Source organism: Actinomadura chokoriensis (assembly GCF_039529475.1).
Lineage (GTDB): Bacteria > Actinomycetota > Actinomycetes > Streptosporangiales > Streptosporangiaceae > Spirillospora > Spirillospora bangladeshensis.
The window spans coordinates 1-230686 of the sequence record NZ_BAAAMW010000006.1 but is presented as its reverse complement, the minus strand read 5'-3'; the positions used below and the strand labels follow the sequence as shown (position 1 = coordinate 230686).

Here is a 230686-nt window from a genome sequence, read left to right as displayed (position 1 = left end):
TACGGGCAGGGCCCCGTCCCGCCGCTTCCCGCCTACGCCGTCCCGCCGCCGCGGAAGCGCGGGAAGGGCTGCCTCTACGGGATCATCGGCGCCGCCGCCGGGCTGTTCATGATGGTGTCGTGCGTCGCGGTCGTGGCCAGTTCGTCCGATGCGCCCGTCGCGTCCGACTCGGAGTCCCCGGCCGCCGAGAAGAAGCCGGTGGAGAAGAGCGAGCAGGGCGAGAAGGGCGAGACGAAGGCGCCCGGTGAGAAGAAGGTCGTCAACGGGATCGGCCGCGAGTACCGCGACGGCAAGTTCGCCTTCACCGTCACCAAGGTGAAGAAGGGCGTGAAGAAGGTCGGCGACCAGTACTTCGGCGACACCGCCCAGGGGCAGTTCGTCTTCATCTACGTCACCGTGAAGAACATCGGCGACCGGTCCCGGACGTTCAGCGACGTGAACCAGACGCTCATCGACGCCAAGGGCCGCAAGTTCGAGGCCGACCCGGAGGCGTCCACGTGGACGAGCCAGGAGTCCAAGTCGTTCTTCGAGCAGATCAACCCGGGGAACTCGGTCAAGGGCACGCTCATCTACGACGTCCCGCGCGGGACGAAGCTGAAGGCCATCGAGCTGCACGACTCGATGTGGTCCGGGGGCGTCACCGTCCCGCTCGGGAACCGCTGACGCCGGGGCCATGGCCGTGCGCGCCACCGTCATCTTCGCGGGCCGCGACGAGATCGCCGGCCGCCTCCGCGACACCGTCTGGGAGGCGGCCCGCGCGGCCCTCGCCCAACGCCCCGAGCCGGTGATCCGGGACGTCCTCCTGGACGGCGGGCCGTTCCCGCTCGGCCACGTCCTGGGCCCGGCCGACACGGGGGCGGCGGAACTGGTCCGGTCGGCGGCGGGGGCGGTCCGCCGGCTGGTCCGGGACGTCGGCACCGAGGATGCCGAATCCCACGTCCGGCGCTCGCCGGTGACCGCGCGGGTCGTCGAGGCCCTCCTCGCCGCCGTCCGCGACCGCTTCCTCCTCCTGGACGTCGGCGAACTGCACCGCGACCCGTCCGGCTGGCCCGAGTCGTGGACGTGGGAGACCCGCGACCGGGCCGAGTTCGACCGCGTCCTCGCCCGCTTCGACGGCGACCGCCCCGAACACCACGGCCGCCTCCTCACCCCTCTCGTCAAGTTCATCGAGACGTCCGCCCCCTGAATACGGGCCCCTATCCGAGGATGTGACTTGTCCGAACTCTGCTGGGCTCTGACCGTCCCCCAGCCGGCCGCATGGGCGATCGCCCACGGCCACCAGACCGTCTACAACCGCCCGTACTCGACGGAACAGCGCGGCTGGATCGCCATCTGCGCGGGCTCCGCCATGGACGGCGACCTGAGGCGCCTGACCAGCCGGCTGACCGGCCGCTCACCGGAGAGCCTCGACGCGCTGTGCGGTGAGCGGAACATGATCGTGGCCGTGGCGCGGGTGGCGGACGTGTGCGACGAGGGATCGTGCGACTGCGGGCCCTGGGCCGACAAGCGGTTCATCCACTGGAAGCTGGCGGACGCGGTTCCGCTGGCCGACCCCGTCCCCGCCCCGCACAACCTCGGCCACTGGCGGATGCCTCCGGACCTCGCGGACGCGGTGGAGCGGGAATGGCGGCTCACCGAACGCGCCAAGGCGGGTGACCCGGCCGCGCAGGCCCCGTCCAGAGACTTTCCCTCCCTGCGGGACGAGCTGCTGCCGCTTCCCGGGGCCGCCGAGGGATACCGGCACGTGCTCCTGCTGGGCACCACGGGGGCGGGGAAGACGACGGTCGTCCGGCAACTGCTCGGCACGGACCCCGAGACCGAGCGGTTCCCGTCCACCTCGACCGCGAAGACCACCGTGGCCGACACCGAGATCGTCCTCACGGCCGCGGGCCCCTTCCGTGCCGCCGTGACCTTCGCCGGCCGCGACGAGATCACCGACCACCTGCGCGACAACGTCTGGGAGGCGGCGCGGGCGGTGTTCGAAGGGCGGCCCCGGGAGGTGATCCAGAACCGGCTGCTCGACCACGTCAGCCAGCGCTACCGGTTCAGCTACCTCCTCGGCCGCGCCGCCCTCCCCGGGGCCTCGGACGCCGCCGGCACCGACGACGACACCGACGACATCGACGACGACCTGGACGGCGAACTGGACGGCGATGCGGAGGTTCCCGCACCGGCCGCACCGGCTTCGCGCACGGCCGACCCGCGGACGACGGAGCTCGTCCAGAACGCGGTACGAGCCGTTGAGCACGCGGTCGCGGCCGAACTGGCCGCCGTCCGGCGGGACGCGGCCGGATCCGGGCACGAGGACCGGCCGCTCGAGGAGTACATCGAGGACGAACTCGAAACGCGCGTGCGGCGCTCCGATGCCTGTGCGCTGATCGTCGACGCGTTCCTCAACGCCATCGAGGACCGCTTCGAGCTGCTGACGGAGGGCGACCTGCACCGCGCCCCGGACGGGTGGCCGGTGTCCTGGTCCTGGGAGTGCGCCGACCGGGCCGAGTTCCTGCGCGCGGTCACCAGGTTCTCCAGCAACCGGGCGGCGCTCTTCGGCCGGTTGCTGACTCCGCTGGTGAACGGGATCCGGGCGGCGGGGCCGTTCCGCCCGCACTGGGCCGAGCACGAGGCGCGGCTCGTCCTGATCGACGGGGAGGGGCTCGGGCACACGCCCGGCTCCGTCGCCGAGGTGTCCACGCCCCTCCGCAAGCGGCTGGACGAGGTCGACGCCATCGTCCTCGTCGACAACGCCCAGCAGCCGATGCAGGCGGCGCCGGTCGCGGTGATGCGGACGGCGGCGGCCACGGGGAACGGCGAGAAGCTGTTCTTCCTGTTCACCCATTTCGACCTCGTCAAGGGCGACAACCTCGGCTCGTTCTCCGACCGCGAGAGGCACGTCCTCGGATCGGCCGAGAACGTGCTGAGCGAGATCCGGGAAGAGCTCGGGCTGGCCGAGCGGATACTGCGCCGCCGCCTGGACGAGGCGCGCTACTTCGTCGGCGGCATCGAGCAGGTCCTCGACCCCGAACGCATCGACCCGCGCCGGCCGAAGGCGTCCCGGCGCACGATGCGGCAGCTCAACGGCCTCCTCGAAGCGCTCACGAAGGAGGCGGTCCGGGGCGAGACGGGGCCGGCGCGCCCGGTCTACAAAAGCGGGCAGCTGACGGACGCCGTCGCCGAGGCAGCCCGGTCCTTCCACACCCGGTGGCGCTGCATCCTGGGGCTCGCCTACTGCCCGGAGACGCCGAAGAAGCACTGGAGCAGCGTCAAGGCGCTGACGCGGCGCCTGTCGGAGGGCCACACCGACGAGTACAAGGACCTGCGCCCCGCGGCGAGCCTGCGAACGGCAGTGGAGTACGCGGTCTACCGGATGATCCAAAGCCCCGTCCGCTGGACCGGCCCCGAGCCGGACACCGACGAGCAGGAGATCATCATCGGCGACATTTCGAGCGCCGTCACCAAGCGGATCACGGCGCTGGTCGACCGACTGATCACGCAAGACCCCCGCCCCGCCTGGACGCGCGCCTACATGGAGCACGGAAAAGGCTCCGCATCTCGCCGCGCCGAGATCCTGAGCACAGAGATCTACGAAGAAGCGATACCCCCGCCACTGCCCGCAGAGCCCTACCAGAACCGGTTCTCCCAAAAAATACTGACACTTGTTGAGGACGCCGCCGCAGAACTCGACTTCATCTTGGAATGAACTGATTCCCCGACCACTTCGTTACGTGCGATACCCACCGCCCTTGACCATGGAGTTCACGTTGCGCCGAATCGTTGCCCTGTTTCCCATTTTGCTCCTCTCGCCCCTCACCGCCTGCGGCGACGGCGACCCCGCCGCCGCCACGGCGCCGTCGGACGGGCGGCCAGCCGCGTCACCGACGCGGCCGGCCGCGCAGCCGAAGACCGAGGCCGCCGTCCGGACCGCCGCGCAGGACGAGTTCGACGCCTATGCCGCGGGCGAGTACGGCGAGGCGTGGGACCTGTGGACGGCGGCGGGCAAACGCATGATCTCCCGCGCGGACTACGAGAAGCTCCACGCGCTGTGCCCGTCCGCCACCGGACTGCGGTTCACGATCGAGAAGGTCAGGGTCTCCGGTGACAGCGCGACTGTCCGGGTCTCCCGGTCGATCGCGGTGTTCTCGTACACCTTCCTCTACGAGGAGGGGCAATGGCGGTTCGTCCCGGACAAGGCCGCGGCCGCCGACTACCGGTACGCGCGCAAGGCGGGCGTCGCCGGACTCGCTGCCCGCAGCAAGGCCGAAGGGCTCTGCACCGGCTGAGCCCCGAACGATCCGCGACGGCCCGTCCTCCTTGGGAGGCCGGGCCGTCCCGCCCGCCCTTGCCGCTCTCCATCGTCGGCCACCCGCCGGCCGACCGGTGCCGGCCATCCGCCCGGACGAGCCGAAATCCCCAATACGGCATGGGCCCAATGCCGTAAACCAGGGGACCTGGAACGAGACGGCCCAGCCCGAGGGGGCGCTACCTGCACAAAACGGATCTCGACAGGATCTATGCGTCGATAGCTTTAAAAGCCTCACTAACTACCGGCGGAAGAACTGCCGCTCAATGCTTTGACGAATGGTGGTCCATGGTGAAAGATGTCTGGTCAAGTCCCCGCGCTTCCGCTACTTCCTCGCTCCCCCCATGGAGGTACTTGTGCCGCCGACACGTTCGGGGCTGCCACCAGACGCGCGCGCCTGGCCCGGACTCGAAAGCACGGGGCCCGACCTTGTCGTCGGTGACCTGACATCGCTCGCGCGGCGGCTGGAGAGCCGGCTGGAGACCATGATCTCCGCGGCCACGGCGCACCTGAGCGCCGCCGGTTCCGCGCCGGCCTCGGCGTTCGGACGCTGGGACGCCGCCGTCCAGCTGGCCGCTACCGCGTCCACCGCCCACGCCGCGATCAGCGACCACCACCTGCGGTTCATCCACTCGATGCAAACCGTGGTCAAGAAGCTGTACGCGACGGCGAACGTGTACGACAAGCACGAGGCCGCGATCGAGGCGAAGATCCGCGAACTCGACCGGCTGCTGAGCGGGGCGCCGCCGTCCGTCCCGACCACCGGCGAGCGTCCGAGCACCGCCGTGCCCGGCCCCGGGCCGACCTGGCCGGAGGCGGGCCGGTAACGATGACCGAGCACCAGAGTTCCTCGCTGCGCGGCGGCATCCCGTCCGGATCGCCCGCCTCGTACACGTCCAAGGAAGAGATCACGTCGCTGCTCCGCGGCACCGCCCCCGCGTCGGTGTCCGCCTCCGGCCAGAGCTACGTGGACCTTGCGAACGCCTACGACCAGGCGATGACGGACCTGCGCAAGTTCGCCCATGACCTCGCGGACGCGTGGAAGGGACCCGCGTCCAATGCCGCCCAACGCCAGTTGAGGGACCTTTTCGCCGCCGCGTTCGAGATCTCCTCCCGATCGGCGGAGGTCGGCAACGCCGTCAAGACCCACGGGACGAGCTACCTGGCCTGGTACCAGCAGAGCATGCCGACCCCGAAGACCGTCGACGAGGCGCGCCAGTGGATGCAGGGTGCCAACGCCCGCGCCACGCAGACCTGGAACGCCATCCCCGCCGACATCTCCACCGGCCTGCCGAGCATCAGCACGGGCAGGCGATCCGACTACGGATCGCCGAGCACGAAGGTGGGTACCGGCGGCGCCGGCGGAACCGCGCCTGCGGGAGGATCGAGCACCGGTCCCGGTTCTCCCGGAGACGATCGCGGTGGGCACGCATCCGGATCGGCCGGCTCGCAGGAGACGGGCGGCGGCACCCACGTTCCTGGCGCTGGTCCAGGCTCGGTTCTCGGCGGCACGGGAACCAGCGGTGCGCAGCAGTTCGATGGCCGGGGCGGCACCGACCTGGCCAGCCTCGGGACGTCCGGCGGCGCCGGCGGCCTGCCGGGCTCCGGCCCGTCCGGCGGGGCCGGCCCGGGCGGCGGGCTCGGCGCGGGCGGCGGTCCGGCCGGGTCCGGTCTCCCCGGAGGCATCGCCGGGGGCGGAGGTGGTGTTTCCGGCGGAGCGACAGGTGCGGGCCCAGGGCTCCTACCCGGCGCCGGTGGTCCTGGAGCGGCACCCGCGCGCGGCGTGACGGGCGGGACGGCACCGGCAGGCCGTCCAGGCGCACCGGGCGTCGGATTCCCCGGCGGTTCCGGGCGCGGAGGAGACGGCTCCAGGGAGCACAACCGGAGAACGTGGCTCGGCGAGCAGGACATCTGGTACGACGATCGGGAGGTCGCGCCGGGGGTCATAGGCGAGGTGGCGTCCAAGCCCACCGAACCCGAGAAGGCCTCCGATGACGAGCCGACCGAGCAAGAGGCCCTGCTGCGCAGGGTCCTCGCCCGGCTGGAGCGGTTGGAGTCGCGCGACACCGCCACCCCTGCCGCCGATGAGCGGCGAATCGAGTGGACGGATTGACGCCCCGGGCGTGGGGCCGGCGCATCTGCGCGGGTGCGGTGGCGATCGCACTGACCTGGACCGCCGCAACACCCGCGGCCTCTGCCGCTCCCGTCCCGCGCAGCGACGAGTGGTGGTTTCACGCATGGTCGGTCGAGACGAAGGTGTGGCCGCTCAGCAAGGGCACCGGCGTGACGGTCGCGGTGATCGACGACGGCGTCAACGCGCGGCTGCCCGAACTCTCCGGTGCCGTCCTGCCCGGCCTCGACACGGCCGGCGGACATACCAGGGGGCAGGTCGACTTCGACGAGCAGGGACACGGTACCTCCATCGCCGCACTCATCGCGGGACGCGGCGGCGGACGCACCGCATACGTGGGGCTGGCCCCCGAAGCGAAGATCATCCCGGTGCGCCTTCCGCACGGTTCCGCGACCGAGGACAACATCACCGAGATCGCGCAGGGGATCCGGTTCGCCGTCGACCACGGGGCCAAGGTCGTCAACATGTCGATCGGCGGAACGTCGGTCCGATGCGAGGACGATCTCCAGTCCGCCATCGCGTACGCGATCGGGCATGACGTCGTTCTGGTCGCCGCGGCCGGAAACGACGGAGACGGCACGAACGCCGCGGAGCAGCCAGCGCGGTGTCCGGGAGTGCTCGCGGTGGGGGCGGTGACCAAGGCAACGAAGCCCTGGCACAGGACCCAGCGGCAGAACTATGTGACCATCTCGGCGCCCGGTGCGCAGATGGGGCTTGTGGGCAAGGACGGCACCTACTACCCCGACTCCGCGGGAACCAGCGGGGCGGCCGCCCTGACGTCGGCGGCGGTGGCCCTGATCCGGTCGCGGAATCCCGGCATGTCCGGGCGGACGGTCGTGCAGCGGATCCTTGCCACGGCCATGCCGATCGGCGGCGAGGAATGGGACCCGCGGACCGGCTACGGGGTTCTCCTCGTCCGCAACGCGATGGACCCCGCCGAGTACCCGGTCCCGTCCGGCGCGCCCAACCCCGTCTATGAGGCGTTCGACCGCTGGAAGGCGTCCACGGACCGAGCGCCGTCACGGCAACCGGTGGCGGCGGCGAAACCCGAAGGCGGCTCCGGCGGGCTTCCGGTGGGGACGATCGCCGCCGGGGCGGCGGGCGCGAGCCTGGTCGTCGCGGGACTGGCCGCCGCAGTCCTCATCGTGAGCCGCCGCCGAAAAGTCGGCCGCAGGGCGTGAACAGAGAGGAAAGCCCGTGACCGAGACTCGGAAGTTCGACCCTGCGCATCTGCGGAAGACGGGCACGTCGGCGGACGCCCTGGGCGACCACGTCCAGAAGTCGCTGAAGAACCTGGAGAACGCCCACCAGGGCGTCGCGGCGGGCGCGGACGGTTTCGCGTTCGCGGGCGCACTGGCGAAAGTCTTCCATTCCTGGGACGAACGGCTCGGCGCGCTGCGCGGCGAATGCTGGTCGATCGCCGAGACGTTCCGGGCCAACGCCGGCAACGACGAAGCGACCGAGCAGGGGCTCGTCACCGGGATGAACAAGAACTTCAACGATCTGCTCAATCTCAAGGCGGACGGCTGACGTGGTGTCGATGCAGCAGCTCCAGAAGCTGGACCTGGGGCCGGTGAAGACCGCTGGTGACGGCTGGGGCCGCCTGATGAACGAACTGGAGGCCGGGCGGGACACCGCCGACCGCCGGTTATCGGCGCCCTTGCACGGCACCTGGCAGGGGAAGGACGCCGAGGCCGCTTTCCAGCGGCTGACCCGGCTGAGCCGCAATTTCGAGTACGGAATGGCGGAGTCCGGGGACGTCCGGACACTGCTGGCCTCGATGTTCGCGGAACTCGGCGCCCAGCAGAAATCCCTGCGACAGGCTCTCGCCGAGGCGGCCAGGCTCGGGTTCACCGTCAGCCCCGACGGGCGGGTCGGCTATCCGGCCTCGCCGCCCATGCGGCACGGCGGCACCGCCACCGGGGCCGGCGGCCTGGCTCTCGGCGCCCAGGGCGGCGACAACCGGGCACGGGCGCAGGCGATCGCCGACCAGATCCGCCGCGCCGTGACCCGGGCGACCGCGATCGACGAGAGATACGCGGCTGCGCTCGCGAAACTCGCCGCCGCCCCGGACCTGCAGGTGACGGCGAGGACGTGGCTGGACGCCCGAAACGACGGGCGGCTGGTGGCCGGGCTCGCCGACACCGCCCTCCGGCTCCGCGTCCCGGACGGCAAGGATCCGAAGAAGACGGCGAAATGGTGGCGCGGCCTCACACCGGAGCAGCGCCAGGAGTACATCACCGCGCACCCGGACAGAATCGGCGCGCTGGACGGACTTCCCGCCGACGTCCGCGACCAGGCCAACCGCCTCGTCCTCCATGAAACGCACGCGGACGTCCAGCAGCGCCTGAACGCCTTGGGAAAGCCTCCCGAGCAGTTCCTCAGCGGCCCGACCGGCCCGGTGACCAACCCGCTCTACCAGATCTGGAAGGACGAGCACGACAGGCTCGCAGGCCAACTGAAAGGCATGGACGCCATCCAGACGAACCTGGACATGGCAGGCCAGAAGAACCTTCCCGAGGGCTACCTGCTGGGCTTCGACACGCGCGGCAACGGCCACGCCATCGTCGCCAGGGGCAACCCCGATACGGCTGCCCACACCGCGGTCTACGTCCCCGGCACCTATGCGAACCTCGCCGGGATAGAAACCGGCTTGCACCGCGGCAACAGCCTCTGGATGAAAACGGCCGAGATATCGCCGGGGCAGCCGGTGTCGGCGATCACGTGGCTGGGGTACGACGCGCCGCAGAGCATCCCGTTAGAGGCGCCGTTCCGGAGTTATGCCGACCATGGAGCGCCCCTGTTGAACCAGTTCGTCGACGGAACGCGCGTCTCTCATCAGGGGAACCCGACTCACCTGACCATGATCGGGCACAGTTACGGAAGCACGGTCATCGGCTCCGCCGCGGTACACGGCGACCTCAACACCGATGACATCATCTTCGCGGGCAGCCCGGGGGTCGAGGCGGGCCGTGCCGCGGACCTCGGGATCGGCCCCGAACACGTCTATTCCGACCGGGCGCCGGGCGACCCCGTCCCGTACGGCGGGAACTACACGGAACTGCCGGGACGATACCTGGGCGTGCCCACGGTCCCGGGAGACCCGGCCTTCGGCGGCAGGACCCTGGACTATGGCCCGAGAGCGGAAGGATTCGATCCCACCGAAGCGCACACCTCCTATTTCGACGAGACGTCGATCAGCCTCAAGAACATGGCCAAAGTCATCGCAGGCAACGAATAAAGGAAGAGCATGCGGGATCGCCATCGATATCCACGGCTTGGTCTTTCGCTGCTGGCCGTGGTCGCATCGATCGTCATGAGTGGGTGCAGTGAAATGAAGGACATCGGCTATGAGCCGAAGGTGGCAGACCCGGAAACGGTACGGTCACAGGTGGAGTCCCATCTCGCCGCCATCAAGAAGATGGCCGACCTTCCGAAAGGGAAGGGGCTTCCTCCTGCAGCACTGATCAACCTGAACGCCCGAGGAATCGAGCGCGGCTATGCGATGAACGGTTCTTTTTCTATCTGGGGGCTGCCGAACAAGGCCATCGGCGATGGATACGAACGCGTCCGCGAAGCACTGCCTGCGGCCGGTTGGAGAATAGCCGAGGAGGGCCGGGACCCGATGTGGGAACAGGACCCCGAACTCTGGGCCGAACGCGCCGATGACCACTCGAAACTATCGCTTGAGTGGGTACAGCCGACCCGCACCAAGGGCCCCATCCTGCTCGTCACAATAGATTCGCGCATCTACGTGGCGCCGCCGAGCGTAGATCTGAACACCAAGATCTGAGCCTGGGCTCACCCGGGCGGGTCTATGGGGGGTTCGGGCGGCGGCCCGGGACGACGATGCCGTGTTCGTAGGCCAGGACGACGGCTTGGACGCGGTCGCGCAGGTGGAGTTTGGCGAAGACGCTGCCGACGTGGCTTTTGACGGTGGCCTCGGTCACGACGAGGCGCGCCGCGATCTCCTGGTTCGACAGGCCCTGGGCGACGAGGAGGAGCATCTCGCGCTCGCGCGGGGTCAGGGCGCTCAGCAGGTCCGGGGACGGCCGGACGGGGTCGGTGCGTCCGGCGTAGTCCTCGATCAGGCGGCGGGTGATCGACGGGGACAGCAGCGCCTCGCCCTGGTGGACGACGCGGATCGCCTCCAGGAGCCGCTCGCGGGGCGCGTCCTTCAGCAGGAATCCGGACGCCCCGGCGCGCAGCGCGCCGAAGACGTATTCGTCGAGGTCGTAGGTGGTGAGGATCAGTACGCGCGGCGGACGGGCGGTCGAGTCGGGCTCGTCCGTTGGAGGACGGTCCGCGGCGGTGATGCGGGCGGTGGCCTCGACGCCGTCCATCCGCGGCATCCGGACGTCCATCAGGACGACGTCGGGACGCAGTTCGGCCGCTCGCGCGACGGCCTCGTGGCCGTCCGCGGCCTCGCCGACGACTTCCAGGTCGGGACGGGTCTGCAGGAACAGCCGGAAGCCGATCCGGATCAGTTCCTGGTCGTCGACGATCAGCACCCGGATCGTCACGCGGGCTCCCCGATCGGCAGCCGTGCCGCGACCTGGAATCCGCCGCCGGGGGCCGGGCCGGTCTCCAGTTCGCCGCCGAGCACCGCGACCCGCTCCCGCATCCCCACCAGGCCGTGGCCGCCGGGGCCCGGCTCGCCGGTTCCCGTCCCGTCGTCCTGCACTCGCACCTCCAGGTCAGTGCCGCTGTAGTCCAGCCGTACCGTGACCAGTGTCGCGCCGGCGTGTTTCAGCGCGTTGGTCAGCGCCTCCTCGATGATCCGGTAGGCCGACAGCTCCACTCCGCTCGGCAGGTCCCGGGGTCCCCCGGTGATCTCCCGTTGGACCGGCAGGCCCGCCGCGACGTACCCGGCGACCAGTTCGTCCAGGTCGCCGAGTGAGGGCTGCGGCCGCGTCTCCGCCGCCTGCCGGTCGCGCAGCAGGACGAGGATCCGGCGCAGTTCGGCCAGGCTCTGCTCGGCGCTGGTCTCCACCTGCTCCAGCGTCCGCGCGGCCACCCGCGGTTCGGTCTCCAGGACGTCGCGGGCGCCGCGGACCCCGATCAGCATCACCGTCACCGAGTGCGCGACGATGTCGTGCAGTTCGCGGGCGATCGCGCCGCGTTCGCGCTGGGCCGCGATCAGGTCGAGCTGCTCCCGTTCGCGTTCGAGGGTGGCGGCCCGCTCCTCGACCGCCCGGACGTAGCGGCGGCGCGTCTGCATGTAGGCGCCGAGCATCCACGCGCCGACCGGGACCGGCGGGGCGCAGATGCTGTCGGCGACCAGGAACACGACCACCGGTGCCAGCACCGCGAGGGAGACGCGCCGATCGCGTGTTTCGGCGAGCGACCACAGCGCGACGACGACCGGTGCGCCTCCGGGCGAGTGGCCGGCCGCGGCCAGCACGGCCGCCGACGCGACCGTCACCGCGGTCACCGCCACCCCGAACCGGCGGCGGGCCAGCAGTGCCGCACCGGTCAGGACGGTCACCGCGATCGGCAGCGGCACGGGCCGCGTGCCGTCGTTGAACAGCAGCCCCACTTCCACGAAGGTCGCCGCCGCGGCGAGCGCGATGTCGAACAGCACCGGGCGGTGCGCGGCCCGCAGGCCCCGCACCGCCCGGATCCGCTCCGCGAAGCTCACGCTCACGCCAGGTCGCGCCGTCGTTCGCACGCGACCGCGACCAGTACCGCGAGGACCGTCCAGACCGCGAACACCGCACCGGCCTCCGCGACCGTGAGCGTCGTGTTGTGGGTCCCGCCCGTCATGACGCCCGCCGCGCCGAACGGCAGGAGGTTCCCCTCCCGCTCCCACGCGCCGCCCACCAGGGGCTGCACCACCAGGGCGAGGATCAGCAGGACGACCGCGCCGGCGACCGGGACGCGGACCAGCGCGCCGACCGCCGCGCCCAGCACCGCCGCCAGCACGAAAGCCCCGACGTTGCCCGCCACGACCTCGGCCGCCTGGGCGGACGTCAGGTCCGGGCCGGGCTGGTCCGCCAGCAGGGGCAGCGCCACGCCGGCCGCGACCGCGTTGATCAGCAGCGCCAGCCCGAGCCCGGTCAGGGCGTACGCCGCGATCCGCACCGCCAGGACGGTTCCGCGGCCGCGCCGGGCGACCAGCGCCGTGGGCGCGGCGGTCCGGTGGCGGTACTCGCCGGCCGCGCCGACCAGCCCCCACAGCAGCAGGAGGACGGGGAGCCCCGCCAGCGCCTCCTTCTTCTCCGGGATCTCGTCGAGCGTCCCCGACGCCTTGGCGACGAGCACCGCGTTCAGGGCGGCGAAGGCCATCCCGCCGATCGCGAACCCCCACACGGCGCGGGTGGTCACCGACTTGAGCAGTTCCGCGCGAAGCAGGCCGATCATCGTTGCGCCCCTCCGGTGAGCTCGAGGAACACGTCCTCCAGCGACTCGACCTCACTGATCGGTCCCTCGTGCACCAGCCTGCCACGGTCGATGACGACCACGTCGTCGACGGTCTGCGCGGCCTCCGCGAGCAGGTGGCTGGACAGCAGCACCGTGCCGCCCTTCGCGGCCCGCTCGCGCAGCATCGTCCTAAGCCAGCGGATGCCCTGCGGGTCGAGGCCGTTGGCGGGCTCGTCCAGCACCAGGATCTCGGGGTCGCCGAGCAGCGCGGCGGCGAGCCCGAGCCGCTGCCGCATCCCCAGCGAGAAGGCGCCGACCCGGCGGCGCGCCGCCCCCGTCAGCTCGGCGATCTCCAGGACCTCGTCGGCGCGGCGGCGCGGCAGCCCCGCCGCCAGCGCCAGCGCCCGCAGGTGCGCGCGGGCAGTCCGGGCGGGGTGCGCGCCGCACGGCTCGATGTGGACGCCGATCCGGCGGGCGTCCGGCACCAGCGAGGCCACCGGCGCGCCCAGCACCGACACCGAGCCCGCCGACGGCCGCGCCAGCCCCACGACCGCCTTCATCGCCGTGGTCTTGCCCGCGCCGTTCGGGCCGAAGAAGCCCGTCACCGCGCCCGGCCGGACGGTGAACGTCAGGTCGTCGACCACCGTCCGGCGGCCGTACCGTTTCGTCAGCCCCTCGACCCTGATCGCCGGGGCGGCCTCCGTCTGTGATGTCATGCCGCCCAGCTTCGGCCGCCCGCGTCTCCCGGTCATCAGACCACGGTCGAAACCCGTCCTCCGACCAGGGCATGACGTCCTGAGCCGGACGCCTCGGCGGCCGGTTCGGCGCGCACGGCCGAGGTCGTTCCCTTACGAGTTGGTCACCGCAGCCGCGTTGCCGCTGTTGAACCCGACGCCCCAGACAGTGGACGTGCCGGGAAGGACGGTGATGCCGTTGACCCGCGTCCCGGTCGGCAGGGTGGCGAGTTCCCAGGCACCGCCGCTGTACCGGTACAGGTTCGGGTCGCCGCCTGGGCTGCCCGCGACCCACGGCGTACCGGACGCGTCGACCGCGAGGTCGTAGAGGATTCCGGCATTCTCGGGCGCGGGGACGACGGTCCACGCGCCGCCGCTCCAGTGGGCGAGGTAGCCGTTCATGATGACCCAGACGTCGTCCGCCGCAACCGGGACGACCTTGGTGATCCAGTCGTTGACTCCGGCCGGAAGCTCGGGGGGCGTGACGCTCGTCCAGGATGTGCCGTCGAAATGCGCCAGGGCCGGCAGCGAATGGTTCCCGGCATCGGTGTACCGGTCACCGACGAGCCAGGCGTCGGTCGCCGTACGTGCCTGCACATCGTTGACAGAGCGCATTTCCTCGGGAATCGGGACCGGCGTCCATGCGCTGCCATTGCGCCGGTGAACGGAGCCGGGCCCGTTGTACAGCCACGTTCCGGCAGGCCCCGTGCTGACTCTGTCCCCTTCGGAATGGACACCGGCCACACGCTGGAAGGCCGATCCGTCGAACCGCCCGAGGTAGCCGGGCGTGTCCCCCCAGGTGCGGCGGGCGGAGATCCAGGTCTCGGCGCCATAGGTCGAGATGGTGCCGATCCCTCCGTCTCCCGACCATCCCCTCAGCGGGTACTCCTTCCAGGACGAGCCGGTATAGCGCCGCACGACCGGATTGCCGTTGTAGGGCTCGCAGTGGTCGAACAGCGGAATGCAGTAGGCGCCCTGGGACCCTCCGGCCCAAACGCCGCCCGTCCCGTCCGGGGTGACCTCGTTCAGCCCCGCGTCCGGCCAGAGGAACGGCAGCGAGACGGAGTGGAAGTCGGTGACGGCGGCCTGCGCCGTCCCGGGAACGGCGACCAGAGCGGCGGTCATCCCGACCACGGCGACCATGATTCGTTTCATGCCAGCACTATGAAGCCCCACACGCAATCGCGCCAGTGTTTACTGACACCTTCTCGGCCGCACGCCGTCCATCCCGTGTCTCAGGCGGGCTCCGCGCACTCACGCGTCAACGAACCCACCTCGAAGTCCTGGGCGTTTCGAGGGGCCGGACCGACTATCCGCACACCCTGCCCTCCGACGGCCGGAAGCGGTCGCGGCTCCAACATCCCCCGCACGTCCACGCCAGCTCATCGGCGAATCCCCCGGCATGGACGAGACCGAACCGACCATCCTCGCGGCCCGCTTCTTCGGCTGGAACCGCCGCGGCCCCGACATCGGCCGTGCCTTCGCCGAGGACCTCCTGAAACTTCGGGAGGAGGGGCGGATCGACGGGCTTCCGAACCGCATCGTCCTGAGGTGAGGGCGCCGGGCTTCAGGGCTCCATGGCTGCTGCGTGTTCGTCGGCTATTTCGGCGAGGGCCTTCCGCGCTTCCTCGGGGAGGTTCTGACGGGCTGCGGCCCAGCGGGTCCAGGCGGGCAGGACCGCCTCCAGAGGGAAGCGGGTCGGTGTGAGGAGGAGCTGATCCAGTTTGGCGGGGCTCACGCGCAGGGGCCGGCCGAGGTCGTGGTCGCAGCCGTGGTCCACGATCCAGCGGACAGGCTCGGCGGGCACGTCAGGGTGGTCGTTGAGGAACTCGGCGACGAGCGCTCGGCGGGCCTCCTCGTCATGGACGGGGACGGGTTCGAGGACGCCTCCGAGCGGGAGGGCGCGGATGCGGCAGAGCGCCGCCGCGCGGTCGCCGCCGAAGTTCTCGCTCACCGGGGCGTCCGCGGTGGTGTTGGCGAACGCGGTCTCCATCAGGGCACGGGCCACGGCGGGGTCGATGGGCTCCAGGACGGCGGCGGGTTCGGTGGAGGCCTGCGCCTTGAGCTCGCTGAGCACCAGGTCCGGCTGGTCGGCGAGGTAGGCGTCCTTGGCGATCCGGCCGAGGGAGTCGTCGATCAGGACGCAGAGGGCGTCCCGGCCGGAGTCGCGGGAGAAGAGGCAGATGATCGAGCGCTGGTCTCCGTAGATGTCGCAGTAGGTCCAGCATTCGCCGGGTTCGGCCGTCCCGATGGTTCCCGCCCAGGACGGGTCGGGGACGCCGGCTGCCGACAGGTCGTTCGCGGCCTGTGCGGCGCGAGCGGCGAACGGGGGCGGGGCCAGGACGGCGAAGGCGCGCAGGAGGGCGAGGGCCTGCGGGGTGCGGCGGTCGGCGGCGCGTTCGATGAGGCCGCCGCAGAAGACCTCGTCGATGTCGGCGTCGATGAGTTCCTGCCCCCACCAGGCGCCCATCATCTCGGAGAAGAACAGCTCCGCGTCGAGGGCGTCGGCCTCGCTCAGGAGTTCGTCCGGGATGCCGCCGACCATCGAGTCGAGGAGTTCGTCGAGGGGCACCGGTTCGGGGTCCGTTTCGGAGAACAGGCGGAGCAGTTCTCCGGCCTGGTGGAGCGGGTGGGCTTGGAGGCCCGGGTGCGCGAATTCCGGGTCGAACGTGCCGATGTCCAGGACGTCGAGGACGCGGGCCGCCTTCTGCTGCATCGTCGATTTGCTGACCTCCAGCAGGGCGGAGATCTCGTGGGCGGACTTGTGCAGGGGGTGCGATCCGTCGCCGAGGAAATTGACGCGGCCCATCGCGTAGACGATGCCGGCCGCCCAGATGCGCAGTTCGCCGCGGGCGAGGGGCGACGGGCGCTTGCGGGCGAGTTTCGCGGTGGCCGTGCGGCAGAGTTCGGCGAACGCGGTGTCGAGGTGGCCGAGGCAGAATTCGTCGCTGATCGCGACGATGCCGGACGCCTTGACGCGCATGGCCTCGGGAATCCGCTCCGCGGCGAGCCACTCGTCCGCGCCCAGGAGTTCCGCGCGGAGTCTCCGGTCGGCGGCCGCCGGGTCGAAGTCCGCCGGGTCGTGGCCGCCGCCCGTCCATTCCAGGTAGAGCCCGTGGTCCTCGTGGGAGGGGTCGGCGAGCGCCTCGAGCATCGTCGCGTACCCGATCGGGCCGCCGCTGTCCTCGGGCGGGCAGGCGCCGGCGCCGTCCAGCAGCCGCGGGTAACGCGCCTCGGGGTCGGCGGCGAGGGTCTCCGTCATGGCGATCTCGTGCCGCCAGCCGTCCCCGAAGTCGTAGAGGTACTCGAAACGGGGTGCGGCCTCGTCGAGGGTCACGCGGGCGGCGTCACCGATCTCCAGCTCGGGGTCGGGATCGCCGAACCGTCCTCCAGACGTCTCGAAAACGTGCAGGTGACCGTGCAGGTCCCAGCCCATCGCCTGCTGGACGACCGGGTACAGGCCCGCGAGGGTCGTCTCGGCGGGAACCTCCACCGTCCGCCAGACGGGGACCGGCATGTCCAGCAGCGTGATCGTGATCCGGTGAATGCGCACGGCCCCATGGTTCCGCAGCGCCCGGCCCGGTGAGGCCGTTTCGGCCCGTCCGCCGGCGGAGGTGGTGTGGCTGAGCGGTCGCTAGCGGTTCGCCTCTTTCAGGAGGGCGAGGGCCGTGGCGGCCATCGGCCGGGCATGGGCCTCCGTTTCTCCCCACTTCTTGCTGGGCGCGTTGAAGGACACCCGTATCACGACGTTGCGGTCACGGGCATCGATCTGGAACCCGTTCGGGACGGGAGTGCCGATCGCCTCGTCCCCCAGCCCGCCGATCGGGCGCGCGTCGCGGTCCCCGAGCTTGTCCATTTCCGCGGCCGCGATCGCCGCGCCCGACTTCAGTGCGGTCGCCGCGTATCTCGAGTAATGCACGTCCACCCTGACCAGTCCGGTGAACGCCGCCCAGGACGCCGTGGACTGGTATGTGAAGACCCCGGCGCCGGTGCGGTCCCAGCCTCTGTCCGTTTCGATCTTCAGTTTGGACGCGATACGGCGGTCCAGCCCCTCGGTGGCGTCCAGGACCTTGGCCGCGTGGGGCACGACCTCGTACTCGCCGCGACCCTGCATGTTCGGCAGCACGACGGCCCATGCCAGACCCCCGCCCACGGCCACCGCCACCACGGCCAGGAACACCCCGAGGACCACGAAGATCTTCCTTCGCCGCCGGGGAGCCCCCGCGCTCTTCCCCGGACCCGCCTCCGCACCGCCGACCGCCGCCTCGACCATGATCGACCACCTCCCGTACGGCGATCTTGGCAGCCGCCGCATCTCCGCTCCACCGATTGTCCGTAATACGCGAAATAGGCGCCGAAACCCCGTCCACGCCGACGCCGGTGCTTGGTGACACGTCGGTGACGGCGCTCTCCCCCGCCCGGCCGAAGCACCCCACCCGCAGAGCGGGTCTTCGAGCGCGGACGTGCAGAGCGGCGGTCGTGTACGCGTTGCCGCAGTCGTCAGCCATGGCTGCGGGCGTGATCGTCCTACGGCTGGTTGGTCATGGTCAGGGGGCCTCCGCCTGGGGTTGTGGCTGCGGCGACCATGGTGCCGGGTGTGGTGGAGACGGGGGTGTAGTCGAAGCCGCCGCGGTTGCGGGGGCCGGTGCCCGTTTGGGCGGGCATGGGGGTCGAGTTCCAGGTGTCGCCGTCGAAGCGGTAGAAGAGCGCGCCGGGCTTGGTGGGGTCGGTGCCCGTCCAGAGGGAGCCGTCGTCGGCGATGCGGTAGCCGAGGTAGGCGGACGGGGGTTTCGGGATCGCCGTCCACGCCCCGCCTCGGCGGAGCATCAGGTCGGCCTTGCCGGGCCCGCTCAGGAGGACGCCGCTCGGGCCGGCCGTCAGGAGGTCGGTGTAGCCGTCGGGGACGTCCGGCTCCGACCACGCGCTGCCGTCCCAGCGGGAGATGGCCGGTCCGTAGGGGCCCAGGCGGCTGCCGTCGGCCCACAGTTCCGTGTCGCTCACCGCGTGGATCCGGTGGATGAAGGCGTCGATGTCATAGGTGGTCCAGGTGCCGTTCTGCCAGCGGGCCAGGCAGCCGTTGACCGCCCAGACGCCGTCGGCCACGGCTTCGAGCTGGAGGTAGGTCGCCGTTTCGCACGATTCGGGCAGCGTTACCCGCGTCCAGCGGGAGCCGTCCCAGCGGGCCAGGTAGCCCTGGCCCATCTTGCTGCCGGAGAGCCAGACGTTTCCGGGGGTGGACGCGTCGATGTCCTGGATCTCCAGGTTCCAGGCGCCCGGCGGATTGCGGTTCAGCCATGAGGAGCCGTTCCACTCGCGGACGATCGCGTTGGAGCTGCAGACCGAGCCCGCGCCCATGAAGGGCCACGACCAGTCCACGCAGGAGTGGCCCTCGAAGCCCGCCGCCCAGATGTCCTGCGGGCCCGGCGCGGTGACGTCGGTGAGGCCGCTCTCGGGCCAGAGGCCGGACGGGGCGTCCGTCGTCCGCCACGGGCGTTCGGCCGCGTGGGCCGGGGCCGCCAGCCCGGCGACGAGGGCGGCGACCGCTCCGATCATCCATGCGCGCTTCATGGCGATCATGGTGCTGGACGCCGCCCCGGCGGCGCTTGTCACAACCGTGACAGGAAATACTGGCAAGTTTGCGCTACGGCGCGGGTCGCGTTGTCAGAAGGTGCAGGGAGGGATGTCGGGGACGGGCTGCTCCGCCCAGGTCGGCGAGACCGAGGAGGCCGGGAACCATCCCCAGCCGTCGTTCTTGTAGCGCTCGTCGCCCTGGGTGTAGAGCCAGGTCTTTCCCTTCCCGCCCGGGTTCGCCGCGCCGTCGGCCTGGCAGACGAACCAGTTGCTCGACGACTTGATGTAGCCGGTCCTCGTCCCGGCCGTCGGCTGGAGGAAGAGCGGTCCACGCCGCGCGGTGCGGCAGGACCAGGTGTCGAACAGGCGCCCCTCGGGGTCGGTCACCTGCTTGCCTTCGAACGAGCAGCGCTGCGCGGCGGGCGACTCCCCGGCCGCCGCGTCCGCCGACGCCGAGGGGGTGGCCGGACCGGACGAACCGGAGAGGTTCGACGCGATGAGGATCCCGGCGACCAGGGTGACGGCCAGGCCGAGCGCGCCGATGCCCACCCACAGCGGCCACCCCTTGCGGGTGCGCGGCCCCGGCGGGGCCGACTGCCCCAGCGGCGGCCCCATCGGCGGCCCCATCGAGGCGGACGGCCCCATCGCCGATGGCCCCATCGCGGTTGCGCCCATCGGCGGCGGCCCCATCGCGGACGCGCCCACGGCAGGCGCACCCATCGGAGGACCCATCGCAGGCCGGCCCATGGGGACCGGGTCTACGGCAGGCCCGCCCATGACCGGCCCGCCCATGACCGGCCCGCCGATGGCAGGTGCGCCCATGGCGGGTCCATAGGGGGGCGGGGTCGCGGCGGGCGCAGAGTTCTCAGGGGCGTCCGCCTGGTACGCGTCGACCATCCGGGTCGCCTGGGCGGGCAGCCAGTCGCCGAGCGGGGCGACCTCGCCGGCCAGGCCCAGGCGCCGCAGCACCTCCGCCGGCGTCGGCCGCACGGCCGGGTCCTTCGCCAAGCACGAGGCCACCAGGTCGCGCAGCCCCGACGGCAGCTCCGACACGTCCGGCATCTCGTGGACGATCCGGTACATCAGCGTCTGGGCCGGGCCGTCGCCGAACGGATGGACGCCGGCCGCGTGGCACAGGACCGTGCCCAGCGCGAAGACGTCGGCCTGCGGGCCGACGGCGGCGCCGCGGATGTGCTCGGGCGCCATGAAGCCCGGCGTGCCGATGGAGCCGCCCGGCACGGTGAGCGACGTCCCCTCCAGCGCCTGCGCGATGCCGAAGTCGATGACGCGCGGACCGTCCGAGGCGAGCAGGATGTTGGACGGCTTCAGGTCGCGGTGCACCAGCCCGGCGGTGTGGATCGCCTCCAGCGCCTCGGCGAGGCCCGCGCCGAGCACGCGCAGGGAGCGTTCGGGCAGGGCGCCGTGCTCGGCGACGACGGCGGCGAGGGACGGCCCCGGCACGTACGCGGTGACCAGCCACGGCGGGTCGGCGGCCAGGTCGAGTTCGACGACCTGCGCGGTGTGGAAGCCGCCGACCCTGCGGGCGGCCTCGGCCTCGCGGGCGAAGCGGTCGCGGAACTGCCGGTCGGCGGCCAGGTCGGGCCGGATGACCTTCACCGCCACGGCGCGCCCGCCCGGCGAGCTGCCGAGGAAGACCTCGCCCATCCCTCCGGAGCCGAGGCGCCCGGTCAGCCGGTAGCGGCCGATCGTCTGCGGATCCTCCGGACGCAGCGGTTCCATCGCTCTCCATTTTCCCGGCACCCGGACCGATGCCGGCGTCGCCCACCCGGTTTCATTGGACATGGACGATACCGGTGGCGGCGCGCGGCGGGCGTCCCGAACCGGGTGTCAGCGGGCCGTGGGGCGGGGACGGGCGCCGAGGGCGGAGACGAGGGCGCCGGCGAGTCCCTTGGCCGAGGCGGCGAGGACGGTCGTCCAGTCGAAGTAGTCGCGCCACAGGGTGATGCGGTCGTCGTGCACTTCGAAGGTGCCGCAGACCCAGAACTCGGCGCGCCAGGCGCCCCGCTCCAGGACGTCGGTGCGCTCGGTCAGGACGGCCGGGCCGTTCGCGGCGATGGTGTGGACGCGGGCCTCGAAGCCGGTGCCGTAGCGGGCCATGCCGCGCAGCGTCCTCTCGACGGCGGGCAGGCCGCGGGCGGGCGGCAGCGGGACGTTCTGGTAGACGATCCCCGGCGCGGCGTAGGCGAGCGCGCGGTCGATGTCGAGGTCTTCGAGCGCGGCGAGGAAGTCGGTGACGATCTGGATCTCGGTCATGGCGCTCCTCCGAGGTGGGGAACACCACGGTAGTGCGGGAGAATCCGGGCATGCGGTTCGGCATCCTGGGAGCGGTCGAGGTTCGGCGCGGGGACGACGTGCTGCCGGTGGGCGGGCCGACGGTGCGGGCGCTGCTGGCCATGCTGGCACTGGACGCGGGGCGCACCGTCCCGACCGAGCGGCTCATCGACGGCCTCTACGGGGAGGAGCCGCCGAGCGGGGCGGCGAACGCGCTGCAGTCGCAGGTGTCGCGGCTGCGGCGGGGGCTCGGGGACGCGGCGCTGGTCGAGGGCCTGCCCGCCGGGTACCGGCTCAACGCCGAGCGCGACGACGTCGACGCGCACCGGTTCGAGCGGCTCGCCGGGGACGCGCGGCGGGCCGCGACCGCCGCGGAGGCGGCCGGGCTGCTGGAGGAGGCGCTCGGCCTGTGGCGCGGCGCCGCGCTCGCCGATGTGGGCGCCCCGTTCGCGGCGGCGCGGGCGGCGCGGCTGGAGGAGGCGCGGGCGTCGGCCGTCGAGGGCCTCGGGGAGGCGCGGCTCCGGGCGGGCGATCCCGAGGCCGCGGTCCCGGTGCTCCGCGACCTGGTGGACGCGCAGCCCCTGCGGGAGCGGGCGCGGGCGCTGCTGATGCGGGCGCTGCACGGCGCCGGTCGGCAGGCGGAGGCGCTCGCCGTGTTCGAGGACGGGCGGCGGGTCCTGGCCGACGAGCTGGGCGCCGACCCGTCGAAAGAGCTCGCCGAGGTGCATCTGAAGATCCTGCGCGGCGAGGAGGGGGCCGAGCGCGTCCGGCCGAACCTGCCCGCGCAGCTCACCAGCTTCGTCGGCCGCGAGGAGGAGCTGCGGCGCGTCGGGAAGATGCTCGCCGGCGGCCGGCTGGTCACACTGCTCGGGCCCGGCGGCGCGGGCAAGACGCGGCTGGCGATCGAGGCGGCGGAGCGGGAGGACGGCGAGGTCTGCTTCGTCGACCTGGCGCCCGTCGTCGCGGACGAGGTGCCGAAGGCGCTGCTCGGCGCGCTCGGGCTGCGCGCGAGCGGCATGCTGCCCGCGCCCGGAGAGCCGTCGCCGGACGCGGTCGAACGCCTGGTCACGGCCCTGGACGGACGGCGGATGCTGCTCGTCCTGGACAACTGCGAGCACGTCGTCGCGGTCGTCGCGCGGATCACGCACCGGCTGCTGAGCGCCTGCCCGCAGCTGCGGGTGCTGGCGACCAGCCGGGAGGCGCTCGCGATCACGGGTGAGGCGCTGCGGCCGCTGCCGCCGCTGGAGGTGCCGCCGGACGGCGTCCCGGCCGCGGAGACCCAGGGGTATCCGGCGGTGCGGCTGTTCCTGGACCGGGCCGAGGCCGTCCGTCCCGGATTCGCGGTGGACGAGGGCAACGTCGGCGCCGTCCTGCGGATCTGCCGGGCGCTGGACGGGCTGCCGCTGGCGATCGAGCTGGCGGCCGCGCGGCTGCGGTCGCTGCCGGTGGCCGAGGTCGCGGCGCGGCTGGACGACCGGTTCCGGCTGCTGTCGCGCGGGAACCGGGCGGCGGCGCCGCGGCACCAGACGCTGCGCGCGGTCGTCGAGTGGAGCTGGGGCCTGCTGGACGAGGACGAGCGGACCCTCGCCCGGCGGCTGACGGTGTTCTCCGGCGGGATCACGCTGGACGCGGCGATGGGCGTCTGCGGCCTGGACGACGCCGACGAGCTGCTGGTCGAGCTGGCCGACAAGTCGCTCGTGCAGAGCGACGGCACCCGGTACCGGATGCTCGACACGGTCCGCGCGTTCTGCGCCGAGCGGCTGGCCGAGGCGGGCGAGCGGGAGGAGTTCGAGCGGGCCCACGCGGAGTACTTCGCCGACCTGGCCCGCCGCGCCGACCCGCACCTGCGCGGCGGCGAGCAGCTGGCCTGGCTCGATCTGCTCGCCGCCGACCACGGGAACCTGCACGCGGCGCTGCGGTGGTCGGTCCGGGCCGACCCGGCGCTCGCGCTCCGGATGATCGCGTACCTGTCGTGGTACTGGTGGCTGCGCGGCCGGGTGGAGGGCGCGGCGCTGGCGTCCGAGCTGCTGGACGCGGTCGGCGCCGACCCGCCGGACGGTCTCGACGAGGAGTACGTCCTGTGCGTGACGAACGCGGTGTCGGGCGGCGCCACGGGCGAGCGGGCGGTCGCGTGGCTCGACCGGGCCGCGGCGCTGCTGCACGGCATCGACCGGCAGGTGCGGTATCCGGTGGTGGTCGTCATGTGGGCGCTCACCGCCGGTCCCGGCCGCACCGACAACACGGTGTTCGCCCGGCAGGTCGGCGACGATCCGTGGACGCGCGCGCTGGTGCGGATGAGCGACGGGTTCGTCGCCCAGTCGGCCGGCGACATCACCGCGACGGAGCAGGCGTGCCGCGAGGCGCTGCGGGGCTTCCGGGCCTGCGGCGACCGGTGGGGCATCGCCAACGCGCTCGACACCCTCTCCCAGGTGGCGGGCTGGCGCGGCGACCACGCCCGCGCGGTCGCGCTGCTGGACGAGGCGCTGGACCTCGTCGGGCGCCTCGGCGCGCTGGAGGACACCGCCGACCTGCTCTACCAGCGGGCGCACATGCTCATCCGGAGCGGGACGCCGGACGCGGCGCGCGCCGGGTTCGAGCGCGGGATCGAGCTGGCGCGGCGGGCGGGGACCCCGGACAAGATCGCCGCCGGCTACCACGGGCTCGGCGACGTGGCGCGGCTGCGCGGGGACGCGGCGCAGGCGCGGCGGCTGTACGAGACGGCGCTGACCGGCTACACGTCCGAGCGGTTCATCGCCGTCGCGACGCGGGGTCCGGTGCTGATCGGGCTGGCCTGGCTGGCGATCGCGGAGGGCGACACCGGACGGGCCCGCGAACTGCTGCGGGAGGCGCTGGACGGGTCGTTCGACCACCCGCTGTACCTCTACCGGACGGCCGCGGCGACCGCGCTGGCCGGGGTGGCGGCCGCGGAGGGGGACGGGGATCGCGCGGCGCTGCTGCTCGGTGTCGCGAAGGCGCTGCGCGGCATCCAGGCCGTCGGCGACGCCGATGCCGAGCGGGTGGCGGCGGACGCCCGCCGCCTGCTGGGCGACGCCGCCTACGAGCGGGCCTTCGCCGAGGGCGCCGCGCTCCCCTCCGACCGCGCCCACGCCCTCCTCACCGACAACTAGAACTCCGTTCACCTGCGGCGTGTTGTTGTTATCGGGGGCGCCATAACAACAACACGCCGCAGGTGAACGAGGTTCGGTGCTGACGGCGGGCGGGGGGCGCTGTCAGCGGACGGTGCGAGGACGGTCAGCGCGTCCCGCGACCGTTGCGGGCATGAACTCCTCAGCCCGCAAATGGGGCACGTTCGCGATCTGCCTGCTGGGCGCGCTCGTGCCGAACATCGACCTGACCGCGCTGAACCAGGCCGTCCCGCACCTCAGCGCGGACCTCGACCCGTCCGCCACCCAGATCCTGTGGATCGCCGACGCCTACGGGTTCACGCTCGCCGGCCTGCTGATCACCATGGGCGGCATCGGCGACCGGATCGGGCACAAGAAGCTGCTGCTGATCGGCGCGGCCGTGTTCGCCGCCGCGTCCGCGGTGACCGCCTACGCGCCGAGCGCGGAGCTGCTGATCGCGGCGCGCGCGCTGCTCGGCGTGGCGGGGGCGACGCTGATGCCGTCCGGCCTGTCGCTGATCCGCCGGGCGTTCCCCGAGCCGAAGGAGCGGACGGCCGCCATCGGCGCGTTCAGCGGCGTCGCCGGCCTCGCCGTCGGCCTCGGCCCGGTCGTCGCGGGCGCGCTGCTGGACCACTTCTGGTGGGGCTCCGTCTTCATGATCAACGTGCCGATCATGGCCGTGGTGCTGGTCGCCGGCGCCGTCGTGCTGCCCGAGTCGCGCAACCCCGTCCCCGGCCGGCTGGACCTGCCGAGCGTCCCGCTGTCGGTTGCCGGCGTGCTCGGCGTGGTGTACGCGATCAAGGAGGCCGCCGCGCACGGCCTGGACGAGACCCGGATCTACCTCGCGCTGGCGGTCGGGCTGGCGGCGCTGGCCGCGTTCATCGTCCGGCAGACCCGGGTGGCCGAGCCGCTGATCGACATCCGGCTGTTCCGCCGCGCCGCGTTCGCCGGGTCCGTCGCCACCAACATGATCGCGATGTTCACGCTGGTCGCCCAGTCGCTGATCTTCTCGCTGTTCTTCCAGCTCGCGCTCGGCTGGTCGCCGCTGAAGGCGGGCCTGGCCGGGCTGCCCGGCGCCGTCGGCGCCATGATCGGCGGCGCCGCGCTCGCCCCGCCGCTGATCAGTGCGATCGGCCGCGCCCGCGTCGTCGCGACCGGGATGCTGGTCTCGGCCGGCGCCTTCTCCCTCTACCTGGTCGTCGGCCTGCACTCCTCGTACTGGACGGTGATGCTCCCGGCCATGCTGCTGGCCGGGCTCGGGATGGGGCTGGCGATGACGGTCACCGCCGACACCGTGCTCGCGTCCGTGCCGAAGGAGCGCTCGGGTTCGGCGTCGGCGATCGCCGAGACGGCGACCGAGCTGGGCGGCGCGCTCGGCATGGCGATCCTCGGCAGCGTCCTGACCGCGGTGTACCGCAACGTCCTGGACCTGCCCGCCGGCCTCCCGGCCCCGGCGGCGTCCGCCGCCCGCGACTCCCTGGCCGCCGCCCTGCAGGCCGCCGCGCGGCTCCCCGGGTCCCTCGCGGGGCAGGTCGCCGAGGCCGCGCGGGAGGCCTTCGTGACCGGCATGCACGCCGCGCTGGTCCTCAGCGCCGTCTTCGCCGCGCTGGTGGCCGTCTTCGCCCTGGTGACGCTGCGCAACGTCCCCAAGGTCATCGAGGACGCGGAGGAGGAGCCCGGCCTCGTCCCCGCGGCCGAGCCCGCCCCCTGAGCCCGCCCGGCGTCCCCCTCCGCTGGTAAATGTGATATCACTTTGCCATGTTGATGATAACCAAGGAGGAGGACGACATGGCGGACACGGGGGCCGCGGTGCAGATGCCGCGACCGAAGATCGAGGAGCGGCCGGCGCGGGACCGCGGCGGGTGGACGATGCTCGGCGTCGGCGTGCTGTGGATCGCGGTGGGCGGCGCGGCGATCGGCCTCGGCGTCCTGGCCGGCGGGGGCGCCGCCATCGCCACCGGGGTCACGGTGGGCTCGCTGCTGGCCCTGGCCGGGCTGATCGTCCTGGCCGGGCTGACGCCGGTCGCGCCGGGCGAGGCGCGCGTGCTGCAGCTGCTCGGCCGGTACTCGGGGACGGTCCGCACCGACGGGCTGCGGTGGGTGAACCCGCTGACCGAGCGGCGCAGGGTGTCCACCCGGATCCGCAACCACGAGACGGGCCTGGCCAAGGTCAACGACCTGGACGGGAACCCGATCGAGATCTCCGCCGTGGTGGTGTGGCAGGTCGCCGACACCGCGCGGGCCGTGTTCGAGGTCGACGACTTCGTGGAGTTCGTCGCGTTCCAGACGGAGGCGGCCGTCCGGCACATCGCGGGCAGCTTCCCCTACGACGCCGCCGACCGGACGTCGCTGCGCGACAACGCCGACGAGATCACCGCGCAGCTGTCGGAGGAGCTGGCGCAGCGGGTCGCCTCCGCCGGCGTGGTGATCATCGAGTCGCGGATCACCCGGCTGGCGTACGCGCCGGAGATCGCCCAGGCGATGCTGCGCCGGCAGCAGGCGGGCGCGGTCGTGGCGGCGCGGCAGCGGATCGTCGAGGGCGCGGTCGGCATGGTCCAGCTCGCGCTCGACCGGCTGGACGAGGAGAACGTGGTCGACCTGGACGAGGAGCGCAAGGCGGCGATGGTCAGCAACCTGCTGGTCGTGCTGTGCGCCGACCGGGACGCCCAGCCGGTGGTCAACACCGGCACCCTCTACCAGTAGCCGGAACCAGTGGCGGAACGGAAGAAGATCCTGCTGCGGCTCGACCCGGCCGTCCACGACGCGCTGGCCCGGTGGGCGGGCGACGAGCTGCGCAGCACCAACGCGCAGATCGAGTTCCTGCTGCGGCAGGCCCTCGCCGACGCGGGCCGGATGCCCGGGTCGGCGGGACGGATGCGAAGGCCCGGGCGCCCGCGCAAGGCGGAGCGTCCCGGGGACGGGGAAGACGGGAACGACCCGCCGGAGGGCGGGGGCGAGGATTAGCCATGGTCGAGGTTCCGGAGTCGCTGCCGGCGCGCATGTACCTGCTGGCGTACGACCTGAGGAAGCAGAGGATGACCAAGGGCGGCGCGCGGCTCGGCTACGTGCTGCGCGCCGCCGCGCTGACCGAGCTGTACCTGGACGGGCGGCTCGGCGAGGAGCGGCGCAGGCCCGTCCCGGGGACGCCGGGCGACGACCCGTACGGGGTGCTCGCGCAGATCGCCGCGTCGCGGCCCCGGTCGTGGCAGCACTGGGTGCGCAAGGACGCCAGGCCGATCGTGGCGGCGGTGCGCGAGGAGCTGGTGCGGGACGGCTGGATCCGGGTGCGGGGGCGCCGGATCCTCGGGCTGTTCCCGCACCGGGAGGTCACCGTGAAGGATCCGCGGGTCGTGAAAGCGCTGTGGGGCGGGGCGTCGTCGGCGCTGCGGGGGCGTCCGGTGGCGCACGTGAACAGCTACGACGCGGCGGCGGTGGCGCTGGCGGCGGCGGGCGAGCTGACGTCGGTGCTGCCGGGCTCGGACCGGCGGCGGCACCGGCGCCGGATCGAGGAGCTGACGGCGCGCAGCGGGCCGGCGGCGCCCGCCGTCCGGAAGGTGATCCGGCAGCTGAACGCGGCCGCGGCGAGCGGCTGACGGCGCCCCGCCCCCCGCCATAGCGGATTCCTACAAGATCCGGGCCTGCGGGTTTGTATCGGGCGCCACCGGCGGCGGGGGCGGCGGCGCCCATAGCCTTCTCGGACATGGATCCCGAACGGCTTATCTACCCGCTGATGAAGTACGTCGTCTTAGGACCCGCGATGCGCGTCGCCTTCCTTCCCCGGGTGAGCGGTCTGCGGCACGTCCCGCGGATCGGCCCGGTGATCCTCGCCGCGAACCACCTGGCGTTCCTCGACTCGTTCGTGCTGCCGCTGATCGTGCCGCGGCGGGTCCACTTCCTCGGCAAGCACGAGTACTTCACCGGGGCCGGGATGAAGGGGCGCGCCACCGCGACGTTCTTCCGCAGCGTCGGCGCGATCGCGGTCGACCGGTCCGGCGGGCGGGCGGCGCTCGACGCGCTCGACACCTCGGCGGCCGTGCTGGACGGCGGCGGCGTGTTCGCGATCCACCCGGAGGGCACCCGCTCCCCCGACGGGCGCCTCTACCGGGGCCGGACGGGCGTGGCCCGGCTGGCGATGCGGACCGGCGCGCCCGTCGTCCCGGTCGCGATCATCGGCACCGACCGGGTGCAGCCGCGCGGGCGGGCCGTCCCGAAACCGGGCCGGATCGGGCTGCGGATCGGCCCGCCGATGGACTTCCGCGGACGCGACGACGGCGTCCCGCGCGGGAAGGCGGCCCGCCAGGTCACCGACGAGATCATGGAGGCGATCCAGGCCCTGTCGGGACAGGACTACGTGGACGACTACGCGCCGCGCCCCGATGTTTGAGCGTGACCGAAAGGGCACGTTTTAGGGGGACGGACGGAGATGATGTGGAAATCAGCCTGGACCTCCAGCTCCCCCGGGACGCCGCGAGCGTCCCGGCGACCCGGAGGCTCCTGGACGCGGCGCTCACCGCACTCGGGGTCGAGGACCACATTCGCGACGACATCGAGATGATGCTGACCGAGGCGTGCACCAACGTGATCAAGCACGCCGAGCACGGCGCCGACTACACGGTGCGGGCCACGATCCAGGACTGCCGCTGCGTGATCAAGGTGATCGACTCGGGCACCGGGTTCGACGCCGAGCGCGTCCCGCGGCCCGAGCTGTCCGCCGAGCACGGCCGCGGCCTGCTGATCATGCAGTCGCTGGCGGACGACGTGCGGTTCTGCTCGTTCCCCGAGGACGGCGCGCTGGTCTCGCTGGAGAAGCGGCTGACCTACGGCGAGGACAGCCTCGGCGGGCTGCTCACCGCCGACAGCCGCGTCCCGGTCGCGGTCGGCGCCGACCCGGAGGCCGAGGAGTTCACCGGCCGGCTGTTCGAGCTGGCGCGGGCCGGCGACACCCGCCGGCTCGTCGGCTACGTCGACGCCGGGGTCCCCGCGAACCTGGCGAACGACCGGGGCGACACGCTGCTGATGCTCGCCGCCTACCACGGGCACCCGGAGACCGTCCGGGCCCTGGCGGCGCGCGGCGCCGACCCCGAGCGCGCGAACGACCGCGGCCAGCGGCCCCTCGCGGGCGCGGTGTTCAAGAAGGAGGCGGGGGTGGTGCGGGCCCTGCTGGACGCGGGCGCCGACCCGCGGGCGGGGTCGCCGTCCGCCGCCGACACGGCCCGGATGTTCGGCGACGCCCGGTTCCTCGCCTGGTTCGACGAGGCGGCTCCCCCGCCCGCCTGACCCACCGGCGGCCTCACCCCCGCCCCATCGGCTCAGTGGCGCACGCGCAGCACGAGCACGGCCACGGCCAGCGCGGCGGCGGCGAACACCGCGCCGGTCGTGAACGCCGCGTCCAGCCCCGGCAGGACGTCGCGGCCGGACACCGCCGAGCCGTAGACGGTGACCATGGCGGCCGATCCCAGCGACCCGCCCGTCCACAGCATCGTCTGCGCCACGCCGGACGCGGCGCCGGAGTGCTCGGGGTCGACGCTCGCCAGGATCGTCGCGTTCAGCGGCATGATGGACAGGCCGCCGCCCGCGCCCATCAGCAGGAACGGGACGAGCAGCCCGGTGGCGTAGCCGTCGCCCGCCGAGAGCCGCGACAGCCAGAGCAGGCCGGCGCCGACGAGGGCGGCGCCGGCGATGACGAGCGTCCGGGCGCCGAGGCGCGCCATCAGCCGCGGCGCGAGCCGCACGACCGCGAACTGCACGCCGACCATCGGCACGAACGCGGCGCCGGCGCGCAGCGGGCCGTAGTGTCGGACGTCCTGCAGGTACTGGGTGAGGAAGAAGAACGCGCCGAACATCGCCGAGGTCAGGCAGAACTGGGTCAGGTAGGAGGCGGCGCGGTCGCGCCCGGTCAGCAGCCACAGCGGCATGACCGGCTGCCGGGCCCGCCTCTCGATCGCCAGGAAGGCGGCGAGCAGGACGGCCGCGGCGCCGAACGCCGCGAGCGCCGGCCGGTCGCGCCAGCCGTCCTCGCCGACCCTGATCAGGGCGTAGACGAGCGCGGTCATGCCGAGCACGGACGCCGCGGCGCCGCCGAGGTCGAACCGGCCGGGGCGGCGCGCGGTCTCGGCGAGGACGCGCGGCGCGACCAGCAGCAGGGCGAGGCCGACCGGGACGTTGACGAAGAACACCCAGCGCCAGGAGCCGGCCTCGGTGAGGACGCCGCCGGCGAGCATGCCGACCGCGGCGCCGGCGCCGGTCACCGCGGAGAAGACGCTGAGCGCCCGGACGCGGGCGGCTCCCTGGAAGGTCACGGCGATCAGCGCCATCGCGCTCGGCGCGGCCACGGCGGCGGCGACGCCCTGCGCGGCGCGGGCGGCCAGCAGCCACCAGCCCGCGTCCGCGAGCCCGCCGAGCAGGGACGCGGCGGTGAACAGCGCGATGCCGGCGGCGAAGGTGCGGCGGCGGCCGAACACGTCCCCGGCGCGGCCGCCGAGGAGCAGCAGGCCGCCGAACGCGAGCATGTAGGCGTTCTGGATCCAGGCGAGGCCGCCGGTCGACAGCCCCAACCCCCGCTGCACCTCCGGCAGCGCGATGGTGACGACCGAGGTGTCCAGGGCGATCATGAGCTGGCAGCCGACGATGACGGACAGGGCGGTTCCTGGGCGATGATGGGAGGCGGCGGCGCTCCCCGGAGCGGTGGGCTCCGGGAGTGCGGCCGTCCGATGGTCGGACGAGGTCAAGGCGGGACCTTCCCGGAATTTAAGGAACGGCGAAGTACACTATGTGGGGAACGTACCACCGGTTCGCGCAAAAGAGAACGCTTGCGTTCACTATTTTGGGGAGCGGGTCGTGACCCCGGCCACCCGCCGCCGCGGCGGCGACCTGGAGGCGGCGATCTTCGACGCCGTGTTCGCGCAGCTGGAGACGGTCGGCTACGCCAAGCTGACCATGGAGGGCGTCGCGACCGCCGCGCGCACGGGGAAGGCCGCGCTGTACCGGCGGTGGAAGTCCAAGGACGAGCTGATCACCGACGCGCTCAAGCACGTCCTGCCCGAGCCGCCGACCGCGCCGGACACCGGCACGGTCCGCGACGACCTCCTCACCATCCTCACCTGCACGCGCGACACCCTGCTCGCCTGCCGCGGCGCCGCGTTCAAGGTGCTGAAGGAGGAGTCGGGCGACGGCAAGGGGATCGTGCACGAGGTCGTCCACGACCGGCTGTCGCAGCCCGTCCGGGAACTGCTCTACGCGGCGCTGGTGCAGGCCGCCGAGCGCGGCGAGATCCGGCCGGGGGCGGCGACCCGGCAGATCGCCAACGTCGGCCCGGCCGTGATCATCTACCACAACCTCGTCGACGGCGGCCCGCTCGACGACGCCTACGTGGCGTCGGTCGTGGACGAGGTGATGATGCCGCTCGTCCGGCCGTGAACGCTCGCCCGGCCGGCTAGAAGGCCAGCTCGTCCTTGCGCGGCGCGCCGTTCGCGCGGGACGGGTCGTCCAGGGCCACGCGGTGGTGCCAGTAGGGCGGCGCGATGCCCTCCTCGCGGAGCGTCCGGTGCAGGCGCTTGAGGAACTCGTGCTTGATCGCGAACTGGTCGCCGAACTCGCTGGACCGCAGGATCACGTGGAAGCCCACGGTGGCGTCGTTGAAGTCGTCGAACCGGACCAGGACGTTGGAGTCGGCGACGCCGCCCTGGACGTCCTTCATCACCTCGTGGCCGACGCGGACGAGCAGCTGCTCGACCTCGTCCAGGTCGACCTCGTAGTGCACCTTCGCGTACACCAGCACCGACATGTCCTGCGCGGGGCGGTGGTAGTTGGTGAGGATCGTGTCGGAGAACCGCTGGTTCGGGATGACCTCGATGTTGTCCGACAGCGTCCGGATGGAGGTGTTGCGCCAGTTGATGTCGACGACGTAGCCCTCCTGGCCGGTGGCCAGCTTGATGTAGTCGCCGGGCTCGATCGTCTTGGACGCGAGGACGTGCACGCCCGCGAACAGGTTGGCGAGCGTGTCCTGCAGGGCCAGCGCGACCGCGAGGCCGCCGACGCCCAGCGCGCCGAGCAGCGGCGTGATCGACACCCCGATGCTCTGCAGCATGACCAGGACGCCGATGCCGAGCACGATCACCCGGGTGATGTTGGCGAAGATCGTGACGTTCGCGGCGACGCCCTGCCGGGCCATCGCGATCGAGGTCACCGACGCCGCGATCAGCCGGGCCAGCGCCAGCGAGACCACCAGGATCGTGACCGCCGTCAGCACCTTGGCGATCACGTCCAGGGTGCCGCGCGGCAGTTCCAGGACCTTCGCCGCCGTCCACAGGCCGAGCAGCACCGCGAGCGGCATCGCCAGGTCCCGGACGAGGCGGGCGGCGAGGTCGTCCCAGGCCCACCGGGTGTCGCCGGCGCGCCGGGTCAGCCGCCCGGTCAGCAGCCGCAGGAGGACCGCGATCGCCAGCGCGGCCGCCATCACGACGGCGGCGACGACGACGCGCGTCCAGCTCAGGTCGCCCAGGGTGCCCATGACGCGTGAAACTCTCCAGACACGGACCACTGCGGTCCGTAAGATCCCATTTGCCGTATTGCGCGTTCCCGATCGTAGTGAAGACCCGGAGTGCCGCGGGGCGGATCACGGGACATGTGGCCGCGAGGTCGGCCGATCTGGCGGATACGATCGATCGGGTGGTAGGCGTGGGAATGATGCGCCGGCTGGGGGTCACGGCGCTGGGACTGCGGAACGGCCCCCACCGGGTGGCGGTCGAGCGAGATCTCGCCGTCCCCGCCGCCGACGGCATCACGCTGCTGGCCGACCGGTACGCGCCGGTGGACGTCGACCGGGCGCCCGTCGTGCTCGTCCGCTCCCCCTACGGGCGGCGCGGCCCGTTCGGGCTCATGTGCGGGCAGGCGTTCGCGTCGCACGGGTTCCAGGCCGTGGTGCAGAGCGTCCGCGGCGGGTTCGGGTCCGGCGGGGTCTTCGAGGCCCTCGACGAGCGCGAGGACGGCCTGGCCACGATCGAGTGGCTGACGTCACAGCCCTGGTTCGGCGGGACGTTCGCCATGCACGGCCCGAGCTACCTCGGCTACGTGCAGTGGGCGGTCGCCGCGGAGGCCGGGCCGGAGCTGAAGGCCCTGTCGATGCAGGTCACCGCGTCCACGTTCCGGGACGCCGTCAACGTCGGCGGCACGTTCGCGCTCGAGTCCGCGCTGATCTGGGTCGACCTGACCGCCCGGATGAAGAACTCGCTGTCCGGCATCACGACCGGCATCATGTCGCCGCGCCGCGCCCGCCGGGCCACGCTGTCCGGGCGGCCGATCGCCGAACTCGACAAGCTCGCGACCGGCGCGCAGCAGCGCTTCTTCCAGGAGCTCCTCGTCAACGGCCCCGACACGCCGTTCTGGGACAAGCGCGACTTCAGCCCCACCGTGTCCGAGGTCACCGCGCCGGTGAACATGACGGGCGGCTGGTACGACATCTTCCTGCCCTGGCAGATGAAGGACTACGCGGCCCTGCGCGCCGCCGGCCGCCGCCCCTACCTGACGATCGGCCCCTGGTTCCACGCCGACCAGCGGATGATGCGCGGCTCGGTCGCCGACTCGATCGCCTGGTTCCGCGCCCACCTGCTGGACGACCCGTCCGGGCTGCGGGAGAACCCCGTCCGGCTCTACATCACCGGCGCGGACGAGTGGCGCGAGTTCCCCGACTGGCCCGTCCCCGGCATGCGCGAGGAGCGCTGGCACCTGCACCCGGCGGGCGCCCTCTCCCCCGACGCGCCGCCCGAGTCGGACCCCGACGCCTACCGCTACGACCCGAACCACCCGACGCCGTTCCTCGGCGGGCCGACGCTGCTCGGCGAGACCCGGCCGTCCACCGACCAGAAGCGCCTGGAGCGCCGCCGGGACGTCCTCACCTACACCTCCGCCGTCCTCGACGAGGACGTGGAGATCATCGGGCCGGTCACCGCCGACCTGCGCATCCGCTCGAACCGCGAGCACACCGACTTCGTCGTCCGGCTCTGCGACGTCACCCCGGACGGCGAGTCCCTCAACCTCTGCGAGGGCATGCGCCGCCTGGTCCCCGGCACCGCGGAACCCGACGCCGACGGCGTCCGCCCGGTCGCGGTCGAACTGTGGCCCGCCGGCCACCGCTTCCGCCGCGGCCACCGCATCCGCGTCCAGGTCGCGAGCGGCGCCTACCCCCGCGTGGCCCGCAACCCCGGCACCGGCGCCCCCATGGGCACCGCCACCGAAATGCTCACCGCCGACCAGGAGATCTTCCACGACCCCGCCCACCCCTCCACCATCACCCTCCCAGTAGTGCACTGACCCCAGCCGCCGCACGGCGCACGCAGCCCGGACAGAGGCCCTCCCCGGCCACGTCACCCTGAAGGACGCGGGCCACACGGCACACGCAGACCGAACGGAGGCGCATTCACGGCCACGTCACTCCCGGAGGGGGTGGAGTACACGGCGGACGCAGGCGCATCACGGCCACGTCACCCCGGAGGGGGTGGGGTACGCGGCGGACGTAGCGAGCGCAGCGAGCGGAGGCCGTCGTTATTTCTTGAGGGCTTCCAGGGCCTTGTCGGCGTGGGTGTTCATGCGGACTTCGCTCTTGATGACCGCGAGGACGCGGCGGTCGGTGCCGATGACGAAGGTCTGGCGTTTGGTGGGGAGGAGGGCCAGGCCGCGTTTCACGCCGAACCGGGCGCGGACCTCGCCGGACGGGTCGGACAGGAGGGGGTAGCCGAAGGCGTGCTTGTCGGCGAACTCCTTCTGCTTCTCGACCGGGTCGGCGCTGATGCCGACCGGGTGGGCGCCCACCTCGGCGAGCTCGGCGACCAGGTCGCGGAAGTGGCAGGCCTCGGCGGTGCAGCCGGGGGTCAGCGCCGCCGGGTAGAAGAACAGGACCACCGGGCCCTTCTCCAGGAGGGCGGTGAGGGTGCGGGCCTCGCCCGTCTCGTCGGGCAGTTCGAAGTCGTCCACGATGTCACCGACGTTCATGGGTCGAACCTAACGGAGCGTCGGCGCGGGCCGCGAGGGCCCTTCGGATCCGTGATCGTTCGGACCCGGTATCAGTGCAGGTCGGCGGTGGTTTGGTGGGACCGAGCCGGGCCCGGTGGTGTTTCGCCAGGTTTGACGGAGAGCCCGGAGGGATATGAAACTGGCCGAGCAGGTGTCTACGACGCAGATACCTCCGTGCTTCCCCTGTGTTGTCCCGGAGGATCCGTCATGCATCGCTCGCTTAACATCGCTCTCGTGTCCGCCTCCGACCTCGACGGCGAACACCTGCAGTCAATCCACGTCCGGGATCTCGCTCGTTCGCTCACCCGTCCCCTTGCCACCGACGGGGAGCCGAACCAGGTCACGGTCTACGCGCGGCGGCAGGACAGGTCCGCCCGCGGACGCGTCCGGCTCGCGCCGGGCGCCGCGCTCGTGCACCTTGACGCCGGGCCCGCCCGCCCGCTGTCGGATGAGGAGCTGCTGCAGCACATCCGCGACTTCGCGGACGAGCTGCGCCGCCGCTGGTCGGGCGCCGGGCGTCCCGACATCGTGCACGCGCACGGCTGGATCGGCGGGCTCGCCGCCTGCGCCGTGGCGCGTGAGCTGGGCATTCCGTTCGCGCAGAGCTACCACGGCGTGGCCGCGGCCGAGCGCCGCGCCGGGCGCCGGGTGCACCCGCACCGCGACCGCCTCGAGAAGGCCATCGGACGGGACGCCGACGTGGTGCTCGCCGGGCACGCGGAGGAGGCCGGCCAGGTCGTGCGGATGGGCGTCCCGCGCCCGTCGGTCGCGGTCGTCCCCTACGGCGTGGACGGCGACCACTTCGCGCAGGTCGGCCCGGCGATGCCGCACGGCGACCGGCGCCGCCTCGTGATGGTCTGCGACGACCTGGAGACCGGGGACGTCGCGACCGCGCTGCGCGCCCTCGTGCACGTCCCGGACGCCGAGCTCGCCGTCGCCGGCGGCCCCGAGCGCGAGGACCTGGAGAGCGACCAGGGCGTGCACCGGCTGCGCATGCTCGCCAAGGAGCTGCACGTCGCCGACCGGGTGATCTTCCTCGGCCGGCTGCCGCACAAGAACCTGCCGAAGCTGCTGCGGACGGCGGACCTGGTGCTCTGCCTGGCCCCGGACGAGCCGTGCCCCTCGGTGCCGCTGGCCGCGATGGCCTGCGGCGTCCCCGTCGTCGCGACCCCGGCCGGCGGGAACGCCGACGAGGTCCTCGACCACATCACCGGGCTGCACGTCCCGGCGGGGCGGCCGGTGGTGATCGGCCGCGCGGTCCGGCAGCTGCTGTCGGAGGACACCACCCTGCACGGCTACTCGATCGCCGCCGCCGACCGCGCCCGCTCCCGCTACTCGCTGGAGCGGATCGCCGCCGAGACGCTCCGCGCCTACCTGAAGGTGCTGCCCGTCCCCGAGCCCGAGCCGGCCCCGGCGGACGCGGAGCAGGAGGCCGACAGGACCCCCGCCCTGGTCGGCTGACCCGCCGCCGTCCCGGAGGACGAGGCGCGGTCCCCGTTCTGCGAGCCCCGGTCACCCCCGCGGACCGGGGCTCGTCCATGTCCGCCCTGGTGGGATACTCGACGGAATGAGCAGGGTGCTGATCGGCCGGGCGGCCGAGCTCGCGGAGCTGACCGCCGCGCTGGAGCGGGCGGCCGCCGGCAGCGCGGGCGTCGTGCTGGTCAGCGGCGACGCGGGCGTCGGGAAGTCGCACCTGGTGTCCGCGCTGACGCGGGCCGCGCGCGGCAAGGGCTGCGCGGTGCTCGTCGGGCAGTGCGCGGAGCTCGGCGAGAGCATGCCGTACCTTCCGCTCGCGGACGCGCTGTGGACGGCCGCGCAGGCCGCCGGCCCCGAGGCGGACGAGGTCCGCGCCGCGCTCGGCGGCCGCCCCGTGCTGCGGGGCCTGCTGCCGGACGGCGACGGCGGCCCCGACGCGGCGTCGGAGCTGGGCCAGCAGCGGCTGTTCGGGGCGGTGCTGGGGCTGCTCGGCGAGCTCGGGCGGGACCGGCCCGTCCTGCTGGTCCTGGAGGACCTGCACTGGGCCGACCGGTCGACCCGGCACCTGCTGACGTTCCTCTGCCGCGTCCTGCAGCGCGAGCGGGTCTGCCTCGTCGGCACGTACCGGTCGGACGACCTGCACCGGCGGCATCCGCTGCGGCCGGTGGTGGCGGAGCTGCTGCGGCTGCCGAACGTGACGGGCGTCGAGGTGCCGCCGTTCGGCCCCGGCGAGACCGCCGAGTACCTGGCGGAGCTGTCGCGCGGCGCCGAGCCCGTGACGGCGGAGGTCGTGGACCGGGTGCACCGGCGCTCGGAGGGCAACCCCTTCTACGCCGGCGAGCTGTACTCGGCCGACCCGCAGGTGCGGGACGGCGCGGCGGAGCTGCCGTCCGGGCTCGCCGACCTGCTGCTGTCGCGGGTGGAGCGGCTGTCGGACGGCGGGCAGCGGGTGGTGCGGGTCGCGGCGGTGGCGGGGCGCCGCGTCGACGACGAGCTGGTGCGCCGCGTGTCCGGGCTGGACGAGGCGGCGGTCGGCGAGGCGCTGCGCGAGGTGGTGTCGCACCAGCTGCTCGTCCCGCACGGGACCGGGTACACCTTCCGGCACGCGCTGCTGCGCGAGGCCGTCTACGGCGACCTGCTGCCGGGCGAGCGGACCCGGCTGCACGCCGACTTCGCCCGCCGCCTCGCCGACCTGCCGGCCGGGACGCGGGGGTCGGCGGCGGAGCTGGCCCACCACAGCCTCGCCGCGCACGACCTGCCGGGCGCGTTCGCGGCGTCGGTCCGGGCGGGCCGGGAGGCCGACCGGCTCGGCGCGCCCGCCGAGGCGTTCGAGCACTACGAGCGGGCGCTGGAGCTGTGGGACGCCGTCCCCGGAGCGGAGGAGGCCGCCGGCACGGGCCGGGCCCGGCTGGCGCTGACCGCGGCGCAGGCGTCCGCGCGGGCCGGCGAGGTGCGGCGGGCCGCGCACCGGCTGCGGCGGCTCATCGACGTCGCCGACCCGGCGGACGTGTCCTTCGGCTCGGTGATCCGCGAGCACCTCGCGGCGTACATGCTCGACCTCGACGAGCTGGAGGAGGGCCGGGTCATGGCGCGGGAGGCGGTGACGATGCTGCCCGCCGCCCCGCCGACCGCCGACCTCGCCTGGGCCCTCGCCACCTACGCCCGGACGCTGCTCTACCTGGACCCGGACGGCGAGATGCCCGCGATGGCGGAGCGGGCCGTCGCGGAGGCCCGCGCCGCGGGGGCGCCGGGCGCCGAGGCGGCGGCGCTGGTGACGCTCGGCGTCTACCGGGAGTCGCGCGAGGCCGACAGCGGCGTCGCCGAGCTGTTCGCGCGGGCCCGCGACCTGGCCGACGCCGCCGGCGACAGCTCGCAGGCGGCGCTGCGGGCCCGGTTCCAGTACGCCCGGACGAAGTTCGACCGCGGCGACCTCGCGGGCGCCGCCGCGGCGACCGACGAGGGCGTCCGGTTCGCGCTGGACAACGGCGTCGAGTGGAGCATGTTCGGGACCGCCATCCGGACGCTGCGCTACCTCGTCCGCTACACGACCGGGGACTGGGCGGAGGCCGACCGGCTCGCGGCCGGCTTCCCGCTGCAGGTCGTCCGGCCCGCCGAGGCGCAGGTCTCGGCGTACGCGCTGTTCGTCGAGGTCGCCCGGGGGCTGCCGGTCGTGGCGGAGCGGCTGCGCTGGCTCGCGCCGCTGTGGCACGAGGAACCAGCTCGCCAACTACATCGCGCGGGGGCTCGCCGCCGAGCACGCCCTGTGGCGGGACGAGCCGGAGGCCGTGCTCGAACACGTGGACAGCATCGCGAAGACGCTCTACGGCGACGGCGCGACCTTCATCCGCATCGCCGCGACCGGGCTCTGGGCCCACGCCGAGCTGGCGGCACGGGCCCGCGCCGCCGGCGACGCCGACGCCGTCCGGCGGGCGACCGAGGCCGGCGACGAGCTGCTGCGGCGGGCCCGGCGGGCGGTCGACTTCACCTACGAGGGCGAGCCCCGGCGCTGGCTCGGGCACGAGGGGCGGGCGTGGCTGGCCCGCGCCGAGGCCGAGCGCCGCCGCGTGGACGGCGTCCACGACCCCGGCCTGTGGCGCGAGTCCGCCGAGCTGTTCACCTACGGCGACCCGGGCGGCGGCTTCGTCTACGAGGTGGCGCGCTCCCGCTGGCGGCTGGCGGAGGCGCTGGTGGACAACGGCGACCGGGAGGCCGCCGCCGAGGAGTGGCGCCGGGCCGTCGAGACCGCCGAGCGGCTGGACGCGCGGCCGCTGCTCGCCGCGCTCCGCGGCCTCGGCGCCCGCGCCCGCCTGGACCCCGGGCGCCGCGCGTCCGCGCCGTCCGGGCCCTTCGGCTCCCTCACCGCCCGCGAACGCGAGGTCCTGAAGCTCGTCGCCGAGGGGCGCAACAACCGCGAGATCGCCGCGGCCCTGTTCATCTCCCCGAAGACGGCGAGCGTCCACGTCTCCAACATCCTCGCCAAACTGAACGTGACGAGCCGCACCCAGGCCGCCGCCCTCGCCCACCGCGAAGGGCTGTGATCCACCGGCTGCCGGGTGCGCGGCTTCGGCCGGATTGCGGGTGATCTTGCACTGCATTGGCGGTGCGGGTAATCTGCGATCCGTGACTGCCGGGTCGGCCATGGGCCATGAGCGAGTGAGGTTCCCGGCCTCCGAGTGAGGCCGGGGCGGGCACGCGGCCCGCCTTTTCCACTCGCGTTCCCTCTCTTCTCTCCACGCGCATCGCGTGACGTCATCGGGCATGCCCGCGTTTTTCGGCATGCCCTTCACCGCCATTACGCAAGCCACGGCCGCGCGCCATTCCCGTGGCTTATTCGCCATGCCCGAAAACAGCTCAGGAGACATATGGATTTCAACACGCAGGTCATCGAGGAGTTCCGCGCGAACGGCGGGCGGGTCGGCGGCCCGTTCGAGGGCGGGCGGCTGCTCCTGCTGACCACGACCGGGGCCCGGACGGGCGCCCGGCGCACGACGCCGCTCGGCTACCTGCCGGACGGCGACGGCCGCGTCCTCGTCATCGCCTCGGCCGGGGGCGCGCCGAAGGACCCGGCGTGGTTCCGCAACCTGGTCGCGAACCCGCGCGTCACGGTCGAGAGCGGCGACTTCACCTACGAGGCGGACGCCGTCGTCCTGGCGGGCGGCGAGCGCGACGCCGCGTTCGCGCGGGCCGCCGAGGCCGACCCGGGGTGGGCCGAGTACGAGGCCAGGTCCGGGCGGACGCTGCCCGTCGTCGCGCTCGTCCAGGTCCTGGCCGGGCCGCCCGGCGGGCCGGAGTCGCCGAGCGCGATGCTCGTCGCGGTGCACGAGGCGTTCCGGCGGGAGCTGCGGCTGATCCGCGGGGAGGCCGAGGCGTCCGGGGCCGGGGTCGGCGCGCAGTTGCGGATCAACTGCCTGACCCTGTGCCAGGGGCTCGGCAACCACCACATGGGCGAGGACCTGCAGATGTTCCCGCTCGTGGAGCGCCGGCATCCGGAGCTGGCACCGGTACTGGCGCGGCTGAGGGACGAGCACGAGACCGTGAAGCATCTCTTGGACGAGCTGCGCCGCGTCCTCGGCACCGGTGATCCGGCGTCCCTGCTGACCGAGGTCGACCGGCTCACGGCCGCCCTGGAGGCGCACCTCGACCGGGAGGAGGAGCAGCTCGTCCCGGTGCTCGACGCGCTCGGCCTCTAGAGCAGGCCGCGGCCCGGGACCAGCGGCAGGTCCAGTGCGGTGAGCAGGCCGGGCGGCGCCTGGACGACGGCGGGAACGGCGTTGACCAGGCGCATCGCGGTGGCCTTCAGCCCGGCCGTGTTGTGGTCGCCGTCCGTGCCGAGGAGCCGCAGGTCGACGGTGTAGTTCGGCTCGCCGCGGACCTCGACGCGGTAGCACCCGTCGCCGGCGGGCTGCGGCCAGTCGGGGCCGAGGTCGTCGCGGAGCCTGGTCACGTGCTCCAGGACGATGACGGCCTCGCCGCCTCGCATGCCGCGCAGCTCGAAGCGCAGCGCGGCGGCGGTGCCCTTCTCGATCGTCCCGGCGGAGACGCCGAACGTGTCGGGGGCGGGCAGCCGGGTGTGCCGCTCGTCGATCCCGTCCAGCTCGACGCCGAGGCCGGCGGCGAGCTGCCGGACGACGCTCCCCCACGCCATGGTGAGGACGCCGGGCTGCAGCAGCATCGGCGTCTCGTCCATGGGGCGGCCGAAGCCCATGATGTCGAACAGGACGGTGCCCTGGTCGTAGGTCGCGTAGTTGAGGATCTCCATGCAGCGGACCTGGTCGATGCGCTCGCTGATGCCGGTGACAGCGAGCGGCAGCACGTCGTTGGCGAAGCCGGGGTCGATCCCGTTGACGAAGATCGACGCGCCGCCCCGGGCGGCGGCCTCCCGCACGGGCTCCGACATCTCGGGCGGGACGACGCCGTCCGGGAACTGCAGGAACACCGGGCTGCTGGAGACGACGTTCACGCCGGCGCGCAGGATGCGGCACAGGTCGTCGATCGCCTCCATCAGCCGGACGTCCGCCATCGAGGTGTAGACGACGCAGTCGGGGCGGAGCGCGAGCAGCGCGTCCGCGTCGCCGGTGGCGGTGACGCCGAGGTCGCGGCCGAGGCCCGCGAGGTCGCCCGCGTCCCGGCCGGCCTTGGCGGGGGTGGACGTCCAGACACCGGCGAGTTCCAGGTCGGGGCGGGCGTCGATGCCGGCGATGGCGTGGCGGCCGACGTTGCCGGTGCTCCAGGTGACGACGCGGTAGGTCACAGGTCCTCCAGGTGGAGGTCGAGGTTGGGGGTCTCGATGCCGCCGTCCACGCGCAGCAGGCTGCCGGTGACGTAGGCGGAGGCGGGCGAGGCGAGGTAGAGGACGGCGGCGGCGACGTCCTCCGGGGTGCCGACGCGGCGCAGCGGCGTGCTCTCCTCCATCTCGGTGCGCAGCTCGTCGCTGCTCATGACGATGTCGAGCGCGGACGTCGCGATGGAGCCGACGGCGATGGCGTTGACGCGGATCCGCGGCGCCAGGTCGAACGCGGCGAGCCGGGTGTAGTGGGCGAGCGCGGCCTTGGCGCTGCCGTAGGCGAGGTAGCCCCGGCCGGCGATGCGCCCGACGGCGGAGGAGATGTTGACGACGCTGCCGCCGGCCTCCAGCAGGTGCGGGACGGCGGCCCGGGTCAGCGCGTGCGCGGTGGCGACGTTGAACCGGAACGCCTTCTCCAGGTGCCGGGGCTTGGTGTCCATGAAGGGCGCCGGCATCGCGCCGCCCATGTTGTTCACCACGATGTCGAGGCGGCCGAGGCCCTCGACGGCGCGTCCGGCCAGCTCGGCGGCGGTGTCGGGATCGCTGAGGTCGGCGGGGACGACCAGCGCCCGCCGCCCGGCGGCCTCGATCTCGGCGGCGACCGCGCGGAGCTGCTCCTCCGTCCGGGCGGAGATCACCACGTCGGCGCCGGCCTGCGCGAGCGCGACCGCGGCGGCCGCGCCGAGGCCGCGTCCGGCGCCGGTCACGACCGCCGCCTTGCCATCGATTCGGAACCGATCCCCGATCACCGGCGTCACCTCCGGGCCGTCGCGTCACCGACCGCACAGCCTACGCAGAAAGTAGAACGTGTTTCAATACATGCCGCGCACGGCGGTCCGGCGACCGGCGCGCGCGGGCGGCCGGTACATCTTCACGGGCCATTCGTCATTTCCGCTACATTCTTTGGAAGCTCGACAGAATCGACGGTTTTCCCGTCGCGCTGGACTGGTTCCCGCTCGGAGAGCACCGTTTCCTCGTCCAGGAGTTCATCGAAGGTCGCGCATTCGCGGGCGGCGATCGCGTCGGTAATCTCCGGGTCCGGTCGGGACGAAAGGAGGTTGCATTCGGACACCTTGACGGGAGCGATCTTACGGAGAGGAGTCAACGCTAATCGGGGCGTCATTTTATGGCGTGGTGGTCAGGGAGCGGTATTCCGCGACGTTCGCCGCGCGCACCTGATCACGCGAGGAAATCGAACTCCGTGCCCGCGCCCGCCTGCCGGGCCGCCCGGTAGGCGGTCCAGCTCAGCATGAGGTCCTGCCACGGCAGCCCGACCGGCGCGTACACGGTGACCTCGCCGCGCCGCACCCGGCCGGGCACCTGGCCGCACAGCAGGTCGCGGAGCGTCCCGGCGGCGTGCTTCACGTCGAGGCCCGCGCCGGCGAGCACGCCCATCTCGACCGCGAGCGGGACGTCGTCGACGACGACGCGGGCGCCTTCCAGGAGGTCGGCGCCCAGTTCGGCCTTGCCGGGCTCGTCCGCGCCGAGCGAGGTGAGGTGCGTGCCGGGCGCCACGTCGGCGGCGTGCAGGAGCGGGCGGCGCGCCCATGTCGCCATCACGACGATCCCGGCGTCCCGGACGGCGGCGCGCGGGTCGGCGGCGACGGTGGCCGGGACGCCGAGCCGGGCGCCGTGCCGCTCGGCGAAGGCGGCGGCGCGCCCGGCGTCCAGGTCGCAGACGGTGAGGCCGCGCACCTCCCGCAGCTCCGCCAGGCCCCGCATGACCAGTTCCGCCTGCGCGCCGGCGCCGATCACCGCGACGGCGCCCGCGTCGGGGCGGGCGAGCGCATGGGTGCCGAGCGCGGCGGCGAGGCCGGTGCGCCAGGCGGTCACGGTGGCCGAGTCCAGCTGCGCCAGCAGCTCGCCGGTGCCGAGGTCGTGCAGGCAGACGACGCCGCGCAGCGCCGGGCGACTGCCCGGGAACTTGGCGTTGACCTTCACCGTGTAGGCCGGCACATCCGCGACGACGCCGGGCAGCAGCGCGGTCGCCGTGCCCTGGCCGGGGAGGGCGGCGATCACCCGGCGCGCGGCCGTCCCGTCCGCGGCGGCGGTGAATCCGCGGCGCAGCGCGTCGAGGCAGGTGGCGGGGTCGAGCAGCGCCTCAAGGTCGGAACGGTTCAAAAGGAGCGTCACGGGACCATTCTCCCGCAGCGCGGGGCCGTCAGCCGGTGGGCACGTTGTAGGCCATGAGCGCGGCAGTGCGCCCGGTGACCCGCAGCTCGGTGACGGCGCAGTTGCGGACCTGCGGGAACACCGCGCGGTAGGACGACGGCGCGATCCCGAGCAGCCCGCACAGGGTCAGCCGCAGCAGCGTGTTATGGGCGACCACGAGGACCCGCTCGCCGCGGTGGCGGGCCGCGATGCGGAGCAGCACCGCCGTGCCGCGCTCGACCGCCTTGCGCGGGTCCTCCGCCCCCGGGAAGGCGCCGCGCACCGGGTCGGCGAGGAACGCCGCCGCCTCGGCCGGGTCCAGCTCGGCGAGGGTGCGGCCCTCGGCGGAGCCGAAGTCCACCTCGGCGAGGTCGCCGTCGATCGTGAGCGGGCACCCGAGGGCGGACGCCGCCGGGGCCGCCGTCGCCCGCGCCCGGCTCAGCGGCGAGGACCACACCGTGTCGACCCCGGCCCCGGCCGCCCACCGGCCGAGCCGCTCGGCCTGCTCCCGCCCCGTCGCCGTGAGCGCGACGTCGCTGACGCCCGCGTACCGGTTCTCCGCGTGCCATTCGGTCTCGCCGTGCCGGACGAGGTACAGGGTCGTGCTCACCGTGTCGGCCCCCCTGGTCTTCCCATTGGTCTCCCCCATGCCCTTCTACCCGTGCTCCCGTGCGTGGGCGGCCGCCTCGGAGGGCAGCCAGCCGCGGTTCTCCAGTTCGTCCACCAGCCGCCGGAACGGGTCGGCGAAGCGCTCGGCCATGCCCGGACGGGGCTCCACGACCGTGCGGATGCGCACCATCGACTCGGCCACGTCGGCCGGCGAGCGCCCCGGTGTCGTGCCGTAGGCGGCGAGGACCGCCATGCCGAGCGCCGCGTCGGCGTGCTCGGGGATGCGGGCCGGGCGGCCGAGGACGTCCGCCCTGAGCCGGGTCCAGTAGCCGCTGCGGACCGCGCCGCCGGTGAAGGTCACCGGGCCGTCGACGGCGGCGCCGAGCCCGCGCACGTAGGCCAGCGCGAGCCGCTCGACCAGCGCGACGCCCTGCAGCAGCGCCGCGTGCCGGTCGCCCTCGTCGCGGGGGGTGCCGAGCATGAAGCCCTCGGCCTGCGGCGCGAGGAAGGGGAACCGCTCGCCGGGCGAGACCAGCGGGTAGGCGACCGCGCTCGACGGCTCGTGGCGGGCGGCCAGGGCGTCCAGCCGGGGCAGGTCCGCGACGCCGGCGAGGACGCCGCCGCCCACGCTGGACGCGCCGCCGGGCAGCCAGGACCCGTCCGGCGCCCGGTGGCTGTACATGACGCCGGCCGGGTCGCGGACGGGCGCGTCCGACACGCCCTTGAGGACCAGGGTGGTGCCGAGCACCGAGTTCCACCGGCCGACCCGCAGCGCGCCCGAGCCGAGCTGCGCGGCGCAGCCGTCGGTCATGCCCGCGACGACCGGCGTGCCCGCCGCCAGGCCGGTCTCGGCGGCGGCCCGCGCGCCGACCTCGCCGAGGACCGTCCCGGGCCGGACGACCTCGGGGAACAGGGCGGCGGGCAGCCCGAGCCGGTCGTGCAGGTCGCGCGGCCACCGCTCGCCGAGCAGGTCGTAGCCGGTCTTGAGGGCGTGGCTGGAGTCGGTGGCCACCGGCGTCCCGACCAGCCGGGCGGTGACCAGGTCGGCCTGGTGGGCGAGGCGGGCTCCGGCCAGGTCGCCGGGCCGGTCGCGGGCCAGCCACAGCACCTTCGCCAGCGCCCAGGACGGCTGGACGCGGTGCCCGAGCCGCTCCCACAGCTCCGCCCCGGCCTCCTGCGCGCGGCGGGCCTCCTCGGACGCCCGCGCGTCGTCGTACATGAGGCCGCCGGTCAGCGGCCGCCCGTCCCGGTCGGTGAGGAGCACGGTGCCGGAGGTGGAGCACACCGCCACGCCGCGCACCGACTCCGGGGCGCGGTCCCGCAGCGCCTCGCGGACGGCCAGGGCTGCGGCCGCCCACCAGTCGCCGGGGCGCTGCTCGTGCCGCGCGCCGTCCCGCCGCCCGGTCAGCGGGGCCGACCCGCGGCCGGCGACCCGGCCGTCGGCGGTGACGGCGAGCGCCCGCACCCCCTGGGTCCCGACGTCCACGCCGACCCACACCGGTCCGGACGCGCCACTTCGCACAGCACTCCCCCTACTTTTATCGTTCTGGGATGTTAACTTATAGCGCTGGAGCATCGTAACAACCCCTTGTTATCGTCCTGATGGGCAGACCCGGGCATGTCGACAGGGTTGACGTGGCCGGTCCGGGTGCGACAAGCTCGATCGTCCTGAGGTGATGGTTGTTAAGATCACGGACGCAGATATCGCCCGTGCGGGCGGCGGATCGCCGGTCCCCGGCGGGCGGCCGCGAGAGGATCGCAGCATGACGAAGGAGATCAGCGGGCGGCGCGGCCCCGACGCGCGCCGCCAGGCCATCGCCGACCATGTGCTGTCCGCGGGCTCGGTCACCGCCGGGGACCTCGCCGAGCGGTTCGGCGTCAGCCTCATGACGATCCACCGCGACCTCGACGACCTGGAGCGGCAGGGCATCGTCCGCAAGTACCGGGGCGGCGTCACCGCGCAGCCCTCCGGGGTGTTCGAGAGCAACGTCGCCTACCGCATGAAGTCGATGCGGCCGGCCAAGGACGCCATCGCCGCGAAGGCCGCCGAACTCGTGGAGCCCGGCATGGCGGTGATGCTCGACGACTCCACCACCACGCTGGCGCTGGCCCGCCGGCTGGGCGGCATCACCCCGCTCACGGTGGTCACCAACTTCCTGGAGACCACCAACCTGCTGGCGCGCGAGCGCGGCATCCGGCTGATGGCGCTCGGCGGGGAGTACGACTCGCTGCACGACTCCTTTCTAGGGGTCCCGTGCGTGGACGCCGTCACGGCGCTCCACGTCGACCTGTGCTTCGTGTCGACCTCCGCCGTCTCCGGCGGGTTCGCCTACCACCAGGAGCAGCACATCGTGTCGGTCAAGCGGGCCATGCTCGACGCCGCCGCGCGCAACGTCCTGCTCGTTGACCACTCCAAGCTCGGCCGCGTCGCGCTGCACCGGGTGGCGCCGCTGTCGGCGTTCGAGCGCGTCATCGTCGACGACGGCGCGAGCGGCGAGGTCCTGCGCGACCTGGACGAGCACAAGGTCGCCTACGAGGTGGCCGCCACCTGACAGCCGCGGGCCCCGTGCCCGCACACCGAGAACCCGACGGGAGCGACCTTCATGGGAGTGACGCGATGAGAGTTCTGGCCGCGGGAGACCGCTTCGTCCTGCCGGGCCTGCTGGCCGGCGCGCTGGAGGCCGAGCTCGGCGGCGCCGCCGAGGTCCGGCGGCTGGAACTGCCGTGGCCGGACGTGCCGTTCGGCCCGGTGGCCGAGGTGGACGAGGCGTCCGGCGACGAGGACACCATGATCGGGGCGCTGGCCGGCATGGCGGCGTGCGTCACCCAGATGGCCCCCGTCACCGCCAAGGTCCTGGACAACGCCCCCGGCCTGCGCCTCGTCGCCGTCGCGCGGGGCGGCCCCGTCAACGTCGACCTGGACGCGGCCACCGCGCGCGGCGTGCGGGTCTGCTACGCGCCGGGCCGCAACGCGACCGCGACCGCCGAGTACACCGTCGGGCTGATGCTCGCCGTGCTGCGCCGCATCCCCGAGACCCACGCCGCGCTGGCCGGACGGCGCGAGTGGGGCGGGCGCTACTACGCCTACGAGGCCGCCGGCCTGGAGCTGGAGGGGACGCCCGTCGGGCTGGTCGGCGGCGGCGCCGTCGGCGGCCGGGTGGCGCGCATCCTGGCGGGCTTCGGCGCCGACGTCCAGATCTACGACCCGTACCTCCCGGACGCCGGCGCCGCGAGTCTGGACGACCTGCTGCGCCGCTCCCGGGTGGTCTCCCTGCACGCCCGGCTCACCCCCGAGAACCGCGGCATGATCGGCGCCCGCGAGCTGGCGCTGATGCCGCCCGGCTCGGTGCTGGTGAACTGCGCGCGGGGCCCGCTGGTGGACGAGGACGCGCTGTGCGACGCGCTGGAGTCGGGCCGCCTGATGGGCGCCGGCCTGGACACCTTCGCCGTCGAGCCGCCGCCCGCCGGTTCGCGCCTGTTCGGCCTGCCGGGCGTCGTGATGACCCCGCACCTCGGCGGCGCGTCCCGCGCGGTGGCCGAGCGGGCCGCCCGCATCGTCGCCGCCGAGGTGGGCCGGCTGCACCGGGGCGAGCCGCTGGCGCACTGCCTCAACCCGGCCTGATCCGCGTCCGGACAAGGCGAGGAGGTCGACGATGTACGTCGGGATCGACGTCGGCACGTCCGTGGTGAAGGCCGCGGCGTTCGACGAGGACGGCCGGGCCCTCGCGGTCGAGTCGCGCCCGGCCCGCACGCTGCGCGGCGACGCCCGGGTCGAGCAGGACGCCGAGGAGGTCGTGGCGGCCGCCGGGGAGGTGCTCGGCGCGCTCACCGCCCGGCGGCGTCCCGCCGCCGCCGGGGTGACCGGCCAGGGCGACGGCGTGTGGCTGCTGGACGGGCGGGCCCGGCCCGTCCGCCCGGCGATCTCCTGGATGGACGGCCGCGCCGCCGCGATCGTCGCCGAGTGGACGGCGAGCGGCGTCGCGGCGGAGGTCTTCGCGCGGACCGGCAACGCCGTGTTCCCCGGCTGCCCGGCGCCGCTGCTGGCCTGGCTGGACCGGCACGAGCCCGCCGCGCTCGACGCCGCCGCCACCGCGGCCTACTGCAAGGACGTGGTGTTCCAGCGGTTCACCGGGGTGCGCGCCACCGACGCGAGCGACGCCTCGGTGCCGTTCCTCGACCCCCGCACGCGCGACTACGACCCCGGCGCCCTCGCGGCCTGCGGGCTGTCCCACCGGGCGGAGCTGCTGGCGCCGGTGGCCGTGCCGCTGCCGCGGGGCGTCCCGCTCGACGGGGTCCCGCTGCCGCCCGGCACGCCGGTCACGGCCGGCCCCTTCGACGTGCCCGCGTGCGCCCTCGGGGCGGGGGTGACCGAGCCCGGCGACGGGCTGCTGATCATCGGGACGACGCTGGCCTGCCTGGCCGTGGTGGACGAGCCCGCGCTGGACGGCCCGCCGACCGGGTTCCACTTCGCCACCGGGCGGCCGGACCGGTGGCTGCGCGGCATGCCCGCGATGGTCGGCACGGCGGCGCTGGAATGGGTGCTGGCGCGGGTGGGCACGTCCCACCGCGACCTGGACGGCCTGCTGGCGGACTCGCCGCCGGGGGCGCGCGGCGTGCGGGTGCTGCCGTTCTTCTCCCCCTCGGGCGAGCGCGCGCCGTTCGTCGAGCCGGCGGCGCGCGCGGAGATCACCGGGGTGAGCCTGGAGACCACCACCGCCGACCTGGTGCGGGCGACCTGCGAGGGCATCGCCTACGCGGCGCGGCACTGCCTGGACGCCGCCGGGCTGCGCGGCGCGCTGTCGGTCGCGGGCGGCGGCACCCGCAGCGCGCGCTGGCTGGAGCTGTTCGCCGACGTGCTCGGCCGCCCGCTGCGGGTCGCGGCGGAGGAGGCCGGCGCCCGGGGCGCGGTGCTCGCGGGCGGCCACGGGCTGGACGCGGCGGCGTGGACGCGCCCGGCCTCGGTGCGCGACCCCGACCCGGCCCGCACCGCCTTCCACGACGCGGAGTACCGGGAGTACCTGGCGCGGGTGGAGACCGCCCGCGAGCGCTGGCGCGCCGCTTTATAACATCCGAGCACGTTGTTATCGCACCCTCATCTACCGGCCCGGTGACCGACCGGACACGGCCGGACTTCCCCTGCCCTAGGCGCTTTGACCGGTGCAGACGTGGCTCGGGAGGGTGCGGTGCACTGTGATCTACCTGACATCTTGACACTCAATCCCGCTATCTCTACGCTCCATCTCACATCCAGAAGTGTTAAAACCGCATGACAACGAAACGAACGGAGGCGGAGGCATGAGCGACCGCTCCACCGCGGCCCTGGCGCCCTACGGCCTCCGCTGCGCGCACCTGGCCGAGCCGCTCGGCGTCGACGACCCCGCGCCGCTGCTGGCGTGGCGGCTCGCCTCCGGCCGGCGCGGTGACGCGCAGGCCCGCTACCGGGTGCGCGTGTGGGCTCTCCCCGCCGGCTCGTCCGGGACCGGGACGCAGGTCTGGGACACCGGCGAGGTCGACGACCCGGCCGCGGTGTCCGTCCGCTACGCGGGCGCGCCGCTGCGCCCCCGCACCCGCCACCGCTGGGAGGTCGCCGTCACCGCCGGGGACGGCGCGACCGCCGCGGCCGGCTCCTGGTTCGAGACCGGGCTGCTCGGCCCGGCGGCCTGGCGGGCGTCCTGGATCACCCACGACACCGGCGACATCGACGTGGCCGACGCCCCCGAAGAGGGCGAGCTGGCGATCCCCGACCACGGGCTGCAGCCCGCGATCCGGCTGCGGCGCACGTTCCGCGCCGCCGCGGCGCCCGTCCGCGCGCGCCTCTACGCCACCGCCCGCGGGCTCTACGAGATGCGGCTGAACGGGCGGCGCGCCGGCGACGCCGAGCTCGCGCCGGGCTGGACCGACTACCGCGACCGGATCGACTACCAGGTCCTCGACGTGACCGCGCTCGTCACCGCCGGCGAGAACGTCCTCGCCGCGACCCTCGCGGACGGCTGGTGGAGCGGCTTCGCCGGCTTCGACGCGCGCCGCCCCGGCGCCCACTACGGGACGTTCCCTGAGCTGCTCGCCGAGCTGCACCTCGACCACGCCGACGGAACCCACGAGGTCATCGCCACCGACGGGTCCTGGCGGACCCGCCGCTCCCCGATCCGGTACGCCGACCTGCTGAAGGGCGAGTGCCACGACCTGCGCCGCGACACCCCCGGCTGGGACCGCCCCCGGTTCGGCGGCGCGGACGGCTGGCGGCCCGCGCAGGTCACCGGCGCCGACCGCGGACTGCTGACCGCGTCGCCGGCGCCGCCCGTGCGGGCCGCCGCGGAACTGCCCGCCCGCGCCGTCACCCGCACCGGCGCCGGCCGGCACCTGGTGGACTTCGGCCAGAACTTCGCCGGCCGCGTCCGGCTCCGCGCCCGCGGCCTCACCCCCGGCGCCCGCGTGGTGGTCCGGCACGCCGAGGCCCTGGACGGCGACGGCCCCGAGGCCGTGTTCGAGCCCCGGTTCACCTACCACGGGTTCCGGTACGCGGAGGTCACGGGCCTCGCCGAGCTGGACGCCGGCGACATCACCGGCGTCGTCCTGCACAACGACACCCCGCGCGCGGGCGACTTCGCCTGCTCCGACCCGGACGTCGAGCGCCTCTACCAGGCCATCCGCTGGGGGCAGCGCTCCAACTTCGTCAGCGTCCCCACGGACTGCCCGCAGCGCGACGAGCGGCTCGGCTGGCTCGCCGACGCGCAGGTGTTCCTGCCGACCGCCTGCCTCAACGCCGACGTCGCCGCCTTCTTCGGCGGCTGGCTGCGGGAGGTGCGCGGCGCCCAGTCCCCCGGCGGCGCGTTCACGAACGTGGCGCCGAGGCTGGCCGGCGTCGCCGACGAGGGCGCGCCCGGCTGGGGCGACGCCGGGGTCATCGTCCCCTGGCACCTGTACCGCGTGTACGGGGACGAGCGCTTCCTCGAAGACAACCTCGACGCCATGTGCGCGTGGGTCGACCACGTCCACCGCCACAACCCCGGCCTGGTGTGGCGGCACCGCGTCGGGCCGCACTACGCCGACTGGCTCGCCCCGGAGCCGACGCCGCGCGAGGTCGTCGCGACCGCCTACTTCGCCCGCAGCGCCGACCTCACCGCCCGCGCGGCCGAGGTCCTCGGCAGGCGGGACGCCGCGGAGCGCTACGGCACGCTCGCCGGGCACGTCCGCACGGCGTTCGCCGAGCACTTCGTCACGCCCGAGGGCCGGGTCGCCGGCGACACCCAGACCGGCTACCTGCTGGCCCTGGCGTTCGGGCTGCTCCCGGACGGCCTCGTCCGGCCCGCCGCCGACCGGCTCGCCGCGCTGGTCGAGGCGGCGGGGCCCGGCCTCACCACCGGCTTCCTCGGCGTGGGGCTGCTCGCCCCGGTGCTCGACGCGTGCGGGCGGCCCGACCTCGCGCACGCGCTGCTGCGCAGGACCGATCCGCCGTCCTGGCTGCACCCGCTGCGGCACGGCGCGACCACGATCTGGGAGCGCTGGGACGGCTACACCGCGGAGCGCGGCTTCCAGGCCGCGGCGATGAACTCCTTCAACCACTACGCGCTCGGCTCGATCGGCGAATGGCTCTACCAGGGCGTCGCCGGGCTGGGCCAGGCACCCGGCTCCGCCGGCTACCGCGAGCTGCTGGTCCGCCCCCGCCCCGGCGGGCTGGACTGGGCGCGCGCCTCCTACGAGTCGGTGCGCGGCACGGTCCGGACGGCGTGGGAGCGCGCGGACGGCGAGCTGCGGCTGGAGGTGAGCGTGCCGCCGGGGGCCACCGCGATCGTGCACGTGCCGACCGGCGATCCCGGCGGCGTGCGCGAGAGCGGGGTCCCGGTGGCGGCCGCCGCCGGGATCGACGTCCTCGGCACCGGGGCGGGAACGCTCCAGTGCCGGGTCGCCTCGGGGGACTACCGCTTCACCGCGGCCGAGGCCGCAGGACCCCCTGCGGCACCGGCCGCGCAGAACCATCGCGGCGCAGGGCCGCGTTTCGAGGAGGACTCATGACATCGTCCACGGGGCTCAGCCGCCGCGGCTTTCTCGGGCTGACCGGCGGCGTCGCCGCCATGGGCGCGCTCGCGGCCTGCGGCGGGACGTCCGGTTCGGGCGGCGGCGGGTCGCTGCGGCTGGTCGGCGTCGCCGACCAGCAGAAGCCGCTCGACCTGCTGCTCAAGGAGTACACCAAGACCACGTTCAGCGCCTCCTACGCGCCCACCGACCAGGTGCAGACCTCGGTGCGCACCCAGCTCGGCGCGGGCAACGCCCCCGACGTGCACGTGGTGTTCCCCGGCGACGGCTCGGCGATGAGCATGGTGCAGATCTCCAAGGCGGGCCTGCTCGCCGACCTGAGCGACCAGGACTGGACGAAGCGGATCCCGGCCGGGCTGAAGCCCGCGTACCAGAACGGCGGCAAGACCTACATCTACTCCGCCGGGTCCGGGGTCATCGGCGCGATCTACAACAGGAAGGTCTTCGAGGAGGCCGGCGTCGAGCCGCCCACCACCTGGCAGGGCTTCCTGGACGTCTGCGAGAAGATCAAGAAGAAGGGGAAGGTGCCGATCGCGCTGGGCGCGCAGACCCCGTGGGTCACCCAGCTGATCACCTACGCGCTCGTCCCGTCCACGGTGTACGCGAAGAACCCGCGGTTCGACGAGCAGATGAAGGCGGGCTCGGCGAGCTTCGCCGGCTCCGGCTGGGCGGACGCCTTCGAGATGTACCTGGAGCTCCAGAAGCGCGGCTACTTCAACGACAACCCCAACGGCACCACGTTCGAGCAGCAGACCTCGATGGTCGCCACCGGCAAGGCCGCGATGGCGATCCAGGTGTCGGCGGTGCTGCCCGACTTCCGCAAGTCCGCCTCCGGTCCCGACGCGCTCGGCATGTTCCCGGTGCCCGGCGCGGACGACGCGAACCAGGTGTGGATCCCCGCGGGCGTGGTCGTCGGCCTCGGCGTCAGCGCGCGCGGCAAGCACGTGGACGAGGCGAAGGCGTTCATCGAGTTCCTCGGGCGCCAGGAGAACATGAACCGCTGGGCCGAGGCGATCGCCTGCGTGCCGCTCAGCCGCGACGCCAACTCCAAGATCGACCCGGTGCTCGACCCGTTCCTGCCGTTCATCGACGGCAACAAGGCCGTCCCGTTCATGGACCAGGGGTGGCCGAACGCCGAGGTCCAGCCCGCCCACTTCGCGGCCGTCCAGGAGTTGCTCGGCGGCAAGACGTCGGTGAACGCGGCGCTGAAGAAGCTGGACGAGACCTACCGGAAGAACTGACCCGTGACCTCGACCACCCGCCCCGCCACGGCGAAGCGGCCCGCCCCGCCCGGGGCGCCGCCCCGCCGCCGGCGGCGGGGCGCCCGCTTCCTGTCCCCGCCGTGGTGGTTCGCGGCGCCCGCCCTGGCCGTCTACGCCCTGGTGGTGCTGTACCCGAGCCTCAGCGGGATCGTGTACGCCTTCACCGACTGGAACGGCCTCGGCGAGCGGAGCTTCACCGGCCTCGCCAACTTCACCCGGCTGTTCCGGGACGAGGCGGCGCGCGGCTCGCTGGTCAACACGCTGCTGCTGACGGTCGCGATCGTGTTCGTGCAGAACGGGATCGGGCTGCTGCTGGCGCTCGGCGTGCACGCCCGGATCAAGTCGCGGACCGTGCTGCGGGTGGTGTTCTTCGCCCCGGCCGTGGTCAGCCCGGTGATGGTGGCGTTCCTGTGGAAGTACATCTACAACCCGGCGCCCGGCGCGGGCCTCAACGGCGTCCTCGGCGCGGTCGGGCTGGGCTCGCTGCGGCAGGACTGGCTCGGCGACCCGTCGCTGGCGCTGTGGTCGGTCGCGGGCATGGTGATCTGGCAGTTCGCCGGGTACTCCATGGTGATCTTCCTGGCCGGGCTGGAGGGGGTGCCCGCCGAGCTGCACGAGGCCGCGATGATCGACGGCGCGGGCCGGTTCCAGCGGTTCCGCAACGTGACGTGGCCGATGCTGGCGCCCGCCGTCACCATCAACCTGATGCTGTCGACCATCGGCGGGCTCAAGCTGTTCGACCAGGTCTACGCCGCGACCAGCGGCGGGCCCGGCCACGCCAGCGAGACGCTGTCGACCGTCCTGTACAAGCAGGCGTTCGTCTTCGGCAACTACGGCTACAGCACCGCGCTCGCGCTGGTGCTGGCGCTGTTCGTCGCGGCGGTGTCCATGGTGCAGATCCACTACCTGCGGAACCGGGAGGTGAGCGCGTGAACCTGCGGTACGGGCTCCGCACGTTCGGGCTGGAGATGGTGATGATCGCCGCCGCGGTCGCCTTCCTGTTCCCCGTGTACGCCCTCGTCACGCTCTCGCTCAAGGACCAGCGGCAGGTCGCCGAGTCGCCGCTGGCCCCGCCGTCCAGCCCGGCGCTGGACAACTACTCCGCCGCCTGGACGCGCGCGGAGCTCGGCCCGGCGCTGTTCAACAGCACGGTGATCACGGTGGCGAGCCTGCTGGTGCTGATCGCGGTCGGCTCGTTCGCCGCCTACTTCCTGTCGCGCACCGCGTCCCGGCTGGGCTACGGGCTGTACGTGCTGTTCCTGCTCGGCATCGTGCTGCCGTTCCAGCTCGGGATGATCCCGCTGTTCAAGCTGGTGGACGGGGCGGGCCTGCTCGGCACCCACGCCGGCATGATCGTCTTCTACAGCGGGATCCAGCTGCCCTTCACGATCTTCCTCTACACCGGGTTCATCCGGGCGCTGCCGGGCGACTACGCCAACGCCGCGCTGATCGACGGCGCCGGGCACGTCCGGGCGTTCACCCGGGTGGTGTTCCCGCTGCTGCGGCCGATCACCGGCACCGTGCTCATCCTCAACGCGGTGTTCATCTGGAACGACTTCTTCACGCCGCTGCTGTACCTCGGCGGCTCGACCCGCGAGACGGTCCCGGTGAAGGTGTTCTCCTTCGTCGGCCAGTACGTCTCGGACAACGGTCTCGTGTTCGCCGGGCTGGTGCTGGCCTCGCTGCCGATCCTGGCGGTGTTCCTGGTGCTCCAGCGCTATGTCATCAAGGGCTTCGCGAGCGGCCTGAAGGGGTGACCCCGGTGATCCCGGAACGGCTCCGCGCGGTGCTGGACGCGCCGCCCCGCGCGTACTCGCCCGCGCCCATCTGGTGGTGGAGCGGCGAGCGGCTCGACCGGCGGCGGCTGCGCGACCAGCTCGGGCGGTTCGCCGAGGGCGGGGTGTACAACCTCGTGATCCTGAACCTGGCGCCGTCCGGGCCGATGTTCGGCTCCGACGCCGACGCGCCCGCGTTCTTCACCGACGCCTGGTGGGAGCTGCTGGACGGGGTGTGCGAGGACGCCGCCGGGCTCGGGGTGTCGCTGTGGTTCTACGACCAGCTCGGCTTCTCCGGCGCCGACCTCCAGGCGCGGCTGGTGCGGGACGTCCCCGAGTTCGCCGGGCAGTGGCTGGAGCAGGACGGCGGCACGTCGGTGCGCGGCTTCGACTACCTGTCCGCGCCCGCGTGCGCGGCGCTGCTCGACCGCGTCCACGGGGAGTTCGAGCGGCGCCTCGGGCACCGCCTCGGCACCGTGATCGCCGGCTCCTTCCAGGACGAGCTGCCCGCCCTGCCGACCTGGACCGAGGGGTTCGCGGCGGAGTTCGCCGCCCGCCGCGGCTACGACCCGACCCCGCACCTGCCGTCCCTGTGGAAGGGCGGCGACGAGGCGGGCGAGTTCCGCCGCGACTACCACCTCACCCGGGCGGAGCTGGCCGAGGAGGCGTTCTTCCGGCCGCTGGCCGAGTGGCACGAGCGGCACGGGCTGCTGCACGGCTGCGACCAGCAGGACCCGGCCCGCGCCGGGCACCCGGTGGACGGGGTGCGCCTGTACGCCGACTACGCCCGCACGCACCGCTGGTTCGGCGCGCCCGGCTCCGACCACCACGGCGACGCCCGCATCCACGCGTCCCTGGCCCACCTCTACGGCCGCGACCGGGTGTGGATCGAGGCGTTCCACTCCAGCGGATGGGGCGGCACGCTGGAGGAGACCCTCGACTGGCTGCTGCCGTGGCTGCGCGCGGGCGCCACGCTCTACAACCCGCACGCGGTCTACTACTCGACCAAGGCGGGCTGGTGGGAGTGGGCACCGCCCTCGACCGACTGGCGGCAGCCGTACTGGCCGCACCACCGGGTGTTCGCCGACGCGGTCGCGCGGCTGTGCGCGGCGCTGTCGCTGGGCCGCCACGTCTGCGACACGGCCGTGCTGTTCCCGACCGCGACCGCCCAGGCCGGGACGCGGCTCGACGGCGTGGACGCGTCCGCCGCGCTCGCGCAGGAGACCTACCGGGCGCTGGTCGGCGACATGGCGTGGTTCCGGATGGAGCCCGGCGCCCTCGACCGGTTCCGCGTCGACGCCGACGTCATCGACGACGACTCCGTCCGGCGCGCCTCGGTCGCCGGCGGCCGGCTGAACGTCGCGGACGAGTCCTACGCGACCGTGCTGCTGCCGGCGTGCGCGGTGCTCGAAGGGGAGACCGCCCGGCGGCTCGTCGCGCTGATCGAGGCGGGCGGCCGGGTGGTGGCCGTCGGCCCGCCGCCCCGGCGCGGCGTCGGCGACCCGGCCGCCGGAGAGGCCGTGGCGGAGCTGGCCGCGCTGCTGGAGACGGTGCCGGACGCGGCCGCGCTCGGCCCCCTGCTGGAGGGCTCACGGCGGGTCGAGGCACCGGTCCCGGCGCTGGTCCGCGAGGTCGACGGCGCGACCGTCGTCTTCGTGACGGCCGCCGCGTCGATGGCGTCCCGCGTGTCGGTCGGCCGCCCGGACGAGCGCGGCATCGACATGGGCTGGCTGGACGTCGCCTACGACTTCGACCCCGGCCGCTACCACCGCGACATGCCGGTCCGGGTCCGCAGCGTTTCGGGACCGGCCTACCTGGTGAGCCCGTTCGGCGGCCCGCCCCGGGAACTGCCCGTCACCTCCACCGGCGCGGACGCGGAGGTCGTCGTGCCGTTCGACGACGGCCCCGCCGCCCTGCTGGTGTTCCCGGGCACGGCGACCGGCCCGGAGCACCGGCCGCCGGCCGCCGCGCGCGGCCCCGCGACCGAACTCGACCTGGGCTCCACCTGGGACATGGAACTGGTGCCGACGCTCGACAACACCTGGGGCGATTTCGCCCGTCCCGCCGGTGAGATGGCGCCGCTGGAGCGCTGGCGGCTGTGGCACCGGGCGGAGGACGACTCGTCCGCCGAATGGTCTCCGGCCTACGCGACGTTCGGCCCGCACGGCGTCTGGTCGACCGGGGGCGAGTGGCGGCCGGTGGTCTACTCCGACTCCCGCGGCATCCGCAAGGACCCGGTGCACCGGCCGGTCCTCGGCCCGAAGGGGCACGTCCCCGAGGAGTTCCTCGACCTCGGCGACGTCGGGGCCGGGCGGGAGGCGGTCCTGCGCACCCGCGTGACCGTGCCCGCCCCCGGCGGCTTCCCCGTGCTCGGCTTCCCCGCCGCCAAGACGCTCCTGGCGGACGGGACCGAGATCCCGCTCGACGACCGCGGCTACCTCGCGGTGGCCGGGGAGCCGCTCGCGCCGGGCGAGCACCTGCTGGAGCTCCGCCTGGTCCCCGGTGAGGACGTGCGGCTGCGCGGCCACCTGTCGGTCGCGACCGACCCCGCCCGCTGCGTCCGGCCCGAGTGGATCACCGCCGGCGGGACCGCGCGTCCGGGCGCCGACGTCGCCCTCAGCACCGAACTGCCGCACGGCGCCGGCCCGTCCGTCCTGCAGGTGGCGTCGGCGTCGCCGTGCCGGATCCTGCTCGACGGCGCGGAGATCGGCCGGCAGGGCGGCTTCGACCCGTACGCCGAGCAGGCGGCGCCCCGCGTCGGCCGCTACGACCTGCCGGACGCGCCCGGGGCCCGCCTCACCCTCGCCCTCACCGAAGGCGGCGGCCCGGCGGCGGTCCTGGTGGACGGCCCGGTCGTGTCCGGCCCCGGCTGGACCGCGACCCGCGACGGCGCTCCGGCGCCGGTCGTGCCGAGGCGGACGCAGACCGGCGACCCCGCCGCCCTCCACCTGCGGCGCCGCCCGCACCCGCTGCCCGGCGCGCACTGGCTGGAAGACGACGCAGACAACACGGACAAGGCGGACGACGGAACCGTCCTTCCGGCGACCTTCGCCGTCCCCGGCGCCTTGCCCCGGACCGAGCTGCTGCGTTTCGCGGTGCCGCCGGGCGCGACGGGGATGCGCTTCACCGCACGCGCCGAGGTCGCCGCCGTCCTCCTCGACGGCGTCCCGCTCCCCGCCGCCCACGACGGCTCGGGGCGCTTCGACGTCGGGCTCCCCGGCCGCGCGAGCCCGGTCCGGACGGCCGAGCTGCGGCTGCGGACCCGGCCGGAGCACCGGGAGGGCGCCGCGCTCGCGGGGCCGGTCGAGTTCGCCGTCGGCGCGGGCACGATCGAGCTGGGCGACTGGGAGGACGCGGGGCTCGCCGGGTACAGCGGCGGCGTCCGCTACCGGCGCGTCCTGGACCTGCTGGCCGCCCCGGCGGGCGCGGTGCTCGACCTCGGCCGCGTCCGCGGCACCGCCGAGGTGGCGGTGAACGGGCGCCCGGCGGGCGTGCGGATCTGCGCCCCCTACGCCGTCGACCTCGGCACGGCGCTGCGCGCCGGCCGCAACGAGATCGAGATCGTCGTCTACGGCACCCTCGCCCCCTACCTCGACGAGACCAGCCCGACCCACTTCGTGTTCCCCGGCCAGCGCACCTCCGGCCTCCTCGGCCCAGCCACCCTCATCATCCGTTGATCTGCGGCGTGTTGTTGTTATGAGGGGCCGTATAACAACAACACGCCGCAGATCAACGGGGGCGCTGGAAGGAGGTGAGGGTGTCCCAGTCGGTGAGCCAGTCGCGGCCCCGCTCGTCTACGAAGGAGCCGGGCGGCGGGGTGATCCCGTGGTCGCGCAGCCAGGCGCCGGGGCGCCGCATGGACGGGCGGAGCCGGCCGTCGCTCGGCATGAGCTGCGGCTGGATCGGCGCCGGCATCGGCGGGGTCTGCGGCTCGGCGGCGATGTCGGCGGCGTCCTTCTCCTCCGCCATGCCGATGGGGCCCTGGCGGCGGGCGTTGAAGAACTGGTGGACCGCCGGGTGCGTGCTGGACAGCACCATCTCCCGGGGCCCGAACATCACCAGGCCGCGACGGAACAGCAGGCCGAGGTTGTCGGGCAGGACGCGGGCGGTGCCGATGTCGTGGGTGACGATGAGGAACGTGGCGCCGAGCTCGGTGTTGAGGTCGACGAACAGCTGGTTGAGGTAGGCGGTGCGGACGGGGTCCAGGCCGGAGTCCGGCTCGTCCGCCAGGATGATCTCGGGGTCCAGGACCAGGGCGCGGGCGAGCCCGGCGCGCTTCTTCATGCCGCCGGAGATCTCGCCGGGCAGCTTGTTCTCCGACCCGGTCAGGCCGACCATGTCCATCTTCTCCAGCACGATGCGCCGGATCTCCGACTCGCCCTTCTTGGTGTGCTCGCGCAGCGGGAAGGCGATGTTGTCGTAGACGTCCATGGAGCCGAAGAGGGCGCCGTCCTGGAACAGCACGCCGAACTTGCGGCGCATCTCGTAGAGCTCGTTCTCGCGCAGCCGCGGGACGTCGCCGCCGCCGACGTACACGTGGCCGCGGTCGGGGCGCAGCAGCCCGACGAGGTTCTTCAGGAACACCGACTTGCCGGTGCCGGACGGCCCGAGCAGCGCGGATATCTCGCCCGCCGGGATGGTGAGCGACACGTCCTCCCAGATGACCTGCCGCCCGAACGACTTCCTCAGCCCTTCCACCCGGATCTCGACGCCCATGGGCACTCCCGTGCCGGGGAACCGGGGGCGGGGGTTCCGCGTCAGAGTGTCCGGTCCCCCGCCGCTTCGACTGTACGTCGGGAACGGCGCGCCGGGGAGGCCCACATCGGACGCCCGGTGGCCGTCCGCCGCGAGGAGGCCGGAGTCCGGGATGCGCCGGCCGCATCCCGAGACATAATCGCGTTCGGTTCGCCCGGCCGGGAGTCCGGCATGCCCGGACTGACCACCTGCGGCCCCGCAGGATGCCAACGACGCCGCCCGGAATTGGTCACCTTCTGCGTCTTACGTCCGCATTGACGGTTCTTACACGATGTCGAAGACCTCCGGCGCACCACAAGGGTGCGCCAACCCCCCCGCTGGAGGCACAAGTGAAGAACCGTCACAGGCGCGCCGGCGCCACCGCCGTCACCGCGGCGGCGGCCGGACTCGTGGCCGCCACCCTCGCGGCCGCTCCCGCCGCGTCCGCCAGCCCCGCCGCGCCGGCCGCTCCCGCCGCGCCCGGCACGCTGGCGACCTCCCTCGCCCAGCAGCTCGGCGCCCAGACCGCGGGCTCCTACCTCAAGGGCGGAAAGCTGGTCGTCACGGTCACCAGCGCGCAGGCCGCGCAGGCGGTCCGCGCCGCGGGCGCCGTGCCGAAGACCGTCGCGCGCAGCGGCGCCGACCTGGCGAAGGTCATGAAGGCGCTCGACCGCGAGGCGGCCGTCCCCGGCACCGCGTGGGCGGTGGACCCGGCGACCAACCAGGTCCTGCTCACGATGGACAGCACGGTCAAGGGCGCCAAGCTCACGAAGGTGAAGGCCGCGGTCGCCGAGCAGGGCGCGGCGGTCCGCACCGAGCGCGTCGCCGGGACGTTCCAGAAGCTCACCCGCGGCGGCGAGGCCATCTACACCGGTGGCGCGCGCTGCTCGCTCGGCTTCAACGTCCGGTCCGGCAGCACGTACTACTTCGTCACCGCCGGGCACTGCACCAACATCGGCACGACCTGGACCGACAGCTCGGGCCGGACGCTCGGCCGCACCGTGGCCAGCAGCTTCCCCGGCAACGACTACGGGGTCGTGCAGTACACCTCGGCGCCGACCGACACGCAGGGCAGCGTCTACCTCTACTCCGGCACCCGCGACATCACGAGCGCCGGGAACGCGGCGGTCGGGCAGACCGTGTACCGCAGCGGCAGCACCACCGGCCTGCACAGCGGCACGGTCACCGCGCTCAACCAGCGGGTGAACTACGCCGAGGGCAGCGTCAGCGGCCTCATCCGCACCACGGTGTGCGCCGAGCCGGGCGACAGCGGCGGCTCCCTGTTCGCGGGCTCCACCGCGCTCGGGCTGACCTCCGGCGGCAGCGGCAACTGCTCCTCGGGCGGGACGACGTTCTTCCAGCCCGTCACCGAGCCGCTCTCCCGCTACGGGCTGAGCGTCTACTGATCTCGCGGCACCACTGAGAGGACGGCACCGTGAGAGGCGGGCCGCCCCCACCCGGACTCCGTGGGGGCGGCCCGTCCGCCGTGCACGGGCTCAGGCGGGGACCTCCAGCGTGCGGAGGACCTCGGCGATGACGGCGGGCTGCTGGTCGGTGAGGTAGAAGTGGCCGCCGGGCAGCACCTTCAGCGCGAACCGCCCGTCGGTGACCCGTGCCCAGCCGCGCGCCTGCTCCTCGGTCACATGCCGGTCGGCGTCGCCGATGAGCGCGGTGACCGGGACCGCCAGCCGCGTCCCGTCCCGGTGCGCGTAGTCCTCGATGAGCGCGAAGTCGTTGCGGACGTACGGCAGCACCAGCTCGCGCAGCTCCGGGTCCCGCAGGGCCTCGGCGTCGGTGCCGCCGAGTCCGATCATCTCCTCGACGAGGGCGTCGTCGTCCTTGCCGGCCACCCGCTCGCCGCCGCGGTCGTCCGGCGGCCGGGCCCCCGAGGCGAACACGTGCACCGGGGCGGCGCCCCGCTCCTGCAGCAGCCGCGCCACCTCGTAGGCGAGGACGGCGCCCATGCTGTGCCCGAACAGCGCGGCGGGCCGGTCCATCAGCGGCGCCATCGCGCCGGCGACCAGGCGGGCCAGCTGGTGGGCGTCGGTGACGAACGCGTCCGCCATCCGGTCGGCGCGGCCCGGGTACTGGACGGCGTGCACCTCGACGGCCGGGCTGATCTCCTTCGCCCAGGGCCGGTAGAACACCGCGGACCCGCCCGCGTGCGGCAGGCAGAACAGCCGCATCGACGCCCAGGGGCGCGTCTCGGCGCAGCGGAACCAGGTCACGTGATCAACTCCTCCTCCTCGTACCGGCGGGAGGCGCGGCGCGGGTCGTTCGGCAGCGGCCACGGCGCGATCCGCGGGTCCGGGACGAGCTTCGGCGCGGTGGTCTCCGCCGCCACCTTAAAGCCCCGGCGCCGGTAGTTCGCGATCGCGTTCGGGTGGTCGAGGCTGCTGGTGCGCAGCCACACCCGAGCGGCGGGGCCGGCGTCCGGCGCCCACAGCCCGCCGCGCTGCCAGGCGCGGCGGGTGCACTGCTCCACCAGGTAGCCGCCGTAGCCGCGGCCGACGAACGCCGGGGTGAGGCCGACCAGGTGGATCTCGGTGTCGCCGCCCGGCTGCGCCTCGATCTCGAAGAAGCCGGCGATGGTGCCCTCGGCCATGGCGATCCACGTGGACAGCTCCGGGCGCTCCACCCAGGACCGCCACTGGCCGTAGGTCCACGGGAAGCGGTCCGTCCAGCAGACGCGGGCGCCGACCGTCGCGTACAGGGCGCGGTTGACGTCGGCGGACGGCAGCGCCGCCAGCGTGAACGTCATCTCGACGCCCGGCAGCGGCGCGGGGCGCAGGTCGGCCGCGTCCCGCATCTCCATGGTCCACTCGGTGACCGAGGGGATCTCCAGGTCAGCCACCCATGGCCTCGATGAGGCTCTTAGGCCGCATGTCCGTCCAGTTCTCGCTGATGTAGTCGAGGCACGCCTGCCGGGTGTCCTCGTCCTTGGCCACCGTCCAGCCGGCGGGGACCTCGGCGAAGGACGGCCACAGCGAGTGCTGGCCCTCGTCGTTGACGAGCACCAGGTACGTGCCGTCCGGGTCCTCGAACGGGTTGCTCATCGGTATCCCTTTCAGTGTGAGCTGTGGAGCTTGTCCAGTTTGGCGGCCAGCACGGCGCCCATCTCGGCGGCCGGGCCCGGGTCCAGGAGCAGGTGGTGCTCGGCGTCGATCGGGTAGTCCTCGATCTCCCCGTCGACGAGCGGGCCCCAGTTGGCGCGCGCGGTGGGCGAGTCCTCGGTGCGGCCCTGGAGCGCGGTGAAGAACACCATGTCGCCGCGGAACCGCCCCGGCCGGTACTCCTCGGCCTGCCGGAGCCCGTTCTCGTAGTTGCGGTAGACGTTGACGAGGTCGTCCTCGGCGAGGGTGGCGAGGGCGTCGTCGCGGTCGGCGAGGATCCCCATGATCTGCGCCATGTCGGGGTTGCCGTCGGGGGCGATCGCCGCGGCGTCGACGCCGATGCCCTGGAGCAGCTCGTGCAGGATCTCCCGCTCGTCCCCGGCGAGGTCCTGGCCGCGGTAGGAGTCGATGAGCGCGAGCAGCCCGACGCGCTCGCCGGCGGCCTGGAGCCGGACGGCCATCTCGTAGGCGACGAGCCCGCCGAGGGACCAGCCGGCCAGGTGGTAGGGCCCGGACGGCCGGACGGCCCGGATCTGCTCCAGGTAGTCCGCGGCCATCTCCTCGACCGACTCCGGCAGCTCGGACCGGGTGAAGGCGCGCGCCTGCAGCCCGTAGACCGGCTGGTCGGGGCCGAGGTGGCGCTGGAACTGGAGATAGGGCCAGGCGAGGCCGCCGGCCGGGTGGACGAAGAACACCGGCGGGCGGGACCCGCCCGTCCGGATGGGGAGGAGCACCTCGAAGCCGATCCGGTCCCCGGGGTCGCCGACCCTGGCGAGCGCCTCGACGGTCTGGTGGGTGAACACGTCGCGGGGCGTCAGCTCGACGCCGGCCTGCCGCGCGCGGGTGACGAGCCTCAGCGCGGCGATGCTGTCGCCGCCGAGGTCGAAGAAGCTGACGTCCGCGCCGACCCGGTCGAGGCCGAGGACGTCGGCGACGACCCCGCACAGCCGCTCCTCCTCGGGGGTGCGCGGGTCGCGGCCGCCGGCGGCGCCGGAGTAGTCGGGGGCGGGCAGCGCCCGCCGGTCGAGCTTGCCGGTCGGGCCGACGGGGAAGGTGTCCATCCGGACGAACGCGGCGGGCACCATGTACTCCGGCAGCCGCTCGCGGACGTACTCGCGGAGGCCGTCCAACGTGCGCTCTTCGCCGGGGGGGCCAGGGAGGTCGTCCCCCCTGGTAGAGAGGGCGGGCGCGATGACGTAGGCGACGAGGGCCTTGGCGCCGGGTGCCTCCTCGCGGGCGATGACGGCGACGTTGGAGACGCCGGGGTGGCCGGCGATGACCGCCTCGACCTCGCCCAACTCGATCCGGAACCCGCGGATCTTGACCTGGAAGTCGGCCCGGTCGACGTACTCCAGGTCGCCGCCGGGCCGCCACCGCATGAGGTCGCCGGTCCGGTACATGCGGTCGCCGGGCGCGCCGAACGGGTCGGCGACGAACCGCTCGGCGGTGAGCGCGGCCCGCCGCAGGTAGCCGCGGGCGATGCCGGACCCGGCGAGGTACGCCTCGCCGACGACGCCGGGCGGGACGGGGCGCAGCGCCCGGTCCAGCACGTACACGCGCATGTCGTCGTAGGGCCGGCCGAGCACGGGCGTCCGCTCCGCCGGGTCGGCGAGGGGCGCGCGCTGCGGCGCGGCCGTCGCGTACGTGGTCGCCTCGGTCGGCCCGTACATGTGGACGACCTCGGTGTCCGGGCAGGCGTCGAGGACCTTGCGCATCGCGGCGGGCGACCCCGCCTCCCCGCCGGTCAGGACCTCGCGGAGCCGGGCGAAGGCGTGCGGCCGCTCGTCGGCGACGAGGTTGAACAGGGTGGTGGTGAGGAAGGCGGCGGTGAGGTCCTCGGCGGCGATGATCTCCTCGAGCGCGGCGCCGTCCAGGTGGCCGGGGGGCGCGAAGACGGCGGTGCCGCCCTGCAGCAGCGGCGTCCACAGCTCGTAGGTGGAGGCGTCGAACGCGTGCGAGGAGTGGACGAGGACCCGCTCGTGCGCGCCGCCGCGGAGCCGTCCGTCGGTGGCGAGGCCGACGGCGTCGCGGTGCGTGATCACGACGCCCTTCGGCTGGCCGGTCGAGCCGGAGGTGAAGAACACGCAGGCGGCCTGGTCCGGGTGGCACGGCACGCCCGGGTCGGCGGCCGGCGCGGCGGCGGTCTCGGGGTCGTCCATGGCGACGATCCGGGCGGCGGTGCCGAGGGCGGCGGCCCGGTCGCGCATCGGCCCGTCGACGAGCAGGACGGGCGCGCCGACCTCCTCGATCGCCCAGGCGACCCGTTCCGGCGGGTAGCTCTGGTGGACGGGCGCGTAGGCGCCGCCCGCCTTGAGGACCGCCAGGGACGCGACGGCCACGTCCGCGGACCGTTCGAGCAGGACGGCGACGCGGGACTCCCGGCGGACGCCCAGCCCGATCAGCCGGTTGGCGAGCCGGTTCGCGCGGGCGTCCAGCTCGGCGTAGGTGAGGGACGCGCCGGCGGCGCGGACGGCGGCGGCCTCCGGGGTCTTCGCGGCCTGCTCGGCGAAGCGGCCGGTGAGGGTGCCGGGCGTGCGGCCGGTCGCGGCGCCCTGCCAGTTCTCCAGGACGTCGGCGCGCTCCTCGTCGTCCAGCACGGAGACGCGGCCGAGCGGCAGGTCGGGCCGGTGCGCGACGGCGTCGAGGATGCGCAGGAGGCGCCGCATCAGCCGCTCGGCGTCGGCGCCGCCGAACAGGTCGGGGCGGTGGTCGATGCGCAGGGACAGGCCGCGGCCGGGGACGGCGGCGAACGTCAGCGGGTAGTGGGTGGCGTCGTAGCCGTCCACGTCGCGGAGGGTGAGGCCGCCGAGGTCGGCGCCGGCGGCGTCCGGGTCGAACGGGTAGTTCTCCAGGACGGTCATCGTGTCGAACAGCGTCCCGGCCCCGGTGAGCCGCTGGATGTCGGCGAGACCGAGGTGGTGGTGCGGCATGAGCGCGGCCTGCTCGTCCTGCAGGCGGGTGAGGGCCTCGGCGACGGTGTCGGCGGGCCGGACCCGGACCCGGATCGGCAGCGTGTTGATGAACAGCCCGATCATCTGCTCGACGCCGGGCAGTTCGGGCGGGCGGCCGGACACGGCGGCGCCGAACACGACGTCGGTGGAGCCGGTGAGGCCGCCGACCAGCGTCCCCCACGCGAGCTGCAGGACGGTGTTGAGGGTGACACCCTGGGCGCGGGCGCGCGCGCTGAGCGCGGTGGTGAGCTCCTCGGTGAGCGTCGTCCGGACGCGGCCGGGCGCGTCGGTGCCGGGCTCGGGCGCGCCGGGGGCCACGAGGGTGGGTTCGTCGACGCCGTCGAGGGAGCGGCGCCACGCGTCCTCGGCGGCGGGGCGGTCCTGGGCGGCGAGCCAGGCCAGGTAGTTCTTGTAGGGGGTGACGCGCGGCATGCCGGTGTCGTCGCCCTTGGCGAGGTAGAGCGCGAACAGCTCGGTCTGCAGGACGGGCGTGGACCAGCCGTCCAGCAGGATGTGGTGGTTGGTGAACACCATGCGGTGCAGGTCGTCCGCCAGCTTGATGAGCATGAACCGCAGCAGCGGCGGCTTGGCCATGTCGAACGGCCGGGCGCGTTCCGCGCCGGCGAGGTCGCGGGCCTTCGCGTCGCGCTCGGGTTCGGGGAGCGCGGACAGGTCCTCGTCCTGCCACGGCAGCCGCACGGTGCGGTGCACGACCTGGACCGGCGAGCCCTCCTTGCGCTGCCGGAACCCGGCCCGCAGGTTGGCGTGCCGGCGCAGCAGGGTCGCGGCGGCGGCCTTCAGCGCGTCGACGTCGAGGGGGCCGCGCATGTCGAGCACGATCTGCGCAGTGTAGACGTCGTGGCCGGAGTCGTAGAGGGCGTGGAAGAACAGGCCCTGCTGCAACGGGGACAGCGGGAGGATGTCCTCTAGCTGCGACTTGCTCAATCCAGCTCCCCTTCACCGTCGAGCTCGGCGGCGAGCTCGTCGATCTCGTCCTGGCTGACGTCCACGAGGGACAGGTCGGACGGGGTGAACCCGCCGACGGGCCCGTCTCCGGCGCCGTCGACGACGTGCGCGACGAGTCCGCGCAGCGCCGCGTACCAGCGGCCGGCGAGGTCCTCGATCGCGGCCGCGTCGAACAGGTCCCCGGCCCACGTCCAGGTCGCGGACAGCTCCGGCCCGCCCGGCAGGTCGCGGGTGTGCGCGTTGACCTCGATGGCGTGGACGAGGCCGAGCGCGGCGTCCTGCCCGCCGCCGAGGGCGTCGCTGTCGGCCAGGTCGGCCGGTCCCCAGTCGGTGGCCTCGGGCGCGGCGGAGCGGCCGAGGTAGTTGAACGCGATCTGCGGCTGCGCGGCGAGGCCCGTGCCGGCCTCGGCGTTGAGGTGGCGGAGCAGCCCGTACCCGATGCCGTTGTCGGGGATCTCGCGGAGCTGCTCCTTGACCCGCTTCAGCGCGGTGCCCATGGCCGGTCCGCCGTCGCGGACGTCGGCGGGGTCGAGGCGGCCCGCGTCCAGCCGGACCGGGTAGATGGAGGTGAACCAGCCGGCGGTGCGGGACAGGTCGACGCCGGGGACGATCTCCTCGCGGCCGTGCCCCTCCAGGTCGATGAGGACGGCCGTCTCGTCGGACGTGCCGCGGTCGCGCCGCCATTCGGCGACGGCGAGGGCGAGCCCGGTGAGCAGGACGTCGTTCGCCCGGCCGTGGAACGCCGCCGGGACCTCGGTGAGGAGCGGCTCGGTCACGTCGGCGGGCAGGTCGAGGGTGAGGTGCCGCGCGGTCCCGAACGTGTCGGCGGCCGGGTCGAGCGGGCGGGCGCCGAGGACGGGGTCGGGGGTGGCGAGGACGTCCCGCCACAGCGGCAGCTCGGCGGTGCGGGCGGGGTCGGACGCCTCGGCGGTGAGGCGCTGCGCCCAGCGGCGGAACGAGGTCGGGACGGGGTCGAGGTCTCCCCCGGACCAGGCGGTGACGAGGTCGGGCAGGATGATCCGCCAGGACACGCCGTCCACCACGAGGTGGTGGAGGGTGAGCAGGAGGCGGCCGGATGCCTCGGGTCCGGCGTCGAACCAGACGAGCCGCGCCATCGTCCCGGCGGCCGGGTCGAGCCCGCGGCGGGCGGCCTCGGCCTCCTCGGCGAGGACGGCCCGGAGCGCTCCGGTGTCGAGGCCGGCCACGTCCACGCGGCGGACGAGCGGCGCGGCGTCGACCGTACCGGGCTCGGCGACCTCGAACTCCTCGCCGTGCACGCGGAGGCGGAGCATGTCGTGGTGGTCGAGGACGGTCTGGAGCGCCCTGGTCAGTGCGTCGGCGCCGAGGTCCGGCGGGACCTGGAGGAGCATCCGCTGGCTGTAGCCGTCGACGGGGCCGTTCAGGTCCTGGAACCAGCGCATGATCGGGGTGGCCGGCACGCGGCCGATGCCCGCGCCGGGCGGCTCCGCCTCGGCGCGCTCCCCTTCGCCGACGGGCCGCGCCGTGGCCGCCAGCTCCTCGACGGTCTGGTGCTGGAACACGTCGCGGGGGGTGATGACCAGGCCCGACTGGCGGGCGCGGGACACCAGCTGGATCGCGATGATCGAGTCACCGCCGAGGTCGAAGAACCCGTCGTCGATCCCCACCCGCTCCAGGCCCAGCACCTCGGCGAACAGCCGGGCGAGGGTCTCCTCCTCGGCGGTGCGCGGCGTACGGGACGACACCTTGGCGGCATAGTCGGGGGCGGGCAGCGCCTTGCGGTCCAGCTTGCCGTTGGCCGTCAGCGGCAGCGCATCGAGTTCGACAACGGCGGCCGGGACCATGTAGTCGGGCAGGTCCTTGCCAGCGAACCGGCGCAGCTCGGCGGAGTCGACGCCGGACGCGACCACGTAGGCGACCAAGCGGTCGTCGCGGACGATCACGGCGGCGTCCTCGACCGCGTCGTGCCTGGTCAGGACGGCCTGGATCTCGCCGAGCTCGATCCGGAAGCCGCGCAACTGGACCTGCTGGTCGGCGCGTCCCAGGTATTCGAGGGTGCCGTCGCGGCGCCAGCGGCCGAGGTCGCCGGTTCGGTACATGCGGGTGCCGGGCTTGCCGTGCGGGTCGGCGACGAACCGCTCGGCAGACAGGGCCGGGCGGTTCAGGTAGCCGCGCGCCAGGCCCGCGCCGGAGACGTACAGTTCGCCGGGCACACCGGCCGGGACGGGCTGGAGGCGGTCGTCCAGGACGTAGACGCGCAGGTCGGGGATGCCGACACCGATGATGCTGCCGGGCGCCGTCGCGGCGTGGACCTGGTCGAGCGCGATGTACGAGACATGGACGGTCGTCTCGGTGATGCCGTACATGTTGACGAGCGTCGGGGCGTTCTCCGGGTGCCGGGAGTACCAGTCTTCGAGACGGCCCAGATCGAGGGCTTCGCCGCCGAAGACGATGTAGCGCAGCGCCAGATCGGCACCCGGGTTGGCCTTGTCGGCGGCCATGAGCTGGTAGAACGCCGACGGGGTCTGGTTGAGGACGGTGACCTTCTCGGCGTCCAGCAGCTTGAGGAAGTCCTCCGGCGACCGCGACGTCAGATACGGGACGACCACCAGTCGGCCGCCGTACAGCAGCGGACCCCACAGCTCCCAGACGGAGAAGTCGAACGCGTAGGAGTGGAAGAGCGTCCAGACATCGTCCGGGCCGAACTCGAACCATTCCTCGGTCGAGTGCAGCAGACGCACCACGTTCTGGTGCGGGATCACCACGCCCTTAGGACGACCCGTCGAACCCGACGTGTAGATGACGTACGCGGGATGGTCCGGTGAGACAGCGACGCCGGGATTGGTGTCGGGCATGCCGGTGGCATCGAGATCGTCCGGGCCCAGCGTGAGGACGGGCTTGGCGTCCTCGACCATGTACGCGATACGGTCTTTCGGATAATCCGGATCGATCGGCACATACGCGGCACCGGTCTTCAACACCGCGAGGATCGCCACGACAAGGTCGGCCGAACGCGGCAGAGCCAACGCCACGAACTGCTCAGGCCCGACACCCTGCTCAACGAGCCGATGCGCCAGACGATTCGCCCTCGCGTTCACCTCGCCATACGTCCACGACACACCCTCGAACGTCACCGCGAGCGCCTCCGGACGCACCGCGACCTGCGCCTCGAACAGCGCCGGAATCGTCGTCCGCTCGACGTCGCCGGAGTTCTTGCCGCCCGCCCAGCGGCGCAGCAGCGTGCGGCGCTCGCTCCGGTCGAGGATCTCGGCGGTGGTGATGGGCGCGTCGGGGGCGGCGACCAGTTCCCGGACGAGGCGCTCGAAGCGGTCGGCGATCGTCACGGCGGTGCCGGGGTCGAACAGGTCGAGGGCGTATTCGAGTCCGGCCTCGATGCCGCCGGGCGCACCGCCGACGCCGTGCCGTTCCTCCAGGTAGAGCGAGAGGTCGTACTTGGCGGTGCCGGCCGTCAGGGGTTCGGCGCCGCCGGTGAGGCCGTCCAGTTCGAGCCGGGCCTCCGGGTTGTTCTGGAACGACAGGGCGACCTGGAACAGCGGGTGCCGGGCCATCGACCGCGCCGGGTTGAGCACTTCGACGAGCCGCTCGAACGGCAGGTCCTGGTGCGCGTAGGCGGCGAGGTCGGTCTCCTTCACCCGCGCGATCAGCTCCCGGAACGACGGGTCCCCGGAGGTGTCGGTGCGCAGGACGAGCATGTTCACGAACATGCCGACGAGGTCGTCCAGGGCCTCGTCCGTCCGGCCCGCGATCGGCGAGCCGATCGGCACGTCGGTTCCGGCGCCGAGCCGGGTGAGCAGCGCGGCGTAGGCGGCCTGCATGACCATGAACAGGCTGGCGCCGCTCTCGCGGGCGAGCGCGAGCAGCCCGGCGTGCAGGTCGGCGTCCAGCTGGAACGCGTGCGTTCCGCCCCGGTAGGACGCCTCCGCCGGGCGCGGCCGGTCGGCGGGCAGCCGCAGTTCCTCGGGCAGGCCGGCGAGGGCGTCCCGCCAGTAGGCGATCTGCCACGAGATCAGGCTGCCGGGGTCGTCCTCGGAGCCGAACAGCTCGCGCTGCCAGAGCGTGTAGTCGGCGTACTGGACGGGCAGCGGCGCCCACTGCGGCGCGCGTCCCTCCGCGCGGGAGGCGTAGGCGAGGATCACGTCGCGGGCCAGCGGCGCCATCGACCAGCCGTCCGCCGCGATGTGGTGCAGGACCAGCATCAGGACGTGGGCGTCGCCGCCGAGCGCGAACAGGCGGGCGCGCAGCGGCGGCTCGACCGACAGGTCGAAGCCGCGCCCGGCCTCCGCGGCCAGCGCCATCGGCAGGCCCGGTTCGCCGGTCTCGGTGACGTCGAGCCGGGGCCGGGCGGCGGCCGGTTCGAGGACGAGCTGGCGGGCGGTGCCGGACCCGTCCGGGAAGATCGTGCGGAGCGACTCGTGCCGCGCCACCACGTCGGCGAGCGCCTCCCGCAGCGCGTCCAGGTCGAGCACGCCGTTGAGGCGCAGCGCGATCGGCAGGTTGAACGTCGCGGACGCGCCCTCGAACCGGTTGAGGAACCAGAGCCGCTGCTGCGCGTACGACAGCGGCACGACGCCGGGGCGCTCGGCCCGCACGAGCGGCGGGCGCACGTCACCGGCCGCGTCGGCGAGCCGTTCGGCGAGGCCCGCGACGGTCGGCGCCTCGAACAGCGCCCGGACGGGCAGCTCCGCGCCGAGCGCGGACCGGACCCTGCCGACGAGCCGCGTCGCGGTGAGCGAGTCGCCGCCGAGGTCGAAGAACCCGTCGTCGACGCCCACCCTCGGCACGCCGAGGATCTCCGCGAACAGCCCGCACAGGATCTCCTCCTGCGGGGTGCGCGGCGCGCGGCCCGCGGCGGCGCCGGCGTCGGGCGCGGGCAGCGCGGCCCGGTCGAGCTTGCCGTTCACGGTGAGCGGCAGCGCGTCCAGGACGGTGAGCGACGGGACCATGTAGTCGGGCAACCGCTCGGCCGCGTACCGGCGGACGGCGGCGGCGTCGGCGTCCGGGCCGACCAGGTAGGCGGCGAGGCGCTTGTCGCCGGGCCGGTCCTCGCGGACGACCACGGCGGCCTGCGCGACGCCGGGGCAGCCGGCGAGGACGTTCTCGATCTCGCCCGGCTCCACCCGGAAGCCCCGGATCTTCACCTGGTCATCGGCGCGGCCGAGGTACTCGATCGTGCCGTCCGGGCGCCACCGGGCCAGGTCGCCGGTGCGGTACATGCGGTCGCCGGGCGCACCGAACGGGTCGGCGACGAACCGCTCGGCGGACAGGCCGGGCCGGCCGAGGTAGCCGCGCGCGAGCTGTACGCCCGCCAGGTACAGCTCACCGGGGACGCCGGCCGGCACCGGCTGGAGCGCGGCGTCGAGCACGTACGAGCGGGTGTTGCGGTAGGGCGCGCCGACCGACGGGTGCTCGCTGAGCGCCACCACCTGGTTCATGGTGTCGATCGTCGATTCGGTGGGCCCGTAGAAGTTGCGCGCGGTGAGTCCGGGGGTCGCGCGGAGTTCGGCCCACATGCTCTCGCCGATGGCCTCGCCGCCGAGGAGCAGCTGCGCGGGCCGGTGCCGCCCGTCGTCGTCCAGCAGGCCCGCTTCGCGGAGCGAGGCGAAGTGCGACGGGGTCGTGTTCACCAGGTCGATCCGCTCGCGCGCCACGTACGCGGTGTACGCCTCGACGTCGCGGCGCACGGCGTCGTCGATGAGGTGCAGCTCGTGGCCGTACATCATCCACAGCAGGCCCATCCACGACGTGTCGAACGAGAACGACGCCAGGTGCGCGAACCGCATCCGCCGACCGCCTGCGGCTTCGATCGCCGGGTCGATGAACGCGTCCCGGTGCGCCTCGAAGTAGTTGAGCACTCCCACATGCGGGACGGTCACGCCCTTGGGGCGACCCGTCGAACCCGACGTGTAGATGACGTACGCCGCGTTCTCCGCCCGCAGCGTCCGCGCCGGGTCGTGCGCCGGCCTTCCGGTGGTGTCGGGGAAGTCGTCGGCGGTGATCGTGAGGGCCGGGCGGGCGTCCGCCAGCATGTAGGCGATGCGGTCGGCCGGGTACTCGGGGTCGATCGGAACGTAGGCGGCGCCCGCCTTGAGGACGCCGAGGATCGCGACGACGATCTCGGGCGTGCGCGGCAGGACGAGGGCCACCCGGTCCTCGGGCCCGATCCCCCGGGCGATCAGCTCGTGGGCGAGGCGGTTGGCGCGCTCGTTCAGCTCCGCGTAGGTCAGCCGGGCGTCGCCGCAGACGAGGGCCGTGTCGGACGGGGTCCGGACGGCCTGGGACTCGAAGAGGGCCGGGAGGGTGCCGGCCGGGATCTCGCCGGCGGTGTCGTTCCAGGCGGCCAGCGCCGCCCGGCCGGCGTCGCCGGCGAGGTCGACCGCGCCGATCAGGCGGCCGGAGTCCTCGGCGATGGCCTCCAGGAAGCGGCGGACGCGGGCGAGCAGCGCTTCGACGACCGCGTGCTCGTAGACGTCGGGCCGGTAGTGCAGGCGCAGCGACAGCCGCTCGCCGGGCAGGGCGACGAACGACAGGGGGAAGTGGGTCGCGTCGTAGGAGTCGGCCCCGGTGATGCGGACGCCGTTGAGCGAGCCGTCCATCGAGTCCGGGTCGAACGGGTAGTTCTCCAGCACCGTCATCGTGTCGAACAGGGCGCCGGTGCGGCCCGCCGCGCGCTGGATGTCGGTGAGGCCCAGGTGGTGGTGGGCGAGGAGTTCGGTCTGCTCCTCCTGGACGCGCTCCAGCAGGGACCCGAGCGACTCGTCCGGCCGGTGGCGGACGCGGATCGGCAGCGTGTTGATGAACAGCCCGATCATCTGCTCGATGCCGGGCAGTTCGGGCGGCCGGCCGGACACGGTCGAGCCGAACACCACGTCGTTCGTGCCGAGAAGCCGGCCGAGGACGAGGCCCCACGCGCTCTGCAGCACGGTGCTCAGCGTGACGCCGTGGCGGCGGGCGGCCCGCGACAGGCGCCGGGTGGTCTTCTCGTCCAGCTCGGTGATGGTCCGCTTCGGGGGCTCCGGGGCGCGGGCGGCGGCCTCGGGGGCGACGAGGCTCGGCTCGTCCACGCCGTCGAGGGCGCGGCGCCACGCCTCCTCGGCGGCGGCGCGGTCCTGCCCGGCCAGCCAGGCCAGGTAGTTCTTGTACGGGGTGACGCGCGGCATCCCCGCGTCGTGGCCGCCCTGCATGTAGAGCAGGAACAGCTCGGTCACGAGGATCGGCGTGGACCAGCCGTCCAGCAGGATGTGGTGGTTCGTCAGGATCAGCCGGAAGCGCTCGGGGCCCATCCGGACGAGGACGAACCGCAGCAGCGGCGGCGCCGTCATGTCGAAGCCGCGCGCCCGCTCCCGCGCGACGACCGCGTCGGCCTCCGCCCCGGTGGCGGTGACCTCCTCCCACGGCAGCTCCACCGTGCGCGGGATCACCTGGACGGGACGCGACAGGTCCTCGTGCCAGAACGCGGCGCGCAGGTTCGCGTGCCGCCGCAGCAGCGTCCCGGCGGCGGTGCGCAGCGCGCCCGCGTCCAGGGGCCCCTCCAGGTCGAGGACGACCTGGGCCGTGTAGACGTCGCCGTCGCCCGCGTCGAAGAGGGCGTGGAAGAAGAAACCCTGCTGCAAGGGTGACAGCGGCAGGATGTCCTCAAGGTCCCCCCGGTTCACCTGATCCTCCAAAGGATGCCCAGGTCTTCAGCTTCAGACCGGGGAGAAACGCGGACGCCGCCGGGCGCGGCCTGGCGCAGCCGGGACAGGCGACGGCCCATGCCCATTGACATCTCAAAGTCATCACACGAACACGGAGCGCATGTGAACTGGCGGTCATGCGGACGGCGTACAAGTGCCGGGCCTACCCCGACCCCGAGCAGGCGGCCACCTTCGTCCGCACGTTCGGCTGCGTCCGCCTGGTCTGGAACAAGACCCTCGCCGAACGGCACCGCGCCTACCACACCGACGGCAAGAACACCTCCTACAGGCAGACCGACGCCGCGTTGACCGCGTGGAAGAAGACCCAAGACCCGGCGTTCCTGTCGGAGGTGTCCAGCGTCCCGCTGCAGCAGGCGCTGCGCCACCAGCACACCGCCTTCGCCAACTTCTTCGCAGGACGCGCCCGCTACCCCCGCTTCAAAACGCGCAACTCCCGCCAGTCCGCGCACTACACCCGCTCCGCGTTCCGGATGAACAACGGCGAACTGCGGATGGCCAAGACAACTGCGCCGCTGGCGTTCGTGTGGTCCTTTGCGGACGTGGATCTGGCCACGCTCAACCCCACCATGGTCGTGATCTCTCGGAGCCCCGACAGCCGTTGGTATGTCACCTTCGCCGTCGACACCGACACCCCCGACCCCCTGCCGGCCGCCGGGCACCAGATCGGCCTCGACCTGGGCGTGAAGGACTTCGCGGTGACATCCGACGGGGACCGCATCGCCAACCCCCGCCACCTGGAGCGCAAGGCGGCGAACCTGGCCCGCTACCAGCGGCGCATGGCCCGCAGGCAACCCGGCTCGGCCAACCGGCGCAAGGCCAAGAACAAGGTCGCCCGATCCCACCGCAAGGTCCGCAACGCCCGCGTCGACTTCTTGCACCGCACCAGCACGAACCTCGTCCGCCAAGCGGACGTCATCGTGATCGAAGACCTCGCGGTCGCCAACATGATCCGCAACCGCAGCCTGGCCAAGGCGATCTCCGACTGCGGATGGGGCGAGTTCCGCCGCCAGTTGGCATACAAGGCCGGACGCGCCGGACGCACCCTGATCGTCATCGACCGCTGGTACCCCTCGTCCAAGACCTGCTCGAACTGCGGGCACCTGCTGGAGAAGCTGAGCCTTTCCACCCGGCACTGGACGTGTCCGGGCTGCCGCACCCGGCACGACCGGGACCACAACGCGGCCAAGAACATCCTTGCGGCTGGTCGAGCCGTAGCCGGAGGCAGCACCTCCGGTGATGTCTGTGGAGCTGATGTCAGACGGCAAGGGTCCTCCCTTCCGCAGTCGGCCGCGAAGCAGGAACACCCACGGCGCGAGCCGTAGGGACCCCCTTCTTTCGGGGAGGGGTGGAAGTCAAGATTTGTGCCTCCACGCGGTCTGCAGCTTGTCGATCTCGGTCTGGTCCAGGTCGACGAGCAGGTCGGACGGGGTGAAGCCGGCCGCGTCGCCGGCGGCGGCGTCGGCGGCGAGGGCGCGCAGCGCGGTGAACCAGCCCTCCGCCAGCTCGCGGACGTCGGCGGGCTCCAGCAGGCCGCCCGGCCACGTCCAGGTCGCCGACAGCACGGGCCCGCCGGGCAGGTCGCGGGTGACCGCGTTGATCTCCAGGACGTGCGCGAGCGGCATCGCCGGGTCCTCGCCCGCGGGGAGGTCCTCGGCGGCGAGCGTCCAGTCGCCGCCCTCGTCCCCGGCCGCGACCCGGCCGAGGTAGTTGAAGGCGATCTGCGCGGGCGGGACGGCGGCCAGCTCCTCGGCGGCGTCGCCGCCGCCGAGGCGCAGCAGGCCGTAGCCGATGCCGCCGTCCGGGATCGCCCGGAGCTGCTCCTTCACCGTCTTGAGCGCCGCGCCCCCGGTCGCGTTGCCCGCGTCCAGCCGGACCGGGTGGATCGAGGTGAACCAGCCGGCGGTGCGGGACACGTCGGCGCCGGGCACGACGTCCTCGCGGCCGTGGCCCTCCAGGTCGATGAGGACGCCGGTGCCGCGCCCGCCCCGGTGCCGGCGCCACTGGGCGACGGCGAGGGCGAGGCCGGTGAGCAGCACGTCGTTGACCCGGCCGTGGAAGGAGGCCGGGACGTCGGTGAGCAGCGGCCCGGTGACGTCGGCCGGCAGGTCGAGGGTGACCGAGCGGGCGCGGGCCGCGATGTCGACGCGCGGGTCGAGCGGCCGCTTCGCGAGGTTCTGCGGCGGGCCGTCGACGATGTCGAGCCAGTCCTCCAGCTCGTCCTCGCCCCGCTCGGACGCGGTGAGCTTCTGCGCCCAGCGGCGGAACGAGGTCGGGACGGGGTCGAGCGCCCCGCCGGCCCAGGCGGTGACGAGGTCGGGCAGCAGGATGCGCCACGACACGCCGTCCACGACCAGGTGGTGCAGGACGAGGAGGAGGCGGCCCTGCTCCTCGCCCGCGTCGAACCAGACGAGCTGCGCGACCGTGCCGGCGGACGGGTCGAGGCGGTCGCGGGCGGCGGCGGCCTGCTCGGTGACGACGGCCTGGAGCTTGTCGGCGTCCAGCCCGGCGGCGTCCACGCGGGTGACGAGGTCGGCCGCGTCGCACGCCCCGGGCGGGCGGACGACGGGCTGCCATCCGTCCAGGCGGAGCCGGAGCATGTCGTGGTGGTCCAGGAGGGTCTGGAACGCGGCGGTCAGCCGCTCGATGCCGAGGTCCGGCGGCGTGCGCAGCAGCGTCGACTGGTGGAAGCCGCGGATGAGCGCGGCGTCGCCGCCGACCCGGTCGCGCAGCCACGCGACGATCGGGGTGACGGGCACGGGGCCGGTCCCGGCGCCGGGCGCCTCGGCCTCGACCTCCTCGCCCTCCCCGACCGGCGTCGCGGTCGCGGCGAGCTCCTCGACGGTCTGGTGCTGGAACACGTCGCGGGGCGTGATGACCAGGCCCGACTGGCGGGCGCGGGACACCAGCTGGATCGCGATGATCGAGTCACCGCCCAGGTCGAAGAACCCGTCGTCGATCCCCACCCGCTCCAGGCCCAGCACCTCGGCGAACAGCCGGGCGAGGGTCTCCTCCTCGGCGGTGCGCGGCGTACGGGACGACACCTTGGCGGCATAGTCGGGGGCGGGAAGCGCCTTGCGGTCCAGCTTGCCGTTGGCCGTCAGCGGCAGCGCGTCCAGCTCAACGACCACGGCCGGGACCATGTAGTCGGGCAGGTCCTTGCCGGCGAACCGGCGCAGCTCGGCGGAGTCGACGCCCGATCCGGCGACGTAGGCGACCAGGCGGTCGTCGCGGACGATCACCGCGACGTCCGAGACCGCGTCGTGGCGGGCGAGGGCCGACTCGATCTCGCCGAGCTCGATCCGGAAGCCGCGCAACTGCACCTGCTGGTCGCTGCGGCCGAGGTATTCGAGGCGGCCGTCGTCCAGCCACCGCCCGACGTCGCCGGTGCGGTACATGCGGGTGCCGGGCGCGCCGTAGGGGTCGGCGACGAACCGCTCGGCGGACAGGGCCGGGCGGTTCAGGTAGCCGCGCGCCAAGCCGGCGCCGGAGACGTACAGCTCGCCGACGACGCCCGGCGCGACCGGCTGGAGGCGGTCGTCCAGGACGTAGACGCGCAGGTCGGGGATGCCGACGCCGATGACGCTGCCCGGCGCCGTCGCCGCATAGGCGCGGTCCAGGGCGATGTACGACACGTGCACCGTGGTTTCGGTGATGCCGTACATGTTGACGAGCGTCGGAGCGTTCTCAGGATGCCGGGAGTACCAGTCTTCGAGACGGCCGAGCTCCAGGGCTTCGCCGCCGAAGACGATGGAGCGCAGCGCCAGATCGGCACCCGGGTTCGCCTTGTCGGCCGCCATGAGCTGGTAGAACGCCGACGGGGTCTGATTGAGGACGGTGACCTTCTCAGCGTCCAGCAGCTTGAGGAAGTCCTCCGGCGACCGCGACGTCAGATACGGGACGACCACCAGTCGGCCGCCGTACAGCAGCGGACCCCACAACTCCCACACCGAGAAGTCGAACGCATAGGAGTGGAACAACGTCCACACATCGTCCGGACCGAACTCGAACCACTGCTCGGTCGAGCGCAGCAGACGCACCACGTTCTGGTGCGGGATCACCACACCCTTGGGACGACCCGTCGAACCCGACGTGTAGATGACGTACGCCGGGTGATCCGGATCGATGGCGACACCGGGGTTGGAGTCGTCGTAGCCTGACGCGTCCAGGTCGTCCGGGCCCAGCGTGAGGACGGGCTTGGCGTCCTCGACCATGTACGCGATGCGGTCCTCCGGATAATCCGGATCGATCGGCACATACGCGGCACCCGTCTTCAACACCGCGAGGATCGCCACGACAAGGTCGGCCGAACGCGGCAGCGCCAACGCCACGAACTGCTCAGGACCGACACCCTGCCCGATCAACCGGTGCGCCAGACGATTCGCCCTCGCGTTCACCTCGCCATACGTCCACGACACACCATCGAACGTCACCGCGAACGCCTCCGGACGCACCGCGACCTGCGCCTCGAACAGCGCCGGGATCGATGTCCGCTCCACGGGGGCGGCGTCGCCGCCGGCCCACGCGCCGAGGATGCGGGTCCGCTCGTCCGCGGAGAGGACGTCCGCGGCGCCGATCGGCGCGTCCGGGTCGGCGAGCAGCGCGGCCAGGTACCGCTCGAACCGCTCGACGAGCCGCCGCGCGGTGGCCGGGTCGTAGAGGTCGAGCGCGTACTCCAGCTCACCCTCGAACCCGTCCTCCCGCTCGGTGAGGATCATGAGCAGGTCGAACCGGGACGCGCCGGCGGAGAGGGGCTCCGGCTCGGCGCTGAAACCGGGCGCCTCCAGCCGCGCCTCCGGGTTGTTCTGGAAGGTCAGGCCGACCTGGAACAGCGGGTGGCGGGCCAGGTGGCGCGGCGGGTTCAGCACCTCGACGAGCCGCTCGAACGGGACGTCCTGGTTCGCGTACGCGGCGAGGTCGGTCTCCTTCACCCGTCCGACCAGGTCCCGGAACGACGGGTCGCCGGAGGTGTCGGTGCGGAAGACGAGCATGTTCACGAACATGCCGACGAGGTCGTCCAGGGCCTCGTCCATGCGGCCCGCGATCGGCGAGCCGATCGGCACGTCGGTGCCCGCGCCGAGCCGGGTCAGCAGGGCGGCGAACGCGGCCTGGGCGACCATGAACGGGCTCGCGCCGGTCTCCCGCGCGATCGCCATGAGGGACGCGCGGACGTCCGCCCCGAGCAGGAACCGCTCGGTGCCGCCCCGGTAGGACGCCTCCGCCGGGCGCGGCCGGTCGGCCGGGATCGGCAGTTCCTCGGGCAGGCCGGCGAGGGCGTCCCGCCAGTAGGCGATCTGCCGCGAGACCAGGCTCTCGGGGTCGTCCTCGGAGCCGAGCAGCTCCTGCTGCCAGAGCGTGTAGTCGGCGTACTGGACGGGCAGCGGCGCCCAATCGGGCGCGGTGCCGCCGGCGCGGGCCAGGTAGGCGGTGACGAGGTCGCGGGCGAGCGGCGCCATCGACCAGCCGTCGCCGCCGACGTGGTGCAGGAGCAGCAGCACGACGTGCTCGTCCGGGCCGATCCGGAACAGGTGGGTGCGCAGTGGCGGCTCGGCGGTGATGTCGAACGCGTACCCGGCGGCCGTCGCGAGCCGCATCGGCAGCTCCGCCTCGGTCGTGCCGGCGACCTCCAGCTCGGGGCGGGCGGCGGCCGGGTCCAGGACGAGCTGGCGCGGCGCTCCCCCGGCGTCCGGCAGGACGGTGCGGAGCGTCTCGTGCCGGTCCACCAGGTCGCCGATCGCGGCGCGGAGCGCGTCCGCGTCCAGGGGGCCGCGGATGCGCAGCGCCACCGGCATGTTGTAGGTCGCCGACGGCCCCTCGAAGCGGTTCAGGAACCACTGCCGCTGCTGGGCGTAGGACGGCGGGACCACGGCGGGGCGTTCGCGGGGCTCCAGCGCCGGGCGGCCGGCGCCGCCCCCCTCCAGGGCGGCGACACGCGCGGCGAGGCCGGCGACGGTCGGCGCCTCGAACAGGGCGCGGACGGGCAGCTCGACCCCGAGGGCGCGGCGGATCCGGGTCGCGACCCGCATGGCGACGAGCGAGTCGCCGCCGAGGTCGAAGAAGTCGTCGTCGATGCCGGGCGCCTCGATGCCGAGGAGGTCGCCGACGATGCCGGCGACGGCGGCCTCGCGGGCGTCGCGCGGCGCCCGGTAGGCCGTGCCGGGGCCGGTCGGCTCCGGCTCGGGCAGCGCCTTGGTGTCGACCTTGCCGTTCGGTGTGAGCGGCAGCTCGTCCATGACGACCACGACGGCCGGCACCATCGACTCGGGCAGGCTCTCCCGGACGTGGGCGCGCAGCTCCTCGGAGTCGACGGACTCGCCGGGGGCGGCGACGACGTAGGCGACCAGCCGGCTGCCGCCGGGCGCCGCGCTCCGCCGGGCCATGGCGGGGGTCTCGGCGGCGCCGAGCGCGGCCAGCACGGTCCGCACCTCGTCCGCGCCGGGCAGCGCGATGTCGCCGACCCGGCGCTCCGGGTCGGCGACGAGAGTGCGGACGAGGCCGTCCAGCAGGGCGGTCAGCCGCTCCGCGGTGGCGCGGTCGAAGACGTCGGGCCGGTACTCCAGCCGGAGCCGGAGCCGTTCGCCGGGGACGGCGAGCAGGGTCAGCGGGTAGTGGGTGGCGTCGACCAGGTCGGCGTCCACGAGCCGGACCCCGTCGAACGCGGCGTCGAGCAGCGCGGCGTCGAACGGGTAGTTCTCGAACACGGTCATCGTGTCGAAGAGCGGACCCGTGCCCGCCGCGCGCTGGATCTCGCCCAGGCCGAGGTGGTGGTGGGCGAACAGCGCGGACTGCTCGTCCTGGAGGCGGCCGAGGCTCTCCGCGAGGGTCTCGGAGTCGCGCAGCCTGACCCGGACGGGCAGCGTGTTGATGAACAGCCCGACCATCTGGTCGGCGCCGGCCAGTTCGGGCGGCCGGCCGGAGACGGTGGCGCCGAACACGACGTCGGAGCGCCCGGTGAGGCGGGCCAGCAGCAGCCCCCACAGGCCCTGCACGACAGTGTTCGGGGTGAGGCCGCGGCTCCGCGCCCGAGCGGTCAGCTCGTCGGACAGCTCCCGGCTCAGGTCGAGGACGACCGCTTCGGGCAGCACCGGCGGTGCGTCGGCGGCGGCGGGCGCCAGCAGCGTCGGGCCCTCGATGCCGTCGAGCGCCGCCCGCCACGCGTCGCGGGCGGCGTCGCCGTCCTGGGCGTCCAGCCAGGCCAGATGCTCCTTGTACGGCGCGGTGCGGGCGGGCCGCCCGCCCGAGTACAGGGTCAGCAGCTCGCCGGCCAGCACCGGGACGGACCAGCCGTCCAGGATGATGTGGTGCGCGGTGAGCAGGAGGCGGTGGCGGGCGGGGCCCAGCCTGAGCAGCGCGAAGCGCAGCAGCGGCGGGCGTTCGAGGTCGAAGGGGCGGGCCCGCTCGTCGGTCATGACGCGCTGGACCTCGTCGGCGGAGGCGCCGTCCAGGTCGACCGCGCGCCAGGGCGCCTCGGCCTCGCCGAGGACGATCTGCACGGGGGTGCCGTCGCCGGTCTGCGCGAACGCGGCCCGCAGGCCCGGGTGCAGGCCGGTGAGCGCCCGCCCGGCCGCGCGCAGCGCGGGGACGTCCAGGGGACCGTCGAAGTCCAGGACGAGCTGGGCGGTGTAGACGTCGGAGCCGGAGTCGAGCAGCGCGTGGAAGAAGAAGCCCTGCTGGAGCGGGGACAGCGGCCAGATGTCCGCCGGCCCCGGATGCGCCGCCTCGATCTCGGCGACCTCCGGCCGGGTCAGCGCGATCAGCGGGAAGTCGGACGGCGTGCGCCCGCCGCCGCCCGCCGCGACGTGTGCGGCGATGCCGCGCAGGGCGTCGAACCAGGCGGCGGCCAGCTCGCGGACGTCCGCGCCGTCCAGGACGCGGCCGGCCCACGTCCAGGTGGCCGACAGGCGCGGCCCGGCGGCGGAGTCGCGGGCGATCGCGTCGATCTCCACGGTGTGGGCGAGCGGCATGGCGGCGTCGCCGCCGCCGTCCAGGGCGCCCGCCTCGGCGGCGATGCTCCAGTCGCCGTCGCCGGCCTCGACCCGGCCGAGGTAGTTGACGACGATCTGCGGTGCGGGCAGCGCGGCCAGCTCCGGGCCGGTCGCGTCGTTCAGGTGGCGGAGCAGGCCGTAGCCGATGCCGTTGTCGGGCAGCGAGCGGAGCCGCTCCTTGACGTTCCGGACGGCCTCGCCCACCGCCGGGCCGCCGGCGAGGACCTCGTCCCAGGCCGCGCCGCCCGCGTCGAGCCGGACGGGGAACATGCTGGTGAACCAGCCGACCGTGCGGGACAGGTCCAGTTCGGCGCCGTGCCCGAGTTCCTCGCGGCCGTGGCCTTCCACGTCGACCAGGACGGCGGCGTCGCGGGTCGGGACGCCCCGGCGGCGGCGCCACTCGGTCACGGCGAGCGCCAGCCCGGCGAGCAGGACGTCGTTGACCCGGCCGTGGAACGCGGCGGGCACGCCGGTCAGCAGCGCCGATGTGGTGGCCTCGTCCAGCTCCAGGGTGAGGCTTCCGGCCGTGCCGCGGGTGTCCCGGGCGGGGTCGAGGGCGCGCGCGCCGAGCAGCGGGTCCTCGGTCCGCAGCATCTCGGTCCACAGGGCGAGTTCGGCGGCGCGGTCGGTGCTGGCGGCCTCGTCGGCCAGCCGCCGCGCCCAGGTGCGGAAGGACGCCGGGACGGGTTCGAGTGCTCCCCCGGCCCACGCGGTGACGAGGTCGGGCAGCAGGATCCGCCACGACACGCCGTCCACGACCAGGTGGTGCAGCACGACCAGCAGCCGGCCGAGCGCGTGCTCGCCGGCGTCCAGCCACACGAGCTGCGCCATCGTCCCGGACGCGGGGTCGAGGCGCCCGCGCGCCAGCTCGGCCTGCTCCGCGGCGGCCTCGGCCAGGGCCGCGTCGCCGGCTCCGGCGAGGTCGATCCGGTGGACGCAGGCGGCGGCGTCGACGGCGCCCGGCGGGGCGATCCGCGGGTCGCCGCCATCGGGGACGCTGATCCGCAGGGCGTCGTGGTGGTCCAGCACCGCCTGGAGTGCGCGGGTCAGATCGTCGACGCCCAGCGCCGGCGGGGTGCGCAGCAGGATGCTCTGGCTGAACCCGTCCGACGGGCCGCCGAGGTCGCGCAGCCACCGCATGATCGGGGTCGCCGGGAACGCGCCGACGCCCGCGCCGGGCTCCTCGGCCGCGCCGCCGACCCCGTCCGCGCCCGCGTCCGCGTCCGCGTGCCGCACGACCTGCGCGAGCGCCTCCACGGTCGGGTACCGGAACACCTCGCGCGGGGACAGCACGAGACCGGACCGGCGGGCCAGCGACACCAGCCGCATCGCGATGATCGAGTCGCCGCCGAGGTCGAAGAACCCGTCGTCGATCCCGACCCGCGCGACGCCGAGCACCTCGGCGAACAGGTCGGCGAGGAGCTTCTCGGCGGGGGTGCGCGGCTCGCGGCCCGACGCCCGCGCCGCGAAGTCGGGGGCGGGCAGCGCCGCGCGGTCGAGCTTGCCGCTGGGGTTCAGCGGGAACGCCTCCAGCGGCACCACCGCCGCCGGGACCATGTACGCGGGCAGCGTCTCGCCGGCGAAGTCCCGCAGTCCGTCCGGGTCGGGCGCGGCTCCGGGCTCGGCGACGACGTAGGCGACGAGGCGCGGGTTGCCGGGCTGGTCCTCCCGGTGGACCACGACGGCCTGCGCCACCGCCGGGTGGCGGGCGAGCGCGGTCTCGATCTCGCCCGGCTCGATGCGGAAGCCGCGGATCTTCACCTGGTGGTCGAGGCGGCCGAGGTACTCGATCTGCCCGGCGCCGTTCCATCGGGCGAGGTCGCCGGTGCGGTACATGCGCTCGCCGGGCGCCCCGAACGGGCAGGCGACGAACCGCTCGGCGGTGAGAGCGGAGCGGTCCAGGTAGCCGCGGGCCAGGCCCGCGCCCGCCAGGTACAGCTCGCCGGGCACGCCCACCGGGACGGGCCGCAGCGACGCGTCCAGCACGTAGGCGCGGGTGTTGGCGATCGGGCCGCCGATCGGGGCGCGGCCGGCGAGGTTGCCGTCGTCGAACCAGGCCGTCGCGTAGACGGTCGCCTCGGTCGGGCCGTAGATGTTGGCGATGCGGGCCTTCGGCATGAGGGCCCGCAGGTCCTGGACGAGCTTGGCGGGCAGCGCCTCGCCGGCGAGGACGACGTCGCCCGCGTCCAGGCCCGCCGCCCCGGCCGCGAGCAGCGCGGACATCGCCGACGGCACGCCGCTGACCAGCGTCCCGGACCAGCCGCCGCGCTCGGCGACCTCCAGCAGGTCCCGGACGACCTCGATGTGCCCGCCCATCGTGAGCGGCGTCAGCCACTCGAACACCGACACGTCGAAGTTCAGCGACGTGGAGAACAGGACGCGGGCGAGGCGGTCGGGGCCGAAGTCCCTCCGCGCCCACGCGCACAGGTCGACGGCGCTGGCGTGCGAGACGACGACGCCCTTGGGACGTCCCGTCGAACCGGACGTGTAGATGACGTAGGCCGCGTTGCCGGGGAGGAGCGGCCGGACGCGGTCGGCGTCGGTGGGGGCGTCGGGCGGGTACGCGGCGAGGTCGAGGTCGTCCAGCACGACGCGGGGCGTCGTGCCGGGCAGGTCGGCGTCGGCGGTGGTGATGACGCAGGCCGGGGACGCGTCGTCCAGCATGAACGCGATGCGGTCGGCTGGGTAGGCCAGGTCGATCGGCTGGTAGGCGGCGCCCGCCTTCAGCACGCCGAGCGCCGCGGCGATCAGGTTCTCGTCGCGCGGGAGGGCGAGGGCGACGAAGTCCCCCGCGCCGACGCCGCGGCCGATGAGGTGGCGGGCGAGGCGGCCGGCGCGCTCGTCCAGCTCCCGGTAGGTGAGGGTCGCGCCGGCGTGCGTGACGGCGGGCGCGTCCGGGGTGCGGGCCGCCTGCGCCTCGAACAGCTCCGGGACGACGGCGGGCTCCACCGGCAGCGCCGTGTCGTTCCACTCCTCCAGCACGCGGGAGCGCTCGGCGCCGTCCAGCAGCTCGACGTCGCGGAGCGGCGTGGCCGGGTCCACCGCGCCGAGCGCGCGCATGAACCGGACGTAGCGGTCCAGGTGCGCGGAGACCTGCTCCTCGGTGTACAGGTCGGGGTGCGCCTCGAAGTCGACGCGCATCCCGGCGCCGTCGAAGTTGTCGTAGATGTTGATCGACAGGTCGTCGACCGGCCCGGTGGTGAGCGCGTGCATCCGCGCCGGCAGGCCCGCGAAGTCCAGCCGGTAGTCGAAGGCCATGATGTTGATGACCGGCCCGTACAGCCGGTGCGGCTCGCCCACCAGCTTCAGGTCGCGCAGCAGGTCGTCGCGCCGGTAGCGCTGGTGCCGCAGCGCCCGCGCCGTCGCCCGCGTCGTGGCGCGGACCAGGTCGTCCACCGTCATGCCGGGGCGGACCCGGACCCGCAGCGGCAGGATCGTCGACAGCATCGACGGCGTCTCCAGCGCCAGCCCGGACGTGCGGCCGGTGACGGCCAGCCCGAGGATGACGTCCTCGGTGCCCGTCATCCGCGCCACGTACCCGGCGGTCGCGGCGATCGCCAGGGCCGGCGCCGCCGTGCGCAGCCGGCGCGCCCCGGCCGCGAGCGCGGCGGCCCCGTCCGGCGGGACGAGGCCGGTCAGGCTCCGGTAGTCGGCGGTGGGCTCGGCCGTCTCGGCCGACAGCGACACCGCGACCGGGCGGTCGGCGAACCGCTCGGTCCAGTAGGCGCGGTCCCGCTCGAACCTCTCCGACGCCCGGTACTCCTCCTCGGCGGCGAGCAGCGCCCGGTAGTCGCCGAGTTCCGCCGGCACGTACTCGCCGCCGTTCGCCAGCGAGGTGTAGACCTCGGCGGCACGGCGGCTGATCAGCGAGCCGCTGTAGCCGTCCTGGATGACGTGGTGGGCGCGGATGAACCAGCGGTGCAGGTCCGGCGCCAGCCGCAGCAGGGCCGTGCCGAAGAGCCGGCCGCCGTCCAGCGGCAGCGGCTCGGCCATCCGCTCGCGCATCCACGCGCGCGCGGCGGCGTCGGGGTCGGGCTCGCCGGACAGGTCCACCAGCGGGATCGACACGGAGGCGTCCGGGTCGAGGATCTGGTGGACGGTCCCGTCCCGCTCCTCCAGCCGCGCGTTCATCGCGAGCACCTCGTGGGCGCCGATCCGCGCGACGCGGTCGAACAGCTCGTGGTCGAGCGGTCCCTCGATCTCGATGTACTGCGCGATGTGGATCGGCGTTTCCGGCGCCAACTGCTGCGCGTACCAGACGCTCTGCTGAGCGGCCGAAAGAGGAACGAACTCGATGGACATCAAGCGGCACTTTCCCGGTCGAAGGGGGTTTCCTTTGCGCCCGGCATCGGAACCGGCAGGGCACCGGCGGGCAGAAATTCAGAGAGAATGACCACAGAACTGATCGGGCTTTCCCCGTCCCCTTTCACCCCGAGCCGCTTCCGGGAACGCGATCGGCCCGCGTTTTCCCGGAGTCAACGCCCTGTGTTCCCGCCAATACAGAGCGCCGTCGCTTTCCGCTCTGACCGGAACCGCCCTCGACCCACGTTCTACTCAGGAGTAGCGGAGTCACAGTCAACCAGCCTGTCACATGCCTCGCAATCCCCTCAAAAGTAGAACTTGGCCGGTCCCGTTGCTAACAGGAGTGACAAAACCGCCGGTCCCCGTCCGGTGCCGGGACGCTCTCGACGCTCACCGGATGACAAAGGTTGACAACCGGATCGACCCAGTCAGGTCACCGAGCGTGACGATCAGCGGGCCGGGTACTCGTGCACGACCACCACGGCGGCGCCCACCGCCGGGTGCCGCTGCAGGACCGCCTCGATCTCGCCCAGCTCCATCCGCACCCCGGCGATCTTCACCTGCCGGTCGACGCGTCCCAGGTACTGCAGGGTGGGCCGGTCCTCGCCGCCGGCGCCCGCCGGCAGCAGCTTCACCGCGTCGCCCGTCCGGTAGAGGCGGCCGGTCGGGGACGAGGCGTCGAACGGGTCGCGGTAGAACGCCTCGCGGGTGCGCTCGTCGTTGCCGAGGTAGCCGCGGCCGACGACGACGCCGCCGACGAACAGCTCGCCGGTCTCGCCGATGCCGCAGGCCGCCCAGGCGCCGCCGTCCTCCTCGCGCAGCACGTACAGGCGCGCGTTGACGATGGGCGTGCCGATGGGGAGGCGCAGGAGGTCGAGGTCGCCGGCGGTCACGGTGTGGTGGGTGACGTCGTCGGAGCACTCGGTCGGGCCGTAGGCGTTGAGGAGCCGGGCGTGCGGCATCGCCTCCAGCCAGCGGCGGGACAGCTCGGCGGGCAGCTCCTCGCCCGTCGCGATCATCCAGCGCAGGGCCGTCAGCGAGCCGGGGGCCAGGTCGTCCAGCAGGTGCCTGACCATGGTGGGGACGAGCTCCACGATCGTGATGCCCCGGTCGTCCACCGCGCGGGCGAACGCCTCCGGGTCGTGCGCGACGTCGTCGCCGATCACGTCGATGCGGCCGCCCAGCAGCAGCGGGCACAGCATCTGCCAGATCGAGATGTCGAAGCCGAGCGGCGCGGTGAACGCGACGACGTCGGCGCCGGTCAGCTCCAGGTCGATGATCTTCGCCCAGAGGTGGTTGAGCATGCCCTGGTGCTCGACCACCGCGCCCTTGGGGCGGCCCGTCGAACCCGAGGTGAACAGGACGTACCGGGGCTGGTCGAGGGCGTCCAGGCGGGGCTCGCCGGCCCACGGGGCGAGCCCCTCGGCGGCGGCCGCGCGGACGACCCGGCACCCGGCCTCCGCGGCGCCCTCCAGCAGGGCGGGGGCGGTCCCGGCGGCGTCCACCGCGACCAGCACGGACGCGCCCGCCTGGTCGAGGACGTCGCGGACGCGCCCGGCGGGCCAGGTGTCGTCGGCCGGCACGTACAGGGCGCCGACCAGCTCGATCGCGAGGAAGGCGGCGATGACGGCCGCGCACCGCTCGCCGCCGACGCCGACGACCGTGCCGGGCTCGACGCCCTCGGCCTCCAGCAGCGCGGCGATGCGGCGGGCCTCGGCGGCCAGCTCGGCGTAGGAGAGGGTGCGGTGCCGGTCGGCGACCGCCGGGCGGTCGCGCTCGGCGGCGAACCGCTCCACCCGCGTGATGACCGGGTCGGCGAGGTCGACGCCGCGCTCGCGGAGCATGCCGTGCCGGGCGGCGAGCTCCCGGGCCCGGTCCGCCTGCGCCGCCGGCACCTCCAGGGCGGGCAGGGCGGCCGCAGGCAGCAGCCGGTCCACCGCGGGTCCGCGAGCACTCATCATTACTCTCCGTGTTGTAGGACCACTCCGCTGTAACAGCAATACGAGCGGAGGCCATAGCTTATGTCCGGCGTTCACCAGAAGCACCTCGCATTCCCACCCTACCGACGGGTAAGCAGAGGGTTGCGACGGGAAGATGCGCGAAGGTACGGTGATGCTCCGCATGGCTCTGGCGTGAGGCCCGGCGGCGAACTCGGGGGAAGATGAGGGAATTGTTTCTTCATTTGAGGGTGGACGCGTGCCGATAATCACCTCGCCGCAGGATTTCAATGTCGACGACCTTTACGTCGATCTGCGGCATGTCATAGACCGGCCGATCTACCTCAAATGCGAGGGCTTCAATTTCGCCGGCTCGGTCAAGCTGAAGGCGGCCGCCGCGATGGTCGAGGCGGCCGAACGCGAGGGCGTGCTCACCGCCGATTCGATCATCGTGGAGTCGTCGTCGGGCAACCTCGGGATCGCGCTCAGCCTGATCGCCGCGAGCCGCGGTCTGAAGTTCGTGTGCATCACCGACCCGCGCTGCAACCCCGCGTCGATGCGGGTCATGCGGGCACTCGGCGCGGAGGTCCGCGTCGTGTCCGACAAGGACGCCAACGGCGGCTACCTCGGCGGGCGCATCGCCTTCGTCCGGGGCCTGTGCGAGTCGGACCGGCGGTACGTCTGGCTGAACCAGTACGCCAACCGCAACAACTGGATGGCGCACTACCGCGGGACCGCGCCGGCGATCGACCGCGAGTTCCCCGACCTGGAGGTTCTCTTCGTCGGCGCCGGGACGACCGGGACGCTGATGGGCTGCGCCCGCTACTTCCGCGAGCGCGGGCGCCCGGTCACGATCGTGGCGATCGACGCGGTCGGCTCGGTCACGTTCGGCGGCGTCCCGGAGCGGCGGATGGTGCCGGGCCTCGGCACGAGCAGCCGGCCCGCCCTCGTGGACGAGTCGTTCATCGACGACGTGGTGCACGTCCCCGAGCCCGACACGATCCGGACCGTCCGCGCGCTCGCGTCCCGCGGGTTCCTGTTCGGCGGGTCCACCGGCACCGTCGTGTCCGGCGCGTCCCGCTGGCTGGACGAGAAGTACCCCGGCGAGGACCCGGTCGCGGTCGCCATCGCCCCCGACCTCGGCGAGCGCTACCTCGACTCGATCTACGAGGAGGGCTGGGTGCGCGAGCACTTCGGCGACGTGCTCTGCGACCCGGCCGGTATCCTCGGCGACTGATCATCGACAAATGACGGAGTTTCCCACCATGACGCAGGTCCCAGCATTCGCCGTGGTCTCCGGCGCCCAGGTCCACGAGGCCGTCGCCGGGCGCGAGGAGCAGGTCACCCGGATGGTCGAGGCGGCCTACCGGCTGCACGGCGAGGGCCTGACGGTCAACCCGGACTCCTACTTCCTGCGGTTCCCGGACCGCCCGTCCGACCGGATCATCGCCCTGCCGGCCTCGGTGAAGGGCGACGTCGGCGTGCACGGCATCAAGTGGATCTCCAGCTTCCCCGGCAACGTCGCGAACGGCGTCCCGCGCGCCTCGGCGGTGCTGATCCTGAACGACGCGGAGACCGGCTACCCGTTCGCGTGCCTGGAGAGCTCGATCATCTCCGCGGCCCGCACCGCCGCGTCCGCCGCCCTGGCCGCCGCCGTCCTCGCCGACGCCCGCGGCGGCCGCCCCCGCCGGGTCGGCTTCATCGGCGTCGGGCTCATCGCCCGCTACATCCACACCTACCTGGCGGGGAACGGCTTCACGTTCGACGAACTGGGCGTCCACGACCTCTCCCGCGAGCACGCCGAGGGCTTCAAGGGCTACCTGGAGCGCTCGGAGAAGGGCGAGATCACGATCCACGACTCCGCCGAGTCGCTGATCCGCGCGTCCGACCTGGTCGTCTTCGCGACCGTCGCCGGCGAGCCGCACGTGCACGACCCGGCCTGGTTCGAGCACGACCCGCTCGTCCTGCACGTGTCCCTGCGGGACCTCTCCCCCGAGATCATCCTCGCCTCCTACAACGTGGTGGACGACGTCGAGCACTGCATGAAGGCCAACACGTCCCCGCACCTGGCCGAGCAGAAGGTCGGCAACCGCGACTTCGTGGCCGGCACCCTCTACGACGTCCTGACCGGCGCGACGAAGCCGCCCGCCGGCAAGCCGGTCGTCTTCTCCCCCTTCGGCCTCGGCGTCCTGGACCTGGCCGTGGCCAAGTACGTCTACGACCAGGTCTCCGCCGCGGGCGCCCTGCACACCGTCCCCGACTTCTTCCACGAACTGAAGCGCTACGGCTGACCCCCGGCGGTCGGACCGCTCGGTGGTCAGACGGCGCGCACCGCCGGTTCGAGGGTTTGCTCGCACCACTGGTGGAAGGTGGTGGGGGTGTCGGTCGCGTGCTGGGGGGTACGGGTGACGCCGTCGTCCAGGCCCTTCTCCTTGGCCTCCAGCATTTCGACCATGCCCTCGACCATGCCGGGGGACATGCCGCGGCCGGTGAGCCGCTCTTCGAGTGCCTGGGCGGGGATCTGCCTGTACTGCACGGGCGTCCCCAGCACATCGGAGATGACGGCGGCCATGTCGGTGTAGGTGAGGTCCTCGGGGCCCAGCAGCGGGACCTCCGCGCGGCCGGTCCACGTGGTGTCGAGGAGCAGGCGGGCTGCGACGGCGGCGATGTCCCGGGTGGCGACGACGCGCAGGGGGCGGTCGGGGGTGATCACGTCGAAGAACAGGCCCTGCTCTTTGATCGCCTGGACCTGGCGGAGCAGGTTGTCCATGAAGCCGGCGGCGGTCAGCGCGCGGAAGGCGGCGCCGGTTCCGGCGATCAGGTCGTCCATGGCCAGGGAGGCGGTCACGTACCCGGCCTTGTCCGCGTGCGGGGTGCCGCGGCCCAGGGCGCTGACGTCGACGACGCGCCCGACTCCGAGGCGGCGCATCGCCTCCGCGGCGGGCGCGGTGAAGCCGGCGAAGGCCGCGTCCACGTCGGCGGCGCGGGGATCGGGCGGGAGCAGCCAGAACACGGCGTCGACGCCGTCGAAGGCCCGCGCGACGACCTGCGGGTCTCCGTGCGACCCTGGGACGACCTCGACCCGTTCGCGGACGCCGGCGGGCAGCCGGGCCGGGTCGCGCGCGATGACGCGGACCGGCTCGCCGCCGGCGAGGACGGCGTCGAGGACCCGGTGTCCGATGTTTCCGGTGGGAGCGGTGATGACGATCATGACTGGCCTCCAGCGGCACGGCATCAAGAAAGTAAACTCGACTGTACCGTTTATTTTTGGGGACGGCACCCGATGAGTCCAGAAGGCGCTGCCCGGATCCGGCAGCGGCGCGGCGCGGAACTGCGCCGGCACATACTGGTGACGGCCAAGGAGGTGTTCCTGGAGACCGGCTACGAGCGGGCGTCGATGGACACCGTCGCGGCACGCGCCGGGACGTCCAAGCGGTCCCTGTACGCGCACTTCGAGAGCAAGGACAAGCTGTTCCTCGCGATCCTCGACCTCATCCGCGAGCTGTACCTGATCAGGCTGAAGACGCCGGACGCCTACGCCGCCGACCCGGCCGAGGCCGTGGCGCTGTTCTGCGGGCGCTTCCTCCAGCTGATGACGTGGGAGCCACAGGTGCGGACTTGCCGCCTGTGCATCGCCGAGGCCGAGCGCCTGCCGGGCAGTTCGAGCGCCTACTTCGACGCCATCTTCGCCACCACCAGGGACATCCTCACCGCGTACCTGGCCGACCACTTCGATGCGGACGCCGGCCCCCTCGCGGAGGACCTCCTGGCCCGTACCGTGCTCCCCCGCCTCTTCCGCACGCTCCTCAACGTCGAGGGCGCGTTCAAGGGCGACCCCGGCGAAGACGTCCTCCCCGAAGCCGTGGACCTCTCCGCGATCCGCCGCCTGGTCACGTCCACCCTCCCAGCGGAAGCCGCCACATAGCGGGTGCTACGGACGGCCCCAGCGCACGCTCGCGACTCCGCTCCACTGCCCGCCCGCGCCGGCCTCCTCGACCGTGCCGGCGATCAACGCGGTCGAGCGAGCAGAGCCCATCCATCCCACATCGTTGGCCGGGCCAACGAATCGTGTTATCGTTGGCTGCACCAACGTTGGTCGCTCAAACGATGGGCGGCCAGGGGATCCGGTTGGAGTTGAGATGATGATCAAGCCGTTCCGCATCGACGTCCCGCAGGCCGACCTCGATGATCTGGCCGAGCGGCTCGGTCGCACCCGGTGGCCCAACGAGGTCGACGGCGCAGGATGGGACTACGGGTTCCCGCTGGCCCGGGCCCGGGAGCTGGCCGAGTACTGGCGCACCGGGTACGACTGGCGGAAGCACGAGGCCGAGCTCAACGAGCTGCCGCACTTCACCACCGAGATCGACGGGCAGAACATCCACTTCGTGCACGTCCGGTCGGCGAGGCCGGACGCGCTCGCGCTGGTCCTCACGCACGGCTGGCCCGGCTCGTTCCTGGAGTTCCTGGACGTGATCGAGCCGCTGTCGCGCGACTTCCACCTGGTGATCCCGTCCATCCCCGGCTTCGGGTTCTCCGGGCCGACCCGCGAGCGCGACTGGGGCGTCCCCCGGATCGCGCGGGCCTGGGCCGAGCTCATGCGCCGGCTCGGGTACGAGCGCTACGGCGCGCAGGGCGGCGACTTCGGCTCGGGCATCTCCCTCGCGCTCGGCGCGGCGGCGCCCGAGCAGGTCGTCGGGGTGCACGTCAACTACCTGCCGACCCGGCCGGACCCCGCGGTCGAGGTGTCGGAGGCGGACGAGGCCCGGCTGGACACGGTCAGGAAGCTGATGGCGAACCGCCCGCCGTTCCAGGCGCTGCAGGCCCTCACCCCGCAGACCATCGGCTACGCGCTGACCGACTCGCCGGTCGGCCAGCTGGTCTGGATCGCCGAGCGCTTCGCGCAGTGGACCGACCCCGGCACGCCCGTCGACGACGACCGGATGCTGACCGACATCTCGCTGTACTGGCTGACCGCCACCGCGGCCTCCTCGGCGCGGCTGCACCACGACGCTCCGCGCGGGCAGGTCGCGGCGTGCCGGGCGCCGGTCGGCGTGGCGGTGTTCGCGCACGACATCACCCAGTCGGTGCGTCCGCTCGCCGAGCGGCTCTACGACGTCCGGCACTGGTCGGAGTTCGACCGGGGCGGCCACTTCGCCGCGATGGAGGTGCCGGACCTGTTCGCCGGGGACGTCCGGGACTTCTTCCTCGGCGTGGCCGAGCCCGGCTGAGACCGGCTGAGCGTCACGGCCGCCGCGCCGCGGGCTCAGGCGAAGCCCGAGGTGTCCAGTTCGATCTCGAACGGCTCCGGCAGCGGGAGCGACTTGCCGAAGGGCGCCTGGTCCGTGTGCCGATAGTCGGTGCGGTCGGTGCCGCTGAACAGCGTCACCGTCCGCTCGTCGCGGTCCACGAGCAGATAGAACGGAATGCCCGCGCGCGCGTACCCGGTCCGCTTGGCCTGCCGGTCCTGCGTCGCTCGGGAGGACGTCACCTCGACGACCATCACGATGGCGTCGTTGTCGGCGGGCATCCAGGAGGCGGCCCCGCGGAAGGGGTCCGCCTCAGCGGAGACGAAGGTGATGTCCGGAATCACATGGTTGCTAGGGAGACCCTCGGTGCCCGGCACCTTGAGGCCCTTGTTGCCGGAGCATTCCAACTCCGTGGCGCTGTACCGGATGACCTGTCGGATGATCTTGGCTATGCATCCTTCGTGGTCGCCTAGGGGGGGTGGGGTCACGACGATCTCTCCGTCGATCAGCTCGGCTCGGAAGCCCTCTGGGGTGTCGAGGGCGAGGAAACCTTCGAGGAGACCATCGTCGTCTCCATACGACAGAGGCTCATGAACCATCGCAGTCATGCTCTGCTCCTTTCCTCGCGGGCGAGTCTATGAGCAGAGCGCCACCTTCCGCATACAGATCGTAGCAATGGAGTCTTGCATGCCCAGCCTACGGCTCCCCTCCGGCGGTGGGCAGATAGAACGAGTGCGAGTGGGCACGGTTTGTCTATGGATGAGCGAAATGTTGGACGTGGGGACGTCCAGGAGCTGTCGGACTTCGAGCTGGCGGTGTACGAGACCGTCGCGGAGATCGACAAGGACGGCGGGGCCGCGGACTTCGAGACGATCGGGCGGCTCGTCGGCGGTCCCGAGGAGGACGTGTGGGCGGCGCTCGGGCACCTGGTGCTGATCAACCACCTGCACTCGACCACGAAGGGGTACGTCCTCGGGCCGCACGACTGGGCGCCCTGACCGTCCCGGTGGCCGGGACGGCGCCGGGCCGCGCGGCGGGCGCGCGGCAGGATGGGCGTGCAAGCGTTGGGTCGTGCGCGGGAGGCCGCCGGAATGAAGCTCGTCGTCACCGAGGAACAGCGGGAGCTGCGGGACGCGCTGCGGCGCTTCTTCGCCGACCGGTCCCCCGCCGCCGAGGTGCGGCGGCTGATGGAGACGCCCGAGGGCCACGATCCGAAGGTGTGGGCGCAGATGGCCGAGCAGCTCGGGCTGCAGGGCCTCGCGATCGCCGAGGAGCACGGCGGCGCCGGGTTCGGCGTGCGGGAGCTGGCGGTCGTGTTCGAGGAGATGGGGCGGGCGGTCGTGTGCTCCCCCTTCCTCGCGACGATCACCGCGGCGGCGGCGCTGGAGGCCGGTGAGGGCGGGCACGACCTGCTGCCCGGCATCGCGGACGGGTCGGTGATCGCGACGCTGGCCGTGGCCGAGGACGGCGGGTCCTGGGATCCCGCCGACATGGAGGCCCGGTTCGAGGACGGCCTGCTGCGGGGAAGCAAGAACTTCGTCCTGGACGGGCACATCGCCGACCTGGTCCTCGTCGCGGCCAGGGGCGGGGACGGCGTCGGCGTCTACGCCGTCGAGGACGTGTCGCGCCTCGTCCGGACCCCCGCGGTCACGCTCGACCAGACGCGGAAGCTGGCGCGGATCGAGTTCGACGGCGTCCCGGCGCGGAAGGTCGGCGGGGAGGACGCGATCCGGCGGGCGCTCGACGTCGCGGCCGTGGCGCTGGCCGCCGAGCAGCTCGGCGGCGCGCAGAAGACCCTGGACATGACCGTCGAGTACGCGAAGGTCCGGCACCAGTTCGGACGTCCGATCGGGTCGTTCCAGGCGATCAAGCACCGCTGCGCGGACATGTTCGTGCTGGTCGAGTCGGCCCGGTCGGCCGTGCTGAACGCCGCCGCCGCCGCGGACGAGAGCCCGCGGGAGCTGCCGGCCGCCGCCGCGCTGGCCAAGGCGTACTGCTCGGACGCCTACTTCCACACGGCGGGCGAGGCCATCCAGCTGCACGGCGGCATCGGGTTCACCTGGGAGCACGACGCGCACCTGTACTTCAAGCGCGCCCAGGGCTCCCGGCAGCTGCTCGGCGCGCCCGACCGCCACCGGGAGCGGCTGGCCGCGCTCGCCGGCCTCACGGGTGCAGCCGCAACCCCTTGAGGACCTTGTCCACGCCGTTCCTCGGGCCGTGGACGGCGAACCCGACCAGGGGCATCTCCTCGGCCGCGACCGCGCGGACGGTCTCGCGGTTGGCCTCGTCGTGGCCGGTCTTGAACATGTCCTCGATGTAGACGGCGGCGTCCATGCCGCGGGCGAGGGCCCGGCCGTGCGCCGTCAGGATCGCCTCGGCGCCGGCCTCGTAGACCAGCACCGGCTGCCGGAACATCGCCAGGTACCGGTTCCCGGACGCGTCCTCGTAGGGCTCGCCGATGACGCCGGGCACGCCGGCGGCGACGGCGCTCGCCAGGAACGCGGTCACGTTGAGCCGCTGCCAGGCGGCCAGGTCGTCGCGGACCACGATCCCGATCTTGGTGTCGAAACGCATGCGACGCAGGGTCGCGCACCGGACGGCGGTCCGTCTTGAACGCTCGTGCGCCAGAATCGGACGCGTGGACTGGAGCCGGTACTGGCGGTCGTCCGACCGCCCCCTGGAGGCGATGCACGCCCACTTCGAGCGGCACGTGTACCACCGGCACAGCCACGAGACGTACTCGTTCGGGGTGACCGAGGACGGCCACCAGGCGTTCCGGTGCCGGGGCGGCGCCCACACGAGCGCGGCCGGGATGGTCATCGCGTTCAATCCCGACGATCCGCACGACGGCCACGCCGCCGACGAGCTGGGCTTCACCTACCGGATGGTGCACATCGGCCCCGACCTGGTCTCGGACGTGCTGGCCGACATGGCGGGCCGGACGGCCGGGCTGCCGCTGTTCGCCTCCCCGGTCGTGAGCGACCCCGTCCTGGCGAGGAACCTCCGCGGGCTGCACGCGGCGCTGCTCGGCGGCGCCCCGGCCCTGCGGCGGGACGAGCTGCTGACCGCGGCGGTCGGGGCGATGGTCGACCGGGCGTCCACGCGGCGCCCCGCCGCCGGCCCGGCCGGCGGCTTCGTCGAGCGGGCCAGGCGGCGCCTGGAGGAGGCGTACCTGGACGACATCGGCGCCGACGAGCTGGCCCGGGCGGCGGGATGCAGCCGGTTCGCGCTCTACCGGGGCTTCCGCCGGGCCTACGGGATGGGGCCGAGCGACTACCAGCGCCAGCTCCGCCTCCGCGCCGCCCGGCGCCTGCTCGCCGGGGGCGGCGCGATCGGGGACGTCGCGGCCCGCACCGGATTCGCCGACCAGAGCCATCTGACGCGCTGGTTCGTCCGCTGCTACGGGACGACGCCCGGCCGCTTCCAGCGCGCCGGTTGACGCCGGCTGAGGGAGAATGCCCGGTATGAAACGGGCGAGCGGGACGATGTTCGGGCTGGCGTACGGCGACTCCCTGGGGGCGCCGACCGAGTTCCTCGGCATGAAGCAGATCCGGAAGCGCTTCGGCGAGCGCGGGCCCGCGGAGCCCACCGGCGATCCGGCGCTGGTCACCGACGACACGCAGATGGCGATCGCGGTCGGCCTCGCGCTCCTGGACGCCCTCGCGAACCCGCCCTTCACCCCGGACCTGATCACGCCGATGTGGCGCCGGCGCTTCGTCGACTGGCTCAACAGCCCCGACAACAACCGGGCGCCGGGCAACACGTGCCTGCGCGCGTGCCGGGGCCTGGAGGCCGGACGCCCCTGGGTGAAGGCGACCGTGGCGGACTCCAAGGGCTGCGGCGCCAACATGCGCGTCGCGCCGGTCGGCCTCGCGCCCGGACTGACGGACGAGACGCGGGCGGGCGCGTCCCAGCTCCAGGCGGCCCTCACCCACGGGCACCCGACCGGGCTCGCCGCCAGCGAGCTGACCGCGTTCGCCGTCCGGTGGCTGGCCGACGGCATGGACCCGTCCGACCTGCCCGAGGCGCTCCGCGCCCGCTGCCACGACCAGCGCACCGCTTACCACGAGCGCTGGCTCGGCGAGCTGTGGCAGCGGCCCGGCACGGACTCACCGGAGACGTTCATCGCGCGCGGCTGGGACGAGTGCCTGGCCGTCCTCGACCGCCTGGACGAGGCCCTCCGGCGCGGCGACCGGGAGTCCGACCCCTGCGAGATCACCGGCGCCGGGTGGATCGCCGAGGAGGCCATCGCCACGGGCCTGCTGTGCTTCCTGCTGTTCCCGGACGAGCCGGTCGAGGCGATCCGGCGCGGCGCCGCCAGCTCCGGCGACTCCGACTCGATCGCATGCCTGGCCGGCGCGTTCGCCGGCGCCCGCCTCGGCATGGACGCCTGGCCGGACGAGTGGCGCACCCGCATCGAGTACGCCGCTGACCTGGCGAAGATCGGCGGGGCCTGGGACTGAGCCCGCTAGGACGCCGACCAGCCCGTCCAGGAGTCGATGGTGATCGCCATGACCGGCCCCTCGGGCGGGCGGTCGCGGTACTGGGCGTAGCGGTCGGCGAGGAGGCGGACGGGCCCGGCCATCCGCGAAGCCTCCTCCACGACCTGGGCGCGGCCGTCCACCCGGACCCACCACAGGCGCGACCAGTCGTCCTCGTAGTGGTCGGCGAGCAGCGCGACGCGGGGGTTGGCGCGGACGTTCGCCAGCCGCCGCAGGTCGCGGGTGCTCTTCGGCTTGTGGTCGACGGCCGTGTAGACGCTGCCCCGGTGGACGGCGAACGTCACCGGGACGAGGTGCGGCCGCCCGTCCTCCCCCACGGTCGCCAGGCGCACGATCGGGACCGACGCCAGGAGGCGGCGCGCGTCGTCCGGTGAGAGCTTCGGCACCCCCTCACCCTGCCACGGTTCAGTCCGTGAAGTCCGGCGGGCGGTGCTGCTTGCGCGCCCTGATCGCCTCTTCGAAGTTCTGCGTGGTGAGGCGGACGTAGAGCTGGGCGAGGCCCTCCTGGCCCATGTGCGCGTCGAGGCTCGCGGCGTCCAGGCTGGACCACAGCATCCGCTTCGTCAGCTCGACGCCGGGGCGGCTGAACCCGGCGATGCGCTCGGCGAGGTCGTAGCAGGAGTCGAGGAGCTTGTCGCCGGGGACGACGCGGGAGAGCAGGCCGATGCGCTCGGCCTCGGCGGCGTCCACGTCCCGTCCGGACAGCATCAGCTCGAAGGCGCGGGACGCGCCGATCGCGCGCGGCAGCAGGTAGCTGAGGCCGAGCTCGCTCGCGGTGAGGCCGTTGTTGATGCCGGCGGCGCGGAACAGGGCGGTGTCGGAGCCGAGCCGGATGTCGGCGGCCAGGGACAGGCAGAGCCCGCCGCCGATCGCGGGGCCGTTGACCGCCGCGATGACCGGCTGGTGGACGCGGCGCATCGCGCGGATCACGTCGTCGAGCAGCTCCATCGAGCGGAGCGCGATGGTCGGGAGCGTCAGCCCGTCGATGCCGGGGATGTCACCGGGGTTCTCCAGGTCCGCGCCGGAGCAGAAGCCGCGCCCGGCGCCGGTGACGACGACGGCGCGGGTGTCGTTGTCGAGGCTCACCCGTTCGAGCGCCTCGCGGAACGGGACCATCACGTCGAAGGCCATCGCGTTCATGCGCTCGGGCCGGTTGAGCGTGATGAGGGTGAGGTGCGGGCGCGGCTTGTCGATCAGGACGAAGGGCAAAGCGGGCCTCCCGGAGTCAACCTAGCAAGCGTTAGGTTACACACGCGGGAACGCGGGCGGGGCGAGGCCGCGCTCCACCACCGCCGCCAGCTCGTCGTCGGTCAGGACGCGCGGCTCGCCGATCATCCGGGCGCGCACGTACACGCCGCAGAGCCATTCGAGCAGGCGCGCGTTCTCGAACGCCTCGTCCAGGTCGCGGCCGATCGCCACGCCGCCGTGGTTGGCCATCAGCGCGGCGCGCTTGCCGCCCTCCATCGCCCGCCGGACGTTCTCCGCCAGCTCCGGCGTCCCGTAGGTGGCGTACTCGGCGACCTTCACCACGCCGCCGAGGAGCAGGGTGTTGTAGTGGATCGGCGGCAGCTCGGACATGGTCGTGGCCACGACGGCGCCGTAGGTCGAGTGCGTGTGGACGATCGCCGCCGCCGGGGTCGCGTCGTAGAGGGCCAGGTGCATGGGCGTCTCGGACGACGGCGCCCGCTCGCCCTCGACGAGCTGCGAGGAGAGGTTCACCACCGGGCAGTCGGCGGGCTCCATCCGGTCGAGCATCATGCCGCCGGGCGTGACCGCGACCAGGTCGCCCAGCCGGACGCTGATGTTGCCCGACGCACCGGTCACCAGACCGGTCCCGGCCAGCCGCCGGCCGATGGCGCACAGCTCATGCCGTTCGTCCTTCAACAACATTGCGAATACCTCTCACGTTCTGCGCTCTCCACCGCGTACGCTACGGCCCTGACGATCATTAAGGGGCCCGTCATGACCGTTGTCACTCTCGGCGCGCACATCCTGGACGTGCTCGCCCGGCCCGTCGAGGGCATCCCGGACGGGCAGGACACCGTCGTCGTGGAGCAGATCCGGGTGACCGCCGCCGGCGCCGCCGCCGGGACCGCGGTGGCGCTCGCCCGGCTCGGCAACGACGTCATCTCGGTCGGCGCGATCGGCGACGACGACCTCGGCGACCTGCTCGTCGCGATCATGACCCGGAACGGAGTGGACGCGACCGGCCTCGTCCGCCGGACCGCCGACCAGACGAGCGCCTCCGTCCTGCCGATCCGGCCGGACGGCGGGCGGCCGAGCTTCCACGTCCCGGGCGCCAACCTGACGCTGACCGCGGGCGCGGTGGGGCCCGGCCTGCTCAGCGCGGCGGGCGTGGTCCACCTCGGCGGGCCCGACGTCACGTTCGGGCTCAACGACCCGGCGTTCTTCGAGATGCTCGCCGCCGCCCGCCGGACGGGCACGGTCGTCACCATGGACCTGCTGTCCAACATGCCCGACCTGCTGGCGGGCGCCGCCGCCTTCCTGCCGCACGTCGACCACGTCCTGCCGAACGAGGAGCAGGCCGCGGCGATGACCGGGGAGAGCGACCCGGAGAAGGCCGCGCGGGCGCTGCTCGACCGCGGCCCGAGCACCGTGGTCGTCACGCTCGGCGCGGACGGCAGCCTCGTCGCGACGGACGGGGGCGTCCACCGGCTGCCCGCCCTGCCGGTCGAGGTCGTCGACACGACGGGCTGCGGCGACGCGTACTGCGCCGGGTTCATCACCGGGCTCGCGCACGGCCGGGACGTCCTGGAGGCGGCCCGCTGGGGCACCGCGGCGGCGGCGACCGTCGCGCAGGGCCTCGGCTCCGACGCGTGCCTGACCGGCCTGGACGCCGTCCTCGCGCTGCTGGCGTGAGTCAGATCCGCTGCTTGCGCCCCTCCCAGTAGGGGTCGCGCAGCAGGCGCTTGTAGAGCTTGCCGGTCGGCGTCCTCGGCATGCGCTCGACGAAGTCGACCGAGCGCGGGGCCTTGTACCCGGCGAGCGACGCGCGGACGTGCCCGATCAGCTCGGCGGCGAGGGCGTCGGACGGCTCGGCGCCCTCGCTGAGCTCCACGGCCGCCTTCACCTGCTCGCCGAACTCCTCGTCCGGGACGCCGAACACCGCGACGTCCCGGACGGCCGGATGGGTGATCAGCACGCCCTCGATCTCCGCCGGGTAGATGTTCACCCCGCCGCTGATGATCATGTCGATGACGCGGTCGGACAGGAACAGGTAGCCGTCCTCGTCCAGGTGGCCGACGTCGCCGGTGGTGAACAGGCCGTCCGCGCGGTGCACCGAGCGGGTCTTCTCCTCGTCGCCCCAGTAGACGACGTCGTCGCCGCTCGTGTACCGGAAGAAGATCTGGCCGCGCTCGCCGGCGGCGGCCGGCTCGCCGTCCTCGCGCAGGATGTGGACCTCGGTGGTGGGCAGCGGCAGGCCGACGCTGCCCGGCTTCTTCAGCCACTCCTCGGCGGTGATGACGCTGTTCACCGACGCCTCGGTGGAGCCGTAGTACTCGTGCACGACGGGCCCGAACCAGTCGATCATCCGCCGCTTGACCTCGGGCGGGCAGGGTGCGGCGCCGTGCCACACGGCCGCGAGGCTGGACCCGTCGAACGCCGCGCGCGCCTCCTCGTCCAGCCGCAGCAGCCGGACGAACTGGGTCGGGACGAGGTGGACGTTCGTGATCGCGTGCTCGTCGATGAGCCGCAGCGCCGCGGCCGGGTCGAAGTCGCGCCGCATCACCACCGACCGGCCGCGGAGCAGGAACACCAGCGACCACAGCCACTGCGCCGAGTGGTAGACGGGGCCGACGAGCAGCGACCGGCCGTCCGCGGGGATCCGCAGCACCTCGGCGAACACGTCGCCGATCAGGCTCGCCGTCTCGATCAGCGCGCCCGCGGCCAGCTGCGTGCGGCTGACGCCCTTCGGCCGCCCGGTGGTGCCCGAGGTGTAGAACATCGGGAAGCCCATCAGCGGGTCGGCGATCTCCTCCCCGGCGCCGGCCGCGAGGAACTCCTCGTACGGGGTGAAGCCCTCGACGGCGTCGCCGAAGGCCACGCGGGCGTCCAGGCCGAGGCCCTCGGACGCCTCGCGCGCGGCATCGCCGAAGGCGTCCTCGGAGAACAGCGCCCGCGCGCCCGCGTCGGTCAGGACGTAGCGCAGCTCGTCGGCCGTCCAGTGCCAGTTGACCATCACGTAGCGGAGCCCGATGTGGCCGGCGGCGCACATCAGCTCGAAGTACTCGCGCCGGTTGCCGGAGTGGATCGCGATCGCGTCGCCGGTGCCGAGGCCCAGCCCGCGCAGCGCGTTCGCCAGCCGGCCGGTCCGCGCGTCCAGCTCCCGCCACGAGGTACTGCCGCGTTCGTCGGTGATGGCGGGCTCGTCCGGCTTGGCGTCGGCGTACGGGCGGAGCAGTGCGGCCATCGGCCACCTCCTGGAACGCGGCAGGGTCCTGGAATGCGACTCTAGGACGCGTTCACCGGGAAGACCAGGTCAGAACCCGATCCGCGCGACCGGCGCCCCGTACAGGACGGCGTCGGCGGCGCCCGCGAGCTGCTCCAGGCGGAAGACCTCCGTCCGGTGGAACGGCGGCGCGCCCGTCCGGGCGGCGACCAGCGCGACGGCGCCCAGGGCGAGCGGGCAGACCGCGTACTGGGTGCCGTCCGGCGCGGTGAAGGCGCGGGGCCGCAGCGGCTCCAGGCCCGGCAGGTCCGCGCCCGACACGCCGCCGACGCTGGCGTGCACGAGGATCGCGGCGTCGTCGCCCGCCGGTTCGGCGAGGCCCGCCCAGTCGGCGCTCAGCAGGGCCGGGACGGCGTCGGCGAGGATCTCCATGCCGCGCTCGGGGACGGCCCCGACCTGCCCGATCACGGCCGCGTCCGGGAACGCGCCCTGCGGCTCCTGGGTCGGCCAGATGCCGACGACGTCCACCCCCTGGACCGAGCCGAGGCCCCGCATCAGCCGCTCGATGCCCGCACCGGCGGGCCACGCGACCGTGAAGTCGTCCATCGCCCGGCCGTCGCCGCGCTCCAGCACCGCCATCTGCACGACGTCGGCGCCCGCCGCGCCGAGGGTGCGGGCCACCTGCCCGAGCGACCCGGGGCGGTCCGGCAGCCGGACCCGTATCCGCAGCAACATGGGCACCTCCAGTTCCGCGCCGGTACGTCCGGGCGAGGCCCCCAGCTTCGGCGACGCCCGTTTCCCCGGTGTTACCCCTCCGTGTCGTTCGGAGAAATCGGAGGCACATGTCGGTGCTGGAATGACGGGTACGGGTCAAACTAGAGTCCAGACAAGGTCATCATCAGGGCCTGTCGTCCGCCTGCCGTCCAGCATTAAGGTAACCGCACGTGTCGAGGGACGGGGAACCCCCAGTCAACGAGGACTCCGGAGCCGTGCCGGAGCCCGCCTCCGCCGGGGACGAGGCGGACGGCGCGGCGTTCCGCGCGGACGTCCGGGAGGCCCTCGCCGGGCTGGCGGCGCGGCTGGACCGCGAGCACGAGCGGGCGGTGCACCGCGAGGCCGTCATCGACCGGCTGCACGAGGAGAACCAGCGGCTGCGGCGCGGCGAGCTGCAGGGCATGCTCGAACCCGTCCGCACCGCGCTGTACCGGCTGCACGACCAGGCGAGGCGCGAGTCCGACCGGCTCGCCGCGCCCGACCTCGCCGAACCGCCCGAGCCCCGGCAGACGGCGCTGCTGCTGGCGGCGCTCGCCGACGACGTCGCCGACGCGCTGGCGCGGCTCGGGGTCGAGCGCTTCACGGTCGAGCCCGGCGCGCCGTACGACGCGGCCCGGCACCGCCCGGTCGCGGTCACGCCCGTCGCCGACCCGCTGGCGGACGGCACCGTCACCGCCGTCCAGTCCGACGGGTTCGAGCAGAGCGGCAAGGTGCTGCGCAAGGCGGCGGTGAGCGTCGGCAAGCTCGACGGGGCCGCGGTCAAAGCCGCCCCAAGTCGCCGCGGCGGGGCGGAACGCGGCGAGACGATGAATTCTGGACTCGGGACCGACAGGTGAGAGGGACATGGCTGTCTACGGGATCGACCTCGGAACCACGTACTCCTGCATTGCCTCCATCGACGATGTAGGGCGGCCCGCGGTCCTGCGGAACCTGGAGGGCACCGACACCACGCCGTCCGTCGTCTTCTTCGAGAGCGGCGAGAACGTCGTCGTCGGCGCCACCGCCAAGGACACCGCGGTGCTGGAGCCCGACAACGTCGTCAGCCTGATCAAGCGCGACATGGGCCGGGACGTGACGCGGCCCATCCACGGCATCGACTTCACGCCGGAGGAGATCTCGGCGTTCGTCCTGCTGAAGCTCGCGACGGACGCGCGCACCACCACCGGCGAGGACGCCCGCGACGTCGTCATCACCGTCCCGGCCTACTTCGGCGCCGCCGAGCGCGACGCGACCCGCAAGGCGGGGCGGATCGCCGGGCTGAACGTCATCGACATCGTGTCCGAGCCGATCGCCGCCGCGATCACCTACGGGGTGCTGAACCCCGACGGCGACCGCACGATCCTGGTGTACGACCTCGGCGGCGGGACGTTCGACACCACCGTCATCGCGCTGCGCGAAGGCCACATCGAGGTCGTGTGCACCGACGGCGACCACGAGCTCGGCGGCGCCGACTGGGACGCGCGGCTCGTGGAGCACCTCGCCGAGCGGTTCCGTGAGGAGCACCCCGGCGCGGGCGACCCGCTCGACGACAAGCAGACCGAGCAGCAGCTCCGCCGCGACGCCGAGGACGCCAAGAAGGCCCTCACCACCCGTACGACCCACACCGTGCGGGTGATGCACGGCGGCCGGGTCGCGGCGGTCGAGGTGACGCGGGAGAAGCTGGAGGAGCTGACCAAGGACCTCCTCGACCGCACCGTGGAGATCACCGGCCGGACGCTGTCGACCGCCGCCGAGAAGGGCGTCGACGACTACGACGACCTCGTCCTCGTCGGCGGGTCCACGAAGATGCCGGTGGTCGCGGCGCGGCTGGCGACCGAGCTGGGCCTCACCCCCCGCCTCCAGGACCCCGACCTCGCGGTCGCGAAGGGCGCGGCGCTGTACGCGTTCGAGGAGACCTACCGGCGGCTCGTCCGGGAGGGCGCCGCCGAGCGCGCCGAGGAGATGGCGGTCCGCGCGGGCCTGTCCGCCGAGCAGCAGAAGCAGATCGCCGGGCGGCAGATCAAGACGGTCGCCTCGCACGCCTTCGGGATCGTCGTGGTCGACCGGGAGACCGGCGCGGAGAACGTCGCGCACCTCGTGCACGCCAACGACGAGCTGCCCGCGGCGAAGACCGAGGACTTCTTCACCGTCTACGACGACCAGACCTCCGCCGACATCCGGGTCATGGAGCAGGCGGGGGTCGTGGAGTCCGGCGACCTGATCGACAACACCGAGATCGCGACCGGGGAGATCCGCGTCCCGCCGGGCAAGAAGGCGGGCTGGCCGATCGGCGTCACGTTCGCGCTCGACTCGTCCGGGCTGCTGAACGTCACGGCCGTGGAGAAGGAGACCGGCGAGAGGCTGGAGCTGAAGGTGGACGTCGGCGGCATGTCCGAGGAAGAGGTCGAACGCTCCCGCAAGGCCCTCTCCCGCGTCCAGGTGAGCTGAGCGCCCCGCCGACCCCCTGGAGGCGCCCGTGGCGTTCGACGACGACTACCGGCGGGAGGTACTGGAGCCCGCGCGTGCCGCGGGCGACCAGCCTCCCGAGGACCTGCGCGTCCGCTACGCGCTGCCCGATCCGCTCGCCGCCGAGCCGGTCGCGGCGCGGGTGAAGGAGGTCCGGCAGTGCTGGCGGCGGGCCCGCGGTCAGCTGAAGTACCGCAAGCTGATCGACCGGCTGGAGGCCGAGCACCGCGAGCTGGCGCCGCTGTTCGCCGCCGCCGAGCGCGGCGACCCGCGCCCGCTGGAGGCGCGGCTGCGCGGCGGCGCCGAGCGCACCGAGCGGCGCCGCGGCCAGGCCCGCGCCCGGCTCGCCGACGCCGCCGGGGTGCTGCGGACGGCCGCGCCCGCCGAGGTCGAGGCCATCGCCCGCACCGGCGGCGTGACCCGCGCCGAGCTGGCCGGGCTGGCCGCCGCCGACGGCATCGAGATCCGCGAACCGGACCCGCTGCCGTCCGCCGCGCCCTACCCCGCGTACCGGAAGGTGCGCGAGTCGCTGGACGTCCTCGGCAAGCGGCACCTCGCCGACTTCCTGTTCGGGCCCCGGCTCACCGGGCCGATCCGCGTCCTCGGCGGCTTCGCCGCGCCCGGCGGCGACCCGCGCCTGGACGAGGCCGCCGTCGCGGCGGCGGGCGCCGAGTGGGCGCGGCGCGGCCGCGACACCAGCACCACCCATGCCGACACGATCCTCGCCGCGCTCCGCTCGGACGCCGACCCGCACGCCCTGCTGCTGTTCGACGTGGCCGACCGGCTGCGCGAGCGCCTCCGGCAGCGCGCGTCCGAGCGCGCCCTGCTCCGGCACGCGATCGAGGACCTCGGCATCGAGCAGGGCGACGCCCGCCGACTGGTCTTCGCGATCGTCCGCGAGACCGGGCCGGGCGGCGGCCTCGCGGGCCGGCTGCGCGCCCTCCTCGACGCGGGCGACGTGTACGCCGCCGCCGAGGCCGCCGACGCCGCGAAGATCCCGCACCCGTCCCCCGAGCACCCGCCGTCCCGCCACGGGGAGCCGCCCGAGGAGGAGCTCCTCGCCGCCGAGGCCCGGCACCGGCTCGACACCGCCCTCCGGCTCCGTGAGACCGCCGCCGCCGAACGCGACCCGGACCGCGCCTTCCGCCTCCTCTCCGACGCGCTCCGCCTCGTCCGCGACCTGCCCGGTGCCGAGGCCCACCGGCGCCGCCTCCCCCCGCGCCCCGTCCCGTCCCTGCGCGCCGACGTCGACCCCGCCGGCGCGGGCGGGCAGGGCGCGGCGGTGCGGCTGTCGTGGGAGGGGTCGCCGTCCCCCGCGGGCGAGATCGGCTACCACCTCGTGCGGCGGGTCGGGCGGGCGCCGCGGGACGTGCGGGACGGCGAGCCCGTCGCGGGGCCGGTGGACGCACGGCCGCCCGTGAACGTGCCGGTGTACTACGCGGTGTTCGCGGTTCGCGGGGAAGGCGCGGCGGCGCCCGCCGTGGCGGGGCCCGTCGTGGTGCGGCCGGAGCCCTCCGACGTCGAGCTGGTCGCCGGCGACGGGCAGGTCACCGGGCGGTGGCGGTGTCCCGACGAGGCGGCGCGGGTCGTCGTCGCGCGGGACGGGCGGCCCGTGGCGGCGGGGCGGGACGGGTTCCGCGAGCCGGTGCCGAACGGGCGCACCCACCACTACCTGGTCTCGGCCGTCTACCTCGACGCGTCCGGGCGGGAGGTCATGACGGACGGGGTGCGGGCGTCGGCCACGCCCAGCGCGCCGCCCGAGCCCGTCTACGAGGTCCGCGCGGAGACCGACGCGTCCGACCCGGGGCTGGTGCGGGTCCGGTTCGAGCCGCCCGCGCACGGGGCCGTGGAGCTGGTGCTGTCGGACGGCCCGCCGCCGTGGCCGCGCAGCGCGGTCGTCCCGCTGGAGGAGGTGCGGCGGGAGACGCGCCGGCTGGCGTGCGCACCGGTCCCGGGCGGGATCGAGGTGCGGCCGGGGGCCGGCGGGTGGCTGCTCGCGGTGACGGTCGCGGAGGGCGCCGCCGCGATCGGCGCCTACCACCGGCACGTGAACCTGCCGCCGCCGCGCCGGCTGGTCGCCGAGCGGCGCGGCGCGTACGTCCACGTCGGGTTCGACTGGCCCGCGGACGTCGCCGAGGTCGACCTCGCCTACCGGATCGGCGGCGAGCCGAGAACCGATGCCGCGTCCCCGTGGGGGGGCGACCCCCCGCACCCCCCGCTTCGCTCCGCCCAGGCCGTCACACGGGCCTCCTACGACACGCAGGGCGGGGTCCGGCTGCCCGTCCCCGAGGACGCCTCCGTCGAGGTCTCGGTCGCGGCGGCCGGGACCGTGGGCGGCGTGCGGGTGACCGGTCAGCCCGTGACCGCCGTGGTCGCGGCGCGCACGATCGTCCGGTACGACGTGCTGCGGTCGGGGCCGCCGTGGCGGCGGTCGCTGACGATCCGGCTCACCTCGCCGCGGCCGCTGCGGGTGGCGCGGCTGTCGCTGGTGCTGCGCGCCGGGCGGGTCATGCCGCACCGCCCCGGCGACGGCGACACGCTCGGCGCCTGGGAGCAGGTGCCCGTGCCCGGCGAGCTGTCCCTGGCCCTCCCGGACGCGTCCGGGCCGTACTGGCTCCGCTGCTTCGCCGACGACGACGGCGTCGAGCTGAGCGACCCGCCCGTCCGCCGGCTCCAGGTCGCACGGTGACGCGGCCACTGGCCCGGATGGCGATTCCCGGGATGCCGTCCAGGCAGGGCGTCACCTGCCCCTACTGCTTCGCGTCGGTGGCGCCGCAGCGGGTGCTGTTCCGGTGCCGGGGGCAGGCGGGTCGGCGGCAGGGCTGCGCGCCGGTGCTCGACGAGCGGCTGGCCGAGTACACGGGCTCGACGGCGGGCGCGTCGCTGCCGCCGGTGTTCGCCGCGTCCGGGCGGAAGGGGCGGGCCGACTGCCCCGAGTGCGGGCTGCCGACGGGGAACCGGGCGTGCCCGGAGTGCCACAATCCGCTGCCGTCCGCGTACTGCGACTCGCCGGGGCGCATCGTGGCGCTCGTCGGGGCGAAGAACGCGGGCAAGAGCACCTACATCGCGGTGCTGCTGCACGAGCTGATGAACCGGGTCGGGACGGAGCTGGACGCCTCGCTCGTGGCGTGCGACGACCGCACCATCGAGCGCTACAAGCGCGACTTCGCCCGCCCGCTGCTGGAGGAGCGGCGGCTGCTGCCGACGACGGCCAGCGCCGCGACCGGTCCGCGCGAGCCGCTGGTGTACCTGCTGACGCGGACGCGGCGGGGCCGTTTCGCGCGTGCCCGCAACGAGTCGCTGGCGCTGGTGCTGTTCGACACGGCGGGCGAGGACCTGCGCAGCCGCGAGGCCACCGGCCTGCACCTGCGGTACCTGGAGGCCGCCGACGCGATCATCTTCCTGGTCGACCCGCTGGAGCTGCCCGGCGCCCGGACGGGCGTGCGGGACGCCGTCCCCGGGCCGCGCGCCGCCGGGGAGGACCCGGGCAGCGAGCCGCTCAACATCATCGCCCGGGTGACCGAGGCGCTGCGGCAGCGGCACGGGACCCGTCCGGGCGAGCCGCTGCCCGTGCCGGTCGCGGTCGCGCTCACCAAGATCGACGTGCTGCGGCCGGGGCTGCTGCGGCAGTCGGCGCTGCACCGGTCGCGGTCCGGGCAGGGCGTGCTGGACCTCGACGACAGGGACGCGGTGGACGAGCAGGTCCGGGCGCTGCTGCACGACTGGCAGGCGGGGCAGCTCGACACCTACCTCGGCCAGCAGTACGCCGACCACGCGCTGTTCGGGCTGTCGGCGCTCGGCGGCGTCCCCGAGCGGGGGCGCGTCGGCGCGGGCGGCGTCCGGCCGTACCGGGCGGAGGACCCGCTGCTGTGGCTGCTGTACCGGTTCGGGATGCTCGACGGCGTCCGCCCGGGGGGCGGCTAGTGGCCTGGCAGCTGCACTACACCTCCGCGCGGCGCGGGCCGACCGGCCGGGCCGGGTTCCAGTTCGTCGCGGAGACCCCGGGCCTGCCGGACGGGGTCCGGGCGGGCGTGACCCCGTACCTGGCGTACCGGCCGCCGCCGGACGCGCCGCCGTCCCCCGACGACTCCGAGCTCGGCCTGTTCCCGGTGTCGCTGCTCTACGACCGGGTCGACGGGCGCCCGCTGCTGCTGCGCTGCCGCTACCTCGGCCGCGACTACTCGGGGCGGTTCGGCAACTTCTTCGCGCACGCGGTGGTGGCGGAGCCGGACGAGCTGGAGGGGCTGCGGCCCGCCGAGCTGTGGCGGGCCCCGCACTGGGCGCCGCTGCCCGCCGCCGGCGCCGTGCTCGACCCGCTGGAGGAGCTCGCGCCCGGCGCCGCGCTCGATCCCGAGGCGCTCGCCGCCTGGCTCGCCGCGTCCGGCCCGGACGACCCGTACGCGCTGCTCGCCCTGCTGGTGGACGCGGTCGCCGGCGTGCTGGAGCGCGGCCACGGGCGGGTCGTGCTGGTCGCCGACGACGTCGAGCTGATCGCGCGCTGGATCGCGGTCGTGTCGTACTCGCTGCCGGTCGCGGCGGCGGCGCGGCTGTCGTTCGTCACCTACACCGCCGACCCGGACGGCGCCGCGCAGCGCCTCGTCGGCACGACGCCCGCGGTCTGGTCCGCCGTGCGGCACCACGCCCCGCACGCGCCGGCGTTCGACCTGCGCGAGGGCGGCGCGGACGGCGCGGGCGGCCGGGCGAGCCGCTTCGCGCGGACCGTCGCCGGCTGCTGGCGCGCCGCCGACTTCGGCGGCCTCGACGCCCTCGGCGAGCTGGCGCCGCTGCACGACCCCGCGCGGGAGGGCGCCGCCGCGCTGCTCGCGCTGTGCCGGGGCGACGCGACCGTGACGGCCGGGGAGGAGGGCGCGGCGGCGGAGCTGCTGGCGCGGCACGGGTCCGGCATCCCCGCGTGGGTGTGGCGCGACCTCGTGCCCGGCGTCCCGTCCATGGGCCTCGGCCTCGCGCTCGCCGTGCACGAGCACGCCCCCGAGGAGCTGCGGGACGCGGTGCTGGACGGGCTGGTCGCCGGGCTCGCCGCGGGACGGGCGTCGCCGCTCACACCGGACGCCTGCGACCTGCTGTACCGGCACGCCGAGCGGCTCAGGGCCGTGCCCGGCGTCGCGGTCGCGGTGCTGACGTCCGTGGCCCGGCGGCACCGGGGGCGGCGCATCGCGGTCACGGGCGAACTGCTGCGGCTGGACGGCGCCGCCGATCTCGACGCGGCCCTCCGCGAGGTGTGGGACGCGCCGCCGTCCGCCGGGGAGTGCGCCGACCTCCTGGACGCGCACGGCGCGCATCCCGCGCTGGCCGGGCTGCCGTCCCGCACGTTCACCCGGCTGGCGTTCCCCGGCGGCGCGGGCCTGGCGGACCCGGCGACGCTGCTGCTGGCCGGACGGGTCCGGGAGGTCATGCCGGACGGCCCGGCCGCGCGGGACGCCCGCGTCGTCCAGGCGTACGGGACCGCCGTCACCGCCGACCCGGAGCGGGCGGCGCGGGCGCTGGCGGAGATCGCGGACGCCGGCCGCACGTCCCGGCAGCTCGCCGGCGAGGCGTTCGCCGGCGCGGTGCGGAGGCTGTCCCGGCGGCGGCCGGAGGTCCGGGCGGAGCTGCTGGCCGCCCTCCCGCCGCCCGTCCGCGCCCGGGTCGCCGAGGCGTGGACCGCGGGGCCGACCGGACGCGGCCCGGTGCTCGGCCGCGAGGTCAGGGAGCGCAACGACCTGGTCGAGGTCGTGCTGCGGCTGCGCACGCGCGGCGTCGCCGAGCCGTCCCTGGAGGCGTGGGCGCGGGCGGCGGCCGGGCGGTGGCTCGCCGGCCGGCAGCTCGACGCGCACCTGGCGCGCAGCCCCGAGCTGCGGGCCGCGCTCCGCGACCTGCTCGCCGAGGGCGGGGGGTGAGCGCGTGCATCCGATCATCGTGCTGCTGCTGATCGCCGTCTGGCTGGGCGCCATGTGGCTCGGGTTCATGTACGTGTTCCCGGTGCTGTTCGCCGCGACGCTGGTCGTCGCCGGGGCCGCCGCGCTCGGCGTGTACTACCTGCACGCGTGCCGGACGCTCGCGCCGTCCAGCCTGGAGGGCCCGTCGCCGGTCGCCGCCCCGGACGTCGCCTACCGGCACTACCTGCTCGGCCAGGTGTGGCGCGACTGGTGGACGATCAGCCGCACCGTCGTCCCGCAGGTGTACCGGACGGCCCGGGCCATCGTCGTGCGGCTCACCCGGACGCTCCTCGGCGGCCCGTGGGGGTTCTTCGTCTTCCCGGTCTGGCTGGCGCTGTGCGCGGGCATCGTCGCCGCCGCCGTCCCCGCGTCGGTGTTCGTGCTGGCGCTGACCGTCCTGTACGGGGTCGTCGCGGCGATCGGGCTCGCGGGGTGGCTGGCGTGCGTGCTGGTCCTCGCCGCGGTGGAGCGCGGCTTCATGATGTACGGGCGGATCCTCCAGACCTGCCCGCACCCGTTCTGCTACGAGCGGATCGGCCTGCCCGAGTACGAGTGCCCGGGCTGCGGGGCGCGGCACCGGCGCCTCGCGCCCGGCGCGGGCGGCGCGTTCCGGAACGTGTGCCGCTGCGGGGCGCGGCTGCCGACGACCGTTCCGCTCGGGCGGTTCCGGCTGGCCGCGTACTGCCCGCACTGCGGCGGCCGGCTGCCGGAGCGGATCGGGCGCGTCCGCGTGGAGCCGCTGCCGTTCGTCGGCGGCCCGGCGGCCGGCAAGACCACGTTCATGGTCCTCGGCATCCGGGCGCTGCACGCGCGGGCCCGCGCCGTCCACGGACGGCTGGCGTTCGTCGAGCAGCGGCACGCGCAGGCGTACGCGGGCGCGATCCGCGAGTTCCAGCGCGGCGGGCGGCTCGCCAAGACCGGCCCGGAACTGCCCCTCGCGACCATGGTGGACGTCGAGCTCCCGGGGCGCGCGCGGCGCATCCTGTACCTGTTCGACCCCGCCGGCGAGCACTACACGGGCGCGACGGAGGTCGAGTCGCTGCGCTACCTGGACCACAGCGAGGCGCTGCTGTTCATCGTGGACCCGTTCGCCCTCCCCCACCTGCGCCGCGCCCTCACCGGCGACGAGCGCGACCTCATCGACCACGCGGCCGTGTCCTCGGAGGAGGACCCGGCCGACACCCTCCAGCGGGTGCTGAACGACCTGCGGTCCCGTCCCGACCAGGGGCGGCAGAAGCGGGTCGCCGTCGTCGTCACCAAGACCGACCTGCTGGTCCGCACGGAGGTCGGCCGCTGCCTCGGCGAGGACGCCGACCTGCGCGACTGGCTCGGGCGCGTCGGCCTCGGCAACACCGTCCGCACCCTCGACCAGGTCGCCGCGCAGGTCCGGTACTTCGCCTCCGGCCTCGGCACCGAGCCGGCGGACGTCGCCGAGCTGCTCGGCTGGGTGACCGGGCTCGGCCCCGCCGGGACGTCCAACGGCGACGGCCCGCTCACCGACGCGCCGCAGGAGCCGCCGGGCACCGCGCCGCTCCGCGCGCCCTGGCCGGTGCGGGGGCGGGGATCCGGCCGCGTGCCCGCCGGGTACCAGGTCGGACGCTGGGCCGTGCTGGCCGGGGTGTCGGCGCTGACCATCGCGACCGTCACCGGCGCCGTCGTCGCCGCGGCCGAACGGTTCCCCTTCTAGGGCCGTGTGACCGGCGCCGTGTGACCGACGACACTTCCTGACATGGAAGATAACGCAACGTCGTCGGCTTCAACCTCTCGGACCACCTGATTCCTCGCGAGAGGCACGAAATGACGACCCACGAGACGACGACCGACGCGCACCAGCCGCTGCTCACCCTTGACGACGCCGCCCAGGACGTCCTGTTCCGCGGGGCCCGGACCGCGAACACGTTCACGTCCGAGCCCGTCACCGAGGAGCAGCTCCGCGCGATCTACGACCTGGTGAAGTGGGCGCCGACCGCGATGAACGCGCAGCCGCTCCGGATCGTCGACGTGCGCTCCCCGCAGGCGCGCGAGCGGCTCGTCCCGCTGATGAGCGAGGGCAACCGCGCCAAGACCGCGACCGCGCCGCTGACGCTGATCGTCGGCGCCGACGAGGACTTCCACGAGCACCTGCCGGTCACCTTCCCGCACCGGGAGGGCATCCGGGACGACCTGCACGCCTCCCCCGGCCGGCCCGCGATGGCCCATTTCAACGCCTCGATCCAGCTCGGCTACCTGATCCTCGGCATCCGCGCCGCCGGCCTCGCGGCCGGTCCGATGGCCGGTTTCGACGCCGGCGCCGTCGAGAAGGAGTTCTTCCCGGGCGGCGGGATCCGGCCGATCGCGGTGGTGAACGCCGGCAAGCCCGGCCCGGACGCCTGGTTCCCCCGCAACCCGCGTCTCAGCTACGACCAAGTGGTCACTACTGTTTGAGTCCATCCCGAGTGCGCCCGGCCGTGAACGCACGGCCGGGCGTCCCGTCGTCCTGGAGACCGCATGACGAAGACGGCCGACCCGGGCGCCAGGCCGGGGAACCGCCGGCTGGCGCTGATCTTCCTGCTCGGCGCCCTGACGGCCGTCGCGCCGCTGTCGATCGACATGTACCTGCCGGCGCTGCCCTCGCTCACCGGCGACCTGTCCACGGGCGCGGTGCAGGCGCAGCTCACACTGACCGGGTGCGTCGCGGGCCTCGCGATCGGGCAGGCCGTCGCCGGGCCGCTGAGCGACCGGCTCGGCCGGCGCCGTCCGCTGCTGGCCGGGCTCGCCGCCTACGCCGCCGCGTCGCTGCTGTGCGCCGCCGCGCCGACGGTGGAGACGCTCATCGCGCTGCGGGTGGTGCAGGGCGCCGCCGGGGCCGCCGGGATCGTCATCGCGCGGGCGATCGTCCGGGACCTGTACGACGGGATCGCGGCGGCCAAGTTCTTCTCGGTGCTCATGCTCGTGAACGGGCTCGCTCCGATCCTCGCGCCCGTGCTGGGCGGGCAGCTGCTGCGGCTGATGCCGTGGCCGGGCGTGTTCGCCGTCCTCTCCGGGATCGGCGTGGCGCTGTTCCTGGCCGCGCTGGCCGGGCTCAAGGAGACGCTGCCGCCCGAGCGGCGCGAGACCGGCGGGCTGCGCGCGACGGCCGCCACGTTCCAGGCCCTCCTGCGCGACCGGGCGTTCGTCGGCTACGCGCTCACGATCGGCCTCGCGTTCGCCGCGCTGTTCACCTACATCTCCGGGTCGCCGTTCGTGCTCCAGGACATCTACGGCCTGTCGCCGCAGGGGTTCAGCATCGCCTTCGGCGCCAACTCGCTCGGGATCGTGGCCGCCGGGCAGGTCGGCGGCCTGCTCGCCGGCCGGGTGCCGCTGCGGCGGCTGCTGGCCGCGGGGCTCGCGATCGTGGCCGCGGGCGGGCTCGGCCTGCTCGCCGCGGTCGCCGCGGACGCCGGCCTGCACGGGGTGCTGCCCGCGCTGTTCCTGGTCGCGACGGGGCAGGGCCTGATCCTGCCGAACGCCACGGCGCTGGCCCTGTCGGGACGCCCGCCGCGCGTCGCCGGGAGCGCGTCCGCCCTGCTCGGCGTCGCGCAGTTCACGCTCGGCGGCGCCGCCGCGCCGCTCGCCGGCATCGCCGGCCCGGACACCGCCCTCCCGATGGCCGTCTCGATCGCCGCGCTCGCCCTGCTCGCCGCAGCGGTCACCGCCACCGCCACCCGCGAAGCCGGCGTGAGCGCGATGTCCACCAAGGTTCACCGGGTCCGTTGACCTGCGGCGTGTTGTTGTTATGAGCGCGTCGAAAACAACAACACGCCGCAGATCAACGAGGCGGGGGCGGTCGGCGTTCGCGGAGCGGCGCTAGTCCAGGGCGGCGAGGATGAAGCCGGCCACCTCGTCGGCCAGTTGGGCGGCGGTCTTCGGGCCGTCCGGGCGGTACCAGGACGGCAGCTGGTTGACCATGCCGAGCGCCACGATCGTCACGGTCTCGGCGGGCGTGGCGGTGCTGAACACGCCGTCCCGCTGGCCCTGCTCGACGAGGCCGCGGAACATCACGTGGTAGCGGCGGCGGTCGGCGCGGACCGAGCGCATCCGGGCGTCGTCCAGCCGGTCCTTGTCGCGGGCGAACACCTTCGCCTCGTCGATGTGCTCGGCGGTGCTCAGGATCAAGCCGGTGAGCACCGCGCGGACGGCCTCGCGGGGCGGCAGCCCGCGCGCCAGCACCGCGCCGAGGTCGGCGAGCTGGCGGGCGATCAGCGAGTGGTAGATCTCGTAGAGGAGGTCGTCCTTGGAGTCGAAGTAGTGGTAGAGGGCGCCCTTGGTGACCTCGGCCGCCTCGACGATGCCCTGCACGGACGTCCCGTCGAAGCCGCGCTCGGCGAACAGCCGCAGCGCGGCGTCCAGGATCCGCCGCTCGACCGCGCTCTGCCGGACGGGCGCGGTCGACTCCGGCACCGGTACCGTGTCCGTCACCTGGGCACCTCCTCGGGGAGCGGGCATTGACGGGGGTGCGCCCCGCGTCTTAGCTTGCCAGAAACCGACTGGTCGGTATGCACCCGGCGGCGCGAATTCCCGAGGAGAGCCGATGCCCGCAGTAGAGACCGTCCGCGGTCCCGTCGACGTCACCGCCCTGGGACGCACGTTCATGCACGAGCACGTCTTCGTCCTCAGCACCGAGAACGTCGAGAACTACGGCCTCGGCGACTGGTGGGACGAGGAGGAGAAGGTCTCCGACGCCGTCGCCAAGCTGCGCGAGCTGGTCGACCGGGGCATCACCACGATCGCCGACCCGACCGTGTGGGGGCTCGGCCGCTACATCCCGCGCATCAAGCGGATCGCCGAGCAGCTGCCCGAGCTCAACATCATCGTCGCGACGGGCATCTACACCTACAACGACATCCCGTTCCAGTTCCACTTCCGCGGCCCCGGCGCGATGCTGGACGAGGGCCCCGACCCGATGATCGCGCACTTCACCCGCGACCTGACCGAGGGCATCGCGGGCACGGGCGTCAAGGCCGCGTTCCTCAAGTGCGCGGTGGACGCCCCCGGCCTCACCCCCGGCGTCGAGCGGATCCTGCGGGCCGTCGCCGGGGCGCACCGGGAGACGGGCGCCCCGGTCACCGTCCACACCGAGAGCTCGGTCCACGCGGGCCGGACGGTCGTCGACATCCTCGGCGAGGAGGGCGTCGACCTCGCCAAGGTCGTCATCGGGCACGCGGGCGACAGCAACGACCTCGGCTACCTGATGGAGCTGGCCGACACCGGCGCGATCCTCGGCATGGACCGGTTCGGCCTCGACATCATCAACCCGACCGGGGACCGGGTCGCGACGATCGCGTCCCTGTGCGAGCGGGGGTACGCCGACCGGATCGTCCTCAGCCACGACGCGAGCTGCTTCATCGACTGGTTCGGGCCCGACCCGGCGACCGTCCCGGCGATGCAGCCGAACTGGAACTACCGGCACATCAGCGACGACGTCCTGCCCGCCCTGCGCGCCGCCGGCGTCACCGACGCGCAGCTCGGCCAGATGCTGGTCGACAACCCCCGGCGCTACTTCACCCGCTGAGCGCCCGCGCGACCGGCCGGGTCGCGGCGCGCCGGACGGGCACGGCGGTGAGGACGGCGACGGCGGCGAGCGTCGCGGGGACGACCGCGGCGAGCCAGAGCGCCGGAACGCCCGCGCCGCCGTGCCCGCCGGCCGCGGCCAGCGCCGCCGCGTGCACCAGCAGCCCGAGCGGGACGCCGGCGAGCGCGGCGGCGGCCGCGGGCAGCAGCTGCGCCGCGCAGAGCCCCGCCGCGACCTGGCGCGGCGTCGCGCCGAGCGCCCGGGTGAGGGCGGCGGGACGGGCCGTGTCGAGCGACGTCGTCCAGGCGGTGAGGACCGCGTTGACGGCGGCCAGCAGGAGCAGTGCGAGCGACAGCACGAGGACGATCTCGCTCACCCGCTCGGTCACCGGGTTCCCGGCGCCGGGCACGAAGTCGGGACCGGCCGCGCCCGCGTCCTTGCGCGCGACGTCCCGGTGCAGCGCGAGGGCCGCCACCACCATCGCGACGGTCACGGCCGTACTGGCGGCGGCGAGCCAGGTCCGGCGCGGGCGGCGCGCCGCCACCCGGACGCCGAGCAGCAGCGGGACGGGCAGTCCGGCCGACAATGCGACGAGCCGCGAGCGGCGCGGGGCGCGCACCGGTTCGGTGAGGGCCGCCACCGTGCTGATCCGGGCCCCGCGCAGCGCGGGGACGGCGGTCGCCGCGACGGTGACCGCCAGCGCGGCGAGCAGGACGGCGGCGACGACGCCGGGGCCCGGCGCGGGCGCCGCCGCGGTGCCGAGCAGGCCCGCGTTCGGCGCGGTCAGCGCCGGCGACACCGCCCAGCCGCCGAGCAGCCCCAGCACGCCCGCCGCCAGCGCGACCGCGAGGTGCTCGGCCAGCAGCACGGCGGCGACGAGCGCGGGGGTCGCGCCGGCGGCCTTCAGCAGCCCGACCCGCCGGCCCTGCTCGGCGAGCCGCCCGCCGACCAGCAGCGCGACGCACAGGCCGGCCAGGATCGCGAGCGCCCACGTCCCGGCGAGCAGCAGACCGTTGGCCAGGCGCAGCTCACTGGTGGCGTAGGCGGCCATGTCCTGCGCGGACCGGACGCCGGGGTGCGCCGCCGCGAAGGCGGGCGCGGCCTGCGGGTCGGCGAGCCGCAGCGGCATCGTCCACCGCCTCTCGGCCGCCTCCAGGCGGGCGGCGTCGGCGCGGGTGACCCAGACCAGCCCCGGCGAGGCGGACGGATACGGCACGCGCCCCGTCGTCACCGCGACGCCGGAGACCGTGAACGCCCGGCCGCCGAGCACGATCCGGTCGCCGGGGCGGACGCCCAGCGCGCCGGCGAAGGCGCGCTCGACCACCGCCGTCCCGGGGGCCGTCCAGCGGCCGTCGGTGACGTAGGGCCGGTCGAGGCGGTCCGGCGCCGTGGCGCGGCCCTGCGCGACCGCGTTGACCGCGGCGCCCCGCGCCCGCAGCGTGGTGGACAGCACCGGGTAGGGCGTGCCCGCCTCGACGACGCCGGGAGCACGGGCGAGGTCCCTCAGCGCGGCGGTGTCCGCGGCCGTCGCGACCGCGTCCGGCCCGGCGGTGGCGGCGCGGGTCCGGTCCCAGGGGTCGTCGGCGGCGCCCCGGACGAGCAGGCCGAGGGTGAGCGTCGCGGCGGTGGCGGCGATGATGATCAGCAGCAGCAGCGACTGGGCGGGGCGGCGGCGCAGGTCCCGCAGCGCCAGCCGCAGCGCGATCAGCGTCCGGCCCATGTCAGAGCGGCCCGGCCAGCGAGCCGAGGTCGCCGGGGCGCCCCGCGAGGACGGTCTGGTCGACGAACGCGCCGTCCCGCATCGTGATCAGCCGGTCGGCGGTGCCGGCGATGCGGGAGTCGTGGGTGACGACGACGATCGTGCGGCCCTCGGCCCGCAGCGCGGCGAACAGGCGCAGCACGCCGGCGGCCGCGGCGCTGTCGAGGTTGCCGGTCGGCTCGTCGGCGAGCAGCAGCATCGGGTCGTTGACCAGCGCCCGCGCGACCGCGACGCGCTGGCGCTGACCGCCCGACAGCGCGGCCGGCAGGTGCCCGGCCCGGCCGGTCAGGCCGACCCGCTCCAGCAGGTCCATGGCGCGGTGGCGGGCGGCGCGCGCGGACGCCCCGGCGAGCAGCGCGGGCAGCTCCACGTTCTCGCGCGCGGTCAGCTCGTCCACGAGGTGGAACGCCTGGAAGACGAAGCCGATGCGGCCGCGCCGCAGCCGGGCCGCCGCGGTCTCGGAGAGCCGGTCGATCCGCCGGCCGCCCAGCCACAGCTCGCCCCCGTCCGGCCGGTCGAGCCCGCCCAGCAGGTGCAGCAGGCTGGACTTGCCGCAGCCGCTCGGCCCGATGATCCCGACGGTCTCCCCCGCCGCGACCCCGAGGTCGACGCCGTCCACCGCGCGGACCAGCGCGTGCCCCGTCCCGTAGTGCCTGCGCAGGCCACGCGCCCGCAGGACGTCCTCCACGCTCACGTTCTCCCTTCCCGGACGGGTCGGCGAGCCCGCGCCACCCCCCTAACGGTCAGCTATATAGATAGCCGTTAGCTATAAGGGGGTCAAGGACTATTCGCCATGAATCGGGAATCATTGGAGGAATCAGCGGGAGGAGGCACCGAGGTGAGCGAGTACCCCGTGCGTCGCGGTGTCCGCGCCGCACTACCGATGCTCCTGGTCGCCCTGCTCGCCCTCCTCGCCCCGGGCTGCCGGGTGATGGAGAACGGCGGGCCGCAGGACGTCCCGCCCCCGGTGAAGACCACCGCGAAGAAGCAGGGCAAGCCCAGCGGGCGCAAGCCCGGCGTCGTCAACATCGAGACCGAGCAGGACCTGAACGGCACCCGCGCCGCCGGGACGGGCATCGTGCTCACCGCGACCGGCCTGGTGCTGACCAACAACCACGTGATCAAGGGCGCCACCACGATCAAGGGGACCGACACCGACAACCGCCGCAGCTACCCCGCCGTGGTCGTCGGCTACGACCGGGCGGGCGACATCGCGGTGATCCGGCTGACCGGCGCGGCGCGGCTCAAGACCGCGACGTTCGCCTCCGCCGCCGAGGCGAGCGTCGGCGACGTGGTGACCGCCGTCGGCAACGCGGGCGGCAAGGGCGGGACGCCGTCCGTCGTCACCGGGAGGATCACCGCGCTGGACCAGGCCGTCACCGCCCGCGACGACAACAGCGGCACCTCCGAGCGCCTCACCGGGCTCATCGAGACGAACGCGCCGATCAAGCCGGGCGACTCCGGCGGCCCCCTCCTCAACACCGGCGGCCGGGTCATCGGCATCAACACCGCCGCGTCCGCCGGGCTCTCCACCAAGGGGACCAAGCCGAAGAAGGACCACCGCGGCTACGCGATCCCGTCCGACCGGGCGCTGGAGATCGCCCGGCGGATCCAGCGCGGCGAGGCGTCCTCGACCGTGCACATCGGGCCGACGGCCATGCTCGGCGTCAAGGTCCGCTCCAACGGCCGCTCCCCCGGCGCGCTCGTCGCCGAGGTCGTGCCGGGCACGCCCGCCGAGACCGCCGGCATCCCGGTGGGCGGCGTCATCGTCGCCTTCGGCGATGACACCGTCGACTCCCCGTCCACGCTGACGTCGCTGATGTTCGCCCGCCACCCCGGCGACACCGTCCGCGTCGAATGGACCGACCGGCAGGGCGCCCGCATGCGGGCCGCGCTGCGCCTGACGGAGGGCCCGCCCCAGTGACGGCGCGCGCGGCGGCGGCCCGCTTCCATCCTGCGGATCCGGAAGGGCCGGAAACGCCGCGCTCGTGCGACAGTGTGGGAGAGACGACCGCCGACCAGGAGGATGTGTTCCCCATGACGCGCAAGGCGCCCACCGGTGACTTCGACGACTCGGGCCTCGAGGTCACGGAGCCGAAGACGTGGGCGGCGGGCGTCCCGGGGGTCACCGCCGCCCTCCGGCAGTCGTACGAGCAGATGGGCGTCCGGCGGACGGCGCTGACGCTGCTGCGCGTCAACCAGAAGCAGGGGTTCGACTGCCCCGGCTGCGCGTGGCCGGAGGGCGACCACCGGCACGTCGCCGAGTTCTGCGAGAACGGCGCGAAGGCCGTCGCGGAGGAGGCGACGACGCGGCGCGTCACGCGGGAGTTCTTCGCCCGGCACACCGTCGCCGAGCTGGGCGGGCGGTCCGACCACTGGCTCGGGCAGCAGGGGCGGCTCACCGAGCCGATGGTGAAGCGGGCCGGGTCCGAGCACTACGAGCCGATCGGCTGGGACGAGGCGTTCGGGCTGCTCGCGTCCGAGCTGAACGCCCTCGAATCCCCCGACGAGGCCGTCTTCTACACCTCGGGCCGGACGAGCAACGAGGCCGCGTTCGCCTACCAGCTGTTCGCCCGCGCGTTCGGCACCAACAACATGCCGGACTGCAGCAACATGTGCCACGAGTCGTCCGGGTCGGCGCTGAGCGAGACGATCGGCATCGGCAAGGGCTCGGTGCTGCTGGAGGACCTCTACCAAGCCGACCTGATCTTCGTCGTCGGCCAGAACCCGGGGACGAACCACCCGCGGATGCTCTCGGCGCTGGAGAAGGCCAAGAAGGAGGGCGCCCGGATCGTCGCGGTGAACCCGCTGCCCGAGGCGGGGCTGATGCGGTTCAAGAACCCGCAGCGCCCGTCCGGGGTGACCGGGCAGGGCACGGTGCTCGCCGACCGGTTCCTGCAGATCCGGCTGAACGGCGACCTGGCGCTGTTCCAGGCCCTCAACCGCCTGCTGCTGGAGTCGGACGCGCCCGAGGCCGTCGACCGCGGCTTCCTCGACGCCCACTGCCACGGGTTCGAGGCGTTCCGCGAGCACGCCCTCGGCCTGGACTGGGACGACGTCCTGGAGGCGACCGGGCTGACCCGCGGCGAGATCGCCGCGACGCTCGGCGACGTCCTCACCGCGAAGCGGATCATCGTCTGCTGGGCGATGGGCCTCACCCAGCACCGCAACTCGGTGCCGACGATCCGGGAGATCGTCAACTTCCTGCTGCTGCGCGGCAACATCGGCCGCCCCGGCGCGGGCGTCTGCCCGGTGCGCGGCCACTCCAACGTGCAGGGCGACCGGACGATGGGCATCTGGGAGAAGCCGAAGCCCGCGTTCCTGGACGCCCTCGCCGCCGAGTTCGGCTTCGAGCCGCCGCGCGAGCACGGCCTGGACACCGTCGACGCGATCCGCGCCATGCGCGACGGCCGGGCGAGGCTCTTCCTCGGGATGGGCGGCAACTTCGTCCGCGCCACCCCCGACTCGGCCGTCACCGAGGCCGCCCTGCGCACCTGCCGGCTGACCGCGCAGGTCTCCACCAAGCTGAACCGCTCGCACGCGGTGACCGGCGAGCTGGCCCTGATCCTCCCGACGCTCGGCCGCACCGAGCGCGACGACCAGGACTCGGGCCCCCAGTTCGTCTCCGTCGAGGACTCGATGGGCATGGTCCACGCCTCCCGGGGCCGGCTGGCCCCCGCGTCCGAGCACCTGCTCTCGGAGGTGTCGATCGTCTGCCGGCTGGCGAGGGCCGCACTTCCGGACTCGGGCATCGGCTGGGACGCCATGGAGCGCGACTACGACGTGATCCGCGACCACGTCTCCCGCGTCGTCCCCGGCTTCGCCGACTACAACGCCCGCATCCGCGAGCCCGGCGGCTTCACCCTCCCGCACGCGCCCCGCGACGAGCGCAGGTTCCCGACCGCGACCGGCAAGGCCAACCTCACGGTGAACCCGCTGGAGGTCCTGCGGGTCCCGGAGGGGCGGCTGCTCCTGCAGACCGTCCGCAGCCACGACCAGTACAACACCACCATCTACGGCCTCGACGACCGCTACCGGGGTGTCAAGGCGGGCCGCCGTGTCGTGTTCGTCAACCCCGCCGACCTGGCGGACCTCGGCATCGCCGACGGCGCGACCGTCGACCTGGTCTCCGAATGGTCGGACGGCACCGAGCGCCGCGCCCCCGCCTTCCGCGTCATCTCCTACCCCACCGCCCCCGGCTGCGCCGCGGCCTACTTCCCGGAGACCAACGTCCTCGTCCCCCTGGACAGCACCGCCGAGGTGAGCAACACCCCGACCTCCAAGTCCGTCGTCGTCCGCCTCGAACCGGCCTGACCGGTCCCGCCCGCGCGGGTCGCGGGGCGGGCGGGGGCGGTTTAGGCTTCGGGCATGACGAACCTCCCCGACCACGCCGGGACGCCCGGAGCGCCGGAGATGCGAGCCGCCGACGCCGACCGGGAGCGGGTCGCGCAGGTGCTGCGCGACGCGGCCGGCGACGGGCGGCTGACGCTGGACGAGCTGGACGAGCGGCTCGACGCGGTGTACGCGGCGAAGACGTACGGGGAGCTGGCGCCGCTCACCCGCGACCTGCCCGCGGCGGGGACGTCCGCGCCGCCCGTGCCGCTCGGCGGGACGGACTGGCGGCCGGTCGAAGGCGCCCCGTCCTGGAAGCTCGGCATCGGGATCATGAGCGGGTTCAACCGCACCGGCGTGTGGAACGTGCCCCGCACGTTCACCGCCTTCGCGTTCTGGGGCGGCGGCAAGATCGACCTCCGCGAGGCCCGGTTCACCGAGGGCCAGGTCACGATCCGCTCACTGGCGATCATGGGCGGGTTCGAGATCATCGTGCCGGACGACATCACCGTGCACGTCAAGGGCCTCGGCATCATGGGCGGCTTCGACCAGCGGGCGAGCGGCCCCGGCGTACCCGGCTCCCCCACGGTCGTGGTGAAGGGGTTCGCGTTCTGGGGCGGGGTCGGAGTGAAGCGCCGCAGGCGCAAGGCCGAGAAGCGCGCGGAGCGCGAACGCCGCGGGCAACTGGAGCAGGGCGAGTAGTGCTCAGCGCCGCCCGGCGGCGATGCGGTCGAGCCATTCGGCGAGCATCGCCGACTCCGTGGCGGTCAGCGCCGGGGGCGGGTCGGCGGCCAGCGCGGCGCGCAGGGCGACCGCGCGGGCGGCGGACGAGACGCCGCCGTCCGCCGGCTCCGCGTCCGGGACGGTGATCGCGGCCAGCACCGCCTCGCGCGTCCGGACCGACAGCTCGCCGTCGCCACCGCCGGAGATGAGCGCCAGCACGACCCCGACCCCGGCGGCGTGGATCATCCGGGCGGCGGCCTCGACGGAGACGCCGAGCCGCCCGGCGCGGGCCACGGCCTCCACCAGCCCGGTCAGGATGCGGTGCGCCTCCGCCGCGACGGGCGGCGTCCGGGGCGTGCCGTACATCAGCGTGTAGAACGCGGGGTGCGTGCGGCCGAACTCGACGTGCAGGTCCCAGCCCTGGCGCAGGTCGTCGACCGGGTCGCCGGTGGGCGGCTGGGCGCGCTTGCTCTCCAGGTACTGCTCGAACCCGTGCGCGGCGACGGCGTCGAAGAGCCCCCGCTTGTCGCCGAAGTGGTGGTACAGGGTCGGCGCCCCGATCCCGGCGGCGGTGCACACGGCACGCGTCGAGACCGGTTCGCCGTCCGCCTCGGTGAGCAGCCTGGCGGCCGCGCGGACGATCCGGTCCCGCGTGTCGAGGTCCTTCTGAGCAGTCACAACATCGATGTTACAGAGATTTGGCGAACAACGCTATGCGCGAGGGTGTAACGTCACTATAGTCATCGCTATATCGACGATACGGCGACCGTCCCCGGCCGCCGTCGAACCACGAGAGGGGATGCGCCCATGCGCAGCGCCGTTCTGTCCGCCGCCGGCAAGCCGCTGGAGATCGTCGAGCGCACGGTGCCGGAGCCCGGCCCCGGCGAGATCCTGGTCAAGGTCACCGCGTGCGGAATGTGCTACTCCGAGGTCAACCACCTGCGCGGCCACTACCCGTTCGGGACGTTTCCCGCCGTCCCCGGGCACGAGATCAGCGGCGTCGTGGCCGCGCTCGGCGAGGGCGTCGGCTTCCCCGCGGTCGGCACCCCGGTCGGCACCGGCTGGATCTACGGGTCCTGCGGCCACTGCGACCAGTGCGTCCGCGGCGACCAGATCCTGTGCACCGGGGCGCCCAAGCAGGTCACCGGCGTCACCACCGACGGCGGCTACGCCGAGTACTTCGTCGGCCGGGCCGGGTTCGTCACCCCGCTGCCGGACGGCCTGGACCCGGTGGCCGGCGCGCCGCTGATGTGCGCCGGGATCACCGCGTTCAACGGGCTCCGGCACGCCGGCGCCGCCGCCGGATCGCGGGTCGCGGTGCTCGGCACCGGCGGCGTCGGCACGATGGCGCTCCGGTTCGCCGCCGCGATGGGCGCCCGCGTCGCCGTCGTGTCCCGGTCGCGCCGCGCCGAGAAGCAGGCGCTGGACGGTGGCGCCGAGGAGTTCATCGCGACCGCCGAGCAGGACCCGGCCGAGGCCCTGAAGGCGTGGGGCGGCGCGGACGTGGTCGTCAACACCGCGCCCGACACCGCCACGGGGCTCGCCGCGTTCGGCGGCCTGCGCCCGAACGGCGCCCTGCTCTACCTCGGCATGGGCGCCGAGAACGTGAGCGTGCCGCCGGCCGCGCTCGTGATGAACCGGATCCGGGTGATGGGCGTGCCCTCCGGATCGCCGCACGACCTGCGCGACACGCTCGACTTCGCGGTGGCGCACGGGATCGTCCCCGAGGTCGCGCCGGTCGCGCTGGACGAGGCGCCGCGCGTCCTCGCCGCGATGGACCGCGGCGAGCACCACGGCCGCGCCGTCATCGCCTTCGGGTGAACCGCTTCCACGGACGGGCCTGCTCGTACGCCGCGCAGGCGGCCATGACCAGGGCGTCGGCGTGCCGGGCGCCGACCACCTGGAGGCCGATGGGCAGGCCGTCCGCGGTGAATCCGCACGGCAGGCTCGCGGCGGGCAGCTGGGTCATGTTGAACGGGTAGGTGAACGGGGTCCAGCCCGTCCAGCGGGGGGACGGGGAGCCCGCCGGCGCCTCCCGGCCGGCCTCGAACGCGGCGATCGGCATCGTCGGCGTGAGCAGCAGGTCGTACCGCTCGTGGAACAGGCCCATCCGGCGCCCGAGCTCCATGCGGCGGGCCGTGGCGGTGAGGTACTCGACGGCCGAGTACCGCGCGCCCTGCTCGCAGATCTCCCGCAGGCCCGGGTCGAGCCGTGCCCGGGCCTCGGGCGCCAGGTGCTCGACGACCTTGGCGGCGCCCGCGAACCACAGGACCTCGAACTCCTCGACCGGGTCGCCGCCGAGCCCCGGGTCGGCCTGCTCGACCTTCGCCCCGAGCTCGGTGAAGAACTCCGCGGCGGCCGCCACGGACGCCGCGACCTCCGGGTCGACCTTCGCGAAGCCGAGGTCGGGGCTGAACGCGACCCGCAGGCCGGTCACGTCGTGCGCGCCGCCCTCGGCGAAGGGCACGTCCGGCGGCGGCAGCGCCGACCAGTCCCGGCCGTCGGCGCCGCACACGGCGTCGAGCAGCAGCGCCGCGTCCGCGACCGTGTTCGTCATCGGGCCGGTGTGCGCGAGCGTCCCGAACGGGCTCGCCGGGTAGTGCGGGATGCGGCCGTAGGTCGGCTTGATCGTGAAGATGCCGGTGAACGCGGCGGGGATGCGCACCGAGCCGCCGCCGTCGGTGCCGAGCGCGAGCGGCGCCATGCCCGCCGCGACGGCCGCCGCCGCGCCGCCGGACGACCCGCCCGGCGTGCGGGACGGGTCCCACGGGTTGCGGGTGACGCCGGTGAGCGGGTTGTCGGTGACGCCCTTCCACGCGAACTCCGGCGTGGTCGTCTTGCCGACGAACACCGCGCCCTGCTCGCGGAGCCGCGCCACGGCCGGGGAGTCCTCGTCCCAGGGGCCCGCCGGGTCGATGGTCGTGGAGCCGCGCAGCGTGGGCCAGCCGCGGGTGAGCAGGACGTCCTTGATGGAGACGGGCACGCCGTCGAGCGGTCCGAGCACCGTGCCGCGCGCCCGGCGGTCCGCCGCCGCGCGGGCCATGTCGAGCGTGGTCTCCTCGTCGACGAGGCAGAACGCGTTGAACTCCGGATCGTCGCGCGCGATGCGGGCGAGGACGGCCTCGGCGGCCTCGACCGGGGAGAGCGTCCCCGCCTCGTACCCGGCCAGCAGTTCGGTGGCGGTCAGATCGGCCGCGTCGCTCATGGCTACCCCCTCTGGTTGGACCCGACATAGCCGAGCCGCTTGTCCACCACGTTGCGCAGCGGGCGGCCCGAGGCGTACCGGCCGAGGTTGTCGGTGAACAGCCGGACGAGCTCGTCCCGCCAGCCGACCACGTCCCCGGACATGTGCGGGGAGACGACGACGCCGGGCATCTCCCAGAGGGGGGAGGACGGCGGCAGCGGCTCGTCCTCGAACACGTCCAGCGCGGCGCCCGCGATCCGGCCGCCGCGCAGCGCCTTGACGAGGTCGGGCTCGGCGACCAGCCCGCCCCGCCCCACGTTGATCAGCCGCGCGGTCGGGCGCATCCGGTCCAGCGCGGCGGCGTCGATCATGCCGCGGGTCCGCGGGGTCAGCGGCGCGGCGAGCACGACGTAGTCGGCCTCGGCGAGCGCCTCGTCCAGCCGCTCCATCGGCAGGACGGTGCCGAGGTCGGGGTCGGCCTCGCGGGCGGTGCGGCCGGCGCCGGTGACGGCGAGCCCGGCGGCGGTGAGGCGGCGGCCGATCGCGCGGCCGATCGGCCCGGTGCCGACGACGAGCGCGCGGGCGCCGGTGATCCGCTCGGTCTCCCGGTGCCGCCAGCGGCGCTCGTCCTGCAGCCGGAAGGTCGTGCGGAGGTCCTTGGCGAAGGCGAGCACCAGCCCGAGGACGTACTCGGCGATCGGCTCGTCGAAGATCCCTCGCGAATTGGTGACGATCGTGTGGCCCTCGACGAGGGCCGGGAACAGCAGCCGGTCGACGCCGGCGCTCGCGATGTGCACCCAGCCCGGCCCGCCGGAGGCCGGCCACGCGCCCGCGAGCGCGTCCGAGAGGAAGTCCCACATGAAGACGGCGTCGGCGCCGGGAAGGGCCTCTGCCAGGTCTTTCTCGGTCACGTAGCGCACCCGCGCGAGGGCCTCGGCCGCCTCCATGCCGCGCGGGTGGACGTCCCCCACCAGGACCACCACGTCCGCCGGCCCTCCGGCCGCATGCTGAACAGGCTCCATCGGCGTCACTTCCGGGGTGTGCGGAGTTTACGAGAAGGCAACTCGGGGAGGCATTGACACGCTAGGAAGCGTTCGTAGGATTGTCAACAATCAGCGCGATGCACCGCGGCCCACGGCTCACCGCTCTGAGATGTGCTGCAAGACCGTCGCAACCGTTGCCCATGCACAGGCCATGACGGATCCCAGAGCGCTCTAACAGCCCCCGTCCGGGGGTGTGGGGGGTTCTCCCCCACGAACATGAGAGTCCTTCGGGTGGCGACGCTCTCGCCCACCCCTGTTCACGGGGAGGTCCAGCATGCCCAAGCTCATGACCATCACCCTGGAGCGTCGCGGCGTGTCATGCGTCGCGGAGCTGCTGGAAAAGGACGCGCCGCGGACGTGCGAGGCGGTGTGGAACTCCCTGCCCCTCGGCGGGGACGCCTACCACGCCAAGTACGCCCGCAACGAGGTCTACACGATGGTCGAACGGTTCTCCGAGGACGAGGTCGGCCTCGAGAACCCCACCGTCACCCCCATTCCGGGCGACGTCGTCTACTTCTCCTTCGCCGGCGGCATGCTCGACCGGAAGTTCAAGGAGGAGAAGAACATCCACGCGCTGCCCGGCGTCATCGACCTCGCCATCTTCTACGGACGCAACAACCTGCTGCTGAACGGCGACGTCGGGTGGGTGCCCGGCAACGTGTACGCGACGATCGTCGACGGGCTCGACCGGATGGCCGAGGCGTGCAACGACGTCTGGCGATCCGGCGGCGTCGGCGAGCGCCTCGTCTACGGCCGCGCCGAGTCCTAGAGCGGTGGCCTCGCAGATGACATTCGACCCCACGCTGGTCGTCGGCCCCGAGTTGCTGGCCCAGCACGGCATCGGGGTGGTCGCGCCGTTCGACTTCGCCCTCGACCGCGAGCTGTGGCGCTGGACGCCCGACGACGTGTCGCTGTTCATGACCCGGCTCCCGTACGTCCCCGTCCCGGTCACCGTGGAGATGGCGTCCGCGCTGTCGGACCAGTCGATCGTCCGGCAGGCGACCCGGGACGTCCTCGCGCCCGAGCCGCTCGCCGTCGCCTACGCCTGCGCGTCCGGCAGCTTCATCCGCGGCAAGGCGGGCGAGCTGGAGCTGCACGAGTCGATGATGATGGCCGGCGCCCCGGTGTCGACCACCACCTCGGGTGCGCTGGTGGAGTCGCTGCGGCTGCTGGACGTCTCGCGCATCGCGGTCGTCACCCCGTACATCGACGCGGTCACCGACCGGCTCGTGTCGTTCCTCGGCGAGTACGGCATCGAGGTCGTGTCCTCGGTCGGGATGGGGCTGCTCAGCCACATCTGGAAGGTCGGCTACGGCGAGATCGTGTCGGCGGTGTCGACGGTGGACGCCCCGGAGGCCGAGGCCGTCTTCATCAGCTGCACGAACGTCCCCACCTACGACATCATCGCGCCGCTGGAGCAGATGATCCGCAAGCCGGTGCTGACCGCCAACCAGGTGACGATGTGCTCGGCGCTGCGCGCGATGGGCCGCACCGCGGCCGGTCCCGGGCAGTCGCTGGCGCAGCTCGCGCCGACCACCGCGGCCTGACGGGAAGGGGCCCCATGATCGGCGAAGGTAGGATTGCCGGCACCATGCGGCAGAAAGCGGTGAGCGTCGGCTTCCTCTATCCGGGCTACAGCGCCGAGGACGACTATCCCGCCATCGAGCGCGCCCTGAACCGTTCGGGCGCGGGCGAGGTCAGCCTTCCGGTGGTGCACACGCTCATGCGCGAGGACGCGCACCGCGTCGACGCGCTGCTCGACATCGGCGGCGCCGACGTGCTCGGCGAGGGCGCGCGCACGCTGCGCGGCCTCGGCGTCACGGCCGCCGTGTGGGCCTGCACCAGCGGGAGCTTCGTGTTCGGCTGGGACGGCGCCGCCGCGCAGGTCGCGGGCGTGCGCGAGGCGGCGGGCGTGCCGGCGTCCAGCACGTCGTTCGCGTTCGTGCACGCCGCGCGGGCGCTCGGGCTGTCGCGGGTCGCGGTCGCCGCGACCTACCCGGCCGACGTCGCCGAGCGGTTCGCCGGCTTCCTCGGCCACGCCGGCGTCGAGGTGGTGGCGCTGTCCTGCCGGGGCATCGTCACCGCCGCCGAGGTCGGCACCCTCGGGCGCGACGAGGTGCTCGCCTTCGTCGCGGCCAACGACCATCCGGACGCCGAGGCGGTGCTGGTGCCCGACACCGCCCTGCACACCGTGTCCTGGCTCGACGAGCTGGAGGCGCGGGTCGGCAAGCCGGTCCTCACCGCCAACCAGGTGAGCGTGTGGGAGGGGCTGCGGCTCGCGTCCGGCCCCGGGGGACTCCCGCCGCGCACCGGGCTGGGCCGGCTGTTCGCCGTCCCGGCCGGCGTCCCGACCGCCGTCCCCGCCGCCGACTCCGCCGCCCCGGCCGGCGGCCCGGCCGAGCGGGGACGACATCCCTGGCAGCTATGACGAAAGGGGCCCGCGGCATGGGCCGTTTGGGTGAGCTGGAACCTGTCCCCCGCAAGTCGACCGTCGAGATCGTCTCGGACGAGCTGCGCTCGGCGATCATGTACGGGTCGCTGGAGCCCGGCGCGCAGCTCGGCGAGGCCGACCTCGCCGCGCGCCTCGGCATCAGCCGCGGCCCGCTGCGCGAGGCGATGCAGCGGCTCGTCCAGGAGGGGCTGCTGGTCAGCGAGCCGCACCGCGGGCTCTTCGTGATCACCCTGGACGAGGGGGACGTCGAGGACGTCTACCTCGCCCGGCTCGCGATCGAGCGCGAGGCCTGCAAGCTGATCATGGAGCGGAACCGCGGCGAGGCCGTGGCCCGGCTCACCGAGGCCCTCGAAGCGCTGGTGGAGGCGGCCCGGCAGCGCGACCGGGTCGCGATGAGCGACGCCGACCAGGCGTTCCACGAGGTGCTGGTCAGCTCGTCCGGCAGCCCCCGGCTGGAGCGGATGGCGCACACGCTGCTGGTCGAGACCCGGATGTGCCTGAACGCGCTGCAGGACACCTACCCCGAGCCGTCCGACCTCGTCGAGGAGCACCGCCGGCTCGTCGACGCGATCGGCGACGGCGAGGAGGAGCGGCTGCTCGGGCTCATCGAGGAGCACATGACCGACTCCATCCGCCGGCTCAGCAGCTCCCGCGCCTAGAAGGGACCCGCCCCCTGGACATCCGTTCCCGGGGGCGCCTACATTGCAGATTGTCGACAATCTACCGGAGGGACGCATGGCTACGCTGTCACCCCTGCTCAAGCAGGCCACCCCCGTCCTGGCCGAACGCGGCGAGGGCGTGTACCTCTACGACACGGCCGGCCGCCGGCACCTGGACTTCACCGCGGGCATCGGCGTCACCAACACCGGCCACTGCCATCCGCGGGTGGTGGAGGCGGCGCGGGAGCAGGTCGGCAGGCTCGTCCACGGCCAGTACACGACCGTCATGCACGAGCCGCTGCTGCGGCTCGTCGACGCGCTCGGCGACGTCCTGCCGGACGGCCTGGACTCGCTGTTCTTCCTCAACAGCGGCAGCGAGGCCGTCGAGGCGTCCATCCGGCTGGCCCGGCACGCCACCGGCCGCCCGAACATCGTCGTCTTCCACGGCTCCTTCCACGGCCGGACGATGGGCGCCGCCGCCCTCACCACGGCCGGCACGAAGTTCCGCGCGGGCATCGGCCCGCTGATGCCGGGCGCGGCCATCGCGCCGTTCCCGCAGGCGTACCGGTACGGGTGGACGGAGGAGGAGGCGACCCGGTTCGCGCTCCGCGAGCTGGACTACCTGCTCGTGACCGCGAGCCCCGCGTCCGACACCGCGGCGTTCGTCGTCGAGCCCGTCCTCGGCGAGGGCGGCTACATCCCGGCGCCGCCCGCGTTCCTGGAGGGGCTGCGGGAGCGCGCCGACCGCCACGGCATCCTGCTGATCATGGACGAGGTGCAGACCGGGTACGGCCGCACCGGCCGGTTCTGGGGCCACGAGCACTCGGCCGCGCGCCCCGACGTCCTCATCACCGCCAAGGGCCTGGCCAGCGGCTTCCCGCTGTCGGCGATCGCGGCGCCGACCGCGCTCATGGAGAAGGCGCGGCCCGGCTCGCAGGGCGGCACCTACGGCGGCAACGCCGTCGCGTGCGCGGCGGCGCTGGCGACGCTCCGGGTCGTCCAGGACGAGGACCTCGTCGGCAACGCCGCCCGGCAGGGCGCCCGGCTGAACGACGGGCTGCGCAAGGTCGCCGCCGACCACCCGGAGATCGGCGACGTGCGGGGGCTCGGCCTGATGCAGGCCAGCGAGTTCACCACGCCGGACGGCGAGCCCGACGCGGCCGCCGCGCAGCGGGCGCACCGGGCCGCCACCGAGCGCGGCCTGCTGCTGCTGACCTGCGGCGCGCACGGGAACGTCGTCCGGATGATCCCGCCGCTGATCGTCACCGGGGAGCAGATCGACGACGCCCTCGGGCTCTGGTCCGAGGCGGTCGCGGACGCGGCCGGCTGACCGCCCGGCGGGGGGCGGCGCGTCCGGGGCGAGGCCGGACGCGTCGCCCCTCGCTCGGCCGCGCCCCCGCCTGCTGTTAGATTCCGAATCCGGTTCTGACATCGAGGAGGCGGCGTTGCGCCCCTGGCACACCCCCGAGCGCGCGGAGCTGCGCCGGCTCGTCCGCGACTTCACGGCCCGGGAGATCGTCCCGCATCTCGCCGAGTGGGAGGACGCGGGCGAACTCCCCCGCGCCCTGCACGCGCGGGCCGCCGAGGCGGGGCTGCTCGGCGCCGGGTTCCCGGAGAAGGCCGGCGGGTCCGGCGGGGACCTGTTCGACGCGCTGATCGTCGCCGAGGAGATCATCCAGTCGGGCGGCTCCGGCGGCGTCGTCGCGTCGCTGTTCACGCACGGGATCGCGCTGCCGCACATCATCGCGTCCGGCGACGACGCCCTGATCGACCGGTTCGCCCGGCCGGTGCTCGCCGGCGAGGCGATCGGCGCGCTCGGCATCACCGAGCCCGGCACCGGCTCCGACGTCGCGGGCATCCGCACCACCGCCGTCCGCGACGGCGACCACTACGTCGTCAACGGCGCCAAGCTGTTCATCACCTCGGGCGTGCGCGCGGACTTCGTCACCACGGCGGTGCGGACGGGCGGGCCCGGCTTCGACGGCATCTCGCTCCTGGTGATCGAGAAGGGCGCGCCGGGGTTCACGGTGTCCAGGCCGCTGCGCAAGATGGGCTGGCTCTGCTCCGACACGGCGGAGCTGGCGTTCAGCGACGTCCGCGTGCCGGCGGCGAACCTGGTCGGCGCGGAGAACAGCGGGTTCCTGCAGATCGTGGAGAACTTCGTGACCGAGCGGCTGTCCCTCGCCGTCCAGGCGTACGCGACGGCGCAGCGCTGCCTGGACCTCACCCTCGGCTGGGTCCGGGAGCGGGACACCTTCGGCCGCCCGCTCGCGTCCCGGCAGCTCGTCCGGCACAAGATCGCCGAGATGGCGCGGCGGACGGACGTGGCCCGCACCTACACCCGGGCGGTCGCCGAGCGGTACGCGGCGGGCGAGGACGTGCTCACCGAGACCGCCTACGCCAAGAACACCGCCGTCCTCGCCTGCGAGCACGTCGTGCACGAGGCCGTCCAACTGCACGGCGGCATGGGCTACATGCGCGAGTCGGAGGTGGAGCGCCACTACCGCGACGCCCGCATCCTCGGCATCGGCGGCGGCACCAACGAGATCATGAACGAGATCGCCGCCAAGCGCCTCGGCCTCTAGCCGGGGCTTCGGACCCGGCGGACGGCGCCCGGTGGTGAAAGGGGAGGCCACCGGGCGCCGCCGTGTCCGGGCGGGCTCGTGTCGGGCGGTCAGCCGAGCGGGTTGCCGCAGTCGATGGGCCAGTAGGGGCCCCAGATGTCGAGCGAGTTCAGCACGAACTTGATCGCCACCGGGTCGAAGGCGATGCCGACGTGCGCGTTGGTGTCGTTCGCGCACTTGTCCTGCAGCAGGACGTTCTGCGCGTTCGAGCCGTTGAGGAACGCCGAGGTGTAGGGCGTGACGACCTCGTCGTACTTGGTGGCGAGGACGATGTAGGTCGGGCCGGGCACCGTGTCGCCGCCCGCGTTGAGGTTCTTCAGGAAGTCGGAGTCGGTGATCTGCTGGCCCGCCGCCGGCGCGGCCTTCACCACCGCCTGCGTGATGCCGAGCAGGCTGCCGAGCTGCACGAGCCCCGACAGGCTCGTGCCGTGGTTGGACGGGACGAGCCCGACGAGCTTGTTCACCTTCGCCGCCCCGCCCAGGAACTTCATGTAGTACCGGGGCATCATGCCGCCCTGCGAGTGCCCGACCATGTCGACCTTGGACGCGCCCGTCGAGGCGAGCACCCTGTCGACGAATACCGACAGTTCCCCGGCCGAGTCGGCGATGTCGTAGATCCCCTGAATGGGGCCGTCCTCGGGGCCGCCGTAATTGAGGGCGTAGACGCAGTATCCGGCCTTCTTCAGCGCCGGGGAGAGTTTCTGCCAGTTGAACGCCATGTTCTCGAACGTCCCGTGCACGAGCACGACCGGCCGCGGATGCCAGAACGACGGCTTGCAGTTCCAGTCGTTGGCGCCGTCCGGGCTGGTCTCGGCGTGCGCGGCGGGCGCGACCACGCCGGCCGCGCCGAGTGCCGCGGTGACCGCCCAGGCCCGGAGTCGTCTGAAACGCATGAGCATCTCCCTCGTGAGGGCACGCCGAAAAGAGGCCGCGGCCCGCGCGCGGAACGCCGGGCCCGGCCGCTCGTCACCGTGGTGATCGGGGTGGAGTGCCCACAACGTACGACCGCTCCCCGGCCCGGTCTTGTGGGACGACCGCCGGTTACACGGGAGAAATTGTCAGCCGACTCACAATGGGCCGGAATCAGGCCTGGGTGACGGCGCCTTCCTTCAGGAGCGCGTCGGCGTCGTCGAAGCCGAGGTCGGCCAGGATGGCGCGGCTGTGGCCGCCGGGCAGGGCGGGGACGCCGTCGGTCGCGCCGGGGGTCCGGGAGAAGCGGGGCGCCGGGGCGGGCTGGCGGTGCCCGGCCAGGTCGGGGAAGACGTCGCGGGCCGTGTTGTAGGGGTGCTCGGCGGCCTCGGTCATGGACAGCACGGGGGCCACGCAGGCGTCGCTGGGGACGAAGACGTCCGTCCACTCGTCGCGGGTCCGCGTCTTGAAGACGGCCGCGAAGCGCTCGCGCAGGACCGGCCAGCCGGCGCGGTCGTGCTGGTGCGGGAGGTCCTCGCCGTCGAGGCCGATGAGGCGCAGGAACTCGGCGTAGAACTGGGGCTCGATGGCGCCGACGGCCATGTGCCGCCCGTCGGAGGTCTCGTAGACGTCGTACCAGGGGGCGCCGGTGTCGAGCATGTTGACGCCGCGGCGGTCCTCCCACATGCCGCCCGCGAGGAAGCCGTGGATGAAGGTGGACAGGTGGGCGGTGCCGTCCACGATGGCGGCGTCGACGACCTGGCCGCGCCCGCTGGTCTTGGACTCCAGCAGCGCGGACAGCACGCCGACGATCAGGTACATGCTGCCGCCCGCGAAGTCGCCGAGCAGGTTCATCGGGACCTGCGGCGGGCCGCCGGCGCGGCCGATGGCGTGCAGCGCGCCGGTGACGGCGATGTAGCCGACGTCGTGGCCGGCGGTGTGCGACAGCGGGCCCTCCTGGCCCCACCCGGTCATCCGGCCGTAGACGAGCCGCGGGTTGCGGGCGAGGCAGTCGTCGGGGCCGACGCCGAGGCGCTCGGTGACGCCCGGCCGGAACCCCTCGATGAGAACGTCGGACTTCTCGGCCAGGCGCAGGACGACCTCGCGGCCCCGCTCGCTCTTCAGGTCGACGGCGATCGACCGCTTGCCGCGGTTGCTGAAGTCGGTGCCGCCGGTCACCTGCCCCTCCCGCACGGCGGAGGCGCGGTCGACGCGGATCACGTCGGCGCCGAGGTCGGCCAGCAGCATCGCGGCGACCGGGCCGGGTCCGATCCCGGCCAGCTCGACCACCCGTACTCCGGACAGCGGCCCCTTGCCCATCTGCGACTCCCTGAATCTCGTTCGGTGCCCTCCCAGTGTGCACCATTCGGGTAAGCGCGCGCTGACTCGGGCTCGGTTCAGCGGGCGGTCAGGGCGACCGGCGTGCGCGGGGTCCCGGTGGCGACGAGCAGCCGCTTGCGGGTGGTCGAGCGGCGGACGCCGTCGGCGTGCGGGACGAGGCCGCGCCCGGCGGCGGCCAGGTAGTACCAGCGGTCGGAGGGGGCCTGCCACCACGTCCCGCTGACCGGGCGCCCGGCGTCGCAGGCGCCCGTGGGCCGGGCCTTCGCGCCGAGCAGCGTGGCCTGGGCCGTGCTGCCGCCGGCCGCGTAGGCGAGGCGGGTGCACACCCAGTCGGCGGACCCGCCGCCGTGCGGCAGCCTCCCGGACCAGAAGTCGAACGCCATCGCCTCCGCCACCGGCCGCGCCGGGCGGGGCGTCGCGCAGGCCAGCCGGTCCCACACCCTGCGGCCCTCCTTGCCGAGGCGCTCGGGCTCCTGGGCGCGCGGGCGCCACGCGGGCGAGTGGTGGGTGAGGACGGCGGCGCGCGGGCCGCCGAGGTCGCCGACCGTCCGGGAGCCGAGGTGGAACAGCGGGCCGCGCCCGCAGCCGGTGCCCGCGCGGACGGGCGCGGTCACGCCGCCGGACACGGCCAGCCGCTCCCCGTCGAGGGTCTCGGGCCGGGAGTCCCAGGGGGCGAGGAGGTAGCGCCCGCCGCCGAGGGCGATCGGGGCGGACGGGCCGGTGCCGGCCGGGAACACGTCCAGGCGCCCGGGGGTGTAGCGGGCCAGCCGGTCGCCGCGGCGCAGGACGGCGAGCGGCGTGCCGTCCGGGCGGCCCGCGTACAGGAGCTGGGCGGTGCCGCCCGCGGCGCCCCTCTCCTGTGCCCGGTGGCCGCCGGACGCGTCCGCCCAGGCGCCGGCGGCGCGCCGGACGAACGCCCGGTCGCCGGCGAGGTCGCCGCGCGCGGGCCACGCGTCGAGGGTGCGGGCGCCGCGCGTCCAGGCGTCCGGGGCGGCGGACACGAGCCGCGGCGCCCGCGCGGACGCCTCCCGGGCGTCGCCGTGCTCGGTCGCGACGAGCGCGCCGACGAGCCCGGCGGTGAGGACGGCGGCGGTCGCGAGCGGCAGCACCGACCGGTTGCGGACGGGGCGCAGCGTCTCCGGCCCGAACCGGTCGGCGCCGCGCGGCACCGGCACCCGGACGGCCTCGGCGGCGCGGATCGCCGACCACGGGTCGCGCACGCCGAGGTCGATCAGCTGGTCGCGGACCCGGTACCGGGGCAGCCCCTCGATGTGCCGGAGCACGTAGGCGGCGCGGACGTGCGGCGCGAGCCGCGACAGCGCCGCGGTGAGCGCGGGGTCGGGCAGCCGCGCGGGCAGCGCCCGCAGCCAGGGGCCGAGGCCGATCTGGAGGCGGCGGGAGGGGCGCAGCGCCCGGCGCAGCACGCGGGTGCGCCAGCGGGCGTGCCCGGCGGCGGAGCGGTCGCGGGCGCCGCGCGCGGCGCCGTCCACGATCCGGCGGGCGATCGCCAGCCGGTAGACGCGCTTCCCCCTGCCCGGCAGAACGAAATACGCCATACGGACAAGGTCCACATAAGCCGATTTCGTCGGCGGCGCTTCCGCCTCCGCCTGCGTCATGACATCTTCCGTCACGGCGGGCCACTCCCTCTGGGCCGTTCCTTCGTCGCGAAACCCGAGGTTAGAGCGCGGCGGCCGGCGCACGGCGCGGATTTGGGACAACGATTAATCAGCCCGATGGAAATGTCATCCCATTTCCGATCGCGGGGGCCACCGGAGGCGGGCGCCGCCGGGTCTTCACGCGAGGAGCCGCGCCGGATTCGTCCCCGTACTAGGCTGTTGACCTCCCCGGGAACCGTCCGGTGCCGCGTCCCATCGAACCGACGCGGCCGGACGCACGCGCCCCCGCCGCGACCGGGACACGACGAGCGACGGAGAGGGGCCCTCGGCCCATGAGCGAGGACGTCCCGGGCTACCGGGTACTGGAGCAGGTCGGCGAGGGCGGCTTCAGCGTCGTCTACCGCGCGCACCAGGAGCGCCTCGACCGGATGGTCGCGCTGAAGGTCCTGTCGGTCGGCACGGTGGACTCCGCGGCGATGCGCCGGTTCCAGCGCGAGTGCAAGATCACCGGGCGGCTGTCGGGGCATCCGAACATCGTGACCGTGCTGGACACCGGCACCACCCGCGGCGGCCGCCCCTACATCGCGATGGAGTACTTCGAGCACGGCGCGCTCACCGACCGGCTCGCCCGGGAGGGGCCGCTGCCGGTCGCGGACGTGCTGCGGATCGGGGTGAAGATGGCGGGCGCGCTCGCCGCCACCCACGAGACCGACGTCCTGCACCGGGACGTCAAGCCGCAGAACGTGCTGCTGTCGCGGTACGGGGAGCCGGCGCTCGCCGACTTCGGCATCGCCCGCCTGGTCGACTCCTTCGACGCCACGCACACCCAGGCGTTCACCCCGCACCACGCGGCGCCCGAGGTGCTGGAGGGCCGGCCGCCCGGCGTCGGCGCCGACATCTACTCGCTCGGCTCGACGCTGTACCAGCTGCTCGCCGGGCGCCCGGCGTTCAAGGGCCCGGCCGGCGAGGGCATCGCGCCGCTGATGCTGCGGATCCTGCACGAGGCGCCGCCGCCGATCCCCCGGCCGGACGTCCCGCCGCAGGTCATGGACGTCATCGCGCGCGCGATGGCGAAGGCGCCCGAGCAGCGCTTCACGACCGCCGTGGAGTTCGCGCGGGCGCTGCAGCGGACGCAGGCCGAACTCGGCCTCCCCGCCACGGACGTGGCCCACAGCGGCGGCGTCGTGACCCCCGGCCCGGCGCCCGGCCTGCCGGGGCCGCCGCTCGTCCCGGAGTGGGCGCCGACGACCGGCGACTCGCGCGCGAGCGGCGCGCACGGCGCCACCGCACCGCACACGGGGCCGACCACGCCCCACACCGGGCCGACGACGCCGCATACGGGGCCGACCGCACCGCACACCGCGCCGCCCGTGCCGTACGCCGGCGCGCCGGCCGCGCCCGCGCCGCTGCCGGGCACGGCGGAGCCGCCGTCCGGCCGGCCGCAGGACGGGCCGCGCCGGGGGCTGATCGTCGCGGCCGGCGTGGCGCTCGTGGGCGGGCTCGCGCTCGGCGCCGGGGCGCTCGCGCTCGCGAACGGCGGCGGTGACGCCAAGGGCGCCGAGGACGGGAAGCCGGCCGCGGGCCCGCCGTCCCCGGCCGCCCCGCAGGCGTCGGAGCCGCAGCCGGAGCCGGTGACGGCCGCGCAGCTCGCGGCGGCGCGCCCGCGCAAGCTCACCGCCCGGCACGCCGGCCGGGCGGTCGCGCTCGCCTGGACGCTGCCGCCCGCCGCGCGGGAGCTCCCGCTGCTCGTCCAGCGGCAGCCGGCCGGGTCGCAGCCGGTCACGACGGTCCCGGCGGGGTCGCGCTCGGCGACCGTCCCGGGCCTGCGGCCGAAGACCGCCTACTGCTTCAGGGTCGGCGCCGTGCTGCGCCTCAACCAGGGGCGCGCACCGGACGTGGCCTGGTCGGAGCGCACGTGCGTCACCAAGGGCGGGCAGCAGAGGCGGGGCTGACCGGCGGCCGGCCGGCGGGACCGGCCGGCCGGCCTACTTGCACTTCCAGACGGGCAGCCCGGCGAAGCTCTTCCAGTCGCCCGGGGTGTCGACCAGGTAGCCGATGACGTACCCGGTCGCGCCCTTGTAGGTGATCTTGGCGTACATGTCGCCGGCGAGGTTGGCGTCGTTCGGGTGCCGGTAGTAGGCGCCCTTCTCCTGGCAGTGGACGGCGACCATCTCGCCGTTGTTGTCGTGCATGGTCGCGAGGAGCTCGCCGCTGCTGTTCGCGTCGGCCGTCGGCCTGATGTAGGCGTCGGAGTTGCCGTTGCGCTCCACCGGGTAGCTCACCGCGGGCCCGGCGAGCGCGGCGGACAGGGTGGCGGCCGACCCGGTCCCGGCGCCGTTGGTCGCCGTGAGGGTGAAGGTGTAGTTGCCGTTGGTGTACACGCCGCTCAGCGTCGCGGAGGTGGCCGCGCCCGACACGGAGCCGCTGACCGGGCCGCTGTAGGCGAGCTTGTAGGTGACCGCTCCCCCGCCGGGCGGCGGGCTCCACGCGACCTCGGCCCCGGCGATGGTGGCCTTCGCCTTGAGCCCGGTCGGCGCGCCCGGCGTCACGCACGGCCGTACCGGGTCGCTGGGCGCCGACACCTGCTCGCGGGTCCGGCCGCGTCCGTCCCGGTAGCGGACGGCGACGCGGAACTGGTACTCGCGGCCGCACTCCCCGCCGCTCACGGTGAACGTGAACGGGCCGGCGCCCTGGACCGCGGACGGGCTCGCGGTCATGCCGGACGGGACGTCCTTCAGCACGTACCCGATGACGCCGTCGCCCTGCGAGGGCTGGAAGTCGACCCGCATCGTGCCCGCGCCGGGCGTGACGGAGATGTTGGACGGCGCGCTCGGCGGGTCCCCGGGGCCGGGCGGCGTCGTCGGCTGGGAGGGGGATCGCGGCGTGCGGGGCGGCGGCGGGGCCTCCGGCCCGCCGGGCAGCGGGATGGGCTGCCGGTTGCGTCCGCCGGGCACCTGGTCCTTGTACTTGTCGACGCCCTTCCCCGCGCCCTGCCGGTCGATCACGACGGCGTGCGGGCCGGACGGGTCGTTCGCCCACAGCAGCCCGTCGCGGACGAAGACGTCCAGCCGGGCCGGGCCCCCGGTCACCCGGACCGGCCGGTCGAACCGGTTGTTCGCCGAGTCGTACACGATCAGCGCCCCGGCGGTCTCGTCCGGGATGTAGACCTTCCCGCCGAGCATCTGCGGCGGCCGGTAGCGGTGCTTCGGCATCGCCAGCCGCGTGCTGGAGTACCGGCCGGTGCCGGTGTCGACGGTGACCAGCGACCCGGCGCCGGGCACCAGCAGCGGGACGGTCGTACCGTCGGTGGCGGCGGGGGCGAGGACGCCGCCGCGCCCCGCCTGCCGGACGCTCGTCGGCAGGCTCACGGTGAGCGTCGCGCCGGACGCCTTGACGACGGTGGCGGTCGCGGCGGTGGAGTTGGTGACGACCGGGTCCCCGGCGGCCATGGTGAGCGCGAGGGCGTCGCCGGGCTTGCCGACGCGGACGGGCGGCCGGAGGCGGCCGCCGGAGAACGCCGCGACCTCGCCGCTGCGCGCCACCGGCACCCAGAGCGCGCCGCGCGCGTCGATGGCGGCCTGCCCGAGGATCGGCGGCAGCGTCGCGGACGCGCCGACCGGGGCCAGGCCGACCGGGTCGATCTCCTGCACGACGCCCTTGACCGAGTCGACCGTGTACGCCTTGCCCCCGCCGGCGAGGACCTGCAGGCCCTTGCCGAGGGGGCGGCTCGTCCCGACGTCCAGCTGGGAGGGGTCGAGGCGGCTGACGACGCCGGTGTCCAGGTCGACGATCAGCACGGTGGCGCCGTCCTGGACGATCTTGATGTTGTGCCCGCGCATCTGCGGGACCACGGCGGTCTTGCCGTCGACCTTGCCGGCCGGGCCGTTGACGTGGACGACCAGGCCCTTGGACCTCGCGGTCAGCCAGGCGCCGACGTCGGCGAGCCGGTACTTGGCGCTCGCGACGCCCACCCCGTAGACGGCGGCGCCGATGACGAGCACGCCGACGAGCCCGACCGCGACCTGCCCCGTCAACCGGTCACGCCGGAACAAAGACCCCATAAACGCCATACGCACGCACGTTCACCCGCCCCGTTTCGCAGGACACCGTAGTGGGTCCCTCCGTGCGCCCGCCCGGGTTTCCCCGGATAGGTCAGTTTTCGCGTAGTGCTTCGGTATAGGTGGGAATGGTGATGTTGCGGCCCGAGACGACCACCACGAGCCGCCCGGTGACCTCCACCTGACCGGCGAGAACGGCGGCGAGGCCCGCGGCGCCCGCGCCCTCGGCGACGAGGCCGTGCTCGCCGAAGAGCCGTCGCAGCGCCGTCCGGATCTGGTCATCGGTCACCGCGGTCAGCTCAGCGGTGCCGCCGATGACCTCGGGGGTCACGCAGCCGGGTTCGAGGTTGCCGGGCAGGCCGTCGGCGAACGTCTCGCCGACCTCGACCCGGACGACCCGTCCGGCCGCCACCGAGGCGGACACGCCGCGCGACACCGAGGACTCGACGCCGACGACCCGCACGTCCCCGCGCTCGCGCGCCCAGAGGCAGAGCCCGGCGAGCAGCCCGCCGCCGCCGACCGGCGCGACGACGGTGAGCGGGCCGCCGGCCTGCCGGTCGAGTTCGCGGCCGATGGTGCCCTGCCCGGCGATGACGGCGGGGTCGTTGTAGGGCGAGACGTAGTGGCCGGGCAGGGTCACCGCGTGCGCCTCGGCCTCGTCGTAGGTGAGCCCGTGCTGGACGAGCCGCACCGGGAACGCGCCGATCCTGTCGACCTTGACCCGGGACGCCCGCGTCGAGACGACCACGGTCACGTCCGCGCCGGACCGCGCGGCGGCGTAGCCCATGCCGAGGCCGTGGTTGCCCGCGCTCGCCGTCACGGCCGGGACGCCGTCCGGCAGCGCCGCGACGGCCGCGAGCGCGCCGCGCACCTTGAACGCGCCGGTCGGCTGGCACGTCTCCAGCTTCAGCAGCGCGCCGGGCGCCAGCGGGGACGGGACGAGCGGGGTGGGGTCGAGGACGGCGGACACGGCGCGCCAGGCGCGGTCCAGGTCGCCGGGGCCGGGGACGCGGACGGCCCGCGCCGTCACGGGCGCTCCCCGGCCGCCCCGCCGGCCGCCCCGCCGGCCGCCTCGCCGAGCCGCTCGTGCAGCCGGCCGCGGATCTCGTCGGGCGTGTAGGAGCGGCGGCGCCGCTCGGAGCGCACGATCACGGCGCCGGTCGCGGCGACGCCGACGAACCCGGCGACGCCGAGCGCCTTCCACAGGGTCGAGCCCTTCCACCACCTCATGCGGCTACGGTATCGATCATGCCGGGCACCAGCATCTCCCTCGATGACGCCGCCGAGCTGACCCGCACCGGGGACGTGTGGCTGTTCCGCGGCCGGACGGTCGCCGACCGCGCGATCCAGATGACGACCAACAGCCCCGTCAACCACGTCGGCATGGCGGTGGTCATCGACGACCTGCCGCCGCTGATGTGGCACGCCGAGCTGGGCCGCTCGCTGCGGGACATGTGGACGGGCGGGCACCACCGCGGCGCGCAGCTGCACGACCTGCGCGACGCCGTCCTCGCGTGGGGCAACCGGTACGGGCAGCGGGCGTGGCTGCGGCAGCTCGACCCGCCGGCGTCCCGCGCGATGGAGGACGCGGCGCTGCGCGCGGTGGCCCGGCTGGACGGCACGCCGTTCCCGTCGACCTCGAAGCTGGCGACGCGCTGGCTGCGCGGCAGGGTGCCCGTCCGGCGCCCGGCCGAGCGGGACATGAACCTGGAGACGGCGTTCTGCGCGGAGATCGTCGCGGTGACCTACCAGTCGATGGGGCTGCTGCCGAAGGGGCGGCGCCCGAACTGGTTCGACCCCGGCCGGTTCTGGAGCGGGGACGACCTGGAGCTGGAGACGGGCGCCGTGCTCGGCGGCGAGATCGCCGTCAGCGTGCCTCCCGCCTGACGGCGCGGTCCCGCAGCGACCTCGGGTGCAGGCGCCGGCGGAGGCGCCGGAGGCGTCCGGCCTTCGCCGTGACGAGCCGTCCCAGCTCGTCGGTGTGGTGCCAGGCCCGGTCGGCGGCGCCCTCGCCGGGGCGGGACGCGGCGAAGCGGCTGCGCTCGACCAGCTCGGCGAGCGGGTCCAGGTGGCCGCCGGCGTCCGCGCCGACGCTGGACGCGCCGAAGCGCGCGACCTCGTGCGCGGTCAGCGTCCGGGCCGTGGACAGGCCGACGTCGGCGAGGTGGTCGAGCGCCTGGTGCCAGGCGCCGGCGATGCGGGCGGCGGGCGTGCCCGTCCGGCGCCGCCGCCTGCGCAGGGCCGGGGCGAGGAGGACGGCGAGCAGGTAGGTGAGGACGAGCGCGCCCGCCGCGATCGAGGCGAACACCCACCACGGCGTGGGCGCCTCCTCGGCGGGAGCGGTCTTCTGCGCCTGCTGCTGCGCCGCCTTGTCCGGGCCGGGGTCGTTCTCCCGGGAGGCCGCGCTCTCCTGCGCCTGCTCCAGCTTCTGCTCGGTCTCCCCCGCCGCGACGCCCTCGTTGCCCTTGGAGGCGCGTGCGCTGTCGGGCAGCGGGTTGAACCGGATCCAGCCGAGGCGGTCGAACTTGATCTCGGGCCACACCGTGACGTCGCCGGACCGGACCTCGACGGCGCCGCCCGCCCGGCGCCCGCCCTCGAACCCCACGACGACGCGGGACGGGAGGCCGAGCGTCCGGGCGAGGAGGGCGTAGGCGGTGGCGAAGTGCTCGGGCGTGCCGCGCCTGGCCTGGCTGAGGAAGTAGTCGAGCTGCCGGTACCCGTGGCCCGGCGGCGCGGTCACGTCGTACCTGGCGTAGATCTTGAGGTAGCGGGCGAGCATCGCCGCCTTCTGCAGCGGCGTCCGCGCGCCCTTGGTCGCCGCCTCCGCGAAGCGGCGGAACTCGGCGATCTGGACGGGCGGCCGCCGCGCGCCCGGCCCCCAGGGCAGCCGCCGCGCGGCGTCCGCCTCCGGGTCGGTGGCGACGGCCGCGCCGGCCAGGTCGGCGGCCGTCCACTCGGGCACGACGGCGCCGACCCGGTACGTCCGGCCCGGCCGGAGCGGCTCCGCGACGGCGAGGGCGCCACTGCCGGGATCGACGACGACGGGCAGGCCGTCCACCCGCCGGGGGCGGTCGGGCGCCGGCACCCACACGCCGGAGAGGTCCCGGATGGTGATGCGCTGGGCGATCTCATGGCTCTTGTCCGGCCTCGGCCCCTCCGGCACGCGGCTGCCGGTGGGGACGAACCGGGCGGTGGACGACCAGGTCACCCCGTCGAAGGAGTCGAGGACGGCGAGCCGCTCGACCGCGGCGTCCCCCGAGTCGACGGTGAACATGACCTGCCCGGGGTTGAGCAGCCAGCCCCCGACGCGGTCGAGGGGGCTGACGCCGTCGCGCCGCTGCGGCGGCGGAGCCTGCACCTGGTCGCGCGGGTCGTAGGGCGCGGCGCGGACCTGGACGAGCGGGCCGGCCGCGAGGGCCAGCGCCCCGAGGGCGGCGGCGGCCGGCAGCCCGGCGGCGAGCGGCCGCCAGGCGAGGCCGGCGCCGGGGCCGTCCGCGCGGACGAGGACGAGCACGGCAATGAGCACGATGGTGGCGGCGGCGAGCGGCGCGTTCGATCCGGGGCCGTCCACGCCGAGCAGCAGCGCGGCGGCCCACGCGCCGAGCGCCGGGACGGCCGGGGCGCCGCGCAGCGCGGTGCGGAGCGCGAGTTCGGCGGACGCGAACGCCGCCGCCCACACCACGACGCTGACGAGGACGAGGAGCTCGGGTTCGGCGGGTGCGGGCAGCAGCGTGGTCAGGATCGCCTTCCACGAGCCGAGCACGCCCTCGCGGAGGGCCTGCGGCAGCGTCCCGTCGCTGAGCGCCGGCCGCAGGACGGTGAGCGACACGGTCCCCGCCCAGGCGGGCACGGTCAGCACGAGCGAGATCCACAGCGGCCACGGCCCCTTCTCGCGCGGGCCGGACAGCAGTCCGCACAGCAGCGTCGGGACGACCGCGGCGACGACGGCGACCGGGATGACGGGCCCGAGCCCGAAGACGCGCTGGAAGGCCAGGCCCGCGACGGCGGCCAGGCAGGCGGTCGCGGCGAGCGAGACGTAGCGGGTCACCGGGCGCTCCCCAGCCGCCGCCACGCTTCCGCCAGCCCGTCCAGGTCCGCGACGTCGATCATGTGGACACCGGGCGGCGGCGACGCGGGCTCGGCGGCCCTGACCCGCAGCATCACGACCCGGTCGAACCGGGCCCGGACGGACGCGATGCGCCCCAGGTCGGCGTCGCCCGCCGCGATCACGACGAGGGAGCCGCCGGCGCGCACGCCGCGCACCGCGTCCACGGCGGACCGCGGCCCCTCCTGCGTCCGGGCGGCGGTGAGCGCGTCGAGAAGGATCTCCAGGTCGTCGGGCCCGCCGCGGGTGGCGGCCAGCGGACCGGCACCGGTGAGGATCCGGACCGGGAAGCCCGCCGACGCCGCCCCGGCGGCCACGGACGCCGCCGCGTCCACGGCCAGCTCGAAGTCGTCGGGCTCGGGCCAGGACTCCGCCCGCGCCTCCAGCACGACCGTCGTCGTCGGCAGGCTCGCGTCCACGAGCCGGCGGACCATCAGCGTCCCGGTGCGGGCCGACGACTTCCAGTGGATGTGGCGCATCTCGTCGCCGACGACGTACTCGCGGAGCGCGTGGAACGTCGCCGTCCCGGCCGGGGACCGGTCGCTCGTCGGCCCCTCCAGATGGTGGGCGCGGCCGGACGGCAGCACCGGCAGCGGCACCGTCCGCGGCCGGACCAGCAGCACGCGCGGCTCGCCGTACTCGCGGACCCGGCGGGCCAGCCGCAGCGGGTCGGCCCGCACCAGCCGCAGCGGCCCCACCGGGATCTCGCCCCGCCGGGAGGTGGGCAGCGTGTACGTCACCGTGCGCGTGGCGCCGCCGCGCAGGCGGGGGATGTCGACCGCCACATCGGCCGGACCGGCCGCGTCCCGCGCGCTGAGGCCGCGCACCGCGCGCCCCTTGGCGGCCACGTGCAGGACGCCCACGGCCGGTTCACCGCGCGCCACCTTCGCGGGCGCGATCTCGCGGCCGACCTCCAGGTCCGGCTTCGGCAGCGTCCACAGCAGCGCGCCCGCCACCGCCGCGAGCCCCGCGACCGCGAGCATCGCGGGCTCCGGGTAGCCGAGCCACCAGCCCGCCGCGTACAGCGGGACCGAGACGGCCGCCGTCCCCCATCCGAGCGGCGTCAGCACGCTAGACCCCGGCGGCCTGCGGCGTGGGGACGCTCTGCAGCACCTCGCCGACCACGTCGGCGCCGGTCCGGCCGCGCAGCTCGGCCTCCGGCGTCACGATCAGCCGGTGCGCGAGCACCGGCACGGCGAGCGCCTTCACGTCCTCGGGGACGAGGTAGGCGCGCCCGGCCGCCGCCGCCCGCACCCGCGCCGCCCGCAGCAGCGCGATCCCGGCCCGGGGGCTCGCGCCGAGCCGCAGGTCGGGGTGCTCGCGGGTGGCCGCGACGACCCGGACCAGGTAGTCGTGCAGCGGCGCCGCGACGTGCAGCCGCTGCGCGAAGTCGATCGCGCGGGCGAGGTCCTCGCCGCCGAGCACCGGCGGCAGCCGGTCCAGCGCCGCGCCGGTCGGCGCGCCCGCGAGCAGCGCCACCTCGGCCCGGTGGTCGGGGTAGCCCATCGAGATCCGCATGAGGAACCGGTCGAGCTGCGCCTCCGGCAGCGGATAGGTGCCGTCCATGTCCACCGGGTTCTGGGTGGCGATGACCATGAACGGGCGCGGCACCGGATGCGGGACGCCCTCCACGGTCACCCGGCGCTCCTCCATGACCTCCAGCAGCGCCGACTGCGTCTTCGGCGAGCCGCGGTTGATCTCGTCGGCGACCGCGAGGTTGGCGAAGATCGGGCCGGGGTGGAACTCGAACGCGTTCGTGCCCTGGTTGAAGATCGAGACGCCGGTGATGTCGCTCGGCAGCAGGTCGGGGGTGAACTGGATGCGCGCCCACTTCGCCTCGACCGAGGCCGCCATCGCCCGCGCGAGCGTGGTCTTGCCCACTCCGGGGACGTCCTCGACCAGCAGGTGCCCCTCGGCGAGCAGGCAGATCAGCGCCAGCTCGACCCGGTCCCGCTTGCCGCGCACGACCCGCTCCACGCTCCCGGCCAGCGCCGCGAACAGCTGCGCGAACCGCCCCGCCAGCGCGTCCGCGTCCATCCCCGCGTTCTCCGTCATCCGCCCCCGGACCCCCGTCCTGCCGACGCTCCGTCGGTGCGAAGGGCACCCTAACGGCAATACGCGGCAAAGGCGGCAAGATCCCGGAACATCACCTCGATCCGCGACGAACCGAACGCGGACGTCGTCCGCGACGTCCTACTGTTGGGCATCGCGCTGTTGGGCATCGCGACGACGGACTCCGAGGTGGACGTGGAAGACATCAGCATCGCCGACATGTGGAACCGGCTGACGGGCTCGCAGCCGGACCCGCCGCTGTGGCTGGTCGGCCTCGTCGGCCTCGTGGCGCTCGGCGCGGTGCTGCACGGCCCCACCTGGCGCGTCGCCCGCAACACCGTCACGATCGCGCACGAGGGCGGGCACGCGCTCATCGCGCTGGTCACCGGCCGCAAGCTGGACGGCATCAAGCTGCACTCCGACACCTCCGGGGTCACGGTGTCGCGCGGCAAGCCGCACGGCCCCGGCATGATCTTCACCGCGCTGGCCGGCTACATCACGCCGCCGCTGCTCGGCCTGTTCTTCGCGCTGCTCCTGGCCTGGGGCCGCATCACGCTCATGCTGTGGTTCTCCCTCGCGCTGCTGGCCGCGATGCTCGTGATGATCCGCAACGCCTACGGCGTGCTGTCGGTGGTCGCCACCGGCGCGGTCGTCTTCGCGGTGTCCTGGCTGGGCAGCGCCACCGTCCAGGCCGGGTTCGCCTACCTGGCCGCCTGGTTCCTGCTGCTCGCCGCGACCCGGCCGGTGATCGAGCTGCAGCGGATGCGCGCCCGGCACATGGCGCCGAGCTCCGACGCCGACCAGCTCGCCCACCTCACCGGCGTCCCCGGCCTCGCCTGGGTGGGGCTGTTCGCCGCGACCGCCCTGCTCGCCCTCCTCGCCGGCGGCGCGCTCCTCGTCCCCGACATCGACGTCCCCGACCTCCCGGCCCTCCCCGGTCTCTGACCTCGCTTTTGCCCCGGCCCGCCGTCGTTCGTAGGGTGAGCGCGAACCGTTCCGGAGCGGAAGAGGACCCTGACGATGGCTCGTGACGGCGTGCGCGCCGCGCGTTCGACGCGCGCCTGGGTCATCACGCTGCTGCTGCTCGTGCTCGCCGCGGCCCTGTGCACCAAGGCGCTCGGGTCGGCGGCGATGTCCCCGGCGATGTCCCCGGCGATGTCCCCGGCGATGTCCCCGGCGATGTCCCCGGCGCCGCCGAGCGGGGCGCAGGAGACCGCTGCCGCCGCGCACACTGGGGCCGCCTCGGAGCCCGATTCGGCCTTCAGCGCCGACGACGGGACGCAGTGCGCGAAGAAGCCGCCGTCCACCGAGACGCAGACCGCGCCGCAGCCGGCCGACACCGCGGCGGCGCACGCCATCGCGGAACCGGACGTGCCGCGCCGGGCGCCTGCCCAGCGGTCCGTGGACGTGCGCGCGGGGCCCGCTCCGCCCGCTCCCAGACACCTCCTCCTCTCCATCCTGCGGATCTAGACCGCTCCCGCCGCGGCGCACCGCGTTCCCGCCGTGCGCCGTACACGGACGTCCTTCTCCGGGCCCGGCCCCGCCGCCCGCCCGGCCCTTCGTCTTTCGTTGTCGGGAGCATCACCATGTCCGAAAGCACCTCACCCCGCAGGAACCGGCTCGTCATCGCGGTCGCGGGGACCGTCCTCGCCGGCTCGCTCGGCCTCGGCGCCGTCTCGCTGGCCTCCGGCGGAGACGACCGGCCGGCCGGGGCACCCGCCGCGTCGTCCAGCGCGTCGTCCAGCGCATCGCCCTCGCCGTCCGAGGACGCCGTCAAGCTGCCGGACCAGGCGCGCCGCGAAGCGGGCGACCCGCGCGCCCTGGGACGCGCGGACGCCCCGGTCGTCCTGGTCGAGTACGCCGACTTCCAGTGCCCGTTCTGCGGGAAGTTCGCCCGCGACGTCCAGCCGAAACTGATGAAGTACGTCGACGACGGCACGCTGCGCGTCGAATGGCGGGACTTCCCGATCTTCGGCGCGGAGTCGGAGGCGGCGGCGCGGGCCGGCCGGGCCGCCGCGTCGCAGGGCCGGTTCTGGGAGTTCCACCGCGTCGCCTACGGCGAGGACCGCAAGCGCAACAGCGGCGCGTTCGCCACCGAGCGGCTCGTCGCGATGGCCCGGGAGGCGGGCGTGCCCGACCTCGCCCGGTTCCGCGCGGACATCGACGGCGCGGCGGCGCGCGAGGCCGTCCGGCGCGACTCCGACGAGGGGTACGGGCTCGGCGTCCCGAGCACCCCCGCGTTCCTCGTCAACGGGCAGCCGGTGCTGGGCGCGCAGCCGTACGGCGCGTTCGAGGCCGCCATCGAGCGGGCCGCCGAGATCGCGAAGAAGGAGGGGCAGTGACCGACGTCGGCATCGCCGCCGCCTTCCTCGGCGGGCTCCTCGCGCTGCTGAGCCCGTGCAGCGCGCTCCTGCTGCCCGCGTTCTTCGCCTACGCGTTCGGCAGTAAGGTGCAGCTCCTCGGCCGCACGCTCGTCTTCTACCTGGGGCTGTGCACGACGCTGGTGCCGCTCGGCGCGGCCGGGTCGATCGTGGGACGGGTGTTCTACGGCCACCGGGACCTGGTGGTGGCGGTCGGAGGGTGGACGGTCGTCGTCCTCGGCGTCGCGCAGATCCTCGGCCTGGGGTTCGCGTCCCGGCGCATCCAGGACGCGGCGGCGCGGATCAGGCCCGGGTCGTCCTGGACCGTCTACCTGCTCGGGACGGTGTACGGGCTGGCGGGGTTCTGCGCCGGGCCGGTGCTCGGCAGCGTCCTGACGATCTCCGCGGTCGGCGGCCACCCCTGGTACGGGGCCGCGCTGCTGGCGGTGTACGCGTTCGGCATGGCGTTCCCGATGTTCCTGCTCGCCCTGTCCTGGGACCGCCTCCGCCTCGGCGGGCGGCGCTGGCTGCGCGGGCGGGCGTTCCGGGTCGGGCGCCTCGACCTGCACACGAACTCGCTGGTGTCGGGGCTGTTCTTCGTCCTGCTCGGGGCGCTGTTCCTGGTGTTCGACGGGACGTCGGCGCTGCCGTCCGTCCTGGACGTCGACACCGAGTTCCGGGCGCAGCAGTGGGTGGGCAGGGCCGCGTCCGGCGTCTCGAACGCGGCCGTGCTGCTGTTCCTGGCGGCGGCCGTCGCCGCCGGGGTGCTGGTCGCGCAGCTCCGCCGCCCGTCCGGCCGGGAACGGGAGGACGTGCAGGATCATCACGCGGAGAATGTCGGAGGGGGCGGATAGTTTCGACAGTGTGATCGAGCGATGGGGGCGGGAGCAGGTGCTGGGCCTCGCGCCGGACGCCTCGTCCGCGAAGGCCGCCGGCGGGGTCGCCAAGCCCGGGAAGTGGGGCGGCACCGGGTGCGACGACGAGGCCGTCTGGGGCGAGTGCCAGGGCAGCGGCACGTCCGTGTACCGGACGGCCGCCGACCTGACCGAGCCCGCGTTCCGGTGCACCTGCCCCAGCCGCAAGTTCCCCTGCAAGCACGCCCTCGGGCTGCTGCTGCTGTGGGCCGACTCGGCGGTCGACGGCGGGCCGCGCCCCGGGTGGGTCGCCGAGTGGATCGAGGAGCGGCGCGAGCGGGCCGGGCGGGCGGCGGAGCGGCGGGCCTCGGCGGCGTCGGCGGGCTCGTCGGCGGGCAGGGCACGCGATCCGAAGACCGCCGAGCGGCGGGAGCGGCGGGTCGACGACGGCCTCGCCGAGCTCGACCAGTGGCTCCGCGACCAGGTCGCGCACGGGCTCGCGCAGGCGGAGAAGGCGCCCTACCGGCTGTGGGACGACGCGGCGCGGCGGCTCGTCGACGCGCAGGCGGGCGCGCTCGCGGGGCAGGTCAGGGCGCTCGCGGCGATCCCGCGCCGGCCGGGGTGGCCCGACCGGCTGCTGGAGGAGTACGCGCTGCTGCGGCTGCTCGTCCGCGCGCATCGGCGGCGGGACGCGCTGCCCGAGGGGCTGCGCGGCACCGTCCGGTCGCGGGTCGGGTTCACCGTCCCGCAGGAGGAGGTCCTGTCGGGCGGGGAGCGGGTCCGCGACCGGTGGTCGGTGATCGGGTCGCGCGACACCGCGCAGGATCTGCTGACCACGCGGCGGGTATGGCTGCGGGGGCGGGGGGCGGGCCGTCCCGCGCTGGTGCTGTCCTTCGCGGCGCCCGGCACCTCGCTGGACGCGTCGCTGGTCGTGGGGACGGAGGTCGATGCGGAACTCGCGTTCTATCCGGGGTCTCAGCCGTTGCGGGCCCTGGTCGCCGAGCGGTACGGGCCCGCCGCGCCGGGGGCTCCGGAGGGGACGTCCGTGCGAGGGTTCCTGGACGAGCACGCGGCGGCGCTGGCACGCGATCCCTGGCTCGACCGCTGGCCGGTGGCGCTGGCCGGCGTCCGCCTGGCGCGGTCGGAGGGAGGCGACCTGTCCGTGATCGACGAGGCCGGCGACGCGCTGCCGCTGCGGACGGCGGATCCGTGGCGGCTGCTCGCACTGTCGGGCGGCGGGGCGGTCACGCTGGCCGGGGAGTGGAGCCCGCGCGGCCTGCATCCGCTGGCGGCCTGGCACGACGTCGAAGGGGCGGTGGTCCTGTGAGCGCGTGGAGCGAGCACGTCACGGCGGCGCTGCTCGGCACCGAGCGGCGGGATCCGCCCGCCCTGCCCGAGGCCCCGGCGGAGGCGGGCGACCGGGCGGGCCGGCTGCTCGACCAGGCCGCGCTGCTGGCCGTCCGGCGGCGGGCCGGGCGGGTGCCGCCGGGTGCGGCGCCCGAGCCGGTGGCGCTCGCCCCGGTCGAGGACGCCCCGGTCGTGCCGCGGGCGGCGGCGGCGCGGCTGCGGCGGATCCTGGGCGGTGAGCAGATCAGGGTGCTGCCCGAATGGCTGGACGCGGCGGCGGAGCACGGCTTCCGGGTCCCCGCGCAGACGCTGCCCGACCTGCTGGAGCGCGGCCGCGGCGACCGGATGCTGCGGCCGTCGATCGCGCGGGCGTCCGGGCGGCGCGGCGTGTGGCTCGCCCTGCAGAACACCGACTGGGCGTACCTGGTCGGCGCCGGCGACGATCCGGGCGGCGGCCCCGAGGTGTGGGAGACCGGGACGCGCAACCGGCGGGTGGCCTACCTGACCATGCTGCGGAACACCGAGCCCGAGCGCGCGCGGGAGCTGCTCCGCGAGACGTGGGCGAAGGAGCCCGCGCCCGACCGCGCCGCCTTCCTCGCCACGTTCGAGCACGGGCTGTCGCCGGGCGACGAGGAGTTCCTGGAGGCCGCCCTCGAGGACCGCGGCAAGGACGTCCGGCAGATCGCCTCCGACCTGCTCGCCCGCGTGCCCGGCTCGGCCTACGGGGCGCGGATGGCGGCGCGGGCCCGCGGCTGCCTGGCACCGGTGGTCCGCACCGTGCGGGGGCGCCGGCGGACCTGGATCCAGGTGGAGCCGCCGCATGCCCACGACGAGGACATAGCCCGCGACGGCGTCCCGTTCCATCCGAGCGGGTCGTTCGCGCCGCGCGGCGCGGGCGGGCCGGTGGGCACGCGGGCGGCGTGGCTGCGCGAGATCCTCGCCCGCACCCCGCTGTCCACGTGGACGGAGCTGTTCGCGCTGCCGCCCATGGAGATCGTGTGCCTGCCCATCGGCACGGCCGCCGGGGAGCCGTCCCGCCAGGGCGAGCCGGTCTCCGAGTCCGACGGGCGCGACGTCCACATCGGGTGGGCGAAGGCCGCGCACGCCCAGCACGACGGCGCATGGGCGCGGGCCCTGCTCAAGGGCGGCGTCATGGTCGACGAGCCGGACGCGCTCGCCGACCTGCTGTCCGTGCTGCCCGCGGGCGAGCGCGACGCGGCGGCGGCCGACCTGATCCGCTGGGTGCAGGGGCGCTCCGACCTGCTGCGCGTCCTCGAACGGGTCCCCGGGCCGTGGACGGGGCCGCTCGCGGCGACGGTCGTGGCGACGCTCACCGCGTCCGCCGAACGGCCCACGCAGCGCGACGACCACCTGGTCACGCAGCTGTGCCGGCTCGCCGACCAGCGGCTCGACCCGGCGGCCGCGGCCCGCCTCGACCCGCTGGCCGCGCGCGGCGACGCCGTCCCGCGCGCCGTCACCGACATGATCGCCACCCTGCGTTTCCGCGACGAGATGCTGAAGGAGCTGACCCCTTGACCGAGAACGCGGTACTGCGTCCGCACGCCGAGCAGGAGTACGCGGGCGAGCTGGCGCGGCTGGCCGAGCACGACGACCGGCCCCGGCCGCCCGGCTGGCGGCTGTCGCCGTGGGCCGTCACCACGTACCTGCTCGGCGGCGACCTCCCGGACGGGACGGCGATCACCCCCAAGTACGTGGGGCCGCGCCGGCTGATGGAGGTCGCGGTCGCGACCCTCGCGACCGACCGGGCGCTGCTGCTGCTCGGCGTCCCCGGGACGGCGAAGACGTGGGTGTCGGAGCACCTCGCCGCCGCCGTCAGCGGCGACTCGACGCTGCTCGTCCAGGGGACGGCCGGCACGGCGGAGGAGGCCATCCGCTACGGGTGGAACTACGCGCGGCTGCTCGCCGAGGGGCCGTCGGAGCAGGCGCTGGTGGAGAGCCCGCTGATGCGGGCGATGCGGCGCGGCCAGGTCGCCCGCATCGAGGAGCTGACCCGGATGCCGTCCGACGTCCAGGACACCCTCATCACCGTCCTGTCGGAGAAGACGCTGCCGGTCCCGGAGCTGAACACCGAGGTGCAGGCCCGCAAGGGCTTCACGGTGATCGCGACGGCGAACGACCGCGACCGGGGCGTGAACGAGCTGTCCAGCGCGCTGCGCCGCCGGTTCAACACGGTCGTACTGCCGCTGCCGGAGACCGCCGAGGACGAGGTCGGCATCGTCGCCCGCCGCGTCGACCAGATCGGCGCCGGGCTGGAGCTGCCGGAGTCCCCGGCGGGGCTGGAGGAGATCCGCCGCGTCGTCACCGTGTTCCGCGAGCTGCGCTCCGGCGCCACCGCCGACGGGCGCACCAAGCTGAAGTCGCCGAGCGGGACGCTCAGCACCGCCGAGGCCATCTCCGTGGTCACCAGCGGGCTGGCGCTCGCCGCGCACTTCGGCGACGGGGTGCTGCGCGCCGCCGACGTCGCGGGCGGCATCGTCGGCGCCGTCGTGCAGGACCCGGTGTCCGACCGGGTCGTGTGGCAGGAGTACCTGGAGGCCGTCGTCCGCGACCGCCCGGAATGGCGGGACTTCTACCGCGCCTGCCGGGAGGTGTCTTGAGCCACGTCGAGGTCTACGGGATCCGCCACCACGGGCCCGGCTCGGCGCGGGCGCTGCGCGGCGCCCTGGAGGAGTTCAAGCCGGACGCGGTACTGATCGAGGGGCCGCCCGAGGCCGACCCGATCGTGGCGCTCGCCGGCGACGCGGGGATGGTGCCGCCGGTCGCGCTGCTCGCCTACTCCCCCGCCCCGGGCCCCGCCTCCGGGGACGGCGGCCGCAAGGCCGCGTTCTGGCCGTTCGCCGAGTTCAGCCCGGAATGGCAGGCGATCCGGTACGGGCTGGGCGCCGGGGTGCCGGTCCGGTTCTGCGACCTGCCGGCGGCGAACCAGCTCGTCCCGTCCGCCGACGGCGAGGCCCCGGACGGCGAGGAGCCGGACGGAGAGGGGCCGGGCGGAGAGGAGCCGGCTGCGGAGGGGATCCGGCTCGATCCGCTCGGGTGGCTGGCGAAGGCCGCCGGCTACGACGACGCCGAACGCTGGTGGGACGACGTGGTCGAGCACCGCGGCGGCGGGCCGTCCCCGTTCCCGGCGATCGCGGAGGCGATGACCGAGCTGCGCGCGCAACTGGCGGAGGACGCGCCCGCCGGCCACCGGCTGCGGGAGGAGCAGCGCGAGGCCCACATGCGGCGGACGCTGCGCCGCACCCTCAAGGAGGGCCACGACCGGGTCGCGGTGGTGTGCGGCGCGTGGCACGTGCCCGCCCTGCGGGCCAAGGTCCCGGCGGCCCACGACGACCGGACGCTGCGCGGGCTGCCGAAGACGAAGGTCGCCATGACCTGGGTCCCGTGGACGCACGGCCGGCTCGCCGGGCACTCCGGCTACGGCGCGGGCGTCCGCTCCCCCGGCTGGTACCACCACCTGTTCACGGCGCGGGACCGTCCGATCGAGCGGTGGCTGACGGCCGCCGCCCGCGTCCTGCGCGAGGAGGACCTGCACGTCTCGTCCGCGCACGTGATCGAGGCCGTGCGGCTCGCCGAGGCCCTCGCCGCGCTGCGCGGCCGTCCCCTCGCCGGGCTGGAGGAGGTGACCGAGGCGACCCGCGCCGTCCTGTGCGAGGGCGCCGACCTGCCGGTCGAGCTGATCCAGCGGCGCATGGTCGTCGGGGAGCGGCTCGGCGCCGTCCCCGACCGCACCCCGATGGTGCCGCTCCAGCGCGACCTGCAGGCCGAGCAGCGGCGGCTGCGGCTCAAGCCGTCCGCGCTCGGCAAGGAGCACGACCTCGACCTGCGCAAGCCCACCGACCTGGAGCGCAGCCGCCTGCTGCACCGCCTCCGCCTCCTGGACGTCGACTGGGGCGTGCCCGCCGACACCGGCCGCTCCAAGGGCACCTTCCGCGAGACGTGGACGCTCGTGTGGCGGCCCGAGTTCGACGTCGAGCTGATCGAGGCGAGCGCGTGGGGCACCACCGTCCGCGGCGCGACCGCGGCCCGCGCCGAGGCGCTGGCCGAGCAGGCCACCGCCCTCGCCGACCTGACGTCGGTGGCCGAGCGCTGCCTGCTCGCCGACCTCGGCGAGGCGCTCCCCACCGTCATGCGCGCCCTCGCCGACCGCGCCGCCGTCGACACCGACGTCGCGCACCTGATGGCGGCGATGCCGGCCCTCGTCCGCGCGCTGCGCTACGGCGACGTCCGCGGCACCTCCACCGGTCCGCTGCGTACGGTCGTCGACGGCCTGGTCGTCCGCGTCTGCGTCGGCCTGCCGCCCGCCCTCACCGGCCTGGACGACGACGCCGCCCGCAAGTTCCTCGCCCACGTCGACGCGGTGCACGGCGCGCTGTCCCTGCTCGCCGACGACGGCCACCTCGAACGCTGGCGCCGCGCGCTGGAGGGCCTCCTCGCCCGCCCGGACGCCCTGCACGGCCTCATCGAGGGCCGCCTGACCCGCCTCCTGCTCGACGCCGGCCGGCTCGACGACGTCCCCGACCGGATGGCGCGGGCCGTGTCCGCCGGCGCCGCCCCCGACCGCGCCGCCGCCTGGGTCGAGGGCTTCCTGTCCGGCGGCGCGCTGCTCCTCCTGCACGACGCGGCCCTCCTCCGCCTCGTCGACGCCTGGATCGCGGGCCTGCCCGCCGGCTCCTTCACCGACGTCCTGCCCCTCCTGCGCCGCACCTTCGGCGCCTACTCGTCCGCCGAGCGCCGCGCCATCGGCGAGCAACTCCGCCGCCGCCCCGGCTCCCCCGAGGCCGCACCGGACCGCCCCGAAGAGGAGATGGACGAAACCCGCGCCGCCCCCGCCGCCGCCACGACCCTCCAGATCCTGGGCTGGCCGACCCCATGACGACACCCCCCAGCCGCCTTCGGCTGCACGAACCGCCGGCCGGAGCACGGCCGGGTTCGGCGGGGACGAGCGAGCGCGGTTCCGGACGCGCATGGAAGGAGTCTCGGCGTGAGCGGTGACAGCGTGGACGATCGGCTGCGGCGTTGGCGGCTGGTGCTCGGCGGTGAGCGGGCCGACGGGACGGGGGTGTCGCTCACCGGGGACGACGCCCGGATGGACGGGGCGCTGGAGAAGCTGTACGGCGGCGGGTCCGACGAGGGGCGGTCGCGGCCCGGCCGCCGCAGCGCCGGGCTCGGCGACTCGGCGCCCTCGGTGGCGCGGTGGCTCGGCGACATCCGCGAGTACTTCCCGTCCAGCGTCGTGCAGGTGATGCAGAAGGACGCGATCGAGCGGCTCGACCTCACCCGGCTGCTGCTGGAGCCGGAGATGCTGGACGCCGTCGAACCCGACGTGCACCTGGTCGGGACGCTCCTGTCGCTGAACCGCGTGATGCCCGACCGGGCGCGGGAGTCGGCCCGCGCGGTGGTGCGCACGGTCGTCCGCGACCTGGAGCGCCGGCTCGCGCAGAAGACGCGGTCGGCGGTCGGCGGCGCGCTCGACCGGTCGGCGCGGGTGCTGCGCCCGAGGCGGCTCGCCGACGTCGACTGGGAGCGGACGATCCGCGCCAACCTGCGGCACTACCTGCCCGAGCACGGCACCCTCGTCCCGGAGAGGCTGATCGGGTACGGGCGGCGGCGGCAGGCCGTCAAGCGGGACGTGGTCCTCGCCATCGACCAGAGCGGCTCGATGGCGGCGTCGGTGGTGTACGCGAGCGTGTTCGGGGCGGTGCTCGCCTCGATGCGGTCGCTGCGGACGTCCCTGGTCGTGTTCGACACCAACGTGGTCGACCTCACCGACCAGCTGCACGACCCGGTGGAGGTGCTGTTCGGCACCCAGCTCGGCGGCGGCACCGACATCAACCGGGCCATCGCGTACTGCCAGGGCCTCGTCACCCGTCCGAACGACACGATCATGGTGCTGATCAGCGACCTGTACGAGGGCGGCATCCGCGACGAGATGCTGCGCCGGGTCGCGGCCCTCACCGCCGCGGGCGTCCAGGTGGTGGTGCTGCTCGCCCTGTCGGACGAGGGCGCGCCCGCCTACGACCACGACAACGCGGCGGCGCTGGCCGCGATGGGCGTCCCGGCGTTCGCCTGCACCCCGGACGCGTTCCCGGAGCTGATGGCCGCCGCGATCGAGCGCCGCGACCTCAGGGAATGGTCCGAGCGGAACACCTCATGACCGCGACAGCCCCCGCGCCAGCAAGACCACCACGACCGCGGTCAGGACGGCGTGCCCGGCCAGCGCGGACGCCTGCACCTGCACCAGCGCCCCCCAGGCCCCCCACATGGCCACGCGCACGACACGCGCCGCCAGCACCGTCCAGGCCGCGCTCCGCGACCCCCGCCACGCGAGGATCACCGCCACCAACGTGACCACGGCGACGACCGCGAACGACGAGGCCACGACCGGCAGCAGCCCACCCCGATGCCCCTCGGAAAGCCCCGGCCGAGCAATGAGGATCGCGAGAGCAGCGACATCCAGAGCGGCAAGCACCCCAGCGAGAACAAGCCCCCCGGCAAGAGCGGCCCCCCGCCGCAACCGCCTCGCCCCACCGCCATAGGGCGCCGTGCCCGGACCAGCAGGGCCACCCGCACCGCCGGGCGCATCGCCGTGAGGGGCCGTGGCCGGATCGGCTGCCGTTCCTGCACCTTGCGCCGAGCCAGGAGGACTACCCGCACTCCAGGCCCACCCCTGCTGTACTCCGGGGTTGAACGCCGCGCCGGCCTCGCCGTAGGGCGCCGTGCCCGGGTCGGGGCCCGGTTCAGCTGCTGTGGCCGGGGCTTGCGCCGGGTCGGAAGGGGCACCCGCGCTCCAGCCCCGCCCTGGCTGCACACCAGGGGCGAACGCCGCGCCGGCACCGCCCGCCGCGCTGCCATAGGGCATCGTGCCACGGTCGACTGCGGTGGCCGGGGCCTGCGCCGGGTCGGAAGGGCCGTCCGCGCTCCAGCCTCGTTCGTGGTGCACGCCCGGGTTGAGTGCCGTGTCGGCGGCGTCGGGGGCCTCGTGGTGGAGGGTCGGGCCGGAGTCGGCTGGTGCGGCTGGATTCTGCGCGGGGACGGCAGGGGGTGCGGGCTTGGCGGCCGTTCGCGGGGTGCGGTGGCCCAGGAGCCAGAGGAGGACCTCTTCCGAGGTGGGGCGGGTGGACGGGTCCTTGGAGAGGCAGGCGGCGGCCACTTCGGCCAGGGGGGCGGGCAGGGGGCTCAGGTCGGGGGTCTCGTGCATGATCTTGTACATGACGGCGGGGAGGGGACCGCCGGCGAAGGGGTCGCGGGCGGTGGCGGCGAAGAGGAGGGTGCCCGCCCAGGCGAACAGGTCGGCGGCGGGGCCGGCGCGGCCCGCGAACTGCTCGGGCGCCATGTAGGCGGGGGTTCCCACGACCTGGCTGGTCAGGGTGGCGCCGGCGTCGAAGGCGCGGGCGATGCCGAAGTCGATCACGCGGGGGCCGTCCGGGCCCATCAGGACGTTCTGCGGCTTGAAGTCGCGGTGCGCGACGTTCGCGCGGTGGATCGCGGACAGGGCCGTCACCGAGCTGATCGCCAGGCGGTCGAGGTCGGCGCCGGTGCGGGGGCCGCGGTCCTGGACGAGGGCACGCAGGGACGGCCCCGGCACGTACTCGCTGACGATGTAGGGGCGGTCGCCCGCCATGTCGGCGGCGAGCATCTGCGCGGTGCAGAACCCCGCGACGCGCTGGAGGAGGGCCAGCTCGCGGACGAAGCGCTCGCGCGCGCCGGCGTCGCCCAGCAGCCGGGCGTGGAGGAGCTTGACGGCCACCCGGGACGGCCGCGCGTCCGGGTCGAGCGGGCGGCCCAGGTACACCATGCCCTGGCCGCCGGTGCCGAGGCGGGCGAGCAGCTCCCAGCCGCCGAGCCTCGCCGGGTCGGAGGTGTCGAGGGGAATCGGGCCCGCCATTTCGCACCCCCGCGAAAAAGTCAGCATTCCGCCGCGCACAAATCCGCTCCGCCCGGCATCGAAGAGTATAGGTTCGGCCGGTCCGGAGCGGGAGTAGACGCATGTTCGAGATCCATTCGCCATTTGCCCGGCCGCGGGCCGCCGCGGGGGCGGTCGCGGCGCTCGCGCTGGCGGCGGGCGCGCTGGCCGGCTGCGGGGACGCGGGCGCCGCCATCACCCGGCTGACCGTGGGGTCGCCGGGGCCCGACCCGTACACGCTGGTGGCCGGCACCGACACGATGGACGTCAAGGAGCGTCCCGCGGCGGGCGGGACGAAGGACGGCGACTCCCCCGGCCTGTACGGCGGGACGCGCCGGGCGTCGAGCTGCGACCAGCAGAAGCTCATCGCGTTCCTGCAGGCCAACCCCGATAAGGCGCGGGCGTGGGCGCAGGTGCAGGGCATCCCGGTGAGCGACATCCCGCGCTATGTGTCGCGGCTGACGCCGGTGCTGCTGCGCACCGACACGCTGGTGACCAACCACGGCTACCACGACGGGAGGGCCACGAGCGGGCCCGCCGTGCTGCAGGCCGGAATGGGCGTCCTGGTCAATGGTTACGGTGTGCCTGCGGTGAAGTGCAATTGCGGTAATCCGCTGACCCCGCCGGAGAAAAAGATCTCCACCGGGAACGCGTCCTACACTGGCCGGTCCTGGCCGGGATTCGAGAAGCGGAATGTCACGAAGATCCGGCCGCGGGATTCCCGGAAGGGAACGATCGTCACCTTCGTCCTCGTCGACCCGGGGGCGACGATGGGGTTCGAGCGGCCCCACGCGACCGGCGGCGAGTCGGACGGGCCGCCCACCGCGCTGCCGGCCACCGAGACGGAGACCACCGCGAGCGACTCGCCCGCGCCGTCCGAGTCCGGGCTGGACTCGCCGAGCGCCGAGTCGCCCGCGCCGGAGTCACCGGGCCTGGAGTCGCCCGCGAACCCGGCGACCGGGTCCTCCCCCGGCACCGAGTCGCCCGCGCCCGGAACGTCGGGGTCGCCGGGCGTGACGCCGGACGATCCGGGTACGGGCACCGGCGGGATGGAGCAGCCGGAGGACGAGCCGCACACCCCGATCTCGCTGCCGCCGTCCGAGGAGCCGGCCCCCCAGATCTCCTAGTCCCGGCCGTACGCTACATTTGCTCATATGAGCAGTGCTTCAGATGTCGCGCCCGCCGAGGCGGCCGCCGACGCGTGCGCCGTCCGGGTGGTCGACCCGGAGAAGGTCGCCATGGTCACCGCCGCGCTCCCGGGCGCGGAGACGATCACCGAGCTGGCGCAGGTGTTCGGGCTGCTGTCCGACCCCGGCCGGCTGCGGGTGATCATCGCGCTGCTCGAAGGGGGCGAGATGTGCGTGTGCGACATCGCCGCGTCCTGCGGGCACTCGGAGTCGGCGGTCTCGCACGCGCTGCGCCTGCTGCGCGCCAACCGCGTCGTCCGGGTCCGCCGGGCGGGCCGGATGGCCTACTACCGGCTGGACGACTCGCACGTCCGGATGCTGCTCGACCTCGCCCTCACCCACATCGGCCACGGGGAGGAAGGCTCATGATCGGGGACGGCCGGGACCACAAGGCCGGGCACGGGCACGGCCATGGCCACGGCCACGCCATCACGGCGGGGGCCGACCGGCGGCTGCTGTCCGGCGCGCTGGCGCTCATCCTCGCGTTCATGGCGGTCGAGGTCGTCATCGGCCTGGTCTCCGGCTCGCTGGCGCTGATCTCCGACGCGGCGCACATGATGACCGACGCGTTCGCGATCGCGCTGGCGCTGGTCGCGATGCGCATCGCGGCGCGCCCGCCGAAGGGCGGCTACACGTTCGGGCTGCGCCGCGCGGAGATCCTGTCCGCGCAGCTGAACGGGCTGACGCTGATCCTGCTGGCGGCGTACTTCGTCTACGAGGGCGTCCGCCGGCTGATCGACCCGCCGCCCGTCGAGGGCCAGTTCGTGTTCTGGACGGCCCTCGCCGGCATCGCCGTCAACGTCGCGGCGACCTACCTGATCAGCCGCGCGGACCGGAGCAGCCTGAACGTCGAGGGCGCGTTCCAGCACATCCTCAACGACCTGTTCGCGTTCATCGCGACGGCGGTGGCCGGCCTCGTCGTCTGGACGACGGGGCTGTCCCGCGCCGACGCGGTCGCCTCGCTGGTGGTGGCGGCGCTGATGGTCAAGGCCGGGTACGGGCTGCTGCGGGACGCGGGCCGGGTGCTCATGGAGGCGGCGCCGGCGGGCGTCGACCCGTCCGAGCTCGGCGCCCGGCTGGCCCGCCGCCCCTGCGTGGAGGAGGTCCACGACCTGCACGTGTGGGAGGTCAGCTCCGGCTACCCGGCGCTGTCGGCGCACGTGCTCGTCGACACGCAGGGCGACTGCCACGCCGTCCGCCGCGATCTCCAGGAGCTGCTGCGGGAGGCGTACGGGATCACGCACACGACGCTGGAGGTCGACCACGTGGCCGGGCCCGCGCACGTCCACTGCGAGGACGCCCACGGCCCCCGCCACATGGCGGCGGGGGAGCCCCACGACCACGCGGGCAACTCCCCCTGCGACCACTGACCCCGTTGACCTGCGGCGTGTTGTTGTTATGAGACGCCTGATAACAACAACACGCCGCAGGTCAACGGAAGGGGTCAGGTTTTGCAGGGGGTGCCGTTCAAGGTGAAGGCGGACGGGGGCGGGTTCGTCCCGGTGCTGGCGCCGTTGAAGCCGATCTGCACCTTGGCGCCCGGCGGGATGGCGGCGTTCCAGGACAGGTTGCGGGCGGTGACGTTGGCGCCGTCCTGCGCCCAGGCGGCGCTCCAGCCGTTGGTGACGCGCTGGTCGGCGGCGAAGGCGAACCCGAGCGTCCAGCCGGAGACGGGCGAGGTGCCGGTATTGGCCACGGTGACCTGTGCCGTGAACCCGCTCCCCCACTGGCTGACGACCTTGTAGTCGACCGTGCACGCCGACGCGGCCGGGCCGTCGTCCGCCGGGATCTCGACCAGCGTGATCGAGGACGCGGGGAACGTCGAGGTGAACCCGTCCGACCCGACGGTCACGTCCGGCGCGTGGACGATCGACGAGAGGTCGGCGCCGCTGTACCGGTACACCTCCGCGGGGTCGGAGCCCGTCCGCCCGGTGATCGACACCGTGCTCGTGAGGTCGTCGGTGAGCGACTTGTTCACGATCATCAGCGTGAGCGCCTCGTCGGACGAGCGCTGCGCCGCGTACACGGCCAGCTCGTCCTGGTCGGCGCTCGCCGCGCGCACGGACGTGTCGCCGAACGCGGAGCCGGCGCCGTCGTAGTTCCGGTACATCCGGAAGGCGTACGCGCCGGGGTCGGTGGCGGCGGGCGGCGCCCACAGCGTGGCGAGGTCGAGGCCCTCGCGCCCGAAGATGCCGAGGACGTCGGCCTCCGCGAGCGCGCCGTTCAGGTGGCCGAGCGCACCCCAGTTGTACTCGGTGATCGCGAGCTTGGTGCCGGGATAGTTCTCGTCCACCAGCTCACGCATGCGCGGGATGTACTGGATCGGCTGGTTGATCCAGCTCTCGTCCGTATAGGTGGGGTCCCAGAGCTGGCGGGTGGAGCGCAGCCGGAGCTCCTGCGTCGCCGCGTCGCCGGCGCCGCCGAGCGCCACCCCGCTCTGCTGCGGGTAGAGGTGCTCGTCGAAGTAGTCGAGGATGCGGGTGCCGTGCTCCTTCTCGTACGCCTTCATCTGCTGGAGGTACCAGGCCGCGAAGGGCGTGCCGCCGTGCGCGGCCCGGTCCGGCGGGTCGGACCAGCAGTCGCCGCCCTGGACGTCGCACGTCTGCTTGTCCAGGCCGGACATCGTGAGCGACTGGAAGCCCCAGCCGACCGGGCCGAGCGTCTTCGCGCCCGGATCGGCGGCCTTCACCGCGGACGCGATCGCGTACGTCTGGTCGCGCATCTCGTCGTAGCCCGCGCCCTTCGGGTGGACGTCCCGGTGGGTCGCGTGCCAGAGATCGGGTTCGTTGTCGAGGTTGTAGAACCGGACGCCGCCGTCCGCCGCCGTCCCGTACTTGCCGGTCAGGTGCGCCAGCCAGTCGGTGACGTACGCGGGCCCGGCCGGGACGCTGGTGTCAGTCGGGTCGTTGCCGGTGACGTTGGTGCCGTCCGTCTTGACGCCGTTGCCGCAGTCCGGCCGCCATTCGCTGTCGGCCTTCTGCTGCGGCCCGTACTTCTCAATGCTGAAGCCGCAGGTGTAGTCGCGGCCCTTCGGCGTCCAGCCGATCAGCGGGACGGTCAGGATCGTGTCGGTGCCGGTCCGGCGGTCCTGCTCGGCGAACTGGTCGGTCTCCGAGCCGTCCGGCAGCGCGGCCGGGTCGGGGGCCGGGCCCGGCACGTTCTCGAAGTACCAGTCCGAGCCCCGGTTCGTCTCGTCGTAGAGGTAGTTGTAGCGGGTGGTCGCGTTGCCGCCCCACCGCCGGACGGGGAGCCGCAGTTCCTTCGCGAGGTCCTCGGCGGCGAAGTTCATCCCGTAGACGTACGGGCTGATCGCGTGCCGGGACGCGGACGGGTCGACGGTCAGCGCCGGGCCGTCCGCCGCCCGCGCGGCGGGCGCCGCCCAGGGGAGCAGCGCCGCCGCGAGGACGGTGGCGAGCAGTGCCCTGCGCGACATCACGCCTCGCAGGGCTGGTCGTTGAGGTCGAACTCGGCGGGCGTGCCGGACGACGAGCCGGTCGCCTGGAACCCGACCGTGAGCGACGCGCCCGGCGCCACGGCGCCGTTCCAGGCCATGCTCTTGGCGGTCACGTCGTCACCGGACTGGGACCACGTCGCGCTCCACCCCTGGCTGACCTTCTGGTCGCCGGGGAAGGCGAACTCCAGCGTCCAGCCGTTCAGCGGGTCCGAGCCGCTGTTGGTGATCGTCACCTGCGCGGTGAAGCCGCCCTGCCAGCTGTTCTGCACCGTGTACGCGACCTTGCAGGAGACCGCCGGCGGATCACCCGGATCGCCGCCGCCGGGGTCGCCGCTCCCGTCGAAGGCGCCGAGCAGGTACGGGTCGAGGTACGCCTGCTTGGCCGTGTTGACGGTCGTCCAGTCGCCGTTGAGGATGCCGCCCGTGTCGCCCGAGTTGGGGTTCCACGACCAGAAGGTGAAGGACATCCCGCTCGCGCCCGTGCCGAGGTAGGCCATCAGCGTGCGCAGCCAGGCCTGGTCGCGCGTGTCGGTGAGGGTCGTCCCGAACTCGCCGAGCAGGACGGGCGCCACGTTGTTCTTGTACAGGTGGCCCCAGTTCTTGTCCCAGATCGCGGCGAGGTTGTTCGGGAAGTCCGGGTCGTCGAACCACGGCTGCGGGTACACGGACGTGGCGTAGTCGTGCGCCGAGTAGACGAGCCGGTTCGCGACGTTCAGCCGCACCGGGTACTGCGCGGCGCCCTGCAGGTTGCCGCCCCACCAGTAGTTGTCGCCGTTGTAGCCGTCCACGCCCTCGACGATGATCAGCCAGTTGGAGTTGACCGCGAGGATCGCGTTGCCGGCCCGCTCGGCGGCGAGCCGCCAGTCCTTCGACTGGTCCCCGCAGCCCCAGCAGGCCGGGGCGTGCGGCTCGTTGTGCAGGTCGGCGCCGATGACGGTGGTGTTGCCCGCGTAGTGCCGGGCGAGCATCTCCCAGTCGGAGATCCAGCGCGACTCGGGGTAGGCGTCGGTGTACCAGAGCGCGGACTGGCCGCCCGCGTCGGGGCGGTGCCGGTCCAGGACGACCTTGAGCCCGATCTGCCCCGCGTAGCCGATGACCTTGTCGAGGATCTGCAGCCCGCTCAGGCCCTGCAGGTCCGGGTTCTTGGTGTAGTCGATGCTGTTCGGCGCGCTGCCGGAGTCGAACAGCTGGTTGGTGTACGGGAGCCTGAGCGTGTTGTACTTCAGGCTCTTCATCTGGTCGAGCATGTCCTTGTAGCCGCGCGTCCAGAGGCCGTGCGGGGAGAAGTTGGACGTCTCGGCGCCGAACCAGTTGATGCCCGTCATCCGCACCGGCTGCCCGCTGGAGTCGAGCAGCTGCCGGCCGCTGGTGTGCCAGTACCCGGTGCCGGCCGCCGCGTGCGCCCGGGGCACCGCCCCGGGGACGAACACGAGCGCGAGCAGCGCCGCCATGAAGATCAGGAGGATGCGCTTGGTTCCGTAGGACCCGGTCATGTGTCGTTCTCCTCTTCCCAGATCCGTCAGCGGGCGGTGCAGGTGACGGCCGGGGCGCCGGGGGCGGAGCCGGTGCCCTGGAAGCCGAAGCTCGTCGAGCCGTGCGCGGGGACGGCGCCGTTGTAGCCCGCGTTGACGGCGTGGACGGACGATCCGCTCTGCGTCACGGTCGCGTTCCAGCCGTTGGTGACGCGCTGGTCACCGGAGAACGTCCAGTCCGCGGACCAGCCGGACAGCGGCGCGTCGCCGTCGTTCGTCACGGTCACGGTGGCGGTGAACCCGCCGCTCCAGGAGTTGTCGGTGCGCAGCGCGGCCGAGCAGCCCTCGCCGGACGAGGGCGGCGGCGTGGTCGGCGGCTCGGTGGTGGGCGGGGCCGTGGCGCCGACGTCGACGCCGAAGGAGTTCGTCGCGAGGCCCGCCCCGCCCTGCCACAGCTCGAACCCGGCCTCGACGCCGATGAGGTACCAGGCGTTCTGGATGTAGCCGCGCGCCACCGCGTCCCGGGTGAAGGCCGCCAGATCGAGGTCGTCGACGGACGTCGTCCCGGACGTGCGGACGAACGCGATGTAGTTCCAGTTCATCCGGCTGTACCAGACGTCCCAGGTGGCGCCGGAGATCTGCACGCCGCTCGCGACCCGGGTCCCGGCCGGCTGCACGCCGCCCCGGTGGTTGAGCCAGATCATGACCTCGGCGCCGTCGGGGTCGGTGGTGGTGCTCGGGTGGGAGTCGTACCAGAGGTCGTACGACACGTTGTACGAACCCGACGCCGGCTGGGTCGTGCTCCAGTCGCTGGTGACGGACGGCATGTCGCCGACCCGCACCGGGAGGCCGCTGCTGGACGTGCACTGGCCCCAGTGGCAGCCCTTGAAGAACGACGGGTACGCGGCGGGGGCGCCGCTCGTGGAGTTGTTGTGCCCGGACGAGTCGACCGTGAACGACGTCCCGTCCACGGTGATGCACTGCGGGGTGTCCGCACCCCAGATGTTGTTCTGCGCGATGTAGGCGCCGCCGCTCACCGGGGTGGTGTCGGTGGCGCCGCACATCCGCGTCGCGGCGGAGGCGGGGGCCACGTAGTAGAGGGGGATCGCGAGCAGGGCCGCGGCCAGGGCGGCGCAACTCTTCAGACGCGCTCTCATGGGGGGACCTCATTCAACGGTGTGGGAGCGCTCCCAAAGTCGCGGCCGCCACACCGGCTGTCAAGAACGGGGATCGGGTCCCGGAATGACCAGCCGTCCGGCGTGAAAATCCGTGAAACGGGCGGCCGGCGCCCTACGGCAGTCCGAACAGCTCGGCGGCGCCCCGCCAGCAGACGGCCCGCAGCCAGTCGTCGCCGAGGCCGAGGGCGGCGAGCGACTCCAGCTGGTGCGCGTACTCGTAGGGGATGTTCGGGAAGTCGGTGCCGAGCAGGATCCGCCCCGCCAGGCCGAGGTCGCGGAGCCGGGGCAGCAGCGCGTCCGGGAACGCGGCGAGCCGGGCGAACGTGGTGAAGACCATCGTGGTGTCCAGGTGGACGCGCTCGTGGGCGTCGGCGAGCGCGAAGAAGCCCTCGAACTCCGGGGCGCCCAGGTGCGCGACGATCGTCGTCAGCCCCGGATGGCGCGCGAGGACCTCCCCGTACGGGCCGGGGCCGGTGTAGCCGTTCGCGACCGGGCCCGACCCGGCGTGGACGAGCGCGGGCACCCCTGCCTCGGCGAGCATCCCCCACACCGCGTCCAGCTCCTTGGCGCGCGGGTCGAACCCGCCGACCTGGAGGTGCACCTTGAAGACGCGGGCGCCCGCGTCCAGCGCGCGGCGGACGTAGTCCTCGACGCCCGGCTCGGGGAAGAACGTCGCGGTCTGGACGCACTCGGGGACGCGGGCGGCGAACCGCGCGGTCCACTCGTTCAGCGACTCGGCCATGCCGGGGCGGTGCGGGTAGGCGAGCGAGGTGAACGCGCGGACGCCGAGGCCGCGCAGGAACCCCAGCCGCTCCTCCTCCGAGTCCCGGTAGTGGATGGGCCACTCGGCCCCGATCAGCGGGCCCGCGTCGTCGAAGTACCCCCAGACCGCGCTCATCAGCCGCTGCGGCATGAAGTGGACATGGACGTCGATGATGCCCGGCAGCCCGAGCGCCTGCCAGAACGCGGGGACGGCTGCATCAGAACGAGGTTCGGCCACGCCCCGACCCTAGCCGCCGGTCAGGTGATCTCCGCCAGCAGGGCGGGCAGCGCCGCGCGCAGTTCGCGCCGCCAGTAGGGCCAGGTGTGGGTGCCCCGGTAGAAGTGCGTGGTGACGGGGATGCCGAGCTTGCCGAGCTTGCCGGCGAACTCCCGGGACACGGTGCAGGCGAGCGCCTCCAGCACGTCCGCCGCGGCGCCCTCGTCCCCTGGGGAGCCCGGATCGTACGGCCCCGGCATGCCGTCGCCGCTGCTCACGTGGACGCGGACCCCCGCGAGGCGGCCGGCGAGGTCGTAAGGGTTGTGCTGCCGCCACACGACGCGCTGCTCGTCGGGGTCGCCCCACACGTCCGTCCAGTCGAGGAACGGGGCGCCGATCGCGACGCCCAGTTCGACGAGGTCGGCGACGTCGAGGCCGGCCGGGTCGCGGTACAGGGTGTGCACCGGGCCGCTGAAGGAGGCCGCCGCCCGGAACATGCCGCGGTGCCGCGCCGCGTACGCCAGCGCGCCGAGGCCGCCCATCGCGTTCCCGGCGACGGCGCGGGCCGGGCCGGCGCGGTATCCGGCCTCCAGGATCTGGCGGAGTTCGGAGAGGTGGAACGTCTCCCACTTCGGCACGCCGCCGCCCCCGCGATTCCACCAGTCGGTGTAATTCCCGCACGGGCCGCCGTCCGGCATGACGACGATCACGCCGGCGTCCTCGGTCAACTCCTCGATGTCGGTGTGGTCGCTCCAGGCGGTGTGGCCGCCGCCGCCCGGCCCGTGCGGGAGGCCGTGCAAGAGCCAGAGCACCGGCCAGGTGCGGGAGGCGTCCCGTGACCAGCCGCGCGGCAGCAGGAGGCGGACGTGCGCGGCGTCCTCCAGCAGCGGCGAGCGGACGGCGAGATCGAGCACCCGGCGCCGGAGCCGGCGCTCGCCCACCACGCCCGCGCCGTCGAATCCCGCCCCCGCCAAGCCGCTCGGCCGCATGTTTTCCGCCCCGGGTCAATCAGAAGTACGTTATTTGTAAGGATCCCCACTCGGCGCCATGTTTCAACGCCGTGCAATGGGTTTATAAAATGTCGGGCCGGAGTTTCCGGTTCCACGTTCCTTGTAGGGTGGCGCGGACGAGGAGGGCGACCGGTCGAGATGCGGAGCGTCGAGATGCGGAGCAAGGCGGAGCTGGAGTCGGCCATCGCGGGCGGCGGGCGCGCGGTGCTGGTGATCAACTCCCGGTCCCGGCGGGGCCGCCGGCTCTACGGCACGGCCCGCCGGCTGCTGCGCGAGGCGGGCCTGGAGTTCCCGCACGTGTTCCCGGTCACCGACCCGACCCGGCTGCGCGAGCTGTTCACCGACGTCCTCGCGCTGGAGCCCGACCTCGTGGTCGTCGGCGGCGGGGACGGCACGGTCGCCGAGGCGGTCGGGCATCTGGCGCACCGCGACATCGCGCTCGGCGTGCTGCCGCTCGGCACCACCAACAACTTCGCCCGCAGCCTGGAGCTTCCGCTCGACCTGCCCGGCGCGGTCCGCACCCTCGCGATCGGCCGGCCGGACGCGGGCAAGGTCGCGGACGTGGACGTCGGCTGGTTCGAGTCGACCGGCGACCCGCAGGGCGCGGGCCCCGGCGCCGACCGCGAGCACATCTTCGCGAACATGGTGAGCCTCGGGCTGTCGGTGCAGGTCGCCGAGAACGTCCCGCACGCGCTGAAGCGGTTCGTGGGGCGGCCCGCGTACGCGCTGACGGCGGCGCGGCTGCTGCCCGGCCACGAGGCGTTCACCGCGCGCATCACGATCGACGGGGAGACCCGCGAGGTCGCGACGCACCAGCTGAACATCGCGAACGGGGCGCACCACAGCGGGCAGCGGATCGCCCGCGACGCCAGCCCCGACGACCGGCTGCTCGCCGTCTACCGGCTCGGCGACGAGCGGCGGCTGCGGCTGGCGTCGGCGACGGCCCGGCACGTCCTCACCGGGCAGTGGCGGTCCCTGGAGGAGGACGCGTTCCTCACCACGGCGGAGGTCGAGATCGAGACCGACCCGCCGATGCGGGTGGACGTCGACGGCGAGATCCGCGGCCGCACCCCGGTCTCGATCAAGCTGCGCGGCAACGCGCTGCGGGTGATCGTCCCGCGCACGTTCGTCGACACCTGACGGCCCGCCCGGTGCGGCGGGGCTAGCCGGGCGCGGTCTCGCCCGCCATGACGTACGCGCCGGACTCCAGCCGCTCGATCAGCCCCCGCGTCCACCGCGTGGCGGACTCGGCGGAGTGGACCCAGTAGCCGAGTAGTTCGCGCACATGGTCGGACGGCTCCTGCTCGTCCAGGTGCGGGGCGACGGACGCGCGCCACTCGGCCAGCCCGTCCAGCCGGCGGCGGAGCAGCTCGATCACCTCGGCGCGGGGCAGCTCGGTGAGGAACCCGAGCCCGGCCGTCAGCATCTCCGGATGCCGGATGTCGATGGTCGCGAGGGCGCAGCGCAGCAGCCGCAGGAACTCCGCCCGGCCCGCGTCGGTGATCTCGTAGTCGGTGTGCGGCGGCCCCGCCTCGCTCTCCTCCACCTCGTGGGCGAGCAGCAGGCCCTCCTTGGCGAGCTGCCTCAGCGCGTGGTAGATCGAGCCCGGGTTCACGTGGGCCCACTCGTCCGAGCCCCACGACATCAGCTCCCGGCGCACCTCGTAGCCGTGCGCCCGCCCGAACCGCCGCACCCCGCCGAGCACCAGCAGCCGCGTCGTCGACATGGTCTCCCCCTGTACGCAAAAACCTGTCCAGGGTAAACGGTCCGGGCGGATGCGGGGACTAGCTCCGCAATGCGGCGAGATCGTCCTCGCCGAGGACCAGGTCGGCGGCGGCCGTGTTCTCCTCCAGGTGGTCCGGGGAGCCGGTGCCGGGGATCGCCAGCATCACGGGCGAGAGGGCGAGCAGGCCCGCGAGGAGCACCTGCGGGACGGTGGCGCCGTGCCGCGCGGCGACGGCGCTGACGCGGGCGTCGTCGGGGATGCCGAACCCGCCGAGCGGGAAGTAGGGCGCGTAGGCGATGTGCTCGCGCTCGCAGATCTCCAGGAGTTCGGTGTCCTGGGGCTGGGTGATGTCGAAGCGGTTCTGGATCGCGGCGACCGGGGCGATCGCGCGCGCCTCGGCGAGCTGCGCCGCGCTGATGTGGCTCAGCCCGAGATGCCGGATCAGGCCCTCCTCGCGGAGCCCGGCCAGGATCTCGAAACGCTCCCCGATCGGGTCGTCCCCCGGGTCCTCCATACCGCCGGGCCGCAGGTAGACGAGGTCGAGGTGGTCGCGGCCCAGCTCGCGCAGGTTCCGCTCCACCTCGGCGCGCAGCCCGGACGCGGGGAGCTGCCCGGACGGGATCGGGTCGTCCGGTCCCCGGTACGGCCCGACCTTAGTGGCGATGACCAGTCCGTCCGGGTACGGGCTCAGCGCCGCGCGGATCATCTCGTTCGCCGCGAGGCCGTCCTGGTGGTAGTAGAACGCGGCGGTGTCGATGTGGTCGACGCCCAGCTCGACGGCCCGGCGAAGGATCTTCACACCGGTGCCGCGGTCGTTCGCGGGGCCGTGGAGGGTGCTCACGGGCAGCCGCATCGCGCCGAATCCCATCCGGTTGACCCGGAGATCGCCGCCGATGTCGAAGGTGTTCTGTGTCGTCATGGGTTCCACGGTGCTGTGCGGCGGCGGCCGGGGCGAGCCGCTGGCAGGTTGCTGCCACCCGTCCGCGTGGCAGACTCGGTACCGATGAGCGTTGATGTGGACCGGAACGTGGTGCTGCGCGGCGAGGCCGAGCTGGTCGAGCGCGCCGGGCGGCTGTTCTCCGCGTGCGAGGAGTTCGCCTGCGCCGCGACGGACCTGCGCACCTGGGCGCTGCCGGGGTCCCGGGAGCGGCTCGTCGCCGAGCGGCACCGGCTCGATCCCCGGCCCGCCGCCTTCAAGCTCTACAGCCCGGCGGCGCTCGCGGACGAGGAGTCCGAGCGGCACCTGGTCGAGCTGGCCCGGGCCGGGCTCCGGGTGCGGATCTGCCCGGCCCCGCTCCCGCACGAGACGATCATCGTGGACCGGCGCGTCGCGATCCTCGCGGGCCCGGCGGTGGCGGGCGTGCGCGAGTACACGGTCGTCCGGTCGCCGGGCGTGGTGAAGGGCGTCGTGTCCCTGTACTGGGCGACCTGGGAGACGGCGGTGGACCTGGCCGAGTACCGCCGCGACCGGCCGCCCGCGCTGTCGCAGGAGAGCCGGCGCATCCTGGGGCTGCTCGGCGGCGGGCTGAAGGACGAGGCGGCGGCGCGGCGGCTCGGCATGTCGCTGCGCACCTACCGGCGCCGCGTCGCGGAGATCCTCACCCTGCTGGACGCCGACACCCGCTTCCAGGCCGGCATCCGCGCGCACGAGTTCGGCCTGATCGGCTAGCCGCCGGCGAGCGCGATGAGCTTGATGAAGACGAGGTCGGGGTCGGTGGTGAGGTCGATCTCCTCGTCCAGGTCCTCGACCTGGCGGTCTCCGGCGAGCACGAAGAACCCGTTGGCGAGGAACGCCTTCTCGGCGATGTCGGCCTGCCGCTCCCAGTCGATCCGGCGCGGCTCGCGGAGGCGGTAGCCGTTCAGCTCGGCCTCGGCGCCGTCCGGGCGGACCAGGCCGTTGAACCGGTCGGACGGCCGCGCGTTGTGCCGGGCGACCTCCTCGCGGACCCGGAGCCTGATCAGCTCCCGGACCGTCATCCGCTCCGGCAGCGCCTCGATCCGGGCCTCGGCGACCGGGGTGCCGGCCGCGGTCTCGTCCCGGAAGGTCACGGCGGGCATCAGGCACCTCGCTTGATCTGCGTGAGGATCGACTCGTCGGTGATCGTGTCGTCGGCGGCGAGGAGGAACGCCTTGCTGAGGATCAGGGCGAGGCGCTCGTCCTCGAAGGGCAGGAAGACCTTGGCGCCGAGCGCGCGGCGTTCGGGGACGATGCACAGGAACGCGTCGTCCGGCTCCATCGCGATGTTCGCCGAGCCCAGGTGGATCTTGTAGGTGCGCAGCCGGCCGCGCACGACCAGGTGGCGGTCGTCGATCGAGCACCGGTCGGCGATCTTCGTGCGGGGCAGGATGCGGGCCAGGGCGTCCTTCCGCGTCCGCGTGGACTCGTTCAGGTCGGCGTGCCACTCGCGGACCCAGTACTCGTGCGCCTCGCCGTCCTCCCACATCGGGTCGGCGGCGATCGAGGCGACGCCGACGAACAGGTCGACGTCGCGCATCGCCTCGCTGAACACCAGCGGCGGGACGTCGGCGAGCGGCGCGTTCCGCCAGGCGCCGTCCGCGCGGCGGTCGAACAGGACCCGGTTCGTGCCGGCGATCTCCTGCCCGTCCTCCCAGTCGGCGAGGACGTGCGAGAACCTGGCCCGCCACTCCCCCGCCGCGAGGATCCGCGCCGCCTCGTCCGAGCCGCCGCCGTCCCACGGACCGAGCAGGCGGCTGGTCCAGCCGCGCGCCCGGAACAGCGCGAACATCCGCCGGTAGTGGACGAGGTGCGCGGCGAACCGGTTGGAGTAGGTCCCCGTCTCCTCCTCGGCCGGGGTGAGCAGGTAGATCTCGCGGAACGCCTGCTTGAACGGCTGCCGGATCCGCCGCTCGATCAGCAGATCGCGCCAGGCCCGCACCTCGCCGGGCTCCGACCTGATCGGGTGCCACAGCCGGACGGCCGCGTCGTCGGCGGCGTCCGGGAGGCCGTCGGTCTCGGGCAGGACGGCCCGCCACGCGCCGGGGGCGGTCTCGATCTCCCAGATCAGGCGGCGCACGGTCGGCCCGGCGATCGTGTGCCGGACGAGCGTGTCCCGCCAGCGGCCGAAGGGGTGGGTCGCATCGACGGTGAAGCCGCCCTCCAGGGCGCGCGCGAGCGTGACGAGCTGGGCGCTCAGGCGCTTGACGAGGTCGCGCAGCTCCTTCAGCTCGTCCTTGTGGTCGCGGCGGACGGGCGCCGGGACGCCTTTCAGCGCCTTGCCGTCCTTCTCGAAGGCCAGCTCGGCCCTGTCGGTGACGGTGACGACGGCTGTGTAGTCGCCGAGCTCGCGGCGGAGGTCCCCGGGCTCGGGGAGGCGGAGGGCGACCTCGGTGCGCTCGGCGAGGGCCGCGTCGGCCTTCTTGAGCATCTTGTCGAGCTGCTTGGGCACGCCCGCGTGCCGGACGTTCCGCCGGACGTTCCGGATCGCGGTGACCAGCTCGGGCGTGGGGAAGTCCTGCGCGGCACGGACGATCTCGTACAGCAGCGCCTGCGACGGCAGCGTCCTCGCCTCGGTGGGCGCGATCGCGATGTCGGGGAGGAGGCGGTCGAAGAAGGCGGGGAGCCACGGCTCGTCCCGCAGCAGCACCAGCCGCGCGGTGCGGCCGAGCGTCTCGACCTCGTCGGTGGTGAACGCCTTGTCGGCCCGGTAGGGGATCTCGCCGTCCTGGATCGCGCGTGCGCGGGCGGCGGCGGTCTCCAGGGCATGCCTTGCGAACCGGGCATAGGCGGGGATCGCGGCGACGCGCTCCCACACGTCCGGGAGGGGCGGCGGGGAGTCGTAGGTGGGGCTCCGGCATAGCTCGGCCAGCAGTATCCGCTCCTCGGGAGCGAGCCGGACGGCGACGTCGAACTCGGCCAGCGCGATCTCGCCCCTCCTGTCGGGGCGAAGGCGTTGCGCGGTGCGCCGCAGGACGTCGTCTCCCGCGACCCCGGCGACCGCGAGGATGGCGAAGGGCTTCTCGTCGCGCTCGTTCCGGAGAAGGAACTCGACCAGCGTGCCCGCCGGGCCGGCGACGTCGGGCCACGTGCCCTGGCAGCGGGCCAGCGCCGCCGCACCGAGGGCGATATCGGCCCATTTCCGGGCCTTCAGTCCGTCGACGAGCGCCGCGAACATCCGCTCGCACGCCTCCGGTGTGAAGCGCGGCTGGCGCTGCCTCACCTCCTCCTCCACCATGAACCGGACGCAGGTCGAGACGTGGTCCGGCGCGCGGCCCAGCCCGTAGGCGACGGGCAGCAGGCCGCCGACCTCGGTGTCGGACAGCCGCCGCATCTCGGCGTACCAGGTGCGGAACTCCTCGGCGTCCTCGGGGGCCGGGTCGGTCATGGCGCGCAGCAGGCGGCCGGCCAGATCCATCAGGCACCTCGTCTGATCTGCCGCAGCACGGCCTCGTCGGTGATCTTGTGGTCGGCGGCGAGCAGGAAGGCGGTGCCGAGGATCTGCGCGAGCAGCTCGTCCTCGAACGGCAGGAACAGCCCCTTCTGCCCCGGCCGGCGGGACGGCTCGACGCGCAGCCGGGTGCCGCCGGGCTCCATCAGCACCCCGCCCGACCCCAGGTGGATCTTGTAGGTGCGCAGCTCGCCCCGGACGGCGAGGAACCGGCCCTCGACCGAGCAGCGGCCGGCGATCCGCGTGCCGGGCAGGACGCGGCGCAGCGCGTCGCCGCGGATCCCGGCGCTCGCGGACGGCTCCCCGAACGGCTCCTCCTCGGTGATCGAGGTGACGCGGAGGAACAGGTCGACCTCCCGCGTCCCCTCGCTGAACACCAGCGGCGGCACGTCCGCGGGGCGGACCTCCCGCCAGCGGCCGGCGACCTTCCGCTCGAACCGGGTGTCGTCGTGGTGGCTGACCCGCCACTCCCCCTCGGCGAACACGCGGCGCAGGGCCCCGTCGATGCCCGGGCCGGGCGCGGCGGCCGGGGAGGCCCGGTAGGTCTCCCGGAACGCCTGCTTGAACGACTGCGTCATCCGGTTGCCGGTCACGAAGCCGCGCCAGGCGCGCACCGCGCCCGGGAACGCCCGCGCCGGATGCCACAGCCGCACCCGGGCGTCGCCGGACGGGACGGGCAGCGCGCGGCCGTCCACCGTGACCAGCACGCCGCCCTCGCCGGGGGTGGCGGCGTGCCAGATGCCGTCCGGTCCCTCGAACTCCCAGATCAGGCCGCGCGCGACGACGCCGGTGACCGGGTGGTCGCGGTAGTGCCGGCACCATTCGGCGAACGGCCAGGCGCGCTCGACCGCCATCAGCGCCTCGACCCGGGTCCGCTCGGCGGCGAGCGTCGCGCGGACCTGCTTCACCAAAGACTTCAGCTCCTTGATCTCGGCGGCGAACGGGACCTTGAGCGCGCCCGGCACGGTCCGCAGCGGCCGCCCGTCCGCGCCGGTGAAGGTGAGCCGGACGGTCAGCGGGTCGTCGATGACGAGGACCGCCTGGTAGGCGCCGATGTCGCGGGCGAGCGAGCCGTCCCGGCCGAGGCCGTGCGCGGGCACGCCGCGCTCGACGAGCTGCGCGGGCGTGATGCCGCGGCGGGCCGCCGCCGCCTCGATCGCCGCGGCGATCTGCCGGCCGAGGCCGGGGTAGCGGACGTCGCGGCTCAGCCCGCGCAGGACGTCCAGCGCGTGCGGGTCGGCGAACTCGCCGAGCGCGTTGACCGCGCCGCCCGCCAGCTTCGCGGACGGCTCGAACTCGCGGGTCACCCCGGCGGCGCGGCGCACGATGACGTCCAGCAGCGGGACCACGCCCGGGTCGCCGAGCAGCGCGGCGGCCCACACCCGGCCGCGGGCGCCCGGCTCGGCGCGCAGCGACGGGTCGGAGAACGGCCGGCCGCCGACGAGGTCCGGTTCCTTCGTCGCGTACCAGCGCACCCTGCGCAGCACCGCGTCGCGGGCGGCGGGGTCGGCCAGCAGCTCCAGCGTGCGGCGCCGCCACGCGCGGGTCGGCCGCGGCGCGTTGAGGGCGTCCAGATGCGCCCGGAGGTCGGCGGAGTCGTCGGACATGGGGTGATCTTTCCAGAAGGCACCGGCGGTTCCCCGCGTTTCCGGTGATCAGCGCCCGAGCTGGCGCAGGATCGCCGGGTCGGTGATCGTGTGGTCGGCGGCGAGCAGGAACGCCTTGCTGAGGATCAGCGAGAGCCGCTCGTCCTCGAACGGGAGGAACGGCGCGCCCCGGCCCCCGCCCCTCGCCGGGACGATGCAGAGGTAGGAGTCGCCGGGCTCCATCAGGACGTTCGCCGAGCCGAGATGGATCTTGTAGGTGCGGAGTTCGCCGCGGACGACCAGGGAGCGGCCGTCGATGCGGCAGCGGTCGGCGATCTTCGTGCGCGGGAGGATCCGCTCCAGCGCGGCGCGGCGGACCTCGGCGGTCGCGGTCAGCTCCCCGAACGTCGCCGCCCGCCAGTAGGCGGTGTAGCGGTCCTCGCCCCGGTCGGTCCATGCGGGGTCGTCGGCGATGGAGGTCACGGAGACGAACAGGTCGACGTCGCGCATCGCCTCGCTGAACACGGCGGGCGGGACCTCGGACAGGGGCGTCTCCTGCCGGTGGCGGCCGGTCTTCCGCTCGAACCGGACCTGGTCGGTCGCGGCGTAGTCGGGGGCGTAGTCGTAGTCCTCCTCGGTGGGCTCGTGGTAGAAGCGGGCCCGCCACTCCCCGCCGCCGTACTCGCCGTACGCCTCGCCGCTGTACCCGCCGTCGTGGCGGCCGAGGAAGTTCGCCTGCCAGCCGCGCTCCCTGAACAGCGCGTAGAGCTGCGGGTAGCGGACGATGTGGGCGGCGAACCGGTTGGAGTACGTCCCGGTCTCCTCCTCGGCGGGGGTGAGGAGGTAGATCTCGCGGAACGCCTGCTTGAACGGCTGCCGGATCCGCTCGTCGGCGATCCGCTCCCGCCAGGCGCGGACGTCGCCGGCCGCCGCCCGGATCGGATGCCAGAGGCGCACCTGGACTCCCTTCCCCGCGGAGTCGGCGAGCGCGGCGCGCCAGTCGCCGTGCTCGTCCTGGAACTCCCAGATCAGGCCGCGCACGACGGCGCCGGTGATCGGGTGGTCGCGGTAGTGCTCGCACCATTCGCCGTAGGGCCAGGCCCGGTCCTGCGACAGGAGGCCCTCGATGCGCGCCCGCTCGCTCGACAGCGTGCCCCGCACCTCCTTGGCGAGGGCCTTGAGCGCTTTCAGCTCGTCGGGGAAGCCGTCCTTGACCGCGGCCGGGGCCGTCCGCGACGGGCGGCCGTCCGCGCCCGCGAACGTGAGCCGGACGGTCGCCGCGTCCTCGACCGCGACCCGCGCCGTGTGCTCGCCGAGCGTTCGCTCCGCTGAGCCGTCCGGGGCCAGGCCATGGGACGGGACGGTCCGCTCGACGAGCTGCGCCGGGGTGATGCCCTGCCGCCCCGCCGCCGTCTGGAGCGCGGTGTCGAGCTGCTTGCGCAGCGCCCGGTTCCGGGTCTCGGCCCGCAGCCGCCACAGCGACTCCAGCGCCGCCGGGTCGTCGACGGCGGCCAGCGCGTTGATCGCCGCGCCGGCGAGCTTCTGCTCCTCCGGCGGGCGGTAGCCCGACAGGCCCATCCGCCGGGCGAGCGCGCCGAGGCCCGGCACCGTCGGCGCGCCGCCGGTCAGCGCCGCCGCCCAGACGATGCCGCGCGCGAGGTCGCCGTGGTTACGGTGCACGAGCGGCCCGGCGCCCGCCGGCTCGTCCTCGATGAGACCGCGGAGGCAGCGGGCCACCGCGTCGCGGGCCGAGGCGCCGTCGCAGAGCGAGACGCACGTCCGGCGCCATTTCTGCGAGGGGCGCGGCACGGTCAGCCCCGCCAGGTGCCGGACGAACCGGGCCGCCTCCACCGTCGGCGCCTCCTGCGCGAGCCTCCGGAGGGGCGCGGCCCACGAGTCGTGCACGGGGAGCAGCCCCTCCGGGACGTGCGCCTCGTCCAGGGACTCCAGCAGCGACCACAGCCGCTCGGCGAGCGAAGGCCGGTACCCGATCGGGACGTCGAGGCGGGCGAACCGGGCGGACGCGTGCCGCAGCGCCGGCTCCAGCTCGCGGAGGTCGTTGGAGCCGAGGGCCTCGGCGGCGGTCAGGGCCACGTGGAGCGCCTCGGGGATGCGGCCGCCGTCGGCGACGTCGGCGGCGCACAGCAGCAGGACCGCCGCCTCGCCGCGGGACCAGCCCCCGAACCGCGACGACGCGCCGCGCAGGGCGGACGCGTGGAGCCAGAGCAGCCAGTCGCTCTCGCGGGCCGCCAGCAGGAACGAGACCAGGAAGGCCCTGCCCTCGGCGTCGGAGCAGGCCGCGAGGCGCCGGTCGAACTCGGCGCGGGTCGCCGCCCGCTGCTCCTCGCGCCGGTCGTGGACCAGCCCGAAATACCACGGCTCCCGCGCGTTCGCCGGGACGAGCCGGGCGTCGAGCAGCTCGGGGAAGACCTCGGGGGCCAGCAGGTCGAGCGCCCAGCGGGCGTCCGCGAGGGCGGCGAGCCGGACGCCGTCCAGGCCGTCGTCCAGGCGCGCCGAGGCGGCGAGCGTGTCGTGGAGCATGGCGGGATGCTGGCAGACGGCACCGACAGAAAACCGGCCGATCGCGGTACCTGTTCAGTGACCTCGTGGTCACCTAGGCTCGGGGTACCGCGGTAGAACGAGGTTCGGGACGGCCATGACGCACAGCGTGGTGATCATCGGAAGCGGGTTCGGCGGGATCGGGATGGCGATCCGGCTCCAGGAGGCCGGCGTCCGCGACGTGGTGATCCTGGAGAAGGCCGAGGGGGTCGGCGGCACCTGGCGGGACAACACCTATCCGGGCGCGGCCTGCGACATCCCGTCCGCCCTGTACTCGTTCTCGTTCGAGCGCAAGACCGACTGGACGCGCCGCTTCCCGCCGCAGGCCGAGATCCTCGACTACCTGTGGCACTGCGCCCGCAAGTACCGGGTGCTCGGGAAGGTCCGGTTCGGCACCGAGGTCACCGAGGCGCGGTTCGACGAGGACGCCGCGCTCTGGCGGATCTCCACCACGAACGGCGAGCTCGAGGCGCGGGTCCTGGTGTCGGCGTGCGGGCAGCTGAACCGGCCCGTGCTGCCCGACGTCGAGGGGCGCGACTCGTTCGCCGGGACGAGCTTCCACTCCGCCCGCTGGGACCACGGCACCGACCTTCGCGGCAAGCGGGTCGCGGTGGTCGGGACGGGCGCGAGCGCGATCCAGTTCGTCCCGGAGATCGCCGAGGACGCGGCGGAGTTGCGGCTCTTCCAGCGCTCCGCGCCGTACGTGATCGACAAGCCCGACCGGGTGTACCGGCCGTGGCAGCGGGCCGTCATGCGGAACCTGCCGGGGCTGTGGGAGCTGAACCGCGGCTACACCTACGCGGCGTACGAGGCGCGGGCGCTGGGGTTCATCAAGTACCCGAAGCTGATGGCGATGCTGGAGAACCGGTTCAAGAACACCCTGAAGGACGGCATCGGGGACCCGGCGCTGCGGGACGCGCTCATCCCCGGCTACCCGATGGGCTGCAAGCGGATCCTGATCTCCAGCGACTACTACCCGGCGCTCGCCCGGCCCAACGTCGACCTGATCACCGACCCGATCGAGCGCATCACGCCGTCCGGCGTGGAGACGGCGTCCCGCGCCTACGACGTGGACGTCATCGTGTACGGGACGGGGTTCCGGTCCACCGAGTTCCTCTCCCCCATGAAGATCGTCGGACGGGACGGCCGGGAGCTGAACGAGGCGTGGCGCGACGGCGCGCAGGCGCACCTCGGCATCACGGTCAGCGGCTTCCCCAACCTGTTCCTGCTGTACGGCCCGTACACCAACCTCGGCCACAACTCGATCATCTACATGCTGGAGTCGCAGTTCCGGTACATCATCGGCTGCGTCGGGGCGCTGCGCGGCGCCGGGCTCGCCTGGATCGACGTCAAGCCGGACGTGCAGGACGCCTTCACCCGCGAGATGCGCGAGCGGATGCGCACGACCGTCTGGGAGGCCGGCTGCCAGAGCTGGTACATGACGGCGGACGGCACGGTCGTCAACAACTGGCCCGGGTTCACCTTCGCCTACCGCCGCGCGACGCGCCGGCCCGACCCGCGGCACTTCACCGCCCGGCGCGCGGACCGGTCCCGGAGCACGGTCTAGGCCCGGGGCGGCCTAGGCTCGGAGCCATGCCGACCGCCTTCATCACCGGCGCGACCGCGGGCATCGGCGCCGCGTTCGCCCGCCGCCTCGCCTCCGACGGGTTCGACCTGGTCCTGCTCGCCCGCGACGCCGAGCGCCTGGAGCGCACCGCCGCCGAGTTGCGCGACGCCTACGCCGTCCGCGCCGAGGCCCTGCCCGCCGACCTGTCCGCCGAGGAGGGGCTGGCGGCGGCCGAGGAGCGCGTCCGCAAGGACGTCGACCTCCTGGTCAACAACGCCGGGTTCGGCAACCGGGGCGTGTTCCTCGACGTCCCGGTGTCGGACGAGCTGACCATGCTGAAGGTGCACTGCGAGGCCGTCCTGCGGCTCACGCACGCCGCGCTGCCCGGGATGCTGGAGCGCCGCCGGGGCGCGGTGGTCAACGTCTCCTCGATGGCGGCGTTCGCGACGCGCGGGACGTACGGGGCGTCCAAGGCGTGGGTGGTGAGCTTCAGCCGGGGCATCGCGGCCGACCTCCGGCAGCGCTCGCGCGGCGGCGTCCGGGTGATGGCGCTGTGCCCAGGTTTCGTGCACACCGAGTTCCATGACCGCGCCCAGATGGACATGTCCGGCCTGCCGGACTTCATGTGGCTGGACAAGGACGACGTCGTGGACACCGCGCTCCGCGATCTGCGCCGCGGCGCCGAGCTCAGCATCCCGGGCGCGCAGTACAAGCTCCTCGCCGGCGCCGCCCGGTTCGTCCCACGCGGTCTGGTGACGCGTCTTTCGTCCACCACCGGCCGCCGGTACGACTGATGCGCGCATAAGCGAATACTTGCACCCGGGGGCCGCACGGGGCAGGCTGAGAGCACAGGTCGATTCGATGGCGCGCCGAACGACATGCCCCGTCCCCGTCCACCGAGAGGTCCCTCCCGATGGGTTCCGACCTGGGTTATGCCGCCCTCGCACTGATCGCGACCACCGTCTACTACATCTCGTTCATCATCTTCCGGGCCTCCGCGCGGAGGATGGAGCCGCTGCGCGGCAGCCGCCCGTTCCGCGTCGCCCGGCTGATGCTCACCGACCCGGTCTGGCTCGGCGGCGGGCTGCTGCTGTTCCTCGGCCTCGGCTACGAGGTCGTCGCGTTCTCCGCGCTGCCGCTCGCGGTCGCGCAGCCGATCTTCGCGGTGGCGCTGGTGCCGCTCATCGGCTACGCGGTGTGGTTCCTGGACGAGCGGCTCAGCGTCCGCGAGTGGACGAGCGTCGCGCTGTTCGTGCTCGCGACGATGCTGATCGGCCTGTCGGCCACCGAAGAGGGCGACCTGCACGCCGACGCCACGCTGGCGGGCACCCTCGCCCGCCCCTGGACGATGATCGCGATCTGCACCCCGGCGGTGCTCATCGCGGCGCTGGTGTGGCTGGTCGGCGACCGCCGCGCGAGCGGCCGGCACGCCCGCAAGCTGGCCGGCGTCGCCTACGGCATCGGCGCCGGGGCGTGCGCCGGGCTCGCCGAGGCCGGCATCCGCGGCATCTCGATCGTCTACCAGGAGACCGGCAGCCTCCAGGCGGTGCTGCAGTCGGCGTACCCGTGGCTGACGATCGGCCTCGCCGCGATCGCGCTCGGGCAGTTGCAGGTCGCGCTGCAGCGCTGCCGGATCGCGATCGTCGCGGTCGTGCTCACCGTCATCGGGCGGTCGTACCTGCTGCTCGCCAGCAGCGTCCTGTTCGGCGAGGACTGGCCCCGCGAGGCGGGACCGTTCCTGCTGCGGGCCTGCGGCTTCGTCCTGGCGCTGCTCGCCCTCGTGCTGTTCCCCCGCTACGAGCAGGCGCCGGATCCGGCCGCCCGGAACACCGTGCACCCCGCGTTCGATGCCCGTACATTGCCGAGATGGCCCTCCACGCCCGCAGGCCCCTCCTGACGGCGGTGCTCGGCGCCGCCCTCACCGCGCTCGGCGCCGCCGTCGCGCTGCCGCTGGCGCCCGCCCCGGCGTCCGCCGTGGTGGGCGGTGCCCCGGCCTCGTCCGCGGCGTACCCGTGGCTCGCGGCGGTCGGGTCGCCGATCTTCTTCGTCCGGCCGTCGGGGCAGTTCTGCGGCGGGGCGCTGATCAAGCCGGACCGGGTCCTCACGGCGGGGCACTGCGTCGCGCTCTTCCGCGCGGTGCCGGGCCTGCTCACGGCCACCTTCGGCCGGGACGAGCTGACCGGCGGGAGCGGCGAGACGGTCGCGGTGAAGTCGCTGCGCATCCACCCCGAGTACCGCGAGACGTCGTTCAAGGACGAGACCGTCCTGCACCACGACGTCGCCGTCCTCACGCTCGAGCGGCCCGTGCACCGGCCGACCGCCGTCCTCGGCACGCCCGGCCGCGCCCGGGCGGGGACGATCCTCGGCTGGGGCTTCACGTCGGAGAACGACCTGTTCAACACGCGCCTGCGGGCGGCCCGCGTACCGCTGCGGAGCGACGCCGCGTGCCGGCGGGCCTACGGCGACTCCTTCGACCCGTCCGACATGGTCTGCGCCGGATCGGACACGGCCGACTCGTGCCAGTTCGACAGCGGTGGCCCGCTCCTCGTCCGCGGCCGCGTCGCGGCCCTCACGTCCTGGGGCTACGGCTGCGCCAAGCCCGGCTACCCCGGCGTCTACACGAGGGTCGAGTCGCTGCCTTGAACGAGCGGCGGCGGGCCTGGATGCTTGCCGCATGCGGGTACTGGTGACGGGGGCGGCGGGATACATCGGGTACGCGGTCGGGCGGCGCCTCGTCGCGGCCGGGCATGAGGTCGACGGGCTGGTGCGGCGGAGTTCCGGCCTGCCGGACGGCGTGCGGCCCGTGCACGGGGACCTGCTCGTCCCGGACGGGCTCCCGCGCGGCCCGTACGACGGCGTGTGCCATCTCGCGGCGCTCACCCGCGTCCGGGAGTCGTTCGAGCAGCCGCTGCGGTACTTCGCCGCCAACTTCCAGGGCACGGTGAACCTGCTGGAGTCCGTGGCCGCCGACCGGGTGGTGTTCGGGTCGACCGCCGCCGTGTACGGGACGCCGGAGCGGCAGCCGATCCCCGAGAGCGAGGCCGCGGCGCCGGCCAGCCCGTACGGGGCGTCGAAGCTGGCCGCCGAGCAGGCCGTCCGGTTCCACGCCCGGACGGGCGCGGCCGGCGCGGTCGTGCTGCGCACGTTCAACGTCGCCGGGTCGGTGGACGGCCGGATCGACCCCGACGCGACCCGGCTGATCCCGAAGGCGCTCGCCGTGGCCGCCGGGCACGCCCCGCTGCTGGAGATCAACGGGGACGGGCTCGCCGTCCGCGAGTACCTGCACGTCGACGACCTCGCCGCCGCCTACGTCCGCGCGCTGGAGGCCGTCCGCCCCGGCGACGACCGCCTCTACAACGTCGGCAGCGGCGCGGGCGCGGCCGTCCACGAGGTGGTCGCCGCCGTCGAGAAGGCCACCGGCCGGCCGGTGCCCGTCCGCCGCCGCCCGGCCCGGCCGGAGGCGCCGGTGCTGCTGTGCGACGCCGCCGCGATCCGGGCCGACCTCGGCTGGCGGCCGGTGCGCTCCGCGCTGCCGGAGATCATCGCCGGCTCGTGGGACGCCCTGACCCGCGCGGACGGCTAAACTCGCCGGCGTGTCCGAGCCCAAGTTCGAAGTCCAGATGCTCCACGACCGCGTCATGATCAAGAGCGAGAAGGACGGCGGCGAGCGCCGCAGCACCGGCGGGATCGTGATCCCCGCGACCGTGGAGCAGGAGAACCGCCTGGTGTGGGGCGAGGTCTGCGGGGTCGGCCACCACGTGCGGATCGTCAAGCCCGGCGACCGCGTGCTGTTCCACCCCGGCGACCAGTACGAGGTCGAGATCCAGGGCGAGAACTACCTGGTCATGCGGGAGCGCGACCTGCACGCGATCGCCAGCGAGCGGCCCGAGCACGGCACCGGCCTCTACCTCTGACCCTGCTTCCGCGCACGCCGCCCCCTTATTTTCACTAGTCAGTATGTATAAACTCGGCCCATGGACGACCGCGAATGGGTCGACGCGGAGCCCGCGGCGGCCGAGGCGGGGCTCGGTGACAGCCGCGCCCGGGTCCTGCGGGTGGTCCGGGAGGCGGGCGCCGCGCCGCTGGGCGTGCGCGAGATCGCCGAGCGGGCCGGGCTGCACCCCAACACGACGCGCTTCCACCTCGACGGGCTGGCCGAGGCGGGCCTGGTGCGGCGGGTGGCCGAGGACCGCGACCGGCCCGGCCGCCCGCGCATGGTCTACCGGGCCGAGGCCGCCGACGGCCGGCACAGCTACCGGCTGCTCGCCGAGATGCTGGCGAGCCTCGTCTCCGGCATGCTGCCCGATCCGGAGCGGGCCGCGATCGAGGCGGGCCGCGCCTGGGGCCGCCACCTCGCCGACCCGCCCGCGCCGTTCCAGCGGCTCGGCCTGGCGGAGGCGCTGGAGCGCCTCAACCGGATGATGGCCGGGATGGGGTTCAGCCCCGAGGTCGAGCACGACGCGAAGCACCCGGACCGGGACGAGATCCGCGTCCGGGTGCACAACTGCCCCTTCGGCACGGTCGCCGAGCAGCACGCGGACGTCGTCTGCCCGCTGCATCTCGGCCTGATCCAGGGGGCGCTCGCCGGGATGGACGTGCCGCTGGCGGCGGAGCGGCTGGACCCCCTGGTGGAGCCGCACCTCTGCCTGGCCCACCTGCGCCGCGTCCGGGACACCGAACGCTGACGCGGTGAGGCGCGCGCACAGGCCCGCGGGCGCCTTGCGGGGCGTCCGCGGGCCGGTGTGCGGGGTGCGGCTGTGCGCGGGTGCGGGTCAGCCGCTCTGCTCGGCGGGTTCCGCGGGACGCCCGGCGTCCGCACCGTCCCCGGCGTCCGCACCGTCCCCGGCGTCCGCACCGTGCGGGCGGCGCGGGCCGTACAGGGTGAGCAGGATCCCGGCGATCAGCACCAGTTCGGCGGCACCGCTGAGGACGTCGAGCCAGCCGACGGCCTCCGCCTCCCCGGACTCGGGCCCGAAGGGCAGCCCGCTCGTCCGGCTCACCGCCCACAGGGCGAGGACGCCCGCGTTGACCGCGAGCCCGGACAACAGCACCGACCGCTCCTCGCCGGTGTGCACGAGCACCGCCCAGATGAGCTGGAACATGCCGATCGCGCTGAAGAAGATCGCGAACGCCCACCACTCGCTCAGGTGCTCGGGCACGACCGCGTAGTGGATGAGCGCCGCGACGGCGGAACCGATCGCCGCGACACGCCTGGCCAGCGGCACGGGCGAGGGCGCCGGGACGGCTGCCCGCCCGGTGTCGAGGGTTGTCATGGTCACCTCCGTGGACATGGGTCAGCCGACCTGGAAGACGCCGAGGCCGCCGGCGGCCATGTTCTTCATCTTGTGGCCGAGGAACGGGTACGTGCCGGCGTCGGGCAGGGTGAACTCGACGAAGCCGCCCTGCGTGGGCTGCAGGTCGAGGACCTGCGCGCCGCCCTTCTCGTCGTTGTCGCGGCGCAGCGTGTAGGCGCCCTCCTTCCAGACCGTGTCGAAGATCGTCCCGACGACGTGGAAGGCGATGTTCTCGTTGGGTCCGCCGTCATCGACCCACACCCGGACCCGGTCCCCGGCCTTCACCTTGATGGGGGCGTGGACGTACTGGTTGTGGTAGCCGTTGAAGACGACCGCGTCGTAGTCGCCCGCCTGCATCTTCTTGAGGTCGGCCGGCTTTCCCTGCGGTCCGAGGTACAGCTCGGACTGGACGAGCACCAGCTCCTTGTCGACCTTGTCGAGCTTGGGCGGGTCGACGATCACGGCGCCGTGCATGCCGTTGCCCATGTGGTAGATCATCGGGTCGGAGCCGCAGTGGTAGGTGAAGATGCCGGCGAACTGCGCCGTGAACTCGTAGACGAGGGTCTCGCCGGGCTTGATCGTCCGCATCTGGACGTTCGGCGCGACCTTCGAGGCGTGGAAGTCGATGGAGTGCCCCATCGAGCCCTTGTTGACGAGCTTGATCCGGAACGTGTCGCCGACGCTGCCCCGGAGGACCGGGCCGGGCGCGGTGCCGTTGTAGGTCCACCGGGTCTGCTTGACCCCGGGGGCGACCTCCAGCTCCTTCTCGGTGACGGTGAAGGTGGCCTCGTGGACGTCCTTGCCGTCGTTGACCGGTGCCGTCGGGTCGTAGGGCTTCCAGCCGTCGCCGGGCTTGGCGGCCGGGTCGATCTTGGCGTCCGCCGGGTCGCCGGTGGCGGCGGCGCCGCTCGCCGCCGCGGTGGTCCCGCCCGCCGCGGTCGAGGCGCTCGCGCCGCCGGTCACGGTGACGTCGACGAGCATGCCGGCCTCCTTGTGGCCGGGGATGACGCACCACGCCTGGGTCGACTCGGTGAGCACGCCCCAGTGCTGCGTCTCGGACTTGCCCGGTTCGAGCTGCCGGCTCGTCTTGCCGAGCAGGCTGAAGGTGTGGTTCTGGCTGCCCTTGTTGACGACGTTCACCGTGACGTCGGCTCCGGCCGGGACGGTGACCTTGCTCGGCTTGATGTACATGTCGCCCTCCTCGAACTGGAGGGTGACCTTCTTGCCCTTCCCGGGAAGGGCCGCGCCGCCGCCTCCTCCGGAGGAGGACGGGGCGCCCTCCTCGGACGCGGCGAGCGTGCCGTGGCGGTGGTCGCCGGGCGCGGCGCCGACCATGATCAGCCCGACGATGAGGCCGAGCGCGAGCGCCGCGCTGACGGCGGGCAGGAACCCGCTCAGCGACGCGGTCCAGCGTCTGCGGGCGGGGACCGATGGCCCGCCCGATGCCGGATCGTCCGGCGCGGGGGTTGTGGACATTGACTCACTCCAGATGTGAGAAAGGGGGGGTCCGAGCGGTGCGGCGGGGCCGCGCTCAGGTGATCTGCATCTCCATGACCAGGCCGAACATGCCCTGCGCGCCTTCGGAGTGCGGGAAGATGTGGCAGTGCCAGATCCACTTGCCGGGCTGGTCGGCGTGGATGAGCACGGTGTAGCGCTCGCCGGGCGCGACGTTGACCGTGTCGGCCTTGTAGGTCTGCTCCAGCGGGAACCCGTCCTTGGCGATGATCACCTGGTCCACGCCGTGCAGGTGCATCGGGTGCGCCATCGTGCCCGCGTTGACGTAGGTGACCTCCACCCAGTCCCCCACGCGGGCCTTCAGCGGCTGCGTCGCGGGGTAGGACTTGCCGTTGAGCGTCATCCCGATCACGCCCGCGTCCTGGATCTGGATGATGTGCCGCTGCGCGACCTTCTCCTTGTGCGGGGTCGGCATGTCACCGAACTGGATCGCGCCCCAGAGCCCGCTGCTCACCTGCTTGGTGCCGTCGTAGTGCGAGTGGTACCAGGTGTCCGCGATCCGGGTCACCGGGAACTCGTAGGTGAACGTCTTGCCCGGCTTGATGGAGTCCTGCGTGACGTTGGGGACGCCGTCCATCTTGTTGGGGAGCTGGATGCCGTGCCAGTGGACGCTGGTCGGCTCGGGCAGGTCGTTCTTCACCACGATGCGGACCTTGTCGCCGACGTCCGCGCGGATCGTCGGGCCCGGCACCATGCCGTTGAAGCCCCAGGCGTCCACGACCTTCCCGGGTTCGACCTCCCACTTGAAGGCCTCCGCGGTGAGGTGGAACTCCTTGGTGCCGTCCTTCAGCACCTTGTAGGCGAGGTCCTGGCCGCCCTGGCCCTTGGTCGCCGCGGGGAAGCTCTTGTCCCGCTTGGCCATGGCGTCGTCCATGGCCTTCCAGCCGTCACCGCCGGACGCCTCGTGCGACGTCCCGTCGTGTTCCGCCGCGGGCGACCCGGCCGCCTGCGCCGGCTCCGCCGCGTGCGACGTCTCGGCGGAGTGCGACGCCTCGGCCGCGTCGCCGCGCGGAATCGTCCACAGCGCGACGGTCAGCGCGACCGCGAACGCGAACGCCGCGACCAGCACCCTCGATCTTGCGCCATCCATTTCTGCCGACCCCTTCCGGGTCTCATTTTTCACTAGCAGACTAGTTTTTATTGGCACAACCCTGGGCGCGTCCAGGGGCGGCGGGTGTGAAGCACCGCACAGGTCGCCAGGCCGCGAACAAACGCCTGGTCAGGGCGATCGAGTCGGTGATCTTTTCGCGGGCGCGGCGCCGTCCGCGACCCCGGTGCGGCGTCCGCAATTTAACCAAATACACTAGGTTTTTTTAGCTCGCAGCGGCTCGGTCGCGGTGGCGGCGGGGACGGCGCCGCGGGGTGCGACACTTCCGTACGGAACGGGACGGGCCGTGCGCCCGTCGAAGCGGCACACCCGAACACCGGAGGAAGCGATGGGCGACGAGATCGAACACGACAGGTCGAGCCAGCTCAAGCAGATCGAGAGCGGGCTCATCCCCGGCGAGCAGATCATCGCCGTCTACGACGCGGTCGGGGCGGGCACCGGGTTCATCGGCCTCACCGACCGGCGCGTGATCATCCAGGACAAGAGCTTCGCCGGCAAGAAGTACGCGATCACGAGCGTGCCCTACTCCAAGATCACCTCGGTGAGCGTGGTCAGCAACAAGTCATGGGCCGGGTCCTACTTCTCGACCGGGTCGATCGCGATCCACGTCGGGCACCAGACCTACGAGGTCGAGTTCCGCGGCAGCGACAAGAGCCACCACGTCCACAACGTGATCCTTCAGTACATCTCGTGATGCCGGGCCGCCGGCCGGTCAGGTGACGATCGTCGCGGTGGAGCCGGTGCGGTCCTTGGTGACGCGGAGCTGCGCGGGGATGCGGGCGCGCAGTTCCGCGACGTGGCTGACGATGCCGACCGCCCGGCCGCCGTCGCGCAGGCCGTCGAGGACGTCCATGACCTCGTCGAGCGTCTCCTCGTCGAGCGTGCCGAAGCCCTCGTCGACGAACAGCGTGCCGATCTCGGTACCGCCCGCCTCGGCGGTGACGACGTCGGCGAGGCCGAGCGCCAGGGACAGCGACGTGATGAACGACTCGCCGCCCGAGAGGGTGACGGGGTCGCGCGTCAGGCCCGTCCAGGCGTCGGCGACGCGGAGGCCGAGGCCGCCGGCGCCCTTCGTGCGGTCGCCGGCCGCCTTCTCCGTGGTGTGGACGAGCGCGTAGCGGCCGCCGGACATGCGCGACAGGCGCTCGTTCGCGGCCGCGACGACCTGTTCGAGGCGCGCGGCGAGGACGTACGCCGACAGCGACATGGCGTGCCGGTTCGCGGGGTGCTTGCCGGACGCGAGGCCGGCGAGCCGCTCGGCGACCTCGTGGTGTTCGGCGGCGGGCCGCCATTTCCCGACGGCCTCGGTGAGCCGTCCGCGCAGCTCGGCGAGCCGGTCGCAGCGGTACCCGGCGCGGTCGGCGGCGCTCGCCGCCTCGGTGTGCGCCGCCTCCGCCGCTCGCACGGCCGCTTCGAGGGCGGGCAGGTCGGGGGCGGGCGCGGCGGCGGCCTCGATGAGCGCCGGGTCCTTGAGCAGGGCGCGGACCTGGGCCTCCTGGTCGTCCCACTGCCGGATCCGGTCGCGCAGGACGCCCTGGTCCTCGTCGGGCATCGCGGCTTCGAGGACCTCGTCGGGCGTCCCGAACCCCTGCTCCTCGGCCTCCTGCCTCGCCTTCGCGCGCGCGGCGGCCAGCTCCTCGTCGGCGCGGCCCGAGGCGCGCGACGCCTCGACGGCCTCGCCCAGCGCGTCGGCCTCGCGGGTGAGGCGGGCGATGCGCTCCTCCAGGGTCGGGTCGTCGCCGCGCGCCTTGTCGAGGTCGGCGGCGAGGCGCGCCTGCTCGGCGGCCAACTCCCTGCCCTGCGTGCGGTTCTCGGTGAGCAGCCGCGTGACCCGGTCGTGCTCGTCCCGCGCCTGGTCGAGGTCCTGCTCGTGCCGGTGGAGCACGGCCTCCAGCCGCTCGGCCTCCGCGGCCCGCGCCACGGCGGCCTCAAGGGCCTGCTCGGCTTCGGCGAGTTCCGCCGCGAGGACGTCGGCGGGCGCCTCGCCGGCCGCTTCCGTCAGCTGGTCGCGCTCGGAGCGCCGGGACTCCACCTCGCCGGTCTGCTTCTCCCGCCGCTCCTGCGCCCGCTCGTAGGCGGCCTGGGCGCGGTCGATCTCGTCCTCGGTCGGGACGACGGCGAGCGCGTCGACGGGCGCGGGATGCTCGGTGGAGCCGCAGACCCGGCACGGCTCGCCGTCCGCGAGTTCCGCCGCGAGGACGGCGGCCATGCCGTCCAGGCGCGTCTGCCGGAGCTCCTGGGCGCGGTCGCGGGCCTCCTGCGCGGCGTCGATCGCGGCGCGCTGCGCCTCCTCGGCGGCGGCGAGCAGGCTCTCGACCCGGTCGCGGCGGTGCGCGGCGTCGAGCCTGCGCCGGACGTCCTGGACGGCGGCCTCGGCCCCGGCGCGGCCCGCCGCCGCGAGCCTGGCCTCGTCCACCTCGGCCCGGCGGGCGGCCACGATGCCGGGGAGCTCCTCCAGCGCCGCGGCGGCCCGCGCCTCCTGCGGCTCCAGGCGGCGCAGCTCGGCGGCCAGCGCCTCCCGCCGCCGCTCGACGTCGCGGAGCCGGGCGGCCGCGGCGCGCGCGCCCTCCAGCGCGGCGGCCTCGTCGCGGCGGTCGCGTTCGGCCTTGCCGAGGACGTCCTCCGGCGCCTTCGGCGGCAGCAGCGCCGCGACCCGGGCCCGGGTCTCCTCGGCCCAGCGGCGCGCCTGCACCGCCCGGCCGTGCCGGTCCCGGACGTCCTTCACCAGCGGGACGACCCGGTCGGCGCGGGCCGCGGCGTCGAGCCGCGACGCCATGCGCGACTTCTCCTCCGCGTGCTCGGCGAGGGCGTCGCGTCTCGCGACGGCGTCGGCGTGGCTCTGCCGCCGCGCGGCGAGCGCCTTCCCCTCCTCAAGGGCCGCGCGGGCCGTGCGCAGTGTCTCCGCGACGTCCGCGCGCAGCTCCTCGACGGCCGCGCGGACGTCCGCGTGCCCGGCGGCCAGCTCCGCCGCCCACGCGGGCAGCGCCTCGACCTCGGCGAACGGCTCCACGGCCGGCTCCCCGCGGCGCGGCTGCGGGACGGCCGGGCGCTCCCCGCGCGGCGACTCCGCGCCGGTCGCCTCGGCGATCCGGTCGGCGATCGACGCCGCGGCCGCGCCGAGCTCGGCGGCCTCCCGCCCGGTCGCGGCGCGCCGGTCGGCCAGCCACTTCTCGACGTGCGTGAACACCTCGGCCGCGAAGAGCCGCTCCAGCACCTTGCGGCGCTCGTCCGCGCCGGCGCGCAGGAACCCGGCGAACTCGCCCTGCGGCAGCAGCGCCACCTGGCAGAACTGGACGGCGTTCATGCCGAGCATGCGCGACACCAGGTCGCCGGCCTCGTCCAGCCGGGTGGTGAGCCCGGTCCACTCACCGTGCTCGAACTCCTCCAGGACGACCTTGGCGTGCTCGGTCGTCGTCCCGGTCCCGCGCAGCTTCGGCCGCTCCCACGCGGGCGACCGCGTGATCCGCAGCCGGCGGCCCCGGATCGTCGTCTCCAGGACCACCCTCGGCCCGGCGCCGGGCGGGGCGTGGTCGCTGCGCAGGCCCTTCACCGCGTTGCGCACGCCGGGCACCTGCCCGTAGAGGGCGAAGCACACCGCGTCGAGGATGCTCGTCTTGCCGGCGCCCGTCCGGCCCTGGATGAGGAAGAGCCCGGCGTCCGACAGCGTGTCGAAGTCGACCGCCTCGGTGCCGGAGAACGGCCCGAACGCCGCGACCTCCAGCCGGTGCAGCCTCACGCGAGCGCCTCCTTCCGCCGGCAGGACTCGAACGCCTCGTGGAGCAGGGCGCGCTCCTCGGCGGTCGCGGGGCCGTCGGTCACCTCCGCGACGAAGTCGCCCGCGACGTCCAGCGGGGAGCGCTCGCGGACGCGGTCGGACCAGGTGCGGGTGCCGCCCGCCGCGCCGCCCTCGGGGTCGAAGCCGAGGACGAGCGTGTGCGGGAAGCGGCGGCGGAGCCGCTCCATCGCGGCGGACGGGCGGCGCGCGTCGGTCAGCGTCACCTGGAGCCAGCGGCCCTCGAACTCGTCGTAGGCCGGGTCGGCGAGCAGGTCGTCGAGGCGGCCGCGCAGCCGGCCGAGGCGGCGCGGGACGGGCGCCTCCACGAACTCGCCCGCGACGCCGCCGTCCGCCGCGAGGTCGATCAGCCACGACCCCTTGACGTGCCTCTCCTCGGAGAACGAGTAGGCGAGCGGCGACCCCGAGTACCGGACGCGGTCGGTGATGCGCCAGCGGCCGTGCAGGTGGCCGAGCGCCGCGTAGTCGACCCCGTCGAACACCGACGCCGACACCTGCGACGACCCGCCGACCGAGATGTCGCGTTCACTCTCGCTGGACTCGCCGCCGGTCACGAACGCGTGCGCCAGCACGACCGAGCGCTCCTTGCGCGCCGCGGCGTCGTCGCGGACGCGGCGCATGGCCTCGGCGAGCGCGGCGGCGTGGCTCCGCTCGTCCAGATCCCAGGGCTGGCGGACGAGCTCGGGCTCCAGGTACGGGATGCCGTAGAACGCGGTGCCGCCGACGACGACCGGATCGCCGACGGCGGCGAAGTCGGTGCGGACGTGCACGCCCGCCTTGTCCATCAGCGCGGAGCCGAACCCGAGCCGGCGCGCCGAGTCGTGGTTGCCCGCGATGAGCACCACCCGGGCGCGCTCGGCCAGCCGCTCCAGGGCCTCGTTGCACAGCTTGACGGCGTCCACGGCGGGCAGCGCGCGGTCGTAGACGTCGCCCGAGACGAGCACGCACTCGACCTGCTCCGCGGCGACGGTCTCGACCAGGTGGTCGACGAACGCGGCCTGCGCGGCCAGCAGGTCCTCGCGGTGGAAGGATCTGCCGAGATGCCAGTCGGAGGTGTGCAGGATTCGCATGTCGCAGCAACCATAGGCACCCCGTCCGACACATCCCGCGCAGAAACGCCGAGGCGTCCCAAAGGATCTTCGAACACCGCATCGCGGCGGCTCCCGTAGTGTTGCGGCGTGAGTGATCGTCCCTACGTGCTGCTGAGCTGCGCGATGTCCGCCGACGGCTATATCGACGACGCGGGGCCGGAGCGCCTGCGGCTGTCCAGCGCGGCGGACTTCGACCGCGTCGACGCGGTGCGCGCCGGCTGCGACGCGATCCTCGTCGGCGCCGGGACCGTGCGGGCCGACGACCCGAAGCTGCTGATCCGCTCCGCCGCGCGCCGGGAGCAGCGCGTGGCGCGGGGGCTGCCCGCGGACCTGGCCAAGGTGACGCTGACCTGGAGCGGCGACCTGGATCCGGCGGCCCGCTTCTTCACGACGGGCGAGGCGCCGAAGCTCGTCTACGCCCCGTCGTCCACGGCGGCGGACCTGGCCCCGCGCCTGGACGGCCTGGCCGAGGTGGTGGACGCGGGCGACCCGCTCGACCTCCCGACCGTCCTGCGCGACCTCGCGGCGCGGGGCGTCCGCCGGCTGATGGTCGAGGGGGGCGGCGGCGTGCACACGCTCTTCCTGACCGCCGGCCTGGTCGACGAGCTGCAGCTCGTCGTCGCGCCGTTCTTCATCGGCGACCCGTCGGCGCCGCGCTTCGTGCGCTCGGGCGTCTTCCCGCAGTCGCCGGACCGCCCGATGCGGCTGGAGGACGCCACCCGCATCGGCGACCTCGCCCTGCTCCGCTACCGCGTCGGAGCCTCGCGTGGATGACCGCGCCTGGCTGGAGCTGGCCTGCGACCTGGCGAAACTGTGCCCGCCGTCCGAGACGGCGTTCTCCGTCGGCGCCGTGGTCGTCGGGGCGGACGGCCGGGAGATCGCGCGCGGCTTCTCCCGCGAGGAGGACCCGCACGACCACGCCGAGGAGGCGGCCCTCGGCAAGGCCGCCGGGGACCTCGCCGGCGCGACGATCTACACGTCCCTGGAACCGTGCGGGCACCGCGCGTCGCGCCCGCGCCCCTGCGCCGAGCTGATCATCGCCGCGGGCCTGCGCCGCGTGGTGTTCGCCTGGCGCGAGCCGGTCCTGTTCGCCGCGGGCACCGGCGCGGAGAGGCTGGCCGCCGCCGGAATCGAACTCCGGGAGGTCCCGGACCTGGCGTCCCGGGCCCGCACCCCCAACGCCCACCTCCTGTAGGACGCGGCAAGAGAGATGAGACCCGAGTCTCATTCCTCTTGCCAACGCCCCGGGACCCCGTGCGATGCTGTGACCAAGCAAGCATTCGGTTACCCGAACTCGCCCCGTCCGGGCAGGGAGGCACAGCAGCATGCGCGAGCACGATCGGCTGTTCATCGGCGGCGAGTGGGCCGCCCCGGCCGGTACCGGCACGATCGAGGTCATCTCCCCGCATACCGAGGAGGTCATCGGGCGGGTGCCCGAGGGCACCGAGGGCGACATCGACGCCGCCGTCGCGGCGGCGCGGCGCGCGTTCGACGAGGGCCCCTGGCCCCGGATGACGCCCGCCGAGCGCGCGGAGGTCGTCGGCCGGCTGTCGGCGATCTACGCCGAGCGGCAGCAGGAGATGGCCGACCTCTGCACCGCCCAGATGGGGTCGCCCATCATGTTCTCGGTGTTCGGGCAGGCCGCCATCCCGCAGATGGTCCTGCAGTACTACGTGGACCTCGCCGCCACCTACACGTGGGAGGAGGAGCGGCAGGGCATGCTGGGCCCGGTCACGGTCACCCAGGAGCCCGTCGGGGTCGTCGCGGCGATCGTCCCGTGGAACGTCCCGCAGTTCACGCTGATGCTGAAGCTCGCGCCCGCGCTGATCGCGGGCTGCACGGTGGTGGCCAAGCCGTCCCCCGAGACGCCGCTCGACACCTACCTGCTCGCCGAGTGGATCAAGGAGGCGGGGATCCCGGACGGCGTCGTCAACTTCGTCCCGGCGGGGCGCGAGGTCGGCGCCTACCTGGTCGCCCACCCGGACGTCGACAAGGTGTCGTTCACCGGCTCCACCGCCGCCGGCCGCAAGATCGGCGCGGTGTGCGGCGAGCAGCTGAAGCGCTGCACCCTGGAGCTCGGCGGCAAGTCGGCCGCGATCATCCTGGACGACGCGGACCTCCCGTCCACCATCGAGGGCTTCAAGCTGGCCTCGCTGATGAACAACGGCGAGGCGTGCGCCGCGCAGACCCGCATCCTCGCGTCCCGCCGCCGCTACGACGAGGTCGCCGACGCCCTCGCGACCATGGTCGGCGGCCTCACCGTCGGCGACCCCGCCGACTACGCCACCGAGATCGGCCCGCTCGTCGCCAAGCGGCAGCAGGAGCGCGTGGAGAACTACATCCGGATCGGCCAGGACGAGGGCGCCAAGCTGATCACCGGCGGCCTGAACCGCCCGCACGACCGCGGCTGGTACGTCGCCCCGACCGTGTTCGGCGACGTCGGCAACGACATGCGCATCGCCCGCGAGGAGATCTTCGGCCCCGTCCTCGTCCTCATCCCCTACGAGGACGAGGCCGACGCCGTCAAGATCGCCAACGACAGCGACTACGGCCTCGGCGGCTCGGTCTGGACGTCCGACGTCGACCACGGCGTCGACGTGGCCCGCCGCATCCGCACCGGCAGCTGCGGCGTCAACATGTACACCCTCGACCCGAACACCCCGTTCGGCGGCTACAAGAACAGCGGCATGGGCCGCGAACTGGGCCCCGAGGGCCTGCACGCCTACCTGGAGCACAAGTCCATCCCCCACCCCGCCCCCACCGCCTGACGGCCACCGGGAGGCCCCGCCCGACCGGGGCCTCCCGCCGGCTCAGGTGACCGGAGCCTCCCAGGCCGCCCGCCAGGTCAGCGGGCCCACGACGCCGTCCGCGGCCAGGCCCTTCTCGGCCTGGAACGCGCGGCAGACCGACTCCGACTCCGGCCCGTAGGCGCCGTCCGCCGCGATGCGCCAGCCGCGCTCGCGCATACGGGCCTGCCATGTCCGCACGTCGCCGCCGCGCATGACCGGCGGCTGGGTGAGCAGGCGTCCAGGCCACGCAGGCACCCTCCCCACCGACCGCGACGGCGCCGGGGCGGAGGACCCGCCCCCGGGACGGGGGGCGCCCTCACGCACCCACGCGTACAGCGCCTTGCCGGGGCAGTCGGTCGCGTACCCGTCCCGGTGCCCCTTGATCTCCTTGCCGGCGCCGCCCTCGCGCCGCAGGTAGTCGATCGCGTCGCGGATGCCGTCCAGCATCGCGTCGGTCGGCTCCGTCAGGCCGCTGCTCCCCACCAGGCCCAGCACGGCGTAGTGCCCCGAGTTGAGGCCGGCGCCGTTGGCGGCCGGCAGCCGGTGCGGCCCCCGGCCGACGTACACGTAGCCGTGCGGGCAGCACACCATGCTGTAGCCGATGTCGTTCCAGCCGTTGCCGTCCATGTGGGAGCGCTGGATGCCGCGCACCGCGTCGTCGCAGCGCGCATGGTCGGTGGCCAGCCGCGGGTCGACCCGCGAGCCGGTGTAGTGCACCTTCACGCCGCGGGTCGAGGACAGCCGGGTCGAGCCGCGGGACGCGCGGGCGCCCCACCCCTCGCGGGAGACGAGCTTCACGACGCACCGCCCGGCCGGTCGTAGCTCGGGGTGCGGGAGGTCAGGCCGAGCGACAGCAGCGCCCGGCCGAGGCGGGGCAGCCGCGCTTCGGCGAGCCGGCCGAGGACGTAGTAGACGGCGGTGACCAGCACGGTGACCGCCTCGGTGGCCGTGCCTTCGGGGACGTCCAGGCCGAGCTTGGCGGCCTGGGTCAGCAGCAGGCCCGCGATCAGCGGGACGAGCGTCCGGATGACACTGTCGAGCATGACGACTCCTCTGGGGGTGCGGCGGCCGGGACGAACCCGGCCGGAGAACGGGCGAGCCCCCGCCCGTCGTGGGCGGGGGCTCACGGATGCGGGGCGGCGCCTACAGCAGCGTCGCCAGGAGGGCGGACGTGGCCGACAGCACGCCGAGCAGCACCGAGGCCGGCAGCGCGTAGCGCCAGCGCTCGGCGGCGCGCAGCCGCTCCTCGTGGTCGAGGACCTGCTCGCGGATGCGCTCGTGCGCGGCGAGCATGCCGTCGACCTTGCCGCCGACCTCGACGACCTTGTCGTAGATGTCCCGGGTGGTGATGACCACGCCCGGCCCCTCGCCGCTCACGGCGACTCCGGACGGGCGGGGGCGGGGGGCGGGTCTTCGGTTCGGCGCGCCTCGCGGTCCCGTCCGTCCGGGGTCGGCGGTGGTGGGGGCGGGGGCGTTGCGACGAGCATGTGCGTGTCTCCTTCTCTCAGCTCCAGCCCTCGCCCTGCCAGACCCAGGGGCGCGCGGCCGTCAGCTCCGTCCCGCCAGGGGACTCCGTGCCGGCCCGGACCGGGGCGTCGAACCACCGGTCGTCGGTCCGCGCCCGCAGGGTCGTGCGGGGCAGCGGCCGCTGGTCGGCGACGGGGAACTCCTTGGCCAGGGTCGCCAGGACGGTGCCGTCGTGGTCGTATCCCGTGAACGTCACGGTGATCGTGCCGCCCGCGTCGGTGACCTGGACGTGCCCGAACTGCCCGGCCCCGGCGGCCGGGGCGATCGGCCCGATCTGCCAGGTGCCGCCGCCCCCGTTGCTGGTCTGGTCGAGCGGGGCGGCGACCAGCTCCATCGCGCCGATCTTGGAGCTGCGCCCGTCGTCGGCGGCGACGGCGTGCATGTCCGCGCTCATCAGGACCATCTTCGCGCCGAGCCCGTTGGCGTTGACGAAGGCGTTGATCTCGTTGAACTCGGACCGGTAGTCCAGCCACCGGTCCGCGGTGCCGCCGCGGTGCGGGAACGACTCCGCCACGAAGAGCACCGGTTCGGGCGCCTTGCGCAGCAGGTCCAGGTACCACTGCTTCTGGGCCCGGCCGAGCAGCGACTTGCCCGCCCCGTCCGGGTCCGTCGGCCGGGTGCGGCCGCCGCGGGTGTCGAGCATGATGAACCGGCAGCGTCCCACCACCCACGTGTAGTAGAGCTGGTCCCCGGCGGGCGGGTAGAACGTCCCGTGGTCCAGCAGCGACCGCCGCACCGCCTGCGCGCCCAGCGACCCCGACCAGCCGCCGTTCCCGGTGAAGTCGTGGTTGTCCCACGTGTGGACGGTGGCCACCTCGCGGATGAGCCGGCCGTAGCGGGGCGTCGACAGCGCCGTCCGGTGCCGCAGGTCGTACGCGGACTGGTCGGCGGTGTCGGCGTCGTCGTAGTGCAGGTCCCCGAGGAACAGGAACTGCAGCGGGTCCATGCCGCGGATCCGGTCGTACACGACATGGTCGGAATGCTGCGTCCGGTCACCGCCGAAGCAGAAGCCGAAGTCGGCCCGCGTCCCCGGCATCGGCAGCGTCCGGAAACGGCCGGTGTCGGGCAGCGCGGCGCCGTCCGCCTCCACCGCCCAGTGGTAGGCGGTGGCGGCGGACAGCCCGGCCACCTCGTGCTTCGACAGGCCGCGTCCGTCGGGCGCCTGCGGCGTCGAGCGGACGGCGCCGGCCATGTCCGGTGTGGCCGACACCGCGACCCGCACCTGCGCCGCGCCCGCGGTGCACACGGTGAAGCGGGCCGAGGCGGCCGTGGTGCCGCCCACCCACCCGTAGGTCAGCGACGCCATCACGCGCTCCTGGGCCGGAGCCCGATCTGCACCCCGAGCCCGTTGTTGGACATGGCGTTGTAGGTGGCGATCCGGGTCCCCGTCGCACCGGGCACGGGCTGCGCGAAGTCGCACAGCAGCGCCGACGGGACGGCGTTGGTGTTGAACCCGAGCTGGGCGATCCGCAGCTCCGTGCCCTCCGGCTCGGTGATCGAGGTCGCCGCCGAACTCTTCTCGCCGAAGGCGCAGACGATGAGCATGTCCGGATCCGCCGTGGTGATGGACGGCGCCTCGATCTGCGCGGAACTCCCGGGGCGCTCGTAGACGGCCCCGATCTGCACCTGCGGGTCGGCGTTGGCGTAGCCGGCCAGCGCGGCGGTCGCCTTGGCGTCTGCGGTGAACGTCCAGGCGGGGGCCGGCTGGCCCGTGGCGTACACCGTGCCGTAGACCGCGACGCGGGTGTCGCCGCCGGTCAGCACCGGGGCCACCAGTTCGGTCCAGCCGGCCGGGACGGCGGCCACCGTCTGCCCCACGTCGGAGTTGATCACGATGATGGAGACCAGGTAGTCGCCCGCGGCCAGCCCGTTCGGGAGCGCGCAGCTCAGGTTCGGCCCGTAGGTCCCGGCCACCCCGCTCGCGGCCCGGAAGGCCAGCGGCTCGCTGCCCGCCGGCGGCGAGGTGTCGATCCACACGTCGCCGATCGCGGGCGCGGCGGGCGCGGTCGGCGCAACCGTGATCGCGCCGACGCCCGCGAGCTTCTCCTCGATCTGCAGGAGCCGCCCCTGGATGTCGCCGAGCTCGTCCGCCGAGTCGGAGGCCAGCATCAGGCGCCGCGGGCCCTGCCCGTCCGCCGCGGCGGACGCCCACATGGCCCGGACCCCCTCGGGTCCCTGCCCGAAGGGCGGAATGGCGCCGTTGCCGTCGGCCGTCACCACCCCGTCCAGGATGGGCTGGCCGGTCGTGTCCAGCAGGTCGGTGAGCTGGGCGCCCTCGGTCGCCGCGTTCCAGAAGGTCACCTGGGCGTTCGCCGCCAGTTGCAGCACCCCGTCCGCCTCGTACTTCAGGACGTAGTCGGCGATCCCGCCGCCGAACGCGTGCCGGGTCACTCAGACCACCGTCCCTTCCGCGCAGTCGTCCACGTCCATCTCCCTCATCGCCGCCTCGCGGGCCGTCCCCGTGCTCATGCGCCCACCCAGCTCGTCGACAGGTAGGCGTAGTGGCCGATCGGAACGTCCGCGCTGACGTGCATCAGCCGCACCTCGCCGTTGTCGGGACGCACGTCCATGCGTCCGGGAACGACGTAGCCGCCGCGGCTGCCGCTGTCGCAGACCATGGCCGGCGAGTGCCGCTCGACCGGCCGCAGCGCCTTGGGCAGCACCGTCAGCAGCGTCCCGTCCCGGTCCGCCTTGCCGTAGACGGAGTTGACCCGGCGCAGCGCGCCGCGGATGTAGCAGATCCCGTTGACCCGGCGCCCCTTCAGTGCCCAGGTGACCTCCCAGACGGTCGGCCACGACAGCGGCAGGTTGATCCACCCGGTGTCCTCGGCCACCGTCCGCCACGACAGGCCGCCGGTGCAGCCCAACCAGCGCCCGCTGTCCGACTCGTAGATGAGCTGCCCCATCGCCGGCTTGTCCGGCCGGTTGTAGGAGTAGCTCGGCGCGACCGTGGTCCCGGCGAACTCCCGGGCGTCCTCGATCTGGTCCGCGCCGATGGACGCGGCGCCGGCCGACACCCACACCCGGGCCAGCGGCAGCTCCCAGACGCCGCCCTGCTGCCGCACCGGATCGGGCGCCACCGGCGACGCCTTCGGCGTGCCCTCGCGGACCGCCGCCGTCACCGAGTCGGCCTCCGGGTCGGCGCGCAGCACCACCAGGTCGACGCGCGGCTGCCCCGCGGCGTTGGGCGCGATGGCGCGGACCTCGCCGTCCCCGGACGACTCGTACCAGTAGCCGGCCACATGCCCGTACCCGGGCCGCACCTTGACGTTGAGCCCGCCCTCCGGGACGACCCGGCACGCGTCGTCGCTCGGATTGCCGCGCACCCCGTCCAGCTGGAAGCCCTGGAACAGCCGGGCCAGCTCGACCTCGGTCGCGATGGGGTTGCCCGCGAAGACTCCCGACTTCTCGGCCATGTCTATCGCCTCGTCTCTCTGCTGTGGATCCTGCGTCGCAGCCGGGTCAGCTGCTCGTAGATGTGCGGTCGCTGCTCGTCGGCGCCGACCACCGGAACGACCACCTGGCCGTCGCCGGGCGTCCGGATGTAGCGGATCTCGCGGACCACGTCGTCGACCTGGACGCCGTCGATCTCCAGGCTCACCCGGTCGCCCTTGCGGTAGTCGCGGCCCAGCACGACGGCCTCGGTGTCGATGGGCTCGAAGGTGACCGCGGCGTGCCCGGCGGCCTCGGCCAGCCGGGTCCGCGCCTGCGTCCGCGCCGCCCCGACCGGGTCGGCGGTGCCGAGGTCGGAGCCGTCCAGGAACTCCTCGGCCCGGAGCCCCGGCCAGCCCGCGTCGGGCTGGTCGAAGCCGTAGAACGTGCGGGCCGTCTTCTCCTTGTCGTCCGCCACGATGACGAACGTGGCCTCGGGCGGCGTCAGCGTGTACTGGTAGGACCGCAGGTTGCCCAGTTCGATGGAGAACCGCGCGGCCGCCCGCTGGTCGCGCTCCGGGTAGACCGCGAACTCCAACGCGCCGCCGGGTCTCTGCAGCACGTCGAAGCCGACGCCGCCGCGCGCCCCGAGTTCGACCAGGGTGTCGAGCAGGACGCCGAACCGCGAGGACACCGACACCGCGGTGCCGCGCGCCCCGTCCGCGGCCAATGTCAGGCCGGGAACCCGCCGCGCCGCGGCGGCGCCGGGGCCGGCGTGCTTGTCGACCAGCGTGCGCAGCACGGTCTCGGCGGGCGCGGCGGCCAGGTCGTAGGTCTCCACGGGGAACGTCGTGCCGGTCTCCGGGATCGCCGTGCCGGGGACGGGCCACACCAGCCGGCTCAGCCACGCCTTGTCGCACGCACCCGACGCGGTCAGGGTGCCGACACCGCCGTCGTCGGCGCTCTGCGCCCGCTCGACCTGCCGGGTCGGGCCGGAGAAGGCGATCTCGCCGTCCCGCAGGAACACGATGCCCGCGCCTTCGCGCAGCAGCGCCGCGTCATGAGAGGCCGCGTCGACGGTGACCTTCCAGCCCCCGACGGCGAGATGCCGGTCGATCACCTCCAGCTCGTTCTCGCCGGTGACCTCGCCGATGACCCGGCGGTCGGCGTCCCGGACGAGCACCTGCCATTCGCCGGTGATCACGACCGTCCCGCCCGCACCGCGTAGGCGGTCTTGTAGAGCGGGACGAAGCTCAGCTCGACCCGCGTGGCCTCGCCGACGTCGCCGAGGAGCATGTCCACCTCGTTGGCGCCGGGGACCAGGGGCCACAGCTGCGAACCGGGCGCGAGGTCCGGCCACAGGTTGGTCCCGCCCAGGGTCGCGGTGCGCCGCCGTGGATGGCAGTCGACCACGACCACATCACCGGCCTCCAGCGGCCGCTCCAGCCGCCACTCGGCGCCGAGGCCCCGGTTGACGAGCCGGACACCGGACGCCGCCGGGCCGGTGATCGTCCAGCGCGGGTACGAGCGGGCGTCGCCCGGGCACACCACGCTCACACTGGCGCCGATGGTCTGCACGTTCCTGGCGCGCAGCGGGTAGGCCGGCGGCACGCCGAGCGGGAACACGGGATCGGCCGTGATCCCGGCGCCCCAGCCGCGGGTGATCTCCGGCCCCTGCCAGTACGGCTCGGCGGCGTGCAGCGTGATCCCGAACCGGGCCCAGTTCCACCCGGCCTCGTCGCGCCCCTCGGCGCCCTCCATGCCCTCGACGTAGTAGGCGCGGATGCGGCGCGGTTCCGCCCCGGGCTCCGCCACGCTGAGGACGCCCTCGCCGCCCCGGTTGACCTCCAGCGGGTCGAACGCGTCCGCCAGGCGGGCCCGCTTGGCCAGCGCGTCGGCGCGGTCGTCCCCGTACACCACGATCGGCAGGAAGATCTGCCGGGACTTGGCCCGCACGCCGGTGACGACGTCGCCGTCCAGCGCACCGGACTCGCGCAGGTACAGCTGGTACTGCGGCATTCCCAGACCCTTGGCGCCGGCGCCGAGCGTGCAGCCCTCGCGCCAGTCCGACAGGATCGTCTCGGTGCCGGAGCCGGACGTCCACGTGACCGTGGCGATGTCCCGCTCCTGCGACGGCCGCGGATCCGGCCGTGTCTGCTGTGTGAAGAGAATCGGCATGTCTCACCTAACTCGCGGCGTTGAGCACTTCCCATTCGCGCAGCCGGGAAGCGAACTGACGGCTGGTCTCCTCCGGGTCCGTGACGGGCCCGTGGAAGTGGAACTCGTACCGGCGCTGCGCCGCCTCACCCCGCCGCCCGAGCGAGGACAAAGACGCGCCGGTCCCCACCGCGCCGGTCCGCGGCACCGCCACCAGGGCGTCCATCGCGTCGGCGACGTTCCGGCCGCCGTCCTCGATGCCCTGCGCCATGCCCTCGCTGACGTTCCGGCCGAGGCCCATCATCACCGTCGAGGGAGACCGGATCCCGAGCGCGTTCTTGACGAACCCGGGGATCTTGTCGGTGACGAAGTTCTTGATCGTCGAGATGATCGCGCCGGCCCGGGACCTGATCCCGTTGATGAACCCGCTGATGAGGTCGCGGCCCTTGCCGACCAGCACGGAGCCGACCGAGCCGATGGCCCCCCGGATCCGCCCCGGCAGCCCGCGGGCGAAGGACACGATCCGGCTGAAGACCCGCGCGACCGCGGACGCTCCCGCGGTGAACGGCCGGACCAGGATCCCGAGCAGCCGCTGCCAGTTCCCCTTGATCCAGCCGATCGCCGCGCCGATCGCGCTGCCGATCCGCTTGCGGAACTTGATGACGAACGCGATGGTCAGCCCGAACGGCCCGGTGAGGATCGCCAGCAGCAGCTTCCAGTTCTTCTTGACCCAGTTGATCACCCACTTGATCCCCGCGGTGATCTGCTTGCGGAAGATCAGCACCCCGGCGATCACGGCCCCGAACGGCCCGAGCAGCAGCGGCAGCAGCTTCTTCCAGTTCTTCTTGACCCAGCCGAAGACCTGCTTGACGACCTTGGAGACCCACCCGATCGCCTTGGAGACCCCCTTCATCGCCACCTCGACGGCCTTCTTGAACTTCTTCGACCGCGTGACCGTCTCGATGAGCTTTTCGATGAAGGGTGTCAGCAGCATCAGAATGAGCCCGGCCGGCCCGAGCGCCGACTTGAACCCGGCCCCGACCCCCTTGAGGCCCTTCCCCGCGATCTTCCCAGCCGGCCCGATCCCCTTGAGCCCCTTGGACGCGGTTCCGATCTTCTTCCCCGACTTGGTCGCCTCGGTCCCGGCGCTCGTCAGTTCCCGCTGCAACGGTGCCAACGACCTGCCGCTCTGCGCGGCCTGCCGCTGGAAGCTCGTCAGCCCGCCCGAGGCACTTCTGGCCTGGGTGCCGAGCCGCCCGATGGCCGAGGCCGCCGGCGTCGCCTGCGCCCTGATCCGTGTCGCCGCCGCGGCCGTCTGCCCGGCCTTGGCCTGGACTCCCGACAGCGCGGCGGTCGTCCGCGCGGTGGACGACTGCAGCCGCCCCATCGCCTGGGCGGCGCCCTGCGCGGATACCTTGATCTTGTTGAGCCCCGTCGCGGTTCTCGCCAGCAACTCAGCCACAGAAAGTCCCTTCCCATGAGGAGCCCCGCAGTTTCACGATGCGATTCGCCTCTGTGCCAGTGAGCACACGAACCACCGCGTCAGGTCTCCCTCAGTTCTTCCTTGAGTCTGACTATGTCCTCAATCACTTCTTCGATGCTCTTCTCGGCCATATTCGCGGCCGCCTCCAGGCGTCTGTTAGCCCTCTCCAGCAGCGCTATCGCTTCAGCATCGGCCTGACTCGCGTTCCTCAGATGACGTGTTGGGTTCTGATGTTCCCCGGCCTTTCTCCGGGAATTTTCCGCATCCTCGCGAGCCTTCAGAGCTTTCTCGTAATCACGGCGTCCCAGCGCCTCCAGTCCCTCACTGGTCTGAAGTTGTCGCTTCCTCTCCCGCCAGTGATTGACTGATAGCTTGCGCAGATAATCTGACACATCAAAAAGCGCGAAATCAGCTTTGATAAGCTTGAAGTCACCACTGATCGCGCCAATCATTGCCGAGAGCGCGACCGCCTCCAACTTGAGACCGGTACCCTCTTCTTTATGTGATGCAGTCTTGTCTTTCGCGGCACTCTCTAGGCTCGCAACCCGTTGTTCCAGCGAAGGTTCAGGCGTGGGTCCCATATATCCCTCCGGAGCCGACCAAGTGATTCAGGATTCGACCAAGGCTTCTTCTCGAGTGATATTGCTGCGCCCCGGCGAGGGGCCGCCATCGCGATGAACGACGGATCTCACTTCCGTGCGGCCGTTCGGCATGGTAAAAGTCCTTGCACCGGGCGATCGGCGCCTCGATCGAGCGAGAAGAGTCACGTGACGAGTTTCCGCACCTCCCCCGACGCCCTGCGGCTGTCGACGATCTGGACGTACTGGGCGGGGACGGCCGGTTTCGCCGTGTCGGCGGTCTGGGCCGGCATGGGGCTCCAGTTCGCCATCCGCGACACCGTCAACTGCGGCGGCAAGTACGCCGACTGCACGACCGCTCAAGGGACTCAGGTGGCCGGCGGGATTGCGTCGGTCTTTCTGTTCCTCGCGGCCCTCGGCCTGTCGGCCTATCTCCGCAGCTTCTGCGAATATCCGAGGCACGAACTATTCGAGGGCCATCAGATGCACCGCCTCATACCGCTCGGGGCGTGGGCAATAGCGTTCGTCGACACGGTCCTCGATATCGGGACGCCGGGCACGTCCGGCACCAGGACGGCGCTCGCCCTCGCCGCCTTCACCATCGTGTTCGTCGTCCTGTCGGCCGACCTCTTCTGGGGCGCAACGAGGACTCTCCTCGAACCACTGGACATCATTCGTGGTCGAGTCTCCGTCTCGGCGTTGATCAATGCCGAGACATCTCCCAAGCCGTCCGGCGAGGCCCCGGTCGAGCTGGAGGTCCGCATTGCGCGGTGGGATCGGGCAATGATCACGTCGAACGTCATCTACGTGCTCGGCGGGCTGCTGCTGGGGTATTCGGCCTATGTTGCCCTGATGCCCGGCTGAGCGGCCCCGGGGCCGTGCCGGCGTCCATGGCTTTATCCCGCGGGCCTCCGGCGTGCTACCAGGGCCGTCAGTGCCACTGGCCGGCGTGGCGGTCGCGGCGGGGGGCGGGGTGCCATTGGCCGTTTGTGTAGACCTGGGGGTGTGCTGCCGACCATTTGTCGTTTTGGCGGACCTTGGTGGCGGATCCGGGGAGGGGGCCTGGGAGTAGGTCGCCGAATGTCTTGGTCAGGGTGATGAGCGCGGTGCCGGTGTGGTCGTAGCCGGTGAAGGCGAGGGTGATGCTTGAGCCCTCGTCGGTGATCTCCGCCCAGCCGTATTGGCCGGTGCCTTCTGGGTTGGGGACCCAGCCGTGGCTCCAGGACTCGGGGTTGAAGTACAGGCCGCCGGTACCTTGGAAACCGGTCTGGTCTAGGGCCGCGCCTACCAGTTGTACCGAGCCGTTCGGGCTGTGCGAGCCGTCGTCGGCGGCGAGGGTGTGCATGTCGGCCGACAGCCACACCATGCGGCCGGCCAGGCCGGGGATGCTCGCGATAAAGGCGTTCAGGTCGGCGAACTCGGTGGCGTAGGAGCCCCAGCGGTCGGGGGCGCCCGGGCGGTGCGGGAACGACAGGAGGACGAAGATCAGCGGCTCGGTCGAGGCGGCGAGCAGGTCCTTGAACCACTGCCTCTGGGCCGCGCCGAGCACGCTCTTGTCCGCCCCGTCCGGCAGGGACGGGTCGCTGCGCAGGGTGCGGGTGTCCAGCTGGACGAAGCGGCAGCGGCCGATCCGCCAGGTGCAGTAGAGGCCCGTGGCCGGCAGCGGGTAGGTGGCCGGGTAGTCGCGGGCGTAGCGGTGGGCGGCGGCCGCGTTCGGCGAGCCCGACCATGAGCCGTTGCCGCAGAAGTCGTGCTGGTCGTAGGTGTAGAGGGTCGGGCATTCGCGGACCAGGCGGGAGAATCGGGGTTGTGCCAGGGACGTCCGCCACAGGTAGCGTGTGACCTCTTCCGTCTGGGGGTCGTTGTAGCCGAGGTCGCCCAGGAACAGGCCGAACATCGGGTCGCGGGCGAGGATCGCCTCGTAGACCGGGTGGTCGGAGTCCGTGCGGCGGTCGCCGGCGAACCAGAAGCGGATCGGCGCCTCCGCGCCGTCGGGGGGTGCGGTGGTGAAGCGGCCGCGGGAGAGCGGGTCGGCCAGGAGGGTGCCGTCCGCCTCCAGGCCGTAGTAGTAGGGGGTGCCGGGCGCCAGGCCCGTGATCACGTGCTTGGCGAGTCCTTCGGCGTCCGGGACGACCGGTGCCGAGTAGAGCGGGGCCGTGAGGTCCTGGGTCGTCGAGACCGCCCAGCGGAGCGAGGCGGTGCCGGACGTGCGGGTGGACAGGCGCATCGAGGTCGGCGTGGGCGCCCCTACCCACGCGTGGTGGACGCTCATCGCCGCTTGAGGGCCACGAGGAGCCCGCTGCCGTTGTCGGGGTCGGACACCGCGCCCGAGCCGTCGAAGTAGGCCGCGGACTTGTCGCCCGTGCTGCCTGCGGCGGCCTGCGGGAAGTCGACGACCAGGATGGACGGCGCCTTCGCCGTGCCCTGGGACAGCTCGAAGTGCCGGCGGACGGTTCCCGGCGGGTCGGTCACGGTGGCGGTCGTCGTGCCCTTCTCCAGGAAGAGGCCGACGACGACGCAGTCGTCCACCGTGGTGGTGATGGACGGCGCGGTGGTGATGTTGGTGCGGCCGGCTCGGGTGCCCGCGGTGCCGATCGCGTCCGGAGACGTCGCGGCGCCGCCGTACACGGCGATCACCATCGTGCACAGGCGCGGGTTGCTGAGCGTCACCGGCGGGGACTCGTCGCCCGCCTCGTAGACCCGGTACCAGTACCCGGCGAGCGTGTCGCCCTGGCCGATGCCGCCGGGGGTGGCCAGGGGCGTCCAGCCTGGTGGGGGCGTCTTCAGATAGTCGCCGCCGCCAACGTCGGCGGACATGGCGAGCAGCATCATGTCGCCGGGCTGGACACCGCCCGGCAGGGGGCAGGTCGTCCCGGCCGTCGAGCCCGGGTTGAAGATCGATGACGACGCCCGGAAGGCGACGGGCCCGGTGGAGTCCCCGGCCGAGGTGTCGAACCAGACGTCGCCGTCCTGGGGCGTCACCGGCTCCAGGGCGCCGGCCGACAGCCGGCCGACGCCGAGCAGCTTCTCCTCCAGCGCGGCCAGCCGCATGTCGAGGCCGTCGAGCTGCCCGTCGACGTCGCTGGCGAGGATCAGCCGCCGCGGCCCGGAGCCGTCGGAGGACGCCGACGCCCACATCGCCCGCACGCCTTCGGGACCCTGGCTGATGATGGGGATGGCTCCGTTGTCGTCGGCGGTCACGATGCCGCCCGGAATCGCGGTGCCCGTTGCGTCCAGCAGGTCCAGGTACTGCTGGCCGGCGGCGGCGGCCGACCAGAACGTTACCGGGGCGTTCGCCTCCAGGCGCAGTTCCCCGCCGTCGCCGCGGCCTACCACGTAGTCGGCGATGCCGCCGCCGAAGCGATATCTCGCCATCTTGTTCACCTCACGATTGGTGTCGGGTGTCGGAAGGGCCGGGTGATCCGGCCGGGGTGCGTCTGCCGCCGCGGCGGCGGGTGTCGCGTTCGGCGATGAGGAGGTCCAGTTCGCGGACGAAGACCCGGCGGCCGATCCGCACGACGGGCAGATGGCCGCGGCTGATCCACTGGCGGACCGCCGGGACGCCGACGCCGACGCGCTCGGCGGCCTGCGGCACGGACAGGAAGTTGCGGGTCAGGTCGGTCATGACACCCTCCGCCGGGTGGGCTGCGCCGGGGCGGGCGCGGTCCAGTCGCAGGCGGCGCAGCGAACCTCGTCGGCATCCGCGCCGTGCGCGAGCGTCATCAGGTCGCACTGCGGGCACGGCACGGCGGCGCGGCGCGGCGGCGCGGTGCGGGTGCGGGAGCGCAGCCGCCGGTGCAGGTCGAGCACCTCGCGGCCGAAGTCGGCCGCGCCGTCGAAGCTCAGGATCCCGTCGAGGTGGTGGGCCAGCCAGGCGACGGTGCCCGCGAGGGTCGGCGCGTAGCGGCCCCGGCGGGGACGGGGCGGCAGGCCGCGCGCCTCCCGGTAGGCGTCCTCCCAGCCCAGCAGCGTGTGCAGCAGCTCGTCCAGGTCGTCGACCGCGGCGGACGGAGAGGGCCGGGTGCGGGAGCCCGACACCTTCTCCCCCGGCCCCGGCCGCCGCTCGTCCAGCGCGGCGCCGACCTTGGCCGCGAGGTCGTCCAGCTCGACGAGGCGCGCGCGCAGCAGCGACTGACAGGGGCGGCACCACACCGGCTCGCCGGCGCTCACCGGCCGCGGCGCCGACGGGTTGCGGTGACGTGACGGCCGGTTGCACGGACCGGGGCAAGGAAACATGAGGCTCCTCAGGGCGGGTCGGGCAGGCGCCGGGGACCGCGGGTTCGCGCGGTCCCCGGCGCGGGTTTATGCGGTGGTGGTGAACAGGTCGCGGGTGAGTCGTGTGCGGAGCCGGGCGGCCGTCCGCTCACGGTCGGTGGTGCCGCCCCAGATGCCCTCCAGGGCCTCGTCGGCGACGGCGTAGCGCAGGCACTCCTCGCGGACCGGGCAGCCGGCGCAGATGCGCTTGGCGGCGGCGACCCCGGCCCGGTCGGACGGGCGGACGAAGAACGCGTCCGGGTCTGCGCCGCGGCAGGCCGCCGACGCGTGCCAGGCGGCGGAGAAGTCCAGGTTCACGGTTCCTCCCCCGCGATCCGGGCCCGCCGCCGGCGGGCCCGCCGGATGCCGGCGCGCGGCTCCCTCGGAGCCGCCGGACGCCCGGTGCGAGGACGACACTGTGCTCTCGTGCGCACCCGCGCTCCCCTCTTACGCAACGTCTTGACGGTCTATGTTGGTTATTGACGGCAGATCGACCCGCAACGCCGCCGCGATGCGGTCGGCGACCTCCCGGGACACCCGGTTCCGCCGACCGGTCTCCAGCATGCAGAGGTAGGAGGTGTCCACGCCGGCCAGCGCCGCGACGTCCACCTGCCTGAGTTGACGCTGGTTGCGCAGACTCCGCAACGCTCCACCGTCGATATGGACGAATCTCTGATGTTTCATGACGTCAAATTAAGGCAACAGTCATGCGTGCAGGTAGGTTAACTTTTCACGCTCTCTATGAGAAAGATCACACTACGAAATGATCTCGGCGGTAAACCCTGGATAGTCCGTGCAGCTCACCGGCCTGACCGGCAGTATCGGTACTCGCCGGGGGCAGCGATGTGTCCGCCCGGCGCATTGACGACCGGCTGCGACAGAATGAGGCGATGCCCATGCAACGTCACGCGACCGTGGGTGAGGCCGTGGCCACCCGGCGGGTCCACCTCGGGATGCGCCAGCGCGACCTTGCGACGGCCGCGGGTGTGTCCGAGACGACGATCCGCAACATCGAGGCCGGCCGCATCGGCGGCCGGCCGACGAAGTGGCCGCTGGTCGAGCTGGCGCTGCGCTGGGCGCCCGGTTCCTTCGAGACCCTCCTCGCCGGGGACCAGCCGCGGGAGATCGCGCCTCCCGCGGCCCCGTCCCCGGCCGACGCGCCGTGGGCCGACCGGCTGCCCACGCGCATCCTCGACGAACTCACCGAGCACGAACTGTTCGACTCCGCCGTGCTGGACGTCGGCGACGACCTGCGCGTGATCGTGCTCGCCGTCGAGGCCGGACGCCCGCCGGCGGGGCGGGCGGGCCGCCGCCGCCGGGTCGAACGCTGGGAACGCGTCCTCGGCCGCCTGCGCGACTCGGCCGTCGACTGACCCCGCCGAAGACGACGCCCATCGACGTACGGTCCGGTCACAGAGCCGCGAAGAAGATCGCCAGCTCCTGTGGGCTCGGGTTCCCCGTCGCCTCGTTCTCCCCCGGCTCCTCCGGCTGCGTCCCGGGGCGGGGCACCGGTTCGGGACGCGGGGGCTCCGACTCGCTGTGGGCGCAGGTGAACAGCCAGTTGCCGATCGCCAGATGATCGACCACCGTGGCGAGCAGGTGCTCGCCCACGCCCCAGGTCGCCTCCTCGCCGTGGAGGGCGCGGGCGAGCGCGCTGTCGCGCGGCAGGTGCCGGATGAGTGCCAGCACCCGCCGCGCGGAAAGCGTGCCGCGGTGGTGATCGAGGAGATCGACCCCGTAGTAGCGGAGCAGGTCGGCCTCGATCGCCTCGGCGTGCTCGGTCAGGAGCTCGTCGAGGCCGATCCTTCCCCCGGGAACATCCCCGAGTCCCGCCCGTACGCCTCCACCAGCGCCTGGACGTCCTGCACGCTGACCTCGTGCCGCTGGAAGCGCTCGTACTGCTCCTCGCCGAGCAGCAGCTCCAGCATGCCGGCCACGTCGGACGGGTCGAGGTCGGCGAGCCGCTTGACGATCTTGTGCGGCAACTCGGTGGAGAGCGAGTAGCCCTCGCCGTCGATCTCGAACTCCCAGCGCTGGCCCAGCGCCTCCAGCCGCTGCGCGCGGGCGGCGTTGACGCTGTAGCGGCCCGTCACTTCGTCATCCAGCTGGCCAGCGGCTTGGGCGTGGCGGCGTCCGAGGCGATGGCGTTGATGGTGACGCCGAGCTTGACGGGGGTGTTCTTGGCGAACTGCACCTCGTCCATGTCGGTGACCACGCCGCGCGGGACGTAGAACCGGGTGAGGGTCTCGCCGTCGGAGAACTCCAGGCCCAGCGCGAACTCGACCGGCACCGGCGTGGCCGACATGTCGTACCGCAGGACGCCGTCGACGTCGGGGGTGAGGGCGGTGTCGCCCGACCCCATGACGAACGGCAGCGTGTCCGCGTTGATCTGGATGAGCTGGAACTTGACCGTCAGGTCCCTGTCGCTCTGCACGAACCGGACCGCGGCCACGCTCTGCCACGAGTCCACCGGGTCGAGCTTGTCCTTCTTGGTGAACTTGATGCCGTCGTTCGTGGTGTAGCCGAGGTCCTTCCATTCGGCGCCCAGCGCCGTTCCGGGAACCGCCATGTCGGTGTTCTTGGGCGCGATCAGCACCCGGCCGGTGCCGGCGACGCGGATCTCGGTCGCGTTGATTCCTGCCATTTCTCTCTCCTTAGCGTCCGCTGCTATTGCAGCCGGATGAGCAGCCGAACATTGAGGGCGTAGCGGGTGCGTTCGGGTTGGTTGCGGTCGGTGAGGCGGCGCAGGCCCCGCAGCCCCGCCTCCTCGGTGACGTCGGTGACGACCGAGCCGGGGATCGAGGTCTCCGGGAGCCCCGCCAGCAGGGCCCGGACGCGCCGCATCAGCTCATGCGCGGCGGTCGGGCCCGGCCCGTAGGTCTCGATGCGGACCTGGGCCTCGTCCAGCACCGCGTACTCGCGGTACGCGCCGCCGTCGCGGATCAGCACCACGGCGGGCTGGGTCCCGTCGTTGCCGACCGGCAGGACCGGCCCGACCGGCACGCCCGTCAGCTCCGGCCGTGCCGTCAGGTAGTCCCCGACGAGGGCCTCGGCGTCGGGGAACACCGCCGCCACCGGGGCGTCGCCGGGCGGCACGGCCGCCCCGGCGGCGTCGAAGGCGATCGCCAAAGTGCTCTCCTTCCTTGTCGTGCGGGGCCCCGGAAGGCCGCGTGCCGGGGGCGCCCGATCGGTCATGGGTCGATCCGGGCGTCGCGCGCCGGACGCGGCCTTCCGGGGGGTTCTCCGGGCGGGGACGCGAAAGCCCCCGGCGGCAAATGCCGGGGGCTCGGTCGCGGCGGCCGTTCTCCACATGGAGCGCCGCCGTCGGCACCGATGATGACGGCGCGTCCGCCGCCTCGGCAATTGACCGGTGCGACGGCGGCCGCCCGTCCCGGAAATACGGAAGGCCACCGTCCGCGCACACGTACGATGGCCTTCCGGCGGCCTCTTCGAATAAGAGAACCACCATCGAGAACGATGATGACGACTTTCCCGGCGGCGCTCAATTGACTGGCCGTCCGGCCATTCCGCAAAGGCGCGGCCGACCGGTCCCGGGAGCCGCGGCCGGCGGTGCGGGCCGGCCGGACCGGTCCTTCGATTCTGCGTTGGACGCGCGGGGGTCGTAGCGTAGTGCGCCGTGTCCCCCTCCTCCGAGAGTGCCGCGGCCAGCCTGGACGACGTCCTGGTCGGCGAGGCGGTGCTGGGCGTGTACCGGCAGATGTTCGCGGCGCTGGCCCGCGACAGCGGGGCCGTCGTCGACGACCCGGAGCTGGTGGACGTCGCCGAGACGCTGCTCGCGGCGTTCGCCGACGCGGGCGAGGACGGGCTGAGCCGCGAGCAGATGCGGTACGTGTGCCGGCGGTACCCGGCGGAGGTGTTCGAGAACCGGCTGCGGGTGCTGAAGGGGCTCGGCGCGGTCCGGGAGGTGTTCCCGAAGCCGAACCAGCTGCGGTACCGGGCGTCGTTCACGAGCGTGGTCGGGCTGATGTTCGTCCGCCGGATGATGCTGGACGGCGGCCAGAGCGAGATGCACCGGCTGCTGGCGCTGGAGCAGCTCAACGTCGCCGACCCGCGCATGACGCCCGAGCAGGCGCGGGACGGCGCGGACGGGCTCGCGCGCGCGTTCCGGCTGTGGAGCGTCGAGCTGGTCACGCTGACGAACGGGACGATCGAGGAGCTGCGCGAGCAGGCGCCGAAGCTGTGGGGGACGGAGGAGATCCTGCTGCGCGCCGAGCGGCTGCACGGCGCGATCCTGCGGCGGTGGCCGCAGCTCGACCGGACCTGCACCGACCTGCGCGCCGCCATCTACGCCTACGGCGACGCGTCCCGCCGCGCCGCGGCGCGCCTGTCGGACTCGGCGGGCACCACCCGCAACCTGACGCTGCTGCCGCCCGAGACGTGGCGCACGTTCACGCGGACCGCGTCGCGGGAGGAGCTCGCCGCCGTCCTGGACGGGTTCGTGTTCGACGCGGCGGCCCCGTGGCACGAGCCGTCGGCGGTGGTGACGGCCGTGGAGGACGGGCCGCGCGCGACCCCGCCGCGTCCGGCGCCGCCGCGCCCGTCGGTGCCCGACTCGGGCCTCTCGGGCGACACCGGGTCGGACACGGCGGCGCTGGAGCGGCTCCGCGACATCGCCGAGCAGATCCTGCGCGGCCGGGACCGGGTCGCGGTCGAGGACGTCCTCGCGCGGGACTGGGCGGCGGCCCGCCGCATGCTCGCCGACCTCTCCTCGGCGCACCTGCACCCCGAACTCCCCTACCGGCTGGTCTGGTCGGACGGCCTGGCCGTGCGCCCCGAGGGCTCCCCGACGTGGGTGTCGCCCGGCTGGTTCGAGAGGACGGGCGCATGAGCGTCGACCCGCACGTGCTGGCCCGCGCACGCGCGCGGCTGCTGGGCGGCCCGTCCATGCCCGCGGCCGACCCGGTGCCGCCGGGCACGGTCGCCGCGACGGACGGCGACCGCGTGTGGCTGCTGCCCGCATGGCCGGACGGCGCGACGCCCGCGCTGCTGGAGGAGTACGAGACCGCCCCCATGCCGCTGGACCGCGCGGGCCGGGCCCGCCGCGTCCTCGCCGCCGCGCTGCGCTGCTGCTGGACGCGCCTGGACGACGCCCCCTGGCCGGGCTCCCCCGCCGCCGTCGCGGACGCCCTGGACGTCTACGCGGACATGTCGCGCGGTGACGGCGACCTGTCCCGCCGCTGGGCCACCGGTGAGCTGCGCCGCCTGCACGACACCGGCTGGCTGCTCCTGGACGAGCCCGCGGGCACCCTGCGTCCCGGCCCCCGCGTCGCGCTCTGGCCGGAGGGCTCCCTGGCGTCCCTCCGCGACCTCCTCCACCGCCTCCCCGAACCCGGCGGCGGCGACGCGGCCGAGGAGGGCGCGGGGTGAGCGAGCTGTTCGAGGGGCTGCTGCGGTCGTATGACGAGCGGCGGCGGGCCGAGCTGGTCGCGGCCTACATGGCGGTCGAGCACGCGGCCGAGCCCGTGCCGGAGGTGCGGTTCGCGGCACTGCGCGAGCCGGCGCTGCGGCGGACGGTCGAGGGGATGCTCGCGCTCAGCGGGCGGACGCTCGTCCGGTCGGAGCAGACGCGGTGGACGTCCGGCTACCGGGACGAGGTCGCCGAGGAGCTGGCCGCGGACCCCGCGTGCGTCCTGCCCGTGCGGGAGCGGGCGGTGCTGACGCTGGTCCTGATCCATTCGGTGGCGATCCCGCGCGCGGCCGGGCTGCTGGAGGACGACACGTGGGTGTCGCCGCATCCCACGCCGCTGGACGAGCTGCGCCGCCGCACGCAGCTCCCGGTCACCGAGCTGGAGGCGTCGCTGCGGCGGCTGCGGCTGGCGGGCCTGGTGGCGCAGGTGAAGGCGGGCGCGGACGACGCCGGCGGGTTCGTGCCGGGGCCGCAGTTCCACCGGCTGACCGATGCCGCCCGCAGGCGGCTTCAGGAGGAGCTGATCCTGGCCGCGGGGCCGGACTCGCCGCTCGCCGCGGCGATCCGGGCCCGGCGGCGGGGACGGGGGGAGAGCACATGACGGCCGTCACCGAACCGTTGCCGACCGCGCGCGACACCCTGCGCGGCACCGAGAACGTCGTCGGCGACCGGACGCTCGTGGCCGTGCAGGCGGTGAACATCTCGCGGCTGTCGACGCATCCGGTGCCGACCGTCCCGGGGACGCTGATCGTGGTGGCCGGGCAGGGGCCGAAGGACTCCAACGGCGCGGGCAAGTCGTCGTTCATCGCGGCGATCACGGCGCTGCTCGGGGACGAGCAGTGGCGGTTCGCGTCGGGCGCGCGGGCGGTCGCGGAACTGCTGTTCAACGCGGAGCTGGCGGCGCAGGGCGACAGCCAGTGGGCGAGCGCCGACCACGGGTACATCGTCGGCGTCTTCGACCACGCCGAGCCGGTGGAGGACGGCGGGGCGGTGACCGTCTGGCTGCGGGTGAACGCGGACGCGCCGCACCTGGAGATCCGGTGGCGGCAGGGCGTGTACCTGGCGTCGGCGCCGTCCGAGGCCGACCGGGTGGCGCTCGCCGACCGGCTGTGGGCGAGCCTCCCGCGCAGCGCGGGGCGCCGCGACCTCGTCGCGAAGGACCTGGGCCGCGTCCTGTACGGCGGGCAGGTCAGGTGCGTGTCGTTCCTGTCCACCTCGGTGCGGTCGAAGGTCGCGACGAACCTGCTGTCGCAGCCGCTGAACGAGATCAGCCCGGAGCGCATCTTCAGCGCGATCGCGGCGCTGACGGGCCTCGACCGCGAGCTGGAGGCCGAGCGCAGATCCCGCGCCGAGGAGCACCGGGAGCGCGCCAAGGCGGCGGAGGCGACCGAGCGGCTCGCCGAGTGGGAGCGGGAGGCGGCGAGCCTGCTGAAGACGTTCGACCGCCGGGACCGGGCGCGGGACGAGGTGGCGGCGGCGCTGCGGCACTGGCGGACGCGGCAGGCCCGCCTGCTCGTGGACGCGGCCGAGGCCGACGCCGCGCACGCCGCCGAGCAGGAGCGGCTGCACCGGGAGGGCGAGGAGCTGGCGGAGTCCGCGAGGGCGGCGGAGCGGGAGATCGAGCAGCTCACCGGCGGCGCGCTGGACGCCCGGCTCCAGGAGGCGCAGGCGGCGCTCGCCGAGCTGAAGGGGCAGGCCGGCCAGCTCAGCGCCGACAAGGCCGTCGCCCGCAACCGCATGGACGAGCTGCGCCGCCAGATGTCGGCACTGGAGGAGCGGCGGCGCGAGTCCGACGGACGGGACGGCGACGCCGCCCGGGCCGAGCTGAAGGAGGCCGAGGCGCGCCGCGACGAGGCCCAGCAGGAGTTCGGGATGGCGAGGGGCGCCGTCGCGCGCGCGGAGCGGTCCCTGGCCGAGGCGGAGGCCGGTGAGGGCAGCGCGCCGGAGCAGATCCGCGCGCTGGCCGCGCAGGGCATCGCGGCGGTCGGCCTGCTGGACGCGGTCGAGCTGGCCGAGGACGTCCGGGCGCGCTGGGAGGCGGCCCTGTGGCCGTACCGGGAGGCCGTCGTCGTCGGCGCCGGTGATCTCGACGCGGCCGTGCGCGCCCTCGCGGGCATGCCCGGCTCCATGATCGTCCCGGCGGGGGGCGACGGCCTGCCCGAGGGCGTGAGCTGCGAACTCGCGCTGGGACGCTTCCTCACGGCCCTCGACGGCGACGGCACCGGCGACGGCACCGGGACGGTCGTCATCGGCGGCTTCGCCGAACCCGTCACCGGGCGCGTCGCCCGCGTCCAGGCGGCGCGCACGGCGCTGGAGGCCGCGCAGGAGGCGCTCGACCGCGCCCGGCAGGCGACGTCGGACGCCGCCGCCGACGTGGCGCTCGCCGGGCGGCGGCTCGCCGGCGCCCGCGCCGCCGAGGAGCTGGACGAGGTCCGCGAGCGCATGGCGGAGCTCCGCGAGAGCCTGGAGGAGCTGGCGAGCGGAGAGTCCCGGCTCGGTCCGCGGCTCGGGTCGGCGGAGCAGGCACTGCGCCGCCTCCAGGCCAAGGCCGACACCCGCGCGCTGGAGACCGACCGGCTGCGCGGCCACAAGGACGCGCACGACCGGGAGCGCGCCAGGGTCCGCCGGGCGTCCGCCGACCTGGCCGACAAGCGCGCCGCGCTCGGCCTCGACGACCTGGAGAAGGGCTGGGGCGGCTCCCGCGAGGCCGCCGCCGAGTGGCTGGGCGCCCTGGACGACGACGAGGCCACCTGGACGCCCGCCGAGTGGTGGCACACCGCCGAGAAGCACCTGTCGGAGGCGCTGCGCCGCGTGTTCCCCGACGGCCCGTCCGACGAGGACATGCCGGAGGAGATCCGGTTCCTGCTGCGCGAGCGCGCCGAGGGCGAGGGCCGCCGCACCGACCGCGAGCAGGCGACGTTCGCCCGCCTCGCGCAGGCCCTCGACGGGCATCTGCGCCGGCAGGAGGACTACGAGAAGCACCAGCGCCGGCAGATCGAGGTGCAGCTGTCGGGGCGCCGCACCGACCTGGAGAAGGCGCAGAAGGGCGCGACGGAGGCGGCGGGCGCGGCCGAGGCGCACCGCACCGCGCTGACCGCCGCGATCCGCGCCCGCCTCCAGCGCGTCGCCGAGGAGTTCGAGAAGCTGGACGTCGCCTACGGCGGCTACGGCGCGACCCTGGAGTTCCCGACCCCCGAGCAGCCGGGCGACCCGGAGCAGGAGTGGCGCTGGCGGGTCACGCCGAAGTGGCGCCGCTCGGACGGGCAGCGGTACGTCCCCTACAACCGGCGCGCCAACACCGCCCTCATGGACGAGAAGGCCGTCAAGCTCGTGTGCGCGGCGGCGCTCGCGAGCTCCGGCGGCGGCCGCCTCTGCCTGGTCCTGGACGAGCTGGGCCGCAACCTCGGCAAGGAGCACCGCAAGGAGGCCGTCGCGCTGTTCCGCAAGATCGGCGAGACGCACGGCATCACGGTGATCGGCGCCCTGCAGGACGACATGGAGCCGTACGCGATCGACGCCTGCGGCCAGTACGTGAAGCTGCGCCGCTCGTCCGACACGATGCCGTACAACGAGCCCCCGGTCGTCGTCGGCTACGACGAGCACGAGCCCCGCGTCCGCATGCTGGCCGACCAGATCACCGCGTCCCGCCCAGACGAACCGGAGCCGGGCGAGGCGCGCGGCGACCGGTGACCGCGGGCCGGGGCCTAGGCCCGGACCGCCGTAAATCGCATGAAGTCGGGCGGCGGATCCGCAAGGATGCGCGCCATGCGTGCTGATGATCTCCTGGCCGACGTCGAACCGCTGCCGTTCGGGGAGCGCTGCAGCCGGCTGGCGGACCTGCGCCGCGCCGCGGGCACGCCGGAGCTCGTGGCGCTGCTCGGCGTCCTGGCGGAGCGCGGCCACTACGAGCGGTCCCTGGCGCTGTTCATCGCCGCGTCCGTCCGGGACGAGGCATCGCTCGCCCACATCGTCCGCGCCGTCGGCGACACGGACGCGGACATCGCGGCCTCGGCGATCCGGTCGGCCGTCCGTTACGCGACCGGCCCGGAGCCGTTCCTCACGGCCCTCGGCGACGCGCCCGCCGCGATCCGGTCCGCGGTCTACGGCGCCGTGCGGAAGTGGCGGCGCACCGATCTGGCGGACGCGCTCGTCGGGCCGGTCGCCGACCGCTGGGGCGCGGCGGAGGCCGCCGCGCTGCTGCCCGCGTGCAGCACCGGGGTCGCGGCGGAGCGGATCGACGCGGTCGCGGGCGCCGTCCCGAACTGGGCGGCCGTCGGCCGCTCCCATCCCGGCGTGCTGCTGGACCACGCGGAGCGGCGGCTCGCGGACTCCTCCGGCCCGGTCCGCGCGAGCTGGTGGGCCTGGCACGGGCCCGGCGTCGCCGCGGCGGCGGCGCACGACCCGGGGCGCGTGATCGGGCTGCTGGAGCGGTTCCCGGAGGGCCGCGGCCTGCCGATCGCGCTGGAGGCGAAGGCGGGGCTGCTGCTGGACGCCGAACCGGTCCGGATGCTCCGGCTGCTGACCTCCGAGCGGTACCGGGGAGCCCTCGGCCGGCTGCTGCGGCGCCGGTCGGTCCGGGACCGGATGGCGAAGCTCGGCGACGACGACCTTGAGCCGGCGGCCCGCGCCGTCCGCGGCGACGACGGTGCGCTCCGCCTGCTGCTGAAGGCGTTCCCGCCGTCCCGCCGGGAGCGCGTCTTCGAGGCGGCGACGCGCGGCGTCGACCTGTCGGCCGCCGAGCTGGACGAGTCGCTCCTGGACGTCCTGCCGCACGCGGTCCGGATCCGGGAGGCGCGCCGGATGCTGCGGCTGCGGCGGATCGCCGAGACGCCCGCGCGCTACTGGAGCACCACCGCGTTCCTGCCGTACGCGGAGGCGCTGCCGGTCCTCGACCGGCTCATCCGGCGCCCGGACGCCGACGACCGCGCCACCGGATACGCGCTGTTCATCGCCTGCGCGGGCCGCACCCGCGATCCCGGCACGCTGACCACGGCCCTGGAGTCGCTCGTCCGGCTCCGCAACGAGCAGGACCCCGTCCGGTACTCGGCGCTGAACGCCCTGGCGGACGTCCCGGAGGGCCTGCTGCGCGGCGAGCACGCGCCGGTCGTCGGGCGGTTCGCCGGCGACGCGCTGGCCGCCCGCGACTGCTCGTACATGACCCGGCACGCGCTCGGGCGGATCGCGACCGCGTTCTGCCGGCAGGGCGCGATCCGCGACGACGCCGGCCTGCTCCTGGCCGGGCTGGAGCTGGTCGAGCGGCTGGTCGGCGACACCGGGACCCTCTACCTCGGACGCCTCGACCGGGTCCTGCGGCACGGCCAGGAGCACCGGCTCGCCGACGCGCTCGCGCCCCACCTCGACGCCGCCGCGCGCCGCGACGACCACCGGCTCGCGCTGCTGCTCGTGCGGGCGCTCGGCCGCCGCGCGCACGGCGTCCCACGTCTGCAGGACGCACTGGAGGCGGCCCTCGACGCGCGCGGCGACGCCGTGCTGCGGCAGGCGATCGAGCTGTGGCTCGCGCCTCCCGGCGCCCGCGCCGGACGTGTCGAGCGGGTGCTGGCGAAGGACGCGTCGGCCGTCGCCGTCCAAGCCGTCCTGGCCGTGATCGCCCGCGAGCGCACCGACCTGCTGCATCTCGTGCTCACCGGGAGCACCGCGCCGGGACGGTTCCAGCGCGCCGACGTCACCTACGTCCCGCGCGTGGAGGCGTCCTGGATGCGCCGCTGGACGTCCCGGCAGCGCGCCGCCTACCTCGACCTGCTCGACCGGGTGGCGGGCGACGACGAGCAGCCGGACGCGGCGCGGGCGAGCGCGGTCGCGGCCATCGGCACGGTCCCCGGCGCGGGCGCCGCCCGGCTGCGTCCCTACCTCGACTCCGCCGACGACTCCCTCCGCCGGGCCGCGCTGACGGCCGCAGCGTGGACGGCGTCACCGCGGGCCGTCCTGCCCGACCTGCTCGCGCACGCCGGCACGGACCACGCGCACGTCGCCATGTACGCGATGACCCGCGCGGCCCGGTTCGTCCGTCCTGCGGAGCTGGCGGCGCTGCTCGGCCCCGCCCTCCGCGACGGCAAGATCACCTCCCGCAAGGAGGCGCTGCGCATCCTGCTGGGCAACCGGGTGCCGGGCGCACAGGACCTCGTCACCGCCGCCTGGGACGACCCCTGCCAGCACCGGGACGTCCGCGCCGCGATCGTCTCGGCGGTCCGCCCGCACCTGGCCGAGGACGCCGCGCGGCGCATCCTCGCCGAGGCCGCGGACGGCCCGCGTGATCTCGCCCGGCAGGTGCTCGGCACACCGCCCCGGGCGGTCGAGGAGCGGTTCCGCGGCTTCTACGCCTCGCTCGTCGTGCGGGTGGCGCGCTCGGCCGACGCCGAGGCGCGGGCGGCGGCGTTGCCGGCCGTCCCGCTGTGGGCGCGATGGGCGCCGGACGCCCCGGCGGCGGTCGCCGCGCTCGTCGGCGACCTCGGCGCGACGAGCGGCTGGCGGCAGGCCCTGGACGCGCTCGTCGGCTGCGTCACGGCGGGCTTCGGCGCTGCGGAGCTGGGCGCGGTCGCGGCCCGGCTGGCCGCCGCCCCCGACGAGCCGAGCGCCGATCCGGAACGGGATCTGCCCGCGTACCAGCGGCTGTCCGCGCTGGTCGGCGCGGTCCGCGACGCGGCGGGCCGGGACCGCGACTCGGCCGGGGACGCCGTCGCCGCGCTGGACGGCCGCCTCCCCGGCGTCCTCGCCTGCGAGCTGGCAGCCGCGACGTTCCGCTGGGACGGGCCAGGCGTCGGCGAGGCCCTGGACGCCCTCGCCGGGCGCTGCGCGGGCGGCGCCCTGGCCGTCCGGCGGGTCGCCGAGGCGTTCGTCCCCTGGGCCGGCGAGGACTGGGACGACCACCCCGGGTACGCCGCCATCCCGCACGACGCGCCGGATCCCGAGGACGTGCTTCCGCACGCCGAGCGGCTGGCCGCGCGGGGCGACCTCGCCGGCGGCCTGTTCGCCGCCGCGCTCACCGGCGGCCACGCCCCCCGCGCGGGCTGGCCCGCCGAGTGGCGTGCGCTGCTGCGCGCCCTGCGCGCCCACCCCGAACCGGACGTGGCGTTCACCGCGAGAGGCGTCATGACGTCGCGGGAATGACCAAACCATCCGCGGGCGCGCTGCGTCAGATGGGTGGATCTTTCAGGTCGGACCCGAGGGGTGGCCGGTGGCGGAGTGGCGGGTTTCGGAATTCGACGAGGTGCGCGAGCTCGGCCGCGGGGCGCAGGGCCGGGTGGCGCTGGCCCGGCACGGCACGTCCGGAACCCCGGTCGCGATCAAGTACCTGCCCGCCGGCGCCGCCCCCGAGGCCAAGGACGCCTTCCGCAACGAGGCCCGGATGCTCGGCCGCGTCGACGACCCGCACGTGGCGCGGCTCTACCGGCTGGTGGAGCACGAGGACGGCGCGGCGCTGATCATGGAGGCGGTCGAGGGCGTCTCGCTGAAGCGGGTGCTGGCCGAGCACGGCGCCCTCGGCCCCGAGGCGGCGCTGCTGGTGCTGAAGGGCTCGCTGCGGGGGCTGGCCGCCGCGCACGCCGCCGGGGTCGTCCACCGCGACTACAAGCCCGCCAACGTCGTCGTCCGCGCGGACGGCCTCAGCAAGCTCATCGACTTCGGCATCGCCGTGTGGACGGGCGAGGGCGACCGGTCGGGCACCCCCGTCTACATGGCGCCCGAGCAGTGGCGCGGCGAGCCCGCCGCCCCGGCCACCGACGTCTACGCCGCCACCTGCGTCTTCTACGAGTGCGTGACCGGTGAGCGGCCCTACCGCGCGGACGACCGGCTCGCGCTGATGGGGCTGCACGCCACCGCGCCCGTCCCGGCGGAGAACGTCCCGGAGCCGCTGCGCGCGCTCGTCCTGCAGGGGATGTCCAAGGAGCCCGCCTACCGGCCGCCGAGCGCGGCGCACTTCGTGGGCGAGCTCGACCGCATCGCCGTCCAGGCGTACGGCCCGGACTGGGAGCGGCGCGGCGTGCGCGCCCTGGCCCTCGCGGCGGTCGCGCTCGCCGCGCTGTTCCCCCTCGCCGCCGCCGGCCTGGTCCCGGCCGGAGCGGGCGCCGGAGCCGTGGCGGCGGGCGCCGGCACGGCCGCCGGGACGGGCGCCGGGACTGCCGCGGGGACGAGCGGCGCGGCGGGCGGCTCGGGCGGCTTCCTGTCCGCGGTCGGCGGCAAGGCGGGTGTCGCGATCGCGGGCGCCGCCGTCGCGGGCACCGCCGCCGCCGGTGTCGGCGTCTACGCCGCGACCCGTCCCGACGGCGGCGAGGCCGCCGTCGCGGCCACGCCGTCGCCGCCGGGGCAGCGGATGTCGTTCGGCGGGCTCTCGGTCACGGTCCCGGTGGAGTGGCGGCGCACCGAGCTGACGGACCTACCGGGCGACCCCAAGGGCAACTACTGGGTGAGCACCCCCGGTGCGTGCTCCCCGCAGACGCAGGGCGCCACCCCGCCCGGAGGGCGGAACGCCAGGGTCTACCAGAACAACTGCCCGGGATTCCTGGTGATCGGCGAGCCGTGGCACAACGACGCGACGACCGGCTGGCGCGGGTTCGCCCCGACCGGCCCCTGGGGGCCGGAGACCGAGGCGTTCCGCGCCTGCCCGCGCCGGGGCGACCTCAACGGCATCGGCACCGAGGCCGACCGGGAGAAGCCCGCCCGCACGGGGACCGCCGCCGTCGGGACACGGCGGGCGCAGTACCGCGAATGGCGCCTCAACTGCGTCTTCTGGAGCGGCGCCAGGCAGTTCCAGCCCGCCGGGGTGACCTACGTCCAGCGGTACTGGTACCTGGCGGAGCCGAGGCTCCTCATCCTGGACGAGTGGAACACGCCCGGCCTCGACACGATCCTCGCCAAGGCGGCGTGGGCCTGACGGGCGGCTACCCGGCCGGCGCGTGCGCGCGGTCGAGGGAGAAGCGGGCCTGGAACGCCACGGCGACCGCCATCAGCGCGGCGGGGACGGCGGTGACGCCGACGAGGATCGCCAGCAGCGCCGAGTCCGACTGGACGATGGCCCGGCCGTCGGTGGTGGAGACGAAACCGCCGATGGCGAGGGCGGCGGAGTACACGTACGGGCCGATGGCCGTGCCGGTCGCGTCGGTGGCGGTCCACACGCCGGTGTAGGCGCCCGCGCGCGCCGTCCCGCGCGACTCGGCGGCGGCCACCACGTCCGGGACGAGCGAGAACGCGAACAGCTGGAGGCCGGCGAAGGCGGTGCCCAGCACGGCGATCACCGCGACGGTCGCGGGCAGGCCCATCGCGTCGCCGGGCCACAGGGCGAGCGGGCCGAGGACGAACGCGCCCTGGCACACCAGCAGGGCGCGCTGCTTGCCGGTCCGCTGCGACACCTTCTTCCACACCGGCCCGGCGACGGCGGCGGGGACGAGGAAGGCGCCCATGAGCACCGCGGTCAGGCCCTCGTCGTCCAGCATGTACTCGGTGTAGAAGGGCACCGCGGCGAGGAACAGGTGCGTCGTGACGCTCGTGAACAGGTAGGAGAGGGCGAGCGTGCGGAAGTCCCGGTCCCGCCAGGCGATCCTGACGTCGGCGAGGACGGACGCGCCGGCCGCGGGGCCGCCGTCCCCGTCCGGCACCCGGAATCCGCACCGGTCGGTGAGCCGCCGGACGAAGACGACCGCGACCGCGCCGGTGGCGACGAGCACGCCGGCGAGCAGCACCGACATCCGCGCGTAGTCCCCGCGCTCCCCCGACGACACCAGCGCCGGGGCCGCGACCCCGGCGCCGAGCAGGCCGACGGTGAGCAGCAGCATGCGGTACATGAACACGCGGGTGCGCTCGTGGTAGCCGATCCGCAGGTCGGACGGCGTCGTCAGGTACGGCACCTGGAAGCACGCGTACAGGACGTTCCCGGCGATGTAGAAGCCGCCGACCCACAGCGCCGCCGACCATCCGGAGACGCCGGACGGCACCGAGAACAGCCCGATCCAGGCGAAGGCCAGCAGCAGCCCCCAGCGCAGCATCCCGCGCCGGTGCCCGGCGCGGCGGGCCTGCCGGTCCGAGAGCGTCCCGAACAGCGGATGCGCGACCGCGTCGATGATCTTCGGCAGCAGCAGCGTGAGGCCGGCGAGGAACGGCGAGACCCCGAGCGTGTGGGTCATGAAGTACAGGAGCAGCAGGCCGGGGACGGTGACCCACACGCCCATGCCGAGCGAGCCGGCGGCGTAGCCGGTGAGGTCGAGCGCGCGCGGCCGGGCGCCGGTGCCGGTCCGCGCCGACGCGGCGGTGCTCACCCGCGCCCCGCGTGGCGGCGCACGGCGCCGGCCGCCAGTTCGGCGCCCGCGAAGGCGCCCGAGCGCAGCCGCGCGCCGAACGTGCGGGCGACGATCCGGTCGGTCAGCGCGGGCAGGTGCCGGGCGAGGAAGAACTCGACGGCGCCGCGCCGGGTCGTCGTCACGTCCCGGCGGGGGCGGCGGGACAGGGCGGCGAACAGGACCGCGTCCACCACCCCGTCGAGCGGCTCGTAGCGGCTCATCCCCTCCAGGGAGAGGCCGGCCGCCGCGGTGGAGTCGTGGATCGGGCTCCGCACCGCCGACGGGTACACGCACGTCACGCCGACGTGGGTGCCGATCTCCATGCGCAGCGCGTCCGCGTACGCCACCAGCGCCCGCTTGGACGCGCCGTACGCGGCGGCCAGCGGCAGCTGCATCACGGCCATGCGGGACGACAGCATCACGACCCGGCCCCGCGACTCGACCAGGGCGTCCACGCACGCCGCCGTCGTCCGCCAGGCGCCGAGCAGGTTGATGTCGAGCTGGCGGCGCACCTCCTCGCCGGGCGGCAGCTCGGCCGGGGCGGGGCCGCCGATCCCGGCGTTGTTGACCAGCAGGTCGAGGCCGCCGAGCCGCTCGACCGCCGCCGCGACGGCCGCCGGGACGGCGTCGTCGTCGGTGATGTCGCAGGCGAGGACGTCGAACGGGTCGTCCGGCCGGGGCTCGACGTCGAGGCCGACGACGTGCGCGCCGAGGCCGGTCAGCCGGGTGCCGATCGCACGGCCGAACGTCCCGGACGCGCCGGTGACGATCACCCGCATGCCGCGGGGGTCGCGGCCGCCGGACGGGCGGGGGGTGCTCATGCCGCGGTCTCCTCTCGGTGTGCCGGGGTGAACGGCGGGGCGCCGCCCCGCACGAGCCGGGCCCGGCCCGCCGCCAGCTCGCGGGGCAGATCCGCAACATACCGGTCGAAGTCGACCCGCATCATGGGCCGCCGGTCGCCCCACCGCGCGGTCGCGGCGCGCAGCGCGCGGGCGGTGTCCCGCCGCCGCTCCGCCGGGGCCGGCAGCGCGTAGGCGCCGGAGAAGTAGGCCGCCGCGAGCTTGGCCTGGGCCTCCACGATCGGCAGCGCCGCGCCCGTCGACTGCATCAGCCCGACGAAGGCCAGGCTCGGGTCGTCCAGATGGAAGACGCGCTTGAACAGCGGGAGCCGCTCGGGGTCGTCGCCGACCAGGTCGCGCGACAGGAACGGGATGCTGACCCGGTAGCCGGTCGCCCAGACGACCAGGTCGACGGGATCGGCGGTGCCGTCGGTGAACACGACCTCCCCGCCGTCGAAGCGGCGGATGCCGGGCCGTGCCTCGACCTCGCCGTGCGTCAGCCGGTGCAGGATCGTGTCGCTGATCGTCGGATGGTTCTGGAACAGGCCGCCGGACGGCGCCGGCAGGCCGTAGTCCTGCGGGCGGCCGACGGCGAGCCGCAGCATCGTCTCGGCGACGCGCTGCCTGATCCGCCACGGCAGCGCGGCGAGGGCGCCGCCGGTCGCGTCGGACGGCCGTCCGAACAGGTACTTCGGGACGATGTGGACGCCGCGCCGCGCCGACAGCAGCACCGGGCCGCACGCGACGTGGGAGGCGTCCACGGCGATGTCCATGGCCGAGTTCCCCATGCCGACGACGAGGACCCGCTTCCCGCGGAAGACCTCGGCGTCGCGGTAGCCGTGCGCGTGCATCCGCGCGCCGGCGAAGTCGCCGGGCGGCGCCGGGTCGGGCCACCGCGGGTCCCAGTTGTGGCCGTTGGCGACCACGACGGCGTCGTAGCGCTCGGCGTCGCCGGACTCGGTGGTGACCGTCCACCGGCCGTCGCGCTCCACGGACGCCACCGGGCTGTTGAAGCGGATGTGCGGGACGACACCGAAGCGCTCCGCGTAGTCCGCCAGGTATCCGGCGACCATGTCGGCGGACGGGTAGTCGGGCCAGTGCCGGGGCATCGGGAAGTCGGCGAACTCGGTGCGCCCCTTGCTGGTGTTGAGGTGCAGGGACGCGTACGCGGGCGACTGCCCGCTCCCCCGCGCCCACAGCCCGCCGGGGCGGTCGCCCCGCTCGTAGAGCACGGCGTCCGCGCCCGCGTCGCGCAGGGCCTTCCCGGCGGCGAGGCCGGCGGGCCCGGCGCCGATCACGGCGACACGGCGGGCAGAGGTCATGGGCGCGCTCCCGGAGACGGCGTCGGATTCACGGCTGTCGGCTTGTGGTGGCCTCCAACCCTAAGGACCGCCGCCGCCCGCGAACATGGAGGAGGCCACGCGTTTGGCGGTCGAGGTTGTGGCGCACCACAATCGGGCCATGGAGCAGAAGGACGCCGACTGGTCGCCGCTGATCGACCTCATCGAGCGGATCTCCCGCGAGGAGGACCTGCTGCCGTCCGTGGTCGCCGGGGTGACCTCCCTGGTGCGGGAGGTGTCCGTCCTGCCGCCCGCCGACATCGCCGGGCACACCCGCGCGCTGCTCGCCGCGGCGACCCGGGCGATCGCGGCGCGGCGCGGGCCGACCGAGGCGGAGCTGGCGTTCGTCGCCGAGCTCGGCGTGACCCGCGCGCGGCAGGGCGTGCCGGTGGAGGCGGTGCTGAGCGCGATCCACGTCGCCGAGCGCGCGATCTGGTCGCGGGCCCGGGAGCTCGCCGCCGCCGAGGGCGTCGGGGACGGGCTGCTGCTGGACGCGCGGGAGCTCTACGACGACTGGGCCGAGGCCGTCCGGACCCGGCTGATCCGGGCGCACCGGGAGGCACGGCGGGCGGCGGGGGCCGGACCGGAGCGGGAGGAGCGGGACGCGGCGCTGCTGCGGCGCCTGCTCGACGGCGGCACCGCCGCCGCGCTCGCCGCCGCCGAGGCGGGCCTGCCGCGGATGCACGCGCCCTTGGCGTTCACGCCCTGCTTGCGCGAGCGCACCGCGATCTT

Annotated in this window: 187 protein-coding genes and 1 pseudogene (1 of these 188 cut by a window edge); 98 read left to right on the top strand and 90 right to left on the bottom strand. The window is 74.1% G+C overall.

The features are described from left to right. The 10 genes from ABFX46_RS16210 to ABFX46_RS16165 all read left to right on the top strand — a co-directional run. Nucleotides 1-663, top strand: partial view of a DUF4352 domain-containing protein gene (locus ABFX46_RS16210; protein WP_346042992.1) — the 3' portion only. It extends 18 nt beyond the left edge of the window; only the last 663 of its 681 coding nucleotides appear in the window; its start codon lies beyond the left edge, outside the window; it ends in the stop codon at nucleotides 661-663. Nucleotides 664-673: 10 nt separating this feature from the next. Next, nucleotides 674-1186 carry a hypothetical protein gene (locus tag ABFX46_RS16205; RefSeq protein WP_346042991.1) on the top strand — a complete coding sequence of 171 codons (513 nt, stop codon included), beginning with the start codon at nucleotides 674-676 and terminating at the stop codon, nucleotides 1184-1186. Between the two features lie 27 nt (nucleotides 1187-1213). Next, nucleotides 1214-3697, top strand: coding sequence for a hypothetical protein (locus tag ABFX46_RS16200; protein WP_346042989.1), 2484 nt, complete (start codon nucleotides 1214-1216; stop codon nucleotides 3695-3697). A gap of 61 nt (nucleotides 3698-3758) precedes the next feature. Continuing rightward, a complete protein-coding gene (locus tag ABFX46_RS16195; protein WP_346042987.1) occupies nucleotides 3759-4277 on the top strand; it encodes a hypothetical protein in 519 nt (172 codons plus the stop codon). A gap of 376 nt (nucleotides 4278-4653) precedes the next feature. Further along, the gene (locus ABFX46_RS16190) at nucleotides 4654-5124 is read left to right on the top strand and encodes a hypothetical protein (RefSeq protein WP_346042986.1); all 471 of its coding nucleotides are present in this window, start codon (nucleotides 4654-4656) and stop codon (nucleotides 5122-5124) included. Between the two features lie 2 nt (nucleotides 5125-5126). After that, nucleotides 5127-6410: a WXG100 family type VII secretion target gene (locus ABFX46_RS16185; RefSeq protein WP_346042984.1), complete on the top strand. Its 1284-nt coding sequence runs from the start codon at nucleotides 5127-5129 to the stop codon at nucleotides 6408-6410. A gap of 38 nt (nucleotides 6411-6448) precedes the next feature. Continuing rightward, complete coding sequence (locus ABFX46_RS16180) at nucleotides 6449-7609, top strand: S8 family serine peptidase (RefSeq protein WP_346042982.1); 1161 nt, start codon at nucleotides 6449-6451, stop codon at nucleotides 7607-7609. A gap of 16 nt (nucleotides 7610-7625) precedes the next feature. Further along, the gene (locus ABFX46_RS16175; protein ID WP_346042980.1) at nucleotides 7626-7958 is read left to right on the top strand and encodes a hypothetical protein; all 333 of its coding nucleotides are present in this window, start codon (nucleotides 7626-7628) and stop codon (nucleotides 7956-7958) included. Between the two features lie 250 nt (nucleotides 7959-8208). Further along, nucleotides 8209-9669: an alpha/beta hydrolase gene (locus tag ABFX46_RS16170; protein ID WP_346042978.1), complete on the top strand. Its 1461-nt coding sequence runs from the start codon at nucleotides 8209-8211 to the stop codon at nucleotides 9667-9669. 9 nt (nucleotides 9670-9678) lie between these two features. After that, on the top strand, nucleotides 9679-10221 hold the full coding sequence (locus ABFX46_RS16165; RefSeq protein WP_346042976.1) for a hypothetical protein: 543 nt from the start codon (nucleotides 9679-9681) through the stop codon (nucleotides 10219-10221). A 22-nt stretch (nucleotides 10222-10243) separates the two neighbouring features. On the opposite strand, the gene ABFX46_RS16160 is transcribed toward ABFX46_RS16165, so the two are convergent. From ABFX46_RS16160 to ABFX46_RS16140, 5 genes are all read right to left on the bottom strand, one after another. Further along, complete coding sequence (locus ABFX46_RS16160) at nucleotides 10244-10951, bottom strand: response regulator (protein WP_346042975.1); 708 nt, start codon at nucleotides 10949-10951, stop codon at nucleotides 10244-10246. Then, a complete protein-coding gene (locus ABFX46_RS16155; protein WP_346042974.1) occupies nucleotides 10948-12075 on the bottom strand; it encodes a sensor histidine kinase in 1128 nt (375 codons plus the stop codon). The genes ABFX46_RS16160 and ABFX46_RS16155 overlap by 4 nt, the downstream gene beginning before the upstream one ends. Continuing rightward, on the bottom strand, nucleotides 12072-12791 hold the full coding sequence (locus ABFX46_RS16150; RefSeq protein ID WP_346042972.1) for a hypothetical protein: 720 nt from the start codon (nucleotides 12789-12791) through the stop codon (nucleotides 12072-12074). Before ABFX46_RS16150 ends, ABFX46_RS16155 begins: the two co-directional genes overlap by 4 nt. Then, the gene (locus tag ABFX46_RS16145; RefSeq protein ID WP_346042970.1) at nucleotides 12788-13507 is read right to left on the bottom strand and encodes an ABC transporter ATP-binding protein; all 720 of its coding nucleotides are present in this window, start codon (nucleotides 13505-13507) and stop codon (nucleotides 12788-12790) included. Before ABFX46_RS16145 ends, ABFX46_RS16150 begins: the two co-directional genes overlap by 4 nt. 132 nt (nucleotides 13508-13639) lie before the next feature. Further along, on the bottom strand, nucleotides 13640-14680 hold the full coding sequence (locus ABFX46_RS16140; protein WP_346042968.1) for a beta propeller repeat protein: 1041 nt from the start codon (nucleotides 14678-14680) through the stop codon (nucleotides 13640-13642). 247 nt (nucleotides 14681-14927) lie between these two features. On the opposite strand from ABFX46_RS16140, the gene ABFX46_RS16135 reads away from it, so the two are divergent. Further along, nucleotides 14928-15080 (top strand): hypothetical protein, encoded by a 153-nt coding sequence (locus ABFX46_RS16135; protein WP_346042966.1) that lies wholly within the window; start codon nucleotides 14928-14930, stop codon nucleotides 15078-15080. 12 nt (nucleotides 15081-15092) lie between these two features. On the opposite strand, the gene ABFX46_RS16130 is transcribed toward ABFX46_RS16135, so the two are convergent. From ABFX46_RS16130 to ABFX46_RS16110, 5 genes are all read right to left on the bottom strand, one after another. After that, nucleotides 15093-17078, bottom strand: coding sequence for an IS1096 element passenger TnpR family protein (locus ABFX46_RS16130; protein ID WP_346042965.1), 1986 nt, complete (start codon nucleotides 17076-17078; stop codon nucleotides 15093-15095). Nucleotides 17079-17159: 81 nt separating this feature from the next. Further along, nucleotides 17160-17798, bottom strand: a complete 639-nt coding sequence (locus ABFX46_RS16125; RefSeq protein ID WP_346042964.1) for a hypothetical protein — start codon at nucleotides 17796-17798, stop codon at nucleotides 17160-17162. 254 nt (nucleotides 17799-18052) lie between these two features. Further along, nucleotides 18053-19093, bottom strand: coding sequence for a hypothetical protein (locus ABFX46_RS16120; RefSeq protein WP_346042962.1), 1041 nt, complete (start codon nucleotides 19091-19093; stop codon nucleotides 18053-18055). 93 nt (nucleotides 19094-19186) lie between these two features. After that, nucleotides 19187-20836 (bottom strand): serine/threonine-protein kinase, encoded by a 1650-nt coding sequence (locus ABFX46_RS16115; protein WP_346042960.1) that lies wholly within the window; start codon nucleotides 20834-20836, stop codon nucleotides 19187-19189. Nucleotides 20837-20944: 108 nt separating this feature from the next. Then, complete coding sequence (locus ABFX46_RS16110; RefSeq protein ID WP_346042958.1) at nucleotides 20945-21370, bottom strand: limonene-1,2-epoxide hydrolase family protein; 426 nt, start codon at nucleotides 21368-21370, stop codon at nucleotides 20945-20947. A gap of 50 nt (nucleotides 21371-21420) precedes the next feature. Here ABFX46_RS16110 and ABFX46_RS16105 point away from each other — a divergent pair, with 50 nt between their 5' ends. The 7 genes from ABFX46_RS16105 to ABFX46_RS43530 all read left to right on the top strand — a co-directional run bounded on the left by ABFX46_RS16105 (nucleotide 21421) and on the right by ABFX46_RS43530 (nucleotide 29790). Continuing rightward, a complete protein-coding gene (locus ABFX46_RS16105) occupies nucleotides 21421-24516 on the top strand; it encodes an AfsR/SARP family transcriptional regulator (RefSeq protein WP_346042956.1) in 3096 nt (1031 codons plus the stop codon). A 151-nt stretch (nucleotides 24517-24667) separates the two neighbouring features. Next, nucleotides 24668-26224, top strand: coding sequence for an MFS transporter (locus tag ABFX46_RS16100; RefSeq protein WP_346042955.1), 1557 nt, complete (start codon nucleotides 24668-24670; stop codon nucleotides 26222-26224). A 77-nt stretch (nucleotides 26225-26301) separates the two neighbouring features. Beyond that, nucleotides 26302-27216 carry an SPFH domain-containing protein gene (locus tag ABFX46_RS16095; RefSeq protein WP_346042953.1) on the top strand — a complete coding sequence of 305 codons (915 nt, stop codon included), beginning with the start codon at nucleotides 26302-26304 and terminating at the stop codon, nucleotides 27214-27216. A 9-nt stretch (nucleotides 27217-27225) separates the two neighbouring features. Next, nucleotides 27226-27477, top strand: coding sequence for a hypothetical protein (locus ABFX46_RS16090; protein ID WP_163059770.1), 252 nt, complete (start codon nucleotides 27226-27228; stop codon nucleotides 27475-27477). 2 nt (nucleotides 27478-27479) lie between these two features. Next, nucleotides 27480-28106: a GOLPH3/VPS74 family protein gene (locus ABFX46_RS16085; protein WP_346042951.1), complete on the top strand. Its 627-nt coding sequence runs from the start codon at nucleotides 27480-27482 to the stop codon at nucleotides 28104-28106. A 107-nt stretch (nucleotides 28107-28213) separates the two neighbouring features. Then, nucleotides 28214-28897 carry a lysophospholipid acyltransferase family protein gene (locus ABFX46_RS16080; RefSeq protein WP_346042949.1) on the top strand — a complete coding sequence of 228 codons (684 nt, stop codon included), beginning with the start codon at nucleotides 28214-28216 and terminating at the stop codon, nucleotides 28895-28897. A gap of 44 nt (nucleotides 28898-28941) precedes the next feature. Then, complete coding sequence (locus ABFX46_RS43530; protein WP_428831266.1) at nucleotides 28942-29790, top strand: ATP-binding protein; 849 nt, start codon at nucleotides 28942-28944, stop codon at nucleotides 29788-29790. A gap of 32 nt (nucleotides 29791-29822) precedes the next feature. On the opposite strand, the gene ABFX46_RS16065 is transcribed toward ABFX46_RS43530, so the two are convergent. After that, nucleotides 29823-31241 carry an MFS transporter gene (locus ABFX46_RS16065; protein ID WP_346042947.1) on the bottom strand — a complete coding sequence of 473 codons (1419 nt, stop codon included), beginning with the start codon at nucleotides 31239-31241 and terminating at the stop codon, nucleotides 29823-29825. 109 nt (nucleotides 31242-31350) lie between these two features. Here ABFX46_RS16065 and ABFX46_RS16060 point away from each other — a divergent pair, with 109 nt between their 5' ends. Next, nucleotides 31351-31929: a TetR/AcrR family transcriptional regulator gene (locus tag ABFX46_RS16060; RefSeq protein WP_346042945.1), complete on the top strand. Its 579-nt coding sequence runs from the start codon at nucleotides 31351-31353 to the stop codon at nucleotides 31927-31929. A 16-nt stretch (nucleotides 31930-31945) separates the two neighbouring features. Here the strand turns inward: ABFX46_RS16060 and ABFX46_RS16055 are convergent, their stop codons facing one another. Further along, nucleotides 31946-33022 (bottom strand): mechanosensitive ion channel family protein, encoded by a 1077-nt coding sequence (locus ABFX46_RS16055; protein WP_346042943.1) that lies wholly within the window; start codon nucleotides 33020-33022, stop codon nucleotides 31946-31948. Between the two features lie 158 nt (nucleotides 33023-33180). Here ABFX46_RS16055 and ABFX46_RS16050 point away from each other — a divergent pair, with 158 nt between their 5' ends. After that, nucleotides 33181-34821 (top strand): CocE/NonD family hydrolase, encoded by a 1641-nt coding sequence (locus ABFX46_RS16050; RefSeq protein WP_346042941.1) that lies wholly within the window; start codon nucleotides 33181-33183, stop codon nucleotides 34819-34821. 231 nt (nucleotides 34822-35052) lie between these two features. Here ABFX46_RS16050 and ABFX46_RS16045 read toward each other — a convergent pair whose 3' ends face one another. Continuing rightward, nucleotides 35053-35499: a peroxiredoxin gene (locus ABFX46_RS16045; protein WP_346042939.1), complete on the bottom strand. Its 447-nt coding sequence runs from the start codon at nucleotides 35497-35499 to the stop codon at nucleotides 35053-35055. Nucleotides 35500-35754: 255 nt separating this feature from the next. On the opposite strand from ABFX46_RS16045, the gene ABFX46_RS16040 reads away from it, so the two are divergent. From ABFX46_RS16040 to ABFX46_RS16030, 4 genes and pseudogenes are all read left to right on the top strand, one after another. Continuing rightward, the gene (locus ABFX46_RS16040; protein WP_346042938.1) at nucleotides 35755-36981 is read left to right on the top strand and encodes a glycosyltransferase; all 1227 of its coding nucleotides are present in this window, start codon (nucleotides 35755-35757) and stop codon (nucleotides 36979-36981) included. Nucleotides 36982-37087: 106 nt separating this feature from the next. Continuing rightward, nucleotides 37088-37552 (top strand): annotated as a pseudogene (locus tag ABFX46_RS43525) (ATP-binding protein); the annotation flags it as partial. Nucleotides 37553-39281: 1729 nt separating this feature from the next. Then, nucleotides 39282-40034: a helix-turn-helix transcriptional regulator gene (locus tag ABFX46_RS43520; RefSeq protein ID WP_428831270.1), complete on the top strand. Its 753-nt coding sequence runs from the start codon at nucleotides 39282-39284 to the stop codon at nucleotides 40032-40034. 324 nt (nucleotides 40035-40358) lie between these two features. Next, on the top strand, nucleotides 40359-41186 hold the full coding sequence (locus ABFX46_RS16030) for a nitroreductase/quinone reductase family protein (protein WP_346042936.1): 828 nt from the start codon (nucleotides 40359-40361) through the stop codon (nucleotides 41184-41186). Here ABFX46_RS16030 and ABFX46_RS16025 read toward each other — a convergent pair. The 6 genes from ABFX46_RS16025 to ABFX46_RS16000 all read right to left on the bottom strand — a co-directional run bounded on the left by ABFX46_RS16025 (nucleotide 41183) and on the right by ABFX46_RS16000 (nucleotide 46526). Then, on the bottom strand, nucleotides 41183-42247 hold the full coding sequence (locus ABFX46_RS16025; RefSeq protein WP_346042935.1) for an NAD(P)H-dependent amine dehydrogenase family protein: 1065 nt from the start codon (nucleotides 42245-42247) through the stop codon (nucleotides 41183-41185). The genes ABFX46_RS16030 and ABFX46_RS16025 overlap by 4 nt on opposite strands. After that, nucleotides 42244-43029: an SDR family oxidoreductase gene (locus ABFX46_RS16020; RefSeq protein WP_346042934.1), complete on the bottom strand. Its 786-nt coding sequence runs from the start codon at nucleotides 43027-43029 to the stop codon at nucleotides 42244-42246. Before ABFX46_RS16020 ends, ABFX46_RS16025 begins: the two co-directional genes overlap by 4 nt. A gap of 122 nt (nucleotides 43030-43151) precedes the next feature. Then, nucleotides 43152-43352 carry a hypothetical protein gene (locus ABFX46_RS16015; RefSeq protein ID WP_346042933.1) on the bottom strand — a complete coding sequence of 67 codons (201 nt, stop codon included), beginning with the start codon at nucleotides 43350-43352 and terminating at the stop codon, nucleotides 43152-43154. 107 nt (nucleotides 43353-43459) lie between these two features. Next, nucleotides 43460-44413, bottom strand: coding sequence for an ornithine cyclodeaminase family protein (locus ABFX46_RS16010; RefSeq protein ID WP_346042931.1), 954 nt, complete (start codon nucleotides 44411-44413; stop codon nucleotides 43460-43462). A gap of 28 nt (nucleotides 44414-44441) precedes the next feature. Next, nucleotides 44442-45041, bottom strand: a complete 600-nt coding sequence (locus ABFX46_RS16005; RefSeq protein WP_346042929.1) for a histidine phosphatase family protein — start codon at nucleotides 45039-45041, stop codon at nucleotides 44442-44444. A 45-nt stretch (nucleotides 45042-45086) separates the two neighbouring features. Then, nucleotides 45087-46526: an FGGY-family carbohydrate kinase gene (locus ABFX46_RS16000; RefSeq protein ID WP_346042928.1), complete on the bottom strand. Its 1440-nt coding sequence runs from the start codon at nucleotides 46524-46526 to the stop codon at nucleotides 45087-45089. Nucleotides 46527-46803: 277 nt separating this feature from the next. Between ABFX46_RS16000 and ABFX46_RS15995 the strand changes: the two genes are divergently transcribed. From ABFX46_RS15995 to ABFX46_RS15960, 8 genes are all read left to right on the top strand, one after another. Continuing rightward, entirely contained in the window at nucleotides 46804-47592 is a 789-nt protein-coding gene (locus ABFX46_RS15995; RefSeq protein WP_131941407.1) for a DeoR/GlpR family DNA-binding transcription regulator, read from the top strand. A gap of 65 nt (nucleotides 47593-47657) precedes the next feature. Further along, nucleotides 47658-48662: an NAD(P)-dependent oxidoreductase gene (locus ABFX46_RS15990; protein ID WP_346042926.1), complete on the top strand. Its 1005-nt coding sequence runs from the start codon at nucleotides 47658-47660 to the stop codon at nucleotides 48660-48662. Between the two features lie 31 nt (nucleotides 48663-48693). Then, on the top strand, nucleotides 48694-50106 hold the full coding sequence (locus ABFX46_RS15985; RefSeq protein ID WP_346042924.1) for an FGGY family carbohydrate kinase: 1413 nt from the start codon (nucleotides 48694-48696) through the stop codon (nucleotides 50104-50106). A gap of 229 nt (nucleotides 50107-50335) precedes the next feature. After that, complete coding sequence (locus ABFX46_RS15980) at nucleotides 50336-53053, top strand: family 78 glycoside hydrolase catalytic domain (protein ID WP_346042922.1); 2718 nt, start codon at nucleotides 50336-50338, stop codon at nucleotides 53051-53053. Next, nucleotides 53050-54315 carry an ABC transporter substrate-binding protein gene (locus ABFX46_RS15975; protein ID WP_346042921.1) on the top strand — a complete coding sequence of 422 codons (1266 nt, stop codon included), beginning with the start codon at nucleotides 53050-53052 and terminating at the stop codon, nucleotides 54313-54315. The genes ABFX46_RS15980 and ABFX46_RS15975 overlap by 4 nt, the downstream gene beginning before the upstream one ends. Nucleotides 54316-54318: 3 nt before the next feature. Next, a complete protein-coding gene (locus tag ABFX46_RS15970; protein ID WP_346042920.1) occupies nucleotides 54319-55269 on the top strand; it encodes a carbohydrate ABC transporter permease in 951 nt (316 codons plus the stop codon). Further along, nucleotides 55266-56093: a carbohydrate ABC transporter permease gene (locus ABFX46_RS15965; RefSeq protein ID WP_346042919.1), complete on the top strand. Its 828-nt coding sequence runs from the start codon at nucleotides 55266-55268 to the stop codon at nucleotides 56091-56093. Before ABFX46_RS15970 ends, ABFX46_RS15965 begins: the two co-directional genes overlap by 4 nt. Nucleotides 56094-56098: 5 nt before the next feature. Continuing rightward, nucleotides 56099-59788 (top strand): glycosyl hydrolase, encoded by a 3690-nt coding sequence (locus ABFX46_RS15960; RefSeq protein WP_346042918.1) that lies wholly within the window; start codon nucleotides 56099-56101, stop codon nucleotides 59786-59788. A gap of 52 nt (nucleotides 59789-59840) precedes the next feature. Here the strand turns inward: ABFX46_RS15960 and ABFX46_RS15955 are convergent, their stop codons facing one another. After that, entirely contained in the window at nucleotides 59841-60827 is a 987-nt protein-coding gene (locus ABFX46_RS15955) for an ABC transporter ATP-binding protein (protein WP_346042917.1), read from the bottom strand. 368 nt (nucleotides 60828-61195) lie between these two features. On the opposite strand from ABFX46_RS15955, the gene ABFX46_RS15950 reads away from it, so the two are divergent. After that, nucleotides 61196-62251 carry a S1 family peptidase gene (locus ABFX46_RS15950; protein ID WP_346042916.1) on the top strand — a complete coding sequence of 352 codons (1056 nt, stop codon included), beginning with the start codon at nucleotides 61196-61198 and terminating at the stop codon, nucleotides 62249-62251. Between the two features lie 90 nt (nucleotides 62252-62341). Here ABFX46_RS15950 and ABFX46_RS15945 read toward each other — a convergent pair whose 3' ends face one another. The 5 genes from ABFX46_RS15945 to ABFX46_RS15925 are packed head-to-tail and all read right to left on the bottom strand — an operon-like array spanning nucleotide 62342 to nucleotide 75527. Beyond that, the gene (locus ABFX46_RS15945; RefSeq protein WP_346042915.1) at nucleotides 62342-63073 is read right to left on the bottom strand and encodes a thioesterase II family protein; all 732 of its coding nucleotides are present in this window, start codon (nucleotides 63071-63073) and stop codon (nucleotides 62342-62344) included. Further along, nucleotides 63070-63699 (bottom strand): GNAT family N-acetyltransferase, encoded by a 630-nt coding sequence (locus ABFX46_RS15940; protein ID WP_346042914.1) that lies wholly within the window; start codon nucleotides 63697-63699, stop codon nucleotides 63070-63072. The genes ABFX46_RS15945 and ABFX46_RS15940 overlap by 4 nt, the downstream gene beginning before the upstream one ends. Next, nucleotides 63692-63901, bottom strand: coding sequence for an MbtH family protein (locus tag ABFX46_RS15935; protein WP_131941429.1), 210 nt, complete (start codon nucleotides 63899-63901; stop codon nucleotides 63692-63694). Before ABFX46_RS15935 ends, ABFX46_RS15940 begins: the two co-directional genes overlap by 8 nt. An 11-nt stretch (nucleotides 63902-63912) precedes the next feature. Beyond that, nucleotides 63913-67854, bottom strand: a complete 3942-nt coding sequence (locus ABFX46_RS15930) for an amino acid adenylation domain-containing protein (RefSeq protein WP_346042913.1) — start codon at nucleotides 67852-67854, stop codon at nucleotides 63913-63915. After that, nucleotides 67851-75527, bottom strand: coding sequence for an amino acid adenylation domain-containing protein (locus tag ABFX46_RS15925; protein WP_346042912.1), 7677 nt, complete (start codon nucleotides 75525-75527; stop codon nucleotides 67851-67853). The genes ABFX46_RS15930 and ABFX46_RS15925 overlap by 4 nt, the downstream gene beginning before the upstream one ends. A gap of 158 nt (nucleotides 75528-75685) precedes the next feature. Between ABFX46_RS15925 and ABFX46_RS15920 the strand changes: the two genes are divergently transcribed. Further along, entirely contained in the window at nucleotides 75686-76891 is a 1206-nt protein-coding gene (locus tag ABFX46_RS15920) for an RNA-guided endonuclease InsQ/TnpB family protein (protein WP_346042911.1), read from the top strand. Nucleotides 76892-76921: 30 nt separating this feature from the next. Here ABFX46_RS15920 and ABFX46_RS15915 read toward each other — a convergent pair whose 3' ends face one another. Further along, nucleotides 76922-87853 (bottom strand): amino acid adenylation domain-containing protein, encoded by a 10932-nt coding sequence (locus tag ABFX46_RS15915; protein WP_346042910.1) that lies wholly within the window; start codon nucleotides 87851-87853, stop codon nucleotides 76922-76924. A 449-nt stretch (nucleotides 87854-88302) separates the two neighbouring features. Beyond that, nucleotides 88303-89790, bottom strand: a complete 1488-nt coding sequence (locus ABFX46_RS15910) for an amino acid adenylation domain-containing protein (protein WP_346042909.1) — start codon at nucleotides 89788-89790, stop codon at nucleotides 88303-88305. A gap of 259 nt (nucleotides 89791-90049) precedes the next feature. Here ABFX46_RS15910 and sbnA point away from each other — a divergent pair, with 259 nt between their 5' ends. Continuing rightward, nucleotides 90050-91027: a 2,3-diaminopropionate biosynthesis protein SbnA gene (sbnA, locus tag ABFX46_RS15905; RefSeq protein WP_346042908.1), complete on the top strand. Its 978-nt coding sequence runs from the start codon at nucleotides 90050-90052 to the stop codon at nucleotides 91025-91027. A 10-nt stretch (nucleotides 91028-91037) separates the two neighbouring features. After that, entirely contained in the window at nucleotides 91038-92081 is a 1044-nt protein-coding gene (gene sbnB / locus ABFX46_RS15900) for a 2,3-diaminopropionate biosynthesis protein SbnB (protein WP_346042907.1), read from the top strand. Nucleotides 92082-92107: 26 nt separating this feature from the next. Here sbnB and ABFX46_RS15895 read toward each other — a convergent pair whose 3' ends face one another. Continuing rightward, a complete protein-coding gene (locus tag ABFX46_RS15895) occupies nucleotides 92108-93001 on the bottom strand; it encodes an NAD(P)H-binding protein (RefSeq protein WP_346042906.1) in 894 nt (297 codons plus the stop codon). Between the two features lie 72 nt (nucleotides 93002-93073). On the opposite strand from ABFX46_RS15895, the gene ABFX46_RS15890 reads away from it, so the two are divergent. Then, complete coding sequence (locus ABFX46_RS15890; RefSeq protein WP_346042905.1) at nucleotides 93074-93715, top strand: TetR/AcrR family transcriptional regulator; 642 nt, start codon at nucleotides 93074-93076, stop codon at nucleotides 93713-93715. A gap of 217 nt (nucleotides 93716-93932) precedes the next feature. Then, nucleotides 93933-95018: an epoxide hydrolase family protein gene (locus tag ABFX46_RS15885; protein WP_346043195.1), complete on the top strand. Its 1086-nt coding sequence runs from the start codon at nucleotides 93933-93935 to the stop codon at nucleotides 95016-95018. A gap of 35 nt (nucleotides 95019-95053) precedes the next feature. On the opposite strand, the gene ABFX46_RS15880 is transcribed toward ABFX46_RS15885, so the two are convergent. Continuing rightward, nucleotides 95054-95644 (bottom strand): Uma2 family endonuclease, encoded by a 591-nt coding sequence (locus ABFX46_RS15880; protein ID WP_346042904.1) that lies wholly within the window; start codon nucleotides 95642-95644, stop codon nucleotides 95054-95056. Between the two features lie 147 nt (nucleotides 95645-95791). Here ABFX46_RS15880 and ABFX46_RS15875 point away from each other — a divergent pair, with 147 nt between their 5' ends. Both ABFX46_RS15875 and ABFX46_RS15870 read left to right on the top strand, forming a co-directional pair. Further along, the gene (locus ABFX46_RS15875; RefSeq protein WP_346042903.1) at nucleotides 95792-96034 is read left to right on the top strand and encodes a hypothetical protein; all 243 of its coding nucleotides are present in this window, start codon (nucleotides 95792-95794) and stop codon (nucleotides 96032-96034) included. Between the two features lie 93 nt (nucleotides 96035-96127). Next, nucleotides 96128-97225: an acyl-CoA dehydrogenase family protein gene (locus tag ABFX46_RS15870; RefSeq protein WP_346042902.1), complete on the top strand. Its 1098-nt coding sequence runs from the start codon at nucleotides 96128-96130 to the stop codon at nucleotides 97223-97225. Here ABFX46_RS15870 and ABFX46_RS15865 read toward each other — a convergent pair. Further along, nucleotides 97200-97610, bottom strand: coding sequence for a DUF2000 family protein (locus ABFX46_RS15865; protein WP_346042901.1), 411 nt, complete (start codon nucleotides 97608-97610; stop codon nucleotides 97200-97202). The two genes, ABFX46_RS15870 and ABFX46_RS15865, sit on opposite strands and share 26 nt — an antisense overlap. 64 nt (nucleotides 97611-97674) lie before the next feature. On the opposite strand from ABFX46_RS15865, the gene ABFX46_RS15860 reads away from it, so the two are divergent. Continuing rightward, nucleotides 97675-98475 carry an AraC family transcriptional regulator gene (locus tag ABFX46_RS15860; protein ID WP_346042900.1) on the top strand — a complete coding sequence of 267 codons (801 nt, stop codon included), beginning with the start codon at nucleotides 97675-97677 and terminating at the stop codon, nucleotides 98473-98475. Between the two features lie 25 nt (nucleotides 98476-98500). After that, a complete protein-coding gene (locus tag ABFX46_RS15855; protein WP_346042898.1) occupies nucleotides 98501-99499 on the top strand; it encodes an ADP-ribosylglycohydrolase family protein in 999 nt (332 codons plus the stop codon). Nucleotides 99500-99504: 5 nt separating this feature from the next. Here ABFX46_RS15855 and ABFX46_RS15850 read toward each other — a convergent pair whose 3' ends face one another. Genes ABFX46_RS15850 through ABFX46_RS15840 form a run of 3 tightly spaced genes read right to left on the bottom strand, consistent with a single transcriptional unit; the run spans nucleotide 99505 to nucleotide 101428 of the window. After that, a complete protein-coding gene (locus ABFX46_RS15850) occupies nucleotides 99505-99924 on the bottom strand; it encodes a TIGR03668 family PPOX class F420-dependent oxidoreductase (protein WP_346042897.1) in 420 nt (139 codons plus the stop codon). 19 nt (nucleotides 99925-99943) lie between these two features. Further along, complete coding sequence (locus ABFX46_RS15845) at nucleotides 99944-100747, bottom strand: enoyl-CoA hydratase (RefSeq protein WP_346042895.1); 804 nt, start codon at nucleotides 100745-100747, stop codon at nucleotides 99944-99946. A gap of 36 nt (nucleotides 100748-100783) precedes the next feature. Beyond that, entirely contained in the window at nucleotides 100784-101428 is a 645-nt protein-coding gene (locus ABFX46_RS15840) for a class II aldolase/adducin family protein (RefSeq protein ID WP_346042893.1), read from the bottom strand. Between the two features lie 72 nt (nucleotides 101429-101500). Between ABFX46_RS15840 and ABFX46_RS15835 the strand changes: the two genes are divergently transcribed. Next, nucleotides 101501-102418, top strand: a complete 918-nt coding sequence (locus ABFX46_RS15835; protein ID WP_346042891.1) for a carbohydrate kinase family protein — start codon at nucleotides 101501-101503, stop codon at nucleotides 102416-102418. A 1-nt stretch (nucleotide 102419) separates the two neighbouring features. On the opposite strand, the gene ABFX46_RS15830 is transcribed toward ABFX46_RS15835, so the two are convergent. Together ABFX46_RS15830 and ABFX46_RS15825 are read right to left on the bottom strand one after the other, a co-directional pair. Then, nucleotides 102420-103970, bottom strand: coding sequence for an AMP-binding protein (locus ABFX46_RS15830; RefSeq protein ID WP_346042890.1), 1551 nt, complete (start codon nucleotides 103968-103970; stop codon nucleotides 102420-102422). 69 nt (nucleotides 103971-104039) lie between these two features. Continuing rightward, nucleotides 104040-104684 carry an ACT domain-containing protein gene (locus ABFX46_RS15825; RefSeq protein ID WP_346042888.1) on the bottom strand — a complete coding sequence of 215 codons (645 nt, stop codon included), beginning with the start codon at nucleotides 104682-104684 and terminating at the stop codon, nucleotides 104040-104042. Between the two features lie 254 nt (nucleotides 104685-104938). Here ABFX46_RS15825 and grpE point away from each other — a divergent pair, with 254 nt between their 5' ends. From grpE to ABFX46_RS15785, 8 genes are all read left to right on the top strand, one after another. Next, the gene (grpE, locus tag ABFX46_RS15820; protein ID WP_346042886.1) at nucleotides 104939-105559 is read left to right on the top strand and encodes a nucleotide exchange factor GrpE; all 621 of its coding nucleotides are present in this window, start codon (nucleotides 104939-104941) and stop codon (nucleotides 105557-105559) included. 7 nt (nucleotides 105560-105566) lie between these two features. Continuing rightward, nucleotides 105567-107150 carry an Hsp70 family protein gene (locus tag ABFX46_RS15815; protein ID WP_346042885.1) on the top strand — a complete coding sequence of 528 codons (1584 nt, stop codon included), beginning with the start codon at nucleotides 105567-105569 and terminating at the stop codon, nucleotides 107148-107150. A gap of 28 nt (nucleotides 107151-107178) precedes the next feature. After that, entirely contained in the window at nucleotides 107179-109857 is a 2679-nt protein-coding gene (locus ABFX46_RS15810; RefSeq protein WP_346042884.1) for a SaeA-related protein, read from the top strand. A gap of 17 nt (nucleotides 109858-109874) precedes the next feature. Beyond that, on the top strand, nucleotides 109875-111092 hold the full coding sequence (locus tag ABFX46_RS15805; protein ID WP_346042883.1) for a TRAFAC clade GTPase domain-containing protein: 1218 nt from the start codon (nucleotides 109875-109877) through the stop codon (nucleotides 111090-111092). Further along, nucleotides 111092-113065 (top strand): GAP1-N2 domain-containing protein, encoded by a 1974-nt coding sequence (locus ABFX46_RS15800; RefSeq protein ID WP_346042882.1) that lies wholly within the window; start codon nucleotides 111092-111094, stop codon nucleotides 113063-113065. Before ABFX46_RS15805 ends, ABFX46_RS15800 begins: the two co-directional genes overlap by 1 nt. 4 nt (nucleotides 113066-113069) lie before the next feature. Further along, the gene (locus ABFX46_RS15795; protein WP_346042880.1) at nucleotides 113070-114791 is read left to right on the top strand and encodes a TRAFAC clade GTPase domain-containing protein; all 1722 of its coding nucleotides are present in this window, start codon (nucleotides 113070-113072) and stop codon (nucleotides 114789-114791) included. 110 nt (nucleotides 114792-114901) lie between these two features. Continuing rightward, nucleotides 114902-115528: a malonic semialdehyde reductase gene (locus ABFX46_RS15790; RefSeq protein WP_346042879.1), complete on the top strand. Its 627-nt coding sequence runs from the start codon at nucleotides 114902-114904 to the stop codon at nucleotides 115526-115528. 63 nt (nucleotides 115529-115591) lie between these two features. Beyond that, a complete protein-coding gene (locus ABFX46_RS15785; RefSeq protein ID WP_346042878.1) occupies nucleotides 115592-116839 on the top strand; it encodes a multidrug effflux MFS transporter in 1248 nt (415 codons plus the stop codon). A 90-nt stretch (nucleotides 116840-116929) separates the two neighbouring features. Here ABFX46_RS15785 and ABFX46_RS15780 read toward each other — a convergent pair whose 3' ends face one another. Further along, complete coding sequence (locus ABFX46_RS15780; protein WP_346042877.1) at nucleotides 116930-117541, bottom strand: TetR/AcrR family transcriptional regulator; 612 nt, start codon at nucleotides 117539-117541, stop codon at nucleotides 116930-116932. A gap of 112 nt (nucleotides 117542-117653) precedes the next feature. On the opposite strand from ABFX46_RS15780, the gene ABFX46_RS15775 reads away from it, so the two are divergent. Beyond that, nucleotides 117654-118634 carry a phosphotriesterase family protein gene (locus ABFX46_RS15775; protein WP_346042875.1) on the top strand — a complete coding sequence of 327 codons (981 nt, stop codon included), beginning with the start codon at nucleotides 117654-117656 and terminating at the stop codon, nucleotides 118632-118634. Here ABFX46_RS15775 and ABFX46_RS15770 read toward each other — a convergent pair. Continuing rightward, complete coding sequence (locus tag ABFX46_RS15770; RefSeq protein ID WP_346042873.1) at nucleotides 118624-120354, bottom strand: ABC transporter permease; 1731 nt, start codon at nucleotides 120352-120354, stop codon at nucleotides 118624-118626. The two genes, ABFX46_RS15775 and ABFX46_RS15770, sit on opposite strands and share 11 nt — an antisense overlap. A gap of 1 nt (nucleotide 120355) precedes the next feature. Further along, complete coding sequence (locus ABFX46_RS15765; protein ID WP_346043194.1) at nucleotides 120356-121081, bottom strand: ABC transporter ATP-binding protein; 726 nt, start codon at nucleotides 121079-121081, stop codon at nucleotides 120356-120358. Nucleotides 121082-121231: 150 nt separating this feature from the next. Here ABFX46_RS15765 and ABFX46_RS15760 point away from each other — a divergent pair, with 150 nt between their 5' ends. The 3 genes from ABFX46_RS15760 (at nucleotide 121232) to ABFX46_RS15750 (ending at nucleotide 125427) form a co-directional block, all read left to right on the top strand. Next, nucleotides 121232-122317, top strand: a complete 1086-nt coding sequence (locus ABFX46_RS15760) for a S1C family serine protease (protein WP_346042871.1) — start codon at nucleotides 121232-121234, stop codon at nucleotides 122315-122317. A gap of 113 nt (nucleotides 122318-122430) precedes the next feature. Then, entirely contained in the window at nucleotides 122431-124707 is a 2277-nt protein-coding gene (locus ABFX46_RS15755; RefSeq protein ID WP_346042870.1) for an FdhF/YdeP family oxidoreductase, read from the top strand. Between the two features lie 54 nt (nucleotides 124708-124761). After that, the gene (locus tag ABFX46_RS15750) at nucleotides 124762-125427 is read left to right on the top strand and encodes a DUF1707 SHOCT-like domain-containing protein (protein WP_346042868.1); all 666 of its coding nucleotides are present in this window, start codon (nucleotides 124762-124764) and stop codon (nucleotides 125425-125427) included. Nucleotides 125428-125430: 3 nt separating this feature from the next. Here ABFX46_RS15750 and ABFX46_RS15745 read toward each other — a convergent pair whose 3' ends face one another. Beyond that, on the bottom strand, nucleotides 125431-126126 hold the full coding sequence (locus ABFX46_RS15745; RefSeq protein ID WP_346042866.1) for a TetR/AcrR family transcriptional regulator: 696 nt from the start codon (nucleotides 126124-126126) through the stop codon (nucleotides 125431-125433). A 129-nt stretch (nucleotides 126127-126255) separates the two neighbouring features. Here ABFX46_RS15745 and ABFX46_RS15740 point away from each other — a divergent pair, with 129 nt between their 5' ends. Beyond that, nucleotides 126256-127269: an alcohol dehydrogenase catalytic domain-containing protein gene (locus ABFX46_RS15740; protein WP_346042865.1), complete on the top strand. Its 1014-nt coding sequence runs from the start codon at nucleotides 126256-126258 to the stop codon at nucleotides 127267-127269. Here the strand turns inward: ABFX46_RS15740 and ABFX46_RS15735 are convergent. Together ABFX46_RS15735 and ABFX46_RS15730 are read right to left on the bottom strand one after the other, a co-directional pair. Then, nucleotides 127253-128653 carry an amidase gene (locus ABFX46_RS15735; protein WP_346042863.1) on the bottom strand — a complete coding sequence of 467 codons (1401 nt, stop codon included), beginning with the start codon at nucleotides 128651-128653 and terminating at the stop codon, nucleotides 127253-127255. The genes ABFX46_RS15740 and ABFX46_RS15735 overlap by 17 nt on opposite strands. A gap of 2 nt (nucleotides 128654-128655) precedes the next feature. After that, entirely contained in the window at nucleotides 128656-129654 is a 999-nt protein-coding gene (locus ABFX46_RS15730) for a D-2-hydroxyacid dehydrogenase (RefSeq protein ID WP_428831265.1), read from the bottom strand. A gap of 307 nt (nucleotides 129655-129961) precedes the next feature. Between ABFX46_RS15730 and ABFX46_RS15725 the strand changes: the two genes are divergently transcribed. The 6 genes from ABFX46_RS15725 to ABFX46_RS15700 all read left to right on the top strand — a co-directional run bounded on the left by ABFX46_RS15725 (nucleotide 129962) and on the right by ABFX46_RS15700 (nucleotide 135371). Further along, nucleotides 129962-130444, top strand: coding sequence for a DUF3830 family protein (locus ABFX46_RS15725; protein WP_346043191.1), 483 nt, complete (start codon nucleotides 129962-129964; stop codon nucleotides 130442-130444). A gap of 16 nt (nucleotides 130445-130460) precedes the next feature. Further along, nucleotides 130461-131222: a maleate cis-trans isomerase family protein gene (locus tag ABFX46_RS15720; RefSeq protein WP_163052827.1), complete on the top strand. Its 762-nt coding sequence runs from the start codon at nucleotides 130461-130463 to the stop codon at nucleotides 131220-131222. A gap of 44 nt (nucleotides 131223-131266) precedes the next feature. Continuing rightward, a complete protein-coding gene (locus tag ABFX46_RS15715; RefSeq protein ID WP_346042861.1) occupies nucleotides 131267-132103 on the top strand; it encodes a maleate cis-trans isomerase family protein in 837 nt (278 codons plus the stop codon). Between the two features lie 17 nt (nucleotides 132104-132120). Beyond that, the gene (locus ABFX46_RS15710) at nucleotides 132121-132786 is read left to right on the top strand and encodes a GntR family transcriptional regulator (protein ID WP_131939781.1); all 666 of its coding nucleotides are present in this window, start codon (nucleotides 132121-132123) and stop codon (nucleotides 132784-132786) included. Between the two features lie 76 nt (nucleotides 132787-132862). Further along, the gene (locus ABFX46_RS15705; RefSeq protein WP_346042860.1) at nucleotides 132863-134116 is read left to right on the top strand and encodes an aspartate aminotransferase family protein; all 1254 of its coding nucleotides are present in this window, start codon (nucleotides 132863-132865) and stop codon (nucleotides 134114-134116) included. A 115-nt stretch (nucleotides 134117-134231) separates the two neighbouring features. Beyond that, nucleotides 134232-135371, top strand: a complete 1140-nt coding sequence (locus ABFX46_RS15700) for an acyl-CoA dehydrogenase family protein (protein WP_346042859.1) — start codon at nucleotides 134232-134234, stop codon at nucleotides 135369-135371. An 89-nt stretch (nucleotides 135372-135460) separates the two neighbouring features. Here ABFX46_RS15700 and ABFX46_RS15695 read toward each other — a convergent pair whose 3' ends face one another. The 3 genes from ABFX46_RS15695 to ABFX46_RS15685 form a co-directional block, all read right to left on the bottom strand. Then, on the bottom strand, nucleotides 135461-136303 hold the full coding sequence (locus ABFX46_RS15695) for an esterase/lipase family protein (protein ID WP_346042858.1): 843 nt from the start codon (nucleotides 136301-136303) through the stop codon (nucleotides 135461-135463). A gap of 190 nt (nucleotides 136304-136493) precedes the next feature. Further along, entirely contained in the window at nucleotides 136494-137639 is a 1146-nt protein-coding gene (locus tag ABFX46_RS15690) for a CaiB/BaiF CoA transferase family protein (protein ID WP_346042857.1), read from the bottom strand. A 77-nt stretch (nucleotides 137640-137716) separates the two neighbouring features. Next, complete coding sequence (locus ABFX46_RS15685; protein ID WP_346042856.1) at nucleotides 137717-139216, bottom strand: hypothetical protein; 1500 nt, start codon at nucleotides 139214-139216, stop codon at nucleotides 137717-137719. 392 nt (nucleotides 139217-139608) lie between these two features. On the opposite strand from ABFX46_RS15685, the gene ABFX46_RS15680 reads away from it, so the two are divergent. Further along, the gene (locus ABFX46_RS15680; RefSeq protein WP_346042854.1) at nucleotides 139609-141228 is read left to right on the top strand and encodes a serine/threonine-protein kinase; all 1620 of its coding nucleotides are present in this window, start codon (nucleotides 139609-139611) and stop codon (nucleotides 141226-141228) included. A 33-nt stretch (nucleotides 141229-141261) separates the two neighbouring features. On the opposite strand, the gene ABFX46_RS15675 is transcribed toward ABFX46_RS15680, so the two are convergent. The 3 genes from ABFX46_RS15675 to ABFX46_RS15665 all read right to left on the bottom strand — a co-directional run bounded on the left by ABFX46_RS15675 (nucleotide 141262) and on the right by ABFX46_RS15665 (nucleotide 144564). Further along, a complete protein-coding gene (locus ABFX46_RS15675) occupies nucleotides 141262-143310 on the bottom strand; it encodes a fibronectin type III domain-containing protein (RefSeq protein ID WP_346042852.1) in 2049 nt (682 codons plus the stop codon). 118 nt (nucleotides 143311-143428) lie between these two features. Next, nucleotides 143429-144364: a threonine ammonia-lyase gene (locus ABFX46_RS15670; RefSeq protein WP_346042851.1), complete on the bottom strand. Its 936-nt coding sequence runs from the start codon at nucleotides 144362-144364 to the stop codon at nucleotides 143429-143431. Continuing rightward, complete coding sequence (locus ABFX46_RS15665) at nucleotides 144361-144564, bottom strand: hypothetical protein (protein ID WP_346042849.1); 204 nt, start codon at nucleotides 144562-144564, stop codon at nucleotides 144361-144363. Before ABFX46_RS15665 ends, ABFX46_RS15670 begins: the two co-directional genes overlap by 4 nt. An 18-nt stretch (nucleotides 144565-144582) precedes the next feature. Here ABFX46_RS15665 and ABFX46_RS15660 point away from each other — a divergent pair, with 18 nt between their 5' ends. After that, nucleotides 144583-145221: a hypothetical protein gene (locus ABFX46_RS15660; RefSeq protein WP_163063925.1), complete on the top strand. Its 639-nt coding sequence runs from the start codon at nucleotides 144583-144585 to the stop codon at nucleotides 145219-145221. On the opposite strand, the gene ABFX46_RS15655 is transcribed toward ABFX46_RS15660, so the two are convergent. Genes ABFX46_RS15655 through ABFX46_RS15645 form a run of 3 tightly spaced genes read right to left on the bottom strand, consistent with a single transcriptional unit; the run spans nucleotide 145202 to nucleotide 149494 of the window. Further along, the gene (locus ABFX46_RS15655) at nucleotides 145202-147382 is read right to left on the bottom strand and encodes a transglutaminase TgpA family protein (protein ID WP_346042847.1); all 2181 of its coding nucleotides are present in this window, start codon (nucleotides 147380-147382) and stop codon (nucleotides 145202-145204) included. The two genes, ABFX46_RS15660 and ABFX46_RS15655, sit on opposite strands and share 20 nt — an antisense overlap. Continuing rightward, complete coding sequence (locus ABFX46_RS15650; RefSeq protein WP_346042846.1) at nucleotides 147379-148509, bottom strand: DUF58 domain-containing protein; 1131 nt, start codon at nucleotides 148507-148509, stop codon at nucleotides 147379-147381. The genes ABFX46_RS15655 and ABFX46_RS15650 overlap by 4 nt, the downstream gene beginning before the upstream one ends. Nucleotide 148510: 1 nt before the next feature. Continuing rightward, a complete protein-coding gene (locus ABFX46_RS15645; protein WP_346042845.1) occupies nucleotides 148511-149494 on the bottom strand; it encodes an AAA family ATPase in 984 nt (327 codons plus the stop codon). Between the two features lie 216 nt (nucleotides 149495-149710). Here ABFX46_RS15645 and ABFX46_RS15640 point away from each other — a divergent pair, with 216 nt between their 5' ends. From ABFX46_RS15640 to ABFX46_RS15600, 9 genes are all read left to right on the top strand, one after another. After that, nucleotides 149711-150436, top strand: coding sequence for a M50 family metallopeptidase (locus ABFX46_RS15640; RefSeq protein ID WP_346043189.1), 726 nt, complete (start codon nucleotides 149711-149713; stop codon nucleotides 150434-150436). Between the two features lie 75 nt (nucleotides 150437-150511). Then, nucleotides 150512-150961 (top strand): hypothetical protein, encoded by a 450-nt coding sequence (locus ABFX46_RS15635; RefSeq protein WP_346042844.1) that lies wholly within the window; start codon nucleotides 150512-150514, stop codon nucleotides 150959-150961. A gap of 116 nt (nucleotides 150962-151077) precedes the next feature. Continuing rightward, nucleotides 151078-151833, top strand: coding sequence for a DsbA family protein (locus ABFX46_RS15630; protein WP_346042843.1), 756 nt, complete (start codon nucleotides 151078-151080; stop codon nucleotides 151831-151833). Next, a complete protein-coding gene (locus ABFX46_RS15625; RefSeq protein ID WP_346042842.1) occupies nucleotides 151830-152705 on the top strand; it encodes a cytochrome c biogenesis CcdA family protein in 876 nt (291 codons plus the stop codon). Before ABFX46_RS15630 ends, ABFX46_RS15625 begins: the two co-directional genes overlap by 4 nt. A gap of 10 nt (nucleotides 152706-152715) precedes the next feature. Continuing rightward, the gene (locus ABFX46_RS15620) at nucleotides 152716-154032 is read left to right on the top strand and encodes an SWIM zinc finger family protein (RefSeq protein WP_346042841.1); all 1317 of its coding nucleotides are present in this window, start codon (nucleotides 152716-152718) and stop codon (nucleotides 154030-154032) included. Next, nucleotides 154029-155588, top strand: coding sequence for a DUF5691 domain-containing protein (locus ABFX46_RS15615; protein WP_346042839.1), 1560 nt, complete (start codon nucleotides 154029-154031; stop codon nucleotides 155586-155588). The genes ABFX46_RS15620 and ABFX46_RS15615 overlap by 4 nt, the downstream gene beginning before the upstream one ends. Beyond that, a complete protein-coding gene (locus ABFX46_RS15610; RefSeq protein ID WP_346042837.1) occupies nucleotides 155585-156670 on the top strand; it encodes an ATP-binding protein in 1086 nt (361 codons plus the stop codon). Before ABFX46_RS15615 ends, ABFX46_RS15610 begins: the two co-directional genes overlap by 4 nt. Beyond that, nucleotides 156631-158946, top strand: a complete 2316-nt coding sequence (locus ABFX46_RS15605) for a DUF5682 family protein (protein WP_346042836.1) — start codon at nucleotides 156631-156633, stop codon at nucleotides 158944-158946. Before ABFX46_RS15610 ends, ABFX46_RS15605 begins: the two co-directional genes overlap by 40 nt. A 108-nt stretch (nucleotides 158947-159054) precedes the next feature. After that, nucleotides 159055-160227, top strand: a complete 1173-nt coding sequence (locus ABFX46_RS15600) for a VWA domain-containing protein (protein ID WP_346042834.1) — start codon at nucleotides 159055-159057, stop codon at nucleotides 160225-160227. Here the strand turns inward: ABFX46_RS15600 and ABFX46_RS15595 are convergent. After that, entirely contained in the window at nucleotides 160222-161958 is a 1737-nt protein-coding gene (locus ABFX46_RS15595) for a serine/threonine-protein kinase (protein ID WP_346042833.1), read from the bottom strand. The genes ABFX46_RS15600 and ABFX46_RS15595 overlap by 6 nt on opposite strands. A 101-nt stretch (nucleotides 161959-162059) precedes the next feature. Here ABFX46_RS15595 and ABFX46_RS15590 point away from each other — a divergent pair, with 101 nt between their 5' ends. From ABFX46_RS15590 to ABFX46_RS15580, 3 genes are read left to right on the top strand one after another with little or no spacing between them, the layout of a single operon-like run. Continuing rightward, entirely contained in the window at nucleotides 162060-163103 is a 1044-nt protein-coding gene (locus ABFX46_RS15590) for a DUF6777 domain-containing protein (RefSeq protein WP_346042831.1), read from the top strand. Between the two features lie 27 nt (nucleotides 163104-163130). After that, nucleotides 163131-163532 carry an ArsR/SmtB family transcription factor gene (locus ABFX46_RS15585; protein WP_346042829.1) on the top strand — a complete coding sequence of 134 codons (402 nt, stop codon included), beginning with the start codon at nucleotides 163131-163133 and terminating at the stop codon, nucleotides 163530-163532. Continuing rightward, nucleotides 163529-164533 (top strand): cation diffusion facilitator family transporter, encoded by a 1005-nt coding sequence (locus tag ABFX46_RS15580; RefSeq protein WP_346042828.1) that lies wholly within the window; start codon nucleotides 163529-163531, stop codon nucleotides 164531-164533. Before ABFX46_RS15585 ends, ABFX46_RS15580 begins: the two co-directional genes overlap by 4 nt. Nucleotides 164534-164607: 74 nt before the next feature. On the opposite strand, the gene ABFX46_RS15575 is transcribed toward ABFX46_RS15580, so the two are convergent. From ABFX46_RS15575 to ABFX46_RS15555, 5 genes are all read right to left on the bottom strand, one after another. Then, nucleotides 164608-166596 (bottom strand): glycoside hydrolase family 44 protein, encoded by a 1989-nt coding sequence (locus ABFX46_RS15575; RefSeq protein WP_346042826.1) that lies wholly within the window; start codon nucleotides 166594-166596, stop codon nucleotides 164608-164610. Further along, nucleotides 166596-168110, bottom strand: a complete 1515-nt coding sequence (locus ABFX46_RS15570; RefSeq protein ID WP_346042824.1) for a cellulase family glycosylhydrolase — start codon at nucleotides 168108-168110, stop codon at nucleotides 166596-166598. Before ABFX46_RS15570 ends, ABFX46_RS15575 begins: the two co-directional genes overlap by 1 nt. Before the next feature lie 26 nt (nucleotides 168111-168136). After that, complete coding sequence (locus ABFX46_RS15565; protein WP_346042823.1) at nucleotides 168137-169246, bottom strand: GH12 family glycosyl hydrolase domain-containing protein; 1110 nt, start codon at nucleotides 169244-169246, stop codon at nucleotides 168137-168139. 133 nt (nucleotides 169247-169379) lie between these two features. Beyond that, nucleotides 169380-170267 carry an amidohydrolase family protein gene (locus ABFX46_RS15560; protein ID WP_346042821.1) on the bottom strand — a complete coding sequence of 296 codons (888 nt, stop codon included), beginning with the start codon at nucleotides 170265-170267 and terminating at the stop codon, nucleotides 169380-169382. A 20-nt stretch (nucleotides 170268-170287) separates the two neighbouring features. Further along, complete coding sequence (locus tag ABFX46_RS15555; protein ID WP_346042820.1) at nucleotides 170288-171220, bottom strand: alpha/beta hydrolase; 933 nt, start codon at nucleotides 171218-171220, stop codon at nucleotides 170288-170290. 174 nt (nucleotides 171221-171394) lie between these two features. On the opposite strand from ABFX46_RS15555, the gene ABFX46_RS15550 reads away from it, so the two are divergent. Then, entirely contained in the window at nucleotides 171395-172396 is a 1002-nt protein-coding gene (locus ABFX46_RS15550) for a diacylglycerol/lipid kinase family protein (protein ID WP_346042818.1), read from the top strand. A gap of 22 nt (nucleotides 172397-172418) precedes the next feature. On the opposite strand, the gene ABFX46_RS15545 is transcribed toward ABFX46_RS15550, so the two are convergent. After that, nucleotides 172419-172982 (bottom strand): PadR family transcriptional regulator, encoded by a 564-nt coding sequence (locus ABFX46_RS15545; protein ID WP_346042816.1) that lies wholly within the window; start codon nucleotides 172980-172982, stop codon nucleotides 172419-172421. A gap of 58 nt (nucleotides 172983-173040) precedes the next feature. Then, entirely contained in the window at nucleotides 173041-173901 is an 861-nt protein-coding gene (locus tag ABFX46_RS15540; RefSeq protein WP_346042814.1) for an aldo/keto reductase, read from the bottom strand. 84 nt (nucleotides 173902-173985) lie between these two features. On the opposite strand from ABFX46_RS15540, the gene ABFX46_RS15535 reads away from it, so the two are divergent. Then, a complete protein-coding gene (locus tag ABFX46_RS15535) occupies nucleotides 173986-174651 on the top strand; it encodes a DNA-binding response regulator (protein WP_346042813.1) in 666 nt (221 codons plus the stop codon). On the opposite strand, the gene ABFX46_RS15530 is transcribed toward ABFX46_RS15535, so the two are convergent. The 4 genes from ABFX46_RS15530 to ABFX46_RS15515 are packed head-to-tail and all read right to left on the bottom strand — an operon-like array spanning nucleotide 174648 to nucleotide 181515. After that, nucleotides 174648-175040 carry a hypothetical protein gene (locus ABFX46_RS15530; RefSeq protein ID WP_346042811.1) on the bottom strand — a complete coding sequence of 131 codons (393 nt, stop codon included), beginning with the start codon at nucleotides 175038-175040 and terminating at the stop codon, nucleotides 174648-174650. The two genes, ABFX46_RS15535 and ABFX46_RS15530, sit on opposite strands and share 4 nt — an antisense overlap. Beyond that, nucleotides 175040-177355, bottom strand: coding sequence for a DUF4132 domain-containing protein (locus ABFX46_RS15525; protein WP_346042810.1), 2316 nt, complete (start codon nucleotides 177353-177355; stop codon nucleotides 175040-175042). The genes ABFX46_RS15530 and ABFX46_RS15525 overlap by 1 nt, the downstream gene beginning before the upstream one ends. Continuing rightward, on the bottom strand, nucleotides 177355-178995 hold the full coding sequence (locus tag ABFX46_RS15520; protein WP_346042808.1) for a DUF4132 domain-containing protein: 1641 nt from the start codon (nucleotides 178993-178995) through the stop codon (nucleotides 177355-177357). Before ABFX46_RS15520 ends, ABFX46_RS15525 begins: the two co-directional genes overlap by 1 nt. A gap of 48 nt (nucleotides 178996-179043) precedes the next feature. Beyond that, nucleotides 179044-181515, bottom strand: coding sequence for a DUF4132 domain-containing protein (locus ABFX46_RS15515; protein WP_346042806.1), 2472 nt, complete (start codon nucleotides 181513-181515; stop codon nucleotides 179044-179046). 115 nt (nucleotides 181516-181630) lie between these two features. Here ABFX46_RS15515 and ABFX46_RS15510 point away from each other — a divergent pair, with 115 nt between their 5' ends. From ABFX46_RS15510 to ABFX46_RS15480, 7 genes are all read left to right on the top strand, one after another. Continuing rightward, nucleotides 181631-183100, top strand: a complete 1470-nt coding sequence (locus ABFX46_RS15510) for a flavin-containing monooxygenase (protein WP_346042805.1) — start codon at nucleotides 181631-181633, stop codon at nucleotides 183098-183100. Between the two features lie 26 nt (nucleotides 183101-183126). Continuing rightward, a complete protein-coding gene (locus ABFX46_RS15505; RefSeq protein WP_346042803.1) occupies nucleotides 183127-183894 on the top strand; it encodes an SDR family NAD(P)-dependent oxidoreductase in 768 nt (255 codons plus the stop codon). A 119-nt stretch (nucleotides 183895-184013) separates the two neighbouring features. Then, a complete protein-coding gene (locus ABFX46_RS15500) occupies nucleotides 184014-184997 on the top strand; it encodes a DMT family transporter (protein WP_346042802.1) in 984 nt (327 codons plus the stop codon). Beyond that, a complete protein-coding gene (locus ABFX46_RS15495) occupies nucleotides 184967-185743 on the top strand; it encodes a serine protease (protein WP_346042800.1) in 777 nt (258 codons plus the stop codon). Before ABFX46_RS15500 ends, ABFX46_RS15495 begins: the two co-directional genes overlap by 31 nt. A gap of 31 nt (nucleotides 185744-185774) precedes the next feature. After that, entirely contained in the window at nucleotides 185775-186683 is a 909-nt protein-coding gene (locus tag ABFX46_RS15490) for an NAD-dependent epimerase/dehydratase family protein (RefSeq protein WP_346042798.1), read from the top strand. Nucleotides 186684-186693: 10 nt separating this feature from the next. After that, the gene (locus tag ABFX46_RS15485; protein WP_346042797.1) at nucleotides 186694-187014 is read left to right on the top strand and encodes a GroES family chaperonin; all 321 of its coding nucleotides are present in this window, start codon (nucleotides 186694-186696) and stop codon (nucleotides 187012-187014) included. A 60-nt stretch (nucleotides 187015-187074) separates the two neighbouring features. Next, nucleotides 187075-187785 (top strand): helix-turn-helix transcriptional regulator, encoded by a 711-nt coding sequence (locus ABFX46_RS15480; RefSeq protein ID WP_346042796.1) that lies wholly within the window; start codon nucleotides 187075-187077, stop codon nucleotides 187783-187785. 87 nt (nucleotides 187786-187872) lie between these two features. Here ABFX46_RS15480 and ABFX46_RS15475 read toward each other — a convergent pair whose 3' ends face one another. From ABFX46_RS15475 to ABFX46_RS15465, 3 genes are read right to left on the bottom strand one after another with little or no spacing between them, the layout of a single operon-like run. Next, the gene (locus ABFX46_RS15475; RefSeq protein WP_346042795.1) at nucleotides 187873-188373 is read right to left on the bottom strand and encodes a hypothetical protein; all 501 of its coding nucleotides are present in this window, start codon (nucleotides 188371-188373) and stop codon (nucleotides 187873-187875) included. Between the two features lie 21 nt (nucleotides 188374-188394). Further along, nucleotides 188395-189870 carry a multicopper oxidase domain-containing protein gene (locus tag ABFX46_RS15470; RefSeq protein WP_346042793.1) on the bottom strand — a complete coding sequence of 492 codons (1476 nt, stop codon included), beginning with the start codon at nucleotides 189868-189870 and terminating at the stop codon, nucleotides 188395-188397. A gap of 55 nt (nucleotides 189871-189925) precedes the next feature. Continuing rightward, nucleotides 189926-190999 (bottom strand): multicopper oxidase family protein, encoded by a 1074-nt coding sequence (locus ABFX46_RS15465; RefSeq protein ID WP_346042791.1) that lies wholly within the window; start codon nucleotides 190997-190999, stop codon nucleotides 189926-189928. Nucleotides 191000-191345: 346 nt separating this feature from the next. On the opposite strand from ABFX46_RS15465, the gene ABFX46_RS15460 reads away from it, so the two are divergent. Beyond that, nucleotides 191346-191711, top strand: coding sequence for a PH domain-containing protein (locus tag ABFX46_RS15460; protein ID WP_346042789.1), 366 nt, complete (start codon nucleotides 191346-191348; stop codon nucleotides 191709-191711). Between the two features lie 18 nt (nucleotides 191712-191729). On the opposite strand, the gene ABFX46_RS15455 is transcribed toward ABFX46_RS15460, so the two are convergent. Both ABFX46_RS15455 and ABFX46_RS15450 read right to left on the bottom strand, forming a co-directional pair. Further along, entirely contained in the window at nucleotides 191730-194753 is a 3024-nt protein-coding gene (locus tag ABFX46_RS15455; RefSeq protein ID WP_346042787.1) for an AAA family ATPase, read from the bottom strand. Then, a complete protein-coding gene (locus tag ABFX46_RS15450) occupies nucleotides 194750-195880 on the bottom strand; it encodes an exonuclease SbcCD subunit D (protein ID WP_346042785.1) in 1131 nt (376 codons plus the stop codon). The genes ABFX46_RS15455 and ABFX46_RS15450 overlap by 4 nt, the downstream gene beginning before the upstream one ends. A gap of 108 nt (nucleotides 195881-195988) precedes the next feature. On the opposite strand from ABFX46_RS15450, the gene ABFX46_RS15445 reads away from it, so the two are divergent. The 3 genes from ABFX46_RS15445 to ABFX46_RS15435 all read left to right on the top strand — a co-directional run bounded on the left by ABFX46_RS15445 (nucleotide 195989) and on the right by ABFX46_RS15435 (nucleotide 198669). Further along, nucleotides 195989-196675 (top strand): RibD family protein, encoded by a 687-nt coding sequence (locus ABFX46_RS15445; RefSeq protein ID WP_346042783.1) that lies wholly within the window; start codon nucleotides 195989-195991, stop codon nucleotides 196673-196675. Further along, a complete protein-coding gene (locus ABFX46_RS15440) occupies nucleotides 196668-197096 on the top strand; it encodes a deaminase (protein ID WP_346042782.1) in 429 nt (142 codons plus the stop codon). Before ABFX46_RS15445 ends, ABFX46_RS15440 begins: the two co-directional genes overlap by 8 nt. A 130-nt stretch (nucleotides 197097-197226) precedes the next feature. Then, complete coding sequence (locus tag ABFX46_RS15435; RefSeq protein WP_346042780.1) at nucleotides 197227-198669, top strand: aldehyde dehydrogenase; 1443 nt, start codon at nucleotides 197227-197229, stop codon at nucleotides 198667-198669. 42 nt (nucleotides 198670-198711) lie between these two features. On the opposite strand, the gene ABFX46_RS15430 is transcribed toward ABFX46_RS15435, so the two are convergent. The 10 genes from ABFX46_RS15430 to ABFX46_RS15385 form a co-directional block, all read right to left on the bottom strand. Continuing rightward, nucleotides 198712-199488: a peptidoglycan recognition protein family protein gene (locus ABFX46_RS15430; protein WP_346042779.1), complete on the bottom strand. Its 777-nt coding sequence runs from the start codon at nucleotides 199486-199488 to the stop codon at nucleotides 198712-198714. Next, nucleotides 199485-199733, bottom strand: a complete 249-nt coding sequence (locus ABFX46_RS15425) for a hypothetical protein (RefSeq protein ID WP_346042777.1) — start codon at nucleotides 199731-199733, stop codon at nucleotides 199485-199487. Before ABFX46_RS15425 ends, ABFX46_RS15430 begins: the two co-directional genes overlap by 4 nt. Nucleotides 199734-199833: 100 nt before the next feature. Beyond that, entirely contained in the window at nucleotides 199834-200067 is a 234-nt protein-coding gene (locus ABFX46_RS15420) for a hypothetical protein (protein ID WP_346042775.1), read from the bottom strand. 127 nt (nucleotides 200068-200194) lie between these two features. Further along, nucleotides 200195-201523 carry an alkaline phosphatase D family protein gene (locus ABFX46_RS15415; protein WP_346042773.1) on the bottom strand — a complete coding sequence of 443 codons (1329 nt, stop codon included), beginning with the start codon at nucleotides 201521-201523 and terminating at the stop codon, nucleotides 200195-200197. After that, nucleotides 201523-202608: a hypothetical protein gene (locus ABFX46_RS15410; protein WP_346042771.1), complete on the bottom strand. Its 1086-nt coding sequence runs from the start codon at nucleotides 202606-202608 to the stop codon at nucleotides 201523-201525. The genes ABFX46_RS15415 and ABFX46_RS15410 overlap by 1 nt, the downstream gene beginning before the upstream one ends. 74 nt (nucleotides 202609-202682) lie before the next feature. Further along, a complete protein-coding gene (locus ABFX46_RS15405) occupies nucleotides 202683-203633 on the bottom strand; it encodes a hypothetical protein (protein ID WP_346042770.1) in 951 nt (316 codons plus the stop codon). A gap of 2 nt (nucleotides 203634-203635) precedes the next feature. Further along, nucleotides 203636-204793: a siphovirus ReqiPepy6 Gp37-like family protein gene (locus ABFX46_RS15400; RefSeq protein ID WP_346042769.1), complete on the bottom strand. Its 1158-nt coding sequence runs from the start codon at nucleotides 204791-204793 to the stop codon at nucleotides 203636-203638. Further along, a complete protein-coding gene (locus tag ABFX46_RS15395; protein WP_346042768.1) occupies nucleotides 204790-205767 on the bottom strand; it encodes a phage distal tail protein in 978 nt (325 codons plus the stop codon). The genes ABFX46_RS15400 and ABFX46_RS15395 overlap by 4 nt, the downstream gene beginning before the upstream one ends. 7 nt (nucleotides 205768-205774) lie before the next feature. Then, a complete protein-coding gene (locus ABFX46_RS15390) occupies nucleotides 205775-207208 on the bottom strand; it encodes a phage tail protein (RefSeq protein WP_346042766.1) in 1434 nt (477 codons plus the stop codon). 80 nt (nucleotides 207209-207288) lie between these two features. Then, on the bottom strand, nucleotides 207289-207810 hold the full coding sequence (locus ABFX46_RS15385) for a hypothetical protein (protein ID WP_346042765.1): 522 nt from the start codon (nucleotides 207808-207810) through the stop codon (nucleotides 207289-207291). A 186-nt stretch (nucleotides 207811-207996) separates the two neighbouring features. Between ABFX46_RS15385 and ABFX46_RS15380 the strand changes: the two genes are divergently transcribed. Beyond that, a complete protein-coding gene (locus ABFX46_RS15380) occupies nucleotides 207997-208671 on the top strand; it encodes a hypothetical protein (protein WP_346042763.1) in 675 nt (224 codons plus the stop codon). Nucleotides 208672-208738: 67 nt separating this feature from the next. Here the strand turns inward: ABFX46_RS15380 and ABFX46_RS15375 are convergent, their stop codons facing one another. The 6 genes from ABFX46_RS15375 to ABFX46_RS15350 form a co-directional block, all read right to left on the bottom strand. Further along, nucleotides 208739-210079, bottom strand: a complete 1341-nt coding sequence (locus ABFX46_RS15375; protein ID WP_346042762.1) for an alkaline phosphatase D family protein — start codon at nucleotides 210077-210079, stop codon at nucleotides 208739-208741. Beyond that, entirely contained in the window at nucleotides 210076-211182 is a 1107-nt protein-coding gene (locus ABFX46_RS15370) for a hypothetical protein (RefSeq protein ID WP_346042761.1), read from the bottom strand. The genes ABFX46_RS15375 and ABFX46_RS15370 overlap by 4 nt, the downstream gene beginning before the upstream one ends. 10 nt (nucleotides 211183-211192) lie before the next feature. Continuing rightward, nucleotides 211193-211432 carry a helix-turn-helix domain-containing protein gene (locus ABFX46_RS15365; protein ID WP_346042759.1) on the bottom strand — a complete coding sequence of 80 codons (240 nt, stop codon included), beginning with the start codon at nucleotides 211430-211432 and terminating at the stop codon, nucleotides 211193-211195. Further along, a complete protein-coding gene (locus ABFX46_RS15360; RefSeq protein ID WP_346042757.1) occupies nucleotides 211429-211977 on the bottom strand; it encodes a hypothetical protein in 549 nt (182 codons plus the stop codon). The genes ABFX46_RS15365 and ABFX46_RS15360 overlap by 4 nt, the downstream gene beginning before the upstream one ends. A gap of 132 nt (nucleotides 211978-212109) precedes the next feature. Further along, nucleotides 212110-212379, bottom strand: coding sequence for a WhiB family transcriptional regulator (locus tag ABFX46_RS15355; RefSeq protein WP_346042756.1), 270 nt, complete (start codon nucleotides 212377-212379; stop codon nucleotides 212110-212112). A gap of 129 nt (nucleotides 212380-212508) precedes the next feature. Continuing rightward, on the bottom strand, nucleotides 212509-212745 hold the full coding sequence (locus ABFX46_RS15350; protein ID WP_346042755.1) for a helix-turn-helix domain-containing protein: 237 nt from the start codon (nucleotides 212743-212745) through the stop codon (nucleotides 212509-212511). 206 nt (nucleotides 212746-212951) lie between these two features. On the opposite strand from ABFX46_RS15350, the gene ABFX46_RS15345 reads away from it, so the two are divergent. Then, a complete protein-coding gene (locus ABFX46_RS15345; protein ID WP_346042753.1) occupies nucleotides 212952-213434 on the top strand; it encodes a helix-turn-helix transcriptional regulator in 483 nt (160 codons plus the stop codon). Nucleotides 213435-213471: 37 nt separating this feature from the next. Here the strand turns inward: ABFX46_RS15345 and ABFX46_RS15340 are convergent, their stop codons facing one another. The 4 genes from ABFX46_RS15340 to ABFX46_RS15325 form a co-directional block, all read right to left on the bottom strand. Next, the gene (locus tag ABFX46_RS15340) at nucleotides 213472-213750 is read right to left on the bottom strand and encodes a hypothetical protein (protein ID WP_346042752.1); all 279 of its coding nucleotides are present in this window, start codon (nucleotides 213748-213750) and stop codon (nucleotides 213472-213474) included. Nucleotides 213751-213842: 92 nt separating this feature from the next. Beyond that, nucleotides 213843-214154, bottom strand: coding sequence for a hypothetical protein (locus ABFX46_RS15335; RefSeq protein ID WP_346042750.1), 312 nt, complete (start codon nucleotides 214152-214154; stop codon nucleotides 213843-213845). Further along, nucleotides 214151-214705, bottom strand: a complete 555-nt coding sequence (locus tag ABFX46_RS15330) for a phage tail tube protein (protein ID WP_346042748.1) — start codon at nucleotides 214703-214705, stop codon at nucleotides 214151-214153. Before ABFX46_RS15330 ends, ABFX46_RS15335 begins: the two co-directional genes overlap by 4 nt. Nucleotides 214706-214728: 23 nt before the next feature. After that, on the bottom strand, nucleotides 214729-215190 hold the full coding sequence (locus ABFX46_RS15325) for a gp17 family tail completion protein (RefSeq protein WP_346042746.1): 462 nt from the start codon (nucleotides 215188-215190) through the stop codon (nucleotides 214729-214731). A 508-nt stretch (nucleotides 215191-215698) separates the two neighbouring features. Here ABFX46_RS15325 and ABFX46_RS15320 point away from each other — a divergent pair. From ABFX46_RS15320 to ABFX46_RS15295, 6 genes are all read left to right on the top strand, one after another. Beyond that, complete coding sequence (locus tag ABFX46_RS15320) at nucleotides 215699-216910, top strand: hypothetical protein (RefSeq protein ID WP_346042744.1); 1212 nt, start codon at nucleotides 215699-215701, stop codon at nucleotides 216908-216910. Then, the gene (locus tag ABFX46_RS15315; protein WP_346042743.1) at nucleotides 216907-217449 is read left to right on the top strand and encodes a hypothetical protein; all 543 of its coding nucleotides are present in this window, start codon (nucleotides 216907-216909) and stop codon (nucleotides 217447-217449) included. The genes ABFX46_RS15320 and ABFX46_RS15315 overlap by 4 nt, the downstream gene beginning before the upstream one ends. Then, complete coding sequence (locus tag ABFX46_RS15310; protein WP_163060587.1) at nucleotides 217446-218090, top strand: DprA-like winged helix domain-containing protein; 645 nt, start codon at nucleotides 217446-217448, stop codon at nucleotides 218088-218090. The genes ABFX46_RS15315 and ABFX46_RS15310 overlap by 4 nt, the downstream gene beginning before the upstream one ends. Next, on the top strand, nucleotides 218087-221179 hold the full coding sequence (locus ABFX46_RS15305; protein ID WP_346042741.1) for a coiled-coil domain-containing protein: 3093 nt from the start codon (nucleotides 218087-218089) through the stop codon (nucleotides 221177-221179). The genes ABFX46_RS15310 and ABFX46_RS15305 overlap by 4 nt, the downstream gene beginning before the upstream one ends. A 75-nt stretch (nucleotides 221180-221254) precedes the next feature. Then, the gene (locus ABFX46_RS15300; RefSeq protein ID WP_346042739.1) at nucleotides 221255-224614 is read left to right on the top strand and encodes a hypothetical protein; all 3360 of its coding nucleotides are present in this window, start codon (nucleotides 221255-221257) and stop codon (nucleotides 224612-224614) included. A 67-nt stretch (nucleotides 224615-224681) separates the two neighbouring features. Continuing rightward, nucleotides 224682-226376, top strand: coding sequence for a serine/threonine-protein kinase (locus ABFX46_RS15295; protein ID WP_346042737.1), 1695 nt, complete (start codon nucleotides 224682-224684; stop codon nucleotides 226374-226376). Nucleotides 226377-226383: 7 nt separating this feature from the next. On the opposite strand, the gene ABFX46_RS15290 is transcribed toward ABFX46_RS15295, so the two are convergent. Genes ABFX46_RS15290 through ABFX46_RS15280 form a run of 3 tightly spaced genes read right to left on the bottom strand, consistent with a single transcriptional unit; the run spans nucleotide 226384 to nucleotide 229936 of the window. Continuing rightward, the gene (locus tag ABFX46_RS15290) at nucleotides 226384-227754 is read right to left on the bottom strand and encodes an MFS transporter (RefSeq protein WP_346042735.1); all 1371 of its coding nucleotides are present in this window, start codon (nucleotides 227752-227754) and stop codon (nucleotides 226384-226386) included. After that, nucleotides 227751-228596, bottom strand: a complete 846-nt coding sequence (locus tag ABFX46_RS15285; RefSeq protein WP_346042734.1) for an SDR family NAD(P)-dependent oxidoreductase — start codon at nucleotides 228594-228596, stop codon at nucleotides 227751-227753. Before ABFX46_RS15285 ends, ABFX46_RS15290 begins: the two co-directional genes overlap by 4 nt. Next, nucleotides 228593-229936: a flavin-containing monooxygenase gene (locus ABFX46_RS15280; RefSeq protein ID WP_346042732.1), complete on the bottom strand. Its 1344-nt coding sequence runs from the start codon at nucleotides 229934-229936 to the stop codon at nucleotides 228593-228595. Before ABFX46_RS15280 ends, ABFX46_RS15285 begins: the two co-directional genes overlap by 4 nt. 139 nt (nucleotides 229937-230075) lie before the next feature. Between ABFX46_RS15280 and ABFX46_RS15275 the strand changes: the two genes are divergently transcribed. Then, nucleotides 230076-230686, top strand: a 611-nt coding sequence (locus tag ABFX46_RS15275; RefSeq protein ID WP_487046966.1) for an RsbRD N-terminal domain-containing protein, incomplete at its 3' end; no start/stop codon positions are given.

Excerpts from the sequence above, each read along its gene's own strand:
- ABFX46_RS16205 (WP_346042991.1), top strand. The coding sequence starts at position 674 with ATGGCCGTGCGCGCCACCGTCATCTTCGCGGGCCGCGACGAGATCGCC.
- ABFX46_RS16185 (WP_346042984.1), top strand. The coding sequence starts at position 5,127 with ATGACCGAGCACCAGAGTTCCTCGCTGCGCGGCGGCATCCCGTCCGGA.
- ABFX46_RS16170 (WP_346042978.1), top strand. The coding sequence starts at position 8,209 with ATGTTCGCGGAACTCGGCGCCCAGCAGAAATCCCTGCGACAGGCTCTC.
- ABFX46_RS16165 (WP_346042976.1), top strand. The coding sequence starts at position 9,679 with ATGCGGGATCGCCATCGATATCCACGGCTTGGTCTTTCGCTGCTGGCC.
- ABFX46_RS16150 (WP_346042972.1), bottom strand. The coding sequence starts at position 12,791 with ATGATCGGCCTGCTTCGCGCGGAACTGCTCAAGTCGGTGACCACCCGC.
- ABFX46_RS16145 (WP_346042970.1), bottom strand. The coding sequence starts at position 13,507 with ATGACATCACAGACGGAGGCCGCCCCGGCGATCAGGGTCGAGGGGCTG.
- ABFX46_RS16140 (WP_346042968.1), bottom strand. The coding sequence starts at position 14,680 with ATGAAACGAATCATGGTCGCCGTGGTCGGGATGACCGCCGCTCTGGTC.
- ABFX46_RS16135 (WP_346042966.1), top strand. The coding sequence starts at position 14,928 with ATGGACGAGACCGAACCGACCATCCTCGCGGCCCGCTTCTTCGGCTGG.
- ABFX46_RS16125 (WP_346042964.1), bottom strand. The coding sequence starts at position 17,798 with ATGGTCGAGGCGGCGGTCGGCGGTGCGGAGGCGGGTCCGGGGAAGAGC.
- ABFX46_RS16120 (WP_346042962.1), bottom strand. The coding sequence starts at position 19,093 with ATGAAGCGCGCATGGATGATCGGAGCGGTCGCCGCCCTCGTCGCCGGG.
- ABFX46_RS16115 (WP_346042960.1), bottom strand. The coding sequence starts at position 20,836 with ATGGAACCGCTGCGTCCGGAGGATCCGCAGACGATCGGCCGCTACCGG.
- ABFX46_RS16110 (WP_346042958.1), bottom strand. The coding sequence starts at position 21,370 with ATGACCGAGATCCAGATCGTCACCGACTTCCTCGCCGCGCTCGAAGAC.
- ABFX46_RS16105 (WP_346042956.1), top strand. The coding sequence starts at position 21,421 with ATGCGGTTCGGCATCCTGGGAGCGGTCGAGGTTCGGCGCGGGGACGAC.
- ABFX46_RS16100 (WP_346042955.1), top strand. The coding sequence starts at position 24,668 with ATGAACTCCTCAGCCCGCAAATGGGGCACGTTCGCGATCTGCCTGCTG.
- ABFX46_RS16095 (WP_346042953.1), top strand. The coding sequence starts at position 26,302 with ATGGCGGACACGGGGGCCGCGGTGCAGATGCCGCGACCGAAGATCGAG.
- ABFX46_RS16085 (WP_346042951.1), top strand. The coding sequence starts at position 27,480 with ATGGTCGAGGTTCCGGAGTCGCTGCCGGCGCGCATGTACCTGCTGGCG.
- ABFX46_RS16080 (WP_346042949.1), top strand. The coding sequence starts at position 28,214 with ATGGATCCCGAACGGCTTATCTACCCGCTGATGAAGTACGTCGTCTTA.
- ABFX46_RS16055 (WP_346042943.1), bottom strand. The coding sequence starts at position 33,022 with ATGGGCACCCTGGGCGACCTGAGCTGGACGCGCGTCGTCGTCGCCGCC.
- ABFX46_RS16045 (WP_346042939.1), bottom strand. The coding sequence starts at position 35,499 with ATGAACGTCGGTGACATCGTGGACGACTTCGAACTGCCCGACGAGACG.
- ABFX46_RS16030 (WP_346042936.1), top strand. The coding sequence starts at position 40,359 with ATGGATTTCAACACGCAGGTCATCGAGGAGTTCCGCGCGAACGGCGGG.
- ABFX46_RS15995 (WP_131941407.1), top strand. The coding sequence starts at position 46,804 with ATGACGAAGGAGATCAGCGGGCGGCGCGGCCCCGACGCGCGCCGCCAG.
- ABFX46_RS15990 (WP_346042926.1), top strand. The coding sequence starts at position 47,658 with ATGAGAGTTCTGGCCGCGGGAGACCGCTTCGTCCTGCCGGGCCTGCTG.
- ABFX46_RS15985 (WP_346042924.1), top strand. The coding sequence starts at position 48,694 with ATGTACGTCGGGATCGACGTCGGCACGTCCGTGGTGAAGGCCGCGGCG.
- ABFX46_RS15980 (WP_346042922.1), top strand. The coding sequence starts at position 50,336 with ATGAGCGACCGCTCCACCGCGGCCCTGGCGCCCTACGGCCTCCGCTGC.
- ABFX46_RS15975 (WP_346042921.1), top strand. The coding sequence starts at position 53,050 with ATGACATCGTCCACGGGGCTCAGCCGCCGCGGCTTTCTCGGGCTGACC.
- ABFX46_RS15955 (WP_346042917.1), bottom strand. The coding sequence starts at position 60,827 with ATGGGCGTCGAGATCCGGGTGGAAGGGCTGAGGAAGTCGTTCGGGCGG.
- ABFX46_RS15935 (WP_131941429.1), bottom strand. The coding sequence starts at position 63,901 with ATGAGCAACCCGTTCGAGGACCCGGACGGCACGTACCTGGTGCTCGTC.
- ABFX46_RS15920 (WP_346042911.1), top strand. The coding sequence starts at position 75,686 with ATGCGGACGGCGTACAAGTGCCGGGCCTACCCCGACCCCGAGCAGGCG.
- ABFX46_RS15915 (WP_346042910.1), bottom strand. The coding sequence starts at position 87,853 with ATGTCCATCGAGTTCGTTCCTCTTTCGGCCGCTCAGCAGAGCGTCTGG.
- sbnB (WP_346042907.1), top strand. The coding sequence starts at position 91,038 with ATGACGGAGTTTCCCACCATGACGCAGGTCCCAGCATTCGCCGTGGTC.
- ABFX46_RS15895 (WP_346042906.1), bottom strand. The coding sequence starts at position 93,001 with ATGATCGTCATCACCGCTCCCACCGGAAACATCGGACACCGGGTCCTC.
- ABFX46_RS15890 (WP_346042905.1), top strand. The coding sequence starts at position 93,074 with ATGAGTCCAGAAGGCGCTGCCCGGATCCGGCAGCGGCGCGGCGCGGAA.
- ABFX46_RS15885 (WP_346043195.1), top strand. The coding sequence starts at position 93,933 with ATGATCAAGCCGTTCCGCATCGACGTCCCGCAGGCCGACCTCGATGAT.
- ABFX46_RS15880 (WP_346042904.1), bottom strand. The coding sequence starts at position 95,644 with ATGACTGCGATGGTTCATGAGCCTCTGTCGTATGGAGACGACGATGGT.
- ABFX46_RS15875 (WP_346042903.1), top strand. The coding sequence starts at position 95,792 with ATGGATGAGCGAAATGTTGGACGTGGGGACGTCCAGGAGCTGTCGGAC.
- ABFX46_RS15870 (WP_346042902.1), top strand. The coding sequence starts at position 96,128 with ATGAAGCTCGTCGTCACCGAGGAACAGCGGGAGCTGCGGGACGCGCTG.
- ABFX46_RS15865 (WP_346042901.1), bottom strand. The coding sequence starts at position 97,610 with ATGCGTTTCGACACCAAGATCGGGATCGTGGTCCGCGACGACCTGGCC.
- ABFX46_RS15855 (WP_346042898.1), top strand. The coding sequence starts at position 98,501 with ATGAAACGGGCGAGCGGGACGATGTTCGGGCTGGCGTACGGCGACTCC.
- ABFX46_RS15840 (WP_346042893.1), bottom strand. The coding sequence starts at position 101,428 with ATGTTGTTGAAGGACGAACGGCATGAGCTGTGCGCCATCGGCCGGCGG.
- ABFX46_RS15835 (WP_346042891.1), top strand. The coding sequence starts at position 101,501 with ATGACCGTTGTCACTCTCGGCGCGCACATCCTGGACGTGCTCGCCCGG.
- ABFX46_RS15830 (WP_346042890.1), bottom strand. The coding sequence starts at position 103,970 with ATGGCCGCACTGCTCCGCCCGTACGCCGACGCCAAGCCGGACGAGCCC.
- ABFX46_RS15825 (WP_346042888.1), bottom strand. The coding sequence starts at position 104,684 with ATGTTGCTGCGGATACGGGTCCGGCTGCCGGACCGCCCCGGGTCGCTC.
- ABFX46_RS15815 (WP_346042885.1), top strand. The coding sequence starts at position 105,567 with ATGGCTGTCTACGGGATCGACCTCGGAACCACGTACTCCTGCATTGCC.
- ABFX46_RS15805 (WP_346042883.1), top strand. The coding sequence starts at position 109,875 with ATGGCGATTCCCGGGATGCCGTCCAGGCAGGGCGTCACCTGCCCCTAC.
- ABFX46_RS15790 (WP_346042879.1), top strand. The coding sequence starts at position 114,902 with ATGACGACCCACGAGACGACGACCGACGCGCACCAGCCGCTGCTCACC.
- ABFX46_RS15785 (WP_346042878.1), top strand. The coding sequence starts at position 115,592 with ATGACGAAGACGGCCGACCCGGGCGCCAGGCCGGGGAACCGCCGGCTG.
- ABFX46_RS15775 (WP_346042875.1), top strand. The coding sequence starts at position 117,654 with ATGCCCGCAGTAGAGACCGTCCGCGGTCCCGTCGACGTCACCGCCCTG.
- ABFX46_RS15770 (WP_346042873.1), bottom strand. The coding sequence starts at position 120,354 with ATGGGCCGGACGCTGATCGCGCTGCGGCTGGCGCTGCGGGACCTGCGC.
- ABFX46_RS15755 (WP_346042870.1), top strand. The coding sequence starts at position 122,431 with ATGACGCGCAAGGCGCCCACCGGTGACTTCGACGACTCGGGCCTCGAG.
- ABFX46_RS15750 (WP_346042868.1), top strand. The coding sequence starts at position 124,762 with ATGACGAACCTCCCCGACCACGCCGGGACGCCCGGAGCGCCGGAGATG.
- ABFX46_RS15740 (WP_346042865.1), top strand. The coding sequence starts at position 126,256 with ATGCGCAGCGCCGTTCTGTCCGCCGCCGGCAAGCCGCTGGAGATCGTC.
- ABFX46_RS15735 (WP_346042863.1), bottom strand. The coding sequence starts at position 128,653 with ATGAGCGACGCGGCCGATCTGACCGCCACCGAACTGCTGGCCGGGTAC.
- ABFX46_RS15730 (WP_428831265.1), bottom strand. The coding sequence starts at position 129,654 with ATGGAGCCTGTTCAGCATGCGGCCGGAGGGCCGGCGGACGTGGTGGTC.
- ABFX46_RS15725 (WP_346043191.1), top strand. The coding sequence starts at position 129,962 with ATGACCATCACCCTGGAGCGTCGCGGCGTGTCATGCGTCGCGGAGCTG.
- ABFX46_RS15720 (WP_163052827.1), top strand. The coding sequence starts at position 130,461 with ATGACATTCGACCCCACGCTGGTCGTCGGCCCCGAGTTGCTGGCCCAG.
- ABFX46_RS15715 (WP_346042861.1), top strand. The coding sequence starts at position 131,267 with ATGCGGCAGAAAGCGGTGAGCGTCGGCTTCCTCTATCCGGGCTACAGC.
- ABFX46_RS15710 (WP_131939781.1), top strand. The coding sequence starts at position 132,121 with ATGGGCCGTTTGGGTGAGCTGGAACCTGTCCCCCGCAAGTCGACCGTC.
- ABFX46_RS15705 (WP_346042860.1), top strand. The coding sequence starts at position 132,863 with ATGGCTACGCTGTCACCCCTGCTCAAGCAGGCCACCCCCGTCCTGGCC.
- ABFX46_RS15695 (WP_346042858.1), bottom strand. The coding sequence starts at position 136,303 with ATGCGTTTCAGACGACTCCGGGCCTGGGCGGTCACCGCGGCACTCGGC.
- ABFX46_RS15690 (WP_346042857.1), bottom strand. The coding sequence starts at position 137,639 with ATGGGCAAGGGGCCGCTGTCCGGAGTACGGGTGGTCGAGCTGGCCGGG.
- ABFX46_RS15685 (WP_346042856.1), bottom strand. The coding sequence starts at position 139,216 with ATGGCGTATTTCGTTCTGCCGGGCAGGGGGAAGCGCGTCTACCGGCTG.
- ABFX46_RS15680 (WP_346042854.1), top strand. The coding sequence starts at position 139,609 with ATGAGCGAGGACGTCCCGGGCTACCGGGTACTGGAGCAGGTCGGCGAG.
- ABFX46_RS15665 (WP_346042849.1), bottom strand. The coding sequence starts at position 144,564 with ATGAGGTGGTGGAAGGGCTCGACCCTGTGGAAGGCGCTCGGCGTCGCC.
- ABFX46_RS15660 (WP_163063925.1), top strand. The coding sequence starts at position 144,583 with ATGCCGGGCACCAGCATCTCCCTCGATGACGCCGCCGAGCTGACCCGC.
- ABFX46_RS15645 (WP_346042845.1), bottom strand. The coding sequence starts at position 149,494 with ATGACGGAGAACGCGGGGATGGACGCGGACGCGCTGGCGGGGCGGTTC.
- ABFX46_RS15640 (WP_346043189.1), top strand. The coding sequence starts at position 149,711 with ATGTGGAACCGGCTGACGGGCTCGCAGCCGGACCCGCCGCTGTGGCTG.
- ABFX46_RS15635 (WP_346042844.1), top strand. The coding sequence starts at position 150,512 with ATGGCTCGTGACGGCGTGCGCGCCGCGCGTTCGACGCGCGCCTGGGTC.
- ABFX46_RS15630 (WP_346042843.1), top strand. The coding sequence starts at position 151,078 with ATGTCCGAAAGCACCTCACCCCGCAGGAACCGGCTCGTCATCGCGGTC.
- ABFX46_RS15605 (WP_346042836.1), top strand. The coding sequence starts at position 156,631 with ATGGCGGGACTTCTACCGCGCCTGCCGGGAGGTGTCTTGAGCCACGTC.
- ABFX46_RS15595 (WP_346042833.1), bottom strand. The coding sequence starts at position 161,958 with ATGGCGGGCCCGATTCCCCTCGACACCTCCGACCCGGCGAGGCTCGGC.
- ABFX46_RS15590 (WP_346042831.1), top strand. The coding sequence starts at position 162,060 with ATGTTCGAGATCCATTCGCCATTTGCCCGGCCGCGGGCCGCCGCGGGG.
- ABFX46_RS15585 (WP_346042829.1), top strand. The coding sequence starts at position 163,131 with ATGAGCAGTGCTTCAGATGTCGCGCCCGCCGAGGCGGCCGCCGACGCG.
- ABFX46_RS15580 (WP_346042828.1), top strand. The coding sequence starts at position 163,529 with ATGATCGGGGACGGCCGGGACCACAAGGCCGGGCACGGGCACGGCCAT.
- ABFX46_RS15575 (WP_346042826.1), bottom strand. The coding sequence starts at position 166,596 with ATGTCGCGCAGGGCACTGCTCGCCACCGTCCTCGCGGCGGCGCTGCTC.
- ABFX46_RS15570 (WP_346042824.1), bottom strand. The coding sequence starts at position 168,110 with ATGACCGGGTCCTACGGAACCAAGCGCATCCTCCTGATCTTCATGGCG.
- ABFX46_RS15565 (WP_346042823.1), bottom strand. The coding sequence starts at position 169,246 with ATGAGAGCGCGTCTGAAGAGTTGCGCCGCCCTGGCCGCGGCCCTGCTC.
- ABFX46_RS15550 (WP_346042818.1), top strand. The coding sequence starts at position 171,395 with ATGCGGAGCGTCGAGATGCGGAGCAAGGCGGAGCTGGAGTCGGCCATC.
- ABFX46_RS15545 (WP_346042816.1), bottom strand. The coding sequence starts at position 172,982 with ATGTCGACGACGCGGCTGCTGGTGCTCGGCGGGGTGCGGCGGTTCGGG.
- ABFX46_RS15540 (WP_346042814.1), bottom strand. The coding sequence starts at position 173,901 with ATGACGACACAGAACACCTTCGACATCGGCGGCGATCTCCGGGTCAAC.
- ABFX46_RS15535 (WP_346042813.1), top strand. The coding sequence starts at position 173,986 with ATGAGCGTTGATGTGGACCGGAACGTGGTGCTGCGCGGCGAGGCCGAG.
- ABFX46_RS15530 (WP_346042811.1), bottom strand. The coding sequence starts at position 175,040 with ATGCCCGCCGTGACCTTCCGGGACGAGACCGCGGCCGGCACCCCGGTC.
- ABFX46_RS15525 (WP_346042810.1), bottom strand. The coding sequence starts at position 177,355 with ATGGATCTGGCCGGCCGCCTGCTGCGCGCCATGACCGACCCGGCCCCC.
- ABFX46_RS15520 (WP_346042808.1), bottom strand. The coding sequence starts at position 178,995 with ATGTCCGACGACTCCGCCGACCTCCGGGCGCATCTGGACGCCCTCAAC.
- ABFX46_RS15515 (WP_346042806.1), bottom strand. The coding sequence starts at position 181,515 with ATGCTCCACGACACGCTCGCCGCCTCGGCGCGCCTGGACGACGGCCTG.
- ABFX46_RS15510 (WP_346042805.1), top strand. The coding sequence starts at position 181,631 with ATGACGCACAGCGTGGTGATCATCGGAAGCGGGTTCGGCGGGATCGGG.
- ABFX46_RS15505 (WP_346042803.1), top strand. The coding sequence starts at position 183,127 with ATGCCGACCGCCTTCATCACCGGCGCGACCGCGGGCATCGGCGCCGCG.
- ABFX46_RS15500 (WP_346042802.1), top strand. The coding sequence starts at position 184,014 with ATGGGTTCCGACCTGGGTTATGCCGCCCTCGCACTGATCGCGACCACC.
- ABFX46_RS15495 (WP_346042800.1), top strand. The coding sequence starts at position 184,967 with ATGGCCCTCCACGCCCGCAGGCCCCTCCTGACGGCGGTGCTCGGCGCC.
- ABFX46_RS15490 (WP_346042798.1), top strand. The coding sequence starts at position 185,775 with ATGCGGGTACTGGTGACGGGGGCGGCGGGATACATCGGGTACGCGGTC.
- ABFX46_RS15480 (WP_346042796.1), top strand. The coding sequence starts at position 187,075 with ATGGACGACCGCGAATGGGTCGACGCGGAGCCCGCGGCGGCCGAGGCG.
- ABFX46_RS15475 (WP_346042795.1), bottom strand. The coding sequence starts at position 188,373 with ATGACAACCCTCGACACCGGGCGGGCAGCCGTCCCGGCGCCCTCGCCC.
- ABFX46_RS15470 (WP_346042793.1), bottom strand. The coding sequence starts at position 189,870 with ATGTCCACAACCCCCGCGCCGGACGATCCGGCATCGGGCGGGCCATCG.
- ABFX46_RS15465 (WP_346042791.1), bottom strand. The coding sequence starts at position 190,999 with ATGGATGGCGCAAGATCGAGGGTGCTGGTCGCGGCGTTCGCGTTCGCG.
- ABFX46_RS15460 (WP_346042789.1), top strand. The coding sequence starts at position 191,346 with ATGGGCGACGAGATCGAACACGACAGGTCGAGCCAGCTCAAGCAGATC.
- ABFX46_RS15450 (WP_346042785.1), bottom strand. The coding sequence starts at position 195,880 with ATGCGAATCCTGCACACCTCCGACTGGCATCTCGGCAGATCCTTCCAC.
- ABFX46_RS15435 (WP_346042780.1), top strand. The coding sequence starts at position 197,227 with ATGCGCGAGCACGATCGGCTGTTCATCGGCGGCGAGTGGGCCGCCCCG.
- ABFX46_RS15425 (WP_346042777.1), bottom strand. The coding sequence starts at position 199,733 with ATGCTCGACAGTGTCATCCGGACGCTCGTCCCGCTGATCGCGGGCCTG.
- ABFX46_RS15415 (WP_346042773.1), bottom strand. The coding sequence starts at position 201,523 with ATGGCGTCGCTGACCTACGGGTGGGTGGGCGGCACCACGGCCGCCTCG.
- ABFX46_RS15405 (WP_346042770.1), bottom strand. The coding sequence starts at position 203,633 with ATGGCCGAGAAGTCGGGAGTCTTCGCGGGCAACCCCATCGCGACCGAG.
- ABFX46_RS15395 (WP_346042768.1), bottom strand. The coding sequence starts at position 205,767 with ATGCCGATTCTCTTCACACAGCAGACACGGCCGGATCCGCGGCCGTCG.
- ABFX46_RS15385 (WP_346042765.1), bottom strand. The coding sequence starts at position 207,810 with ATGGGACCCACGCCTGAACCTTCGCTGGAACAACGGGTTGCGAGCCTA.
- ABFX46_RS15375 (WP_346042762.1), bottom strand. The coding sequence starts at position 210,079 with ATGAGCGTCCACCACGCGTGGGTAGGGGCGCCCACGCCGACCTCGATG.
- ABFX46_RS15370 (WP_346042761.1), bottom strand. The coding sequence starts at position 211,182 with ATGGCGAGATATCGCTTCGGCGGCGGCATCGCCGACTACGTGGTAGGC.
- ABFX46_RS15365 (WP_346042759.1), bottom strand. The coding sequence starts at position 211,432 with ATGACCGACCTGACCCGCAACTTCCTGTCCGTGCCGCAGGCCGCCGAG.
- ABFX46_RS15350 (WP_346042755.1), bottom strand. The coding sequence starts at position 212,745 with ATGAAACATCAGAGATTCGTCCATATCGACGGTGGAGCGTTGCGGAGT.
- ABFX46_RS15345 (WP_346042753.1), top strand. The coding sequence starts at position 212,952 with ATGCCCATGCAACGTCACGCGACCGTGGGTGAGGCCGTGGCCACCCGG.
- ABFX46_RS15330 (WP_346042748.1), bottom strand. The coding sequence starts at position 214,705 with ATGGCAGGAATCAACGCGACCGAGATCCGCGTCGCCGGCACCGGCCGG.
- ABFX46_RS15315 (WP_346042743.1), top strand. The coding sequence starts at position 216,907 with ATGAGCGTCGACCCGCACGTGCTGGCCCGCGCACGCGCGCGGCTGCTG.
- ABFX46_RS15305 (WP_346042741.1), top strand. The coding sequence starts at position 218,087 with ATGACGGCCGTCACCGAACCGTTGCCGACCGCGCGCGACACCCTGCGC.
- ABFX46_RS15300 (WP_346042739.1), top strand. The coding sequence starts at position 221,255 with ATGCGTGCTGATGATCTCCTGGCCGACGTCGAACCGCTGCCGTTCGGG.
- ABFX46_RS15285 (WP_346042734.1), bottom strand. The coding sequence starts at position 228,596 with ATGAGCACCCCCCGCCCGTCCGGCGGCCGCGACCCCCGCGGCATGCGG.
- ABFX46_RS15280 (WP_346042732.1), bottom strand. The coding sequence starts at position 229,936 with ATGACCTCTGCCCGCCGTGTCGCCGTGATCGGCGCCGGGCCCGCCGGC.